Origin of the sequence: Qipengyuania qiaonensis (assembly GCF_019711515.1) — a bacterium.
Classification (GTDB): Bacteria; Pseudomonadota; Alphaproteobacteria; order Sphingomonadales; family Sphingomonadaceae; genus Qipengyuania; species Qipengyuania qiaonensis.
The window spans coordinates 111,429-336,575 of record NZ_JAIGNO010000002.1; the positions used below are offsets into that span (position 1 = coordinate 111,429).

At 64.1% G+C, this 225,147-nt stretch carries 226 protein-coding genes, 2 tRNA genes and 1 pseudogene (1 of these 229 cut by a window edge); 138 read left to right on the plus strand and 91 right to left on the minus strand.

Features of this window, described 5'->3' with window-relative positions; all coding sequences use genetic code 11:
* Positions 1-715, plus strand: partial view of a DUF4238 domain-containing protein gene (locus K3174_RS03455; protein ID WP_221555537.1) — the 3' portion only. 227 nt of this gene lie to the left of the window's left edge; the window shows 715 of its 942 coding nt (coding positions 228-942); the start codon falls outside the window, past its left edge; the stop codon is at positions 713-715.
* A gap of 317 nt (positions 716-1,032) precedes the next feature.
* A complete protein-coding gene (locus tag K3174_RS03460; protein ID WP_221555539.1) occupies positions 1,033-1,383 on the plus strand; it encodes an arsenate reductase in 351 nt (116 codons plus the stop codon).
* Here the strand turns inward: K3174_RS03460 and K3174_RS16965 are convergent.
* The gene (locus K3174_RS16965; RefSeq protein WP_282099667.1) at positions 1,377-1,508 is read right to left on the minus strand and encodes a hypothetical protein; all 132 of its coding nucleotides are present in this window, start codon (positions 1,506-1,508) and stop codon (positions 1,377-1,379) included. The genes K3174_RS03460 and K3174_RS16965 overlap by 7 nt on opposite strands.
* Before the next feature lie 21 nt (positions 1,509-1,529).
* Here K3174_RS16965 and K3174_RS03465 point away from each other — a divergent pair, with 21 nt between their 5' ends.
* Positions 1,530-2,591 (plus strand): glycerophosphodiester phosphodiesterase, encoded by a 1,062-nt coding sequence (locus tag K3174_RS03465; RefSeq protein ID WP_221555541.1) that lies wholly within the window; start codon positions 1,530-1,532, stop codon positions 2,589-2,591.
* A 248-nt stretch (positions 2,592-2,839) separates the two neighbouring features.
* On the opposite strand, the gene ubiG is transcribed toward K3174_RS03465, so the two are convergent.
* Positions 2,840-3,598 (minus strand): bifunctional 2-polyprenyl-6-hydroxyphenol methylase/3-demethylubiquinol 3-O-methyltransferase UbiG, encoded by a 759-nt coding sequence (gene ubiG / locus K3174_RS03470; protein WP_221555543.1) that lies wholly within the window; start codon positions 3,596-3,598, stop codon positions 2,840-2,842.
* Between the two features lie 53 nt (positions 3,599-3,651).
* Here ubiG and K3174_RS03475 point away from each other — a divergent pair, with 53 nt between their 5' ends.
* Positions 3,652-4,932: an aspartate kinase gene (locus K3174_RS03475; protein ID WP_425594418.1), complete on the plus strand. Its 1,281-nt coding sequence runs from the start codon at positions 3,652-3,654 to the stop codon at positions 4,930-4,932.
* Positions 4,933-4,938: 6 nt separating this feature from the next.
* Here K3174_RS03475 and K3174_RS03480 read toward each other — a convergent pair whose 3' ends face one another.
* A complete protein-coding gene (locus K3174_RS03480) occupies positions 4,939-5,931 on the minus strand; it encodes a sensor domain-containing diguanylate cyclase (protein ID WP_221555545.1) in 993 nt (330 codons plus the stop codon).
* A 152-nt stretch (positions 5,932-6,083) separates the two neighbouring features.
* On the opposite strand from K3174_RS03480, the gene purT reads away from it, so the two are divergent.
* Entirely contained in the window at positions 6,084-7,244 is a 1,161-nt protein-coding gene (gene purT / locus K3174_RS03485) for a formate-dependent phosphoribosylglycinamide formyltransferase (protein WP_221555546.1), read from the plus strand.
* On the opposite strand, the gene K3174_RS03490 is transcribed toward purT, so the two are convergent.
* Complete coding sequence (locus K3174_RS03490; protein WP_221555548.1) at positions 7,245-9,056, minus strand: SLC13 family permease; 1,812 nt, start codon at positions 9,054-9,056, stop codon at positions 7,245-7,247.
* A 98-nt stretch (positions 9,057-9,154) separates the two neighbouring features.
* On the opposite strand from K3174_RS03490, the gene K3174_RS03495 reads away from it, so the two are divergent.
* The 3 genes from K3174_RS03495 to purU all read left to right on the plus strand — a co-directional run bounded on the left by K3174_RS03495 (position 9,155) and on the right by purU (position 11,424).
* Positions 9,155-10,171, plus strand: a complete 1,017-nt coding sequence (locus K3174_RS03495; RefSeq protein WP_221555550.1) for an NAD(P)H-dependent flavin oxidoreductase — start codon at positions 9,155-9,157, stop codon at positions 10,169-10,171.
* A 1-nt stretch (position 10,172) separates the two neighbouring features.
* Positions 10,173-10,496, plus strand: coding sequence for a hypothetical protein (locus tag K3174_RS03500; RefSeq protein ID WP_221555552.1), 324 nt, complete (start codon positions 10,173-10,175; stop codon positions 10,494-10,496).
* Between the two features lie 73 nt (positions 10,497-10,569).
* A complete protein-coding gene (purU, locus tag K3174_RS03505) occupies positions 10,570-11,424 on the plus strand; it encodes a formyltetrahydrofolate deformylase (RefSeq protein WP_221555554.1) in 855 nt (284 codons plus the stop codon).
* Here purU and K3174_RS03510 read toward each other — a convergent pair.
* Positions 11,414-11,863, minus strand: coding sequence for a protein tyrosine phosphatase family protein (locus tag K3174_RS03510; protein WP_221555557.1), 450 nt, complete (start codon positions 11,861-11,863; stop codon positions 11,414-11,416). The genes purU and K3174_RS03510 overlap by 11 nt on opposite strands.
* 2 nt (positions 11,864-11,865) lie before the next feature.
* The gene (locus K3174_RS03515) at positions 11,866-14,037 is read right to left on the minus strand and encodes a PQQ-dependent dehydrogenase, methanol/ethanol family (protein WP_221555559.1); all 2,172 of its coding nucleotides are present in this window, start codon (positions 14,035-14,037) and stop codon (positions 11,866-11,868) included.
* Positions 14,038-14,160: 123 nt separating this feature from the next.
* Here K3174_RS03515 and K3174_RS03520 point away from each other — a divergent pair, with 123 nt between their 5' ends.
* From K3174_RS03520 to K3174_RS03530, 3 genes are all read left to right on the plus strand, one after another.
* Positions 14,161-15,027: a dienelactone hydrolase family protein gene (locus K3174_RS03520; RefSeq protein ID WP_221555562.1), complete on the plus strand. Its 867-nt coding sequence runs from the start codon at positions 14,161-14,163 to the stop codon at positions 15,025-15,027.
* 100 nt (positions 15,028-15,127) lie between these two features.
* Positions 15,128-16,132 carry an SPFH domain-containing protein gene (locus K3174_RS03525; RefSeq protein ID WP_221555564.1) on the plus strand — a complete coding sequence of 335 codons (1,005 nt, stop codon included), beginning with the start codon at positions 15,128-15,130 and terminating at the stop codon, positions 16,130-16,132.
* A gap of 10 nt (positions 16,133-16,142) precedes the next feature.
* Positions 16,143-16,610, plus strand: coding sequence for an NfeD family protein (locus K3174_RS03530; protein ID WP_221555566.1), 468 nt, complete (start codon positions 16,143-16,145; stop codon positions 16,608-16,610).
* A 1-nt stretch (position 16,611) separates the two neighbouring features.
* On the opposite strand, the gene K3174_RS03535 is transcribed toward K3174_RS03530, so the two are convergent.
* On the minus strand, positions 16,612-17,562 hold the full coding sequence (locus K3174_RS03535) for a complex I NDUFA9 subunit family protein (protein WP_221555568.1): 951 nt from the start codon (positions 17,560-17,562) through the stop codon (positions 16,612-16,614).
* A 174-nt stretch (positions 17,563-17,736) separates the two neighbouring features.
* On the opposite strand from K3174_RS03535, the gene K3174_RS03540 reads away from it, so the two are divergent.
* Positions 17,737-17,823 (plus strand) — tRNA-Leu (locus K3174_RS03540).
* 165 nt (positions 17,824-17,988) lie between these two features.
* Complete coding sequence (locus tag K3174_RS03545; RefSeq protein ID WP_221555570.1) at positions 17,989-19,212, plus strand: tyrosine-type recombinase/integrase; 1,224 nt, start codon at positions 17,989-17,991, stop codon at positions 19,210-19,212.
* Between the two features lie 136 nt (positions 19,213-19,348).
* On the opposite strand, the gene K3174_RS03550 is transcribed toward K3174_RS03545, so the two are convergent.
* The 3 genes from K3174_RS03550 to K3174_RS03560 all read right to left on the minus strand — a co-directional run bounded on the left by K3174_RS03550 (position 19,349) and on the right by K3174_RS03560 (position 20,734).
* Positions 19,349-19,543: a DUF6961 family protein gene (locus K3174_RS03550; RefSeq protein WP_221555572.1), complete on the minus strand. Its 195-nt coding sequence runs from the start codon at positions 19,541-19,543 to the stop codon at positions 19,349-19,351.
* Positions 19,534-20,085 carry a thermonuclease family protein gene (locus K3174_RS03555; RefSeq protein WP_221555575.1) on the minus strand — a complete coding sequence of 184 codons (552 nt, stop codon included), beginning with the start codon at positions 20,083-20,085 and terminating at the stop codon, positions 19,534-19,536. The genes K3174_RS03550 and K3174_RS03555 overlap by 10 nt, the downstream gene beginning before the upstream one ends.
* Before the next feature lie 64 nt (positions 20,086-20,149).
* A complete protein-coding gene (locus tag K3174_RS03560) occupies positions 20,150-20,734 on the minus strand; it encodes a lytic transglycosylase domain-containing protein (RefSeq protein WP_221555577.1) in 585 nt (194 codons plus the stop codon).
* A gap of 138 nt (positions 20,735-20,872) precedes the next feature.
* On the opposite strand from K3174_RS03560, the gene K3174_RS03565 reads away from it, so the two are divergent.
* The 4 genes from K3174_RS03565 to K3174_RS03580 all read left to right on the plus strand — a co-directional run bounded on the left by K3174_RS03565 (position 20,873) and on the right by K3174_RS03580 (position 29,037).
* Entirely contained in the window at positions 20,873-21,787 is a 915-nt protein-coding gene (locus K3174_RS03565) for a DUF7146 domain-containing protein (protein ID WP_221555579.1), read from the plus strand.
* A gap of 79 nt (positions 21,788-21,866) precedes the next feature.
* Positions 21,867-26,114, plus strand: coding sequence for a strawberry notch family protein (locus tag K3174_RS03570; RefSeq protein ID WP_221555581.1), 4,248 nt, complete (start codon positions 21,867-21,869; stop codon positions 26,112-26,114).
* Positions 26,115-26,282: 168 nt separating this feature from the next.
* Positions 26,283-26,792 (plus strand): DUF1993 family protein, encoded by a 510-nt coding sequence (locus K3174_RS03575; RefSeq protein WP_221555590.1) that lies wholly within the window; start codon positions 26,283-26,285, stop codon positions 26,790-26,792.
* Between the two features lie 271 nt (positions 26,793-27,063).
* Entirely contained in the window at positions 27,064-29,037 is a 1,974-nt protein-coding gene (locus K3174_RS03580; RefSeq protein WP_221555592.1) for a ParB/RepB/Spo0J family partition protein, read from the plus strand.
* A 97-nt stretch (positions 29,038-29,134) separates the two neighbouring features.
* Here the strand turns inward: K3174_RS03580 and soxR are convergent, their stop codons facing one another.
* Positions 29,135-29,593, minus strand: a complete 459-nt coding sequence (gene soxR, locus K3174_RS03585; protein WP_221555594.1) for a redox-sensitive transcriptional activator SoxR — start codon at positions 29,591-29,593, stop codon at positions 29,135-29,137.
* Positions 29,594-29,691: 98 nt separating this feature from the next.
* Here soxR and K3174_RS03590 point away from each other — a divergent pair, with 98 nt between their 5' ends.
* Both K3174_RS03590 and K3174_RS03595 read left to right on the plus strand, forming a co-directional pair.
* Positions 29,692-31,143 carry an MFS transporter gene (locus K3174_RS03590; RefSeq protein ID WP_221555596.1) on the plus strand — a complete coding sequence of 484 codons (1,452 nt, stop codon included), beginning with the start codon at positions 29,692-29,694 and terminating at the stop codon, positions 31,141-31,143.
* Entirely contained in the window at positions 31,143-31,622 is a 480-nt protein-coding gene (locus tag K3174_RS03595; RefSeq protein WP_221555597.1) for a DUF2165 family protein, read from the plus strand. Before K3174_RS03590 ends, K3174_RS03595 begins: the two co-directional genes overlap by 1 nt.
* A 308-nt stretch (positions 31,623-31,930) precedes the next feature.
* Here K3174_RS03595 and K3174_RS03600 read toward each other — a convergent pair whose 3' ends face one another.
* Genes K3174_RS03600 through K3174_RS03610 form a run of 3 tightly spaced genes read right to left on the minus strand, consistent with a single transcriptional unit; the run spans position 31,931 to position 34,361 of the window.
* Complete coding sequence (locus K3174_RS03600) at positions 31,931-33,334, minus strand: MATE family efflux transporter (RefSeq protein ID WP_221555599.1); 1,404 nt, start codon at positions 33,332-33,334, stop codon at positions 31,931-31,933.
* Positions 33,331-33,768 carry a PaaI family thioesterase gene (locus K3174_RS16970; RefSeq protein ID WP_345719576.1) on the minus strand — a complete coding sequence of 146 codons (438 nt, stop codon included), beginning with the start codon at positions 33,766-33,768 and terminating at the stop codon, positions 33,331-33,333. Before K3174_RS16970 ends, K3174_RS03600 begins: the two co-directional genes overlap by 4 nt.
* Positions 33,765-34,361, minus strand: coding sequence for a TetR/AcrR family transcriptional regulator (locus K3174_RS03610; RefSeq protein ID WP_247711867.1), 597 nt, complete (start codon positions 34,359-34,361; stop codon positions 33,765-33,767). Before K3174_RS03610 ends, K3174_RS16970 begins: the two co-directional genes overlap by 4 nt.
* Before the next feature lie 226 nt (positions 34,362-34,587).
* Between K3174_RS03610 and K3174_RS03615 the strand changes: the two genes are divergently transcribed.
* The 3 genes from K3174_RS03615 to K3174_RS03625 all read left to right on the plus strand — a co-directional run bounded on the left by K3174_RS03615 (position 34,588) and on the right by K3174_RS03625 (position 37,139).
* Positions 34,588-35,517 carry an ArdC family protein gene (locus tag K3174_RS03615; RefSeq protein WP_221555603.1) on the plus strand — a complete coding sequence of 310 codons (930 nt, stop codon included), beginning with the start codon at positions 34,588-34,590 and terminating at the stop codon, positions 35,515-35,517.
* Positions 35,518-35,528: 11 nt separating this feature from the next.
* Positions 35,529-35,969 (plus strand): hypothetical protein, encoded by a 441-nt coding sequence (locus tag K3174_RS03620; protein ID WP_221555605.1) that lies wholly within the window; start codon positions 35,529-35,531, stop codon positions 35,967-35,969.
* Between the two features lie 219 nt (positions 35,970-36,188).
* Positions 36,189-37,139, plus strand: coding sequence for a DUF2493 domain-containing protein (locus tag K3174_RS03625; RefSeq protein WP_221555607.1), 951 nt, complete (start codon positions 36,189-36,191; stop codon positions 37,137-37,139).
* 67 nt (positions 37,140-37,206) lie between these two features.
* Here the strand turns inward: K3174_RS03625 and K3174_RS03630 are convergent, their stop codons facing one another.
* From K3174_RS03630 to K3174_RS03650, 5 genes are all read right to left on the minus strand, one after another.
* Positions 37,207-37,923: an SDR family oxidoreductase gene (locus K3174_RS03630; RefSeq protein ID WP_221555609.1), complete on the minus strand. Its 717-nt coding sequence runs from the start codon at positions 37,921-37,923 to the stop codon at positions 37,207-37,209.
* Positions 37,924-37,932: 9 nt separating this feature from the next.
* Complete coding sequence (locus K3174_RS03635; RefSeq protein WP_221555618.1) at positions 37,933-38,868, minus strand: SMP-30/gluconolactonase/LRE family protein; 936 nt, start codon at positions 38,866-38,868, stop codon at positions 37,933-37,935.
* A gap of 119 nt (positions 38,869-38,987) precedes the next feature.
* Complete coding sequence (locus K3174_RS03640) at positions 38,988-40,454, minus strand: aldehyde dehydrogenase family protein (RefSeq protein WP_221555620.1); 1,467 nt, start codon at positions 40,452-40,454, stop codon at positions 38,988-38,990.
* A 186-nt stretch (positions 40,455-40,640) separates the two neighbouring features.
* Entirely contained in the window at positions 40,641-41,540 is a 900-nt protein-coding gene (locus tag K3174_RS03645; protein WP_221555622.1) for a helix-turn-helix transcriptional regulator, read from the minus strand.
* A gap of 206 nt (positions 41,541-41,746) precedes the next feature.
* A complete protein-coding gene (locus K3174_RS03650) occupies positions 41,747-42,655 on the minus strand; it encodes a LysR family transcriptional regulator (protein ID WP_221555624.1) in 909 nt (302 codons plus the stop codon).
* A gap of 85 nt (positions 42,656-42,740) precedes the next feature.
* Between K3174_RS03650 and K3174_RS03655 the strand changes: the two genes are divergently transcribed.
* Positions 42,741-43,418: an isochorismatase family protein gene (locus K3174_RS03655; RefSeq protein ID WP_221555627.1), complete on the plus strand. Its 678-nt coding sequence runs from the start codon at positions 42,741-42,743 to the stop codon at positions 43,416-43,418.
* On the opposite strand, the gene K3174_RS03660 is transcribed toward K3174_RS03655, so the two are convergent.
* Positions 43,409-44,776 (minus strand): DUF4932 domain-containing protein, encoded by a 1,368-nt coding sequence (locus K3174_RS03660; protein ID WP_221555629.1) that lies wholly within the window; start codon positions 44,774-44,776, stop codon positions 43,409-43,411. The two genes, K3174_RS03655 and K3174_RS03660, sit on opposite strands and share 10 nt — an antisense overlap.
* A gap of 258 nt (positions 44,777-45,034) precedes the next feature.
* The gene (locus K3174_RS03665) at positions 45,035-45,652 is read right to left on the minus strand and encodes a TetR/AcrR family transcriptional regulator (protein ID WP_221555631.1); all 618 of its coding nucleotides are present in this window, start codon (positions 45,650-45,652) and stop codon (positions 45,035-45,037) included.
* Positions 45,653-45,722: 70 nt separating this feature from the next.
* Here K3174_RS03665 and K3174_RS03670 point away from each other — a divergent pair, with 70 nt between their 5' ends.
* The 3 genes from K3174_RS03670 (at position 45,723) to K3174_RS03680 (ending at position 48,324) form a co-directional block, all read left to right on the plus strand.
* Complete coding sequence (locus tag K3174_RS03670; protein WP_221555633.1) at positions 45,723-46,598, plus strand: SDR family NAD(P)-dependent oxidoreductase; 876 nt, start codon at positions 45,723-45,725, stop codon at positions 46,596-46,598.
* 134 nt (positions 46,599-46,732) lie between these two features.
* Positions 46,733-47,878 carry an Acg family FMN-binding oxidoreductase gene (locus tag K3174_RS03675; protein WP_221555635.1) on the plus strand — a complete coding sequence of 382 codons (1,146 nt, stop codon included), beginning with the start codon at positions 46,733-46,735 and terminating at the stop codon, positions 47,876-47,878.
* Positions 47,875-48,324 carry a MarR family winged helix-turn-helix transcriptional regulator gene (locus tag K3174_RS03680; protein WP_221555637.1) on the plus strand — a complete coding sequence of 150 codons (450 nt, stop codon included), beginning with the start codon at positions 47,875-47,877 and terminating at the stop codon, positions 48,322-48,324. The genes K3174_RS03675 and K3174_RS03680 overlap by 4 nt, the downstream gene beginning before the upstream one ends.
* 30 nt (positions 48,325-48,354) lie before the next feature.
* On the opposite strand, the gene K3174_RS03685 is transcribed toward K3174_RS03680, so the two are convergent.
* Complete coding sequence (locus tag K3174_RS03685; RefSeq protein ID WP_221555638.1) at positions 48,355-48,951, minus strand: TetR/AcrR family transcriptional regulator; 597 nt, start codon at positions 48,949-48,951, stop codon at positions 48,355-48,357.
* A gap of 92 nt (positions 48,952-49,043) precedes the next feature.
* Between K3174_RS03685 and K3174_RS03690 the strand changes: the two genes are divergently transcribed.
* Together K3174_RS03690 and K3174_RS03695 are read left to right on the plus strand one after the other, a co-directional pair.
* Positions 49,044-49,475, plus strand: a complete 432-nt coding sequence (locus K3174_RS03690) for an ester cyclase (RefSeq protein WP_221555640.1) — start codon at positions 49,044-49,046, stop codon at positions 49,473-49,475.
* Between the two features lie 88 nt (positions 49,476-49,563).
* Entirely contained in the window at positions 49,564-50,082 is a 519-nt protein-coding gene (locus K3174_RS03695) for a DUF6653 family protein (RefSeq protein WP_221555642.1), read from the plus strand.
* Between the two features lie 73 nt (positions 50,083-50,155).
* On the opposite strand, the gene K3174_RS03700 is transcribed toward K3174_RS03695, so the two are convergent.
* From K3174_RS03700 to K3174_RS03710, 3 genes are all read right to left on the minus strand, one after another.
* Positions 50,156-50,977 carry a MipA/OmpV family protein gene (locus K3174_RS03700; protein WP_221555644.1) on the minus strand — a complete coding sequence of 274 codons (822 nt, stop codon included), beginning with the start codon at positions 50,975-50,977 and terminating at the stop codon, positions 50,156-50,158.
* An 87-nt stretch (positions 50,978-51,064) separates the two neighbouring features.
* On the minus strand, positions 51,065-51,760 hold the full coding sequence (locus K3174_RS03705; RefSeq protein WP_221555647.1) for a DUF4386 family protein: 696 nt from the start codon (positions 51,758-51,760) through the stop codon (positions 51,065-51,067).
* A 2-nt stretch (positions 51,761-51,762) separates the two neighbouring features.
* Positions 51,763-52,320, minus strand: coding sequence for a cupin domain-containing protein (locus K3174_RS03710; RefSeq protein WP_221555649.1), 558 nt, complete (start codon positions 52,318-52,320; stop codon positions 51,763-51,765).
* A 141-nt stretch (positions 52,321-52,461) separates the two neighbouring features.
* Between K3174_RS03710 and K3174_RS03715 the strand changes: the two genes are divergently transcribed.
* From K3174_RS03715 to K3174_RS03730, 4 genes are all read left to right on the plus strand, one after another.
* A complete protein-coding gene (locus K3174_RS03715; RefSeq protein WP_221555651.1) occupies positions 52,462-53,106 on the plus strand; it encodes a TetR/AcrR family transcriptional regulator in 645 nt (214 codons plus the stop codon).
* Between the two features lie 154 nt (positions 53,107-53,260).
* Positions 53,261-53,530 (plus strand): hypothetical protein, encoded by a 270-nt coding sequence (locus K3174_RS03720; RefSeq protein WP_221555653.1) that lies wholly within the window; start codon positions 53,261-53,263, stop codon positions 53,528-53,530.
* Between the two features lie 281 nt (positions 53,531-53,811).
* The gene (locus tag K3174_RS03725; protein ID WP_221555654.1) at positions 53,812-54,210 is read left to right on the plus strand and encodes a single-stranded DNA-binding protein; all 399 of its coding nucleotides are present in this window, start codon (positions 53,812-53,814) and stop codon (positions 54,208-54,210) included.
* 251 nt (positions 54,211-54,461) lie between these two features.
* Positions 54,462-55,427, plus strand: a complete 966-nt coding sequence (locus tag K3174_RS03730; RefSeq protein WP_247711868.1) for a DMT family transporter — start codon at positions 54,462-54,464, stop codon at positions 55,425-55,427.
* A 78-nt stretch (positions 55,428-55,505) separates the two neighbouring features.
* On the opposite strand, the gene K3174_RS03735 is transcribed toward K3174_RS03730, so the two are convergent.
* From K3174_RS03735 to K3174_RS03745, 3 genes are all read right to left on the minus strand, one after another.
* Positions 55,506-56,405, minus strand: a complete 900-nt coding sequence (locus tag K3174_RS03735) for an alpha/beta hydrolase (protein WP_221555664.1) — start codon at positions 56,403-56,405, stop codon at positions 55,506-55,508.
* 92 nt (positions 56,406-56,497) lie between these two features.
* On the minus strand, positions 56,498-57,376 hold the full coding sequence (locus tag K3174_RS17070; RefSeq protein WP_221555666.1) for a helix-turn-helix domain-containing protein: 879 nt from the start codon (positions 57,374-57,376) through the stop codon (positions 56,498-56,500).
* A gap of 82 nt (positions 57,377-57,458) precedes the next feature.
* Complete coding sequence (locus tag K3174_RS03745; RefSeq protein WP_221555674.1) at positions 57,459-58,046, minus strand: peroxiredoxin; 588 nt, start codon at positions 58,044-58,046, stop codon at positions 57,459-57,461.
* A 374-nt stretch (positions 58,047-58,420) separates the two neighbouring features.
* On the opposite strand from K3174_RS03745, the gene K3174_RS03750 reads away from it, so the two are divergent.
* From K3174_RS03750 to K3174_RS03895, 30 genes are all read left to right on the plus strand, one after another.
* Positions 58,421-58,642: a hypothetical protein gene (locus K3174_RS03750; RefSeq protein WP_221555677.1), complete on the plus strand. Its 222-nt coding sequence runs from the start codon at positions 58,421-58,423 to the stop codon at positions 58,640-58,642.
* Positions 58,643-59,074: 432 nt separating this feature from the next.
* On the plus strand, positions 59,075-59,347 hold the full coding sequence (locus K3174_RS03755; protein WP_221555679.1) for a helix-turn-helix transcriptional regulator: 273 nt from the start codon (positions 59,075-59,077) through the stop codon (positions 59,345-59,347).
* 8 nt (positions 59,348-59,355) lie between these two features.
* On the plus strand, positions 59,356-60,237 hold the full coding sequence (locus K3174_RS03760; RefSeq protein ID WP_221555681.1) for a replication initiator protein A: 882 nt from the start codon (positions 59,356-59,358) through the stop codon (positions 60,235-60,237).
* 167 nt (positions 60,238-60,404) lie between these two features.
* Positions 60,405-60,920 carry a DUF2840 domain-containing protein gene (locus tag K3174_RS03765; protein ID WP_221555683.1) on the plus strand — a complete coding sequence of 172 codons (516 nt, stop codon included), beginning with the start codon at positions 60,405-60,407 and terminating at the stop codon, positions 60,918-60,920.
* On the plus strand, positions 60,917-61,498 hold the full coding sequence (locus K3174_RS03770; RefSeq protein ID WP_221555685.1) for a S26 family signal peptidase: 582 nt from the start codon (positions 60,917-60,919) through the stop codon (positions 61,496-61,498). Before K3174_RS03765 ends, K3174_RS03770 begins: the two co-directional genes overlap by 4 nt.
* Positions 61,495-61,827 (plus strand): DUF736 domain-containing protein, encoded by a 333-nt coding sequence (locus K3174_RS03775; protein WP_221555694.1) that lies wholly within the window; start codon positions 61,495-61,497, stop codon positions 61,825-61,827. The genes K3174_RS03770 and K3174_RS03775 overlap by 4 nt, the downstream gene beginning before the upstream one ends.
* Positions 61,828-61,830: 3 nt before the next feature.
* Complete coding sequence (locus tag K3174_RS03780) at positions 61,831-62,511, plus strand: lytic transglycosylase domain-containing protein (RefSeq protein ID WP_221555696.1); 681 nt, start codon at positions 61,831-61,833, stop codon at positions 62,509-62,511.
* 235 nt (positions 62,512-62,746) lie between these two features.
* Complete coding sequence (locus tag K3174_RS03785; RefSeq protein WP_221555698.1) at positions 62,747-64,504, plus strand: relaxase/mobilization nuclease domain-containing protein; 1,758 nt, start codon at positions 62,747-62,749, stop codon at positions 64,502-64,504.
* A gap of 70 nt (positions 64,505-64,574) precedes the next feature.
* Positions 64,575-65,006: an antitoxin Xre-like helix-turn-helix domain-containing protein gene (locus K3174_RS03790; RefSeq protein WP_221555700.1), complete on the plus strand. Its 432-nt coding sequence runs from the start codon at positions 64,575-64,577 to the stop codon at positions 65,004-65,006.
* Positions 64,993-65,694, plus strand: a complete 702-nt coding sequence (locus tag K3174_RS03795) for an RES family NAD+ phosphorylase (protein WP_221555702.1) — start codon at positions 64,993-64,995, stop codon at positions 65,692-65,694. Before K3174_RS03790 ends, K3174_RS03795 begins: the two co-directional genes overlap by 14 nt.
* 107 nt (positions 65,695-65,801) lie before the next feature.
* On the plus strand, positions 65,802-67,793 hold the full coding sequence (locus K3174_RS03800; protein WP_221555704.1) for a conjugal transfer protein TraG: 1,992 nt from the start codon (positions 65,802-65,804) through the stop codon (positions 67,791-67,793).
* Positions 67,790-68,245, plus strand: a complete 456-nt coding sequence (locus K3174_RS03805; RefSeq protein ID WP_221555706.1) for a CopG family transcriptional regulator — start codon at positions 67,790-67,792, stop codon at positions 68,243-68,245. The genes K3174_RS03800 and K3174_RS03805 overlap by 4 nt, the downstream gene beginning before the upstream one ends.
* Before the next feature lie 60 nt (positions 68,246-68,305).
* Positions 68,306-69,226 carry a nucleotidyltransferase gene (locus tag K3174_RS03810; protein ID WP_221555708.1) on the plus strand — a complete coding sequence of 307 codons (921 nt, stop codon included), beginning with the start codon at positions 68,306-68,308 and terminating at the stop codon, positions 69,224-69,226.
* Positions 69,227-69,943: 717 nt separating this feature from the next.
* Positions 69,944-71,341: a hypothetical protein gene (locus K3174_RS03815; RefSeq protein ID WP_221555710.1), complete on the plus strand. Its 1,398-nt coding sequence runs from the start codon at positions 69,944-69,946 to the stop codon at positions 71,339-71,341.
* Between the two features lie 331 nt (positions 71,342-71,672).
* Positions 71,673-72,269 carry a type II toxin-antitoxin system toxin DNA ADP-ribosyl transferase DarT gene (gene darT, locus K3174_RS03820; protein ID WP_221555712.1) on the plus strand — a complete coding sequence of 199 codons (597 nt, stop codon included), beginning with the start codon at positions 71,673-71,675 and terminating at the stop codon, positions 72,267-72,269.
* Positions 72,269-73,360 carry a type II toxin-antitoxin system antitoxin DNA ADP-ribosyl glycohydrolase DarG gene (gene darG, locus K3174_RS03825; RefSeq protein WP_221555714.1) on the plus strand — a complete coding sequence of 364 codons (1,092 nt, stop codon included), beginning with the start codon at positions 72,269-72,271 and terminating at the stop codon, positions 73,358-73,360. Before darT ends, darG begins: the two co-directional genes overlap by 1 nt.
* Positions 73,335-74,159, plus strand: a complete 825-nt coding sequence (locus K3174_RS03830) for a phage Gp37/Gp68 family protein (RefSeq protein ID WP_345719577.1) — start codon at positions 73,335-73,337, stop codon at positions 74,157-74,159. Before darG ends, K3174_RS03830 begins: the two co-directional genes overlap by 26 nt.
* A gap of 184 nt (positions 74,160-74,343) precedes the next feature.
* Complete coding sequence (locus tag K3174_RS03835; RefSeq protein WP_221555716.1) at positions 74,344-75,558, plus strand: three-Cys-motif partner protein TcmP; 1,215 nt, start codon at positions 74,344-74,346, stop codon at positions 75,556-75,558.
* A 50-nt stretch (positions 75,559-75,608) separates the two neighbouring features.
* Complete coding sequence (locus K3174_RS03840; RefSeq protein WP_221555718.1) at positions 75,609-76,502, plus strand: hypothetical protein; 894 nt, start codon at positions 75,609-75,611, stop codon at positions 76,500-76,502.
* Positions 76,503-76,837: 335 nt separating this feature from the next.
* Positions 76,838-77,818, plus strand: a complete 981-nt coding sequence (gene trbB, locus K3174_RS03845; protein WP_221555727.1) for a P-type conjugative transfer ATPase TrbB — start codon at positions 76,838-76,840, stop codon at positions 77,816-77,818.
* A 5-nt stretch (positions 77,819-77,823) separates the two neighbouring features.
* Complete coding sequence (locus K3174_RS03850; protein WP_247711910.1) at positions 77,824-78,147, plus strand: TrbC/VirB2 family type IV secretion system protein; 324 nt, start codon at positions 77,824-77,826, stop codon at positions 78,145-78,147.
* Positions 78,147-78,422, plus strand: a complete 276-nt coding sequence (locus K3174_RS03855; RefSeq protein ID WP_221555730.1) for a VirB3 family type IV secretion system protein — start codon at positions 78,147-78,149, stop codon at positions 78,420-78,422. The genes K3174_RS03850 and K3174_RS03855 overlap by 1 nt, the downstream gene beginning before the upstream one ends.
* Positions 78,423-78,425: 3 nt before the next feature.
* The gene (trbE, locus tag K3174_RS03860; RefSeq protein WP_221555731.1) at positions 78,426-80,888 is read left to right on the plus strand and encodes a conjugal transfer protein TrbE; all 2,463 of its coding nucleotides are present in this window, start codon (positions 78,426-78,428) and stop codon (positions 80,886-80,888) included.
* Positions 80,885-81,646 carry a P-type conjugative transfer protein TrbJ gene (trbJ, locus tag K3174_RS03865; RefSeq protein ID WP_221555733.1) on the plus strand — a complete coding sequence of 254 codons (762 nt, stop codon included), beginning with the start codon at positions 80,885-80,887 and terminating at the stop codon, positions 81,644-81,646. Before trbE ends, trbJ begins: the two co-directional genes overlap by 4 nt.
* 4 nt (positions 81,647-81,650) lie before the next feature.
* Entirely contained in the window at positions 81,651-81,983 is a 333-nt protein-coding gene (trbK-alt, locus tag K3174_RS03870; protein ID WP_221555735.1) for a putative entry exclusion protein TrbK-alt, read from the plus strand.
* 1 nt (position 81,984) lies between these two features.
* A complete protein-coding gene (trbL, locus tag K3174_RS03875; protein ID WP_221555737.1) occupies positions 81,985-83,298 on the plus strand; it encodes a P-type conjugative transfer protein TrbL in 1,314 nt (437 codons plus the stop codon).
* A 6-nt stretch (positions 83,299-83,304) separates the two neighbouring features.
* Complete coding sequence (gene trbF / locus K3174_RS03880; protein WP_221555739.1) at positions 83,305-83,985, plus strand: conjugal transfer protein TrbF; 681 nt, start codon at positions 83,305-83,307, stop codon at positions 83,983-83,985.
* Positions 83,985-84,980: a P-type conjugative transfer protein TrbG gene (gene trbG, locus K3174_RS03885; RefSeq protein ID WP_221555741.1), complete on the plus strand. Its 996-nt coding sequence runs from the start codon at positions 83,985-83,987 to the stop codon at positions 84,978-84,980. The genes trbF and trbG overlap by 1 nt, the downstream gene beginning before the upstream one ends.
* Positions 84,977-86,179: a TraB/TrbI/VirB10 family type IV secretion system protein gene (locus K3174_RS03890; protein WP_221555743.1), complete on the plus strand. Its 1,203-nt coding sequence runs from the start codon at positions 84,977-84,979 to the stop codon at positions 86,177-86,179. The genes trbG and K3174_RS03890 overlap by 4 nt, the downstream gene beginning before the upstream one ends.
* Positions 86,176-86,400: a DUF2274 domain-containing protein gene (locus K3174_RS03895; RefSeq protein ID WP_221555745.1), complete on the plus strand. Its 225-nt coding sequence runs from the start codon at positions 86,176-86,178 to the stop codon at positions 86,398-86,400. Before K3174_RS03890 ends, K3174_RS03895 begins: the two co-directional genes overlap by 4 nt.
* A 3-nt stretch (positions 86,401-86,403) precedes the next feature.
* Here K3174_RS03895 and K3174_RS03900 read toward each other — a convergent pair whose 3' ends face one another.
* From K3174_RS03900 to K3174_RS03920, 5 genes are read right to left on the minus strand one after another with little or no spacing between them, the layout of a single operon-like run.
* Positions 86,404-86,949 (minus strand): TetR family transcriptional regulator, encoded by a 546-nt coding sequence (locus K3174_RS03900; protein ID WP_221555747.1) that lies wholly within the window; start codon positions 86,947-86,949, stop codon positions 86,404-86,406.
* Between the two features lie 35 nt (positions 86,950-86,984).
* Positions 86,985-87,158: a hypothetical protein gene (locus K3174_RS03905; protein ID WP_221555749.1), complete on the minus strand. Its 174-nt coding sequence runs from the start codon at positions 87,156-87,158 to the stop codon at positions 86,985-86,987.
* 11 nt (positions 87,159-87,169) lie between these two features.
* Positions 87,170-90,277 (minus strand): efflux RND transporter permease subunit, encoded by a 3,108-nt coding sequence (locus tag K3174_RS03910; protein WP_221555751.1) that lies wholly within the window; start codon positions 90,275-90,277, stop codon positions 87,170-87,172.
* A complete protein-coding gene (locus K3174_RS03915; RefSeq protein ID WP_221555754.1) occupies positions 90,278-91,384 on the minus strand; it encodes an efflux RND transporter periplasmic adaptor subunit in 1,107 nt (368 codons plus the stop codon). It abuts the gene before it with no gap.
* Positions 91,385-91,434: 50 nt separating this feature from the next.
* The gene (locus K3174_RS03920; protein WP_221555756.1) at positions 91,435-92,076 is read right to left on the minus strand and encodes a TetR/AcrR family transcriptional regulator; all 642 of its coding nucleotides are present in this window, start codon (positions 92,074-92,076) and stop codon (positions 91,435-91,437) included.
* A gap of 75 nt (positions 92,077-92,151) precedes the next feature.
* Between K3174_RS03920 and K3174_RS03925 the strand changes: the two genes are divergently transcribed.
* Both K3174_RS03925 and K3174_RS03930 read left to right on the plus strand, forming a co-directional pair.
* Positions 92,152-93,600 (plus strand): efflux transporter outer membrane subunit, encoded by a 1,449-nt coding sequence (locus K3174_RS03925; protein WP_221555758.1) that lies wholly within the window; start codon positions 92,152-92,154, stop codon positions 93,598-93,600.
* Positions 93,601-93,639: 39 nt separating this feature from the next.
* On the plus strand, positions 93,640-94,041 hold the full coding sequence (locus tag K3174_RS03930) for a nuclear transport factor 2 family protein (protein ID WP_221555760.1): 402 nt from the start codon (positions 93,640-93,642) through the stop codon (positions 94,039-94,041).
* A gap of 154 nt (positions 94,042-94,195) precedes the next feature.
* Here the strand turns inward: K3174_RS03930 and K3174_RS03935 are convergent, their stop codons facing one another.
* Both K3174_RS03935 and K3174_RS03940 read right to left on the minus strand, forming a co-directional pair.
* Positions 94,196-95,008: a class I SAM-dependent methyltransferase gene (locus tag K3174_RS03935; protein ID WP_247711913.1), complete on the minus strand. Its 813-nt coding sequence runs from the start codon at positions 95,006-95,008 to the stop codon at positions 94,196-94,198.
* Positions 95,009-95,033: 25 nt separating this feature from the next.
* Entirely contained in the window at positions 95,034-96,125 is a 1,092-nt protein-coding gene (locus K3174_RS03940; protein ID WP_221555763.1) for an NmrA family NAD(P)-binding protein, read from the minus strand.
* Between the two features lie 74 nt (positions 96,126-96,199).
* Between K3174_RS03940 and K3174_RS03945 the strand changes: the two genes are divergently transcribed.
* A complete protein-coding gene (locus K3174_RS03945; RefSeq protein WP_221555765.1) occupies positions 96,200-97,111 on the plus strand; it encodes a LysR family transcriptional regulator in 912 nt (303 codons plus the stop codon).
* Between the two features lie 75 nt (positions 97,112-97,186).
* On the opposite strand, the gene K3174_RS03950 is transcribed toward K3174_RS03945, so the two are convergent.
* Together K3174_RS03950 and K3174_RS03955 are read right to left on the minus strand one after the other, a co-directional pair.
* Positions 97,187-98,044 carry a PhzF family phenazine biosynthesis protein gene (locus K3174_RS03950; RefSeq protein ID WP_221555767.1) on the minus strand — a complete coding sequence of 286 codons (858 nt, stop codon included), beginning with the start codon at positions 98,042-98,044 and terminating at the stop codon, positions 97,187-97,189.
* Positions 98,044-98,925, minus strand: coding sequence for a DMT family transporter (locus K3174_RS03955; RefSeq protein WP_221555769.1), 882 nt, complete (start codon positions 98,923-98,925; stop codon positions 98,044-98,046). Before K3174_RS03955 ends, K3174_RS03950 begins: the two co-directional genes overlap by 1 nt.
* 89 nt (positions 98,926-99,014) lie before the next feature.
* On the opposite strand from K3174_RS03955, the gene K3174_RS03960 reads away from it, so the two are divergent.
* The 7 genes from K3174_RS03960 (at position 99,015) to K3174_RS03990 (ending at position 106,073) form a co-directional block, all read left to right on the plus strand.
* Complete coding sequence (locus tag K3174_RS03960) at positions 99,015-100,409, plus strand: aminotransferase-like domain-containing protein (protein ID WP_247711870.1); 1,395 nt, start codon at positions 99,015-99,017, stop codon at positions 100,407-100,409.
* 151 nt (positions 100,410-100,560) lie between these two features.
* On the plus strand, positions 100,561-101,031 hold the full coding sequence (locus K3174_RS03965) for a hypothetical protein (protein ID WP_221555771.1): 471 nt from the start codon (positions 100,561-100,563) through the stop codon (positions 101,029-101,031).
* A complete protein-coding gene (locus K3174_RS03970; protein ID WP_221555773.1) occupies positions 101,028-101,909 on the plus strand; it encodes a hypothetical protein in 882 nt (293 codons plus the stop codon). The genes K3174_RS03965 and K3174_RS03970 overlap by 4 nt, the downstream gene beginning before the upstream one ends.
* The gene (locus K3174_RS03975; RefSeq protein ID WP_221555775.1) at positions 101,906-103,219 is read left to right on the plus strand and encodes a hypothetical protein; all 1,314 of its coding nucleotides are present in this window, start codon (positions 101,906-101,908) and stop codon (positions 103,217-103,219) included. Before K3174_RS03970 ends, K3174_RS03975 begins: the two co-directional genes overlap by 4 nt.
* Positions 103,220-103,535: 316 nt before the next feature.
* Complete coding sequence (locus tag K3174_RS03980; RefSeq protein WP_221555777.1) at positions 103,536-103,673, plus strand: hypothetical protein; 138 nt, start codon at positions 103,536-103,538, stop codon at positions 103,671-103,673.
* A 55-nt stretch (positions 103,674-103,728) separates the two neighbouring features.
* Positions 103,729-104,346 carry a lasso peptide biosynthesis B2 protein gene (locus K3174_RS03985; RefSeq protein ID WP_221555779.1) on the plus strand — a complete coding sequence of 206 codons (618 nt, stop codon included), beginning with the start codon at positions 103,729-103,731 and terminating at the stop codon, positions 104,344-104,346.
* On the plus strand, positions 104,343-106,073 hold the full coding sequence (locus K3174_RS03990; RefSeq protein ID WP_221555781.1) for an asparagine synthase-related protein: 1,731 nt from the start codon (positions 104,343-104,345) through the stop codon (positions 106,071-106,073). The genes K3174_RS03985 and K3174_RS03990 overlap by 4 nt, the downstream gene beginning before the upstream one ends.
* A 3-nt stretch (positions 106,074-106,076) precedes the next feature.
* Here the strand turns inward: K3174_RS03990 and K3174_RS03995 are convergent, their stop codons facing one another.
* The 3 genes from K3174_RS03995 to K3174_RS04005 form a co-directional block, all read right to left on the minus strand.
* Positions 106,077-108,209: an Atxe2 family lasso peptide isopeptidase gene (locus tag K3174_RS03995; RefSeq protein ID WP_221555790.1), complete on the minus strand. Its 2,133-nt coding sequence runs from the start codon at positions 108,207-108,209 to the stop codon at positions 106,077-106,079.
* The gene (locus tag K3174_RS04000; RefSeq protein WP_221555798.1) at positions 108,206-110,560 is read right to left on the minus strand and encodes a TonB-dependent receptor plug domain-containing protein; all 2,355 of its coding nucleotides are present in this window, start codon (positions 110,558-110,560) and stop codon (positions 108,206-108,208) included. The genes K3174_RS03995 and K3174_RS04000 overlap by 4 nt, the downstream gene beginning before the upstream one ends.
* A gap of 136 nt (positions 110,561-110,696) precedes the next feature.
* Complete coding sequence (locus K3174_RS04005) at positions 110,697-111,362, minus strand: RNA polymerase sigma factor (protein ID WP_221555801.1); 666 nt, start codon at positions 111,360-111,362, stop codon at positions 110,697-110,699.
* 254 nt (positions 111,363-111,616) lie between these two features.
* On the opposite strand from K3174_RS04005, the gene K3174_RS04010 reads away from it, so the two are divergent.
* The 6 genes from K3174_RS04010 (at position 111,617) to K3174_RS04035 (ending at position 115,546) form a co-directional block, all read left to right on the plus strand.
* Complete coding sequence (locus K3174_RS04010; RefSeq protein WP_221555803.1) at positions 111,617-111,874, plus strand: transcriptional regulator domain-containing protein; 258 nt, start codon at positions 111,617-111,619, stop codon at positions 111,872-111,874.
* Positions 111,858-112,379 (plus strand): DUF2285 domain-containing protein, encoded by a 522-nt coding sequence (locus K3174_RS04015; RefSeq protein ID WP_221555804.1) that lies wholly within the window; start codon positions 111,858-111,860, stop codon positions 112,377-112,379. The genes K3174_RS04010 and K3174_RS04015 overlap by 17 nt, the downstream gene beginning before the upstream one ends.
* A 191-nt stretch (positions 112,380-112,570) precedes the next feature.
* Complete coding sequence (locus K3174_RS04020) at positions 112,571-113,389, plus strand: LuxR family transcriptional regulator (protein ID WP_345719578.1); 819 nt, start codon at positions 112,571-112,573, stop codon at positions 113,387-113,389.
* A gap of 86 nt (positions 113,390-113,475) precedes the next feature.
* Complete coding sequence (locus K3174_RS04025) at positions 113,476-114,099, plus strand: acyl-homoserine-lactone synthase (RefSeq protein WP_221555806.1); 624 nt, start codon at positions 113,476-113,478, stop codon at positions 114,097-114,099.
* The gene (locus K3174_RS04030) at positions 114,096-114,959 is read left to right on the plus strand and encodes a phytanoyl-CoA dioxygenase family protein (RefSeq protein ID WP_221555808.1); all 864 of its coding nucleotides are present in this window, start codon (positions 114,096-114,098) and stop codon (positions 114,957-114,959) included. Before K3174_RS04025 ends, K3174_RS04030 begins: the two co-directional genes overlap by 4 nt.
* The gene (locus tag K3174_RS04035; RefSeq protein WP_221555810.1) at positions 114,956-115,546 is read left to right on the plus strand and encodes a GntR family transcriptional regulator; all 591 of its coding nucleotides are present in this window, start codon (positions 114,956-114,958) and stop codon (positions 115,544-115,546) included. The genes K3174_RS04030 and K3174_RS04035 overlap by 4 nt, the downstream gene beginning before the upstream one ends.
* A 1-nt stretch (position 115,547) precedes the next feature.
* Here K3174_RS04035 and K3174_RS04040 read toward each other — a convergent pair whose 3' ends face one another.
* From K3174_RS04040 to K3174_RS04090, 11 genes and pseudogenes are all read right to left on the minus strand, one after another.
* On the minus strand, positions 115,548-116,384 hold the full coding sequence (locus K3174_RS04040) for a DJ-1/PfpI family protein (RefSeq protein WP_221555812.1): 837 nt from the start codon (positions 116,382-116,384) through the stop codon (positions 115,548-115,550).
* Positions 116,377-117,819 (minus strand): PepSY-associated TM helix domain-containing protein, encoded by a 1,443-nt coding sequence (locus tag K3174_RS04045; RefSeq protein ID WP_221555814.1) that lies wholly within the window; start codon positions 117,817-117,819, stop codon positions 116,377-116,379. The genes K3174_RS04040 and K3174_RS04045 overlap by 8 nt, the downstream gene beginning before the upstream one ends.
* A complete protein-coding gene (locus K3174_RS04050) occupies positions 117,816-120,092 on the minus strand; it encodes a TonB-dependent receptor (protein ID WP_221555816.1) in 2,277 nt (758 codons plus the stop codon). Before K3174_RS04050 ends, K3174_RS04045 begins: the two co-directional genes overlap by 4 nt.
* A gap of 70 nt (positions 120,093-120,162) precedes the next feature.
* A complete protein-coding gene (locus K3174_RS04055) occupies positions 120,163-120,561 on the minus strand; it encodes a hypothetical protein (RefSeq protein ID WP_221555818.1) in 399 nt (132 codons plus the stop codon).
* A 17-nt stretch (positions 120,562-120,578) separates the two neighbouring features.
* A complete protein-coding gene (locus K3174_RS04060; RefSeq protein ID WP_345719591.1) occupies positions 120,579-121,139 on the minus strand; it encodes a TolC family protein in 561 nt (186 codons plus the stop codon).
* 122 nt (positions 121,140-121,261) lie between these two features.
* Positions 121,262-122,020, minus strand: a pseudogene (locus tag K3174_RS04065) (TolC family protein); the annotation flags it as partial.
* On the minus strand, positions 122,020-123,612 hold the full coding sequence (locus tag K3174_RS04070; protein WP_345719579.1) for a DHA2 family efflux MFS transporter permease subunit: 1,593 nt from the start codon (positions 123,610-123,612) through the stop codon (positions 122,020-122,022). The pseudogene K3174_RS04065 and the gene K3174_RS04070, both read right to left, overlap by 1 nt.
* Entirely contained in the window at positions 123,609-124,718 is a 1,110-nt protein-coding gene (locus tag K3174_RS04075; RefSeq protein ID WP_221555829.1) for an HlyD family secretion protein, read from the minus strand. Before K3174_RS04075 ends, K3174_RS04070 begins: the two co-directional genes overlap by 4 nt.
* Entirely contained in the window at positions 124,715-125,056 is a 342-nt protein-coding gene (locus tag K3174_RS04080; RefSeq protein ID WP_247711871.1) for a DUF3817 domain-containing protein, read from the minus strand. Before K3174_RS04080 ends, K3174_RS04075 begins: the two co-directional genes overlap by 4 nt.
* A 1-nt stretch (position 125,057) precedes the next feature.
* Entirely contained in the window at positions 125,058-125,480 is a 423-nt protein-coding gene (locus K3174_RS04085) for a DUF6010 family protein (RefSeq protein ID WP_221555833.1), read from the minus strand.
* A gap of 14 nt (positions 125,481-125,494) precedes the next feature.
* On the minus strand, positions 125,495-125,914 hold the full coding sequence (locus K3174_RS04090) for a hypothetical protein (RefSeq protein ID WP_221555836.1): 420 nt from the start codon (positions 125,912-125,914) through the stop codon (positions 125,495-125,497).
* A gap of 138 nt (positions 125,915-126,052) precedes the next feature.
* Here K3174_RS04090 and K3174_RS04095 point away from each other — a divergent pair, with 138 nt between their 5' ends.
* Positions 126,053-126,718 (plus strand): TetR/AcrR family transcriptional regulator, encoded by a 666-nt coding sequence (locus tag K3174_RS04095; RefSeq protein WP_221555838.1) that lies wholly within the window; start codon positions 126,053-126,055, stop codon positions 126,716-126,718.
* Between the two features lie 3 nt (positions 126,719-126,721).
* On the opposite strand, the gene K3174_RS04100 is transcribed toward K3174_RS04095, so the two are convergent.
* Positions 126,722-127,177, minus strand: a complete 456-nt coding sequence (locus K3174_RS04100) for a MarR family winged helix-turn-helix transcriptional regulator (protein WP_221555856.1) — start codon at positions 127,175-127,177, stop codon at positions 126,722-126,724.
* An 83-nt stretch (positions 127,178-127,260) separates the two neighbouring features.
* Between K3174_RS04100 and K3174_RS04105 the strand changes: the two genes are divergently transcribed.
* The 21 genes from K3174_RS04105 (at position 127,261) to K3174_RS04205 (ending at position 145,064) form a co-directional block, all read left to right on the plus strand.
* Complete coding sequence (locus K3174_RS04105; RefSeq protein ID WP_221555858.1) at positions 127,261-127,833, plus strand: SRPBCC family protein; 573 nt, start codon at positions 127,261-127,263, stop codon at positions 127,831-127,833.
* The gene (locus K3174_RS04110) at positions 127,830-128,369 is read left to right on the plus strand and encodes a YdeI/OmpD-associated family protein (protein ID WP_221555860.1); all 540 of its coding nucleotides are present in this window, start codon (positions 127,830-127,832) and stop codon (positions 128,367-128,369) included. The genes K3174_RS04105 and K3174_RS04110 overlap by 4 nt, the downstream gene beginning before the upstream one ends.
* A 128-nt stretch (positions 128,370-128,497) precedes the next feature.
* Entirely contained in the window at positions 128,498-129,421 is a 924-nt protein-coding gene (locus tag K3174_RS04115; RefSeq protein ID WP_221555861.1) for a helix-turn-helix transcriptional regulator, read from the plus strand.
* Positions 129,418-130,287, plus strand: coding sequence for a helix-turn-helix domain-containing protein (locus tag K3174_RS04120; RefSeq protein ID WP_221555863.1), 870 nt, complete (start codon positions 129,418-129,420; stop codon positions 130,285-130,287). The genes K3174_RS04115 and K3174_RS04120 overlap by 4 nt, the downstream gene beginning before the upstream one ends.
* Complete coding sequence (locus K3174_RS04125) at positions 130,284-131,162, plus strand: helix-turn-helix domain-containing protein (RefSeq protein WP_221555872.1); 879 nt, start codon at positions 130,284-130,286, stop codon at positions 131,160-131,162. The genes K3174_RS04120 and K3174_RS04125 overlap by 4 nt, the downstream gene beginning before the upstream one ends.
* A gap of 95 nt (positions 131,163-131,257) precedes the next feature.
* On the plus strand, positions 131,258-132,037 hold the full coding sequence (locus K3174_RS04130) for a helix-turn-helix transcriptional regulator (RefSeq protein WP_221555874.1): 780 nt from the start codon (positions 131,258-131,260) through the stop codon (positions 132,035-132,037).
* Between the two features lie 84 nt (positions 132,038-132,121).
* The gene (locus K3174_RS04135) at positions 132,122-132,499 is read left to right on the plus strand and encodes a hypothetical protein (RefSeq protein ID WP_221555876.1); all 378 of its coding nucleotides are present in this window, start codon (positions 132,122-132,124) and stop codon (positions 132,497-132,499) included.
* 96 nt (positions 132,500-132,595) lie between these two features.
* Positions 132,596-133,339, plus strand: a complete 744-nt coding sequence (locus K3174_RS04140) for an SDR family NAD(P)-dependent oxidoreductase (RefSeq protein WP_221555879.1) — start codon at positions 132,596-132,598, stop codon at positions 133,337-133,339.
* Complete coding sequence (locus K3174_RS04145; RefSeq protein ID WP_221555880.1) at positions 133,339-133,839, plus strand: luciferase domain-containing protein; 501 nt, start codon at positions 133,339-133,341, stop codon at positions 133,837-133,839. The genes K3174_RS04140 and K3174_RS04145 overlap by 1 nt, the downstream gene beginning before the upstream one ends.
* A 14-nt stretch (positions 133,840-133,853) precedes the next feature.
* The gene (locus K3174_RS04150) at positions 133,854-134,489 is read left to right on the plus strand and encodes an isochorismatase family protein (protein WP_221555882.1); all 636 of its coding nucleotides are present in this window, start codon (positions 133,854-133,856) and stop codon (positions 134,487-134,489) included.
* A gap of 43 nt (positions 134,490-134,532) precedes the next feature.
* Complete coding sequence (gene wrbA / locus K3174_RS04155; protein WP_221555884.1) at positions 134,533-135,141, plus strand: NAD(P)H:quinone oxidoreductase; 609 nt, start codon at positions 134,533-134,535, stop codon at positions 135,139-135,141.
* Positions 135,142-135,172: 31 nt separating this feature from the next.
* The gene (locus K3174_RS04160; RefSeq protein ID WP_221555886.1) at positions 135,173-135,775 is read left to right on the plus strand and encodes an isochorismatase family protein; all 603 of its coding nucleotides are present in this window, start codon (positions 135,173-135,175) and stop codon (positions 135,773-135,775) included.
* A complete protein-coding gene (locus K3174_RS04165) occupies positions 135,772-136,797 on the plus strand; it encodes an MBL fold metallo-hydrolase (RefSeq protein ID WP_221555888.1) in 1,026 nt (341 codons plus the stop codon). Before K3174_RS04160 ends, K3174_RS04165 begins: the two co-directional genes overlap by 4 nt.
* A 5-nt stretch (positions 136,798-136,802) precedes the next feature.
* Positions 136,803-137,459 carry a hydrolase gene (locus K3174_RS04170; RefSeq protein WP_221555890.1) on the plus strand — a complete coding sequence of 219 codons (657 nt, stop codon included), beginning with the start codon at positions 136,803-136,805 and terminating at the stop codon, positions 137,457-137,459.
* 35 nt (positions 137,460-137,494) lie between these two features.
* Positions 137,495-138,688, plus strand: a complete 1,194-nt coding sequence (locus K3174_RS04175; protein WP_221555892.1) for a PQQ-dependent sugar dehydrogenase — start codon at positions 137,495-137,497, stop codon at positions 138,686-138,688.
* 163 nt (positions 138,689-138,851) lie between these two features.
* Entirely contained in the window at positions 138,852-139,130 is a 279-nt protein-coding gene (locus K3174_RS04180) for a DUF1427 family protein (RefSeq protein ID WP_221555894.1), read from the plus strand.
* Positions 139,131-139,198: 68 nt separating this feature from the next.
* Entirely contained in the window at positions 139,199-141,091 is a 1,893-nt protein-coding gene (locus tag K3174_RS04185; RefSeq protein ID WP_221556565.1) for an amidohydrolase, read from the plus strand.
* 1 nt (position 141,092) lies between these two features.
* A complete protein-coding gene (locus K3174_RS04190) occupies positions 141,093-141,749 on the plus strand; it encodes a DUF1275 family protein (RefSeq protein WP_221555896.1) in 657 nt (218 codons plus the stop codon).
* The gene (locus K3174_RS04195) at positions 141,746-143,128 is read left to right on the plus strand and encodes an alginate export family protein (RefSeq protein WP_221555897.1); all 1,383 of its coding nucleotides are present in this window, start codon (positions 141,746-141,748) and stop codon (positions 143,126-143,128) included. Before K3174_RS04190 ends, K3174_RS04195 begins: the two co-directional genes overlap by 4 nt.
* A 17-nt stretch (positions 143,129-143,145) precedes the next feature.
* Positions 143,146-144,117 carry a glutathione S-transferase family protein gene (locus tag K3174_RS04200; RefSeq protein WP_221555900.1) on the plus strand — a complete coding sequence of 324 codons (972 nt, stop codon included), beginning with the start codon at positions 143,146-143,148 and terminating at the stop codon, positions 144,115-144,117.
* The gene (locus tag K3174_RS04205) at positions 144,114-145,064 is read left to right on the plus strand and encodes a DMT family transporter (RefSeq protein ID WP_221555901.1); all 951 of its coding nucleotides are present in this window, start codon (positions 144,114-144,116) and stop codon (positions 145,062-145,064) included. Before K3174_RS04200 ends, K3174_RS04205 begins: the two co-directional genes overlap by 4 nt.
* Before the next feature lie 4 nt (positions 145,065-145,068).
* On the opposite strand, the gene K3174_RS04210 is transcribed toward K3174_RS04205, so the two are convergent.
* The 3 genes from K3174_RS04210 to K3174_RS04220 form a co-directional block, all read right to left on the minus strand.
* Positions 145,069-145,686 carry an HD domain-containing protein gene (locus tag K3174_RS04210; protein WP_221555902.1) on the minus strand — a complete coding sequence of 206 codons (618 nt, stop codon included), beginning with the start codon at positions 145,684-145,686 and terminating at the stop codon, positions 145,069-145,071.
* Between the two features lie 52 nt (positions 145,687-145,738).
* Entirely contained in the window at positions 145,739-146,305 is a 567-nt protein-coding gene (locus tag K3174_RS04215; RefSeq protein WP_221555903.1) for a helix-turn-helix domain-containing protein, read from the minus strand.
* A gap of 62 nt (positions 146,306-146,367) precedes the next feature.
* Positions 146,368-147,009 (minus strand): DJ-1/PfpI family protein, encoded by a 642-nt coding sequence (locus K3174_RS04220; RefSeq protein ID WP_282099669.1) that lies wholly within the window; start codon positions 147,007-147,009, stop codon positions 146,368-146,370.
* A gap of 149 nt (positions 147,010-147,158) precedes the next feature.
* Between K3174_RS04220 and K3174_RS04225 the strand changes: the two genes are divergently transcribed.
* Positions 147,159-147,695 carry a TetR/AcrR family transcriptional regulator gene (locus K3174_RS04225; protein WP_221555906.1) on the plus strand — a complete coding sequence of 179 codons (537 nt, stop codon included), beginning with the start codon at positions 147,159-147,161 and terminating at the stop codon, positions 147,693-147,695.
* A gap of 97 nt (positions 147,696-147,792) precedes the next feature.
* Here K3174_RS04225 and K3174_RS04230 read toward each other — a convergent pair whose 3' ends face one another.
* Positions 147,793-149,121, minus strand: coding sequence for a tyrosine-type recombinase/integrase (locus tag K3174_RS04230; RefSeq protein ID WP_221555908.1), 1,329 nt, complete (start codon positions 149,119-149,121; stop codon positions 147,793-147,795).
* A gap of 370 nt (positions 149,122-149,491) precedes the next feature.
* Here K3174_RS04230 and K3174_RS04235 point away from each other — a divergent pair, with 370 nt between their 5' ends.
* A complete protein-coding gene (locus tag K3174_RS04235) occupies positions 149,492-150,532 on the plus strand; it encodes a diacylglycerol/lipid kinase family protein (RefSeq protein WP_221555910.1) in 1,041 nt (346 codons plus the stop codon).
* Complete coding sequence (locus K3174_RS04240; protein ID WP_221555911.1) at positions 150,529-151,425, plus strand: hypothetical protein; 897 nt, start codon at positions 150,529-150,531, stop codon at positions 151,423-151,425. The genes K3174_RS04235 and K3174_RS04240 overlap by 4 nt, the downstream gene beginning before the upstream one ends.
* Here K3174_RS04240 and K3174_RS04245 read toward each other — a convergent pair.
* Complete coding sequence (locus K3174_RS04245; RefSeq protein WP_221555913.1) at positions 151,416-151,913, minus strand: DUF2141 domain-containing protein; 498 nt, start codon at positions 151,911-151,913, stop codon at positions 151,416-151,418. The two genes, K3174_RS04240 and K3174_RS04245, sit on opposite strands and share 10 nt — an antisense overlap.
* Positions 151,914-152,189: 276 nt before the next feature.
* Between K3174_RS04245 and rpe the strand changes: the two genes are divergently transcribed.
* Genes rpe through purH form a run of 3 tightly spaced genes read left to right on the plus strand, consistent with a single transcriptional unit; the run spans position 152,190 to position 156,305 of the window.
* Complete coding sequence (rpe, locus tag K3174_RS04250; protein WP_221555916.1) at positions 152,190-152,852, plus strand: ribulose-phosphate 3-epimerase; 663 nt, start codon at positions 152,190-152,192, stop codon at positions 152,850-152,852.
* Positions 152,849-154,711, plus strand: a complete 1,863-nt coding sequence (locus K3174_RS04255) for a heparinase II/III family protein (RefSeq protein WP_345719580.1) — start codon at positions 152,849-152,851, stop codon at positions 154,709-154,711. Before rpe ends, K3174_RS04255 begins: the two co-directional genes overlap by 4 nt.
* A gap of 7 nt (positions 154,712-154,718) precedes the next feature.
* Positions 154,719-156,305: a bifunctional phosphoribosylaminoimidazolecarboxamide formyltransferase/IMP cyclohydrolase gene (gene purH, locus K3174_RS04260; RefSeq protein WP_221555925.1), complete on the plus strand. Its 1,587-nt coding sequence runs from the start codon at positions 154,719-154,721 to the stop codon at positions 156,303-156,305.
* Positions 156,306-156,320: 15 nt separating this feature from the next.
* Here purH and K3174_RS04265 read toward each other — a convergent pair whose 3' ends face one another.
* Complete coding sequence (locus K3174_RS04265) at positions 156,321-157,136, minus strand: META domain-containing protein (RefSeq protein ID WP_221555927.1); 816 nt, start codon at positions 157,134-157,136, stop codon at positions 156,321-156,323.
* Positions 157,137-157,278: 142 nt separating this feature from the next.
* On the opposite strand from K3174_RS04265, the gene K3174_RS16975 reads away from it, so the two are divergent.
* The 6 genes from K3174_RS16975 (at position 157,279) to K3174_RS04290 (ending at position 162,203) form a co-directional block, all read left to right on the plus strand.
* Complete coding sequence (locus tag K3174_RS16975) at positions 157,279-157,410, plus strand: hypothetical protein (protein WP_282099671.1); 132 nt, start codon at positions 157,279-157,281, stop codon at positions 157,408-157,410.
* Positions 157,407-158,087: a peptide-methionine (S)-S-oxide reductase MsrA gene (gene msrA / locus K3174_RS04270; RefSeq protein ID WP_221555930.1), complete on the plus strand. Its 681-nt coding sequence runs from the start codon at positions 157,407-157,409 to the stop codon at positions 158,085-158,087. Before K3174_RS16975 ends, msrA begins: the two co-directional genes overlap by 4 nt.
* Before the next feature lie 37 nt (positions 158,088-158,124).
* The gene (locus tag K3174_RS04275) at positions 158,125-158,592 is read left to right on the plus strand and encodes a Fur family transcriptional regulator (protein WP_221555932.1); all 468 of its coding nucleotides are present in this window, start codon (positions 158,125-158,127) and stop codon (positions 158,590-158,592) included.
* 79 nt (positions 158,593-158,671) lie between these two features.
* The gene (dxs, locus tag K3174_RS04280; protein ID WP_221555934.1) at positions 158,672-160,594 is read left to right on the plus strand and encodes a 1-deoxy-D-xylulose-5-phosphate synthase; all 1,923 of its coding nucleotides are present in this window, start codon (positions 158,672-158,674) and stop codon (positions 160,592-160,594) included.
* Entirely contained in the window at positions 160,591-161,409 is an 819-nt protein-coding gene (locus K3174_RS04285; RefSeq protein WP_221555936.1) for an alpha/beta hydrolase, read from the plus strand. Before dxs ends, K3174_RS04285 begins: the two co-directional genes overlap by 4 nt.
* Positions 161,406-162,203: a crotonase/enoyl-CoA hydratase family protein gene (locus K3174_RS04290; RefSeq protein WP_221555938.1), complete on the plus strand. Its 798-nt coding sequence runs from the start codon at positions 161,406-161,408 to the stop codon at positions 162,201-162,203. The genes K3174_RS04285 and K3174_RS04290 overlap by 4 nt, the downstream gene beginning before the upstream one ends.
* Here K3174_RS04290 and K3174_RS04295 read toward each other — a convergent pair whose 3' ends face one another.
* From K3174_RS04295 to K3174_RS04315, 5 genes are all read right to left on the minus strand, one after another.
* A complete protein-coding gene (locus K3174_RS04295; RefSeq protein WP_221555940.1) occupies positions 162,204-162,878 on the minus strand; it encodes an NnrU family protein in 675 nt (224 codons plus the stop codon).
* A gap of 78 nt (positions 162,879-162,956) precedes the next feature.
* Positions 162,957-163,493: an FKBP-type peptidyl-prolyl cis-trans isomerase gene (locus K3174_RS04300; RefSeq protein ID WP_247711872.1), complete on the minus strand. Its 537-nt coding sequence runs from the start codon at positions 163,491-163,493 to the stop codon at positions 162,957-162,959.
* Positions 163,483-164,856, minus strand: a complete 1,374-nt coding sequence (locus tag K3174_RS04305) for an amidohydrolase family protein (RefSeq protein ID WP_221555942.1) — start codon at positions 164,854-164,856, stop codon at positions 163,483-163,485. The genes K3174_RS04300 and K3174_RS04305 overlap by 11 nt, the downstream gene beginning before the upstream one ends.
* Positions 164,853-166,235, minus strand: a complete 1,383-nt coding sequence (locus tag K3174_RS04310) for an amidohydrolase (RefSeq protein WP_221555944.1) — start codon at positions 166,233-166,235, stop codon at positions 164,853-164,855. Before K3174_RS04310 ends, K3174_RS04305 begins: the two co-directional genes overlap by 4 nt.
* 105 nt (positions 166,236-166,340) lie before the next feature.
* A complete protein-coding gene (locus K3174_RS04315; protein ID WP_221555946.1) occupies positions 166,341-167,924 on the minus strand; it encodes a peptide MFS transporter in 1,584 nt (527 codons plus the stop codon).
* A gap of 206 nt (positions 167,925-168,130) precedes the next feature.
* On the opposite strand from K3174_RS04315, the gene K3174_RS04320 reads away from it, so the two are divergent.
* From K3174_RS04320 to K3174_RS04330, 3 genes are all read left to right on the plus strand, one after another.
* A complete protein-coding gene (locus tag K3174_RS04320; RefSeq protein WP_221555955.1) occupies positions 168,131-168,472 on the plus strand; it encodes a GntR family transcriptional regulator in 342 nt (113 codons plus the stop codon).
* A gap of 150 nt (positions 168,473-168,622) precedes the next feature.
* Positions 168,623-168,904, plus strand: coding sequence for an integration host factor subunit beta (locus tag K3174_RS04325; RefSeq protein WP_221555957.1), 282 nt, complete (start codon positions 168,623-168,625; stop codon positions 168,902-168,904).
* Between the two features lie 66 nt (positions 168,905-168,970).
* Positions 168,971-169,055 (plus strand) — tRNA-Leu (locus K3174_RS04330).
* Between the two features lie 186 nt (positions 169,056-169,241).
* On the opposite strand, the gene K3174_RS04335 is transcribed toward K3174_RS04330, so the two are convergent.
* The 3 genes from K3174_RS04335 to K3174_RS04345 are packed head-to-tail and all read right to left on the minus strand — an operon-like array spanning position 169,242 to position 171,141.
* Entirely contained in the window at positions 169,242-169,850 is a 609-nt protein-coding gene (locus K3174_RS04335; RefSeq protein ID WP_221555958.1) for a class I SAM-dependent methyltransferase, read from the minus strand.
* Positions 169,847-170,239: a hypothetical protein gene (locus K3174_RS04340; protein WP_221555960.1), complete on the minus strand. Its 393-nt coding sequence runs from the start codon at positions 170,237-170,239 to the stop codon at positions 169,847-169,849. The genes K3174_RS04335 and K3174_RS04340 overlap by 4 nt, the downstream gene beginning before the upstream one ends.
* A complete protein-coding gene (locus tag K3174_RS04345; RefSeq protein ID WP_221555962.1) occupies positions 170,236-171,141 on the minus strand; it encodes a class I SAM-dependent methyltransferase in 906 nt (301 codons plus the stop codon). Before K3174_RS04345 ends, K3174_RS04340 begins: the two co-directional genes overlap by 4 nt.
* Between K3174_RS04345 and K3174_RS04350 the strand changes: the two genes are divergently transcribed.
* The 3 genes from K3174_RS04350 (at position 171,134) to K3174_RS04360 (ending at position 174,728) form a co-directional block, all read left to right on the plus strand.
* The gene (locus tag K3174_RS04350) at positions 171,134-172,228 is read left to right on the plus strand and encodes a glycosyltransferase family 2 protein (RefSeq protein ID WP_247711873.1); all 1,095 of its coding nucleotides are present in this window, start codon (positions 171,134-171,136) and stop codon (positions 172,226-172,228) included. The two genes, K3174_RS04345 and K3174_RS04350, sit on opposite strands and share 8 nt — an antisense overlap.
* 4 nt (positions 172,229-172,232) lie before the next feature.
* A complete protein-coding gene (locus K3174_RS04355) occupies positions 172,233-173,999 on the plus strand; it encodes a hypothetical protein (protein ID WP_221555964.1) in 1,767 nt (588 codons plus the stop codon).
* 96 nt (positions 174,000-174,095) lie between these two features.
* Positions 174,096-174,728: a PilZ domain-containing protein gene (locus tag K3174_RS04360; RefSeq protein WP_221555966.1), complete on the plus strand. Its 633-nt coding sequence runs from the start codon at positions 174,096-174,098 to the stop codon at positions 174,726-174,728.
* A 63-nt stretch (positions 174,729-174,791) separates the two neighbouring features.
* On the opposite strand, the gene msrB is transcribed toward K3174_RS04360, so the two are convergent.
* The 4 genes from msrB to K3174_RS04380 all read right to left on the minus strand — a co-directional run bounded on the left by msrB (position 174,792) and on the right by K3174_RS04380 (position 179,060).
* Positions 174,792-175,289: a peptide-methionine (R)-S-oxide reductase MsrB gene (msrB, locus tag K3174_RS04365; RefSeq protein ID WP_221555968.1), complete on the minus strand. Its 498-nt coding sequence runs from the start codon at positions 175,287-175,289 to the stop codon at positions 174,792-174,794.
* An 81-nt stretch (positions 175,290-175,370) separates the two neighbouring features.
* On the minus strand, positions 175,371-176,711 hold the full coding sequence (locus K3174_RS04370) for a cytochrome P450 (RefSeq protein WP_221555970.1): 1,341 nt from the start codon (positions 176,709-176,711) through the stop codon (positions 175,371-175,373).
* A 148-nt stretch (positions 176,712-176,859) separates the two neighbouring features.
* The gene (locus K3174_RS04375; protein ID WP_221555972.1) at positions 176,860-178,071 is read right to left on the minus strand and encodes an ABC transporter permease; all 1,212 of its coding nucleotides are present in this window, start codon (positions 178,069-178,071) and stop codon (positions 176,860-176,862) included.
* Positions 178,068-179,060, minus strand: a complete 993-nt coding sequence (locus tag K3174_RS04380; protein WP_221555981.1) for an ABC transporter ATP-binding protein — start codon at positions 179,058-179,060, stop codon at positions 178,068-178,070. Before K3174_RS04380 ends, K3174_RS04375 begins: the two co-directional genes overlap by 4 nt.
* A 66-nt stretch (positions 179,061-179,126) precedes the next feature.
* Between K3174_RS04380 and queG the strand changes: the two genes are divergently transcribed.
* Positions 179,127-180,176: a tRNA epoxyqueuosine(34) reductase QueG gene (queG, locus tag K3174_RS04385; RefSeq protein WP_221555990.1), complete on the plus strand. Its 1,050-nt coding sequence runs from the start codon at positions 179,127-179,129 to the stop codon at positions 180,174-180,176.
* Here queG and K3174_RS04390 read toward each other — a convergent pair.
* From K3174_RS04390 to K3174_RS04435, 10 genes are all read right to left on the minus strand, one after another.
* On the minus strand, positions 180,160-181,386 hold the full coding sequence (locus K3174_RS04390; RefSeq protein WP_221556001.1) for an NAD(P)/FAD-dependent oxidoreductase: 1,227 nt from the start codon (positions 181,384-181,386) through the stop codon (positions 180,160-180,162). The genes queG and K3174_RS04390 overlap by 17 nt on opposite strands.
* Before the next feature lie 45 nt (positions 181,387-181,431).
* Positions 181,432-186,126, minus strand: a complete 4,695-nt coding sequence (locus K3174_RS04395; RefSeq protein ID WP_221556003.1) for an NAD-glutamate dehydrogenase — start codon at positions 186,124-186,126, stop codon at positions 181,432-181,434.
* A 179-nt stretch (positions 186,127-186,305) separates the two neighbouring features.
* Positions 186,306-187,283: an LLM class flavin-dependent oxidoreductase gene (locus K3174_RS04400; protein ID WP_221556006.1), complete on the minus strand. Its 978-nt coding sequence runs from the start codon at positions 187,281-187,283 to the stop codon at positions 186,306-186,308.
* The gene (locus tag K3174_RS04405) at positions 187,280-188,119 is read right to left on the minus strand and encodes a tetratricopeptide repeat protein (RefSeq protein ID WP_221556008.1); all 840 of its coding nucleotides are present in this window, start codon (positions 188,117-188,119) and stop codon (positions 187,280-187,282) included. Before K3174_RS04405 ends, K3174_RS04400 begins: the two co-directional genes overlap by 4 nt.
* Positions 188,116-188,859, minus strand: a complete 744-nt coding sequence (locus K3174_RS04410) for an alpha/beta fold hydrolase (protein WP_221556010.1) — start codon at positions 188,857-188,859, stop codon at positions 188,116-188,118. The genes K3174_RS04405 and K3174_RS04410 overlap by 4 nt, the downstream gene beginning before the upstream one ends.
* 40 nt (positions 188,860-188,899) lie before the next feature.
* A complete protein-coding gene (locus K3174_RS04415) occupies positions 188,900-190,024 on the minus strand; it encodes a M48 family metallopeptidase (RefSeq protein WP_221556012.1) in 1,125 nt (374 codons plus the stop codon).
* On the minus strand, positions 189,981-191,072 hold the full coding sequence (locus tag K3174_RS04420) for a YjgN family protein (RefSeq protein WP_221556015.1): 1,092 nt from the start codon (positions 191,070-191,072) through the stop codon (positions 189,981-189,983). Before K3174_RS04420 ends, K3174_RS04415 begins: the two co-directional genes overlap by 44 nt.
* A 71-nt stretch (positions 191,073-191,143) precedes the next feature.
* The gene (locus K3174_RS04425; RefSeq protein ID WP_067693113.1) at positions 191,144-191,338 is read right to left on the minus strand and encodes a helix-turn-helix transcriptional regulator; all 195 of its coding nucleotides are present in this window, start codon (positions 191,336-191,338) and stop codon (positions 191,144-191,146) included.
* A complete protein-coding gene (locus K3174_RS04430) occupies positions 191,335-191,757 on the minus strand; it encodes a hypothetical protein (protein ID WP_221556017.1) in 423 nt (140 codons plus the stop codon). Before K3174_RS04430 ends, K3174_RS04425 begins: the two co-directional genes overlap by 4 nt.
* 3 nt (positions 191,758-191,760) lie before the next feature.
* On the minus strand, positions 191,761-191,934 hold the full coding sequence (locus tag K3174_RS04435; RefSeq protein ID WP_221556019.1) for a hypothetical protein: 174 nt from the start codon (positions 191,932-191,934) through the stop codon (positions 191,761-191,763).
* Between the two features lie 157 nt (positions 191,935-192,091).
* Here K3174_RS04435 and K3174_RS04440 point away from each other — a divergent pair, with 157 nt between their 5' ends.
* Together K3174_RS04440 and thrS are read left to right on the plus strand one after the other, a co-directional pair.
* Positions 192,092-193,753 (plus strand): alkaline phosphatase D family protein, encoded by a 1,662-nt coding sequence (locus K3174_RS04440; protein WP_221556021.1) that lies wholly within the window; start codon positions 192,092-192,094, stop codon positions 193,751-193,753.
* A gap of 230 nt (positions 193,754-193,983) precedes the next feature.
* Entirely contained in the window at positions 193,984-195,993 is a 2,010-nt protein-coding gene (thrS, locus tag K3174_RS04445; RefSeq protein ID WP_221556573.1) for a threonine--tRNA ligase, read from the plus strand.
* Between the two features lie 77 nt (positions 195,994-196,070).
* Here the strand turns inward: thrS and K3174_RS04450 are convergent, their stop codons facing one another.
* The 4 genes from K3174_RS04450 to K3174_RS04460 are packed head-to-tail and all read right to left on the minus strand — an operon-like array spanning position 196,071 to position 199,755.
* The gene (locus K3174_RS04450; RefSeq protein ID WP_221556023.1) at positions 196,071-196,817 is read right to left on the minus strand and encodes a DUF1223 domain-containing protein; all 747 of its coding nucleotides are present in this window, start codon (positions 196,815-196,817) and stop codon (positions 196,071-196,073) included.
* 56 nt (positions 196,818-196,873) lie between these two features.
* A complete protein-coding gene (locus tag K3174_RS16980; protein ID WP_282099672.1) occupies positions 196,874-197,002 on the minus strand; it encodes a hypothetical protein in 129 nt (42 codons plus the stop codon).
* Positions 197,003-197,036: 34 nt separating this feature from the next.
* Positions 197,037-198,017, minus strand: coding sequence for an agmatine deiminase family protein (locus K3174_RS04455; protein ID WP_221556575.1), 981 nt, complete (start codon positions 198,015-198,017; stop codon positions 197,037-197,039).
* 37 nt (positions 198,018-198,054) lie between these two features.
* Positions 198,055-199,755 carry a M28 family metallopeptidase gene (locus K3174_RS04460; RefSeq protein ID WP_221556026.1) on the minus strand — a complete coding sequence of 567 codons (1,701 nt, stop codon included), beginning with the start codon at positions 199,753-199,755 and terminating at the stop codon, positions 198,055-198,057.
* Between the two features lie 105 nt (positions 199,756-199,860).
* Here K3174_RS04460 and glnE point away from each other — a divergent pair, with 105 nt between their 5' ends.
* The 8 genes from glnE to K3174_RS04500 all read left to right on the plus strand — a co-directional run bounded on the left by glnE (position 199,861) and on the right by K3174_RS04500 (position 210,693).
* On the plus strand, positions 199,861-202,542 hold the full coding sequence (gene glnE / locus K3174_RS04465) for a bifunctional [glutamate--ammonia ligase]-adenylyl-L-tyrosine phosphorylase/[glutamate--ammonia-ligase] adenylyltransferase (RefSeq protein ID WP_221556028.1): 2,682 nt from the start codon (positions 199,861-199,863) through the stop codon (positions 202,540-202,542).
* On the plus strand, positions 202,539-203,012 hold the full coding sequence (locus tag K3174_RS04470; RefSeq protein WP_221556030.1) for a peroxiredoxin: 474 nt from the start codon (positions 202,539-202,541) through the stop codon (positions 203,010-203,012). Before glnE ends, K3174_RS04470 begins: the two co-directional genes overlap by 4 nt.
* Positions 203,009-203,809 carry a ferritin-like domain-containing protein gene (locus K3174_RS04475; RefSeq protein ID WP_221556032.1) on the plus strand — a complete coding sequence of 267 codons (801 nt, stop codon included), beginning with the start codon at positions 203,009-203,011 and terminating at the stop codon, positions 203,807-203,809. Before K3174_RS04470 ends, K3174_RS04475 begins: the two co-directional genes overlap by 4 nt.
* Before the next feature lie 140 nt (positions 203,810-203,949).
* Entirely contained in the window at positions 203,950-204,630 is a 681-nt protein-coding gene (locus tag K3174_RS04480; protein WP_221556034.1) for a M23 family metallopeptidase, read from the plus strand.
* Between the two features lie 150 nt (positions 204,631-204,780).
* Complete coding sequence (locus K3174_RS04485) at positions 204,781-206,328, plus strand: acyl-CoA synthetase (protein WP_221556036.1); 1,548 nt, start codon at positions 204,781-204,783, stop codon at positions 206,326-206,328.
* Positions 206,328-207,629 (plus strand): cytochrome P450, encoded by a 1,302-nt coding sequence (locus K3174_RS04490; protein WP_221556585.1) that lies wholly within the window; start codon positions 206,328-206,330, stop codon positions 207,627-207,629. Before K3174_RS04485 ends, K3174_RS04490 begins: the two co-directional genes overlap by 1 nt.
* Before the next feature lie 252 nt (positions 207,630-207,881).
* Entirely contained in the window at positions 207,882-209,489 is a 1,608-nt protein-coding gene (locus tag K3174_RS04495; RefSeq protein ID WP_221556037.1) for a DNA methyltransferase, read from the plus strand.
* Positions 209,490-209,604: 115 nt separating this feature from the next.
* Entirely contained in the window at positions 209,605-210,693 is a 1,089-nt protein-coding gene (locus K3174_RS04500) for a Fic family protein (RefSeq protein WP_221556040.1), read from the plus strand.
* Between the two features lies 1 nt (position 210,694).
* Here the strand turns inward: K3174_RS04500 and K3174_RS04505 are convergent, their stop codons facing one another.
* A complete protein-coding gene (locus K3174_RS04505; protein WP_221556042.1) occupies positions 210,695-211,582 on the minus strand; it encodes a UTP--glucose-1-phosphate uridylyltransferase in 888 nt (295 codons plus the stop codon).
* A 127-nt stretch (positions 211,583-211,709) separates the two neighbouring features.
* On the opposite strand from K3174_RS04505, the gene murA reads away from it, so the two are divergent.
* Both murA and K3174_RS04515 read left to right on the plus strand, forming a co-directional pair.
* Positions 211,710-212,993: a UDP-N-acetylglucosamine 1-carboxyvinyltransferase gene (murA, locus tag K3174_RS04510; RefSeq protein WP_221556052.1), complete on the plus strand. Its 1,284-nt coding sequence runs from the start codon at positions 211,710-211,712 to the stop codon at positions 212,991-212,993.
* Between the two features lie 62 nt (positions 212,994-213,055).
* The gene (locus tag K3174_RS04515) at positions 213,056-213,277 is read left to right on the plus strand and encodes a hypothetical protein (RefSeq protein WP_221556054.1); all 222 of its coding nucleotides are present in this window, start codon (positions 213,056-213,058) and stop codon (positions 213,275-213,277) included.
* Here the strand turns inward: K3174_RS04515 and K3174_RS04520 are convergent, their stop codons facing one another.
* Positions 213,278-213,556, minus strand: a complete 279-nt coding sequence (locus tag K3174_RS04520) for a ribbon-helix-helix domain-containing protein (RefSeq protein WP_345719582.1) — start codon at positions 213,554-213,556, stop codon at positions 213,278-213,280.
* 87 nt (positions 213,557-213,643) lie between these two features.
* Between K3174_RS04520 and K3174_RS04525 the strand changes: the two genes are divergently transcribed.
* Complete coding sequence (locus K3174_RS04525; protein ID WP_221556056.1) at positions 213,644-214,381, plus strand: helix-turn-helix domain-containing protein; 738 nt, start codon at positions 213,644-213,646, stop codon at positions 214,379-214,381.
* Between the two features lie 42 nt (positions 214,382-214,423).
* Here the strand turns inward: K3174_RS04525 and phbB are convergent, their stop codons facing one another.
* A complete protein-coding gene (phbB, locus tag K3174_RS04530) occupies positions 214,424-215,149 on the minus strand; it encodes an acetoacetyl-CoA reductase (protein ID WP_221556058.1) in 726 nt (241 codons plus the stop codon).
* A gap of 113 nt (positions 215,150-215,262) precedes the next feature.
* Positions 215,263-216,027: a hypothetical protein gene (locus K3174_RS04535; RefSeq protein ID WP_221556060.1), complete on the minus strand. Its 765-nt coding sequence runs from the start codon at positions 216,025-216,027 to the stop codon at positions 215,263-215,265.
* A 335-nt stretch (positions 216,028-216,362) separates the two neighbouring features.
* Between K3174_RS04535 and K3174_RS04540 the strand changes: the two genes are divergently transcribed.
* The 4 genes from K3174_RS04540 to holA all read left to right on the plus strand — a co-directional run bounded on the left by K3174_RS04540 (position 216,363) and on the right by holA (position 220,968).
* Entirely contained in the window at positions 216,363-216,812 is a 450-nt protein-coding gene (locus tag K3174_RS04540) for a DUF3576 domain-containing protein (protein WP_221556062.1), read from the plus strand.
* 63 nt (positions 216,813-216,875) lie between these two features.
* A complete protein-coding gene (gene leuS / locus K3174_RS04545; protein ID WP_221556064.1) occupies positions 216,876-219,437 on the plus strand; it encodes a leucine--tRNA ligase in 2,562 nt (853 codons plus the stop codon).
* On the plus strand, positions 219,437-219,925 hold the full coding sequence (lptE, locus tag K3174_RS04550) for an LPS assembly lipoprotein LptE (RefSeq protein WP_221556066.1): 489 nt from the start codon (positions 219,437-219,439) through the stop codon (positions 219,923-219,925). The genes leuS and lptE overlap by 1 nt, the downstream gene beginning before the upstream one ends.
* A complete protein-coding gene (holA, locus tag K3174_RS04555) occupies positions 219,922-220,968 on the plus strand; it encodes a DNA polymerase III subunit delta (RefSeq protein WP_221556068.1) in 1,047 nt (348 codons plus the stop codon). The genes lptE and holA overlap by 4 nt, the downstream gene beginning before the upstream one ends.
* A gap of 7 nt (positions 220,969-220,975) precedes the next feature.
* On the opposite strand, the gene K3174_RS04560 is transcribed toward holA, so the two are convergent.
* Genes K3174_RS04560 through K3174_RS04570 form a run of 3 tightly spaced genes read right to left on the minus strand, consistent with a single transcriptional unit; the run spans position 220,976 to position 222,834 of the window.
* Positions 220,976-221,524: an LptA/OstA family protein gene (locus K3174_RS04560; protein ID WP_221556070.1), complete on the minus strand. Its 549-nt coding sequence runs from the start codon at positions 221,522-221,524 to the stop codon at positions 220,976-220,978.
* Complete coding sequence (lptC, locus tag K3174_RS04565) at positions 221,524-222,192, minus strand: LPS export ABC transporter periplasmic protein LptC (RefSeq protein WP_221556072.1); 669 nt, start codon at positions 222,190-222,192, stop codon at positions 221,524-221,526. The genes K3174_RS04560 and lptC overlap by 1 nt, the downstream gene beginning before the upstream one ends.
* A 24-nt stretch (positions 222,193-222,216) precedes the next feature.
* Positions 222,217-222,834, minus strand: coding sequence for a ribonuclease D (locus K3174_RS04570; protein WP_221556074.1), 618 nt, complete (start codon positions 222,832-222,834; stop codon positions 222,217-222,219).
* Between the two features lie 78 nt (positions 222,835-222,912).
* Here K3174_RS04570 and ung point away from each other — a divergent pair, with 78 nt between their 5' ends.
* Together ung and K3174_RS04580 are read left to right on the plus strand one after the other, a co-directional pair.
* Positions 222,913-223,593 carry a uracil-DNA glycosylase gene (gene ung / locus K3174_RS04575; RefSeq protein ID WP_221556076.1) on the plus strand — a complete coding sequence of 227 codons (681 nt, stop codon included), beginning with the start codon at positions 222,913-222,915 and terminating at the stop codon, positions 223,591-223,593.
* 57 nt (positions 223,594-223,650) lie between these two features.
* A complete protein-coding gene (locus K3174_RS04580) occupies positions 223,651-225,144 on the plus strand; it encodes a serine hydrolase domain-containing protein (protein ID WP_221556078.1) in 1,494 nt (497 codons plus the stop codon).
* Positions 225,145-225,147 lie beyond the last annotated feature (3 nt).

Consider the following 225,147-nt stretch of genomic DNA (forward strand, 5'->3'; position numbering starts at 1 on the left):
CGCGAGCTTCCACCGGGTCTTGAAGTGGCTGAATGAGCTTGATCGGTGCGGCCCTCCTTTTGAGACTTCGGTCACCAAACGGTTTGTCGCGGCCCCAGTCTTACAATCGGATTTTGAAGAGTTGCTGGTTTGTGTCTTCTCTCTGATTGTTCGAAGCCCTCAGTTTCGCCAGATTGCCGGAGCCTATTCAATTCACCACGGTATGCCCGGACACGAGCGAAGTGTTAGGCGTGTCATGATGGGCAATATGCGGAATGGCCTTGAAAATTTGACCAGAGCATTCGGTGCGTCGGGGAAGGCCGTTGCTATTTTCTCTCCCGAACGTGAGCTAATTTTTGGTGACGGATTTTTCACCAATATCACGCCACCGGCACAGCGTTTGCTCCGACCACGAGCCATTGTCCCACTAACCCCGAGCCTAGCGATCCTGATTCAGAAGCCCGGATCATATATGGTCGATCCAAAGCTCTGCACCTTGGTGGTCAACCGGCAAGAAGCAGAGGAGCTTAACGGCATTCTCCAGATCTATGCGAAAGAGGCGGTCTTCTATCGGTCGGAGCGCCCATCGATCCTGCCCGAGTTCGAAAGGGACGAACATCTAAGGTTCGCCGATGACCGAAACTTTGCGGACCGGCTTTGCTATCAAGTTCCCGGCGTACAGGACGAAGCTACACCTGACTGGTTTCATAACCTTATGGATGCACGATTGCAGTGAGGGGCAACTGTCGTTGAACGTCGATCGCATTGAGCGCTGATAGCCACCATTTCATCTTGTCTTAGCAAGTGCCCCGTCGTGGGATAAGCGCGAGTTGAGCGGAACAGCCAAGTCTGACGAGCGTCGCCGACGCCCACCGAGTTCGTTCTGAAGGACTGCTCTTGGCCATCGCTAAAATAAGCCGCTACGACCGAGATCGGGTCGCTTGCTGAACGTTCGTTTTGTGGTCAGTAGACTTTGGTTTCGTCTACACCCGCAACACTTTGCAGAGCAATCTGTGAAGGGCCCGCACAACACTCACTTTCGAGGTCTGACAGATGGCGGACATTATCCTATACGGCATTCCCAATTGCGACACCGTCAAGAAGGCGCGCAAGTGGCTCGATGCGCAGGGCATCGGCTACACTTTCCACGACTACAAGAAGGAAGGTGCCGATCCGGCAAAGCTGGCTGCATGGATCGCGGCCGCGGGCGTCGACACCGTGCTCAACCGGCGCGGCACCACCTGGCGCAAGCTGTCCGATGCGGACAAGGCCGATGTCGATGCCGCCAGGGCAGTCCGCCTGCTCGAAGCCAATCCCAGCATGATCAAACGCCCCGTGGTCGAATATCCGGGCGGCCTGCTGGTCGGTTTCGACGAGGGCGAGTGGGCGGCGGCGCTTCAGTAGCCGCTGCCCGGCCCCCAGCCGTCATTCCCGCCCCCGGTCAGATTGCGCGCATTTTCGTTTGCGACACCGAGGATCGACCGCTTGACCGACGCCAGATCGCTGCCAGACCCGTAGATCAGGCCCAATACAAGAGGAGCTTCTTGAACATGATGCGCGTGATTCTCGCCAATAAGCTTAAAATTCGGCTTATGGCGGTCCTTGCTGCGGTTTCCGCGGCGCTCCCGGTACAAGCTGCCGATTTCCTCGTCATCGCGCACCGCGGAGCCAGCGGCGACCGGCCGGAACATACGCTGGCCGCCTATGAACGCGCGATCGACCAGGGCGCCGACTATATCGAACCCGATCTGGTGGCGACCAAGGACATGCATCTCGTCGCCCGGCACGAAACCGAAATCGGCGAAACCACCGATGTCGGCGAACGCGAGGAATTCGCCGACCGCAAGCGGTCAAAGACCATCGAGGGGCGGCTGGTCACCGGCTGGTTTGCGGAGGATTTCACGCTGGCCGAACTGCGTACCTTGCGGGTCAAGGAGCGCCTGCCCGGCCTGCGCCCCGCCAACACCCGTTTCGACGGGCTCTACCAGCTTGCGACATTCGAGGAGATCGTGGCGCTGGTGCAGGCCAAGGAGGCCGAGACCGGGCGGCGGATCGGCATCTATCCCGAACTGAAGCATCCGACCTGGCTGCTGCAGGAAGCGGGCATCGATACCGTAGACCTGCTGGCGACGGCGTTGCGCAAGGCGTATCTGGACGATGCCGACGATCCCGTCTTCGTGCAGATCTTCGAGGTCGGTCCGCTCAAGCGGATCAATGCGCTGGTCGAGGTGCCGCTGGTGCTGCTGATCTCTTCGGAGGGCGGCCCTTATGACGAACCCTCGATGAGCTGGGCCGATATCATGACGCCTTCGGGCCTGGCCGAAGTGGCAGCCTATGCGGATGGGATCGGGCCTTATCTCGGCCATGTTCTGGGCGAAGACGGGACGCCGACCGGTCTTGTCGCGGATGCGCATGCGGCCGGGCTGGCCGTTCATCCCTGGACCCTGCGCAAGGAGAACGCCTTTCTGCCGCCGCCGCTGAGGCGCGGCGAGAGCGAGAGCGCGGCAGGCGATCTGGCAACTTTGGCTCGCATGGTCGTGGCTTCGGGTGCCGATGGCGTATTCACCGACGATCCGGCGCTGGTCGTGCAGGCGCTGGGCGAAGGGGACTGACCGGCGGATTGCCCTTTCCTACAGCGCGGGTGCCGCGTTATCGTTGCAAAGCGCTCTTTCAACTATCGAGATGCAACCGTCCAATGCCGGTTTTGCGGGCGAGTTTCCGAGGGAAACGAAAGGCGATTTATGTGTGAACTTGCGGCTGAAATCGAAGGTGACAGGCGGGGTCCTGAAAATCCATTCAAACATCGGAAAAGTTTAAACAATCTGCCCACCAAAGATTTTTAAATGCACCCCGGTCGGCGTCAAACCGGACGCGCGGTGACGACGTAGTTGAGCGACAGGTCCGCCGACAGGTGCAGGCCCTTGTCGGGACGGAAAGCGATGCCCCTTGGCTCGCCCATCGTCAGTCCCGCTTCGGCCAGCAGCTCGCCCAGTTCCTCGGGCGTGATGAAGTCGTCCCAGTGATGCGTGCCCTTGGGGATCAGGCCGAAACCTTCCGCCGCGCCGATCATCAGCACGCGCGATTGCGGGGTGCGGTTGGGGGTGGACAGCACCATCAGCCCGTCCGGCGCCAGCCGCGCGGCCAATGCGGCGACGAAAGCGCGCTTGTCGGCGACATGTTCGATGACTTCCATCGCGGTGACGAGATCGAATCTGCCGATGTCGAGATCGCCGATTTCTCCGGCCATATAGCGGATGTGGAGCCCGGCGCCCTCGGCATGGAGAGCGGCGGCGGCGGTATTCTCCGGCGCGGCATCGACGCCGGTGACGTCGGCACCGAGCCGGGCCAGCGGCTCGCACAGCAGCCCCGCGCCGCAGCCGACATCGAGCGCGCTCTTGCCGGCTAGCGGGCGACGGGCCTCGATCTCGCCGCCCCAATGCAGGTCGATCGCCTCGCGCAGGAAGCCGAGCCGGACGGGATTGAGGCGGTGCAGCATGGCGGACGAGCCCTTCGGGTCCCACCAGTCTTTCGCCAGCTTGCCGAAATGGGCCGCCTCGTCGGGGCGGATCGTTTGGCCGCCCGAAGTATTGCTTGGCGTTACGGTTGTTGCATCGCTCATGCGCTCTGGCTAGCAGCCGTAACCCAGCTATTCCAGCACGGAGACCTTCTCGCTTGGCCCGTATCGTGATGAAATTCGGCGGCACCTCGATGGCAGGGACCGAACGCATTCGGCGCGTGGCCAATATCGTGCGCAAGCAACAGGCGCGCGGTCACGAGGTCGCGGTGGTCGTTTCGGCCATGGCGGGCGAGACCGACCGGCTGGTCAATTTCTGCCGCGAGGCCAACGCGCTCTACGATCCGGCCGAATACGACGTAGTGGTCGCCAGCGGCGAACAGGTGACCAGCGGGCTGCTCGCGCTGACCCTGCAAGCGCTCGGTTGCAAGGCGCGGAGCTGGCTCGGCTGGCAGCTGCCGGTTCACACGATCGAGGCGCATGCCAAGGCGCGGATCGACGGCATCGATGCGGAGGCACTGGTCGCCAGCATGGAGGCGGGCGAGATCGCGGTGATCCCGGGTTTCCAGGGTCTGTCGGAAGATGGCCGGGTAACGACGCTGGGCCGGGGCGGATCGGATACCTCCGCCGTCGCCGTGGCCGCAGCAATCGACGCCGACCGCTGCGACATCTACACCGATGTCGACGGCGTCTACACCACCGACCCGCGCATCGTCGCCAAGGCGCGCAAGCAGAAGGCGGTGACCTACGAGGAAATGCTCGAGCTCGCGAGCGTCGGGGCCAAGGTGCTTCAGACACGTTCAGTGGGCCTTGCCATGAAAGAGGGCGTGCGGGTGCAGGTCCTCTCCAGCTTCGTCGGCGAGGATGCGATCCCCGCGGACGAACACCCCGGCACGATGATCGTGTCGGAGGAAGAAATGAACGAACTGGTGGAGAAGGGCGATATGGAACGCCAGCACGTGACCGGCATCGCGCACGACAAGAACGAGGCCAAGGTGATCCTCACCCGCGTGCCCGACAAGCCCGGTGCGGTGGCACACATCTTCGATCCACTCGCCAAGGCGAGCATCAATGTCGACATGATCATTCAGAATGTCGGCCGCGACAAGGGTGAGACCGACGTGACTTTCACGGTCCCGCAGGCCGACCTTGCCCGGGCGCAGGCATTGCTTGAGGACAAGCGCGAGGAGATCGGCTTCAACCGGCTGATCACGGATAGCAAGATCGCCAAGATTTCCGTGGTCGGCGTCGGTATGAAGAGCCACGCTGGCGTCGCCGCGACCATGTTCCAGGCCTTGGCCGACCGCGGGATCAATATCCAGGCGATCACCACCAGCGAGATCAAGGTGAGCGTGATGATCGACGAGGACGAGACCGAACTCGCCGTGCGGGTGCTGCACACTGCCTATGGGCTGGATGCCGCGGATGAGGCGGCCTAGGGCTGTTCAGCCGCCGTCCTCGGCCTGACCGATCATGCAGGTGCGATTGCGCCCGCTATGTTTGGCGCGGTACAGTTCCCCATCGGCGGCGGCGATCCATTGATCGGGATAGCCGTAGTCGTCGATGAACGTCGCAACGCCGAAGCTCGCGGTGATTCGAAAATCGGGTAGGCCGGGCAGCCGGATGGCTTCGATCTCGGTCCGGAACCGCTCCGCGGCGGCGAAGGCTTCCGAAGCATCGGATTCGGGCAACAACAACGCGAACTCCTCGCCGCCCAACCGCGCGACGATATCGCCGCTGCGCAGAGACTTCTCGCAAGTCGAGACGACCGCCTTGAGCACCTCGTCGCCGACGCCATGCCCATAGGCGTCATTGACCGACTTGAAATGATCGACGTCGAATACCGCCAGCGCGACGGGCCGTCGATGGCGCACGTGGCGGGCGATTTCTTTGTTGAGTTCCTTGAGGAACGAGCGGCGGGCCATGGCACCCGTGAGGAAGTCGGTCTGGGCGATGCGGCGCATTTCCAGCCAGTCGATTACCAGTCCGGCGAACTCGCGTAGCAGCGCGATCTGTTCGGGGTCGAACTCGCGTGGCTGATGATCCATCGCGCACAGCGCGCCGAGCGCAAAGCCTTCCTCGGTTACCAGCGGGATGCCGAGATAGCTTTGAATCGGAGGGCTGTCGGTTACTGCGGGCAGCTCGCGGAAGCGCGGATCGGCGCGCAAATCGGGCACGACCAGCGGCTGGATCGAACGGATCGTATGGTCGCAAACCGCAACCTTGCGCTCGGTTTCGGAATGCTCGACCCCGCGTCGGGCCTTGAACCACTGGCGGTCCTTGTCGATAAAAGTAACCGTGGCCATCGGCACGCCGAGCAAAGTGCGGACCAGCTGAACTATGCGTTCGAACGGCTTCTCCGATGCCGTATCCATAATTTCGTATTCGGCAAGCGCAGCCAGACGGCTGGCTTCGTCGCGCAAAAGAATCTCGGTCATCGGGTTCCCTTTGGCTCAATCCCTATCATCCGGTGGTTAACGTTGCATTGGAGTGCCGCCCATCAAAATCATAGTTGCAGCTCTCTCTTCCGTCTGCAAACGAACCGAAACCGGGAATGCATCCCTGCAACATGCGATGGGAGAGCCAAGAGATGGCCTATACCGTGACGATACTCCTGCTTGGCTCAGGTGAGCTCGGGCGTGAGTTCGTCATCTCCGCCAAACGGCTTGGTGCTTATGTGATCGCCTGCGACGCCTATGATGCCGCTCCGGCGATGCAACTGGCCGATACGCGCGAAGTCTTCTCCATGTTGGACGGCGAAGCGTTGCGTGCAGTGGTCGAAAAGCACCGCCCCGACTATATCGTGCCGGAGATCGAAGCGATCAGGACCGAGGTTCTGGCCGAATTGGAAGCGGAAGACTTCCGTGTAGTCCCCGCGGCTCGCGCCACCCAGATGACGATGAACCGCGATGCGATCCGGGATTTGGCGGCAAACGAGTTGGGTCTCGTCACGTCGCGCTATCGTTATGCCAAAAACCTCGAGGAAGTGTGCGCTGCGGCGCAGCACACCGGGTTTCCGTGCGTGATCAAGCCCGTCATGTCGTCCAGTGGCAAAGGTCAGACGACTGTGCTCGAGACGAGTGGCCTGGAAGCGGCCTGGGACTATGCCTGCGCCAATATGCGCGGCGACCGGCAGCGCGTGATCGTCGAGCAATTCGTGGATTTCGACTATGAGATCACGCTGCTTACCGTGCGTCACAAGGGCGGTATCACCTTCTGTCCGCCGATTGGCCACCGGCAGGAGCGTGGCGACTATCAGGAAAGCTGGCAGCCCACGCCCATGTCCGATGCCGCCATCGCCAAGGCACAGGAAATGGCGCGGAAGGTCGTCGACGATCTGGGCGGTTACGGGTTGTTCGGCGTTGAATTCTTCGTGCGCGGCGATGAGGTGATCTTCTCCGAGCTCAGCCCGCGGCCGCACGATACGGGCATGGTTACGCTGGTGAGCCAGAACCTCACCGAGTTCGACCTGCACGCCCGTGCTGTGATGGGCCTGCCGGTTCCTGACGAATTGCGTGCGCGTCCTTCCGCCAGTGCCGTCATTCTTGCCGAGCGCGATTCCTGCAAGCTGTCCTATGAGGGGCTGGCCGAAGCCATGGCGGACGGCGCCGATATCCGGATCTTCGCCAAGCCCGATAGTCGCCCTTACCGCCGCATGGGAGTGGCATTGGCGACGGCCGGCAATACCGACGAGGCCCGCCGCAAGGCGCGCGATGCAGCGCACAAGGTGCGCATCCTCTACGGCGACTGATCAGCCGAAGAAGCGATCGATGGCGAAGCAGGTGGCGACGCCGACCACCAGATTCATCGGCAGACCGATCTTGATGAAGTCCATGAAGCGGTAATTCGCTGCGCCATAGACAAGCGTGTTGGTCTGGTAACCGATGGGCGTGGCAAAGCTGGCGCTGGCGCCCAGCATCACCGCGACCACCAGTTCGCGCGCATCTGCCCCGGTTGCACCGGCCAGGCCGATGGCGATAGGCGTCAGGATGACTGCCACGGCATTGTTGGTCACGCTCTCGGTCAGCAGACTGGTCAGAGCGTAAATGGCAATCAGCAGCAATAATGGCGACGCATCGGCAAACAATGGCTCCAGCGTCGCGACGATCAGCTCGACCGTTCCGGCATTGTCCAGCCCGACCCCGAAGGCCAGCATGCCGAAAATCAGCACCAGCGTATTGCCGTCGATCGCGGCCCATGCCTCTTCCGGCTCCAGGCAGCGGGTAGCAAGGACCAGACCGGCGCCGATCAGCGCCAGCGCCTGAATAGGCCACGAAAAGATAGCCGCCAAAATGACGACTGCGGCCAGTGTGCCGATGGCGATGGGAGCGCGCGTGCGGCGAAATGCCCGGGTCGGGGCTTCGGTGACGGTGCCGAGCATGACGTTGTTCTGAAGCGCCTGTGCCGCGTCGGCGCCTGCCGCTATCAGCAGGCGATCACCGGCCCGCACGCGCACTTCGGCCAGTTCCGGACCCGCAATATGACGAGGGCGCGACAGGCCGAGCACCCGCACCCTGAGTTTGGCGAGCATAGGAATCTCGGCCAGTCTCCGTCCGATAATCGGGTGTGAGCTGGAAACGACCGCCTCGATCAGAGCGAGGTCGCGCGGGCGATCGCTGCCGGCAGTCGCCACGCCGCCGCCCACGCCGACGAGACCCGTCTGGAAATCGAATGCTTCGGCCAGCGAGGCAAGTTCAGCCGGACTCGCGCCCACGACCAGCTGGTCGCCGGCCCCGAGAATATGTTCGGCGATGTCCTTGCGGACCACGTCTGCTCCGTTCTTGATCCCGATGATCTTTACGCCGGGTCGCCGTGCCAGACCGATCGCTTTGAGCGGTTGGCCAATCAACGGACTGCTCTCCGACAGAACCAAGTGCGACAGATAGAAATCGCTTTCGGTATCGTCGTCGAGGGCGCGTTGCGGCCTGTCCGGCAGCAGTCTCGGGCCAACTAGCACCAAGTACGTCACGCCAGCCAATGCCGCGACGAGCCCCACTCCGGTAATCTCGAACATTCCGAAGGGTTCGAGCCCCTGTTCGCGCGCGACGCCATCGACCAGCAGGTTGGTAGACGTGCCGATGAGGGTCAGCGTTCCGCCGAGAATCGACAGGTAGGACAGCGGAATAAGCAGCCGTGTCGCGGCCGCGCCAAGCGATCGGGCAAGGCGCTTTACCACGGGGATCATCACCAGCACGACCGGCGTGTTGTTCATGAAGGCGGAAGCGGCAATCGTTCCCAAGCCGATCTCCCCCAGTGCCAGCCGGGGTTTGCGCCGGGTGCGGCGGATGATCCAGCCCGACACCTCTTCAAGCGTGCCGGTCCGCAATAGGGCGCCGGACAGAACGAACATCGCTGCAATCGTAATCGGCGCGGGATTCGAAAAAACGCCCAGCAACTCGTCTGTGGATATGAAGCCCAGAAGCAGCATGACGAGCGCACCGAGCGTGGCGACGACGACCGGTGGAAGGCGCTCGACGATGAAGCTTGCGAACAGAATAGTGAGGAGCAACAACCCGATAACGGGATGATATACGGCAACCGAATCGGGCAGAAGCGACGGCATACCAGGTTCCGGCTACAGCAAATGCTCAAGAAGCATAGCGAAATCGAATGGCGGCAGAAGCTTGCGAGGATCGCGGGGCGCGCTTAAGCGATTTCATCATGACGACTTATCCCAAAACTTCGCGCCTGATGCGGCGCGGCTGTGAGTTCCTCGGCAGCGAGACCGCTATTCTGTGCGGTGCGATGAGTTGGGTGTCGGAGCGTAATCTCGTTTCTGCAATATCCGATGCGGGTGGCTTCGGAGTAATCGCCTGCGGGGCCATGACGCCCGAACTGCTCGACACCGAGATTGCCGAAACGAAGAAGCTGACCGACAAGCCGTTCGGCGTGAACCTCATCACCATGCATCCGCAGCTTTTTGACCTGATCGCCGTCTGCGAGAAGCATGCTGTCGGCCATGTCGTTCTGGCAGGTGGTATCCCACCCAAGGGCAGCGTTGAAACGATCAAGGGTGGCAAGAATCCTGCGAAGGTGGTTTGCTTCGCGCCCACACTGGCGCTCGCCAAGAAGCTGCTGCGTTCGGGCGCGGATGCGCTGGTGATCGAAGGGATGGAAGCGGGTGGCCACATCGGGCCAGTTTCGACCAGCGTCCTGGCGCAGGAGATCCTTCCCGAACTGTCTGAAGACAACGTAATCTTCGTCGCTGGCGGCATCGGACGCGGGCAGGCGATTGCCGGATATCTCGAAATGGGCGCTGCAGGCGTTCAACTCGGCACGCGCTTTGCGTGTGCGGCCGAAAGCATCGCCCATCCCGATTTCAAGAAGGCTTTCTTTCGGGCCAGCGCCCGCGATGCGATTACCAGTGTGCAGGTCGATCCGCGGTTGCCGGTAATTCCCGTGCGGGCGCTCAAGAATAAGGGCACGGAAGAGTTCACGAGGAAACAGATCGAGGTTGCCGGCGTTCTGGATCGCGAGGAAATCGCGATGGACGAGGCGCAATTGCAGATCGAGCATTACTGGGCCGGTGCGCTGCGCCGTGCGGTGATCGACGGAGATGTAGAGAATGGCAGCCTGATGGCGGGCCAGTCGGTCGGCATGCTGAAGGAAGAAGAGCCCGTTGCAACCATCATCGAAAAGCTGATGGCGCAAAGCGAGGAAGCGCTCGCGCGCCGCTGACATGACCATTCATCGCCTCGACCTCGATATCGCGATCTACCGTGATCGGGTGCAGGTGACCCATCGACCGACCGACACTTTCGTGGATCAGCGAGCCGAGTACGCGTTTTCTTCCGATATTTCGATAGTGGCGAACCCGCGCTATCTCGAGGACACGATCGTGCGTGCAATCCGGCAAGTGATCGCCACGGGTGGATTTTCCCTGCGCGATCCGATCGCGCGTGTGGTCAGTTGCGAATCGCCGCTCGACGACGAAGAGAGAGCAATCGTCGAAACCGCGCTCGTCGAAACGGGCATGCGCAAAGTCGTATTCGAGCTCGACTGATCAAGGCCGCGTTGTCGGAGCCGAAGCTTGTTTGCACTTGCGCCGGCGCGGGTTGGCGGCACATGGAAGCGGCATGTCTGCTCCACTCGTCCTGACCCTGTCCTGTGCCGACCGACCGGGCATCACAGCGCGTGTCACATCTTTTCTGTTCGAACGCGGCGGCAATATACTCGAAGCGCAGCAGTTCAACGACCGGTCGAGCGATGCCTTTTTCATGCGTGTCGAACTCGATCCGGGCGATACTCCGCGCGAGACGATCCGTGCTGAATTCGCCACGCTCGCGGGCGAGCTCGAGATGGATTGGAAGCTGGCATTGCGCGATCGTCCGCGGCGCGTCCTGATCATGGTCAGCAGGTTCGACCACTGCCTTGCCGACCTTCTTTACCGCTGGCGTATCGGCGAAATGCCGATGGAACCGATTGCGATCGTTTCCAACCACCCGCGCGAGGCGATCGGGCATACCCATCTGGGCGACATCCCGTTCCACCATCTCCCCATCACTGGTGAGACCAAACGCGAACAGGAAGCGCGGGTGCGCAGCATCGCCGACGAATGCGGGGCGGAACTGGTGGTGCTTGCTCGCTATATGCAGATCCTGTCGGACGAGCAGGCGGCGCATTTCGCCGGGCGCTGCATCAACATCCACCACAGCTTCCTGCCCGGCTTCAAGGGCGCAAAGCCTTATCATCAAGCATATGAGCGCGGGGTCAAGATGATCGGCGCCAGCGCGCACTACGTCACCACCGATCTCGACGAAGGACCGATCATTCACCAGGACGTCGAGAGCATCGGCCATGCCGACACGCCGGACGAACTGGTCCGCAAAGGTCGCGACATAGAAAGCCGCGTGCTTGCCGAAGCAGTCCGCCTCCACCTCGAGGAGCGCGTGCTCCTCAATGGCCAGCGGACGGTGGTATTCAAGGGTTAAGCAGCGCTTTCCAGGGTGCAGCACGCGGATCCTCGCTGGATAGCGGGTCCCAGATGGCAGTCATTCGTGCCCGCGCCTCGCGCTCGGCCATGCCGGCTTCGATATCCAGCAGGTAGAAAAACGCCGTCACTCGCCAGTTCATGATGCAATGTACGTGGACCGGACCATCGGCTTCCGCCAGCACACGGGCCAGTTCCGCAACATGCCCACGTGTCGGCGCATCGAACGGAACCGGGATATGCGTGTAGCCGATGCCATGTGCGGCCAGTGCAGCCGCTTCTCCGGGCAGCGCTTCGGGGTGATCGTCGAGCGCGAGGTTTACGACATGACGTATGCCAATGGCTGCAAGTCGCGGCGGATCGCCCTTTTCGAGCCTACCCGACGTGGTGATCCCGTCCGCACGTCTCTGCCAATTCCGGATATCGGACGGGTCGCCCATGCTCAGCGCCGGGCGATGCGCGTTTTGGCTCGCTCGGCTTCCATCGCCTTATCCTCGTTGGCCCGCTTGATCACATATTGGCGGATCGCCTCGACCTCATCCTGCGATAGCGATTTGGCGAAGCCGGCCATGCCATTTCCTTGCAGCGCTCCGCCGTGAACGACCTGCATCCAGGCATCCCGGTTGTCGAGCGTGCCGGAACGGCGCAGGTCGGGCAACTCCGTCGAACCAACTGCTGCCGGGGCATGGCAAACGGCGCAATAGCGGGCATACTTGGTGCGGCCCAGCTCGACCGTCGCGGCGCTCGCATGCGATGGTGGCGGGTCGAGCGGCACAAGCGCGAAATCGGGCTCGTCGGGCAATTGCGCTTCGCCGCCAAGTTTGAAAACAAGCAGGCGGCTGATATTGCGCACCGGGCGCATGTTGTCGATCAGTTCACCATCGACCGATAGCGCGAACGCGCCGCCCCATCCGGCAAGGACGGCGATGTACTGCTCGCCATCGACGGCGTAGGTGATCGGCGGGGCCACGACGCCGGTCTGCGCCGCGAAACTCCATAATCTGTTGCCAGTCGCGGAATTGTAAGCGCCAAACTCGCTGCCCGAATTGCCCTGGAACACAAGCCCGCCGCCGGTAGCCAGCAGGCCACCATTCCAAGGGCCAGGATGTTCGACGGTCCAGCGTGGTTCCTGCGCTATCGGGTCCCAGGCGACGAGCCTTCCATTGATCGTACCCTGTACCTCGCGGCGAATGCCGAGATCGGGCGGAAGGTCCCCCGCGCCAAGATCGAAGCCGACGTTGAAACCGCGGGCACGGTCCGGCTTCCAGCCGGCTTCCGGGGCGTACAGCATCGCAGCTTCGAAGGCGGGGATGTAGACGAGGTTTTCGCCCGGGTGGTAGGCCATCGGGTGCCAATTGTGTCCACCGAGGGGACCTGGCATCACCAACGCCGGCTTACCCGTTATGTCGATCCGCGTTTCAGGGTTCATCCGCGGTCGCCCATCGGCGCTCATTCCGGTCGACCAGTTGAGCGGAATATAGGGTTCGGCGGAGATGAACTTTCCCGTCGCCCGATCGAGCAAGTAGAAATAGCCGTTCTTGGGTGCCTGCATCAGCACCTGCCGTTGGCGTCCGTCGATCTCCATGTCGGCGAGAATTATATGCTGCGTGGCTGTGTAGTCCCAGGTTTCGCCCGGTGTGGTCTGGTAGTGCCAAACATACTCGCCCGTATCGGGCCGGATCGCGACGATACTCGACAAATAGAGGTTGTCGCCTTCTCCCGTCCCATCGGGGCCAGGGCTACGATAAGCCCGGTTCCAAGGGCTGCCATTGCCGACGCCGATATAAAGCAGATCGAGCTCCGGATCGTAGGCCATCGAATCCCACACCGTGCCGCCGCCTTCGATGCCGTCGTCTCCCGTCAGTGCGTTGCCGCTCCAGGTGCGGGCCGCAACCTTGAGGTACTCCGGGGTATCTTCTCCGTCGTTTCCAGGCACGGTGTAGAAGCGCCACAGTTCCTCGCCGTCATTTGCATCGTACGCAGCAATATAGCCGCGCACACCGAATTCTGCGCCGCCATTCCCGATCAGCACTTTGCCGTCGATCACCCGAGGAGCACCGGTGATGGTATAGCTCTTGTCCTGATCGACGGTGACCTTCTCCCACGCCACCGCACCGGTATCGCGATCGAGTGCCACGAGTCGCCCGTCGAGCGTCCCGAGGAACAGTCTGTCGCCCCATGCTGCCAGTCCGCGGTTCACGACGTCGCAGCACGCCTTAACGCCGGTTTCGCCGGGAACTTCGGGATCGTAGCTCCACAATGGCCGGCCGGTGGCCGCATCGAAGGCGAAGACCTTGCTCCATGCGCTGGTGACGTAGAGCTTGCCGTCCATCACCAACGGCGTCGCTTCCTGTCCGCGCGCCGTGTCCATGTCGGCAAACCAGGCGAGGCCCAGTTGGCCCACACTGTCGCGATCTATCTTGTCGAGCGGTGAGAAGCGCTGCTCGGCGTAAGTGCCTCCGTGGGTGATCCAGTTTGCAGGGTCGTCACCGGCGTTGACCAGGCGGATGTTGTCGATCCCGCCTTCGGTCTCTTCGGCGGCTCCCATGCTGCAGCCCGTTAGTGTGGCCGCAAACCCAAGCGCGGCCAGAGCCGCCCAACCGATCCCTCTCATCGCTCTCTCCCCGGCGACAATTTCGTCGCTCTATGAAACCTATCCTGCCGCGCAAGCGAAAGCTTGTCCATATAGCCGCACCCTGCAAGGGTATGGGCCAACGGTGCAAAGGAGAGATGATCAATGTGCGACGAACAGATGCTGGCCCGATGGGCGCGGCAAGGAATCACGCGGCGCAACTTCGGCGTCGGCGCGATCGCGGCGGGCGCAGCAGCGTGCGCACCCGTTGAAAGCGCAGCCGAAAGCAAGGCGGCGGCGGAGCGAAGTGGGCGCCAGGTCACTTTCGCCACGCCTGCAGGGACGATGGACGGGGAATTCTTCCATCCCGCAAGCGGCAAACATCCCGGCGTGATTTTCTGGCCCGATATCGCCGGAATCCGCCCGGCCAAGCGGCAGATGGCGCAAAGGCTGGCGGATGAAGGTTACGCGGTTCTGCTTGCCAACCCCTATTACCGCGACGTCGCCGGCCAACAGTTTGAAGATTTTGCTAGCTTTGCCGGTAGCGGAGGCTTCGAAACCGTCAAACCCTGGCGGAGCAAGTTTACCCCTGCGACGATCCAGATCGATGCCCGGGCCTGTGCTGAGTGGCTGTTGGAACAGGCCCAAGTGGATACGGATCGCGGGATAGGCGCGCAAGGTTACTGCATGACCGGCAGTTTCGCCGTCGTCGCACCCTCCGCAGATGATCGTATCCAGGCCGGGGCCAGCTTCCACGGCGGCGGCCTTGTGCGCGAAGGCGGGGCGAGTCCGCATTCGATGTTGCGCGCCGATGCTCGCTACCTGATTGCCATTTCGCAGGACGACGATGCCGAAGAGCCCGACGCGAAGACTTCGCTGGAAGAGGCAGCGGCGGCCACCGGAACCAAGGCCGAAATCGCAGTCTATCCTGCCGATCACGGCTGGTGCGTGCCTGACGCGCCTGCTTACAATCGCGAACAGGCAGAACGTGCCTGGACGCGATTGCTTGCCACATACTCAGAAGGGCTTTGATGCGCGACGGTGACTAAGCGTGATGGGAAGGGCGTGCCGCTTTCGCTTGCCGCCCCAATCATGTGCGTTACCATAGGCGTAAGCAAAGGAGGGTTCGAATATGGGCGGTACGCTCGTACTGGCATTGATTGTCCTGGTCGCCATCATGTTTCTTGTGATGGGGGTACGCATCGTGAAGCAGGGATACGTCTATACCATCGAACGGCTGGGCAAATATCACCTTGCTGCCGATCCGGGCCTGCACATCATCTACCCGTTCATCGACCGGGTAGGGCACAAGATCAACATGATGGAGCAGGTGCTCGACATCCCCGGGCAGGAGATCATCACCAAGGACAACGCCATGGTTGGCGTGGATGCGGTGGTGTTCTTCCAAGTGCTCGATGCGGGTAAGGCGGCTTACGAGGTGTCGGGCCTGCACAATGCTATCCTCGCGCTGACGACCACCAATCTACGCACCGTGATGGGTTCGATGGATCTCGACGAAACCTTGTCCAAGCGCGACGAGATCAATGCCCGCCTGCTCAGCGTGGTCGACCATGCGACCTCGCCCTGGGGGATCAAGATCACGCGCGTCGAGATTAAGGATATTCGCCCACCGGTCGACATCTCCGAAGCGATGGCGCGGCAGATGAAGGCCGAGCGCCTGAAGCGTGCTGAAATCCTCGAGGCTGAAGGCGACAAGACCAGCTCGATCTTGCGAGCGGAAGGGCGCAAACAGTCTGCTATTCTGGAAGCGGAAGGTAAGCGTGAGGCGCAGTTCCGCGATGCCGAGGCCCGTGAGCGCGCGGCCGAAGCCGAAGCCAGGGCCACCGAAATGGTGTCCAACGCCATCGCCTCGTCGGGTAACCATGCGATCAACTACTTCGTTGCGCAGGAATATACCAAGGCAGTGGCCAAGTTCGCCGATAGCCCCAACGCGAAGACCATTCTGTTCCCGGTCGAGGCGACCCAGTTGATCGGATCGCTCGGCGGCATCGGCGAATTGATGAAGGACGGTTTCGACAAGGTTGAAGGCACCGTCGATACAGGCGCACCCATAGCCAGCCAGCCGCAACGCACGCCGATCCGTCGTCCCAGCGTTCCGCCGTCGCGTAACGGCTAGAGCGCTCCGAATGGACGGGATCGAAACCTACTGGATCTGGCTGATCGTCGGGCTGGCGTTGGCGGCGCTGGAAATGGTCGTGCCAGGCGTTTACCTGATCTGGCTTGCGATGGCGGCGCTATCGGTCGCAGTGCTGGCATTCGTTTCCGCGCCGCCCCTGGCGTTGCAGATAATCGCCTGGGTCTCGCTTTCGCTCATCTTTGCCTTCTCCGCCAAGCGCTGGCTGCGTGAGCGGCCGATCGTATCGTCGGATCCGCTGCTTAACAATCGCGTCGGGCGGCTCGTCGGCGAGACAGCGCTGGTGACGCAGGCGATCGAAAGCGGCTCTGGCCGGGTCAAAGTCGGCGACAGCGAATGGATCGCACGGGGAACCGACACCGATGCGGGCATGCGCGTGCGCATCATCGGCAGCAGAGGGTCGGAATTGCTGGTCGAGCCTGTTGCGCTGATCGAGGGCGACACTGCCGAAGACGGCTAGCTCAGCCGCTCATTTGCTCGTTAAAGCGCCCATGCTTGCGATAGCGCACCATCCACTTGTTCAGAAACAGTTCCAGCGGCTTCGGCGCGATCCCGAATTTGTCGAAGCCGGGCAAATCGCCTGAGGTTACATTGCCAGCCTTCAGAAGTTGCCACTGGTCGCTGCTCATCGGTGTGCCAGGCAGCACCGCAAAAATCGCGGAAAGCGTGTCCGGCATCGGAAGGAAACTCCGTTTGCGGAGCTGTGCTGCGGCGATGGCCCGATTGATATCCATCATCGAAAGCTGTTCAGGCCCGCCCAGTTCGTACGTCTTGCCGCCGAACTTTTCCGGATTTTCGAGTGCGCGAACTGCCGCCTCGGCAACGTCGTCGACATAGACCGGTTGCAGTTTGGCGTCCGGCGCGAACACCGGCAGCACCGGCAGGGTCGAAATCAATCCGGCAAACATGTTGATGAATGTATCGTCCTTGCCGAACAGTATGCTCGGACGCAGGATCGTCGCGGTGGGGAAGGCAGCGAGCACTCGTTTTTCGCCGAGTACCTTTGCAGCCGCATATTCGATTTCCGGATCCTCGTTGGTGTTCAGGGCAATCGCGCTGATATGTACGAATGCACCAGCACCTTCGCGGGCAGCCGCTTCCGCCATCCAGCCCGGTGCTTCGCCCATTAGACGGCGCAGATCCCCGGTGAACGAACCGATGAGATTCACCACAGCGTCAGCACCGGTAATACAACGTTCGACCGACTGACGATCGGTTGCATCGCAGCGCGCGAACTGCATCTGGCCGAGATTGGCGAGCGGCTTGAGCGTGAACGCCTTTTCCGGATTTCGGCCGGCGATCCGGACGCGTGCGCCGCGTTCCAGCAGGGCCTGCGCCACATAATTTCCAATGAAGCCGCTACCGCCCATCAGCACTACCAGCTTGCCGTTCAACGCGCCGCTCTTCGCCATGATATTCGCCTGTATCCTCGCAGGTGGAGTTCTCGCCGTGCCCCTAGCCTCAACCTCCGTCTGCCCGCAAGCGTTCCGGCGGTTGCGAAAGGCGTTGACAGGTGATGCGCTGCTTCGCTAGTGGCCCGCGCCTACCCGCGGCCGTACTTCGATGATCGGCATTGCGACAAGTGTGCCCAGATGGCGGAATTGGTAGACGCACCGTCTTCAGGTGGCGGCGCTCGCAAGGGCGTGGAGGTTCGAGTCCTCTTCTGGGCACCATTTGTTCTTCTCACGTTCTCCCAAATAATCTATAAAACCCGCAGAAATCCTAGGGATTTGGCCCTTGGATCGTCCCGGATCGTCCCGCTTGTTCTCGGGGGTTCCAGACACTTTTGTGGGCCTTTTGAGGCCGTTTCGCAAAGGCCCAGATGAAAAGGCCCCCACATGCCGCTGACAGATACTCGCCTCCGCGCACTCAAGCCCAAGGATAAGCCGTACAAGGTAACCGATGAGCGCGGCCTATATGTTGAGGTCACGCCGACCGGCGGCAAACTTTGGCGATTCCGATACCGGATCGGCGGCGCGCAAAAGAAGCTCTGCATCGGCAGCTATCCCGACATCAGCCTCGAGCAAGCGCGAGACGCGGCCTACGAGGCACGACGAGCTGTTGCTTCTGGGGGCGACCCGGCCTTTGAGAAGCGGAAGCGGAAAATCCGCGCCGAGTTCCTTTCTGCACAGACGTTCGAGGCAGTCGCACGTGAGTATATTGAACAGATGATGGTCCAGAATGGCCGCGCCGATGGCACGATCGTCAAGGCCAATTATTTCCTCGACAAACTTGCGCCTGCCATCGGGAACCGACCCATCAACGAGATCGAGCCATTCGAAGTCTTGGCCCCTCTCAAACGTCTGGAAGCCACTGGTAAGCACGAGACTGCGAAAAAATGCCGCTCGTTCGCAGGCCGCGTGTTTCGCTACGGTGTTGCTACCACCCGCTGCAAATCCGATCCGACCAGTATGCTGAAGGGTGCTCTCGTAACGCCGAGAGCCACGCATTATGCAGCAATCCTCGAGCCCACCGAGCTAGGCGGGCTGCTGCGCGCCATCGACGACTTCACTGGCTACATGGTGACGAAGTTGGCTTTGCAGATCGCGCCGCATGTGTTCGTACGCCCCGGCGAACTCCGGCACGCCGAATGGCATGAGATCGACCTCGTCGATGGGGTCTGGAAGATCCCTGCCGGTAAAATGAAAGCGCGCCGAGCGCATGCCGTCCCGCTTTCCAAGCAGGTTAGAGGCTATCTCACTGATCTGGCCGAGATGCTCGGCCGCGAAGGATATGTTTTCCCATCTGCGCGCAGCTCCAAGCGTCCCATGAGTGAAAACACGCTCAATGCCGCATTCCGTCGCATGGGATACTCGAAAGAAGAAGTCACCGCGCACGGACTCCGTGCGACAGCATCGACATTCCTGAACGAGTCGGGCCTTTGGAATCCCGATGCGATCGAGCGTGCGCTGGCACATGGCGACAGCAATGTTGTGCGTGGCATCTACCATCGCGGCAAGCATTGGGACGAGCGCGTGCGCATGGCTCAATGGTGGAGCGACTACCTCGATGAGCTCCGGACTGGAGGAAAGGTCATCATGGGGAAGTTTGCGAAGGGTTGATCGGGAGATCGAATTTCTTCTCAGCCAATGCAGGATTGAAGGCTCAGGATCAGCCCTATCAGGGACACTGACGCCAGCACGGCGAACTCAATTCTGATGCCCCAGATCCGAAGCCAATTCCGCATCGTACAGAGCCTCAGTTCGTAGAGCTTTGGAAGCTAAGTTGATCGAAGCGCTCAGCAACAGTCTTCCACATTGCTATGCCTGCCTCGTCCCCTTCGTTGAATAGCCGCTGGATTTGCTGCGCGATATACGCGGTTCCCTCTTCGCCATGGTTCTTTTCGACCCAGAGCGCGACGGCCCACAATTCCTGATCGCGGTTCAGCACCATGGTTCACGTCTACCGGTCCAGGTTCGCGCCAGGCCTTCGCTGACCAGCTGATCGCCAAGCGAGCGGCCGCCGCGCGTTACAACCCGCAATTTGCGACCGTACTGATCCTCGTCTCTGCTACCGATGGTCCTCAGTTCAAAGGGCCCGCCATTCAGCAATTCGACAAGGCGGTGCGTCGCACGCATGCCGAGTTGGTATTCATAATCGCAACGAGGCTCGCTGATCTCGGGAGTATCGATGTCGGCAATGCGGATCTTCACGCCATCAAGCCAGAAAGTATCTCCATCCACGACGCAAGTTCGCCGGATGGATCCGCAGATGCCGAATTGTGGGGAGCTCGCTTGCTGGAATAAAGCCAGAGGCTGCTGATCGTCGTTAGCAAGGCTGGCATTATGGACTGGCCAGTTGAGTGCCAGCATCCCTCCAGCTAGTACGACCGCGAATGCTCCCAAACCCAACGCGATCTCCCTTCTCAACTTCCGGCGCTTCTGTGCCTTCAACGCCTTGCGAAAGTCGAACGGCTCACCGGGGGTCTCATTCACTAGCGTTGTCCGTCTTCATTCCGGCACATGATTTCAGACAATAGCCGGAAATCAGGCAGTTTCGTCAATTGTACGTACCAATTGCTTGCCAACGTCCCAACACGGACCGGACATATTGCGGCGTTTCACCGTTGCTGGGAATGCCGCGTGATCGGGAGACGGCACCTGGGCCAGCATTGTAAGCAGCCAAGGCCAGGTGGACCGCGTCGAACCGATCCAACATATCGCGAAGGTACCTTGCCCCACCGTCGATCGATGCAAGGGGGTCATGACGGTTCCGGACGCCCAGTTCTCGCGCAGTGGCCGGCATAAGCTGGGCCAGCCCGGCAGCACCGGCTGGACTCACAGCCATTGGATTGAAGCGGGATTCGGCCCAGATAAGAGCACGAAGCAGGTTGGTCGGAAGCCCGTACCGGCGCTCAGCCTCGGCTATCGCCGCCATATACAGGCTTTCCCGATAGGATACGTTTGCTGGCTCGGCCTGGTAGATTGCAGGAAGATATTCCCTTGCCGGATGCTGGTCTGTCTTCGGCGGAACGATCGCGTGCTCGAACAAGGTGAAATCCTGGGCGCGGACTTGCTGTGAGGATGTCGCGGCCATCCCCAGACAGGCGACCGCTAGCGCGGTCAGACGATTGAGGCAGGTCATCTCGACTTGTGCTCCATTGATTCGAATCGAAGGAGAACATAAAAAGAACATGTGCCTGTAGGAAAGCCGCGAATGCCTGCCTTTGGGAGAGGAGAGGAACGCTGATGAGGGGGCCACTTTGCATGCTGAGGAGCTCGCATGTCCCTGTCTGTCCAAACTCATCCCAACCGGTCGCTTGCCGAGACCGCCCGTCGCATTTGCGAATCGCGAGGGGGCAAATGGTCCGGCACAAAGGGCATGGCCTGTTGCCCCGCGCATGATGACCGCACGCCGTCACTCGGTGTGTCGCTCGGCCGACAGGCCATCCTCTTCCACTGTTTCGCGGGATGCGATCAGCAGAGCGTGCTGGCTGCTCTGGCGCGTGAAGGTTTCGAGACACCGGCGCTTTTTGCAGGTTCTGCGACCAACAACGAACCCGAATCGACCAGCACCCGCAAACCCTCGGCGGTAGCGCTGAGGATCTGGCGCGATGCGCAGCCACTGCGTGCCAGTTCGGCAAAGGCATATCTTGAAAGCCGCGGCATCCTCGCCGCATCTCCGGCGCTCCGCTTCCATCCACGAACGCCGCTTGGCCCGAAAGGACGGGCCCGCTTTCTGCCCGCCATGATCGCGGCAGTCAGCCTCGACGAGGGCCCGATCGCCATCCACCGCACGTTCCTGTCTACCGAGGCTTCAGGCAAGGCCGCTTTCGAAAAGCCGAAACGCGCGCTCGGCGCGCTCAGTGAAGCGGCTGTTCGTCTCTTCGCTCCAGTTTCCGGCAAGCTTGGCCTTGCCGAGGGGGTCGAGAGCGCGATGTCGGCCTATGCTCTCACCGGCATTCCCGTCTGGGCGACCCTGGGCAATGAGCGCTTCGGTCTCGTCAGTGTGCCTGAGAGCGTGACCGAGCTTCACCTCTTCGTCGATCACGATGCTGGCGGCGAGCTGGCTGCGTCGCGTGGCCTGGCCGCTTATGCCCGCGATTGGCGGACGATCCACGTTCGCAAACCATCCTCACGCGACACCGACTGGAACGATGAACTTACAGAATGGCTGCGCCGCAAAGCGGCGCGGTAGAGGAGAGAGAGAGAGCTTCTCGAATTCCTGATCCGGCAGAGGGCGTGTCCCGATGCCCCCATCAGGAGGACGAATTGCCATGTTTCAATCAGACCTGTTTCCCGCCGGCGAGCAGTTGCCGTCCATGCCCTTGGCCTATGCCATTGGCACCCGAGTTGCCGCGCTTCTTGCTTCCGGACGTCATCTTACCCGTACCGACATTTCCGGGCTGTTCGCCGAAGAGACCGGTGTTCTGGACTGGGGAGGTGCCTGGACGATCGACGACTACAACAGCGCGGTCGAGATCGGCGCACTACTCTGGCTTCGAGAGGCCTCACGGATCGATCTGGTGACGAATGTACACGAAGCCGAAGCGCGGTTCGACTGGCTCGAAGCAGCCTTGCCGCCGCGGCACGTTCGCAGCGAAGCACAGGTCGAGCTCCAGCAGTTCTCGACCCCGCCAATGCTGGCCTTGCTGATGGCGAAGGCCGCAGCGGTCTGCGCGCAAGACACGCTGCTCGAACCGTCCGCAGGCAATGGTGCCCTTGCTCTCTGGGGTTGCCTCCAGAACGCTTCGCTGCTCCTCAACGAGATCGATCCGGCAAGACGAGACGGTCTGGCCCACGTCTTCCCCACGGCCGCCATCACTGCGCATGACGGGGAACTGATCGTCGACTTGCTTCGCGGCCCTGTTCCGTCTGCCGTGCTGATGAACCCGCCATTCGCTCACAGCCTGGAACGCGGCAAGGACGGTGAGACCGCTATGCGTCACCTACGCGGTGCGATCCGGGCCGCTGCTAATCGGGCGAGGATCGTCGCCATTATGCCTGAAGGCTTCGACGCCTCCACCTTCGCCAAGGAACAGGACGAAGCATCGCTGCTCCTCGATGTTCGCCTGCAGCAGATGTTTCGCCGGACAGGGACGGGGATCGCTGTTCGCCTGGTTGTGTTCGACAAGACGCCGACTGCGTCCTCGCCTGCGATCACCGGAGATACTGCCGACCTCATCTCGCTCCACGAGCTTATCACTGCGCTTCCGCCACGCGTACAGACCTCCGCCAACATCCATCGCCTGCCGCTCGGCAAGCCAGTGCGCCTCGTTGGCAAGACTTCGGCCCAAAGCGCGCCGGTTCGGCCGGTGGCGCCGTTCGCCGCGACACCAGCAGCCACGGCGAATGCGATCGACCTTGCCTATTCGGTCCTCGCCGACCCCGCGCCTGTGCCCGAACAGGCAGGCATCTACCTGCCTTACCGGCCCAGCCGCATCGCCTTCGAAGATGCTCCGGTCCATCCCACCCCGCTCGTGGAATCGGTCGCCATGGGTTCGGTCGCGGCACCGCAGCCCGATGTTTGCCCGCGCCTTCCCGCATGTTGGCAGGCCGATGGCCTGCTGTCCGAAGCGCAATGCGAGACACTGGTCTACGCTGCCCAGGCATTTGCGCGCGATCTTCCGGGTCAGTTCAAGGTGAGCCAGGAAGGCACCTCGCTGGAACTCTCCGAGGACGGACACTCCTACCGCCAAGGCTTCTTCCTCGGCGACGGAACCGGAGCGGGCAAAGGACGGCAGATCGCCGCGGTCATCATGGATCGCTGGCTCGCAGGCGAGCGCCGACATGTCTGGATCACCAAGAACGAGGCGCTGCTCGAAGATGCACGCCGCGACTGGGAAGCGCTTGGCGGGCTGCCGCTCGATCTCCAGCCGCTCTCGCGCTGGAAACTCGGCCAGCCCGTAACGATGTCCGAAGGCATTCTCTTCGTCACCTATCCGACGCTGCGCTCGGGCCGCGCCGAGGATACGCGGCTCGACCAGATCCTTGCCTGGGCGGGCGAGGATTTCGACGGCGTGATCGCTTTCGACGAAGCCCATGCGATGGCTAATGCGCTCGGGCGCTCTTCAATCCGCGGCAAGGTCAAGGGCTCCGAACAAGGGATGGCGGGCCTCAGGCTGCAGAACCATCTCCCGCGCGCCCGCGTGCTCTACGCGTCTGCCACTGGCGCTTCGGATATCGCCAACCTCGGTTACACTTCCCGCCTCGGTCTTTGGGGACCCGAGACCGCTTTTCCGACCCACGAGGCCTTCATGACCGAGATCCGCGCTGGCGGCGTCGCGGCGATGGAGCTCGTCGCCCGTGATCTCAAGGCCCAGGGCCTCTATCTTGCCCGTGCGCTGTCCTTCGCCGGGGTCGAGTACGAGGTCCTCGAACACAGCCTGACCGAAGCACAGGTACGGATCTACGATGCCTATGCTGATGCCTGGGCGATCATCCACCGCAACCTCGAAGCTGCGCTCGAAGCAACCCGCGTGGTCGACGAGGACAGCGGCGACACGCTCAACCGCAATGCCAAGACTGCGGCGCTATCGATCTTCGAAGGCACCAAGCAGCGCTTCTTTGCCCAGCTCCTGCTTTCGATGAAATTGCCGAGCCTTATCCCCGCGATGGAAGTAGCGCTTGGCGAAGAGCATTCGGTTGTCGTGCAGCTGGTCTCGACCGCGGAGGCCATGCTCGACCGGCGCCTTGCCGACCTTACCGTGGAAGAACGCGAAGCGCTCGATATCGATCTGTCCCCGCGTGAATACGTCATCGACTACCTTACGAAGAGCTTCCCGGTACGATTGATGCAGGTCTTCGCCGACGAGGACGGCAATCTTCGCTCCGAGGCGATGAGCGACGGAGAGGGCAATCCCGTTTTCTGCCCGCGCGCCATTGCTGCGCGCGATGCGCTGATCGAACAGCTTTGCGCGCTGCCGCCCATCGCCACTGCGCTCGATGCGATTATCGAACATTTCGGAACCGACGCCGTGGCCGAAGTCACGGGCCGGACCCGCAGGCTTGTCCTGGGCCGCGATGGTGAGCAGCGCCTCGAACGGCGTAGCCCCAGCGCCAATGTCGCCGAAGCCCAAAGCTTCATGGAAGGGACCAAGCGCATCCTGGTCTTCTCGGATGCAGGCGGCACGGGGCGTTCCTATCATGCCGACCTCGGCTGCCGTAACCAGCAGCGCCGGGTTCATTTCCTGCTCGAGCCGGGCTGGCGCGCCGACAACGCCATCCAGGGTCTCGGCCGTACCAACCGCACCAACCAGGCCTCGGCCCCGCTGTTCCGGCCGGTAACCACCGACGTGAAGGGTGAGCGCCGGTTCATCTCGACCATTGCGCGAAGGCTCGATGCCTTGGGCGCGCTTACGCGCGGCCAGCGCCAGACCGGCGGACAGAACCTGTTCGACCCGGCCGACAATCTCGAAAGCGACTATGCGCGCGACGCGCTCAGCCGCTGGTTCCAGCTGCTCTATGACGGCAAGCTCGAAGCCACGAGCTTCGGTAACTTCGTTGACAGGACCGGGCTGCGCCTTGAAAACCCCGATGGCGGGCTGACCGATAATCTCCCGACAATCCAGCGCTGGCTCAACCGCATCCTCGCGCTGCCGATCGCGCTTCAGAACGCGATATTCGACGAATATCTCGGGTTGGTAGAGGCGCGGATCGAAGCCGCGCGTGAGGCTGGAACGCTTGATCAGGGTCTTGAGACCGTCACGGTCGATCGATTCACGGTCCTTGCCGACGAACTCCTCCGCGTTGACCCCGTGACCGGTGCCGAGACCCGCCTCGTCTCGCTCGAGGTGTCGAGGCACCTTCGGCCTCTGCGCTTGCAGCGCCTGGTGCGGATGCACGATATCGGCAGCCCGCATGCGATCCCGATGCGCAATGCACGCTCGGGCAAGGTCGCGCTGTCGGTTCCTGCCCGGCGCCTCATCGCTGACGATGGGGCCGTGATCGAACGTCGCCGCCTGCTGCGCCCGCTCAAGTCCGCCAACTGGACACTTGAGGCACTCGCTGAGAGCCATTGGGAGGAAATTGGCGTCACTGCGTTCACCAGCGCCTGGCGGATCGAGGAAGAGGAGGCCTCCAAGTCACCGGTGACCGAGCGCGTCCATCTCGCCACCGGGCTGCTGCTCCCTGTCTGGAAGCGCCTGCCCGGCGATCATGTCCGGGTCACCCGGCTCGTTGCCGAGGACGGCCAGTCGATCATCGGACGGGAAGTGCTCGATATCGATCTCGCTGCGATCGCCGAGACCTTTGGCCTCTCCGGAGTTACCGGACCTTCGGCTGCGCGGATCGGCGACCTGGTCCTCTCAAGCGGCAAACCGCTGGCCCTTGCCAGCCACGATCTACTCACCGTGAAGCGATCGCTGGTGGGAGGCGAACAGCGCCTTGAACTGACCGGATTCTCGCCGGATCGCCTCGACTGGTACAAGAACAAGGGCTGCTTCACCGAGATCATCCGTTACCGCACGCGGCTGTTTGTCCCGGTGTCGAGAGCCTCTGAGATACTTGTTAAGCTCGGCGTCTAGGCCAGCAGCGATCGCCACGCCTCGCACTGCGACCATGGGAGGCGTTTCGATTTGGAAGCCTCGCAAGCGCAGCACTATTCTGTTCTTGATTGACCGCTCACCGCATTGGGATTGACCATATTTCAATGCGATCTAGGCAACTACCAACACCCGGAGGGAGATATTCGAATGCAATACGCCGCCTTCGCATCGCAGACTTTCGACAACATGCTCGGCACGCTTGACCACCTGCTGGCGAAGGCAATTGAAGCGGACATGTCGGACACGGCTCTCCACGCCCGATTGGCGGACGACATGTTTCCGCTAGAACTTCAGTTCCGCGTCGCGATCAACCAGGCGCTGCTCGCCCTGCAGCAGGTTGGGATAAAGGATGTCCCGCTCGAGGAAGAAAGCTATGCCTCGCTTGCCGAGGTGCGAGACCGTGTCGCGGCAGTCCGTGCCCGCGTCGCCGAAAGCAATCTTGCGGACTGGTCACCAGCGACTGGCGAAGTCGATCTGACCCTGCCTAACGGCGTCCGTTTCGTTATGTCCGCAGAGGAAGACATTCGCGACTGGATACTCCCAAACTTTTACTTTCACATGACCCTCGCCTACGCGCTGTTGCGGCGTGAAGGCCTTGAAATCGGCAAGATGGATTTCCTGCCGCACATGGAAAGGCACATGGTGCGGGCAACTTGAGACCGTATGGAGTTCTAGCACGCTGAAACTTCCCTTCCGACAGCCCGATTGCTGACAGAGGAAAACCGTCCGGGGCTACTCAGGTAAAATCGAAGCCGGTGGTGCTCGTGCAACCGCGCCGGGCTCGCGATCAAGCTTTCCTTCTTCGAGGATGCTCCCGGCCAAGCTGGGAGCAATGCTCACCGACTATCTGATGAGAGTGGAGGGAGCCCTTTGGGCTTGTGGGCCTCGTGATCCTCACCTGCGCCTTCATTCCATCAGGAGAACACCCATGATCCAGTCGATCCCTTTGAAGAAGCTCGCTGCGAGCCCGCGCAACGTTCGCAAGTCTAGCGACGTGCTGGCCGACCTCCAGCTGCGGGCAGACATTGCTGCGCGCGGCCTGCTGCAGAACCTCGTCGTGCGCAGAGGAAAGCGCGGCAAGTTCGAGGTCGAGGCCGGCGGTCGTCGGCTCGCCGCGCTGCAGGCGCTGGCCGAAGAGGGCACCTTGCCCCAAAACCACGAGGTAACCTGCCTCGTCATCGAAGGCGAGGAAAGCGAAGTGCGCGAAGCCAGCCTGGCCGAAAACTTCCAGCGTCTCGCGATGAACCCGGCCGACGAGGCGCAGGCCTTCGCTTCCATCATCGAGGCAGGGGCTACCACCGAAGACGTGGCGCGCCGCTTCGGCCTCACCGTCCGGTTCGTCGAAGGGCGCCTGCGTCTGGCAAGTCTTGCACCCTGCGTTTTCGAAGCGCTCGCCGAAGGCACGATTACGCTCGACATGGCCAAGGCATATGGCGCGATTTCCGACGTGGAGCGCCAGGCGCATGTCTATGCCGAGCTGCAGGACGCCTGGTACCAGATCACGCCCGACACGATCCGCCGCATGGTGCTTGATGCCACGGTGCGTGGTTCCGATCCGCGTGCCGTGCTCGTCGGACGCGATGCCTATCTCGCCGCAGGCGGCCGGATCGAGCGCGAACTGTTCGACGATGATGCCAGTGAAAGCTGGATCGATGTCGCGTTGCTCGAAGACCTCGCGCACAAGGCCATGGAAGAGGCGGCGGAAAAGACCGCGCTCGAATATGGCCTTGCCTGGGTTCGGCCGACGCTTGGCAACTACGTCAGCCACGACCTCGTTGAAGGTCTCGGTCGCTTGCCGTGTGAGCCTGCGCCAATGACCGAGCAGGAAGTGCAGGAACTCGGCGAACTAGAGGCCGACTACGACCGCGTCGCCGCTGTGCTCGAAGACGAAGACAGCGACGAAGACGAGGTGGCCAAGGCGGAACAGGAACTCGTGGTGATCGACCGCGCCATGCGCGCGCTCAATGATCGGCCGCCGGTGCTTGCCGACGAACTGAAATCCGAGGCTGGTGCCTTCTTAGTCCTCTCGCGCAATGGCGAGCCAACATTGGTCCCGCAGTTCTACACCGAGACCGAGGTCATCACCGACGAAGGTCCTATCGAGGCAGTCGAGGACAGCGGAACGGCAAAGCCCAAAGGAAGCTCGCTATCCCAGCGCCTGCTTGATGAACTGGCCATGCAGCGCCGCGACATCCTGGCGATCCATCTCGCCAACGATCCGGCATTGGCGCTCGACTTCATGGTCTTCACGCTCGCAGATGCCGATGCGCACGACTGGCGCGCCAAGAAGGCGTCGACGCTGGTCGGCTCGGTCGCGTCCGGGCCGGTCACCGGGTTCGAAGCCAAGGATGCACCGGCGAGCGCTGCTCTGGCCGAATTTGCCGGGGCGCTCGATGAAAGCTGGCGTGCTGGGACAAGCGACGTGGAGCGGTTTGCAAGGTTCCGGGCGCTTTCCGACGAGGCGCGCTCGGCATGGCTTGGCCATGTCGTCTCGCGCACTCTGATTGCCAGCCTTGCCTGCGAAGGCGAGCGCTCGGTGCCGCTGCACGAGGCGCTCGGCTCGCTGCTCGAAATCGAGACTGCACATTGGTGGCGTCCTACCGCAGCGAATTACTTCGATCGTGTGGCCAAGACCCGCACGCTCGAAGCACTCGACGCCGCCGGTGGTCCCGAACTGGTCAGTCGTTATGCTGCATCGAAGAAGGCCGAACTGGCGAGCGCAGCCGAGCGCATCTTCTCGGGCAACTTTATTGGCGAGCCCGAGGTCCAGGAACGGGCGCAGGCTTGGGTTCCGCCGATCATGCGTTTCGCCGGTGCCGAGCAGGTCGCACCGGTTGCCGCTGAAGGTGACGACCGGGTCAGCGACGACGCGACTGACGAAATCGCCGAGCAAGCTGCCTGACCCCTCCTGACAGGTCCAGGTCACTCGGCGGGCGGTCCGTCCCAATCGGGACGGACCGCCTTCTTGACACTGTTCCGACGCAGTGCGGGCAGACCGGTTAAAGCAAGGCCGCTCCGGGCCGACCGCGCCCGAGATGATCGCCTTTGTTGCGAAGCGGACATTGCCTGACAGAAAGGCAGCCGCATCCGATGCAGTCGGCAAGGCCATCGCGAAGGTTCGTGAGAGCAGTGATCCTCTCGTCGAGACGGTCGCGCCACCCCGCCGATAGCTTTTCCCAGTCTGCCTGCGTCGGGGTACGACCGTTCGGGAGCGAGCGCAGCACGGCCCGCAGTTCGGCAATCGAGACGCCAGCTTGCTGAGCAACGCGGATGATGGCGATCCGTCGCAGAACGTCGCGGGCGAAGCGGCGCTGGTTTCCACTCGTCCGCCAACTTTCGATCAACCCCTCCCGCTCGTAAAAATGGATCGCCGACACACTACAGCCGCTGCGTGACGCAACCTCCCCGACCGTCAGAGGCCGCTTGATATCGATTTTTTCAGAGCAGGCCTCACTCATCGGTAATGTCCCACTTGACCTCAACAATTGTTGAGGTTGTATCGAGTGAGTCACTTGGCTGCAACCGCCTTACTCAAGAGACCAAGCGAGGAAATCCAGTGACATCCAATCAAGCAACGAACGATGCCGATCGGCCAGAAACAGAAGCGAGCTGGGCGGATTTGCTTAGCGGTGCCAACGGCGTGCTCTCGCTCGCGCTGGCGGGCGGAGTTATGTTGCATGCCATCAACGTCTACGTGACGATCACTATCCTGCCCTCCGTGGTCGCGGAGATCGGCGGCGCTGCGTTTTACGCGTGGAACACGACGCTTTTCATCCTCGCGTCCATCATCGGGTCCGTCCTTTCGTCCGGCCTGCTGCTCCGCTGGGGGGCCCGCACCAGTTACCGCTGCGCCATCAGCATTTTCCTGCTTGGAACAGCCCTTTGCGCGTTGTCGCCTTCGATGCCAGTTCTCCTCGTCGGGCGCTCGATCCAGGGCCTCGGTGGCGGCGTCCTGTTTGCGCTCTCCTACGCCATGATCCAGATAGTCTTTCGTCAGTCGCTGTGGTCGCGGGCAATGGCGCTAGTCTCGAGCATGTGGGGTGCCGCTACGCTTGCTGGACCGGCGCTCGGGGGGATTTTCGCCGAGCTCGAGCTGTGGCGGGGGGCTTTCTGGATTCTCGTTGCAGTGGGATTGCCGTACTGGGTTCTGACCGAGCGGATCCTTCCCGACCCCAACGGCGAACATGCTCGTCCAGCCCCGGTGGCGTGGGCCCAGATTGCACTTCTTTGCTCGAGTGTAATGGCAGTTTCTATTGCCAGTCTTTCTCGCGATGCCCTGTTCAACGCTGGTGGGCTTGTGATCGCCGGTCTCTGTACAGCCGCGCTAGTTGCACTGGAACGACGCCGCGACCTTTGTCTCCTGCCTCAGGGATCAACAATCCCAGGCTCCCCCTTGGCCAACCTCTACCTCGTCATGGCCCTGCTGGTCGTAGCGATCCAGACTGAGATCTTCGTTCCCTACTTTCTCCAGTCCCTCAGCGGTGCCTCTCCGCTTGTCGCGGGCTATCTTGCCGCGCTCATGGCGGCGGGCTGGGCGGTCGCCGCCCTGCTTTTTTCCGGACTTCATGACCGAAACGTTCGCCTCGCCGTGGTCTTTGGTCCGCTGCTCGTCTCCGCTTCGTTGGCCGCGCTGGCGTGGCTGCTACCAGGTTCCCATGCGAAAGGGGCCGCTCTGGTCCCGGTCGGCATCAGCTTGACCCTCGCCGGTTTCGGTATCGGTCTCACTTGGCCGCATCTCCTGGCACGGGTGCTGGTCGTTGCACCCAGCACAGAGGCCGAGAAAGCGTCGGCCGGGATCACCACCCTGCAACTTTTCGCCACCGCGCTCGGTGCGGCCTTTGCCGGATTGGTCGTGAATGCATTCGGGTTTGGAAGCGGGGCTGCACGATCTGCCGACCAACAGGCTGCCTTCTGGCTCTTCGCGCTCTTTGCTGCCGCACCGCTGATTGCAGCATGGCCCGCATGGCGCGTGTCGAGGCAGATGCGCGGTGACGGAGATCAATCGTGATGACCGACACTGTCTTTATCGTTTTGCTGTCGGCTGGCACAGGGCTCTGGTGCGCCATTGCTGCGATCAACAACATCATGGCTTGGCGCGAAAGCCTTGCAAAGACGTCGGATTTCATGGGCATGGTTCCGCTCGAGCAGGCACCCGCCGTCGATACTGTATTGCTGGTTCGCAAGGTCGAAACGCAAGCGGCGGCGCATGCAGCACTGGCTTTGATTCTTTTGCTGCAACTGGCTGCGGGAACAGCGCTCCTGCTCGGTTCGGCAGTGGTTGCATCCGGACTTTCCATTTCGGCTTTGCCGCCCGGTGGAGAGCTTATCAAGCTTGGCTATGCGGTCTTCTGTATGCTCTGGCTTGTCTTCCTCTTGGGGACGCTCTGGTTCGCCGGCTGGATCAAAGAGCCATTGTTACAACTCACGCAGATCGCCTTGCTGCTGTGGGGGCTCGCAGGTTATCTCGTCACAGCGCTTCTGGCCTAGCGCCGCTCCAAACCCTTTTGTGACGCAGTAATGCCGTCTTCGAACTTCTCGGCGTTGCTCGGGCGCACGCGACGGTGTTGAGTGCTCATCACGGCGACCTGAAGCGATGTGGGAGGTATCGCGTTTGGGTTCGCAGATGTCGGACGCCTAACCAATCATCGCGCGCTTATCGGCCAACCGGACGCAGCCAAACTCATTGACGAAAGAGTTTCCGATCGGCGAGAGCGTTGTTGCTGCAAGTCCGCACCCGCATCGATCTCGCGGCATTCCAAAGTGAACCTAGAGCCTCCTTTGGCCGGCTTACCCGTCTACCACCCCGTGCGCTTCACAAGCAGAGCCGTGGCTAGGCCCATCACCACCATCCCGGCGGAGGAGAGCACGAATGCCCACCACAGCGGTGCCCCGTAGTTTGCAAGCAGTACGCCTCCGACTACGACCACTAGCAAACGCATACCCTGAGCGGCGATGGGGCCGCCAACTTTTCCGGCTCCCTGGGCTGCGAAGTACAGGCACAAACCAAGCCCGAAGAAAGGAAAGCCGAGAGCAGCGATACGGAAATAGGTCTCGGCAACGCGTGTGACTTCAGGTTCCTGGGTGAACATCGCCACCCAGAGGTTCGGCGACAGCCAGAGCAATGCGCCAACCAAGCCCAGAACGCCCGCCGCAAGCGAGCCCGCCGTCCACGCGACAGCCCGCGCCCTGGCGATGTCATGCCGGCCGATCGCCGTTCCGACAAGCGGAACGCAGGCGATGCCCACCGAGAATGCGAGAGGTATCAGGAGAAATTCGAGCCGCACCGCTATGCCGTAACCCGCGAGCGCCGCCTCACCGTAGCGCGCGACGATTGCCGTGAGTGTCACCACCGACGCCACCGACAGCAATGGCGAGAGCATTGCTATTCCCCCGATCCGCATGATCGCCGTGATCTCGGTGAGCGACACCTGGCTGAGGTCAAATGTCATTCGCAGGCGCGAACGTTCCGATCGCAGATAGGCGGCGAGAAACGCAGCCGAAGCGGTGAAGGCGACCACCTGACCCAGGGCGACGCCGACGATCCCGAGCCTGGGGAGCGGACCGAGCCCGAACCCGAACGCCCCGCCCACGCCAATCTGAACGAGCCCCGCAGCGAGCAAAGTGTAGGCGGGAACCACCATGTTGCCCGATCCCCTTGCGGCGGAGGCCAGCATATTGGTCGCCCAGATTGGAATTACCGCAAGAGCCGCCATGCTCGCATAGGCGACCGCTTCCTGCAGAATACCGCCCTCACCCCCCATCAGACGGAAGAGCGGTGCACCGAGCGTGAAGATCATGGCCGCGAAGGCGAGACCAAAGACGAGACCGATCGCCAGAGCGCTAATCGCGACCGATTCCGCGCGCAGCCGGTCTTCTGCGCCAAAGGCGCGGCTGACGGCACCGGAAACGGTACCGCCCAGAGCACCCGCCGACAGCATCTGCATGAGCATGAAAATCGGGAATGCGAGGGCTATGCCGCCCAACGAGGCGAGCCCGAGGCGAGCGACATAGGCCGTCTCGGCGATCGACACGACCGCAACCGAGCAAAGCGATATCAAGTTCGGGATGCTGAGCTTAACGAGCGTCGGAAGGATCGCGCCCTCGACCATCATGAGGGCACGACGCTCGGCGGGGGTCTCTGCTTCGACCGCCACACCGACGGCGCCGCCGGGAACGTCAAGGCTGTCTAACTGCTTCAAGTCCGGATCCGAAGCAAAGTCGAGCTGGCCGAGGCGATCAGTCGGCCCTCCATATCCGTCAGTTTCGCCTCGCAATAGGCGACCCGCCGGCCCATGGTGAGGACAGTTCCCTCGGCGCGCACCGGTCCGGTTTCTTCGTCCATGGAGCGGTGGTAGGCGACTTTGAGCTCGAGAGTTGTGAAGCTCTCGTCCGCCTCAAGCCGGCTGGCGGTTGCAATACCGCATGCTGAATCTAGCAAGGTCGCGGCATAGCCGCCGTGGACGCTGCCTATGGGGTTGTAAGCGAAGCGACCGGGTATGCCTTCGAACACCGCGCGGCCGAGTTCGACTTCGACAAGTGCGAACTCGAGCCTCTCGCCGATCGGCGGACGACCGCCTGCCGCAAGGAGTGCCCTCACTCGTTCGAGGCCGGTCTGATCGTGCACGGCCGTCACGAGCCGTATCTCCCGACGAGATCCTCGTAGCAATTGTTCAGCAGGGCATCGGACTCAGCTGTCCGGCCGAGAGCGCGGGCGAGAGCGATCGCGCCAACCAATTGTGCGACCACGGCCGTCGCCCTTGCGTCCGGATTGCTGTATTCCAAGCGCTCCAGCGCGCGCATCATCCGGGCTGTCATTTCACCCAATCCCTGACTGAGCGCATCGGCGGCAGCACCGCCCATTCGGCCAACTTCGCCTGATAATGCGGGCAACGGACAGCCACGCTCTGGACGATCCCGGTGATCGGCCGAAAGATAGGATCGCCAGTAGTTGAAGAGCGCCGCGCGAACTCCATCATCAGCTCTGTTCAGCGCTGCGTCGAGCTCCGAGGTCCGCAGCCGGACATCCTCGAACATGGCGGCAATTGCTTCGCCGACCAGAGCATCCTTCGACCCGAAATGGGCATAAAACCCGCCATGCGTCAGTCCCGCCCCGGACATGATATCCCCGACCGACACATGGGCAGGCCCCCTCTTGCGAAGCTCGCGCGAAGCCACGTGCAGGATACGCCGTCTTGTTTCTGCCTTCTGCTCGCTTGGGTATCGCATCACCCGTCCACCTATAATATGATAAACATCATACTATTGGTTTGCGGCTGGCGGCAAGCGTGTTCTTTTTGGTTTTTGAATGAGAAGCCGGGTGCGGTGGTTGCGGCAATCGCTCGGGGAACATCCACGCGTTCGATTTGCGCGATCTCGTGAAAATCAGGAGGGAGAGGAGGCTCTTTGTTTCCTGAGCCGGGACATTTCCGTCCTGGTGATCAGGAGAACTCCCATGAAGAAGTCCCGTCGCGCTGCATCAACTTCGCCGGCTCAGAGCATCACCGCCGCCATCATCGAAAAGCTCGAGCAAGGCACCAAGCCTTGGGTCAAGCCGTGGCGCGGTGTGCCGGTTTCGCGACCCTTGCGGAGCTGTGGGACACCCTATCGCGGCATGAACACTTTCTGGTTGTGGATGGTGGCCGATGGCTGTGGCTACGCCTCGCCCTACTGGATGACGTACCGCCAGTGTCAGAAGCTTGGCGGACAGGTCCGCAAGGGTGAGAAGTCGACCATAGCGATCTTCTACAAGAGCTACACCAAGGAGGTCGAGAACGCCGAAGGCGAGGCCGACACCGAAAACCGGCGCGTGCTCAAGGCCTATGCCGTGTTCAACGCCGACCAGTGCGACGGCCTCCCCGAGTTCTATCATCCCAAGCCGCTGGTTGCCGCACTGGAGCCCGAAGGTCGCGAAGAGCGGCTTGATGCCTTCTTTGCCCAAATCGGCGCAGACCTGCGCCATCATGGCGCGCAGGCCTATTACGAGCCGCTGCGCGACCGGGTCACCATGCCGCCAGCCGAACTCTTCGATGCCTACGACCACTACTATGCGACGCTCGCACACGAGCTGTCGCACTGGACGGGTCATTCTTCGCGGCTCGACCGCGATCTCAAGAACCGCTTCGGCAGCGACGCCTATGCTGCCGAAGAACTGATCGCCGAACTTTCGTCGGCAATCCTTGGCGCTGAACTGGGTCTCCCAGTCACCCACCTCGACCATCATGCCAGCTATATCGCCTCCTGGCTCAAGATCCTCAAATCGGACGAGCGCGCAATCCTGACCGCTGCGGCCAAGGCCGAGGAAGCGGCCAGCCTGCTCCTCGAACTGGGCGGATACCAATCCAACGAAAGCGAGGCCGACATCGATCTCGCTGATGCAGCCTGAGTAGCAGTGAGATGGGACGTTCCGTCAGCTATCCGACCGGCTCCGTGGTGGCCTTTCGTCTGCTCGATGACGGCGAAGACGAAGATGTCGACTGGGCCTACGAGTGCCTAGTCGACGAGATCATCGATACCACGAAGGGGGTCTTTCCTTCCTTTGAGCGCTTCGACGGATGGCGCGGCCGCGAGGACCGCATTCTCCTGCGAAACGCCTTCGCCGATTGCGGCATATCGACCTGGTGCGGGCTCGCCGCGATCTGGCTCGTCGAGCGCGACGATGCCCGGTACTGGGGGGCCAATTTCTACAACCCACGAACGGCGAGAGCACGGCACTGGCTTGGCCAGGTCTCGGGTAGGTTCATCGAACTGTTTGGTGAGTTGCGCCAAGTCGGGCGGTTCTCGAACGGCGAAGCGATCTTCGAGCGCCCCCGATCTGCTGGTGCCACCGGGTCCTGATCCTGCCTCATTCCTGTCCGCCGGGAGAGGCCCTTGGGCCGGTCGGGGCGCGCCGCAACCTGCGGCCCGTCGGCCCGTGTTGCCCGCGCCAGCCTAGGGCCGCAGGTTTCCCGCTACGCGGTGCGTCACGCCCCTTTCCCCGGCCCTGATCGGGCTCCGGCGGACAGGACCGAGGCATTGGTGCCTCCTCTCCTTGTCCCCGCGATCAGGAGACACCCCATGTACGAAAGCTTCATCAACCAGTTGAGCGGCCTTGACCTTTCAGGCCTTAGCATCAGGCCGGCTCCCTTCAACGAAACCGACTTTCCCTGCGAGGACGCGATCGACCAGACGCTTGGCGCCGTATGGTCCGACCTTTTCGCAATGTTTTCCGACACGGCCCTGGAAGCCGATGCCGAGGATATTGCCTGGGGCATGGTCAATCTCTTTCACCGTGCCGCTAGCCGGAAGTCCGCTCAGCTTGACCGGGCCAGCGACGAGATCCGGGTTCTTCTAGCATCAGCCGATGGCTCCGAAGTGCATTCGAGCAATCTTGAAGAGCAGGTTGAGCGCGCGCAGGCTGCCGAAGCCAGCATGCTGGCCTTCGAGCAGATGCGCGAGGCTGCGGCAGCACTCTATCGCGACGAGACCGGTTCCTCGTGGAAGCCCGTTTCCGGCTCGCGGACCAGCCATTCGCGCCACCTCACCTCGGCCGTCATCGATGCCCGCGATTTCCTCCACGCGCTCGCCGAGAACCGGCGTCATGCCTTGATCCCCGAGGGCACTCCGGTCGTCTTCGCCGGTGGTCGTCAGAGCTTCGAGAGCGCCGAGGACGCGAGGCGTTACGCCGACAATATCTGGGCTACGCTGGACAAGGTTCGTGATGCGGTTCCCGATCTCTTCCTGGTCCATGGCGGCGATGGCAAGGGTGCCGATCGCCTGGCAGCGAGCTGGGCCGAGCGCCGCGAGGTCCAGCAATTGACCTATTCGCTCGATCGTCGGCTTGGTGCCCGCGCCGGCTTCAAGCGCAACGAGCAGATGCTTGCGCTCAATCCGCGTTACGTCGTCGCCTTTCAGGGTAATGGCGTGACCGAACGGCTCGTTATCGATGCCAAGGCGCGCCGGATCACCGTGGTTGATCGTCGGGGTCCGCTGGGAACCACGCCTCGCAAGGGTCGCGAGATCGAATGATCTCGCTTCAAGCAGCAGGCAACCTTCGTTGGCGCCTCGGGTAAATTGGCGCACTTCTCAAGTGCGTTCAGGTGATGACAGCGCCGCCATCGACCACGACGAGCGACCCTGTAGCTTGTTTCGACACCATGAAGCTGAACGCCATCGCGCCGACATCTTCGGGGCTTCCAACCCGGCCCGTGGGGAGCTGTGCGGCCTTCGCGGCATACATTGCTTCGCGGTCCGCCCCCGACATTCCGGCATATGCATCGGTACCGCTGATCAGTCCCGGGCTGATGACATTGACGCGCAGCGGCGCTAGCTCGACTGCGAGGCCGCGCGCAAGGCCCTCGAGCGCGGCATTGGCAGCGCCGACCGCAACCATACCCGTGGCCGGCTTGCTGCTGAGATTTCCTGAGAAAAACAGAATCGAGGTTCGGACATCCGCAAGGCGAGCGCAGTTGTAAGAGGCCCAGAACTTCCCGTCGAAGGTCGCGCGTGCGTCGCCGTCGTCCAGACCGCGAAACGGCCCCGGCCGTACAACCGCGGCAGTGACCACGAGATGGTCGACCGGTCCCAGTTCGGCGAAGCAGGCGGCAACGCTGGCGGCGTCGAGAACATCGATTGCTACACCGGTCACATTCGGGCCGGTCTCCTCGGCGATGCGAGCAGCCTTTGTGCCGTCACGTCCGCCGATCACGACATCCGCGCCCTGCTCGGCGCAAATACGAGCAAGGGCAAGGCCCATGCCGGCGGTTCCGCCGACGATGCAGACGCGCTGGTCCGCAAGAGTGAGCATTGCCATTCCTTTCTCCTACTGTTCGCCGCTTCCGGGATGCGATGATGGGGGGATGCGAAGCAGGCGCGCCGGGGCGTCGCCGCCCTCGAGGAGATTGCCGCTAGTGGTCACCAGCAGCGAACGGTCGGTCGCAAGCATCACACTGGTACAGGCGTCGCAACCCTCGCGCATGATGTCGGACACCGTTCCATCGGGGTCTACGCGGATCAGCCGTTCGCCGTGCGTCGCCGCTGCGATCGCGCCATCGGGCAGGTACGTGAAATCGTCGACCGGTCCTGTGCGGGCGAACTGCTCGACCTCGCCAGCGGGTTCCAGCCCGTCGAGGCGAACCCGATAGATGGCCCCGCGCGAGCTGTTCGATACGTAAAGTGCGCCATCGCGCATTTTGAGGCCATTGGCACCCGGGCGCTGATCGGTCGGCGCGGCTACGGCCAGCAGAGGGTGTTCGAGCCAGGGGAGGATTTCGCCGCTCGACGGGCGAAACAGCCAGATCATGCCCGCTAGTGAGTCCGCGATCAGGATATGATCCTCATCGAGCGCCGTCATTCCGTTGAGGAAAAGCGCCTGCGGAGCCATGACGCGCCGCTGGAGCACCCCGTCTGGATCGAGCACGAGCAGCTGGTTGGTCTTGGTGAAGTCAGGCCCGCCCGTGAAAGACGCTCCATGGGCGGATACGATGATCCGGCCCGGCTGCGCGAGCACGCCCACCGGATGCACGTCGAGCTGCGCGAATGTCTCGACCTCGCCGCTGCCCGGCCAGCGCAGCAGTCGCTGGTCGACATAGCTGGTGACTATGACGGACCCACCAGCGGCCATGTCCAGATTCTCAAGAAACTGTCCATGCGGGTAGCTGGCGATCGTCTCGATCTCTGGCGCACCCGTCTGCGCATTCGCAGCAGTCAGGGGAACTGTGCAAATCGCCATGGCAAGCGCCAAACGGAATGGCTTCATACTCGGCTCCTTTCAAAAACACGGGTGAACGCTTCAGCACCGCTGATGCCGAAAGGGGCAGCATCAAAGCGTCTCGCCCCGTACAAGATATGCCGCCTGATCGGACATAGCCGTCCCGCTCATGCCAGGTTCGCCCACACAGTCTTGTGCTGGGTGTAGCTTTCGAGCGCTTCGGCGCCCTGTTCGCGGCCGTAGCCGCTCATTTTGTAGCCGCCGAAGGGCGCGTTCGGATGATATTTGTGCCAGCAATTGAGCCATACCGTGCCGGCGCGGATGCGGTCGGCGAGCTTGAGGCCGCGCGCCAAGCTGCCGGTCTGCACGCCCGATGCGAGCCCGTAGGGCGTATTGTTGGCGATCCGCACCGCTTCGTCCTCGTCAGCGAAGGGGATCACCGGCACGACGGGTCCGAAGATCTCTTCGCGGCTGATCGCGAGGTCGTTGGTCGCATCGGCGAACACGGTCGGCTCGATGAACAGTCCCTTGCCACCCAGCTGCCGCGTGCCGCCGCCCGCCACCAGCCGCGCGGACGAGGCGCGGCCCTCTTCCACATAGCCCAGCACCTTGTCATATTCCGCGCGCGAGGCGATCGGGCCGATCTGCGTCGCCGGATCGAGCGGATCGCCGATCACCGCGTTGCGCGCCATCGCGCCCAGGCGCTCGACGAACTCGTCGTAAATCGGCGCTTCGACGAGGATGCGGCTGCCCGCCACGCACACCTCGCCCTTGTTCCAGAAGATGCCCCAGAACGCCGCCTGCAGCGCGGCGTCGATATCGGCGTCGGCGAAGACGATGTTCGGCGACTTTCCGCCCAGCTCCATCGTCAGCCGCTTCATCGTGTCGGCGCCCTTGCGCATGATGCCCTGGCCGACCCCGGTCGATCCGGTGAACGCGATCTTGTCGACGCGCGCGTCGCCGATCAGCGCATCGCCCAGCGTGCCGCCCGGCCCGGTGACCAGGTTGTAGACGCCCTCGGGCACACCCGCATCGAGCGCGACCTGCGCCAGCGCCAGCGCCGTCAGCGGCGTGTCGCTTGCTGGCTTGTGGATGATCGTATTGCCTGCCGCCAGCGCCGGGGCGATTTTCGAACAGGAGAGCGCGAGCGGAAAGTTGAAGGGCGTGATCGCGGCCACCACGCCCAAGGGCTCGCGCCGCGTCAGGATGCGCACGTCCGCCTCGTAACTCGCGCGGTATCCGCCTTCCATCGCATTCATCGCCAGCCCGCCGAAGAAGCGGAACAGGCCAGAGCAATGTGGCATGATGATCGCCAGGAAATCGGCGTAAGGCATGCCCATGTCCATCGCCTCGCGCAACGCGAAATCCTCGGCGCGCTCGTCCATCAGATCGGCCATGCGGAACAGGATCTTGGCGCGCTCCTCATGGTGCGTTCGCCCCCACGGCCCCTCATCGAACGCGGCGCGTGCGGCGGTGACCGCAGCGTCGACGTCCTCGCGTCCCGCTTTCGCAATCCTGGTGATCGCAAGTTCGGTCGTCGGATCGATTGTCACGGAGGTTTCGTTCGAGAAGGCACCGGTCCACCTTCCGGCGATCAGCAGCTCGCCGGACGGGATGTCTCGCCTTTGGATCATGCTGGTAGTAGGCGCCGTCGCGCACTCGGATGCAGTCTGTCCCATGTCTGCGATGCGGATGCCCACAATCTTTCTCCGATCCCATGCGCCCATGCGGGCAACGTGACATAGACATGGCGCAACACGCGACGGCGCGTTCCATCGAATGGGGCACGCTTCGCGCGAAATCGCTGCAATCGGGATGCGCTACAGCAGGCGGCGATAGTCGGAGGGCGTCAGGTCGGTGATCCGTTTGAAAGCTGCGCCGAAAGCCGACTGACCGGCGAAACCGACGCATTGCGCGATCTCCGTCAGCCCAAGGCTGCGATCAGCGAGGAGCTCCTTGGCGCGGTCCATTCGGCGCTCCGCGAGCCAGCGCTGGGGCGTGACCCCGACCGACGATTTGAATGCGCGCCCGAAATGCGAAGGCGATAATCCGACCTCGTTGGCCAAGTCGGTCAAACCCGGATCGCCGTCCAGCTTTGCATCCATGAACTCGAGTGCGCGCCTGACTTGCCATGGGGCCAGCCCGCCGCGATGGGTTCTCGGCTGACCGGTGCTGAGGCGAAGCAAAGTGGCGGCAAGCTGGAGCAAGGCGCCGTCGGCCCACAGACTGCCGGCGGGGCTGCCCGCCGCACCTTCGGTCCACAGGAGATCGAGCAGCCGGCGGACCTCGCGGCTTTCGTTGTGGGTGGCATGCAACCGCCCGAAATCACCGTCAGCCGGTAAAGCGGCACCGGGTCCGGCCAACTCGAGCAGCGCCGTATAGGGTACGGCGAGGACGCGGATCGTGTGCGGCCCGTCGACGAAGATGCGCGTTGCCGAATGGGGCGGCGTCATGACGAAGCCTTCCGGACTCGAGCCGCGTATGAAGAATCGCCCTGCACCCATGTCGAGGCTGGCGGGCGCGTGGAGGCCCACCGGAACGCCGATCGCCAGATCGGGCGTGGCCGCATCCGACCAGTCCCCCGCCTCCTGTTCTGCGTGCAGCATGACGGCTCCGGTTCGACCGGCCGACCTCACCTCGCGCAGTGCCGGAGCATAGACGTCCTCGTAGAAGGACTGCAGTCCTTCGTATTCGGGCGAGGAAGAAAATTGCGAATCCATGCCGATGCGCGCGTGACCTTTCACCGCGAAGTTACGCTACCGACGCAAGAACACCAAACACCTGACGAATTAACCTGCCCGATCGGCTCGCTCGAGATCAAGGATGGGCCGACCTGAGCCTTGTCTGTCAAGCGAAAGGATCGTGGCGTCTGCGCACTTTCTTCTGTCGGTGTATGTTCCTGAGATTTCCAAACAATGCGCTGAAGCTAAATCGACCAGCCTTGATTGGTCGGAGCATAGGCAGTGATTTCCTTTGCCAGGGCCACAACTGCCGGGATCTGGCTTCGACCGGGCGATACGGCAAAATAGATCCGCACGTCGCGCCCGGACCAATCCGGGGCCAGCCTACGCAGCGATCCCGCCTGAACCATGGGTTCAGCCATAAAGCGCGGCAGCAAACCGCACGCCTCTTCCAGATTGACGAGCATCTGGAGCGCAGCCTCCGGCTCGTCGACGAGCGCAATGGCCGGCTGATCCAGAACCCACTGTTCGGTCCCTTTCTCAAGCAGCCACGGCTGTTGAAGATCCCTGCCGTAGACGATCCGCGGAAGCCGTTCGATTTTCGCCTTTTCCATGGCTTCCGGCGGCCGTTCCGCAGCGGGCGCGTAAAGGCCTACGGGCAGGCGGGCGATCAGCCGGATCTTGAGCTCAGGATCGCGGGGCTTTCCCAGCGTGATGGCGACATCGACGTCCGGATCGATTGGTTCGCGCCTTGCATTCTCGACCCGCAGTTCGACGTTTAGAGCCTGGTATTTGCTCAGAAGCCTGGCGATCGATGGCGCCACGATCGATTGCGCGAAGACGGCCTGAGCCCTGACCGTGAGTGTGCCGGAGGGCATCCCATTGTATTTGGCCAGCGCAATCGCAGCGTTGCTTTCCGCGGCGAGTACGATCTCAGAGTATGGCAACAAGACCAGCGCGAGGGGCGTCGGGCGCATCGCGCCGCGCGCTCGTTCGAAGAGCGCTGTTCCTGCAGCGCCTTCGAGGCGGGCGATCTGGCGGCTGACAGTCTGCTTCGGTCTGCCCAGCTCGCGTGCCGCGGCGTTGACACCGCCGCTTCTGATCACCGCGCCGAGCAGCGCGAGATCTTCGGACGTAGGTCGCCAATGTCCCATTTGCGGGACTTTCAGTCCAAATCTGGTGGCTTGCAAGCACAATCGGGATACAGCAGCTCAGGTGCGTCAGTCGATGGAGCAGAATATGTCCGACCCCCGCATCCCCGCTCAGCTCTCTGCCGATAACGCATTCTTCCTGCCGATCGACTATATGCATGGCCTGATGTCCGCATGCCGCTCGATCGACCTTTTGCATCTGCGCAACAACGCCATCGCCCTCGCCAAGGTGGCCCGTCTGTTCGATCTGCCCTGCATCGGCACCGGAGACCGGTCTGGAAGAACCTACCTTGGCGCCGAGATGTCCGAACTCGAAGAGATCTTTCCTGGGATGCCGTTCTACAATCGCTCTGCCGTCGGAGCATGGGAAGCGCCTGGCTATGCCGATGCAGTCAGAGCCAGCGGACGCAGGCAACTGATCATGGCCGGGATCACGACCGAACAATGCGTCACCTTCACCGCGCGCTCAGCCCTGGCCGAGGGATACCAGGTCTTTGTCGTGCTCGACGCATCTGCGTCGCTCGATCAGAGGTCCGAGACCGCTGCGGTCGCCAGATTGACGGCGATGGGGGCGATCGTCACCACATGGTCACCACTCGCGGCAGAACTTCTGTGTGACTTTGCCCGGCCCCAGGCCGCCGGTCTCATCAAGATCTATTCCGAACATCAGGCAAACCTCAGGATGGTCGAAGATGCCTTCAACGTCGCAACGGCTGCCGCCCGCCAGGATGCCAACCCCGATGCGCGCGCATCAGCCTATTCCTGATTCGCGGGGGCGAGAGCCCGCGTTTCAATCGGTTCGACCGTTTGTACCTGCGCCCACGCGACAATCGCCTGGTAGAGATTTTCAACCGAAGCGCCGGGAGGCCGCGTCCTGTAAAGGCGCAACAGCTCCGCATCGAACACCGCGAAACGAAGGAAGCCGCGACCGTTCTGCATGTTGTCGACCATATCCCGGTGAGCGATCTCGAAATCCGCAGGATCCATGACGTCGTGGAAATAAAGGCTGACCAGCGCCCAGTTCATGTATTCGTTGAACAGGTTCTCGGCGCCGGGATAGTAGCCCGGTGCCCTGGTGTCGTCTGCCCACGGAGCGCGGTCCGCGAACGCGGCCGTCAATGCGTCACGATATTGTGCGGCGATGGGATCGACAAAGCCGTGATTCATCTCGGTGAAGAGGATTGCGGTTCTCTGGATTGCGGCCCCCTGCGGAGAAAGCCGAGGGTTTGAGCCATAGGGATAGTTGATATGCGGCTGCAGCTCGCGGTAGCCATCCGCTTCGATGGTCGTCAGCGACTGGTTGTAGGCGACGAGCGGTGAGAAGATGATCTTGACGCCGTCATAGGGTCGCACCGAGGGAAAGCGCTCGGCCAGCCAGGAGCTCATCCCGGAAACATCGGCATCCTCCTCGAAGAAACGGATTTGCTCACCATAGACGCTGGCATTGCGAGCATAGAAGCTGCGGAACTGGCTGATCTCGGAGAAATCCTGAAGATCATCCAGAAAGGGCAGCAATGGATTGTCGAGCGAGCCGGCAAATCCCGTGCGATCGTACACCGGACTGCGGACGATCATTCCCTGCTCGTCGAAGTTGAAGGCATAACCGTTCATCTTGAAGGGTGAATAGCTTGCGCGATCCTCGCGCAGCATGGCTTCGATTCGTCCGATCAGCGGGTGGTCGCGATAGGGCCCGAAATGCGCCTGCACAGCCCGGTAATAGGCGCCCTCGCGATAGACCATGTCTTCGTCCTCCTGACCAAACGGCGTGAGGGCGATCGCAATATTGACGAGTTCGTAAACTTCCGGAACCTCGACGATCGTGCGCCCTCGATAAGCAGCCTGATAGGCTTCATCGAACCTCGCGGGCGGGATCTCGACCTGCCCTCTGATCACCGTTGCGATAACTCCACCCGCATAAGCGATCCGTAGCGGGCGGGTCTGGCCGGGCGCGAAATTCGCGCAGGAGCGCTGATCCTCGTTGATCAGGCAGATGGTCGACAAATCGGGCCTGCGCACGGGAAGAGCGAGTTCGCGCGGGTAATTCTCGAGGTCGAGCGGCCATCGGCCCAGGACTTCTCCATCCACTTCGATAGCGACTTCCGGGCCATTCGCTTCAAGTTCCATGGGTGCAGAGTCCTGTGCCCACGCCGACGCCGAGAGAACTCCACTCAGGATGAAAGACAAGGAAGCACGCAGCACTGGCAACATGGGGAGCCTTTCTCGAGGGTGATCGCCGATTGCGCTCGGTTGGTGACGGGAGACGAAGAGCTTTGCTGGATAAACGACGACTTCAATCGCACTCGATATCCGCTGAGTGCGACCGCACCAACGAAGCTTTCGGTGGACGATCGTCTCGGTCCCGGCGACGCGGATTTTCAATGGTCAATCTCCGACTCTGTTCGAAGGTCCGCGCCGGGTCCAGTCGCGGATCATCGCCGCCGCTCCCTGCTCGGACAGCGTTATCGCCTGCGGGTCCGTCAATTGTCCGTCGATCGCCAGCGTGCCGAGACCATGCGCAATTCCCCAGAGCATGGTGGCCCCGTCGCGCGGAGCGATGTCCTCGACATCACATTCGGCAAAGAGCTGCGTCACCATCTGGAGCAGCATCGCGGCCGGCGCTTGCGCCGCCGCGATGAGATGAGGATCGTCCGCACGCTCGACCAGCGCCGGGTCGCTCATCAGGCGATAGAGGTTGGGGTTGTCGAGAATGAAGCGGCAGTAGTTCGCAGCTCCCGTCGCCAGCGCATCAGCCAGATTGTGGTGCGCGGCATGATTGGCGAGCTTGCTTTCCTGCAGCTGCTCGAAGCCGCGGGTAGCGACCGCAGCAAGCAGCGCGCCGCGGTCGGGGAAGTGATGATAGGGCGCCATCGCGCTGACACCAACCGCCTTTGCCAACCGTCGCAGCGACAGCGCCCCCGGCCCCTCCGCTCGCACGAGATCGAGCGCCGCATTGAGGAGCGCCTCGCGCAGTTCTCCGTGATGATAACTCTTCTCGGGCAACAATTGATCTCCTTGACGCGGAGTAGCGCGCAATCTATGCGCTGTAAACTTTACAGCGTAAGGATAGGTGATGATGATCGTTATGACCGGAGGCACGCAGGGGCTGGGCCGCGTGGCCGCAAGTCACATCCGGGCAGGTAAATCCGCCATCATGGGCGCGCGCGGATCAGGCGCTTCCCAAGATAATTGGCAGCACCGGCCGCTCGATCTCGCCAGCCTCGGCTCGGTGCGAGAATTCGTAAGCGGGCTGCCCAATGAGCCCATCACGCATCTCGTGCTGAACGCCGGGGGTCAGCGGCCGGACATCGCGCAGCGCACCGAGGACGGCTTCGAGTCGACCTTCGCGACCAATCACCTTGCGCACTATTTGCTGCTTCGGCTCGCGATGCCGCGGCTCGCCGAGGGTGCGCGGATCGTCATCACCACCAGCGGTACGCACGATCCGGCCGAGAAGACCGGCGTCCCGCCGCCACGTCACGCCGACGCCGAGCTGCTGGCGCACCCCGAGAACGAACCCGATGCCGATCGGTCCGCCACCGTTGCGGGCATGCGGGCCTATTCGGCGTCCAAACTCTGCAATCTCATGACGGCGCTCTATCTGGCGCGCAGCCAAGAGGCGCGGGCTGGCGGGTGGAGCGTCTTCGCCTACGATCCGGGCCTGACGCCCGGCACCGGTCTCGTGAGGGATCAGCACTGGGCTGTGCGCAAGCTGGTCTGGCCGCTGCTTCCGATCATGATCCGCTTTTCGAACGACATGAACACGCTCGAAGATGCCGGGCGGGGTCTGGCCGAACTCGCCACGAGCGCGCAGGCCCCCACGGGCCGCACCTACGCCGCGCTTCGCAAGGGGTGCCTAAACTGGCCCGATCCCTCCGCGCTCGCCCTCGACGAGGCGGCGCAGAACAAGCTTTGGGTGGACAGCGCGCGGCTGGTCGGGATCGGTTGACCGGAGGGCGGAATCCGAACCGATGCGCTGAAGTCCGAATGCCAGCAAATCGTCTCGGCGGAGTCTGCGTCGCGACAAAACCTTGACGTTCGATATCAAACTATATAGTTCGATATCGAACCAAGGAGGTGAGGATGGACAGACGGCGGTTTCTCAGGCTCGCGGGCGGCGGCGTGGTGCTGGCTGCGGCTGGCGGTGCGGTCGGGTTCGTGGCGACGCGGACGCCCCATGCGGCGCTGGCGCCCTGGGAGATGGCGGGCAGCCAATCGGACGATCCGCGGATCAAAGCGCTGTCTTATGCGATCCTCGCCCCCAATCCGCACAACCGGCAGCCCTGGATCGCGGATCTGCGGGTGCCGGGCGAAATCTCGCTCAGCGCCGACACCGCGCGACGGCTTCCGCACACCGACCCGTTCGACCGGCAGATCACGATCGGGCTTGGCTGTTTCATCGAACTGCTCGCCATGGCCGCGGCCGAAGATGGCTATCGCCTCGACGTCGATCTCATGCCCGATGGCGAGAATGGCAACCGACTGGGCTCCGAGCGTGTCGCGCGGGCCCGGTTCGTGAAGGACGATGCGGCGAGGCCCGATCCCCTGTTCGCGCATGTCCTCGCGCGCCGATCCAACAAGGAGCCGTTCGACACTGCGCGCGCGATTTCGGAAGCCGCACTCCAGACCATGCTCGAAAGCGCCCGCGAACTGTCCTGGGTCGGGGGCACGGTGGAAGAGGCGGAGATCACGGCCTGGCGTGCGCTTACCAGCGAAGCCCTTGAGATTGAGATCCGCACGCCGCGCACCTATCGCGAGAGCGTCGAGCTGTTCCGGATCGGCAGGCGCGAGATCGAGGCCAATCCCGACGGCATCGATTTCTCGGGGCCGCTGTTCGAAACGCTCGCGCTCGCCGGGCAATTCGACCGGGAAACGCTGCTCGATCCGACTTCGTCGGCGTTTCGGCAGGGGCTCGATACGGTGCTGGCCAACCCCGCATCGGCGATGGGCTTCGTGTGGCTTGTCACGCCTGCCAACAACCGCGCATCGCAGATCGGCGCGGGGCGCGACTGGGTCCGGCTCAACCTTGCCGCGACTGGCCTCGGGCTCGGCTTCCAGCCACTGAGCCAGGCGCTGCAGGAGTACCGTGAAATGGAAAGCTTGTACCGCGCGGTTCACGAACGGCTGGCCCCCGAAGGCGGGACAGTGCAGATGCTGACGCGCATTGGCTACGGGCCGCAGGTCGGCCCGAGCCCGCGCTGGCCGGTCGAAGCGAGGATTATTACGTGAAGCGGAACGCCTCCATCGACACCCCGCTTTTCCAGGTGCTGACCGAGATCGGCATCATCGCCCAGCTTTCGGGCGCGCTCTTCAACAAAGTGTTGCCTGAGGGGCTGCATGTCTCGCACTTCGCGATCCTCAATCACCTCGCGCGCATTGGCGACGGGCAGACCCCTTTGCAGATCGCGGGTGCGATGCAGGTCGCCAAAGGAACGATGACGCATTCGTTGGGCGTTCTCGAAAGGCGCGGCCTTGTCGTGCTCGAACCGCATCCCGATGACCGTAGGTCGAAGCGAGTGATGCTCACCGATGCGGGTCGCGCGTTCCGGATCGCGGCGGTCGACATTCTCGCGCAGGCCATGGGAGGGTTCAGCAGTGAGATCGACGAAGCCGACCTCGGGCTGCTCGTTCCGAAGCTGGCGGAGTTGCGCAAGGTACTGGATGCCAATCGGTGACAACGTGCGCGTCGATGCGGTGGCAGCCGATCAGCGGCTCGGCAGGACCAGCTCCAGTGCGGCGTCGATCTGCCGCTCGAACCGTTTCGGGTCGGGCGGGGTAATCCCCAGCACCAGCTCGAGATAGGCGTCGCCCAGCGCCAGATTGACGAGGATTGCGGCCGCTTCGCTCGCCTCGCTATCGGGAAGCTCGCCGCACAGAACGCTCGCCACGCGTGACCTGATCACTTTGGGTCCGGCCTCGAAGAACAGCCTGGCGAATTCCGGCTGGCGGCCGGCCTCGCCGATGATCGCGCGGTACAGCTGTACGCTACCCGGCGTTGACAGTCCGAGGACAAAGGCGTTCAGTTCGCGGCGTAAGGTCGCCCTCGGATCGCTGCTGGCATCGGGCGGTGCGCTCCAGTCGATCGCTTCGCACATGCCGACCACCAGCGCCTCGACGAGCGCGTCCTTCGAACCGAAATGGCGATAGACGGTCTGCTTGCCGACCCCGGCTTCGGCCGCGACCGCATCGACGCTGCCTGCCGCAAAGCCGTCGCGCAGGAACACGCGCTTCGCCCCGGCAAGGATTGCCGCGCGCTTGTCCGCGCTCAGGCTTCGTGTCCGGCGTGCCGCCTGGTTGCTCATGCGAGACCCCTAGCAAACCGAAAGGCCGTTGACGAGACTGTATAGTCTCGCTAACAGAACGAGACCGATCAGTCTCGTTTAGGAGTTGTACCATGCCTTTCGATCCAACACACCTTGGCCATTTGTTCGCCGAAATTCTCAACACTCGGGCGCTCGACCGCTTCGCCGAACTGGTCGCGCCCGACTATATCAACCACAATCCCTATGCTGGCCCCGGGCTCGAGGGCGTCAGGGATGTCTTCGGCGCGATCCTCGCCGGGATTCCTGACTTGGTAGTCACAGTGGAAGACGTGATCGCGTCGGCCGACGGGACGAAGCTCGTCGGACGCTATCGCTATGAGGGAACCCATAGCGGCAACTTCATGGGCTACCCGGCGACGGGCAACGCTGTCACCATACGTTCGATCGATATCTGGCGGATCGAGGACGGCAGGTTTGTCGAACACTGGGACGAACTCAACACGCTCGACCTCTTCACGCAGGTCGGTGCTGTCCACATGGCATCGCATGCAGAAGCCAATTGAGCGCTTGTTCCGAGACCCCTTCTTCGCGCATGCGCATGGGAAAGAGTAGTGGCGGTATCCGCTGCCACAGGCAGCCATCTGAGGATCCGTGACTCTCGAAAACAAGATCTCGCAGGTATTCGGTCTCGATGACGAGGGCTGGGCCCGGCACGCGAACCCGTGGAGCGGCTGGACGCGCTTCATTACCTGCCTGCCATTGCTCGCGCTCGCGATCTGGAGCCGGGTGTGGCTGGGGTGGTGGGCGCTCGTCCCGATCGGACTGGCGCTCTTGTGGATCTGGGCGAATCCTAAGGCGTTCGGTCCGGCAAAAAGCGACGATGCGTGGATCTCGAAGGGTGTTCTGGGCGAGCGGTTCTGGTCGTCACGATCAACGATGGAGATACCGGAACGGCACCGAATACTTCCGCACCTTCTCAATCTTGTCGCGCTCGCGGGGCTGCCATTTCTGGTCTGGGGGCTGGTCGCCTTGCAGATCTGGCCGACGGCGGTGGGGGTGGCGCTGATCATCGGCGGCAAGCTCTGGTATATCGACCGGATGGCCATCCTTTATGGCGATATTGTCGAAAGAAGCCCCGAACTTCGCTATCGGGGCGCGCCCAGGACGTGAACGCGGCCATCGGACTTGTCATCGCAGAGGGACCGGGGACGCCGTCTGCCGTCCGGCAGACGGCTCCTCGGCATCAGAACCGCATTCCAACACCGATTCCGGCTGAAAACTGGTCGGCATTGCCTGCAACCTCGACCACCGGGCTGTCGGCGAAATCGCCGAGCAGACGGCGGTAGCCCGCGTATCCAACGAGCGACCAGCGCTCGCCGAGCGCGTAAGCGGCGGTGAGCGAGACGCCGATATCCTTGATGCCGCCTTGGGCCTGGAACTCGGATAATCCGCTTGCCGTGGCACCGGGTGCAGAGACCGTGAAATAAGTGTCGGCATATTCGTCGTCGGCAAAACGGACCGAAGTGTCGGCAATCACCGTCAGGCGATCGCCGACCGGCAGGCGGTAGGACAGGACCGCATTGGCGAGCCAACCATCGTGGACATCGCTGACATCGCTCATTGCCTCGAGACGCAGCTTGACCTCGTCGCCGTCGGCGAGGACGGAGCGGGCCTTGATTGCCGCAAACGCACCGACCTCGTAGGCATCATCGATCTGCCCGAGCGCGCGGACGGAAGCGGATTCGATCTCGTCGTCACGCCCGAAGGTCAGGTTGGCAACCGGACCGATCTCGAAGGTGGTGCTGTTCAGGACATTCAGTCGCAGGCTGGTGCCGTCGAGGGCAAGGTAACGCTCGCCCCAGTAGATATCGCCGGCGACCAGCGGGATTACCTGGTTCTCGTCGGCGCCTTCGTATTCGGGCAGCCAAGCGACGCCGCCGATCACGGTTCCGCGGACTTCGTTCTCTTCGGGCTGGGGGGCATCCTGTGCCATGGCGATGTCGGCACCCAGCAGAAGGGCGGTCGCCGAGAAACCGGTGAGGAAGTATTTCACATAGGATTGCATTGTACGTCTCCAATAGGCGGCAGTCAGGGTTCTGAGCCCGTTGCCGCGGACGGGTCAGTGGTCGTTCCGGTGCGGAAGGATGAGAGTTCAGGTCACGGGTAAGGCCGGTTGTCTTGAGGCGGGCAGCATCGACCCGCCGGTCGAGACCAGCCACACGCTCAGTCCGATAAAGCCGATGATCGTGGCGAGCGAGAACAGGCTGCCGTCAGCCGAGAGCGCCAGCGCCACGCCTTCGCCAGTGCCCAGCGCGATCGTCGCGGCGCTCGCAAAGCCGATCGCGGCAAGTTTCGGACGCGCTTCCGCGCGCTGGATCGCGGCGAGGCAAAATACGAACAGCGCGGTGAGCAGCTGGCCGAGATGTTCGCCGATCGCGACTCCGCCATAGGCGTTGAGCAGATCGAAGGCATCATAAGCAGCCTCGCCCCGCGAAGCGGCGAGGTTCGGGATCACGAAGACCCACCGTGCGAAGCCGACGGCCTGTGTGACTCCGGCAAGTGTGCCGGCGAGCGCCGCGCCAAATGTCAGAACGGGCCAGCGCTGGATCCGCTCTGTGGTGATCGATAGGGCTGTCGCCAGCGGTACGAGCAACAGCGCCGCCAACATGAAGCCATACCAGGTCAGCACCAGGCCCGGACCGCCTGCCGCAAAGCGCTCGAGCGCAACGCTGGCCGGTTGGCGCAATATTTGCGGATAATCGTAGGTCGCCGCCAGGATCGCGTAAGGGATATTGAAGCCGATCCCCAGTGTAATGGCGGACAGGCCGGTGAGACGGGTTGAAGCCATCGTCAGGCCTCCTTCTCAAGCACCCGTGCTGACGCGGCGCTCGGGTTGGGGTCAAATATCTTTCGGGCCAGCAGGAGCGCACGCACTAGCACCCGTTGGAGCGTTCGCGGCAGCGGCGCGATGGTCATGTCCATCGGCGCAAGCGCTGCGGCGAGGTCGACCGGATTGCGCGGCGCGCCGCTCGCATCGGTCCTGCCGTTGTTCGCCAGATCGTACATCGTGCGCAGGAAGCGTTCGAGTTCTGCGCCCGGCGTGGCGGTCGTCACGAAGACCGTTTCGATGGAGAGTGGATTGCGGAAGCCATGCGGCGTGCCGGGTGGAATCGTAATCTCTTCTCCCGGTCCGAGCAGCCGCTTGCCTGCTTTCCCGAGATCGATCGCCAGCGCGCCGGAGTCGTCCGCGAATGTCTCGGCCATCGTCTCGTGAACGTGAAGCGGCGCTCCCGCTGCCTGAGCCGGCAGAGTGCAGCGGAACACCAGCTCGTCCCCGTCGCCCGAAAGCGGCGATGACCAGAAATGTATCCGGTCGCCGGTCACGGAATTGATGATCTTGCGGTCCACGAGTCGCTCCTGTCACTGTTTGGTGACACTGTATTTGTCACCGTTCAGTGACTTCCGCAAGGGCTTTTGTCACCGATCGGTGAAAAACCTTGCGCGAGAGCCTCTCCCGACCTATCCGGTGAGGCAGGAAAGGCATGAAAATTGAACACAGCCCCGTCATCGCCAAAGGCGACGCGCGACCGCGCCGCAACCGAACGCGCGATCCTCGACGCCGCCAAGCAGGTGCTGGTCGAGCAGGGCTTCACATGCTTCGGCGTCAACGCGATCGCGCGCGCCGCAGGCTGCGACAAGCAGCTCATCTATCGCTATTATGGCGGCCTCGACGGGCTGGTGGACGCGCTCGGCACCGAGCTATCGCACCTCTTCGGGGAGCAGCTGGAGTTCGAATCGTCCAGGCCGTTGGAAAACTATGGCGAGTTTGTCGAACAGATGCTGCTCGCGCTCTTGCGCACATTCCGTGCGTCCGATCTGCTTCTCCGCATCGCGGCCTGGGAGATTCTCGAGCCCTCGCCAATCACGCGCAGGCTCGCCGAGACGCGCGGCGCGGCGCTGATGCACTGGGTCCGGTCGATGCGCGGCGACCTCGAGCCGCCCGAAGAGATGGATTTCGGCGCGATCAACGCCATCCTGATCGCAGCGGTACAGCATCTGGTCCTGTCCGCCCACGCCACCGGAGGCTTTGGTGGCGTCCCGCTTGACAGCGACGCTGACTGGAAGAGGATCGAAGCTGGTCTGGTCGCGATGGTACGGGCGATCTATCCGCCGAGCTCGCTGGGAGGATCCTGACCATGACCCTTCGTCATTGCCGTGCAGGGGTGATGCGGGGCGCGAGCGCACGCCAGCCTACTCATGCAGTCACCCGGCGGATTGCCAGGCCGCTGAATCCTGCTGCGCGCCCAAGTCCATCCATGCAGCAACAGCACCAGTTGGAGACGACTCCATGCAGCTAGACGATCTGCTGCAGCGCTATTTTGCCACCACCGACCTGTCTTGTGTCGCTCCCGACACTTTTGCAGCCGGCATTGAGCACTGCCGGGTCGATCTCGGCCTTGAGGAGGACCGGGGCAAGCGCTTTGCACTGTGGTTGTTCCTGCACATGTTCGGGTCCGCCCCCGATCTCGATGTGGCGTTCAAGAGCGAGGAAGACCGGGAAGCAGCCCGCAACTTCATGGATCTCCTGGCGGCATCGGAAGGCGATGGGGTGAGCTGATTGCAGCGGGATCATGTGACCCTTCTGACCCGCACCCGATACCCATCCGGCTTTTGTCGCGAACAGTCCTGAATCAGGTCAGCTGAGGACAGCAACCCGTTCCTTTGCCGGCCGTGTTGGCAGCTGCGCTGCCTGCCCGCACCACCCGTCAAGAACAGGTTCCCCTTGGCCAACAGACGATGTCTGCTGGCCTGCGGTGCAGTCCTCCCATGCCCTGCTTCTTAGGCAAGTTCGCAAGCCGGAGATGGTCTCCGGTTTGAGGAACTGAAGGAACTTTCATCATGACCAATATCGCAATCCTCACCGGCCGCGTCGCCCGCGATCCCGACACCCGCGAGACCAAGGGCGGCACCAATGTCACCGGGATCACCGTCGTCACCGATCGACCGCTGCGCGACAAGGACGGCAAGACCTACAAGGACGAGAACGGCTACACCGCCAAGGAAAGCGAGTTCCACCGGGTGACCTGCTTCAACGGCCTCGCCAAAACCGTCGGGCAGTACTGCTCCAAAGGCCAGCTGGTATTGGTCCAGGGACGCATCCACTACACCCAGTGGGAGGACAAGGACGGGGTCACGCGCTACGGCACCGAGATCCTCGCCGACAAGGTCGACTTCCTCTCGCGCGGCAACGGCTCGGGTGACGAGAACGACAACACCGACGCGCCCGAAATCGACTGAACTCTCCGATCGATCCGCACCGAAGGGGGCCCTGTCCAGGTCGGACAGGGCCCCTCTTTTCTTTGGGCAGCAATCGGGCCGGCGCTTCATTGCGCCGGTCCAGCCTCTGCTCAAATTGGGATCATTGCGTCATCTGGAATGTGTGCGGCGCGCGCATTGATCTACCTGACTCGACTTTGATCGCAAGCTACGGGACGCGCATCGCTGCCCGATGTGGTTCACCCCCACCACAATTTGCAGGCGATATGACGATGATCAACAAGGCGATGGGTCTGCTCGAATGGGCAATGCTCGTCCTCCTCTCAATTCTGTGGGGCGGCTCCTTCTTCTTTATCGAGGTGGCGCTCAGCGACCTGCCGCCATTCACGCTCGTGTTCCTGCGGGTCAGCCTCGCAGCTGGCGTCCTCTATCTGGTCGTGCGCGCCACGGGCGCGCGCATGCCGCGGGATTGGCGGGTCTGGTCGGCCTTTGCGGCGATGGCGGTGCTCAACAATGTCGTTCCCTTCTCGCTACTCACCTGGGGTCAGACGCAGATCGCGAGCGGGCTGGCCGCGATCCTCAACGCCACGACACCACTCTGGACGGTTGTTGTGGCGCATGCGCTGACGTCCGACGAAAAGCTGACGGCGGGCAAGATCGCCGGTCTGGCGCTCGGCTTCTTGGGGGTGGTGCTGATGTTTGGCACCGCTGCGCTGGATGGGCTCGGATTGGCCGGGCTCGCGCAGATCGCATGCCTCGTCGCGACGCTGTCCTATGCTCTGGCCGGCATTTACGGGCGGCGGTTCCGCGCGATGTCCGTGGCGCCGCTGGCGACCGCCTGCGGTCAGCTGACCGCAGCCGCCATGATGCTGCTCCCGGTCGCCTTGCTGGTCGACGAACCGTGGCGGCTCGCGCCGCCCGGCACCGAGACCTGGGCGGCGATCGGCGGGCTGGTCCTGCTCTCGACCGCGGCCGCCTATGTCCTCTATTTCCGGCTGCTCGCGACCGCTGGCGCGACGAACCTGCTGCTCGTGACCTTCCTGATCCCGGTGACCGCCATCCTTCTCGGTGCTTTCGTTCTGGGTGAAGCTCTCGAGCGCGAACACTTGCTGGGAATGGCCTTTATTGCGGCCGGGTTGATTGCGATCGATGGCCGGGTGGCGAGGGCTGTCCGGCGCCTCTTCTCCGGAAAAAAGGACTCCACCGATCCGGAGTATTTCCAGGGGCGGGACATCTAGACTGCGCCCGTGCCGATGGCGCCTTTGGCGAACCGGTCTCGACCCTGAGCCGAAGCCGGGTCGAGACCGGTTGAGCGCTCAGAGCTGCGACACCCAGGCGTCGATCGCACTCGCAGTGCGGTCGAGCACTTCGGGCTGGTCGTAATAGCTCAGATGCGGCGTGTCGCCGTCCCACAGCAGCGTCTTCCTCGTGGAAGGCATCGCCTCGAAATGCCGGCGGGCAGCATCCGGCAGAAAGCTGTTGTCGCTGTGAATCAGGAGGTAGGGCTTGGTCAGCATGCGGGCCGCGCTGATCGATTCATAAGGGAGCAGGTCCGCGTCGCTCATCACGGCATAGCGGTTGTCCCACAGGCCCTTGTCCGCCCAGACGTGGTACCATTCCCAGACGAACTTGCCGGGCATGCCGACATTCATGTCTGTCTCGTCCACCGCCGGGACGTAGTCGATTTCGCCCGTGGCTTCATACTTGGCCTTCGCGGCCTGGCCCTGTGCGAGGCGTGCGGCATAGCCCTCCTCGGTCAGCCATTCGATGTCGCCTTCATGATCGCGGTACTGCCCCGCGAGCGTCACTCCGGCCTTGATCGTGTCGTCTTCCGCGACCGCGCGCAGCATCTCCGAGCTGCCCTGGCAGATTCCGAGACCGATCAGGCGGTCGGGGTTCACCCCGGGCTGCGCGCGAAGGAACGCCGCTGCGCTGATGATGTCGGCCACCTTGTGGAAGGGGTTTTCCCAGGCGCGCGGCTCGCCGCCGCTTTCGCCGCGATAGCGGGTGTCGAAGGCGAGCGCTGTATGGCCCATCGCTGCAAGGCGGCGGGCATATTGCGTTGGTGCCTGCTCCTTCTGGAAGGTCATCGGCCCGATGATGACGAAGGCGGCGCTGTCGGGCCGTGATACGGCAGGGGTGTAGAGGTCGCCGACAAGCGAAACGCCGGGCTCGGCGCTGTCGAAACGAACCTTGGTGATGCTGGAATTGGTCATGGCTTGCTCCTCGAACTGAAGTGGTAAGGAGCTTTTGCCCATGGCATCGAATTCGGGATTGAAGGGTGCTCGGAAGTTTTTGAACGATCCTGCTATTGCGCCAGACCATAGGCGCGCGGCGTCATGCCGGTGAGGCGTTTGAAAATACGGGTGAAATGGGCCTGGTCGGCAAAGCCGCAGGCGAGCGCGATGTCCGAGAGCGGACGGCTCTGCTCGCCGAGCATGCGTTTGGCCTGCTCGACCCGGTAGTCCATGACGAACTGGTAAGGGCTGTCGCCAATCACTTCCTTGAACAGACGCGAGAAATGCGCCGGGCTGAGCCCCGTGACACGCGCCATCTCCTCGATCGAGATCGCGCCGGCGAAGCGCTCGGCCACGAAGTCGAGCACGCGTTTGTAGTGGCTGGCGGTGAAACCCCGGCTGAAGTCGAGCGCTTCGCTGCGCAGTTCGCCATAACGCTGGACGAGCTTGACGAGGAAGATGCGCGCGAGCGATTCGTACATCACCTCGGACCCCGTCGCCCGGTTTCTGAGAGCCTCGAGCAGCATGACGCCCGACTGGCACAGGTCTGTGTCGAGCGCCTGCGGCGTATCGCGCAGCTGGCGCGCTCCGAGCACCAGTCCGAGCTCGCTCGTCGCGAAGCGCTCGAGCATCGCCGGCATGATCGTGATGACGATCACCCTGGACTTTTCGTGCCATTGCCATCCGCTGCGGATTCCGGCGGGCGTCAGCACGATCTCGCCCGGCTGGTAGGTGAAGTCGCGGTGCGCGTCGTCGCGCCAGTTCTCGACCCGCATCGGCGTCTCGCGCAGATTAAGCAGCAGATGGTGCTGGGTGAAAACTTCATGCGGCATGCGCGCCGGTTCGGCTTCGAAATATTCGAGGTTGAGGAGCTCGGCCGCGCGTGGACGCACGACGTCGAAGCTGCGCAGGAGCGCCTCGGATGGGTAGATGTCCTGGTAGGTTACCACGATGTGGGACGATCAGACGCGGCTTCGGGCATGCGTGACCCGACGCCGATGGCTGCACTCGGGCGCAGCTGCCGACCCTCCGTCAAACGCCACCCGATGCTCTGCGATAAGGCGCGGACGCGAGCCAGGCGATCACGTCCGCCGCGCTCCGGTCGGGCGGGAAGACCGGATAGAAGACTCTGGTGATCGTCCCTTCATCGATCACCATGGTCAGGCGCTTGAGCAGCGTGGCACCTGCGACATCCATGGTCGGAAGCCGGAGCGCGGAAGTGAGCGCAAGATCGGCGTCGGAAAGCAGCGGAAAGGGCAGGTGAAGCCGCTCCGCCGCTTCGCCCTGGTCGGCGGTATCCTGCGTCGAGATGCCGAAGAGATGATCCACCCCGAGCCTGCGCAAATCAGCGGCATGATCGCGAAACGCGCACGACTGCGGCGTGCAGCCTCTTGCGCCGGGGATCATGTCCCACCCGTCGGGAAGCGCGACGCCGGGCTTGCCCGTCATCGGATAGCAATAGGCGACGGTCCGCCCGCCGAGCGCCGCAAGCGCGATACTGGTCCCATCGGTGGCTGTCAGCGCCACATCCGGAATGCGCGCTCCGCCGAGATGGTTCGCCGCGCCGTCGTCCTGCGGTTCCGGCAACGAATGCCAGTCGACTTCCATCAGATTCGCCATGTTCACCGCTCCCGGACCACAGGGCATATCTAGTCGAATTCGCCTGTCACGACAGCATCTTCTGCGTTGCCATATCGACCGGACGACCTCTTGCGTTGCCGAAAACCGCAAAAAAGCAGCGCTGTCCGATCCGCACAGCAGACCGACCTCAACGCATTCAAGAGACGGATACCGAGGGTGATGAGCCGGTGTCCGCTGCGTCAAGGACGTGCAGGGCCCCACCATTTTGAACGCACCGGACCCGGTCCGGCCCGCACAAAATCGTTTCCCCCGCCGCCGCTGGCGCGGTCGCCCAGGGGCGATCCTCTGACCCTGCGACCAGCAGCCCATCCGCCTTCCTCCAGTCGCCTTGCGACGCAACTCAGGAGGAAATCATGGCTACACGTGCACGACTTCAAGCGAATACGGAAAGCTACTTCGCAGCGCTGGCGCTCGCCGAACAGCGCGCCCTGCACAGCTTCTTCGACCAGCATGTGATCCAGGATAAATGCCGCGGCTATATCGCTCTCGACGAGGGCGACTACAATGCGCTTCCAGCGCATCTCGCCGCGCGGGTGGTGCACACCGTTCATGGCGCGATGCTCGACGAATTCTGATTCGTCCCTTTGGGGCGGGAGCCGCATGCGGCTCCCGCCCTTCCTTCCTGTCCGCAGGTCATTTCGCCCGCGCTTGTGCGGTGCGGGGCTGTGGACGCGCTCGGTCCCGCGCCGCCGTCCGGCGGCGCTCCTGCGGGCGCGGCCTTTTTCGTTCCGGGCCCCGCGCGCACGCCCGACCGGCACCGGGTCGGACCGGCGCGAGGCTGGCGGGATCGACAGGTCCCGATCCCTGGCCTCGCACGCGCTCCTCGGCCGCCGCCTCTTCGGGGGTGCGCATTTTCTTGCAGGGCAGCGGCGACACGCGCTGCCGGTCCGGGGCGACAATTCCGGTCGGTCGAGATTGTCGCTCCCTCCGCGCGCCGCCGCTGCGCCAGAAGCCTCCGCAACAGGCGGTCGCTGGCCGCATCCATCCAACGCTTGCGGAGACACGCCATGGACGCGGTTCCCGACCCTATTCGCCCCCGGTTCCTGCGCACGCCCGACGCCGCGGTGCATCTCGGGCTCTCGCCGCGTACGCTCGAGAAGCATCGCTGCTACGGGACGGGTCCGATCTATCACAAGCTCGGCGGTCGGATCGTCTATCGGCCCGAGGATCTCGACGCCTGGGCCGAACAGGGCCTGCGCCGCTCGACCAGCGATCCGGGCAAGGGCACCGTTCATCCCGCCAAGCGGCTCGACGGCTACACCCCGCCGGTCCGGCGCTGAGTGATCTGATGCCGCCGATCAGATCATCTTCCCCCGATGAGACGCCGCTCCTGCGCTTCACCGGCGTCGGCGGCGACATCGCCGTACGCGATGCGCAGGACCTAATGGCCTGGCCCTTCTTCAGTCTCGCCAAGTCGAAGCGCGTGCGGCCGATCGACTTTCGGATGGGCGAGGTTTCGATCCTCGTCGAAGCGACGCCCGAGCACGGAATGGCGACGATCTGGGATGCCGACGTGCTGATCTGGATCGCGAGCCAGCTGGTCGACGCCCGCGATGCGGGGCGCGCCACCTCGCGGCTGATCCTTGCGACGCCGCACGAAATCCTGACCTTCACCCGGCGCGGAACCGGCAAGGCGAGCTACGAGAGGCTGCGGGCGGCGCTCGACCGGCTGCAGTCGACCAGCATCGCGACGACGATCCGGCAGCGCGGCGCGCGACGTCGCCACCGCTTTTCCTGGATCAACGAATGGCGCGAGATCATCACCGCCGACGGGCGGGCGGTCGGCATCGAGATGATCATTCCCGACTGGTTCTACGAGGGCGTGCTCGATCGCGCACTCGTGCTGACGATCGACCCGGGCTATTTCGAACTGACCGGCGGCCTCGAGCGCTGGCTCTACCGCATCGTGCGCAAGCACGGCGGACGGCAGTCCGCCGGCTGGAGCTTCGAGTTCGCGCATCTGCACCGTAAGTCTGGCGCGCTCTCGCCGCTCAAGCGCTTCGCCTTCGAACTGCGTGCGATCGTACGGCGCCAGGCGCTGCCGGGCTACCGGCTTACGCTCGAGCAGCATCACGGACGCCCGGTCCTGCAGTTCGCGCCCACCCAGCCCGACCTTGCCGAGCTCGCGCTGCGCCGCCTCGCCCGCCGCCCTGTGGAGAAACCGGTGTGATGCTCGGACGATCAGGAACCGCAAAGCTCGGACGATCGGGAACCGCAGGCTCGGACGATCGGGAACCCGGATCTGCGACAAGCGGCTGGAATCCCGAGGCTTTCTTGCGCCTTAACAGTGCTAACAGGGAATCCTTCGGATTCCTGCTAACCGAGCCGCGCCCGTGTATGGCGCGCGGCGGACCGCCTGCGCCGCCGCTGCAACAGGACCGATCCGGCGAGGGGCCGCTGACCCATGTCACGCTGCTCTGGCGCGAGGGCGAACACGAGGACTGGCTGCGCTTCGGCAAGCCGGTTGCCGGCCGGATCATCGACCGCAGGCGCCGCATCGAGAGCTATGCGCCCGGACAGGTGTTCGCGCTCGTGCGCTGGGCGTCGAACGCTTATGGCACCGTGCGCTCGACGCTGAACATCGTGCGCGCGGTCGGGCGCGGCGAGGGCTTCACGACGCTGCCGCAGGTCGACCCCGGGGGCGAGTTGCTGCTTGCAGCCAGGGGCTGGGCGAAGGTGCGCGCCGTATTGCAGGCGATCGATGCGATCGAGGCAGCGGGCTACGATCCATGTCTCATCGCGCCCGATCACTGGCGCCATATCGGTAACCGGCTCGCCTGCGGCATGCCGCCGCGCAGCTATAGCGAGCACCGTCACCGCGCCTGGCTGCTGCGCCGCAGGCTGCAGCCATGAGGCGGCGGACTGCTGTCATCACCGGCGTCATCGCCAGTGCGACGCTCGCAAGCGCAGCGTTCCCGCTCGCGCAGGTGCTGGTCTGGAACACGACGGCCAGCGTGCCCACGGGGCTCTACCGCATCGAGCGCGCCGACGATCTGCAGATCGGCGACCGGGTCGCGATTGCGCCGCCACCGGCACTGCGCACGCTTCTCGCCGAGCGCGGCTATCTGCCGGCCGGCGTTCCATTGCTGAAGGAGCTCGCCGCGACCGAGGGTCAGACCGTCTGCCGGACCGGTCTGGCGATCACGATCGACGGCGCGCAGCGCGCGCTGGCGCGCGAACACGACAGGCTGGGGCGCGCGCTGCCGAGCTGGGCGGGCTGCCGCACGCTGCAGGCAGATGAGATCTTTCTCCTCAATGCGAGCGCGCCCGACAGCTTCGACGGACGCTATTTCGGACCGCTCGAGCACGACGCGGTGATCGGCCGCGCACTTCCCGTCTGGACCGACGAGGCGGGCGATGGCGCGCGTATCTGGTTCGCCAAACCCGCACTTCGGCTTCCACCACCCCGCAACCAAGGAGAAGACCAATGACTGCCATCGGCACCTTCCACACCACTCCCGAGGGCTTCGAGGGGCGGCTACGCACGCTCACGCTCGATGTCCCCCTGACGATCGTCGCGGAGCACCCGGGCGACAACGACAAGGCGCCGACCTTTCGCGTGTTCGCGGGTGAAGGCGATGAGACCTACGAGGTCGGCGCGGGCTGGACCCATGTCGGCGAGAAGGCAGGAGAGTTCATTGCGCTCGTGCTCGACGATCCAGCGCTGCCATTTTCGCTGCGCGCCAACCTCTTCGCAGGCGACGACGGCGCGCATATTCTCACCTGGACGCGCCCCTCGCGGCGCAAGGCAAAGGACTGAGCGATGTGCCCCCGCTTGCGCCGCATCGCGCTGTTCGGGGTGCTTGCGCTTGCAGCGCTGGCCCCCGCGCATGCCCAGCCACCTGCAGAGCAACCGCGGCCTGCGCGCATCGCGATCGCGGCGCATGTAGAGGAGGCCTCGCGACGTTTCGGCGTGCCCGCGCACTGGATCTGGGCTGTCATTCGCGCCGAGAGCGCCGGCCAGGTCCGCGCGGTCTCGCGCGCCGGAGCGATGGGGCTGATGCAGCTGATGCCCGGCACCTGGGCGCGGCAGCGCGCGCTCTACGATCTGGGCAGCGACCCGTTCGATCCGCGCGACAACATCCTCGCGGGCACGTCGTACCTGCGCGAAATGTACGACCGCTACGGCGCGCCTGGCTTTCTCGCCGCCTACAATGCGGGACCGGGGCGCTACGAGCAATGGCGCGCGGGACGCCGCAGGCTCCCGCGCGAAACACAGCTCTATGTCGCGCGGCTTGCACCTGAGCTGCGGTTGGACCGCCTGTTCGCGGCAGCCGAAGCGTTCCCGCAGAGCCGGCCAATTGCAGACGCGCGTGCGCGCGGCGACGCCGCCGAAGCGCAGCCGGCACGCGACGGCGACGATGCTTCGGGCAATCCGTTCGCGCTCCCGGCGCAGCCGACGCACGATCTCTTCGTCGCCGTTTCGACCGCGGTCGATCCGTGAGCGACCTGCTCCTGGCACCTTCGGCCATCTGGGATCGACGGCCCAACTCAGCGGGAGTAGGGTCCGGAAGGGAGGAAAGGGGGGATGGCAAGATAAAAGCACCGCCGTCGGCCGGGGTGCAGGTGGTTGGTTTAGCTGGGGAATATGCGCCATCACTGCCGGTCAGGCGCCGTCGCTGGCACAGGAATTGCCCGCCATTTCAGGGCTTCGGGCGACGGCAAGACGTGTTTTGAGCATGGCGGACGACGATTTCGATGTTCGGCCGGGACGGAGCCGCGACCAGGGTGCGCGCAGCTATCGCAGGGCAAAGAGCCTCGTCGGGCGGGTACAGCAAATCGGCCGGCGCAGCGGGCGGGCGCGCCGGAGCCTGATCGGCGGCTCGGCGCGCGGAACCGGACGGTTCGGCCGCGGCCGGCATGCGGCCATCGCTCGCCGGTCGAGGCGGTTCCAGCGGCGGGTGATCGTCAAGGCGCGCGTGGTCCGCCATCGCGGCGCGCGCTTCCGCTCAGCACCGCTTTCGCGCCATATTGCCTATCTCTCCCGTGACGGAGTGACGCGCGATGGCGCTGACGGGCGGATGTTCGACGCGCGCAGCGACCATGCGGACGGCGAAGCCTTCGCGGCGCGCTGCGAGGACGACCGGCATCATTTCCGCTTCATGATCTCGCCCGAGGATGCGGCCGAGATGAGCGATCTGAAGGCGTTCACCCGCGAGCTCGCCAGCGACATGGCACGTGACCTCGGCACGCCGCTCGACTGGGTCGCGATCGATCACTGGAATACGGCGAGCCCGCATGTCCATATGCTGGTGCGCGGCGTTGCAGAGGACGGCGGCGATCTCGTGATCGATCGCGGCTACATCAGCAGCGGGCTGCGCGCCCGCGCCGAAGAGCGCGTGACGATCGAGCTCGGACCGCGCAGCGAACGGGAGATCGAGGCGGCGCTGCGCAGGGAGGTCGATGCCGAACGCTGGACCGGGCTCGACCGGCGACTGCAGCGTCTGGGAGGTGATGATGGCCTCATCGATCTCCGGCCCGAGGCGAGCCGAAGCAACGGCCGCGACACGGGCTTTCTGATCGGCCGGGCGCAGACGCTCGAGCGGATGGGTCTGGCCGAGCGCATGGGGCCTGCCAGCTGGAGACTATCCGGGCGGTTCAAGCCGACGCTGCGTGAGCTTGGCGAGCGCGGCGATATCGTCAAGACGATACACCGGGCGATGGCGGCGCATGATCTCGCCGCCGCGCCCGACCGGCTCGTCCTGGCGCCGGCAACCGGCATGGCGGCGGAGGCCAGGATGGTCGAGGGGCGGCTGATCGAGCGCGGGCTTCATGACGAGCTCACCGGCGAAGCCTATGCGATCGTCGATGCGACCGACGGGCGCACGCACTATCTGCGCTTTCCCGAGCTCGAGCGGACCAGCGACGCCGCACCGGGGGCGATCGTTTTGCACAGTCGCTGGACCGATCGGAAAGGACGCGACCAGGCGAGCCTGCTCGTGCGGTCGGACCTCCCGATCGAGCGACAAATCACCGCACACGGCGCGACCTGGCTCGATCGCCAGCTGCTCGCACCACTTCCGGACAAGACGAATACCGGTTTCGGAGCGGAGGTCGGCGCCGCGCTCGACCGCCGCATCGACTGGCTCGCCGAGCAGGGTCTGGCCACGCGGCAGGCCGGACGCGTTGTCTTCGCGCGCAATCTGCTCGCAGGGCTGCGCGAAGGCGAACTGCGCGAAGCAACGCAGGCGATCTCGGCACGGCTCGGCTCCGAGGCGCGAACGGCCGGGCCGGGCGATACGGTCGCCGGCGTCTATCGCGAGCGGCTTTCGCTTGCTTCGGGAAGGTTCGCGCTGATCGATGGTGGCATGGGCTTCCAGCTCGTCCCGTGGCGGCAGGATCTCGAACGGCATCTGGGTGCGGAAGTCGCCGGCCGGATCAATCAACGCGGCGGGATCGACTGGAGCTTCGGGCGCAGACGCGGCCCCGTGATATAATTGGGCTGCTACGCTTCGAATATTGACAAGCGCACCATATGACGTATATAAACGCATCAGGAGACGCGATATGGCAAGTGCTGCCGTACGACAGATAGGAGCGCCGCAAGGACTTCAGACTTTCGCAGGCGAAGACGACCGGCGTCGCCTCACGGGTGCTGCCGTGAAGGCGGTCCTGCGGCTGGTCGATGCCTGGGGCGTAAGTAACGCCGAGGGCGCGGCGCTGCTCGGTGTTTCGGAGAGCACCTGGGACCGGATGAAGGCGGGCCGCTGGGAGGGCGTCCTCAGCCAGGACCAGTTGACCCGCGCCTCGGCGCTGATCGGCCTGTTCAAGGGGCTCCACCTGCTCTTTGCCAACGATCTCGCTGATCGCTGGCCGCGGCTCGAGAACCGGGCGCCGGTGTTCGACCGGCGCTCGCCGGTCCAGGCGATGATCGAAGGCGGCATTCCGCGCATGCTCGAGGCCCGCCAGTATATCGACGCGCTTCGTGGCGGGCTCTGATCCGGCGAGCGACCTCCCGCTTGCACGCGAGGCTTTCGAACGCACCATCCGGCTCGTCTCGAGCGCGCGGCTGCGCGACGCAGTGCTGGCGCCACTCGCCGACGATCCGGAAGAGCAGGCGATGCTCGCCGAGATCGAGGGCGCGACCAGCAGCCGGCTGATCGCCGAGGAGCGCGGACTGGCGGCGCTCGCCGCCGACGAACTGGTACACGGCGTCCCGCATGCAAAGTTCATCAATGCGAGCTTCGCCTATGCGAAGCCTCGCGAGCCCAATCGCTTCAACCCGGCGACGCGCGGCGCGTGGTACGCCGCGCTCGAGGCGCAAACCTGCATCGCAGAAGTGGGCTTTCACCTGACACGCGCGCTCGCCGATGCGGGCGACTTCGATGCGGTGGTCGAATATGGCGAGATGATCGCGAGCCTGGCGGGGGTGTTCGTCGACCTGCGCGGTAGCCCCGGACATCCGTCGCTCGATCCCGATCCGGCGGCGGGCTATCCCGCCGGTAACGCGCTTGCCGCGCGTGCGCGGGGCGAAGGTCACAACGGAATCATTTACCCATCGGTCCGGCATCCGGGCGGCACCTGCATCGCGGCGCTCTGGCCCAATGTCGTGCAGTCGGTCGTTCAGGGCGCCATGTACCGGCTGACCTGGGCGGGCGAACCCGACTTCACGGTCGAAGCGCTCTAGCGCTCTAGCCGCGCCTTTCCTTTTCTGCGCGCAGGCGCGCTTCGGGCAGACCGCGCTTGCCATGGCGTTTTCGGCTTGGCCTCCTCATCGCCGAAAGGAGACGCTCCATGTCTGCGACACGGATCCTGTGGGGTCAGATCATCGTGGTCCTCGCGCTTACGCTGGCGGGTATCTGGGCCGCGACCCAGTGGACCGCCGCCGCGCTCGCCTACCAGCCCGAACTGGGCGCGGCGTGGTTTACGGCGTTCGGCCATCCGGTCTATCCGCCTTGGTCGATCTTCTGGTGGTGGTTCAGCTACGAGGCCTACGCGCCGCGCATCTTCGAGACCGGCGGGATGATCGCCGCCTCGGGCGGGCTCGTCTCGGTGGTGGTCGCGATCGCCATGTCGGTCTGGCGCGCCCGCGAGGTGCGCAACAGCGCGACCTACGGCTCGGCGCGCTGGGCCGGGCGGGCGGAGATCGCGCGCGCCGGACTGCTGGGCGGCAAGGGCGTTGTCATCGGGCGTCACGCCAATCTTTACCTGCGACATGACGGACCCGAGCATGTTTTGTGCTTCGCGCCGACCCGCAGCGGCAAGGGTGTCGGGCTGGTCGTGCCGACGCTTCTCACCTGGCCGCACTCGGCGATCGTCCACGATATCAAGGGTGAGAACTGGGGGCTGACCGCGGGCTTTCGCGCGCGCTTCGGACGGGTGCTGCGCTTCGACCCGACCAGCGAGGCCTCGGCCGCCTACAACCCGCTGCTCGAGGTCCGGCGCGGCGTGAACGAGGTGCGCGACGTCCAGAACATCGCCGACGTGCTGGTCGATCCCGAGGGCTCGCTTGAGCGGCGCAACCACTGGGAGAAGACCAGCCACTCGCTGCTGGTGGGCGCGATCCTCCACGTGCTCTACGCCGAGCGCGACAAAACGCTCGCCGGGGTAGCGGCCTTCCTCTCCGATCCGGCGCGCTCGATCGAGGCGACGCTCGCGGCCATGATGCGCACGTCGCATTTGGGCGCCGATGGCGTCCATCCGGTGGTCGCAAGTGCGGCGCGCGAACTCCTCAACAAGTCGGAGAACGAGCGCTCGGGCGTGCTCTCGACCGCGATGTCGTTTCTGGGGCTCTACCGTGATCCTGTGATCGCCGCGGTCACACGGCAATGCGACTGGCGGATCGATGATCTTGTCGACCCGCGCCGCCCCGTCACGCTCTACCTCGTGGTCCCGCCCTCCGACATCAGCCGGACCAAGCCGCTCATTCGGCTGATCCTCAACCAGCTCGGGCGGCGGCTGACCGAGGATCTGGCGGAAGGTTCGGAGCGCCAGCGGCTGCTGCTCATGCTCGACGAGTTTCCGGCGCTCGGGCGGCTCGACTTCTTCGAAAGCGCGCTCGCCTTCATGGCGGGCTACGGCATCAAGGCGTTCCTGATCGCGCAGTCGCTGAACCAGATCGAGAAGGCCTACGGGCAGAACAATGCGATTCTCGACAACTGCCACGTGCGGGTGTGCTTTGCGACTAATGACGAGCGCACCGCCAAGCGCATCTCGGACTCGCTCGGCACCGCGACCGAGCTGCGCGCGATGAAGAACTATGCCGGGCACCGGCTCTCGCCCTGGCTCGGGCATCTGATGGTCTCGCGCACCGAGACGGCGCGCGCACTGCTCACCCAGGGCGAGATCATGCAGCTGCCCGACACCGACGAAATCGTGATGCTGGCGGGCGCACACCCGATACGCGCGAAGAAGGCGCGCTACTATGCCGACCCTCGGCTCAAGGGTCGCGTGCTGCCGCCGCCCGCCACCGCGAAAGCCGAGGACAGCTTGTCGGCAGGCGACTGGGAAGGGCAGCCGCTGCGCGCACCTGCGCCCCAGGCCGGTTCTGGACTGGTGTCCGAAGAGGCCGAAGATGGTGCGGCGACCGAAGGCGGCGTCCGGCGCGAGCCCGAGCTTCCGGACCATGAAGAGATCGTCCGCGCGCCGCAGCCTGTGCCCAACGAATTCGCGTTCGACGACCGGCCGTCCGACGAGGACGCCGGGCGCAACCAGCGCATCGTCGCGCAGATGCGCGCCAATGCGCAGCGCGCCGCGCTCGATCCGGGCGACGGGATCGAGCTGTGAGCAAGGGCAGCCGCGTCAAGCACACCTTCCGCCTGCCGCCGCAGCTCTCGCGGCAACTCGCCGATTATGCCGGGCGCAAGCGCGTCTCGCAGGCGGCGGTGGTCGAGGCGGCGGTTTCGTCGTTCCTCTCGCCCGACGGCTCAGAGCGGCTCGAGGCGGCGTTCAGCCGTCGGCTCGACCGGATCTCGCGCCAGCTCGACCGGCTGGGCTATCATGTCTATGTCGGTAACGAGGCGTTCGCGCTTTACCTGCGGCGCTGGCTCTCGGCGACCGCGCTCCCGTCGGGCGAAGAGACTGCTGCCGCCCGCGCCGAGGCCGAGAAGCGCTTTTCCTATTTCGTCGAAGCGCTGGCGCGGCGCATGGAGACGGGGCGACTGCTCCACGAGGAACTCGTCCGCGACGACGCATTCGGTGATCAGCAAGAGAGCAGAGGGGCGTCTGGAAGTGGCTGATGGCGCCTGAACAGTACTGGACAGGTGCATCGATTCCAACTGCTTGCTAGAGGTTCAGCGATGCGCACCGATCTCGATCATCTGCCACCGCAAAAGCAGCGCGAGCTTGAACGCGTGGTGCAACTGGTGTTCGAGGAGTTCGACGACGCCTTTGCGCTTTCGAAGCACGAGTGGAAGAAGGCCGGACGCATCCTAAAGGTGATCCTCTACGGGAGCTATGCTCGCGGCACCTGGGTCGATGAACCGCACACCGCCAAAGGCTATCAGTCGGATTTCGATCTGCTGATCATCGTCAACGACAAGCGGCTGACCGACCGGGTCAAGTATTGGGCGAAGCTCGATGACCGGCTGATGCGCGAGTATGGGGTGACAGGCACGCTCAAGACGCCGGTCAATTTCATCGTGCACACGCTGCAGGAAGTGAACGACGGGCTGGCGCACGGGCGCTACTTCTTCATGGACGTGAAGCAGGAAGGCGTTGCGCTCTACGAGTTCGATGACACCGAACTGCACACGCCCAAGCCCAAGACGCCGACGCAGGCGCTGGCCATGGCGAAGGAATATTTCGATGAGTGGTTTCCTAGTGCCGCCGCGCTAATGGATGGGACCGAGTTCTACATCGGTCGCGATCGGCTAAAGGAAGCAGCGTTCTCATTGCACCAAGCGACCGAGCGCCTCTACCATTGTGTGTTGCTGGTTTGCACGTTCTACACGCCGCACGTACACAATCTCGCCTTCCTGCGTACCCAGGCTGAGCGTATCGATGCCCGACTGACCTACGTCTGGCCGCGAGAGACCAAACGCGACCGCGCCCGCTTCGAGAAACTCAAGGAAGCCTACGTCAAGGCGCGCTATTCGAAGCACTACCGCATCACTAAGGAGGAGCTCGATTGGCTCGGCGAGCAGGTCGAGGAGCTGGGCCGTGTGGTGCACGAGGTGTGTTCGGAGCGGGTGGCTGAACTGAAGTCGAAAATGGCGTGACCGTTTCGCGCCCCAATGACAGACACCGACAACTATCTTTCGAATTCTCAATAGCTGAAGTTCGAAGGATCTGCTCATGCCATCCCACCGTCAGACAGCTACCAAATTAGAAAAATCTCCGAAGGCTTCCTAAAATTCGACGAGATATGCCGCCGTGTCGGGCTCGGCAATACGATGGTCTATAGCCTCATCGAGGAAGAGCGGTTTTCCGGCGCCCTACGGAATTTCACTCTATGCCTCGCGCTGGAGCGAGATCGCGATCGTTGCCTGGATCGCCAATGTCAAGCACGGCTTCGAAGGTAAGCGGTGAAAGCTCTAGCGATTCAATTGCGTCGCTTCGCCGACGACAAATTGCCCTACCATTTGGCGTTCCTCATCCGCCAGTGTGACCGATGACTGTGACAGCCCCTTGCAGATGTCTATCCAACCACGATAATTTTCTGTTTGATTTCAATCACTGATTTGCTTTCAAAAAACGGGATGGAGGGGCACATGTTATCATGTTATTAAAAGCGCAGTGTGACATGGAGTATTCTAATGGCCGATCTGGTCCGTTCCCTGCTCGCAACGATGGGACCATCGCTATCGAGCGACGTTGCGGCCGAACTCGCTAGGCGTGCGAAAATCTCCCCCGCCGCAGCACGCAAGCGACTGTCGCGCGCCGGCGGCGATGTCCGTAGGCTCGCCGGCATCCCCTTTCCGCGCAATGCGCGTTTCATGTATCTTGAACAGCAGTTCGGATCGCCGCACTACTGGATCAATCTCGCCAGCGCCCTGATGGCGAACAATTCAGCGCTAGGATATGCAATTGCCGCTCTGCGTCAGTGCGGGGGGATGGTCCCCCTGCGCCAGTTCCCTATCATTTGCGGCGCACCTCTCCGGCAATTGAGGCACCTTTCGCCTGAGACAATCCTGCAACGCTTGAGCGAGGCAGGACTCGTCGAGACGGTCACCGTGCCGGCCTTGGGTGACTGCGTCGCCCTGATTCAGGAAAAGCAGTTCTACTCACTACATGCTGCGGAGACGCGCGCGCGCCTGATCACCGAAGATATCCTTCTGACTGCAGTGCGCGATTGGCTTCGGAAGCTCGGTATTGCCAGCTACAATCTTGTGTCCACACGCGCGGACGACCCGCTGCCCCAGGTCGGAACGCTCGCCTGGGATCTTAGCGCCCCGTCCTATCTCGGCCATATGATCCGTTTCTCGAAAGAGGGTGAGGTCAAGCCGGGCTTTGTCGCGTGCGACGTGAACCTCACCGATGAAATGACCCTGGCAGGTGTGACTCCCTTCATCCGAAAATGCACCACGCTGCGGGCCCTTCGCAATGTCGGACCTTGCATGCAAATCCTGGTCGCAGAGCGCTTCGACAACGAAGCTTTTGCCTTGTTGCGCAAACACGGCATCATCGCGGCTACGCCCTCCACATTGTTTGGCGCCGAGATTGCTGATGCGCTGCGCGAGTTGACAAGCGTTCTCGTCAACGCGGCCTATTCGCTCTTCGATTCCGAAAGCTTCGAGGAGCTTTTCGCCACCCTTGGCAAGATCGAAGGGGCAGCCTATCAACTCCGCGGCACGCTTTTCGAATATATGGTCGCGGACGCGGCCAAGCGGAACGGCCTCGGTGACATCTGGATGAACCGCAATTTTAAGGTTCAAGGTAAAGGCACGGCGGAGGTCGATGTGCTCGGGGTGCGCGCAAATCATTCGGTCACGGCGATCGAATGTAAGGGCTACAGCCCAAGGGCAACTATCCCTGACGAGCTCTTTGAACGCTGGCTGCAGCACAACGTCCCGATCGCCTACAAGACCATCCGCGATCATCCTGACTGGAAGAACCTGCCTGTCACTTTCGAATTCTGGACGACGGCCCCAATCAGCGATCATGCGCTCTCACTGTTCAACAAGGCGAAGAGCGAAATCAAAGCGACGCGCTACCGTATCGAGCTGCGTGGCCCAGAGGAGGTGTACCAGGCATGTCTGCATAGCGGCGAGCGAACTCTCATCGGAGCTTTCGAAAAACATTTCATGCTGCCGGATGGATCAATCGCACCCCGGTCCCGCACGTCGCGCGCTGTGGCATCTGTCGACGAGATCGAGGAATTGGTTGAGCTATAGATCGGCAAACAGGGTAGGCGGCGCATGCACACGGTCTGGCCTGTCTTGACAAGATAGCCAACCGGCTTGAATTTTCTCCGAGTTGACGTATTGTTCCCTATATGTTCCGAAATCTGGCAGGTGGCTATGCCTGACGATGAATGGGGATAGCCGATCATGAAAGTCTTGATCTTCATAAAACGCCGCAAAGCCGTTAGGCAGAGCCAATGCAGATCGTCCACGCCTTCAAGCTCATCCTATCGAGTGAAGTCACGCAAGTTCGTGCCAAGGCCCATCAACCGGGGCGTGCGCGATGAACCTTGGACCGGACAAGGCGCATATTTTTCGGATCGTGCATCGCGACAACCTGCCTTGGATCTTGCACAACGGGATCCATTGTCGAAGCAGCGAACTCGTCGATCCGAATTACGTCGACATCGGCAATCCGGATCTAATCGATCGCCGCAGTGGAAAGGCAGTTCCGGTCGAACCGGGTGGTACCCTCAGCGATTACGTGCCATTCTATTTCACCCCGCGGTCACCGATGTTGCTCAACATCAAGACTGGGTATGGCGGCATTCGCCAGCGCGCCAACGAGGAGATCCTGATTCTAGTCAGCAGTCTGTACAAGGTCAGAGATTATCCACTGCCGTTTCTTTTCACCGACCGCCATGCTTATGTGCAGACCGCGATCTTCCACAACGATCTTTCGCAATTGCCGATGATTGATTGGGAAATCCTCTGTAGAAGCGACTTTAAGAGGGACAACAACGACTTGGGCAAGTTCGAACGCTATCAGGCTGAAGCGCTGGTCCAGCAGCAAGTGCCGGTCGCCGCGCTGCTAGGTATCGCATGTTCGAGCGAGGCCGCTGCCGGTCAAGTGCACGCCCAGCTCGCGGCGGCCGATGTCGCTCTTGAGGTGGCGGTCACACCCGGGTGGTATTTCTGATGATTACCTACACGCAAGGCAATCTCCTTGAGGCCGACGCGGAAGCGTTAGTCAACACCGTCAACACCGTCGGTGTCATGGGCAAGGGCATTGCACTCATGTTCAAAGAGATGTTCCCCTCCAATTTCAACGCTTATGCGGCTGCCTGCAAGGCTCATGAGGTCGAGGTTGGCCATATGTTCGTGACTGAACGCCGCGAGCTTATCGGGCCGAAGTGGATCATCAACTTTCCGACCAAGAAGCACTGGCGTCATCCTTCCAAGTTGACCTGGATCGAAGAAGGGCTGCTCGACCTGAAGCGCGTAATCGTTGAACACGATATCCACTCGATTGCGCTGCCGCCTTTGGGCAGTGGCAATGGCGGGCTTGAATGGCCCATCGTCCGCGATCGGATCGAGCACGCATTACGCGATCTCGAAGGCGTGCGTGTGATCGTGTACGAACCGACCGCGATTTATCAGAATGTCGCTAAACGCACCGGTGTTGAGAAACTTACGCCGGCGCGCGCGCTCGTCGCCGAACTCGTGCGGCGCTATGCCATACTCGGTTTCGAATGCACGTTGCTCGAGATCCAGAAGCTGGCTTACTTCGCCGAGCGCAGCATTAAGCTTTGTCAGCTCGACAATCCGCTCGACCTTCGGTTCGAAGCCAACCGCTTCGGCCCCTTCGCCGCGCGGCTGACCCACCTTCTGAATGCGCTCGACGGCAGCTATCTTCGCAGCGACAAGCGTATCGCCGACGCTGGGCCGATGGATGTTATCGACTTCGTCGATGCCAAACGCGACCGCGTCGCCGCTTATTTGGGTTCGGAAGCAAAAGCTTATCTCCCTGCGCTCGAATCGACGAGCGAGCTTATCGACGGGTTCGAAACGCCGCTCGGCATGGAACTCCTTTCGACTGTCGATTGGCTGATCACGCATGGTGCAGAAGCGAGCATCGAGGGCATCAAGAACGGATTGTGGACCTGGCGCGGCGGCGGAGACGCAGGGCAGCGTAAGCTAAAGCTGTTCGACGACCGTATGATCGACATTGCGCTAGCGCGCTTGGCCCCATGGCAACAGCCGGGTGTCGACCAAACAGGCCACGCCTAAGCGCGAGTTGGAGCCCGCCATGGCGCAGACTCAGATTGAATGGACAGACGCGACCTGGAATCCGGTCGCTGGGTGCACGATCATGTCGACCGGCTGCAGCCATTGCTATGCAATGGAAATGGCACGCCGTCTCGAAGCGATGGGACTCTCCAAATATGCGGGCCTCACGCGCAAGAGCGGGAAACGAACGGTTTGGAACGGCGTCGTGCGTGAGGACCGAAGCGCACTTGCTATTCCGCGCCGCTGGCGCAAACCCCGCAAGATTTTCGTCAACTCGATGAGTGATCTTTTTCATCAACAGGTGAGCGAAGCCTTCATTGGTGAGGTTTGGCAAGTGATGCGCGATACACCGCACCACCACTATCAGATCCTCACGAAGCGCCCTGACCGTATGGCCAGGTTTCTCAAGTCGCGTGGCGCGGACATTTTGCCGAACGTCTGGCTTGGAACAAGCGTTGAAGACGCCAAAGTTGTACCTCGCATCGACGCTCTACGCGAAGTTGCCGCCGCAGTCCGTTTCATTTCCTTTGAGCCATTGATCGGACCCGTCGGTCCGGTCGATCTTGATGGTATTGACTGGGCTATCGTTGGGGGCGAAAGCGGTCGGTCGGCCCGTCCGATCAAGGAGGTCTGGATTGACGAGATATACCGGCAGTGCGAGGCGTCTGGAACAGCATTCTTCTTTAAGCAATGGGGCACCTGGGGGGAAGACAACAAGCGCCGCTCCAAGAAAGCGAATGGGCGCAAATATCGTGGGCAAATTTGGGATGGCATGCCGGAAATTCAGCCAAGCGCATGAAATCTTCGCGCCTTAAGTTACACAGGCACATCTGCTAAAACGGCTAACCTCGCCCTATTATCCAACTTCTTCTAGTAGGGGTAGGGCGAGCACTTCTGGCGGGATTCTCTAGCGAGCACGTATGGCAAGGAAACACTATGGCTGGGAGCTTGGCGAAAAACCCCCACTGCTGGGGGCGCATAGCTTGGCCAAGCATCACGTGTTCGAACGATACACCGAGCGATACATCGAAATACTTTCGCCAACGCTCGCTAAACGCGAACTGAACCTCACCATCGTAGATGGCTTTTGCGGTGGAGGCCTTTACAGCTTCGCAGATCGAACGGTTCCGGGATCACCTATTCTGCTTGTGCGTGCAGTGCGGGCCGCCGAGGCGAGGTTGGCCATGGCTCGCAAACATGGTTTTAAGGTGCACGCCGACTACTTTTTCATAGATCGCAAACAGGCGCACATCGAGTTTCTGCGCGATCAGCTGGCCCAATCTGAGTTCGCCGATGAGGTTGGGCGTTCTATCCACCTTGCGGCCGACACCTTCGAAAGTCGCGCTGACGCAATCATCACGGCAATTCGCGCGAAGGGCTCGAGCCACCGCGCGCTTTTTTTCCTTGACCAGTACGGTTGGAGTGCAGTTTCTTTCCAGACGATTCGCCGCATTTTCTCCGAGCTCAAGAACCCGGAAGTGATCATCACCTTCTCGGTCGACAGCCTGATCGACTATCTCACCGCAGAAACAGCGCGCATGAAAAGCGGTCAGGCAATCGAACTGGATGCATCCTTAGGAGAGGCCCTTGCAACCATGAAAACCGAGGCGGGCCAGCGCGCCGTCATTCAAGGTTTTCTGTACAGGCACATTCTCAAAAATACCGGCGGTGAATATTATACCCCGTTTTTCATCCGTTCTCCCGACAGCCACCGCTCCTACTGGCTGGTCCATCTATCGAAGCATAGCCGGGCGCGAGACGAGATGGCCCAACTTCACTGGGCGCTACAAAACACATTTGTCCATCCCGGTAAATCGGGCTTCAACGCCTTGGGATTTGATCCTTCCATCGATCACAATCAGACTAGGTTCGAGTTCGATTTCGGATCAAATGCGAGATCAGACTCCCTCAATGCCGCGATCGAGCAGCTTCCAAGTCTGTTTTACGACGATGCCGTCAAGCTAGGCGAACCAGTCACAATCGAGAGCCTGTTTACAGCGCGCTGCAATGAGACCCCACTCACGATGGGCTTGGTAGCGGAGGCGGTTACGCGATTGCGGGACGATTTGCGTGAGGTCGAGATATTAACGCCCGACGGCAAGCCTCGACCGCGGGCAGTGAACCTGTCTCCCAAGGACATCGTTCGCGTTCCTGTCCAGACTTCATTTCTTCGATCGATTGGGGCGAAGAAAAACTGAGCCAACAAGTGCCTGACCGCCCGGTAACGAGACGGACGCTTTCCCAGGTGATGTTAGATCTTCTGGAGAAGAGATTCGACGTCGGGTTCCCTGATGGCGCACGTGGCCAGCAACTACTGATGGTCTCGGATTTCAGCGGAACGCATGCCGGGTCCGCGTTCACCAGCTATGCCTTTTTGTCGCTTGATATCGATCAGAACCCGATATGGCTAGCCGTTCAACGCGAGTTTCGCCAATCGGTGCTTCGCCGCCGACGCATGGCATACAAGAGCCTCAATGATCGAGCGCGACGGCAAGCCTTACCTCATTTTCTGCAATTGGCCGACCAACTCACCGGGGCGCTGGCCATCGTCGCCATACCTCGCGGGTTCGGTCCTCTGCTCGAGGATATCGGGTCAGACGCTAAAGAGGCGCTTCAGCTTTGGAAGCCCAGTGTCCACGAGCATCTGCTGCGCGTCACGCATCTTGGTGGCATGTTTGCAGCCGCCATGTCCCGCGAGGGGCAAGACGTTATGATCATCACCGATGAGGACGAGGTCGCCTCGAACGTGTCGCAGTTGACGCAGCTGACAGAACTCTTTTCGCGCGTCCTTGGAAACAGCTTGACCCACAACCTCGGACATATTCGCGTTGGCACCACCCAGAGCGATGACGGGACGCTTGCTCTTGAGGACCTTGCTGCCATCGCCGATCTGGCTGCTGGCGCTCTTTGCGAAATATTGAGTGCCATGGAAAAGCGCGGTTACGGACCTCGAAAAGGTATCATCTCGCTTCTGCCGCAAGTCGCATCGCCCAAGGCTCGCCTGATCGGCCACTGGCTAGCCAGCAACCAAGCAAGTCTACAACGGGCGATCATAATGCTTGAGAAGCCAGAAGGCGTCGGCGCATACAAAGCAGGCATGCTCGAACTGCATTCAATAACCGGAAATGTTTGGATGCCCTAGGTATCTATATTTGCGCCTCTATTTTGGACTCGACCGCCCTCAATACCACCCGAGGCCGAGTTGGCGCCCGCATTCGGGTTCTAACTTCAACTCAGATCCGGAATGTCCGGCATGGGCTTCATCCAGCTAATTTCAGACCGTCCCCTTGCGGCCCGTAGCTGACATATCGGCGTTCTCTGCTGACGCTCGCAGAAGTGGCTGATCTTCGCCAGCGCGTCCTTTTCTTCGATAGCGTCCGCTCGCAACATTCAGTTGTTGTCGTATAGCCAAAAGCTGTCTCCTTAATTCGCCCCAACAGCGCAGCCGATGTTCGGCAAGCTTTTTGGAGGCACAGCATGACCGTCGTCCCAATTTGCCAAGAACCGCTCTCGCGTGGCGCGCGCATGCTGCGCACCGCCTTGGGATCAGAGATTGCAGAGTGGCTGGCGGACCCTGCCGTGATCGAGGTGATGCTCAATCCCGACGGGCGGCTTTGGATCGACCGGCTGGGCGAGGGTCTTGCTGCGACCGATCGGCTGATGGCCGCTGCGGATGGCGAGCGGATTGTACGTTTAGTCGCGCATCATGTCGGGGCCGAGGTGCATCCGGGCTCGCCGCGTGTCTCGGCCGAGTTGCCCGAAGGTGGCGAGCGCTTCGAAGGGCTGCTGCCACCCGTCGTGGCTGCGCCGAGCTTTGCGATCAGGAAGCCGGCGGTCGCGGTCTTCTCGCTTGCGGACTATGTCGCCTCCGGGATCATGTCAGCGGGTGAGGCCGACGCGCTTGCCGCCGCGGTGCGTTCGCGCCGCAACATCCTCGTTGCTGGCGGCACGTCCAGCGGCAAGACCACGCTCACCAATGCGCTGCTCGCCGAGGTCGCTTCCACCGATGATCGGGTCGTCCTGATCGAGGATACGCGCGAGCTGCAGTGCGCCGCGCCCAATCTCGTCTCGCTGCGCACCAAGGACGGGGTGGCGAGCCTCTCCGACCTCGTGCGTTCGGCGCTGCGCCTGCGCCCCGACCGGATCCCGATCGGCGAGGTCCGAGGCGCGGAGGCGCTCGATCTACTCAAGGCCTGGGGCACCGGGCACCCGGGCGGGATCGGCACGATCCATGCGGGCTCGGCGCTCGGTACGCTGCGCCGGCTCGAGCAGCTCATCCAGGAGAGCGTCGTCACCGTTCCGCGAGCGCTGATCGCCGAGACGATCGACGTCATCGCCGTGCTGGTGCGCGACGGGACCGGACGGCGGCTGGCCGAGCTCGCCGAGGTGCGCGGCCTGAATGCAGCCGGCGAATACATCCTCGCTCCCTGTTCCCCTTCTCAAGGAGATCTCTTGTGACCCGTTTGCTGTCCCGGGCGCGCTCGCGCCTTTCCGCTCTTGCCCTGTCCGGCATTGTCGCGCTCTCGCTTGCGGCACCCGCCCGGGCCGCCGGTTCGTCGATGCCGTGGGAGGCGCCGCTTCAGGCAATCCTCGAATCGATCCAGGGCCCGGTCGCCAAGATCGTCGCGGTGATCATCATCATCGCCACCGGGCTCGCGCTCGCCTTCGGCGACACCTCGGGCGGCTTCAGGCGGCTGATCCAGATCGTCTTCGGGCTGTCGATCGCCTTTGCCGCCTCGTCCTTCTTCCTCTCCTTCTTCTCCTTCGGCGGCGGGGCGCTGGTCTGATGGAGTCTGGCGCCCCCGATCTTCCGCCCGGCTTTGTGGTCCCGGTGCACCGCGCGCTGACCGAGCACATCCTGCTTGGCGGCGCACCGCGCGGGCTCGCCATCGCCAACGCGACGCTCGCCGGCGCGATCGGGCTCGGGCTGCAGCTGTGGATCGCCGGGCTCGCCTGCTTTGCGCTCGGCCATGCCGCTGCGGTCTGGGCGGCGCGGCGCGATCCGCAGTTCGTTGATGTCGCGAGGCGACATCTGCGCTTTCCTGCGCACTGCGAGGTGTAAGCGATGTTCTCGCTTCGCGAATACCGCCGCAAGGCCGACCGTCTTGCCGACTTCCTGCCCTGGGCGGCGCTGGTTGCGCCAGGCGTGGTCCACAACAAGGACGGCAGTTTCCAGCGCAGCGCGCGCTTTCGCGGGCCCGATCTCGACAGCGCCACGCCCGCCGAGCTCGTCGCGGTCACCGCGCGGCTGAACAGCGCGCTGCGACGGCTGGGCTCGGGCTGGGCGATCTTCGTCGAGGCGGTCCGCTGCCCTGCGCAGGATTATCCCGACTGCGACTTTCCCGATCCGGCCTCGGCGCTGGTCGAGCGCGAACGCGCGGCGCAGTTCGCGGAGGAAGGCGCACATTTCGAGAGCCGCTACTATTTTACGCTGCTGTGGATGCCGCCCGCCGAGGATGCCGCGCGCGCCGAGAGCTGGCTCTACGAGGGCCGCTCGCAGAAGGGCGTGAACCCGCGCGAGCTTCTGGCGGGCTTCGTCGACCGGACCGACCGGCTGCTCAAGCTCTTCGAAGGCTTCTTTCCCGAGATCGGCTGGCTCGATGACGGCGGGACGCTGAGCTATATCCACAGCTGCGTCTCGACCCGCTCGCAACGCGTGCGCGTTCCCGAGACGCCGATGCATCTCGATGCGCTGCTCGCCGATGAGCCGCTTGCGGGCGGGCTCGAGCCGCGCCTGGGCTCGGCCCACCTGCGCACGCTGAGCATCACCGGCCTTCCGAGCGCGACGGTCCCGGGGCTTCTCGACGAGCTCAACACCCTGGGCTTCGCCTATCGCTGGGCGACCCGCGCGATCATGCTCGACAAGAGCGATGCGACGCGGTTGCTGGCGAAGATCCGGCGCCAGTGGTTCGCCAAGCGCAAATCGGTCGCCGCGATCCTCAAGGAGGTTATGACCAATGAGGCGTCGGTGCTGCTCGACAGCGATGCCTCGAACAAGGCCGAGGACGCCGATCTGGCGCTGCAGGAGCTCGGCGCCGATCATGTCGGGATGGCGCTCGTCACCGCCACCGTCACGGTGTGGGACGCGGATGCAGCGCTCGCCGCGGAGAAGCTGCGCCATGTCGAGAAGGTCGTCCAGGGCCGCGACTTCACCTGTGTGAGCGAAGGCATGAACGCGCTCGAGGCCTGGCTCGGATCGCTCCCCGGCCATGTCTACGCCAATGTGCGGCAGCCGCCGGTCTCGACGCTCAACCTTGCGCATATGCTGCCGATCTCGGCTGTGTGGGCCGGACCCGAGCGCGATCCGTACTGGGATGCGCCGCCGCTGTTCTATGCCCGGACCGAAGGCACCACGCCGTTCCGCTTCGCGCTCCATGTCGGCGATGTCGGGCATACGCTCGTGGTCGGCCCAACCGGTGCGGGGAAATCGGTGCTGCTCGCCTTCATGGCGATGCAGTTCCGGCGCTATCCGGGCGCGCGGATCGTTGCCTTCGACTTCGGCGGATCGATCCGCGCCGCCGCGCTCGCCTGCGGCGGCGACTGGCAGGACCTCGGGGCAAGCCTCGCCGCCGATGGCGAGGACAGCGTCCTGCTGCAGCCGCTCGCGGGGATCGACGATCCCGCGACGCGCAACTGGGCGGCGGGCTGGCTGCAGGCGATCCTCGTGTCCGAAGGCGTCGTGCCCGACCCGGCGACCAAGGAGCATCTGTGGACCGCGCTCGGCTCGCTGGCGAGCGCGCCCGTATCCGAGCGCACGCTGACCGGCCTCGCCGTGCTGCTGCAGTCGCAGCCGCTCAAGCAGGCGCTTGCCCCCTATTGTCTGGGCGGGCCGTTCGGGCGCCTGCTCGATGCGGAATACGAGCGGCTCGGAGCGTCCGACTTCCAGGCGTTCGAGACAGAAGGGCTGACCGGATCGGCCGCTGCCCCGGCGGTGCTTTCCTACCTCTTCCACCGTATCGAAACGCAACTCGACGGCGCACCGACCCTCATCATAATCGATGAAGGCTGGCTGGTGCTCGACAGTCCCGGTTTTGCCGCGCAGCTGCGCGAATGGCTCAAGACGCTGCGCAAGAAGAATGCGAGCGTCGTCTTCGCCACGCAGAGCCTCGCCGACATCGAGGGTTCGGCGATCGCACCTGCAATCATCGAGAGCTGCCCGACAAGGGTCTTCCTCCCCAACGAGCGCGCGCGTGAGCCGCAGATCCTGTCGATCTATCGCCGCTTCGGGCTCAACGATCGCCAGATCGAGATCGTCAGCCGGGCGACGCCGAAGCGCGAATATTACTGCCAGTCGGCGCGCGGCAACCGCCTGTTCGATCTCGGATTGGGCGAGGTGGCGCTCGCCTTCACCGCCGCCTCCTCGAAGGCGGACCAGCGCGCGATCGCGCGGATCCTCGAAGAAACGGGGCGCGACGGCTTTGCCGCTGCCTGGCTCGCGCATCGCGGGCTCGACTGGGCCGCCGAGCTGCTTCCCGGCGCACGTGCCGACAAGAATTCCCCCGCCCCCCAAGAAGGAGACCAAGCATGACCCGTTCCCGATCCTTTCGCGGCCTCGCCGCAGCGAGCGCGCTTGCGCTTGCCGGTCTCGGCACGTTTGCTTCGACCCCCGCACATGCGCAATTCGGCGGGGTGGTCTACGACCCCTCGAACTATGCGCAGAACGTGCTGACCGCGGCGCGCACGCTCGAGCAGATCAACAATCAAATCCGCATGCTGCAGAACCAGGCGACCTCGCTCGTCAACGAGGCGCGCAATCTGCAGAGCCTGCCGCTGACGATCGTCCAGCCGCTCACCGACCAGATCCGCCAGACGCAGCAGCTGCTCGATCAGGCGCAACGCATCGCCTACGACGTGCGCGCGATCGAGACTGCCTTCGACCAGCAATATCGCGGTGCGGCACTCGGCACGTCGCAGCAGGCGATGATCGCCGATGCCGAGGCGCGCTGGCAGAACAGCGTCGCCGCCTTCGAGGATGCGCTCAAGGTCCAGGCCGGCGCGGTCGCCAATATCGAAGGTTCGCGCGCCGCGATCGGCGATCTGCTGAGCGCCAGCCAGTCGGCCGAGGGTGCGCTGCAGGCCGCGCAGGCGGGCAACCAGCTGCTTGCGCTCCAGGCGCGCCAGCTCGCCGATCTCACCGCGACGCTTGCCGCGGCCAATCGCGCGCAGGCGCTCGACGCGGCCGAACGCGCCGCCGCCAGGGCGCAGGCGCGCGAGCAGTTGCGCCGATTCCTTGCCGTTCGTCCGCGCTATGTGCCGGGCCAGACCCGCCGCACTGGCGAGGACTGACCGCATGGATGGCAAGCTCCTTGCGCGGATCGGCGCGGCGGTGTTCGTCGGCCTTGCGGTGACGATGACGCTCGTCCAGCTGCTGGAGGAGCCCGCGCCGCGCAGCGATCCGCCCCGCGCGGTTCAGCCGCTCGATGGCGATCCGCTGGCGCTCCAATTGCGCGCCTGCGCGCAGATGGGCGAGCGGGCGCTGTCCTCGCCCGACTGCCGCGCGGCATGGGCCGAGAAGCGGCGGCGCTTCTTCGGGGTCGAGCACGGTGAAGCCTATTCCGGGCTTGACGCCGAGACGGGGGAGGCTGCGGCGGAAGCGTCTCCCGCTGTGGAACCGGAGACCTGAGATGGGCGGCACCGGCGTCGTCGATCGCTTCCTCGCGATCTTCTCGCAATATATCGACAGCGGCTTCGGCCTGCTCTCGGGCGAGGTCGCGTTCATCGCGACGACGCTGATCGTGATCGACGTGACGCTCGCGGCGCTGTTCTGGAGCTGGGGCGCGAACGACGACATCATCGCGCGGCTCGTCAAGAAGACGCTCTTCGTCGGTATCTTCGCCTGGATCATCGGCAACTGGAGCGCGCTTGCGAATATCGTGTTCGAGAGCTTCGCCGGGCTTGGCCTCAAGGCGAGCGGGTCGGGGCTGGGCGCGGCCGACCTGCTCCAGCCCGGGCGCGTCGCGCAGGTCGGCATCGACGCCGCCTGGCCGCTGCTCGAGGCGATGCAGGACCTGCTCGGCTATGTCGGCTTCTTCGAGAATTTCCTGCAGATCGTAATCCTGCTTCTCGCCTGGGCAGTGGTGGTGATCGCCTTCTTCATTCTCTCGATCCAGCTCTTCGTCACGCTGATCGAATTCAAGCTCACGACGCTCGCAGGGTTCGTCCTCATTCCGTTCGGCCTGTTCGGCAAGACCGCCTTCCTCGCCGAGCGCGTGCTCGGCAATGTCGTGTCCTCCGGTGTGAAGGTGCTGGTCCTCGCGGTCATCATCGGCATCGGCTCGACGCTGTTCGCCGAGTTCACCAGCGCCATCCCGGGCGAACCGACGATCGAGGACGCGCTTGCGATTGTGCTCGCCAGCCTGACGCTGCTCGGACTCGGCATCTTCGGCCCCGGCATCGCCAACGGCATCGTCGCCGGGGGGCCGCAGCTCGGCGCTGGCGCTGCCGCCGGCACCGCGCTCCTCGCCGGCGGCGCCGCGGTCGGCGGTGTTGCCGGCGCGAGGCTCGCCGGGGGCGCAGCAGCGGCTGCCGCGTCGTCCGTTGCTGGCGGCGCGGCGCGCGCGGCAGGCGGCGCTACGATGGCCTACGCCACCGGCTCTGCCGGGAAAAGCGGCGGTGCTGCCGTCGCTGGCGGCATGGCCGGTGTTGGTCGTGCAGCCGGCGGCGTAGCGATGTCCCCCCTGCGCAAGGCATCCGGGGCCGCCCGGGCGAACTTTCGCGAAGGCGCGCGCGGCGCGGTCGGCAATATGGGCGGGCGGATCATTCCGGCGCCTGGCGCGCCCGCCGCCGCAGCCGCTGACCGGCCGGGCATGCCCGGCTGGGCCCGCTCCATGAAGCAGCGCCAGAGCCTCGGCCACTCCGCCTCGCTCGCCGCGCACACCGTGCGCAGCGGCGACGGGCACGGCGCCGGCGCGTCGATCGACACACGAGAAAAGGACTAGACATCGATGTTCAGACGCCCCTCGATCCGCTACGGCAAAACCCCGCAACCCGAGACCCCCTATCAGCGCGCCGCACAGGTCTGGGACGAGCGCATCGGCTCGGCGCGGGTCCAGGCGCGGAGCTGGCGCTACGCCTGTTTCGGTGCGCTGGGTCTCTCGGCGGTGCTGACCGGCGCGCTCGTTTGGCAGAATGCGCGCGGGACGATCGTCCCCTGGGTGGTCGAAGTCGACAAGCTCGGCGAGGCGCGCAGCGTCGCGCCGGCAGAGGCGGGCTTCACGCCGGGCGATCCGCAGATCGCATTTCATCTCGCCCGCTTCATCGAGCATGTCCGCGCGCTGCCGGCCGATCCAGTCGTGGTGCGTGCGAACTGGCTCAAGGCCTACGACTTCGTGAGCGACCGCGGTGCGCTCGCGCTCAACGACTATGCGCGGACCAACGATCCGTTCGCGGCGATCGGCAGCGAGCAGGTCGCGGTCGATGTGACGAGCGTCATCCGCGCCTCGCCGCAGAGCTTCCGCGTCGCCTGGACCGAGCGCCGCTATCGCGACGGCGCGCTTGCCGAGACCTCGCGCTGGACCGCCATTCTCGGCGTGGCGGTGCAGCCGCCCCGCACGCCCGATGCGCTCACCCGCAATCCGCTCGGCATCTTCGTCACATCGATCAACTGGTCAAAGGAGCTTGGCTGATGACACGCCCGACACTTTCTTCCCGCTGCGGAGCTCTCACGCTCTTCGCGACCACAGCGCTGCTCGCCGCGCCGCCCGTCTTCGCCACGCCGGTTCCGCAGGCGCGTGCAGCATCCGCCGCGTTCGGCGTGTTCGCGTCCGATCTTCCGATGCTCGCGCTGCAGGCACGGCTGCAGCCTGCTCCCCCATCGCGGCAGGCCTCCCCCACTGCCGCGCGCCGCTCCCCTGCGCCTGGCCCCGAGGCGCACGTGGGAGCGGCGAACGATGCGGCACGGGTCGAGCCCGAGGATGCCGGATTCGAGAATGCGATCCAGCGCTACGCCTATAGCGAAGGCGCGCTCTACCAGGTCTACACCGCGCCGGGACAGGTTACCGATATCGCGCTCCAGGAGGGTGAGCAGCTGGTCGGGCCTGGACCGGTCGCTGCGGGCGACACGGTGCGCTGGATGATCGGCGATACGCTGAGCGGGACGGGCGCGACTAGGCGGGTGCACATCCTGGTCAAACCAACCCGGCCCGGCATCGGCACCAATCTCGTGATCAACACGGACCGGCGGACCTACCATCTCGAATTGCGCGCGACGCCGGACACCTGGATGGCGTCGGTCAGCTGGACCTATCCGCAAGACGAGCTGATCGCGCTGCGGACCGCCGAAGCGACCGCCGCGCGCGCGGCACCGGTGGCCGAGGGCCTGGCGCTGGAGCAGCTCAATTTCGATTACCGGCTCTCTGGCGACCGGCCGCGCTGGCGCCCGGTCCGGGTGTTCGACGACGGGCAGCGCACGCTGATCGAGTTCGCGCCCGAGATCGCGCAGGGCGAGCTGCCGCCCTTCTTCGTGCTGGGCGAGGACGGCGCGGCCGAGCTCGTCAACTACCGCCTCTCGGGCCGCTATCTCATCGTCGACCGGCTGTTCGAGCGCGGCGAACTGCGGCTTGGAGCGGGACGCCGCCAGCAGCGCGTCGGGATCACCAACCGCGCCTGGAGGGGGTCGTGACCGCGCCGTCCGGTCCCACCGCTTCGGGCGGCGAGGCGCCTCCTGATGAACCGGCCGATGCCGAGAGCATCGTGCGGCTGCGCGGCGAGGCGCCGCGGGTGGTGCGCCTTTCGCGAAGGGCAATCGGCATCGCAAGCGCCGCCGGGCTGGCACTCGTCGGCGGCGCGCTGATCTTCGCGCTGAGACCGCCCGCTGCCGATACCGGCGAAGAGCTCGCCAATACCGGCAGCATCGCGGTCGCCGAAGGCCTGGCCTCGGCGCCTGCGGACTATTCCGAAGTGCCCCGCCTCGGCCCGCCACTTCCGGGTGACCTCGGCCAGCCGATCCTCGATGCGCAGGACCGGGGCGCGGTGGCAGCATTGCCGCCGGTCGGCAGTTCGCCTCCTCCGGCGGAGGCACAGCCGCCCGACCCCGCCGAACTGGCGCGCGAGCGACTCGAACAGGAGCGCGAGGCAGCGCGCGCGAGCCGGCTCTTTGTGGGTGGAGGCGGGATCGCTTCGCCTCCTGCGGCGGAGCCTGACCCGCCCTCGGCGCCGTTGCTGCAGGCGGTGGTGAGCGAGCCGGCCACCGGACCGACGGGTTTTCTGGATCGGCCGGTTGACCGGCGCACGGCGTCGGGCGAACGGCTCGCCGGAGCGGCTTCGGACATGATGCTGCTCTCCGGTTCGGTTATTCCCGCGGCGCTCATCACCGGAATCCGCTCGGACCAACCCGGCCTTGTCACCGCGCAGGTGACGCAGAACGTCTATGACAGCCGCACCGGTCGAAGGCTGCTGATCCCGCAGGGGGCGCGGCTGATCGGCGATTACGCGTCCGATGTCGGCTTCGGGCAGCGCCGCGTGCTGCTCGCCTGGAACAGGCTGATCCTGCCCGATGGGCGTTCGATTGTGCTCGAACGCCAGCCCGCATCCGACCCGTCGGGCTATGCCGGTCTCGAGGACGGGGTCGACTATCACTGGGGCGGCGTCCTGCGCGCGGCGCTGGTCTCCACGCTGCTCGGGATCGGCGGCGAACTGGGTTCAGGCTCGGACGACGATCTTGTACGCGCGCTGCGGCGCGGCGGGCAGGACAGCATCAACCGCGCCGGTGAACAAGTGGTCTCGCGTGAACTCGATGTGCGTCCGACGCTCACGATCAGGCCGGGTACGCCCGTACGGGTGCTGGTCACCCGCGACCTCGTGCTGGAATCCGCACGATGACCCGGCTCAGCCTTTCCGACATTACCGACGAGAAGCCGGTCAAGCTCACGATCGAGATCCCGGCGCGCCTCCACCGCGATCTTGCGAGCTATGCGGCGATCCTCAATGGCGGGTCAGGTGAGGGCGCGCCCGAGCCTGCGGAGCTGGTCGGGCCCATGCTCGAGCGGTTCATGGCGAGCGACCGGGAGTTCCGGAAGGCACGGCAAGGCGCACCCGAATAGTTCTCAGGAACGACACCCCGCTTCCTCTTCATCGTCAGTCTGCTCGTTCAGCAGTACCCGATAGAGCTCTTCGGCCGATCGGAAGTGGCGATAGAGGGTTCCTTTGGCGATGCGGGCGCGGGCAGCGACCGCTTCGATTGACAGCGCGCGGGGCCCGCGATCCGCAAGTTCGAGCCGCGCGGCCGCGAGGATCGCTTTGCGGCTACGGGCGGATCTTCCGCGCGCCGGGCGGTTTGCGCTGAGATCTTGTGTGTACGGATCGTCCGGACCCGATCGATCCGAAATCGCACGCCCGGCCCAGTCAGAAAGAGCGGCGAGGATTTGTTCGAGGGATCGGGCATCGCCGTCCAGCCGGTATTGTCGCCGCTCATAATGGACGATCCCGAGCGCTTCGAGCTCGCGCAGCCGCAGCGTCAGCGTCTTGGCGCTGATCGCACCGAGATCGCTGCGCAACACTGAGAATTGGCAAGGCCCGCGCGCCAGGCAGGCCAGCAGGCGCAGCGTCCAGCGACCTTCAAGAGCGGCGAGCCGACGCATTTGCCCGGACATGGTGCCGGCGTTTGTCCCGAGGCGCTCGTCGGCGCTCAGCGCACCGTCCCGTCGAGGGTTTCGGCCTCGCCTTGCGAGGTCATCGCGTTGAGGCGCTGTTCGAGATGATCGATCCGGCGGTTGAGATGATCGATCGGGTCATACTCCATTGCTTCGGCAAAGCGTTCGAGATTCTGATAGGCGGAACGCAATCGTTGGAAGAAGCTCATGGCAGGTCCTTTCAGCTGGCGGGGGATTGACGCCGGAACAGGCCGATCGGGCGTTTGAGAAGCGGCTCGCTGGCGAGGCCGAAGAACAGGGCGTAGAGCGCCGGCAGGACGATGAGGGTCAGCACCGTGCCGACAACGGTGCCGCCGATCAGCACCATCGCGAGCGGTCCCCAGAAGGTCGAGAGGGTCAGCGGCAGGAACGCAAGCACCGCGGCGAGTGCGGTCAGCAGCACGGGCCGCGAGCGTCGGACGGTGGCCTCGATCACCGCCGCGCGTTCGTCGAGCCCGCGCGCCTTCTCGATGCCGATCTGGTCCACGAGAATGAGCGTGTTGCGCATCAGGATGCCGGCCAGACCGATCAGCCCGAGTATGGCGTTGAACCCGAACGGGGCGCCGGTAACGACCAGCGCGATGACGGCGCCGATAAGCCCAAGCGGCGCGGTGATGAAGGTCAGCGCCATCAGCTTGAACGAGCGGACCTGGACCATGATGATGACCAGCATGACGAGGATCATGATCGGGAAGATTGGTGCGAGCGCCGCGTTCGCCTTTGCGCTCTGCTCGATTCCGCCGCCCGTGGCGATCGCGTAGCCTGCCGGAAGCGAGGTCTTGAGCTCTTCGAGCTGCGGCAGGATCGCCGCCGAGACGTCGGGCGGTTGCAGTCCGGGCTGGATATCGGCGCGCACCGCGAAGGTCGGCTGCCGGTCACGCGTCCTGATCAGCGGCTCCTCGTAGGCAGTGGTGATCGTCGCGAGCTGGCCGACCGTCACCGCCTCGCCCGTCGCGGTGCGGATGGTCAGCAAGGCGAGCTGCGAGGGATCGCTTCGGGCCTCGGTGTCGGCGCGGATGACGACGCCGCTGATCCGGTTGCCGCGCCGCACCTGCGTCACCGGAATGCCCGAAACGAGCCCTGCGACCTGGCGGCTGACATCGGCGGGGGTGAGACCGATGAGCCGCAGCCGCGCCTGGTCATATTCGAGGCGCAGGACGGGAGCACGGTCGCCCCAGTCGAGATGGACGTCGCGCGTCTGCGGGTCCGCTGCAACGATTGCGCGGACCTGTTCGGCATAGTCGCGGGTGGTGGCAATATCGGGCCCGCTCACGCGGAACACCACCGGATAGGGAACGGGCGGACCGAAGATCAGCTGCGAGACCCGCACCCGAGCGGCGGGGAACGCACCGTCGGCGATCCGGCGCTCGAGATGCGCGCGCAGGGCATCGCGCGCCTCGACATCGGCGGTCTGCACGACGATCTTGGCAAAGCTCGGGTCGGAAGGCTCGGGATTGAGCGCGAGGAAGAAACGCGGCGCGCCCGCGCCGGTAAAGCTGTCGAGCTGGTCGACCCCGGGCTGCTCGCGGATCTCGCCCTCGATCGCGCGCACGGTCTCGCTCGTGACATCGAAGCTGGTCCCCTTGGGGAGCGATACATCGACGAGCACTTCGGTGCGGTCCGAACTCGGGAAGAACTGCTTGGGGATGACGACGGCCAGGAGCACCGCTGCGACGACCATAGCGCCGATCGTCACCGCCGCCACGAAGGGCGCGCGCGCGACGCTGCGGCCCACCCACTGACGCAGGCGCTCGTAGCGCGGGGTCGCGTAGAGCGCGTCGTGGCCGCCTTCGACGGGCTCGATCTCGGGAAGCAGCTTCACGCCGAGATAGGGCGTGAAATAGACCGCGACGAGCCAGCTCGCGAGCAGCGCGAAGGCGACGATCCAGAAGATGTTGCCGGCATATTCGCCCGCACTCGACTGGGCGAAACCGACCGGCAGGAAACCCGCGATGGTGACCAGCGTTCCCGAAAGCATCGGTGCCGCGGTCGCGTGCCAGGCAAAGGTCGCCGCGCGGATACGGTCCATGCCTTCTGACATCTTCACCACCATCATCTCGATCGCGATGATGGCATCGTCGACGAGCAGTCCGAGCGAGAGGATGAGCGCGCCCAGTGTGATGCGGTCGAAGTCGCGCCCGGTCATCAGCATGATCACGAAGACGAAGGCGAGCGTCAGCGGCACCGCGCAGGCGACGACGATCCCGACGCGCCACCCGAGCGTCACGAGGCCGATCGCCATAATCACGGCGAGCGCCACGGCGAACTTAATCATGAACTCGCCATAGGCGGCATCGATGTTGCGGGCCTGGTCGGCGATCTGGGTCACCTCGAGGCCGAGCGGCAGCCCGGCCTCGATCGCGGCGGTCTCGCGGTCGAGCGTCTCGCCGAGCGTGAGGCCGTTGAAGCGCGGTTGCATGACGACGCCAAGGAGGACTGCGGGCCGCCCGTCATGGCGCACGGCATAGTCGGGCGGGTCGGCATTGCCGTAGCGCACCTCGGCGATGTCGCCGATGGTCAGCGTCCGTCCGTTCGCGGCGACGGGCACGGCGCGGATGGCGGCGATCTCGTCGGGGGCGCCGCTTGCGCGCACGATGATGGCAGGCCCGTCGGTCTGGAAAGCACCTGCAGGCACCACCTCGTTCTGTCGCGCGAGGCTCGCGATCACGCTCTCGACCGGAACACCCAGCGTTGCGAGGCGCGCGGGCGCGATATCGACGAAGATGCGCTGCGGCTGCTCGCCGATCAGGACGACCTTCTGCACGCCTTCGAGGCCGAGCAGACGGCTGCGGATGCTCTCGGCCTCCTGGACCAGCTCGCGATTGGAGAGACCGCGCCCGGCCACAGCGAAGAGCGCGAAATAGACGTCAGAGAACTCGTCGTTGAAGAACGGCCCGATGGTGCCCTGCGGCAGATTGGCCGCCTCGTCGGACAGCTTCTTGCGGGTCTGGTACCACTGCTCGGGAACGGCAGATGGCGGGGTGATGTCGCGCAGTTCGAGCTGCAGGGTCACGAAGCCAGGACGCGCGGTCGCCTCGACGTGGTCGAACCAGCGCAGCTCCTGCATGCGCTTTTCCAGCGGGTCGGCGACCAGCTCCTGCATCTCCTGTGCGCTTGCGCCCGGCCATGCGACGGTCACCGCCATCGCCTTGACCGTGAAGCTCGGGTCCTCGGCGCGCCCGAGCTTGAAGAAGGCGAAGCTTCCCGCCGCGACGATCGCGATGATCAGGAACAGCGTCAGCGCCCGCTCGCGCACCCCGAGCGCGGAAAGGTTGAAGCGATCCTCCATCTAGCGCGCTGCCGCGGGGCGCCGCGCAGCGACCCGCACGGTCTGGCCCGGCTGGAGGAGATGCGCGCCGAGCGCGACGATCCGGCTGCCGCGCGGCAATCCTGCGACTGCGGCGTGCTCGCCATCCATCGCGCGGACCGTGACCGGCTTCCAGGCCACCGCTGCATTGCGCCCGATGATCCAGACGCCGGGACCGCCGCCGCGTTCGGTCACGGCCGCAATCGGGACGCTCACGGCAGCGTCGCTGTCCGGGCGCGACAGGGTCAGCGTGACCGTCGCGCCGAGCGGCGGCGAAGCGCCCACAATCCGGTAGCGCGCCCGGTAGGTCCGCGTCGCGGGATCGGCGGCAGCCGCGAGTTCGCGCAGTTCCAGCTGGAACGTCCCGCCACCATAGAGGCGGCCCGTGGCGCTGCGCGGCAGTGCGCCGCGCTGCTGCTCGGGGACGTCGACCACCACCTCGCGCGGCCCGCTTCGGGCGAGGCGCAGGACCGGCGTTCCGGGGGCAACGACCTGCCCCGGCTCGGCGAGGATCGCCGTCACCACCCCATTGCCATCGGCGCGCAGCTCGGCATAGCCGCGCCGGTTGCCGGACAGCCGGGCGTTGGCGCCCGCCGCTGCCGCATCCGCCCGTGCCGAGGCGAGGCGGGCGGCCGCCGCGCGCTCGGCCTCGACCGCAGCGTCGTAATCGCTGCGCGAAATGGCCCCGGCTTCGACGAGTCCGTCGAGCCGCCGGACATCGGCGGCGGTGCGCTCGGCGCTCGCCTCGGCCGCGTCGACCGCGCGCGCGGCTGCAACCGCCTGCGCGCGCGCCGCATCCGAGGCCGCGGCAAGATCACCCGGATCGATCCTTGCCAGCAGCTGGCCTGCCCGCACGCTTGCGCCGTTGTCGACCCGGCGCTCGAGCATCCGCCCGCCTTCGCGGAAGGAGAGCGTGGATTCGATGCGCGCGGCGACCGTTCCGGTGAGCGTGTCGGACCCGATCGCGGAAGAACCGCCATCCGAGCCGACGGTAAAGACGCGCACCATTGGCGCGGGAGACTGTGCCTCATTGGCATCGGCGCAGGCATATAGCGCAAGCAGCAGAGGAAGCAGGACAAGTGCGCGCATGGCGGTCTCCACCAGAGAGACTGCAGACCTACGCTCAAGTTACGATATCGTCAATCCGTAACCAGCTTTGCCGTGTTACCCCGGAGTGCACGGACGCAGAAGCGGCCGATGATCCGGGCCCGGGCCTCGAGGTCCTGGTCGATCGACTGTTCGAGAACGCGCGGATGAGCGAACGGATAGAGCGCCCAGAACAGCGCTTCGACGGCTTCGTCACGGTCGAGCTCAGGATCGAATGCGCGCTTTTCGACGCCTTCATCGACGATATGTGCGACCACGGCGCGGATCTGTTGCTGGTGACGAGCGATCGAGGACCAGTTCTGTTCGAGCGACTGCGCCACGAGATCGTGCAGCTTGCGCTCGGCGAAGAACATCCCGACGCTCTCCTTGAGCATCGTACGGAAGAGCTGCATCACCTTGCGGTCCGGATCGGCCTGCGAGCGCGCCACCTGCCACAGCGCCTCGTCGATTCCGCCGAGGATGTTGCTGCAGACGGCCTCCCCGATCGCGGCCTTCGACTGAAAGAACTTGTAGAGATAGGTCGGGGCCACATCGAGATCGGCGGCGATCTCCGCAACGCTGGTCCGGGCAAATCCCCGGGCGCTGAACATCGCATGCGCGGCCTCCACCACACGCTCGTGCATCGCATGGTCGGCAGGTCCGCGCTGCCCGGGCAGGAGCTGGGTATGAGCCATCGCCCGATAGTAGGCAAAACACCGCTTGTCAGCAAGTGACGAATTCGTCATATCGTAATCTGAAAGGGGTTTGCCATGCCGTCACGTCCCGCCATGATGCTCGGCCTGCTGCTGGCCGCTATTCCGAACGGGCTTGCCGCGCAGGAGCGCGAGCTTTCGCAGCCGCCCGAGGTGCCAATGGCCGGCGCGTTCGACAATCTCGTCAGCGGCGATGCCCCGGCGAGCGGCGCGGCATGGTGGCGCGATTTCAATGACCCGGTGCTCGATGCGCTCATCGAGACCGCGATGCGCGGCAACTTTACGATCGCCGAGGCAGCCGCGCGGCTCGATCGCGCGCGGGCCGGTATCCGCGCAGCCGATGGCACGAGGCTCCCGGCCATCGGCGTCGATGCCGAGGCCGGCTATGCGCGCCTCAGCAGGGAAGATCCGCAACTGGGTCCGGCAGCGCAGCTTCCCGGGTTCGAGCGCAACCAGGATCGCTATGCGGCAACCATCGGCGCGACCTGGGAGCTCGATCTGTTCGGGCGGCTCGGTGCGCGCAGCCGCGAGGCACGCGCCGACGCGCTCGCCAGCGCCGCCGGTCTGGAGGCCGCCCGGCTCGCTGTCACCACCGAGATCGCCGAGCGCTACATCACGCTGCGCTTGCTGCAGCAGCGCCGGGGCGTCGCCGAGGCAAGGGCTGCCGCGCTCGGCGAGCTGGCGCGGCTCTCCGCGCTCAGGGTCGAGCGCGGCGTGTCGGCTCCGGTCGAGAGGGACCGCCTTCTGGCCGAACTCGAGACCGCCCGAGCTGTGGTCCCGGCGCTGCAAACAGCGATCGAGGAACAGTATGCGCGGATCGACGTGCTGCTCGCCCGGGAAATCGGGACGTCGCGGCGCGATCTTGCTGCGCCGACCGGACTCCCGGCGGCGCGTGTGATCGATCTCTCCGCGACGCCGGCCGAACTCCTTGGTCGCCGACCCGACATTCTCGCCGCCTACGCCACGCTGGTCGCGCGCGATGCCGGTGTCGCGGCGGCGCAGCGCGACCGCTTGCCGAGGTTCAATCTCGGCGGGCTGATCGGGACGATCGCCGGGGCCATCAACCCGCTGTTCGGCGCGGCCGCCTTTACCGCCCAGGGCTCCGGCGGGGTCAGCTACACCGCGTCCGACGGGGGCCGCTCGCGCGCCGCGGTCGACGCCGCGCGCGCGGAAGTGGACGAAGCGACTGCTGCGTATCAGCGCACCGTTCTGTCTGCGATCGCCGATGTCGAGGCCGCGGGCGCAGCCCGCGACGGCGCGGCAGCCCGAGCGGCGGGCTTGCGCGAAGCGGAGCGCCGGCTCGAGGCGACACTCGACGCGGTCCGTCTGGGCGAAGCGCGGGGCGCGGTCGCTCTGGTCGATGTCCTCGACGTGGACCGCCGGCTGCAGGACGCACGCGATGCCCGGCTAGTTGCCGAAGCCGATGAGGCGCTGGCCTCGATTGCGCTGGTCCGGGCGCTCGGCGGTGCTGGTGCGAGCCAGACAGAACTCGCTGGCGCCGATTAGTTGCCTGGAGTGATCAATGGGAATGTCAGGAGACGATCGATGATTACCTCGAACCTGCGGATCAATCAGCTTTCGCCCGAAGCCTACGAAACCTATCGGGCCTATCTCGCCGCGCTCGATGCGCGCGACGTCGAAGCCTATGGCGAATTTCTTGCCGAGGAGGTTTCGATGCAATTCGGCAATGAGGATCCGGTCCAAGGAAAAGCGGCGGTCCTCGCTATGCTTGCGGGCTACTGGCAGTCATTCGCCTCGATCGAGCATGATCTGAAGAACATTTATGGCACCGACGAGAGCTATGTTCTGGAAGCCGACAACCACTATGGGCGGCACGATGGGAGGCGGGTCACCGTTCGCGCGGTGGCCTTTACCGACAGGAACGAGGAAGGCCTAGTCATAAATGTCCGGGTGTTTGGTGATACAAGCCCCGTATTCGCCGCCTAGGAGCTGGCGGCCGGACCGCGAGAAAGACGGAGCCTACGCCGGGCGAGTGCCTTCGTCACCCCTCTCGCGGGCTTTCTATGGCTTCCATTGATATTGCGAACGAAGTTTGTGGTCGCGGTGTTTGCTATCCCGCCTTTGCCTCTCGTTCAGCGGTTCAGCTCTTGCGCGCAACGATCGTTCGGATCCCCGCGCGTCCTTCGCGCAAGTTGCGGGCAAGGTTGCCGGTCACAAGCGGAAAATCTGCCCCGATCACCAGTGCGAGACTGGGTCCTGGCGGTGGCCCGCCTGCGGCGGTCACCTGTGCGAACCACTCCATGACCGTCCCCGTATCGTCGCGGTCGAGGTCGATTTCGAACCCTGCTGCGGCAATCGCGGCGACCGTTTCGGCAGGGTTCAGCAGATGGCTCGTCTCCGGCTCGCGAGACCAGGGCACCGGGAAATGGAGATCGCCCTCACCGCGCACGACGTCGTAGCTTGCGAAACGGCCGCCCGGCTTGAGCACCCGGTGGATCGCGGCATAAAGGCCTGCGCGATCGGCGATGTTCATCGCCACATGCTGCAGGAAGACGGCATCGAACGATGCGTCCGCCACCTGTGGGTTGGTCGCGTCGCCGACGGCGAGCGATACGACGTCCTCGAGTCCGCATCGCCCGGTCAGATAGTCGCCGGCTTCGATAAAAGGTGCGCTGAGGTCGATGCCGACGACGCTCACTCCAAACCGGTCGGCGAGCACACGCGCCGGTCCGCCAAGCCCACAGCCGAGATCGAGCACAAGCTCGCCGGTGACGAGCCGCGTTGCCTCTGCCAGTGCGAGCGTCGCCGGCAGACCGCGGGTGTGAAACTGGTCGAAGCCTGCAAGCTGGTCGGGCGTCACCTTCGCATCCCCGGACCCCGTCGCGGCAAGCGCCCCCTTGATCCGATCGATCAGGCCCTCGGCGTTGTAATGCGCCCTTACCTTTTCTTCCATGTCAGCCACGCTTCAATTCTCCTTTTCATCCGACCGCTTTGAGCGGCGCGGTCTCGGACGTTGCCGGACCATCGACCCGATGCTCGCTGCGCCAGATTGGCGAGTTGACGGGGCTTGCAGGCGCTGCCGGGGCTGGCATCCGCAGGCCCTTCAGATAGCTTGCGACCGGCGGCGGTGGCACCATCGGCACCAGCATGAACTTCGCGAACTGCCGGAGCGTCGGACCGAGCCCGCGGCTGATGCCGGCCGCATGGCGGCGCGCAACGCTTTCGAAGGTCTCGGGCGCACGCCCGGTCACTTCGCGCACATCGTCGGTCGGTGCACGCAGGGCGAACGCGCCCTCGATCGCATCGTCACGATAATGCCGGACCATTGCCAGCATCGGGAGCGGCAGGCCGTCGAGCCTGGCCGCGCGGAGGAACAGCGGGAACGGAAGGTGGGCAAGTCTTACGCGGCGGTCGAGCACGCGGCTGAGGATCGCGGCCATCTGCGGACCGTCAAGGAGCTCGGGCCCGGTCGGACGATAACGCTTTGCATCGTGGCGCGCCGGATCCTGCAGCGCAGCCACCACGACCGCCGAAATGTCCTCGACCGACGGCGGTGCGTTGCGGCTGTCGCCGAACGGCCAGGGCCACATCCCAAGGCGCGCGGCATAGGGTAGGGTCGCGAGATAGGGCAGGTCGGCGAAGAATCCCGGCTCGATGAGCGTATGCGCCGCGCCCGGCACCATCGTCATCAGACGGTCGGCGAGCCAGTGCTGGCGGGTCATGAGCGCCGGATGCATCGGGCTTGCGAGCCACTGCGTCATCTGGACGATCTGTTCGAGGCCCTCGTCTCGCGCTGCGGTGGCGAACACGGCCGCCTGGTGCAGCAGGGCGGGATCGTAGCCGGGAAGAAAATAAGCGCGGCGCACGCCTTTCAGCGCTGCCGCCATCGCCTCCGGATCGCCCATGTCGGCAATGGCGATCTGCGCGCCGAGCGCCTCAAGCGCCGCGCTCCGGGCGTCCCGGCGCCGGACGAGCGCGCGGACCGGATAGCCTGCGGCGAGCAGCTGTCGGGTCGTGGCGGAACCTGTCTGACCGGCAGCGCCGGTCACCAGAATAAGAGGTTTTTGCATTGTGCAACTCCTTTGTCCCGCTCTGAATAAGCGCATTGCCGGGATGCGACTATTCGTGATAATCACGTCACCTTATGAAGCAGCGCTTCACAGTCCGCCATGGAGCGCTCGACGGGGTAGAGGCTTTTCTCGCCGTCGCGCGGCACCGGAGCTTCCGCCAGGGCGCCGACGCGCTTGGCGTGACACCGTCCGCCATCAGCCAGGCAGTGCGCACGCTCGAGGAACGGATCGGCGTCGCCCTCTTCATCCGCACGACCCGCAGCGTCGGGCTGACTGAAGCAGGGCAGCGCTTCTTCGACGGAGCGGCGCCCGCCTTTGCGGATCTGGTCGCGGCGTCCGAGGCCGCGCAGGGCCTCGGACTGAAGCCCTCTGGCCTGCTGCGCATCGCCGCGCCGCGCGGCGTGATGCCGTTGATCGTCGAGCCGGTGATCCTGTCATTTTGCCGCGCCTATCCGGATGTCGAGCTGGAGATTGCGGCGAGCGAGGAACTGGTCGATCTCGCCGAAGGCGGCTTCGACGCCGGGATCCGCATGGGGCAGTTTATCGATGCCGACATGACAGCGATCCGGCTTTCGCCGCCATTTCCGTTCATTATCGTCGCAACTCCGGACTATCTCGGCGCTGCCGGTACGCCGCATTCGCCGGCGGATCTGCAATCGCATGCCTGCCTGCGCATTCGGCAGTCTTCCGGAGCGGTTGCGGGCTGGCGGCTTGTCGATGACGGCAAGCCGATCGAAGTCGCGGTCAACGGACCGCTTATCGCCAACGATTTTCCAACGCTGCTTGTCGCGGCGCGCGGCGGGCTGGGGCTGGCGCAGCTCCCTGCGCCGATGGCCGAGGCGGACCTGGCGACCGGCAAGCTGCAAGTGGTGCTCAGCGAGTATGCGATGCAGACACCTGGGGTCTTTCTCTATCACCCGGGACGCAGGCAGGTGCTCCCCAAGCTACGCGCCTTTATCGATCATATCACCGCTGCAGCAATCTGAGCGCGTCGCCAGGGCTGCGGCGCCCGGCAGAACTGCGACCCGCCGTTTTCGCGCTAAGGACGGCCCGGCACCGCGCTAGCCGGGTATCCGCGTGCGCCCCTCGAACAGGGTGTGCGTCCTCCCTTCGACCCACACCCGGCCATGTCGGTCCTCGTCGATGGAGATAAGCCCGTCCCGGCCTACTTTCCGGCCCTGCGCGGCGCGATATGGCGGCGTGCAGGCGCCCTTGCCGATGAGCCATTGCGCGACCGACGCGTTGAGGCTGCCGCACACGGGATCCTCGACAATCCCGCCGAACGGGTCGCTGAAAAAGGCGCGAATCTCGTAGGAAACGCCTTCGGAGCCGCCTGGGGGATACATGCCGACGGCACCCAGGCTGACTTCGCGTTCGTGCCAACGGACCGGTTCGAGCGCGAGCACCGCCGATGCATCGCGCAGCCTTACAGCAACCCAGCCCGGCCCGTTGTCGACCGAGCGTGCATCGGTGATGGCACTGCGGTCGATCCGCAGGATGCTGGCGATCTCAACGAGATCGCGCTCCTCGACTTCGCCGCCCCTGATGACGGGCGGCGCCGCAAAGGCAAGCGCGCCCCCGGAATTGCGGATCGTGACGAGCCCTGCACCGCACTGCTGCACGATCAGCCCGGGGTCGCGCGGACTGCCTCCGGCTTCGAGCCAGGCGTGGCAGCTGCCGAGCGTCGGGTGGCCGGCGAAAGGGAGTTCGCGCGCCGGGCAGAAGATCCGTACGCGATAGTCGGCGGCGGGATCGTCGGGCGGCAGCAGGAAGGTGGTCTCGGAGAAATTGAGCCAGCGCGTTATGGCGAGCATATCCTCGACCGGGATTTCTTTCTCGAGCGCCAGGACGGCGACCGGGTTGCCTGAAAACGGGCGACGCCCGAAAACGTCGACGATCTGGAATGGATAGCTGGGCATTACGAACTCCCCGGTTGGAAGCGGCGGGCGGCAGCAACGCAGCCGATCACGCCGAACATGACAAGAAAGAGGATCGGGCTAACCGTCTCACGCAGCAGAACGGCCGCGATAATGAGAGCAAGGAGTGGCTGGAGCAGCTGCAACTGAGCGACCGCGGCAATCCCGCCGAGCGCAAGGCCGCGATACCAGAAGATGAAGCCGATCAGCATCGAGAACAGCGAGACATAGCCGAGCCCGACGAGCGCCCCGGTGCTGAGCAGCGACCAGTCGGGCTGGGCCGCCACCAGCATGGCAGGCACCATGAACGGCTGCGCCATCAAGAGCGCCCAGCAGATCACCTGCAAGCCGCCCAACGACCGCGTCAACCGCGCCCCTTCGGCATAGCCGAGACCGCAGAGGATCACCGCCGCGATCATCAGCGCATTGCCAAGCGGATCGGCGAGCGAGCCGGGCGCCCATGCGAAACCGGCGACGAGCGCCGCACCGAGCGCGGCGCTCGCCCAGAACGGCCATCCGGCGCGCTCGCCGCTCCGAACCGCCGCGAACAGCGCGGTCGAAAGCGGGAGCAAAGCGGTAAAGAGGATCGAAGGCGAGGCGGGCATGCGGGAGAGAGCAAGCGCAGAAAGCATCGGAAACCCGACCACCACACCGAAGCTCACGATCGCGAGCGGCAGCAACTCCTCGCGTGCCGGGCGCTTCGACCGGGTCGCCAGCAGGACCAATACGGCGAGGAGGCCAGCGATGCTGGCGCGCGCGAAGGACAGGAACAGCGGATCAATCTCGAGGACCGCGATACGGGTCGCAGGAAGCGATCCGCTGAAGATCACAACCCCGGTCAGGCCACTGAACCATCCTGACAGTACTCTGCTTGGCTTCTTCATGGTCCGGCTTTTGCCGACGAAGGCTTGCGGCGGACAGATACAATGCAATACAATATGAAGAAACTGTACTGCTCTGGAGATCAGTAAACTTGGCTCGTCCCGCTTCCAATCCGGCCACTCTGGTCGAGCAGATCATGCAGGAGGTCGATCGCCTGATCGCGTCGCGCAGCCTCGCAGAAGGTGCCCGCCTCCCTTCGATCCGGCAGGCGGCCGCGCGCTTCGGTGTTTCGAAGTCGACGGTTGTGCTCGCCTATGACCGGCTCGCCAGCGAGGGCGTGATCACGCCCCGGCGCGGAGCCGGGTTCTTCGTCTCCTCCACGAACACGCCGCTGCGGGTGTCAGAGGTCGAGCCGCGGGTCGATCGCGCGGTGGATCCGCTGTGGGTCTCGCGCCAGGCGCTCGAGACCCCAGGGGACGCCTTTCGGCCCGGATGCGGGTGGCTTCCGGCAGAATGGCTGCCGGATGGCGAGATCCGCAGAGCGCTGCGGCGCCTTGCACGCACCGGCGATGAACGGCTGGTGGAATATGGTCAGCCGACCGGTCCGCGCGACCTGCGCCTGCAGCTTGCTCGGCGCCTCTCGGCCAGTGGTGTGGGCTGCGAAGCGGACCAGGTCCTAGTGACTGCAAGCGCGACGCAGGCGATGGACCTGGTCCTGCGCCTGCTGCTTTCGCCCGGCGACCGGGTCCTGGTCGATGATCCATGCTTCTTCAATTTTCTCGCGCTGCTGCGGGCGCACCGGGTCGAGGTAATCGGTCTTCCCATGACCAGCGAGGGTCCCGACATCGCTGCGCTTGAAGCTGCGCTTCGGCAGCATCAGCCCAAGGTTTACATCACCACCGCCGGTCCGCAGAATCCGACCGGAGCGACGTTGTCGCTGGCGCGGGCGCACCGGATCCTCAAGCTTGCCGAGCAACACGAACTGACGATCGTGGAGGACGACGTCTTCGCCGATTTCGAGGACCGGCCCTCACCCCGCCTCGCGGCGCTCGACGGGCTCGAGCGGGTCATCCAGATCGGCAGTCTGTCGAAGACGCTTTCGGCAGCGGTCCGCTGCGGGTATGTCGCGGTGCGCCGCGACTGGGTCGATCCGCTCATCGACCTGACTATCGCGACCAGCTACGGCAGCGGCCGCCTCTCGGCCGATCTGGTCCTCCACGTCCTGCAGGACCCTGCCTATCGCCGCCATCTCGGCACTTTGCGACAACGGCTCGCCGAAGCGCGGATGCGGCTTGGAAGCGAGCTTTGCGAAGCTCGCGTGCGGCTGTTCCATCAGCCGGTTTCGGGGATGTTTCTGTGGGGGGAGCTGCCCGACGACCGGGATGCGACGGCGATCGCGCGGCAGGCGCTCGAGCAGAAAGTTGTGCTCGCACCGGGCAACGTGTTCAGCACGTCCCAGGGCGCGCGCGGCTATATGCGCTTCAATGTCGCGCAATGCCGCTCGCGGGAGGATCTGGCACGGCTGAGGATGCTCCTCGGCCACTAGCGCCTCTGACTTTCTGAATGAGCCTTAGCTACGATCCGCCTTCGCAAGCCATTTCCTCAATAATTCTTTGCCCGTCAGTATTTACCGGCTTTGCCATCGCACGCATAAGTTGAGATGAAGACAAACGGTCTACAAGTCCAAGGAGGGGGTATTGGCGGTTCCACCGATCGAAGTGATTCACACCGATGTCGATTTTGCCAATCGCTACCGGCTCGAGCTCAACAAGACGCTGCTCGCGCTCGCGGCGGGGCTGCTCGCCTTCACCATCTCCTTTCCACCCGCGCTTACCGCGATTACGCATGACTGGCTTCTGGGGCTGAGCTGGGCCGCGCTCGCCGGTTCGCTGCTCGGCGGGCTGTTCAATCTTTATGGCTGGGAAAAGTTCTACATCTCGTACCGCGATTTCGCCGCGGACGAGGCGGGCGGCGACGCCTACCGCAAGACAGTGACTTTCTGGCGCCGGCTCGCGCATGGCTTGCAATTCGCGGGCTTCATCGGCGGCGTGATCGCGCTGGCGAGCTTCGTGATCGTCAATCGCGCCAATGTGAAGCTGGCCGATCCGCCGACCGCCGCAGCGCCAGCCAACAAAGCGGCGGTGGTACCCGGGGCCAAGCCTTCATGAAACCGCCCACCGACTGGGCCGCGCTCAGGGCGGCGCGCGAGGCGCGCATCGCCGCCGATCCTGAAACGCCGGGGGGTATGGCCGCGGCGAACAGCGACATGGTCGCAAGGGTTGTCGCCGGGATGGGCCCGGACAGTCGCGCGGTCTCGCCCGAAGGCGGGGCGCGCGCGGTTGCCAATATGGCGAGCGACCATGCGCCGGCGTTCTGCAATCCCACCGGCCCCAAGGCCTATCTCAACGCTTACGATCTTCCGGCGCCTGCAACGGTGAGCGCGACCAGACAGCGGGTGGATGCAGCGCTGCCGTTGCCTGCGGGATATACCCAGCAGGACATCTATTTCCTCGCGCTTGAGGTCAACGGCACCGGGGTGCGATTCTATGGCGATCTGTGCCTTGTGCTCAAGCCACAGGCCACCGCTGCCGACGTCCGGATCCTCAACGGCAATTCCTACGATCTGGTCCGTTTGCCTCTCTCGACCAGGACCGGCACGGATACGGCGCTACGATCCGAGGCGGCGCGCTTCTGGGGCGTATGGCGCGAGGATCTGACCTCCATGGCAACGCTCAAGGTCTTCGCGGCACGGCGCAGCGAGCGGCGATTCACGACCGGACAGGTGTCCGACGCGATCCTCGACGACGAGGATTACCTCGAGGTCCTGAGGCTTGGAAGTTTTGATGCTTCCGACCTGCAGGAGGTGCGCATCACTGCCGCTTCGGCCGCCGCAGAAGCGGACGCGGCCGAGCGCATGCGGCACGGCCCGACCCCGTCGGCGGCTTCGCTGCTCTGGCGACGGCGACGGCGCGATGCGGTCGCCGCCTTCGAAGCGGCGGGCGTCCCGGTCAGGGTGGTGTCGCACAGCGGGCGACTCAAATCATGAGCGAGGCCTGGCATTTCGATGCCTATGACGCGCGCGCCGGGCGCGGCTTCGTGACCTATCGCCGGGCAGATCTTGCACAGGCGACCGCGCTCGAGGGCGGAACCTGGTTCGTCGGACCGCCCGATTTCGCGCCGGAATACGTCGCCAGCCGGGCCATCGCCTACAGCGCGGCACGCAGCTACTTCGGACTTGGGCTGCTTGACGGGGAGGGGCGCGAAGTCGCCTTCCCCAGTCTTGCAGCGGCTGTCGACTTCGTGCGGCGCGGCTACTATCGCGGTTCGGGCGGCGACGGACCACCCGCCGGACCAGGAGGAGCACCGCCCGGCGCGCCAGGTGCGCCCGAAGCAATGCCGCCATTCGAGCCTGAAGGTGGCGGCTGGGCGAAGCCGCCCGAGCGGGGGTTAGACGGAGTCGAAGATCCCGTACGCCGCCTTCTTATGGAGATCGAAGAGTTCGACCGGAGCGTGGCCAGCACCGCACGCGGCGAGGCGCGCGAGGTAGCCTGGTCCGCAAATGACGCGAATGACGCAAATGCCGGGCTCCTTCTCTCGGAACGCCTTGCACTCGCAGGTCTGCGGCTCGCGGTGGAGCAGGTCCGTTCGGTTGCGGCCGCAGGAAGTCCCGCACAACGCCTACGTCAGGCCAATCGCCTCGCGCGACTGGGCCGGGTGATCGTCCGCGCGGGCCTTGCGGGCCCGTTCACGGCGCTCGCGCGGCGCGAGCCTGGTCTCGACAGCTGGCTCGAGCGATCACTCTGGTCGCAATTTTCGGCATTGAATGACGAGCTTAAAGACAAAACCGACCTGCTGTTGGCTTACCTGCTCGCCGGAGGAAGCTTTGCTGGGCTGCTCGACACCTATGGTTTCGGGATGTTCCAGACGGAACCGTTGCGCTCCGATCTGTTCTTTATCGAGCCGGTGGAGAGCGATCCGATCGAACTGCTGGCGATGCTGGCACTGCCGGAACCGGCAGCTTCTGCTCTCAAACTGAAACCAGCGCTTGTCGACGTCCCGTCGCTGTTTCACCTGCTGTATGCTGCGATCGGCACACCGCAGGCCCTTCTTGCAGGCCGAGACGTCGAAGGCACACTCGACCTGCTCCTCTTCGCCGCCCTGTGCGTGACGCAGCCCGCGATCGAGCGGAGCCAGCCTCCGCTCAATTTTCGCGACAACGCCGGGATGCGCCGGGCGCTGGCGGCCTATGAGGCTTTCAACTGGCTGGTCAGGAACATGCCGCAATTCGCTTTCTCGGAAGAAGTCGAGGAGCGACTGGTGTCGGGCGCGTCAGAATTTGGAGCCGAGCCAGCCTAGGTTTCCAGCGCGCCCGCGAGCGCCACACCACGATATTTCTGGACTAAATAGTCCAGATTTGTAAGATCGAAGGCGCGCGTGCGCCACATCACATTACCTCCTGCGCGAGGATAGTGAGCTTGACCGGGTGCTGGCACGGATGTCCAAGCGGTTGCTAAAGGTGTCGGTGCGTTTCCCAGCAGACGCTTCCAACGCCCGGTCATACCTCCACAATTGGCCAATTATATCAGGATTATAAAATGGCCGGCGAATCGAAAAGGGCTCATCCTTTGCTGGCGATTCTATGAGTCGCACAAGCAAGCAAAGGAGAAATATCATGAAGACCCCTCAATCCGTAAAGCAGCCCGCAATCGAACTCGGCAAGGTCTCGGTCCAGACCAAAGGTCAAGGCGTTCTGGGTATCGACAACAGCACTGCCCGTCGTGATTTCATGCCGGGCATTCTCACCAACTGATCGTTGTCCGGGGTGTTGGCCGGCGCCAGCACCCCGATGCCCGTGGCCCGTCGACATGCTCACGATCGACAAACCGAGCATCGCATGGTGCCGGACCGCAGATATTCTGCTCTTCCTCGATATCGAGAAGGATCGCTATTTCCGGCTCCCGGCCGAGCAAAATCGCGCGGAACTGGCCGCGCTTGATGCACGCAGCGGACCGTCGTGGCAACAACCGCCACAGTTCTCGCGCCCTGGCGACTATCTTTTGCCAGGGGACGTCTCATCTCATATTGGCAATGGCAACTTTACCCTAAGCTGCGTGGCTCGAGCCATCTGGCTGCAGAAGCGTCTTGAAAGACGCATCGCTGCGCGGACACTCAACGTCGTACTCGGCGAAGTGAAGCAACGGTTCGATCAAATTGGGGTGAGTTCGGCAACGTTGGACCCGGAGGCGCAACGTTGCATCCGATCGTTCGAACAAGCCCGCCTAATACGCACCACTGCTGACCGTTGCCTTCCTCAATCGCTCGCTCTTGCGACTTCGCTCGTCAGGCTCGGGGTCCGTCCGAATGTGGTGATCGGAGTGCAGGCCTTTCCCTTCGCAGCACATTGCTGGGTTCAACACCGGGAAATTGTTCTGAACGACAGCCTCGAGGAGGTCCTGCGGTTCACTCCGATCCTTGTCCTATGATGCCGCTTCGATTCCTAATCGCGTTGTCAAGCAAGCCAGCACCAGAGCCGGAGGCCTGCAGCATTTTTCGATCGCCTACTAAAGTGCCCGACGCCGCCCCGGCGATCTGGTGCGAAGCGAAGACACCAGTGACGCCGATGGGGGACGACGGCCTGCTACTTGGCTATGCGTTCTCCGGCAGCTCTCCTCTTGAGGCGCACGTACTCGCAGAAATGCTTTCGCATCATTCTACGGCTGAGGCCATGGCCCGATGCCTAGCAGACCAGATCTGGGGCGGATATGTCGCCATTCTGCGGTGTCAGCGGGACCGGCAGTGGCGCATCTTCTGTGATCCATCGGGCCTCGTGCCTGTGATGATCAAAGAGAGGGACGGCACCTTTCTGTTCGCAAGTGATGCAGACCTGCTTTTCCGAGTGGGTGTGGGTCAAGCTACGGTGTGCTTTGAAACGCTTGTCTCGCACTTGCGACGACCAGAACTCAGCGAGCGCACCACCTGTCTTGCAGGAATTGAAGAGCTGGAGCCGGGGACTTTGTTCGCGCCCTCGGATTCAGACAGCACGGTTACACCAATCTGGCGCGCCTCTGACTATATCTCCTACGATCCAAAGCCCGACATCGGACAGGCAGCGGCACGGCTCCGAAAGGTGGCGGTCGAAACAATGGAGGGATGGGCCAAGGTGCTCGGCAAGGTCGCGGTCGCGACAAGCGGAGGCGTGGATTCCTCGCTGATCTGTGCGGCACTTGCGCAGGCGTTCCAGCCCTTTGATTGCATCACCGTCTCGACACAGGATCGCGCGGGCGACGAGAGCAGTTTTGCCGCAGCGGTTGCGGGGGCATTTGCCGTTCGCTGCACCGTCCGCGTCTATGATCCAGCACGCTATGATCCGCGCCGGACGGCTTCAGAGGGACTCGCGCGTCCTGCGCGCCGCTCGTTTGTCACCGTGTTTGATGATCTGTTGCGCGAGGCCATGGATGAGCTTGGCGCATCAGTCGTTCTCGATGGTAATGGCGGAGACAATATCTTTTGCTTCCTCCATAGCGCAGCGCCTGTGTTCGACCGGTTGCAGCACGATGGGCCAGGCTTTGGGGTGTGGCGCACCTTGCTTGACATGTGCCGTATTACCGGTTGCTCAGCCCCAACCTTGGCGATGGCGACGGTTCGTCGTTTTTGGCGTCGGGGAGCAGCAGACCCGTGGCCAGCAGACGAACGCTTCCTACAACAAGGGAAAGTCGATTTAGGGTCAGCACCGCTGCGTAGCTGGATCGATGCAGTGTTGGATCAGCGCTCGGGCGGCTACGCTCACCTGTCCCTTATCGCGCACGCCCAGAACCAGATACATCCCCTCACTTGTCGGCAGCATCGTTTCTCACCGCTCCACAGTCAGCCAATGCTCGAGTGCTGTCTTGGACTACCCAGCTGGATCTGGGCCGCCGGCGGAATAAACAGGGCACCTGCCCGACTTGCTTTTTCCCAAGAGCTTCCGCCACCCGTGACCCGAAGGGTGTCGAAGGCGGGGCCTGACAGTTTTGTTCGCCTCGCCTTTGCGAGAAACCGCGCCACGATCACGCAGCGTCTTCTCGAAGGCCTGCTGGCCCAGCATAGGGTTATCGATCGCTATGCCGTGGAACAGGCGATGGCGGTAGACGAGGTGACCGACGGTTCGACGATCGAGAGACTTCTCGATTTGCTCGAAGCCGAAAACTGGGCGCGATCATGGTCCGGCTGAAGATCAGGCAGAACACCGCAGCGTGTCTGGACTGGGCGCCCCGGCCATCGTTTGCCAGCGCTGATACTGGTCTTCGCGCGAGGGCGCGCAGTTCATGCGCCCGGCAAGCCAGAACTCGAACCACTCGACCACCCTCTCGTACATGGCGAGACGGTGGGCTGGCTGCCATTTGATGTGTGTTTCGTCAGGGAAGACGACCATTTCGATCGGCTTGCGCTCATTATTGTAGACTTCGACTACGTCGAGCGCGCCTTCGTATTCGCTGTCGGCTGCCTGGATCAGGATCGGAGTTTCAATTCCGTCCCGGTTCGCGATCAGAGACATCGGGGTCCAGGAATGGCGGTCCTCAAGAGCGAGCGGGTCGTATCCTACCTCGCGCAGATATTGCGTGAACCGCGGGCCTGCGGACAGCGCGTAAGAGTACATATCCTCGCAGCACGAGCCGAGTGCGGCGGCCTTGAACAGCGTCGAATTGACAATCGCGAACTGGGCCGTAGCGCCGCCGTCGCTGAAACCGGTAATGCCGATCCGGTCGGGGTCCACAGCGCCGGTGGCTATCGCCCTGTTGATGGCGATTTCGAGCGAGGACTGGACCTGCCGCCGGTCCGCCCACTGGTCGCCGGCCAAAGTCGCGAGTTCGACGTCGGTTGTAGCGCGATAGGCAGCTGGCAGGAAGTCAGGGCGATCGAAGCTCAGCACGGCAAAGCCGCGGGCAGCTAGCGCGAATATGGGCACTTCATCGCCGGTACCGCCGCGCAGAAACCCGCGGCTGCGGTACTGGACGATGACCATCGGATGGCGGTCACCGGGCCGATGGTCGGGCGGCAAGACCAGGTCGGCAAAGCTTTCGACGCCGGCCGTATTGCGAAACTGCAATCGCTCGATCGAACCGAAGCGCATATCTGCAAATGCGGGATTAGGATCGAAGACAAGACGATCAGCCCCGGTTGTCATCTCGATGGCGACGATGCGTCGGGGCTCGGTCGCGCTCTCGCGCGCGCAAAGCAATTCGCCGCGATGCTCACGGCACCCTCGCAGCGCATCGCGCGTCGCAATAACACTTTTCGGTGCCGCCGCTCCGATATCCCAGCGTAGGAGCGTGGTCTCGCTGCGCGCCCATCCGCTCGCCTGCTGCACGAACAATGCGTTGGCGGTTTCCGAGTACCACAGGCCCTGGATGTGACCGCACATATCGGCTTGGCAGGTCAAGTGTTGTCCGTCCGGATTGCGGACAACCAATCGTGTCGGGCTGAGCAATCGTTCGGGATCTTCGGGCTCGAGCCACGCGGCTGAACCGCGCGGTCCCTCGCGATAGAGCAGAACATCTCCAGATGGCGCTCCCTGGAAACTGGGCCTCAGCAAACCGATTTCGGCCTCGGTCGCTGGGCGGCTTTGTCCATCGATAGCTGATACCCAGCTGTAGACCGGTGGTCCCGCATCTGTCGGGATCGGACGTGATGCGAAGTGCGGGGAAAAGCGCGCGTCGAACAGAAAGCCGCGCAATCCCTCCACCGCGATCTCCTCGGCCTCGCGCCGCAAGCCCGGCCACGTTGCAGCTACCAACCCCTTCCCGTCGGGCACCCAGACAAGTTCGGTTACATCGTCGGGCAGGCCGGTAAGCCGACGCGCGTCTGCCTCCCCCGAGGGATCGGCGAGCCAAATCTGGGTCGATTGCTCCTCGCGCTTCAGATAGGCGATCCGCGTGCCATCGGGTGACCAGCGCGGTTCGGTCGCGCGTTCCCAGCCCGCCGTCACCGAGGCAAAATCACGCAGGGGGAAATCATCGTGCATGAATTCACCGCCCCGGTCGATCTCGCGCGGTGCCTCATTCGAATCAAGGGTGAGGACGAGCAGCTGCCGACAATAGGCATTGGCCTGCGGATTGGCCCTCGCCACAAGGAAAGCAACCCTGTCCCCAGCGGGCGAAATGCCAAACGCGCTCGGGGCAGTCCCGGCATTCGCCCGGCCGATATCGGCAAGCGACGCCAGATCGGCGAGATCGACATCTCGCTGCCGCTGATCACCGCGGATGGGTGTGACCGTCTCGAAGTCGCATGGGTCCTCGATCGTGGGGGCAGCAGGGGCGGCCGGGACCATTCCCGGGAACAGGGCGGCTGCAAGCAGTACGCTGATCACCAATGCCTCCGCACGCCGAAGGCGATAAACCGACCAACGGGCGAGAAGTTGGTTGAATCGTACGGCACGTTGCTTGGGGCGGATTGCGTGATGATCGGCGGCTCGTCATTGAAGACGTTTTGCACAGTGAGTGCCAATTCAAGGCCAGGATCGCGGGTCTCGCTGCGGATGAGGGCGTAACGCAGGCCCAGATCTACGGTCGCGCTCGGCGAAACCGTTCCGCCGCCAACGGAGCGTTCATCGGTGAAACCACCGGTGTAGTTGACCGCAGCGTTGGCTGTGAGGGGACCCGACTGATACCGAAGCGATCCCCGCGCGCGGTAGCGTGGCGGATTGTAGACGGTGCCGGATAGCTGAACGTCAGGTAGTGTCGGTGTGACCCGTTGGGCGCTGTCGAGCCATGTCCCGGATAGATCGATGCCGAGCGACTGATCAGAACCGAGCGATCGATCCCAGCCTACCCCGAGATCGACGCCTCGAACGCTCCACGCCGCGATGTTGGTCTCCCGGTTGTCGAGGATGGCGAAGACTGAGCTGGGGTCGAAATCATCGCCGGTCAGGTTCTGCAGACCAAACTGCGACTGCGCGATGAGCTCGCTCAGACTTGTCTCGCTCGGTGACAGGGTTACCTGGCTTGCGAAACCAGGGTTGGTAAAGGCGGAGGCAAGTCCGCCAGAGATCGGGCTTACGACGCGGTCCTCGTAGGCTATATCGTAAAGTGTTGCCGACAATCTGAGTCCGGGCGCCGCGTTGGGTTCGATCTCGAAGCCGATCGTCCAGCTCTCAGCGCGCTCGGGCTTTAGATCAGGGTTGCCACCGCTGACGAACAGAATGGTTTCGCCAGCGGTGCCGACGCCGAACCACGGCGCCGGAACGAGGTAGGTCTCAGAAAACAGATTACGCTGATAAAGGGTGGGAGCCTTGAACGATCGCGCCCAACTCGCCCTGAAAGTCAGTCCATCGAGAGGAGCGTAGATGAGCCCGACACGTGGAGCCGCCTGTTCGTCGAGACCAGGATAATCCTCGTAGCGTACTGCCGCGGAAACGCTCAGCCGCGCTACACCGGGCCGCGCATTGCGACCCGTGACAAAGGGAAGAAAGAGTTCGCCATAGGCAAAGCGCGCACGCTGCTCGGCGTCGAAATCGAAGTCGTAGAAGGCGTCGTTGAGGCCTCCGTCTAGACGATTGTTGCGGATGCCGGCCCCCACCGCGAGCCGCGCACTGCCACCCGGCAATGCGAACAGCGGACCTTCGGCGCCCCCTTCGATCGAGAAGATCTCGTTGAAGTAGCGCACGCGATTTACAGGCACCGAGCCGATCTGCGGAGTGAAAACAGCCCTCAGGTCAGTACGGTCGCGGCCGAACACTGACAGCACAGTAACCTGCCAGCCTGCGCCGAGATCGATTTTTGCCGAAGGCGCCAGGGCAAAAGCCTCCACCTCTGGCGTGCGCAGTCCGGTGGAGTCAGCGGTGCCCTGCAGGAAGCGTGATGTCCGCCTTGAATAGAGCGCGTCGATGCTCGCCTCGATGCCCGGGGATATTTGCTGATGCGCGGCCAGGGTGAGGGCATGCCGCTCCATGGAGGGAAAAAGCGTGTAGCCGGGGATGAGGTCATCGGTGTAATCGCGCTGGCGCGCTTCGATCGCGGAGTTGTTTACAAAGTCATAGGCAAATACGACGCCGCCGCTGCTCCATGCCCTGCCGGCTACCACATCCGCCTGTTGCCTGAAGTTACCTCCGTCGGTGCTGGTCCCGATTTGTGCCGAAGTGGTCACGCCGTCAAAGTCACGCCGCAGGATCACGTTGATGACCCCTCCGACCGCGTCGGACCCGTAGAGCGCCGAAGCACCATCAGGGACGACCTCGATCCTGTCGACCGCAGCGAGCGGGATCGCCGATATGTCAATCGCCTGATAGGCGGAATCATAGGGCAGGCGATGACCGTTGAGCAGGGTCAGAGTGGCATCCGGCCCGAGGCCGCGAAGATTGGCGGCGGATGTCGAATTGATGTTCTGGTTTATGCCCGAGCCCAGTCCAACGCCGGGGTTCTGGCCACCGGCGAAGTTTTGAGGCAGCGCACGGATTGCTTCGCCAAGATCGATCTGGCCCGCCTCGACAATTGTTTCACGATCAATACTCGTGACTTCACCAACCAACGGCGCACCTCTGATGCGCGTACCGGTGACAACAATCGGGACCGCCACCTCGTCTCCCTCGCCTCCCGATTCGTGCTGAATGTCCGGCCGTTCGACCATCTCTTCGTCTGCTTGTTGCGCAGCTGCTTGACTGGAAAGGCCAACCAAACCGACCCCTGACAAGATCAAAGCAACAGTCCGTCCTTCTATACGCATCAAATTCTCCCTCACGGCTATCGACGGGTCTTTTCGACCTCGCCTCGCAGGGCTTGACGCATGTCTTGGCAGGCACCTTAGTTTCATTCGCAATTATTCGTGCCGCCGATCCAGTTCGAATGCTGCTTCCCGAAGATCAATCTGACGCGAGCGCGCTGCGCAGATGCGCCAAGGCTTTCATCATGTGATACTCGACACCGCCGCAGGAAAGCCCGAGTTCATCCTGGATTTCACGATAGGTGAGCCTGACGCTCCGGTTCAGGCGGAAGACCTTTCTTGTCTTCTCCGGTAGCTCGTTAAGCGCAGTCTCGAACTCAATTTCGGCTGCCTCGGCGAGTAGGCGGGCTTCCTGCTCTCCATCGCAGCAGGTATGCCCATCAACCTCAATCGGAACTGTCCATATACGGCACCGGGTGCGCCGCGCCCTGTCTGCAATGACGGTCTGGGCGATGCGGCACAGGAACCCCCCGGGGTTTCGGAGCTCGCCCAGATGACGGCTTGTTGCAGCCCGCAGAAAGACTTCCTGCAGCAGGTCTTCGGCGTCCTCATGGCCAACGCGGCGGCGCAGGAACGCCAAAAGCCAGGCGCGCTCGCTGCGAAACAGCACATCGAGGGCTGCGCGCGATCGATCGCTGCTTCGGGCGGCTTTGACGGGAGCTTGTGCAGATGGCGCTGTGTGAGAACAGGGTCGGCGGGTCGCCGAGAAGACATTCATGAAGAGGCCGAAAGGCGCAGCCGGTCTGCCGGAAACAAGTCCCGCGCCGGCTCCAGAGGCTTTGCCGTCGTTCAGGTGCAGGCGCACCCTGGTCCGATATGGCCACCGGACCCCCTCCGGGACCGGTGTGAATGATTTCTGGCGGACAATTCCGCGCAGACACACGCCAGTAATAGTTCTGCGCTACGGCTTTCTGGAACGAACAGGCCATAATTGCAAGGCCCGGGATTCCGTAGCGTCGGGCATGCGCAATCCCCAGTTCTGGGGACCCGCCGCCCCTGGTCGGGGAATGGCCGGTTTCCCATGGGCTTTCTAGCACCCCTTCTCTCAGGGGGTGTCCGATGAAGGGATCAGCACAAACGGCAGCGGCGTTCGCCCGGCACGACCTCGCCGACTTCGCGCAGGAATTCCTCAGACGCAATCCGCTCTATCGCCGACAGTGGGCGACGCTTCGCTTGTCCGAACCGGCTGCCTTGCAGCATTGGGGGCTGGACTTTCGTTTTCGAACCCGACGCCGAGCCGCGGGCAGTTCCCGCGCTCTGGCGGCCTGCGACCGCGCCGTGCGTTGCGATCTTCGTTGGCGTGCGCCGTCTCGCTGACCTGCCCAAAGACCTAATTGGCGAAATGCAGATCGTCGCCAGGCGCGAGGATCGGCGCGGTGTGCATGCCGTTCTGGAGAAAGGAGGCCAACGGCATCGGCTGCGCCTGCAGGCGGACACCGCCGCAGGCGCCGGGGACGGCTTCAGGATCATGACCGGGGCGGGGCTGGCAGCGAGGCTTGATGCGATTGCGGCCCTTGCCGGACTCAAGGGCGGCCCGCCTCTTAACGAACCGACCCCCAATCAGCGCTTTCGCCTCGCAAGGCTGCTCGCGATCCTCGATCGCCTGGGCGCAGTGAGCCAGCGACAGATCGCCGAGGAGATTGTCTTTCCCGCCATGAAACCGATGCGGGCGGCGGTGTGGAAGGGCTCTTCGGAGCGTCGACAGGTGCAGCGGCTCGTCGCCGAAGCGAGGCGTCTCAGGCGCTCGGGCTATCTCGAGTTGCTCCAGGGGCGGACCAAGCTCTCCGGCGCGCTGCGAAAGAAGGCTGCGCTAGGCCCATGAAGGCCAAGTAGCGGAAAATCCGAACTTTCCTTGTGCGCAATATTTGGTATATTTTATTCTGCTTCGCAAGAATTGGGCGAATGGCAGCAAGATCCCGGGTCCTTCGGGACTGCATTGGTAACCGGCCGGACCTGTGGATTGGGACCGCGTGATCCGGCCTCTCACCAGGCGATCGGCGCGCGGCGGCTCGGGTGACGCGCGACCGGTCGAACGGCATGGTGATGACGTTACAGCTGGTTGGTGACTTCTCGACCGAACTCGACAGCACGCGGGATCCGGTCGATCTCGAACGCGCGCTCGGACGGATATGCGGCGCTCTCGGCTTCGATCATTTCGCCCTCTCGCTCGAAGCCTGTGCGCTTGAGGCGGCATCGCCCGAGCTCCTGCTCCACAATTATCCTGCTGAATGGGCGAGGATCTACACCGGGTTCGAGCTCGCCGGGCGCGATCCGGTGCGGCGCGCCTGCGACCACAGCTTCATCGGCTTCGCATGGGGCGAGATCGGCAGCCTTATTCCGCTCACGCGCGGGGACCGCCAGATGCTCAACATCGGCCGGGAATGCGGGCTTGACGACGGCTTCACCGTCCCGCGCAACCTTCCCGGGCTTGCGCGCGGGACATGCAGCTTCGTGGTCCGGCCCGGACGGCGGCTGCCGGCCCCGTCGCTGCCCGTGGCGGAACTCGTGGCTGCCCTTGCCCTCACCTGTGCGCTGGGGCTGTCCGGCCTTGTCCGAAGACCCGCGACAGCGCGGCTGACCGACCGGCAGCGCGAATGCCTGCTGTGGACCGCGCGCGGCAAGACCGCTGCCGAGACCGCGATCATTCTCGGGATCAGTACCGAGACGGTCATCCAGCATCTCAAGCTCGCGCGCGAGCGCTATGCTGTGCACTGCAAGCAGTCGCTCGTCCTCTCCGCCCTGTTCGACGGCGTGATCGGTTTCGCCGATGTCTTCCGGCTCCCGGGTTCTCGGCCATCCCGCCGCCTGCGACACCAGGCCCGGGACGGCTAGTCCGCGCGGCGCTTACCCAGTTCTTGGTATGGGAAAAATACTCCGGGACTGCTGATCTGAACCTCGAGAAAGTCGAGGTCAAAGACATGCACATACTTGAAGAGACCCTGCCCGAGACGATCGCTCATCCGGCACTAAGGGCGATGTTCGCGGCGCGAAAACGCGTCTTCGTCGATCTGCTCAAATGGGACATTCCGGTCCTCGCAGGCCAGTACGAGATCGACCAGTTCGACACGCCCGATGCGACCTATCTGGTGCTGCTCGATGACCAGGGCGCGCATCTTGCGTCGACCCGCCTGCTGCGATCGGACGGGCCCCACATCCTCGCCGACCTCTTTCCGAGCCTGTGCGCCGACGCTGTGCCAAGGGGCCGCTCCATTCGCGAGATTACCCGCTTCTGCATCGACCCTGAGCTCACCCGAAGCGAACGGCGGCTCGCGCGCGACCAGCTGGTGAGCGCGCTGGTCAGCCACGCGCTTGGCGATGGGGTCGCCAGCTACACCGCCGTGGCGAGCGTCCCGTGGTTCGAGCAGATCGCCCGGTTCGGCTGGCAATGCGAGGCGCTCGGACCGAGCCGACGGCTCTGCGGCGAGGCGCTGGTTGGTCTGAGGATCATGATTGACGAGACGACGCCCGGCGCCCTTGCCAGGACCGGCATGCTGCGCCCGGCCGACTACCTTGTGCAAAGCGCGATGGAGACGCGGTCATGACACCCGCTGACACCAACATCTGGGCCGCGCGGCTCTTTGAAGACGGCTATTGCATCATTCCCGATCTCGCCGACGCTACCTGCCGCCAGTTGGCCGGGGATGTCGCTTCCGTTCTTGCCGAAGCGCCGTTCTGCACCGGCGATTTCTACGGCTATCGCACCAAGCGGATCGGCGGGCTGCCGCGGCGCTCCGTCCACGCCCGCGATCTGATCCTGCATCCACTGGTCCTGGCGCTGGCACACCGGGTGCTCGGTCCGGCCTGCGAGCGGATCCAGCTCAACGTCGCGCAGCTCATTGAAATCCATCCGGGCGAGATCGAGCAGTTTCCGCATCGCGACGACGATATGTGGCCGGTGGCGAAGAACGGGACGGAATATCTGCTCAATGTGATCTGGCCGCTCGACTCCTTTACGGCCGAAAACGGGGCTACGCGGATCTATCCCGGAACACATCGCGAGGGCATTTCGGACCTCGCCGATCTGCCAGAGCCGCAGGTCGCTGCGTGCGCGCCGGGCAGCGCAATCTGCTTCCTAGGCTCGACCATTCACGGTGCTGGGGCGAACCGGTCGCACGCCGTTCGCCGGGGCGTGGTCGTGGGCTACAGCCTCGGCTGGCTCAAGCCGCACGAGAATCCATGGCTCGCCTATCCCCCCGCCGTTGCGCGCGACTTCCCCGAGGAGCTCGCCGCGCTGGCCGGCTATGTGCAGCATCGCCCCAATCTCGGCAATCACGAGGGCAAGTGCCCCTCGCTGCTCCTGCGCGATCAGCAGGGGGCCGCGCCCGGTCCTGCCGACGCGCTGCGCCCCGACCAGGCGGAAATGGTCGCAGCGTTTGCCGGAGCGCGGCGCGGCGGGCAATGAGCCCGGCGCACGTTCTCGAGCCGACCTATGAGCGGCTGAAGCGCGAGCTCATGAGCGGCCGGTGGCCGCAGGAGACGCGGCTCGAGGCGCAGAAGATCGCCGAGGATTACGGCGTGAGCGCGACCCCTGTGCGCGACTGCCTCAACCGTCTGACGGGCGAGGGGCTGGTGGTGATGCGGCCGGGAGAAGGATACAGGGTTCCGCGCCTCACCGAAAAGGCCGCGCGCGACATGCTGGCACTGCACCATATGCTCGTCATGCACGCGCTCGCTGCGCAACCGTCCGACCCCTTCGAGCCTGGTGACCCCGATGACGAAGCCGACTATGCCGGATCGGTGAATGCGCTCTTTGGCGAACTCGCCAGGCGGTCGGACAATGGCGCGCTTGTTTATGTCGTTTGGGCACTCGGGGAACGCCTGCATTCGCTGCGCACCATCGAGCCCGCTGTAATCGAGGATGCCGAGAGCGAGCTGGCGCGGCTCCGTGAGGCCTGCATTGAACAGGATGCCGATCTGGCGAAGGCGGTCGCCGCGTTTCACGACCGCCGGCTCGATCAGATCGCGGCGCTTGTCGCCGCCTTGCCCTAGATCAGCGCGCCGTGCGGCGCCGCTGTGCGATCGCGCGGACATGCGCCTCGAAACCAGGGAACATTGCCTGCATTCGCGCGACGATCTGCGGCGGTGCGGTGTCCAGCGTGCCGCTGTCATACGGCGGCACCGGAGCATACTCGGCGAGCAGCTGGACCGCGCGGGCATAGTCGTCGCCGCGCAGCCGTCCGAGGAGGGCAAGGCCGAGATCGATGCCAGCGGTCACGCCGCCGCCGGTGATCCGGTTGCGGTCCGTGACGACGCGCTCGCTGACCGCTGTTGCGCCGAAGGCCGGAAGCGCGCCCATGCCGAGCCAGTGGGTTGTGGCCCGGTATCCGGCGAGCAGTCCCGCCTGCCCGAGCAGAAGCGCGCCGGTGCAGACCGAGGTCACATAGGTCGCGCGATTGCCGGTCGCGGCAAGAAACGCGATCGTCTCTTCGTCCTCCATCGCTTTCAGCGTACCCGATATACCGCCAGGGACGAACAGGATGGTGGGTGCGCTCGGCACCTCATCGAGCGTGATATCGGGCAGAATCGAGAGGCGTGTGTCGGTCACGACGGGGTCCAGCGTCTTTGCCGCGATCAGCACCTTCGCGCCGGCAAGGCTGGCGAACATGTATTGCGGTCCGGCAAGATCGAGCGCGGTCATGCCAGGATAGGCCAGCATGACGACGAGCTCGTCGCCGGTCCAGTCGGCGGGCCAGGCCGACATGTCGTGAACCGGCGGAAGGTCCGGCGGCGGCGGGGCTGCGGTCTGGGCCCGCACGCGGGCACTTGCGAGGCTCGGCGCAATGGCGCCAAGCGCGGCGAAGGCCGCAAAGGTGCGTCGGTCAATCATGATTAGGACCTTTCGTTGTCGGCCGGAGTGATGCTGACGAGACCTGCATCACGCCCTGCTGGCGGAGCCCCAGCCAGTCTGCGATGCGCGGCAGCCGGCGGACAGCCACCCTCTCGAAAAAAACGATCAGCGCGAGGGTCAACCCGAACATCGGTACAAGCAGCGCCAGGCCCAGCACCGCGGCAACAAGCGCCGGTGCCCGGGGTGCCGGGCCGATGGAGGGCGGCGCGCCGAGCACGCCGACCGGCCTGCGCCGCCACCACAGAATAATGCTCGACACGGCAAGCGTCACCAGTCCCAGCAGAGTGAGCGCGCCGGCCAGCTGGTTGGCGAGGCCGAACAGCGCACCTTCGTGGAGCGCGATCCCGTAGCCGACGGTCCGGTCGATCCAGTGGCGATCGGAAAAGTCCCGCCGTCCGATGACCCGGCCGTCCGATCCGTCGATCTCGACTTCGGCGCGTTCGGGACGGTCGGCGGTCATCGACCGGGCCTGCCACATGCGCGAACCGGCGGTCGGCGGCGCGATCTCGACGGGCTGGGGCAGGTGCAGTCCTAAAGCGGTTGCGGCGACGCGGTCGATCTCCCGGCCAATCTGTACATCCGGCATGGCATCGCCGCCAGTCATGCCCGCATGGTGCGCATGATCGTTCATTGCCGCACGCAGGCTGCGGTCGAGCGTCAGGCGTTGCTGCGCATCGCTCTCGGCACCGCGCGACCATTCCTGCGTCTCGGCGTTCTGGCCGGTGACGGCACGCACCGCATCGAGATAGTCGCCCCAGTTCTTCGCCCAGGGCAGGCCGGAAAAGATCAGCAACAGCGCCGCCAGCGACACCCACAGTCCGGTGACCGCATGGAGGTCGCGCCAGAACAGCCGCCCTCCGGCGGCGAGGCGCGGGTAGAGCACACCGGCCCGCTTCCTTCGGCCGCGCGGCCACCACAGGTAGAGCCCGGTGAGCAGCAGCATGATGGTCCAGCTCGCGGCAGTCTCGACAAGAAGCGATCCCCAGCGCCCCATCATGAGCTCGCCGTGCAGCCGGAAGACAACCCGCATCAGGCGGTCTTCCTCGCCGACGATTTTCAGCACGTCACCGGTCTCGGGGTGCAGGTAGATGCGGGTTTCGACCGCGCCTTTGCCGACGATGATGCGCTGGGCATCGTCCGGCTCCGCGCGCAGCACGAAGCGGTGGAGCACCGCTCCGGGCACAGCCGCCTGCGCGCGTTGTGCCAGCTCGGAGGGAGCGAGCGGCGCGCCGGTAACGGCGAGATTGTCATAAGGCCGGTCGAGCCACGCCTCGATCTGCGGCTTGAACAGGTAGATCGCGCCGGTGGCCGAGAGCCAGAGGATGAAGGGGATGGCGAACAGGCCGGCGTAGAAATGCCAGCGCCACACAGTGCGCAGCCACACCTCCCGCGATGCGTTGTGCCGCCGCGTCATGGCCGACCTCCGGTCCAGCGCAGCCCGGCAACGAAGGTTCGACCGGGATAGGGGTGGAAGACGAAAGCCCGTTCGCCCAGAAGGTTGTCGACGCCAAGGTCGAGCGCGAACGGCCCGAAATCGACGCTCGCCTTGAGATCGACGAAAGCGAAAGAGGACACGCAGAAGAAGGTGTCGCAGCGCGAGGAGGCGCTGTTCTCGAGATTGCGCTCGGGCGTGCTCTGGTGGCGGACACTGGCCGCCAGTTCGAACGCATCACTCACAGCGTAACGCAGCGACGCATTGGCGCGCCATTCGGGGACGCGCGGGAAGCGGTTCCCCTCGAGTGCGGGATTGAGTGGATTGCCTTCGATCCTCGCATCGATCCACGAGATATTCCCATCGAACGACAGACCTTCGATCACTACGTCCTCCGCCGCGACGATGAAGTCGACGCCCCAGGTCTCGACCGCGCCGATATTGGTTATGAGCGACTGGCTGACCGGCACTTCGCCGGGGCCGGCAACGAGGATGGTCTGGCCAAAGAGCGTATCCCGGACATTCTGGCGGTAGCCGCTCAGAGTCAGGTCGATCGTGCCGAGGCGCTGGCGCGCTGTCACCTGCATGTCGAACCCGCGCTCGGGCGCGAGATCGGGATCGAAGCCGCCCAGATCGATCTCGCCGACATTAGGACCATAGGCAATCAGCGAGGCCTGGTAGAGCTCGCCAATGGTCGGGAATCGGGTCGCCCAGGCGAGCGAGGCACTTAGCTCGCTTGTGTCGGACACGCGCCAGGCGAGCGCGACCTTGGGGGACCATGCTGCGTCGGTGCGCCCGCGATAGTCGACCCGTGCGCCGGCGTTCTGGAGAAAGCCGTCCGCCGCGCGCCAGCGCTCGTAGCGAAGCCCCAGCGTCGCCTCGAGAGCGGGTGTCAGGCTGATCGCATCTTCGACGAACAGGCCAATGAGTTCGGACTTGCCGCCCGAGGCGTTGCGCACCGGGCCGGGCGCGGCGGTCCGCCAGTCGGAGACCGGTGCTGTGCGGCTCCTTCCGGCATAGCCCGCATAGGATGCGCCAAGCGCAAGGCGGTGCGGCCCGATGGCGCGTTCGACCGTGAGCTCGATGGTCGTCCATCGCGCATTCTCGTCGGTGACGATCCCGCCTTGCGGGATGAGCCCGGTGGCGAGATCAGCGGGGTCGGACTGGCGGCTGCGGTCGTCGAGCGTCTCGAAGCGGCTCACGGCAAGGTCGAGTGACCAGTCACCGAGATGACCCTTCAAGCCGAGCCCGGCGAGGAGTTCTGCGCTGCGGCTGCGGCCCAGCGTCACCCCGGCGATCCCGACGAAAGTGGGCTGCCCATCGCCGTCAGTGAGAAAGCTCTTGGGCTCGCTTGTCCCGTCGCGGTCGAGCAGGAGCGCGGCGAGCGCGCGCAGCTCCCAGTCGCCGCCCAGTTCCTGGTTCGCGCGCAGGCGGAACTGGTCTTCTCTCGCATCGACGACGCTGTCCTGCGCCGCGATCCGCAAGGGGAAACCGAGCGCATCGTCGATGGTCGCCTGAGCGGCATAGGGGGTTCCAGGGGCAACGGTGCGCCATTGCTGCGGCTGGCCTTCGTTCTCGAAATGGCGCCAGGCGAACGAAATGCCGCCGCTGCCGAGCGCGAGATCGGCGCGCGCGTCGAGCGCGTAGCCGAACAGGTCTTCGTCGGTCTCGTAGTAGCGATAGCTCTGGAAAAAGCTCTGGGCGCCGAGCGAGACGGCGGTCCGGGATACCGGCTCGGTCTCGAGCCGCAGCACGCCGCCCAGCGCATGGCCCGAATAACGCGCGGAACTCGGACCGTAGACGATCTCTGCGCGGGCGATGTCGCCCGGTGCGAGCACGCCCCATTTGGGCGCGGTATCGAAGCTCGCGCCCAGAAAGTTGGCAATTACGAACCCGTCCACGCTCACCAGCGCACGCGGCGTCTGCGTTGTATGCATGTTGCGCAGCGACAGCGTGGCGTTCGCATCGCCGATATAGCGCTTGCGCACGACGAGACCGGGCGCGTAGCGGATCACGTCCTCGGTGTTGATCGCGTTGACAGCGGCGATCTGGTCGGCGTCGACCGCGAGACCTAGCCCGGGCGTATCGAGCGACTGCAGGCTGCGGCTTTCGAGCGCGCCGGTAACGACGATCGTTGGGCCGGCCGGTTCGGGTTCGGAGTTCCCGGGGTCTGTGGACTGGGCGGCAAGGGGGGAAGCGAGACAGGGCAGGACGGCCGCCAGCAGCGGACCGCAGGGTCTGGTCGGGAGTAGCATAGAACATTCCTGAAGGAGGGAACGCGAAGAACCGGCGCTGCAAGTGCTGCAGCGCCGGGGCGTGATACGATCAGGAAAGTCGGGGTGGTCCCGTGGAAGGCGGCGGCGGTGCGGCGAGGCCGCGACCGATCGCCATGGTCGTCGTCAGGATCGACGGAAGCGCTTTGCGTGCGACTTGAGGAACGTCGAGCTTCGGCGCGAGCGACGCCAGCGCGGGTGCTGCGAGGACTCCGAAGGGGCAGTGCGTGTTCGGCTCATCCTTGTCGCCATCGCCCCGGTGATCTTCGCCAAGCGCAGCCTCGAAACGCGCCTGGGCCTCGGCCTGAACGCGCGCATGCTCGGCAGGCGACAGGCCCGGGGCGCAGATGGCGATGGTGATGGCGCCATCCGCACCGCGCGCGGGCATGTAGCCTTGCGGTATGAGCGCGCTCAGCAGCAGCGCCAGCGCTGCGACAAAAGCGGCGGTCATGGGTTGCCGGCGTCGACTCACGGCGAGCCCGATAGAGTGGCTTCGGCCGGGCGCCAGCCGAGACCAAGCGCTGTGCTGAGGACGGCGTGGCTCTGCGCCAGTCGCGCCTCCGAACCGACCAGATCGCGGCGCGCCGCAATTGCCACCCGCTCTGCATCGAGCACGTCGATCAGGGTCGCTGCGCCAAGCTCATATCGGGTGCGTGCGAGCCGCGCCGCTTCGGCCGTGAGAGCGACAATCTCGCTTCGCGCGGCCACTTCGCGGCGGGCCTGGCGATGGCGCGCGAGCGCCGTCTCGACATCGGCGAGCGCGGCGAGCACCGTCTGCTCGTACTCGGCCAGGCGCTCGTCTCGCAGCCCTTCGCGCTCGGCGATCCGCGCGCGCACGCGGCCAAGATCGGGCAGGCTCCAGCTCAGCAGTGGACCGATCGAATAGGTGAAGCTGTCCGAACCAAACGCGTCGGGTGCGTTCGCCTGGAAGCCGAGATTGCCGAGCAGGCTGATCCTGGGGAACAGATCGGCGGTCGCGACACCGATTTCGGCGGTCGCTGAAGCAAGGCGGCGTTCGGCTGCGCGGATATGGGACGCTGGCGGATCACTGCGGCCGGTTCCGCAGGGAACGTCGTGCGAGCGGCGGTGGGGATGACGCCATGGCCGAGGAGATCGGTATCGAGGGCACCGCGCTCCTTGCCGGTCAGCACCGCGAGCCGGGCGAGCGCTGCCTCGGCGTCGGCTTCGAGCGCGGGGAGCGTGGCGGCGACGCGCGCGCGTTCGGCTGCACTGCGCCGCGTGTCGAGGTCGCTGGCAACGCCGAGGCGACGCTGTTCGGCGACCAGCTCGACAAGGCGGTCGGCGGCGGCGAGATCGCCTTCGGCCAGCACCTGCTCCTGTTGCGCTTCCCTTAGCGCAACATAGGCCTGCGCGGTCTCGTTGAGCACGCTGAGGCGAACATCGTCGAGCGCGGCGCCCGCTGCCTCGGTACCCGCAATCGCGGATTGCAGCGAGCGGCGCCGGCCACCGGCAAGATCGAGCTCCCAGCTCGCCCTCAGGCCGACATCGAACAGGTCGATATCCTGCGGCTCGAAGCCGGGCACCTCGACACCGAAGGCGGCGATCGCAGGGCGGGTGCGGGCATAGCGGGCTTCCGCGCTCGCGGAAGGGCCCCGCTCGGCGCGCCGCGCGCTGACCAGCGCTTCCGACTGCGCGAGCCGCGCCTCGGCGGCCTCGATCGTGCGGTTGGCCGCCAGCGCCTGCGCCATCACCCGGTCGAGCACCGGGTCGTCGAACTCGCGCCACCATTCGGAGATAACGGGCGCCGACGCCTCCGGATCGGCATTCACGAACGGCGCGCCGGAGCGCGCGAGCGGCGCAGGATCGGGCGGCCCGGCATAGTCCGGTCCGACGGTCGCGCAGCCCGCAAGCAGGAGCGCGGACAAGGGCAGAAGGCGCTGCGTCAGCATCAGTGGACCGCCATTCCCGCCCCCTCGGGCGGCTTTCTCAGGAGCAGGACGGCGGGGACCGCGCAGATCATGGCGATGCCGAAGAGCCAGAACGCGTCGGCATAGGTCATCACCAGCGCTTCGCGCTCGATGAAAAGTGCGAGCTGCCGGAAGCTGGCGATGGTGGCGCGTGTGCTGTCGGTGGATTCGACAAGAAACGGTGCCGCGCCCTGCGACAGGCGCTCGGCCGCCAGCGGGCTGTTGGCGGTCACCGCCTGACCGATCTCGGCGCTGTGGAACGACTGGCGCAGATCGATCAGGATGGCGGTTCCCGCAAGTCCGATCGAGCCGCCGAGATTGCGGGCGATGTTGAACAGGCCCGAAGCATCGGCGGTATCCTCCGCAGCAATCCCGGCGAGCGCGGCCTGGCTCAGCGGCAGGAAGATGAGCATCTGCCCGAACCCGCGCAGCACCTGCGACCAGAAGAACTGGTCGCCGCCCGAGGCCGCGGTCATGTCGACATCCATGAAGCAGCTGATCGCGAAGAGGATGAGACCGGCGGCGACCAGCAGGCGGACGTCGACATACTTCATGAGGAGGGGAAAAAGCGGCATCGCCACCATCGCGGCCGCCCCGGAATACATCGTCACCCACCCGGTCTGGGCAGCGTTGTAGCCTGCGATCGTCCCGAGGAAGATCGGGATGATGTAGAGCACGGTATAGAAGGCGCCGCCCATGATCAGGCTGACGACGAAAGCGCCGGCGAAGCTCCGCTCGGCAAGCAGCCGGAGACGAAGGACCGGATCGGCATGACGCAGCTGCGACCATGCCGTGAGCACCGCGCCGACCGCGACGACAAGCGAGAGCATCACGATATGGTCACTCTCGAACCAGCCTTCGCGCTGTCCTTCTTCGAGCACCACCGTGCCGGCGCCGAGAAACAGCGACAGCCCGATAATCCCGATCCAGTCGGCGCGCGGGAGCTCGGCGAGCCGCGGGTGTTCGGCGGGGAAAGCCGACAGCAGCATGATGACGAGCATGATCCCCACGGGCACATTGAGGAAGAAGAGCCAGTGCCAGCTGATATTGTCGGTCAGCCAGCCGCCCAGCAGTGGACCGAACACGGGCGCCAGCAGCGTCGTCATCGCGAACATCGCAAAGCCCTGCACCTGCTGGTGCGGCGGCAGCCGTAGCGCGATGATCGTCATCGCCGAAGGGATGAGGGCGCCGCCGAAGAAGCCCTGCCCGACACGCCCGAAGATCATCGTCGTCAGGCTGTCGGCGATCCCGCAGATCACGGAGAAAACGACGAACAACGCCGTGCAGCCCACCAGAAGCAAACGCAGACCGAACACGCGGACCAGCCAGGCGGTGAGCGGGATCATCACGATCTCGGCGACGAGGTAGCTGTTGGCGATCCATGTCCCTTCGGTACCCGAGGCGCCGATCTCGCCCTGGATCTGCGGCAGCGAGGCGTTGACGATCGAGATGTCGAGCGCCGCCATGAAGGCGCCGATCACGCCGGCGAAAACGGCGATCCAGTCGCCGAGCCGCGCGTTCGCGCTCGGCTTGGCGACCTGCATGTCCCCGGTTGTGGCTGCGGCTGTGCTCACCGGCGCGCCTCGCGTGTGTCGACCGTTACTTCGGCGGACAGTCCGGGAGCGAGCCGGGCGCGCTGCTCTGCCGAAAGCCGCAGCATGATGCGCACAGGCACGCGCTGGACGATCTTGGTGAAGTTCCCGGTGGCGTTTTCAGGAGGGAGCAAGGCAAAGGTTGCGCCGGTTCCCGGAGCAAGGCTGTCGACCACCCCGGTCAGCTCTCCGCCGGCAAAGGCGTCGATCTCTATGCGCACCGGCTGGCCGGGGCGGATCCGGCCAAGCTGAGTCTCCTTGAAGTTGGCGGTAATGTAGAGTTCGCCGGTCGGAACGACGGTCATCAGCCGGGTTCCGGGTTGGACGTATTGCCCGGCCTCGGCGATGTTGTCGCCGATGCGTCCCGCACGCGGTGCGCGCAGTTCGGTGGCTTCAAGGTCGAGCCGTGCCGATGCGACCCGCGCTTCGGCGGCGGCAATGGCTGCTTCGGCCTGCGCGAGCTGCGCCGTCAGCGTCGAACGGGTCTCGGCGGACGTGCGCACGGCCGCCTCCTCCGCGCGGACGCGCGCGCGGGCCTGATCGCGCTCGGCATTCGCCGCATCACTGCGCTCGCGGGTCCCGGCACCATTCTGCGCCAATGCGCTGGCGCGCTGCGCTTCCCGATCGGCGAGGCTGGCAGCGCTGCGCTGGACGGCGAGACGCGCGCGCGCTTCATCGGTCGCGGCGCCGCGGGCCCGCAGCTCGGCCTCGATGCGCAGGAGGTCGGCCCGGCGTGCGGCGAGATCGGCTTCGGCTTCGGCGAGCGCAGCCTCGAACGGTCCCGCCTCGATCCGGGCCACGATCTGGCCTGCGCGCACGCTCTCGTTATCGTCGACGAGCACCTGGTCGAGATAGCCCGAGACGCGCGGAGCCAGCGTTACCGAGTCTGCGGCCAGATATGCATTGTTGGTCGATTCCATGAAGCGGCCGGACGTCCAGTATGACCAGCCCCAGGCGAGCGCACCGGCGAGGAGCCCGAGCAGCACGACGCCAAGGACGACACGCGTTCTGGGAGAAGAGAGCGGAGATGCCTTCGGCTCCGGAGGAGCATCGGCATCGGGCGAGGTAGGGTCCGGATTTTCGGTCATGCTCTTTTCTGACTTTCGAGCGCCAGCGCCTTGGCGGCGAGAAAGCGGTCGTTGAAGAAGGGGCCAAAGGGGATGATGGTGAGCAAGGCGGTGCGCAGCACTTCACGCGGTCGCCACCCTCCCGCAGCGGTCGCCTCGGCGAGCGCGAGCAGATAGGTGATGAACGCGGCGCCGTGGACCGGCCCCGTCAGTTTTACGCCGTCGGGATATCCGGCGAAGTATTTGAGCGGGACAGCGATACCCACGAGGAGTATGAGAGTGGTGCCTTCGATGCGTGACACGAGCCGGAGGCGGCCAAGCGGCGTCCGCAGCCTGAAGGGAGGATGTTCATCCGGCATGTCAGGCCGCCATGCTGCGGGCGCGCCGCCTGCGAACCGTTCCGATCAGGTCGGGCGCGCCTGCGAAGAACCAGATTGCGATGACGGGGTCGAAGACAGCGCAGCCGAAGGAGGAGAGGGGGATCGACGCAAGGAGCGGGTCGCCATAGGCATGATGCGCGATATCGTTTGCAGTATGGACCAGCCAGGCGAGACCGATTGCCGGATACCAGCGCAGGCCCAGTAGCGCGAGCGCTAGGCCGGCGAGCATCGGAAGATACTCCCAGCCGCCGAGCGCGCCTTCCCAGTAGAGACCCGACCCGAAGCCAACGAGCATCGCCATCGAGCGCTGCCGCCATGGTTCGGGCAGCAGCCCGGCGAGCAGGATGAAAGCGACTCCGACGACGACGTTGGTAAGTGCGAACAGGATGAGGGTGGAATCCATAAGGCGAGGCTCCTTCAGAAGCGCAGCAAAGGTCGCCACCAGGGAATGGCGACGAGCGTGAGGAGGAGCGCAGCGGCGAACAGCACACCGCCGCGCCGCTCAAGACTGCGGCGCACGGAAATTCCGGCGACATGGATCACAACGAGCGCGATCACCATTGCGGCAAAGTGGAAGATGGCGAAGAAGCCGGCCTCGCCGGTGAGATCGCCCGCCGTCATCGCACCGCTGCCGAGCGGGCTGAGCCAGAGATAGAGCAGCAGGCCGAGCGTCAGCTGCATATCGGCGGCGGGCACGGCAAAGCGCGCGGCAAGGCGGGCACGGCGGCCGGTGAAGGCGGCCAGCATAGCCCACACCAGCAGCGCGAGCACGACCCAGCGCCAAGCCGAGTGGGCAATCAGCGCGGGTAAGTATAATGTCGCGGCGAGTTCGGTCACACAGTGTCCCGCTTCAAATCCTAGAGCGTTCGTTCTAGGAACGGCCCTATCGCGCGCCGCAGCCTCGCCGTCAAGATATTTAGATCGATCACTCTAAGATGGCTTGGAGCCGGAGACGATGGCCGCTAGAAGAAGCTGATGCGCAAGGCCGATCCCGACAACACCGAACTGCGAAAGCGGCAGATACTCGACGCGGCGCTGGCATGCTTCCGCGCCAAGGGATTCGCGGGCGCCTCGATCGGCGACATCTGCAAGGCGGCGGGCATGAGCCCGGGTCATCTTTACCACTACTTCGGGTCGAAGGACGAAATCGTCACCGCGATCGCGTCGCAGGACCGTGCACAGGCGACAGCGACGCTGCAGGCCTTGGGCGAGAACGGACCCTTGGCCGAAGCGATCCTCAACGCGCTTGATCCCGAATTCGAGCTTGGCGATTACGGAATCGACGGCAGTCTCGCCTTCGATGTCTTTGCTGAAGCCTCGCGCAATCCGGCGGTCGCGCAATCCGTTTCGTCGCTCTACCGGAACGTCAATGCGGGACTGGCGGCGCTGATCCGTCGCGAGCAGGCGAGCGGACGCATTCCTGCCGAAATCGATCCCGAGGGCACGGCGCTCGCCATCACCGCGCTCGTCGAAGGGATCGGCGTGATGGGCATTTCGCACGACGAGAACGAGCTTGCCGCCGCCGCTCCCGCAGTCCGACGCGCAATCCAGGCGATCCTTGGCCTGGAGCCGACAGCGGACGGCGATGCCCGCAAACCGCTGCGAACACGCAGGGCGACCGTCCGAACGAATACGGGTTAGTCGTCACTTTGCGGCATGGAGCGATTGCGCCGCGACATGGTCTGCACAGCACTGCGCAACTGCCGAGAGGCTTTCGATCATCTGCTCTTGCTCTTCCGGCGATCGCGCATCAACCAAGGCTTCGAGCCTTTGCGCAAAGCCGGCGTAGAAGCGTCCGATCGTCTCGAAGACGCGCGGCGTCGCCGATACCAGCACTGAGCGGCGGTCGTTTGCGTCGCGCATGCGCTCGACCAGCTTCTGACGCTCGAGTCTGTCGATCATGGTTGTAACCGATCCGCTGGTCAGCCCGAGCGCCGCAGCGATTCGCCCGGCGGGCACCGGGCCGCGCTCGAGCAGGTTGAGGCAGGCGAGATCGTTGCGGCTGATTCCGAGCAGTCCGCAGGCGTGGTGATCTAGCTCATTCAGAGCCGTATAAAGCGTCCGGCAGGCCGTTGTCGCCTGCTGCGCGGCCTGCGTCATTCGCCAGGCTCCGATTTATCTTGACTCTCAAACATCTTGACTGTCAAGATAGTGCGGCATGATCAATCAAGCAAGGTGAAGCCGTGGATATTCTCGTGACTGTCGCCATCGGTGCGATACTTATCATCGCGCTCGCCGTCGTTCTCGTGCCGCCGGAGGTCGACTACGAAGAGCGCATTCTTGTCGCCGCACCCGCGCCCGAAATCTACGACCACATCCGTTACCAGTCGCGCCTGATGCAATGGTCGGCCTGGCCGAGCGAAACCGGATCGGATTGCGGCGTCGAGGGGAGCGACGGCGCGCTTGGAGCAAAGACGATTTACCTCGATCGCAAAGGCAATCGCTTCGGCGAGCAGGAGGTGACCCGGCTGGAGCAGGACCGACTGGTCGAATTGACGCTCACCAGCAAGGGGCCACCGCAAAGGCCGGTCGTGACGTTCCGCCTTGAACCGGTGGATCAGCAATCGACCCGGGTCATCCTGCACTTCACCAATCTCATCGCCCGCCCGTTCAATCTGCTTCTGCGTGTCGCCGGCATCGTGCGCTGGACCCGCGCCATGCACGTCAAGGACCTCGAAGGACTCAAGCGTTTCGCCGAACCGCCGCACACCGGCTATGCGGGCACACCGGCGCAAGGCCTGCCGCGCGCCGCATGAGCTTCTTCGAGCATGAGTTCGAGGCGCCGATCGACCGCCACGGCGTGGGGCGCACACGCAAGATCTGGTACAACGTCGTCTGGCTTCCGGCAGACCTTGCGGCGAGCCTGCCGTTCGATCGCTATCCGCAGCTGCGGATCGAGGGCGAACTCGCCGAAATCCCGGTCGAGAACGCCTTCATTCCCGCCGGTGACGGACGCTACTATCTGATCGTATCACCCGAAGTTCTGAAGATCGGCGGGCTTGACGTTGGCGACCCCGTATCGTTCCGCTTCAGGGTTGCCGACCAGGAGCGGGTGGACCTTCCTGCAGACCTCCAGCGCGCCCTGGCGCGTGATCCGGAAGGCCAAGAGCGGTGGCAGGCGCTCACACCAGGCCGCAGACGCGCGCTCGCGCACCACGTCGGGAGCGCCAAGGGAGACGACACGCGCGCCCGGCGGATCGCGGCGGTGCTGTCGGCGATCACCAGCTGCATGCGTGATGGCGCCGAGGAGAAGGATGTCAGGCGTCTCGACCGAGTACTCGGCAAGCGCTGACCAGGCTCTCTTTTGGCGCGCGATCTGATACCATCCAACAAACCGAAATTGCTGTTTTCGAGCCGCCGCTCGTTTTTCTGCACCGAGCGGTCCAGAATTCGTCTATGCACCACTTACGAGATCGGGAGATGTCATCGCAACAGGTGTCGGGCATGCCAGAGCAGTACAACAGTATGAAGGCGTTCTACGAACATGCTTTTGCCGATGCGATCACGGCGCGTTCGCAGCTATTGCCGTTCGATTTCGTCGAGGCGAGCCAGGGGGCCGGTGACTGGTCCGATGCCACGAACCCGGACCTCGTTCTTGCCGCCATCGTGGGAGGGCAGGCGCTCGGTCAGGTCGATGTCGGAGCCGGAAAGTTCCGCTCGCTGGGCTATCCCGGCGAACTGCTGCTGACGCCTCCCGACACGACCACGTCGATCCAGATCGAGTGCCATCACCGGATCGTGATGATGGCGGTGAATTACCAGGGCTTGCGCGCCGCCTGCCCCGAGGTTCCGCTGCCGCCTGACGGGGATTTCGGGCGCTTCCACACCCGTCTGCACCGGATGGCCGGTCTGCATGCGTTGCTGATGGAGTTCTGGCAGCGGTCGTGCGACCCGCGCCCGTGGAGCGCGCTGGAAATCGATGCCGCCCTGCACAGCTATGCGTGGTCTCTGCTCCTTCTGCACCGCGGCGCATTGCCCGAGCACAGCAAGGGCGGGCTCGCTCCATGGCAGTTGCGGCGGGTGCGCGAGGCGCTCGAGGCCGCGCCTCAGCTTTCACTTGTCGAACTGGCGAACGAAGTCGGGCTCAGTCCCTGGCACTTCTGCCGCGCCTTTCGCGACGCGACGGGCTTGACCCCGGTGCGTTACCAGACGGCGCTCGCAATGGAGCGCGCCCGCCTCGCGCTGGCGACGTCCGATCTGTCTGTCACGAGCATCGCGCTCGACGCCGGCTTCGCCTCGAGCCAGGCCTTTGCCCGCGCGTTCCGGCGTCTGAACGCCATGGCCCCGCTCGAATATCGCGCCCTGCGCCGCAAGGTCGACAACCCGAGAGCGAGCGAGATATGAGAAGCACTTATCTCGACTACTATGCCGGCAGCCGACTGGCGGACTACGTCACGACGTCCGCGACGCTCGCCGATGGTATCGGGCTGCTCGAAGCGCGGCAACCGGCAGGCGATATGTCGGACGAACCGAACGAAGACTACGTCCTGACGATGAACATCACGCCCGGCGTCGCCGTCACGCTCGACTTCGGGTTCGGGCGTTGGCATGGCATGGCAGGGCGTCACAATCTGATCGTACTTCCGCCGGCGACGCACAACCAGGTGGTGGTCGACGGCAGGCATTCGATCCGCTGCGTCTCGCTGCATCGCGACCGCGTCGCACGAGGCTTCGAGACGCTTGCTCGCTCGGGTGCGCAAGATCTTGGCCGGATGCACCGCGACCATTTCGATGACGCACTGGTGTGCAGCCTCGTCAGCACGCTGTTCGCAGCGCAAGCCGCCGACGCCTGCAGCACCGGCCTGCTCGCCGACGATATCGGGACGCATCTCGTCGCGCGCCTGCTCGAACTTCAGGGCAGGCTGGACAAACCGAAGATCGGCGGTCTCGCGCCATGGCAGATACGCCGCGTGACGGAGGCCATCGCCAGTTCCGACGCCGAACTCTTCTCGCTCGATCAACTGGCAGACCTTGTCGGGCTTTCCAGCTTCCATTTTTGCCGCGCTTTTCGCACCGCGCTCGGAATCTCGCCGTTCCGCTATCAGCAGATGATCCGTATCGAGCGGGCCCGCAGCGAGCTTGAAAGCAGTTCCAGACCGGTAACCGAGATTGCTCTTGCGAGCGGCTACGGATCGAGCCAGGCCTTTGCGCGCGCCTTCCGCCGCGAAACGGGCGTGAGCCCGCTTGATTATCGCAAGGCGCGCGCATGATGACAGCCTTTCCGTCCTTCGGCGACTGGGCCGCGAGCGAAGGCTTCAATGTCATAAGCAGGCAAATATCACGGGTCTCTCAAAGCGGGGTCCACTTCATCGAAGTCGACCTGGAGGAGGCATCTCCGGATCCTGCGACGGGCGACATGACAATCCAGTTCTGTAAGTCAGGGTCGTTCGATCTCGAAAGCGAGGTCGCCGGAAAACGCTTCAATGGCCGGATGATCCCCGGCATGGCGTGTGTCGCGCCTCCGGGTGAACCACTCCACCTTGCTGGCGAGGGTCTGTCGTCCTTTCAGGTACTGGCTCTTCCACAAAATTTTCTGGCGGACCTGTTCGCGGAGGCACCGGCTCGCCTCGAGAGGCTCGAGCCCTTCTATGGGCGACCGAGGGCTTTCGACCCCATTGCCGATTTCATGCGCGGGTTCCGCTCCGATCTGGCCGCAGGCATTCTAGAAGACCGGCTGCTGCTCGACACGATGATATTTGCGCTGCTGCTACGCCTGACTGGTGGGAACGCTGCCGACGATCCGCACCGCTCCGGAGGGCTGGCCTCTTGGCAGTTGCGCCGCGTAAACGAAGCCTTGTGCACACCGCAGGTCGCAAACCTGTCACTTCCAGAAATGGCGGCAATCGCCGGTCTTTCGCCCTATCATTTCTGCCGCGCCTTCAAGCGGTCGACCGGGACCACGCCGCAGCGGTATCGGCAGCTGCTGGTGATCGACCGGGCGCGGGACCGGCTCGCCAGATCGGCCGATTGCGTGACTGATATCGCCCTCGACCTGGGCTACGGATCGAGCCAGGCTTTCGCGCGCGCTTTCCGCCGCGAAACCGGGTACAGCCCGGCTGCCTATCGCGAAGAGGCGCGCGCATGACCGGCTCCGCAATTTCCTATCTCGATACGTACCTCGCTGGACCGCTCGGTGGCTATATTGTGTCGAACCACATCGTCGGGACAGGCGCTATCGCCATGGAGGCAAGCCAGCCGGCGGGCGACATGTCCAACCCGCCTGTCGACGAACTCGTGCTGATCCAGAACCTGACGCCCGGCATCCATCAGAACTCGGATTTCGCAGCGGGTCGTTTCGAAGAGCGATCGGCGCGCGGGGCCCTTTTTCTCGTTCCAGCCAATACAGCGACGAACATTGAAGTGTTTAATCGCCATCGCATCCGGGTTCTCGCGATCGACCGGACGACGATCGGTCACGCGTTCCGTGAACGGTCGAAAGCGGTGGAGGATTTCGGCCCGCTTCATCGCGGCAGCTTCCGCGACGACGGACTTTCCGCGCTGTTCGACGCCGTCTGGCATGTCGCCCAAAGCGAGATGCCCGAAGCGCCGATGCAGGCGCAGTCCGCGCTGCTGCTCGCGCTCGACCGGCGCGCCTCGCTTGCCGGCAAGCAGCGGCCTTCGCCCAAAGGCGGGCTGGCACCCTGGCAGCTGCGACGGATCGAGGAAGCGCTGCGGGAGGCCGAAGCCGGAACGTTCTCGCTCGCGCAACTGGCGGACATCGTCGGCCTGTCGCCGTTCCACTTCTGCCGGGCTTTCAAGGAGGCCACCGGCCTGCCGCCGCACGCCTACCAGCGCACGCTGCAGCTCGAACACGCGCGGCACGCGCTCGAGGAGGACTCGCGCAGCGTCACCGAGATCGCGATGGCGCTGGGCTACGGATCGAGCCAGGCCTTCGCGCGCGCATTCCGGCGGGAAACCGGGATGAGCCCGTCGCAATACCGGCTCTCCCGCATGCGCTAGGAATTCTCCAGCAATTTCGGTCACGCGGGCCTGGTACTTTGCTGCCATCCTGATCGTCTGGATGGCCGGAAAGGCGAAACCACAATGCCGCATACGATGCGCTCGCAGCGATTTCCGGCCGATCGGCTCAAGCTGCTCCTGACGCGGCGCCCATTCGATCGCGCGATGTGGCTTGAGGCGCTCGGCGAACAGCCGCATCTGCGCATCGCCAACGCGCCGCCCGTAACCGGCCGCGTCCAGGTGCTCGACGAGATCGCCACCTTCCTGGGTCGCATCGAGGGCTTCGGCAACCAGTTCTGCGATGTCTGGCAAAGGCGCGAGACGATCTACGCCGAGACCGACGTGACCTTCCGCAGCCACACTGGCAACCTCGATGCGATCCCCTGCGTCATCATCGCCCGCACCACGCACGGCGTGCTGCAGGACCTGCGATTCCACCTCGACCCCGCCCCGCTGCCCTGATCGCAGCAATTTCGGTGCAGCGCAGCAACCACGGGCGCGCCAGTCCCTTGGTGCCCGCTTAAGCCTCCATCGTGAAGCCCTGCGGCGGAGGAAGCGATGCGCAGATTCGATAACAAGGTTGCAGTGATCACTGGTGGGGCAGCAGGCATGGGCCGGGCCCATGCCGAGCACCTCGCGGCCCACGGCGCGCGCGTCGCAATCGGCGATCTGGGTGATGCGAGCGAGGTTTGCGCGGCAATCGAGGCGGCGAGCGGTGAGGCAATGGCGCACCGTCTCGATGTCGCCGACGAGGCGAGCGTGGCGGGCTTCGCGCAGGCGGTGCTTGCCCGCTTCGGCCGCTGCGACATCATCGTCAACAACGCCGGGATCTACCCCTTTCAGCCGTTCGACGAGATCACGCCGGCCGACTGGCGGCGGGTAATGGCGGTGGATCTCGACGGACCGTTCCTCGTCTCGCGCGCCTTCCTGCCCGGAATGCGGGGACAGGGTTACGGCCGCATCGTCAACATCGCCTCGGCCGAAGCCTGGATGGTGGCGAGCAACAACGCCCATTACATCGCCGCCAAGATGGGCGTGGTCGGGCTGACGCGGGCGCTGGCGACCGAGGCTGCGCAGGACGGGGTCACCGTCAACGCGATCGCGCCTGGGATCGTGCGCGGTACCACGATCGACGCCGAGATGCCCGGCTATCTCGATGACATTCCGCGGCTCTACCAGGCGATCAAGCGCGCGGCCGAACCCGCCGATATCGTCAACGCCATGGCGTTCCTTGCATCCGATGATGCGCGCTTCATCACCGGTCAGACGCTGGTGGTCGATGGCGGCGGAGTGCGGCTGTGATGGCCTCCGCTCCGGTCTGGCCCGCTTCGCCGCTCCTTCTGGAGAAGCGCGCCGGCCCGCGCCCGCGCACCACCCAGACCAATCCGCACAGCCAGATCGACCAGCTGCCGCGCCCGCTGTTGAGCCACGATCTGATCGAACGGCTCGCCGCGCTGCCCGGCATTTCGCTCGGGCCGAGTGGGCGCGCGCCCTATGGCACGATCGGGCTTTACCTCTCCGAAGATGACGCGCGTGGTCCCGAGCGGGCCTTCCTGCTGCCGCGCGAGTTTGCGCATCTTCATCCCGAGCCCGACGGCAGTCTGCATCTGCCGCTGCCCGAGCCGGTCCGGTCGCGGGCGATCGCGGCGGGCTGGGCCGAGCCGCATCCGCTCGCAGGCCAACCCAGCGTCTCACCCGACATCGTCATGGTCTACGCCCCGCGCGATGCGGAAGAGATCGAGATCGTCGCCACCCTTGTCGCTTCGGCGTGGGCCTATGCCCGCGGCGCGGCGGCGCACTGAAAGGACCTGTTCGCATGCGCAACTACACCCAGAGCCGGTTCTCCAAGGACGACGCGGCGCTGCTGCTGATCGATCACCAGTCGGGCATCATGCAGCTCGTCCACGACTATTCTCCGGCCGAGTTCCGCTCGAACGTTCTTGCCCTGGGCAAGATCGGCAAGGTCTTCGACCTCCCGGTCATTCTCTCGTCGAGCTACGAGACCGGACCCAACGGCCCGATCATTCCGGAGCTCCTCGCCATGTATCCGCAAGCGCCGGTCATCCGGCGTCCAGGTCAGATCAGCGCCTGGGACAATGAGGAGTTCGTCGCCGCAGTCGAGGCGACCGGGCGCAGGAAGCTCATCATGGCCGGCGTCACGACCGATGTCTGTCTCGCCTTCCCGGCGATGCAGGCGGCTGCTGCAGGGTACGAGGTCTACGGCGTGATCGACGCCTCGGGCGCACACGATTTTGCGACCCAGTCGATGGCGGTGCAGCGTCTGGTCATGCACGGCGTCACTCCGGTCACCTGGCTGATGGTCGCCGCCGAGCTGCAGCGCGACTGGCGCAACAAGACCGCCGAGGGGACCGGCAAGCTCTTCCACGAGCACCTGCTCAACTACGGCATGCTGATCGACAACCACATGGCGCTGACCGGCGGCCAGCAGTGAGCCCGATCGTCACCCTCTCATCTCCCGACCGAAAGGATCGCTCATGACCCGCGTACTCGTTCTCTACTACAGCAGCTACGGCCATATCGGGACGATGGCGCGCGCCGTCGCCGAAGGCGCGCGCGAAGTCGATGGGGTGAGAGTCGACATCAAACGCGTTCCAGAACTGGTCCCCGAGGAACTGGCGAAGCAGTCGGGCTACAAGCTCGACCAAGAGGCGCCAATCGCCACGGTCGAAGAACTCGCCAACTATGACGCGGTGATCTTCGGCACGCCAACGCGCTACGGCAATATGGCGGCGCAGATGAAGAACTTCCTCGACCAGACCGGTGCGCTCTGGTTCCAGGACAGGCTCGTCGGCAAGGTCGGGTCGGTGTTCACCTCGACCGCCACCCAGCATGGCGGTCAGGAATCGACGCTTCTCAGCTTCCACACGGTGCTGTTTCACCTCGGCTTCGTGGTGGTCGGGCTACCCTATTCGTTCAAGCCGCAGATGACCCTCGACGCGATCGCCGGGGGCTCGCCCTATGGCGCCACCACCATCGCCGGCGGCGACGGTTCGCGCCAGCCGAGCGACGTCGAGCTCGACGGCGCGCGCTTCCAGGGCCGCCATGTCGCCGAGATCGCGCGGCGGCTTGCGCCCAATCCATGATCCCGACCCATCTCAGACAAGGCAAGACAACATGACCCCGTTCAACCCCAAAAACAGTGCTCTGCTGCTGATCGACCACCAGGTCGGCACCATGCAGCTGATCAAGAATATCGACCGCGAGTTTGCTGCGGCACAGGCGGTCGCGCTCGCCAAGATGGCGCAGATCCTCGATATTCCGACCATCATCACCTCGAGCCAGGAAGACCGCACCCAGGGGCCGATCCTGCCGGAGATCGCGGCAATCCTGCCAGAGGCGCACGCGGCGCGCATCAAGCGTCCAGGCGTGGTCAATGCCTGGGCCTACCCCGAGTTCAAGGAGGCGGTCGCCGCGACCGGGCGCAGGCAGCTCATCATGGCGGGCGTCACCACCGACGTCTGTCTCGTCTTCCCGGCGATTGACGCGGCCGATGAAGGCTATGCGGTGCAGGCGGTGATGGACGCCTCGGGCAGTCCGAGCGACCTGTCGGAAGAATTCTCCCGCCAGCGCATGCGCGGTGCCGGGGTCGTCCTCACCGCCACCAACACGCTCATTGCTGAGCTCGCGCAGGACTGGTCGACGACCGAAGGTCAGGCGCTGATCGGCCTGCTGTTCAGCGATGTGTTCCCGGCGATGGGTGCAGGGATCGCGGCATGAAGCAGTTTGTCGCCATGCTTGCCCTTGCCCTGGCAACGCCCGCCCTGGCCCAGCAGGAGCCGAGCCGGTGGGACGCGCAGATCGAGCGCGACTGGGCGGACCTTCCGCCGGCTGCGCAGGACGTCCCGATCCCGCAGGGCCAGGGCTACCTGGTGCGCGAGATCGCGCCACGCGTGTTCGTCGTAACCGAAGGGCTCTATCAGGCGCTGTTCGTGGTTACCGATACCGGTGTGGTGGTGGTCGATGCACCGCCGACGATCGGCCGCAACCTGTCGCGCGCGATTGCCGAGACAACGAACAAGCCGGTCACCCATGTGATCTACAGCCACAGCCACAGCGACCACATCGGCGCGGCCGACCAGTTCGGCCCCGGCACAGTCCGGATCGCGAGCGCAGAGGTCAACGCCAAGCTCGTCCGCCTCTCCGATCCGCGCCGGCCAGCGCCGACCGAAGTGCTCGATGCACCCGATTTCACCCTCATCATCGGCGATGTGCCGTTCCGCCTCGACGTACGCGGACCGCATCACGAACCGGGCAATCTCTACGTCTACCTGCCCGACCAGAAGGTGCTGATGGTGGTCGACATCGTCTATCCGGGGTGGGTCCCGTTCACCAATCTCGGCATGGCCGAGGACGTGCAGGGCTTCATCGACGCGCACGACGCGATCCTGGGCTACGACTTCGATATCTTCATTGGCGGGCACCTCAGCCGCCCCGGAACGCGCGCCGATGTCGAGACGGCCAGGGCATATGTCACCAATCTCATCGCCGCCGCGCGCGACGCACAGCAGCGCATCGACTTCGGCGCGGTGGCGACCGAAACCGGCTACGCCAACCGCTGGCTGCTGGTGAAGACCTACATGGACCGGGTCGCGGACGCCTGTACCACGACGATGCTGGAACGCTGGGCCGGACGGCTCGGCGGCGCGGCGGTCTCTACGCCTGGCCACTGCTGGATCATGCAGGAACACCTCAACATCAACGGCCTGCCAGCGAGCGCCGCAGGCCAGACACAGGAGTAATCGACATGCCCACTGCCACAGCCACGCCGGGAAAGCTGCTGCTGTCACCCGACGATCACGTGCTGATCATGATCGACCATCAGTCGCAGATGGCATTCGCCACCAAGTCGATCGACGCGGTGATGTTGCGGAACAACGCCGCGCTCACCGCCAAGGCAGCGCGCATCTTCGGCGCCGACACCATCCTTACGACGGTGGCGGAGAAGACCTTCTCCGGGCCGCTGTTCGACGAGATCAAGGGGGAGTTCCCCGGTGCCGAAGTCATCGACCGCACGACGATGAACACCTGGGAGGATCCGCGCATTGCCGAGCGGATCAACGCACTCGGCAAGGGGCGGATCGTGCTTGCCGGGCTGTGGACCAGCGTCTGCATCGTTGGCCCGGCGCTTTCCGCGCTCGACCAAGGGTTCGAGGTCTACGTTATTGCCGATGCCTGCGGAGACGTCTCGGACGAAGCTCACGAGCGCGCGATGGCGCGAATGGTGCAGGCAGGTGCGCGCCCGCTCACCGCGCTCCAGTACCTGCTCGAACTCCAGCGCGACTGGGCGCGCGGCGAGACTTACGACCCCGTGGTGCACGCCGCAATCGAGAATGGCGGCGCCTACGGGCTGGGCCTCATCTACGCCAAGGCGGTGTTCGGTGCCGACGCGCGCGAAGGATAAACAGGTCGATGGAGCGTAATTCAGGAGGAATCGGGATGAGAAAGGCACGACTGTTCGCACTGCTAATGGCAGGCATTGCCAGCACTGCCTGGGCGGCGAGCGATGAGCAACCGCCTGCCTCCGGCGTGACCATCGCCTCGCGCGCGACCCCGATCGCGGCGACCGAACTCACCGCGCTCGAGCACCCCTGGGGCATCGAGCGGCTGCCCGATGACGGCTTTCTGATCACTGAAAAGCCGGGCCGTCTGCGGATCTGGCGAGAGGGTGCGCTCTCTGCCCCAATCACGGGCGTTCCAGCGGTCGACTTCGCCGGACAAGGCGGACTGCTTGATGTTGCGCTCGACCCGGATTTTGCAGCCAATGGCATCATCTATCTCGCCTATAGCGAGGCCGCCGAACAGCAGCCCGGCGGGCGCGACGTCGCCGATCCGCGCCTCGGTGTGTTCCAGGACCTCGACGACGGGGTGGTCAAGGGCCTCGCGGTCGCGCGGGCCCGCCTCGACGGCGCTCGCCTTGCGGAGGTACGGGTCATCTGGCGCGCCGAGAAGACGGTCGGGCGCGGCCATTTCGGCGGTCGGCTCGCCTTCGCCCCCGACGGAGCGCTGCTGATCGCCTCCGGCGACCGCCAGCGCTTCGAACCGGCGCAGGACCTCGCCAGCGATCTTGGCAAGATCCTGCGGATCGATCCTGCGACAGGTGCGCCGATGCCGGGCAATCCCTTTTCGCGCGAGCGGGCCAGCGCCGATGTGTGGTCCTATGGCCATCGTAATCCGCTCGGGATTACGCGGCGACCCGGAACCGAGGAAATCTGGGTGGCTGAGATGGGCCCGCAGAACGGCGACGAGCTCAATCTCATCCGGGGCGGCGGCAATTTCGGCTGGCCACTCGAAAGCGCGGGCGACAATTACAACCAGACGCCGTTGCCTCGCAAGGCGGTGGCTGACACCATCGCCCCTCAGCAGAGCTTCCCGCTTGCCATCTCGCCAGCGACGATCCTGTTCTACGATGGCGAACTGTTCGCGCCGTGGCGCGGCAACGTGCTGGTCGGTGCGCTTAATCGCCCCGGCATACTGCGCGGGGTCCCGGCAGCAGATGGGGTGCACGATCTTGAACATATCGAGACAGGCTTCCGGGTCCGCGATATCGCGATCGACAGCGATGGCTCGCTCCTCGCCCTGAAGGACGGGGCTGACGGGGCGCTCATACGGCTGGTGCCGGCCGGTCGATGATCGTGCGTTCCGCCTCCCTCGGTCTGGAAACAGGTGTTTGCATCCGCCCCGATGCAGCCTGCGCTGCGCCCCTGTCCCTCCCCCCGACGCGCAGCGCCCGGGCCGGTCGCCCCACTCTCCGCGACCGGCCCGGCACCGTTCCTTCTTCTCGAGGAGTGCAGCGTTGAAAATGTACCTGCTCTCGCTTGGTGCCGGGTTGCTCGTCGGCATCGTCTACAGCCTGCTCGGTGTCCGATCTCCCGCTCCTCCCATAGTCGCACTTGTCGGCCTTCTTGGCATTCTACTCGGCGAACAGCTCGCTCCGCTTGGCAAGCGCCTCCTGAGCGGTGAGACGCTCACCGTCGCTGCATTGCAGGACGAATGCGCTGAGCATGTGCTGGGCTCGCTTCCGACGCGGAACGACGCTGAGCGCAGGCGCGACCAGAAAGGCTGCGCGTCGTGATCGACCGCCGCTCCGTCAATGCCGGGTTGTCGGTGCTCGGCTTCTCCTCACTCATCGGAGTACCTGCAATGGCATCGTCCGGCCCTGCCGCACATGCGGACCTCATCCTTCTGAACGGCAAAATCACGACACTCGACCGCGCCAATCCAGCGCCCGAAGCCATCGCAATCAGGGATGGCCGCTTTCTCGCCGTCGGCGACGAAAGCGATGTGCGCACCTACGCTGGACCCGATACCAAGTTCGTCGATCTTAGCGGACGCCGGGTCATACCCGGACTGATCGACAATCACATCCACGTCATCCGCGGCGGGCTCAACTACAACCTCGAGCTGCGCTGGGACGGTGTGCCGAGCCTGGCCGATGCGATGCGCATGCTGCGCGAGCAAGTCGCCCGCACGCCCGCGCCGCAATGGGTCCGGGTGGTCGGCGGCTTTTCCGAGCAGCAGTTCGCTGAAAGGAGGCTGCCCACGATCGAGGAAATCAACGCCGTTGCGCCAGACACCCCCGTCTTCATCCTGCACCTTTACGACCGCGCTCTTCTCAACGGTGCCGCGCTGCGGGCGGTAGGCTATACCAAGGACACGCCCGATCCGCCCGGCGGCGAGATCCAGCGTGATACGTCGGGCAATCCGACCGGACTGCTGCTTGCCGCGCCCAACGCCAACATCCTCTACGCGACGCTCGCGAAGGGGCCCAGGCTGCCGTTCGACTACCAGCTTAACTCGACCCGCCATTTCATGCGCGACCTCAACCGTCTGGGGGTGACCAGCGTCATCGATGCCGGCGGCGGATTCCAGAACTATCCCGACGACTATGCGGTCATCGAGCGCCTGCACGAAGATGGCGAGCTGACGCTGCGCATCGCCTACAATCTCTTCACCCAGAAGCCCGGCGAGGAGAAGGACGATTTCCTGCGCTGGACCAGCCAGAACCGCTATCATCAGGGCGACGACTACTTCCGCCTCAACGGCGCGGGCGAGATGCTGGTTTTCTCCGCCGCCGATTTCGAGGATTTCCGCATGCCGCGCCCCGACATGCCGGCGAATATGGAGGGCGACCTCGAGGGCGTCGTGCGTATCCTTGCCGAGAACCGCTGGCCCTGGCGGCTCCATGCCACCTATGACGAGACGATCACCCGCGCGCTCGACGTGTTCGAGACGGTCGCGCGCGACATCCCGTTCGAGGGCATCCACTGGATGTTCGACCACGCCGAGACGATCAGCGCGCGCTCGATCGATCGGGTTGCCGCGCTCGGCGGCGGGATCGCGTTCCAGCACCGCATGGCCTATCAGGGTGAGTATTTCGTCGAGCGCTACGGGGCGCGAGCCGCAGAGGCGACTCCCCCGTTCAAGCGCGTGCTCGAGGCGGGCGTGAAGACGTCGGTTGGAACCGACGCGACCCGGGTCGCCTCCTACGATCCGTGGGTATCGATCAGCTGGCTTGTCACCGGGCGGACGCTCGGCGGCCTCAAGCTCTATCCGCAGCGCAATCTGCTCGACCGCGAAACGGCGCTCAGGATGTGGACCGACTATTCGACCTGGTTCTCGAACGAGGAAGGCCGCAAGGGCCAGATCAAGGCGGGACAGCTGGCCGATCTGGCGGTGCTGAGCGCGGACTATTTCAGCGTGCCTGCGGGGGCGATCCGGCAATTGCAGTCGGTGTTGACCTTGCTGGGCGGCAAGCCGGTCTACGCTGCCGGGGAGTTTGCGGGGCTCGCTCCGCCTCCGCCGCCCGCCATGCCCGACTGGTCGCCGGTCAACCACCATGGCGGCTATTTCAAAGAGAACACGGGCGGTGAGGCGCCCGGCAGCGACACCGCCATGCTAGCGAGCAGCGGCGGCTGTGCGATGTCATGTGCAGTGCATGGGCACGATCATGCTCGCGCCTGGGCCGGCAGCGTTCCGGCGTATGATCTGAAGAGCTTCTGGGGCGCGCTCGGTTGCGCCTGCTGGGCGGTGTAGCATGTCCCGGCCCGCCTCTCCTTCTCCCTCGCCGCTGCTGGCCTTCGTCTCCGGCTATGTCGACACCGCCGTCTTCGTGCTGATGGGCGGCCTGTTCGTCGCGCATGTAACCGGCAACTTCGTGCTGATCGGGGCGACGCTGACCGGGTCCCCGGTAAGCGGGCATGGCGGCTCGACCAGGCTGCAGCTGATCGCGTTCCCTGTTTTCTTTGTAGCGGCGATGCTCGCAGCGGCAATTGCCCCCGGGATTGCCCAGGCAGCCCGGACGCGGATGCTGCTGTGGCTGGTAACAACCATCGTCATTGCGAGCGGGGTGGCCGGAGTGCTGGCGGACAAGGCGGACGCTGCCCTTGCGCTTGCGCTCGTCGCCGCGATGGGGCTGCTCAATGCGGCGCAGCGGCTCGATCCGGGGATGGGTCCGCCGTTCACCGTTATGACCGGGAATGTAACTGGTCTTGCGATCGCTGCGGCGCGGGGCCTTCGCCTCACACCGCGGAACGGCGAGCAGGCGACGGCCGTCGCCATCCACCCGATGGGCGTGCTCGTCGCGATGTTCGCGCTTGGCTGCGCGCTCGGCGCGCTGGTGCAGGCCTTCGCCGGCTTCGGCGCGATGCTCCTGCCAGGAGCACTGCTTGCGATCTGGCTGCTCGTACGATGAAGTCGCGGCTCCTTTCGCTCGCCGCCTGCCTGCTGGCCGCATCGCCCGCCCTGGCACAGGAAGCGCCGCCGGCGCCCGACTATCGCCTGCTGCGCTATGACGAGGACTGGCGCTCCTATTGCGCCGCGCGCGATGCGGATGGCGGGGCCAGTCCGGACACCTTCGATCTCAAATGCGTCGATTTAGGCGAGAACAATCTGCTCACTTTCGGTGGCGACCTGCGCGAACGGATCGAGATCGTCGATGATCCGCGCTTCGGACTGACGCAAAAAAGCGACCGCGCCTTCCTCCACCGCGCGATGGTTCACGCCGACCTCAGGGCTGGCGAAGGCTTCCGTGCCTTCGTCCAGCTGGGCTTTCACGAGAGCTCGGGGCGGCGCGGGCCGGTTCCGCCGACCGATGTCGACCGGCTCGACCTGCAGCAGGGCTTCGTCGATCTGAACTTCCGGGTCGCGGGCGGCACCTTCACGCTGCGCCCGGGCCGGCAGGAGATCAATCTCGGCTCCGCGCGCATTGTCACCATCCGCGGCGGGCCCAATGTGCGGCAATCCTTTGACGGGGTGCGTGGCTTCTGGAGCGATGGCGATCTGCGTGTTGATGGCTTCTATCTGCGGCCCGTGGATACCCGGCGGGGAACGTTCGATGACCCGACCAGCGACGACGTCGCGCTGTGGGGCGCCTATGCGACAGGGCCGGTCGCGGGGCCGGTCGGGATGGACGTCTACTATCTCGGTTATCGCAACGATACGGCGCGCTATGCGCTCGCCAGCGGGCGCGAGGAACGCCACAGCCTCGGCCTGCGCGTCTTCGGGCGGTCGGACGGGTGGGACTGGAATACCGAGGCGCTCTACCAGTTCGGCACGATCGGCGCGCAGGATATCCGCGCCTGGACGATCGCCAGCGATACCGGCTACACCTTCGATCTGCCGCTGCGGCCGCGGCTCGGGCTCAAGGCCAATATCGCGAGCGGCGACGGCGATCCGGCCGATGGCAAACTCGGCACCTTCAACGCGCTGTTCCCGCGCTTCCCGTATTTCTCCGAGGCGGTGCTGTTCGCGCCCGCCAACTTCTACGACGTGCATCCGGCCCTGACCGTCCGGCCAACGGCGGCATTGACGCTGTCGGCGGAATGGAACCGGCTGTGGCGGCACCGGCGCGAGGATGCGGTCTATCTTGCACCGCTGGTTCCGGTGGCCGGCACCGCGGGCCAGCCCGGTCGCCGCATCGGCGAGCAATGGGTCGCAACCCTCGACTGGCGCATCAGTTCGCAGCTCGGCTTCGAAGCGCAATATGTCCACTTCACGCCTGGTCCGGCGCTGCGCGCGGTGGGCGGAGAGAGCGGCGACTTTCTCATGACCGCGCTCAGCTGGCGCTTCTAGGGAACGGGAGAGCAGGCATGGGACAACTCGTCGACGGGCGCTGGCAACCGGACCGTCTCGTCAGCACCGACAGCTCTGGCCGCTTCCATCGCGCGCCCTCGCCGCTGCGCAACTGGATCACCGCCGACGGGCGAGCCGGTCCGACCGGAGAGGGCGGGTTTGCGGCGCAGGCCGGGCGCTACCACCTTTACGTCTCCTACGCCTGCCCGTTCGCGCACCGCGCGCTCATTGTTCGCAGCCTGATGGGGCTCGAGGAGACGATCGGGGTGTCCTTCACGCACTGGCTGATGGGAGAGGACGGCTGGAGCTTTGCCCCTGCCAGCGACAGCATTCCCGGCGACCGGCTGTTCGGGGCCCGACACCTTTATGAGATCTACCAGCGCTCCGACCCGCAGTTCACCGGGCGGGTGACCGTCCCGGTGCTCTACGACCGCGAGCGCGACCGCATCGTCAGCAACGATTCAGGCGATATCATGCGCATGCTCGCCGGCGTGTTTGCGAAGCCGGACGAAACGCCCGAGTTCATTCCTGCCGGGCGCGAAGCAAGGGCAGACGAACTCGGCGCCTGGCTGCAGGAGCGCGTCAATGGCGGCGTCTACCGCGCCGGCTTCGCCACGACGCAGGAGGCCTACGAAGAGGCTGTCACGGCACTGTTCGAAGCGCTCGATGCGCTCGAACAGCGCCTTTCGCAGCATGATTTCCTGTTCGGGAACGAACCGAGCGAGCCGGACTGGCGGCTGTTGCCCACGCTGCTGCGGCTCGACCTCGTCTACCACGGCCACTTCAAATGCAATCTCAGGCGCCTGGCTGACTATCCGGCGCTCTCGGCCTATGCCCGCACGCTTTATCGCTGGCCCGGAATCGCGGCGACCTGCAATTTCGAGCACGCCAAGCGGCATTATTTTGCAAGCCATCGGCACCTCAACCCGGCCGGGATCGTCCCGCTCGGTCCCGATGAGCACAGCCTGCCATGGGCGGATCCGCGATGAACGATCCGGTGCAGGCGCGCACACGCGAAGACGGGCTGCTGGTCCCACTGCTTCTGCTGCTGGCGACGGGCGCGCTGCTCGGGCTCTCAACCATTCTCGCCAAGCTCGCGCCCGATGCGGGGCTCGCGCCGTCCGCCTTTCTTTGCTGGGCGGTCGCGGGGGCGGCGGTGCTCCTTGCAGGCGAGCGCATCGCCTCGGGCCATGCGCTTCCGGCGACGCGCCAGACGCTCGAATATTATGCCATTGCCGCGCTGGTGAGCCTTGCTGCCCCCAACTTCATCTTCTTCGCCGCGGTTCCGCGCATCGGAGCGAGCTTCGTCGCGCTGGCGATCGCCTTTCCTCCCCTGCTTACCTATGCGGCGGCGGTCGCGCTCAGGATGGAGCGCTTCGATGGCCGGCGCGCGGCAGGGGTCGCGCTGGCGCTGGCTGGCGCCGGGCTGATCGCCTGGCTCAAGCTGGTGGTTCCCGATGCCGGGACGGGCTGGATCCTTGCAACGCTCGCCGGGCCAGTCCTGCTGGCGATCGGCAACATCTATCGCAGTCTGCGCTGGCCGGCCGGTGCGCGCCCGGAGGAACTCGCTCCGGGCATGCTGCTCGCGGCAGCGGCGATGCTTCTCCTCGCCGGACTGCTCATTCCCGGCCTTACGCTCGGCGTGCCGCAGAATGCCAGCGCGCTCGGCCTCGTTGCAGCGCAGGCGTTCGCCTTCGCAATCCAGTATCGCCTGTTCTTCATCCTCCAGAAGCGCGGCGGACCCGTGCTGCTGAGTCTGCTCGGCTCGGTCGGCGCGATCGTCGCGGTGCCGGTCGCGGTGCTTGCGCTCGGTGAAGACGTTCCCCAGGGGTTTGCGACTGGAGCGCTTCTGATCGCGCTGGGCATCGGGCTGGTGGCCGGACGCTCGAAGCGCGGCGCAGCGATCCACTTCAAGTCCGATCAGGCGACGCGATGATGCGTCATGCGCAAGGCTGACCCTTGTCCGGCGTCTGCAGCTCCGCAATCCGGGCGCGCGTTTCGGTATCGAGCATTGCCCGCAGTTCGCGGGTCAGGGGGTGGCGGTCGGTGTAGCGGCGCCCGTATCCGAGATTGAACTGATAGTCGAAGCCTGGCGGATTGCGCCCAAGCAGATGCTGGTACATCGTCTCGAGCTTGTCGAATGCCTTGGCAAGCACAGCCTCGCCCGTTTCGCCGGCAGCATATTCATCCCACAGCTTCATCATCCGCTCCTGGAGGTCTCCGGGCAGGACATTGCACAGTTCGCTCATGTCGCGCCGCTCGCGCGCGGCGCGGTCCGGATCCGCCTGCTGCTCGGTTGCCGGGACGTCGCCCGAAAGTGCTTCGCCCAGATCATGAATGAGGCAAAGCTTGAGCAGATGCGCGAGGTCAATCTCGCCAAGCGCATCCTCGAACAGCATCACCATCAGCGCCAGACGCCAGCTATGCTCGGCGGTGCTTTCCTGCCTGCCCTGGCTGGTAATCCCGCTGCGCAGCGTGTCCTTCAGCCGCTCCGTCGCCTGCACGAAGGCGATTACCGATTGCAGTCTTGCGCGGGGGAGTTCGGTTTGATCAACCATAGCGTAGCGGTAAAACCTTCGCGCAGGCCCCGAAACCCACAGAATATCTTATTCAGTGCGGCGCCATCTGCTCGACCAGCCTGGCGTGACCGCCCGTGGCAAGGGTGATGCGCGTCCAGCGCACCTTGCCTTGCGGGATGGAAAGCTCCGGGCAGCTGAATGCGTCGGTCTGAAACTCGATTTGCGAGGTGCTTTCTTCAAACCATCCGAGTGATGGCAAGTCCGCTTCAGCGTTGATGATCGAAGGCGAGGCGAAGGGCCACAAGGAACGGCCTTCGAGCTCGGCGAGCGATGAACGCCACTGAGCGAGGCGCGCGGGCGAGGCAGCGAGAAGGCGGTGCGAGAGGTCGCAGATCAGATGGACAGGGTTTTGCGAGCCTGCCACGAGACGGCACAGGGCCCTGTCGGCGACCGATGCCGGTCTTGCGCTCAACAGATCGATCACGAGCGATTGTGCACGCGGATCGAGTTCGGTGGCACCTGCTTCGAACCGCGACAGGGCGGGCTGCGAGATCCCGAGCCGTTCAGCAAGATCGATCTGCTTGATCCAGTTGAGCCGGCGCCAGCGGCACAGCGCCTTGCCGAGGCTGCGAGAGTTTCGGTGCGGCAGAGGTGGCATGGGCAGACCCTCATCCCGTTGACGACTATCGTCAAGACCGGCGAAGTCGCACTCGGCCGCTCCTATTGCTGAAACACAGCCTCGGTCATCGTTCTTGCCGTGCGAAGCGTTTTTTCGTCGGCAAGTTCGGGACGCCCGGTACCGAACGGCGGCTGCGGCGCATATTCCAGCACCAGCTCGAACAGGCGTCCGGTGTCATCGCCAAACCAGTGCGCCGCGGTCGCCAGGCCGAAGTCGATCCCGGCCGTGATCCCGCCGCCGCTGATGCGGTTGCGATCGATACACACGCGCTCTTCGGAGACATCGATTCCATAACCTGCGAGCATCTCGCGAGCACCCCAGTAGGTCGCGGCGCGATAGCCATCGTAGAGACCGGCCGCCGCCATGATCAGCGACCCGGTGCAAACGGAGGTGATCCAGGACGCCCGTTCGCCGCGCGAGCGAAGGAAGTCCTGGATGCGGGGATCGGCGGCGGCGTCGAGTGCGGGCTTGCCGCCGCCGCCAACGAACAGCACATCGGGGGCTTCCCATGCATCGCCAAAGCTGTGGGTTGCCGTCACCGGCAACCCACAGTCAGTTGCGACCCGAAGGTCTTGAGGAGCGACGTACTGGATCTGCACGTCGGGGAGGAAGCTCCACACCTGGGTCGGCCCGACAAGGTCGAGCAGAGTCATGCCTTCATAGCAAAGTGCGACAATTTTCATCCGAAGGACTCGAACCCTCCCTTTGTGGACTATATAGTACAGAAATGGTGCGCACAGTCCAGATGGTATATGGCCAGGTGATGAATCCTTCGCACTCCGAAGCGCGCGGGCGCCCGCGCTCGTTTGACACAGAGGCGGTCCGCGCCCGGATGGCCGACACGTTCTGGGTCGGTGGCTATGAGGGGACGTCGCTCGACCGGGTCAGCGAGGCGACGGGATTGTCGAAATCAAGCCTCTACGCCGCCTTCGGCAACAAGGAGGCGATGTACGTCGACGCGATGCGACATTTTGCCGAAGAAATGCGCAAGCTGGTCGAACCAGCGCTGCGCCAGGCCGGCACATTGCGCGAACGGCTCCTGCATGCCCACGAACTGTCGATCGCGCACTACCTCTCCGAAGGCCCCGGGCGCGGCTGCCTTATCCTGTGCACCGGCCCCGCGGCGGCGGCGGGCAATCCTGTCATTGCGGCCGAATTGCGCGCCATCTTCGGCAGCGTCGAGGCGTTGATGATCGAGGTGTTTTCAGCCGATCGCGCACAGCTGCGCAAAGGCGTTGCACCACAGGACGCCGCGCTGCTTGCGATTGCGCTGCAACATGCGCTGGCTGACCGCGCTCGCGCAGGCGCTCCGGCCCCCGAACTGCTCGATTTCTCGCGGCGCTCTGTCGCTGCTATGCCCTGGGCCTGACTTAGGGTCTGTTCGTCTACGATGTTCAAGCGATGCTGCGGTACATTGCGCATGGGGGCATGTTCTCGTCCCGCCGACACCATCATGCCGGAGAATGTTATGACATTCGGCGGGGATCCTGGTCCGATAGGAATTCACCCATCGCCTTGCGCCGACTGGCGCGATCGAGGGCGCGTGCAGCCTGCTGGAAGCGGGCTCCGTCGAGCATGGCTCCGACGTAGCTCGAGATCATGTCCGCGGCCGTGATCAGTGTCGCGTCGAGAACGTGTATATATCGACTAGTGATCGATCCCTTGGCGTGGCCGAGCAGCGCCGCGATAGTCACTTCAGTATATCCCAGATCATTACCGATACTGGCGAAGCTGTGACGCAGGACATGGGCGGTGACGCCTTCCAGCGGCGTGCCGTCCAGCATGGTCTTCCACTGCCGCGGAAAGCCCCCGAAGGCGGTATCGTCTTTGTATCCGGGGAACACATAGCTCCCTATCGCCAATTCTCGCTGCGCCTCGAGCAGTTCGACCACGGGCAAGCCGATCGGGCGGATTGATCGACCTTCCTTACTCTCCGACAGGCGCAGGCAGCTTCCCTCGAAATCGACGTCGCACCATTTGAGGTTGATGATCTCGCTGCGGCGGCAGCCGGTGAGCGCGATGATCCGTATGATCTCGGTCGTTGGCCAGAATTGCCCGTTCTCCTTCGCTTCTTCAAGCAGCCTCCCAAAGATACCGTATTCGACCTCGCTCAGGCGCCGCTCGCGTACCTTGTACTTGGGCTTCTTGATTCCGTGCGCCGGGTTCCGTTCGATCACACCCAAATCGATGGCATAAGTTAGTATCCCGCCAATGAGCCCAAGCGTCCGGGTTGCTGTACCCGGGCCGCCTTTCACGATGGACTTGCCTCGCAGCTTCTTGGTCTTGACGATGATCCGGGAGCGTCCGGCCATGATGTCGCGCATGATCTTGACCATGTCGGCGCGGGTGAGATCCTTCACGCGGCGTGAACCGATCAGAGGGATAACGTGCCGCCTGATCCTGCCGATGTCTGTATCGATGGTGGACTGCTTCTTCGGTCTACCGCCCTTGCCAAGGATCAGACCGTCCTCAAGATCCCTGATGTAGCGCTCGCACAGTTGCCTGACGGTCATTGCCTGATGATCTTCGATTCTTTCCTCGGCGGGATCGTTGCCGGTCGCTACGCGCCCGAGTTGCGCCTTCGCCTCTCGCCGTGCGGTCTCTGCGGTCCATACGCCGTGTGAACCGATCGTCAGGCGCCGCGATCGTCCGCGCTGCCGATACTGAACAAGATAGCTTCGTCTGCCTGATGGGAATACACGCAAGCCGAAACACGGTAGCTCTTCGTCCCAAAGTATGTAATCTGTCGTTCTCGTGGTCGCTGCTTCGACAACGCGCTTGGTAAGTTTAACCATGGCGAACTCCGTCTCGGAGCCCCTGATTTCTCGTAAGCGTGACGGCATCACGCGGTGGAAAGTCGGGGCGTAAACGCGGATACGCCAGCGAAAATCGAATCGTAACTAAATTGCTTTGAAACAGTAGCTTAGAGTAGAATTTCGTAGTCTGGCGTACTCCTTTTGTACCCCCTCCGAAGGCAGAGGCCACAGGTTCGAATCCTGTCGGGTGCGCCAACTTTCTAGCCGGACCCGTTCAGCATTGCGCCAGCCAGCGCGATACACCGATGTTTAATCGGCCGCGAGCCGCAAGAATGCTATGCGGCACCATTACAATTTGAAGAAAATATCCTACGTAGCGTTCCCAGGCGGCGATTGAGGCAACAGGTTAATGGATCGAGTAATCTACAATTTCGAAAGCCTGCCCGTCCGGCAAGCCGCGATACGGGTCCCCAAGCGCCGTTCGGTATACCGCGCCCGCCATGCCGCTTCCGGCCCGCGGATCGGGATCATCTACAATCCGCGCAGCCATCGCAACAAGGGACAGGACCTCGCCTGCACCGGGGCCGACAGCATTGCCGTCGCCCAGCCGCGCAGCCGGGACGAAATCGCGCATGCACTGGCCGGCTTTGCCCGCGACGGGATCGATTTTCTCATCATCAATGGCGGCGACGGCACGGTGCGCGACGTATTGACCATGGGGCAATCGGTCTTCGCCGATCGCTGGCCTGCCATCGCCGTTCTGCCCAAGGGCAAGACCAATGCGCTGAATGTCGATCTGGGTGCGCCTGCCGACTGGACGCTGGAAGGGGCGATAGCGGCCTATGCGTCGGGCCGTCGCGTCGTGCGTCGGCCGCTTGCGGTGAGCCGCGATGGGCACGATGAACCGGCCATGCTCGGGTTCATTTTCGGGGCGGGCGCGTTCACCCTTGGTATCGATGCGGGGCAGGATGCGCACTCGCTTGGCTTCTTCAACAGTCTCGCCGTGGGTGCCGCAAGTGTCTGGGGCGTTCTCCAGGCCTTGTTCGGAACCGATCGGAACAAGTGGCGTCGCGGCACGGAGATGCGTCTCCACCACCTGCCGTCGGGCGACGCGGTTGAGCATTCCGGCCATGGCGATACTGCGCGGCGCAGCGTCATGCTGACGTCCACGCTCGAAACCATGCCGATGGGGATCCAGCTGTTCGGCGAGCCCCGCCACGGCCTCAAGCTGGCCTTGCTGGACCGTCCGCGCAGGCGGCTTCTTGCCTTGCTGCCCGTAATTCTGATGGGATGGCGGCCGCAATGGCTGGCCGAGGCCGGTCTCCACCAGCTCGATGCCGAGGGTCTTGCGGTCGACGTGGCCGAGCCGGTGATTCTCGACGGCGAGGCCTTCCCGCCCGGCCGCTACAGGATCGAGCAGGGACCGGAACTCACTTTCATCAGCGCGTGAGCGACGCCCTCGCGCAGCGGATCGGCGCGGCGCTCGACCGTCCGGTGCGCGACGAAGTCGTGGCCTATGCGAAGCTGCTGGGCGAAGAGGCCGGCGCGCTCGCCGTGCTGTTCTACGGTTCGAACCTGCGCACCGGATCGCTCGACGGCGTGCTCGACTTTTACGTCCTGCTGCCGGGACCCCAGCAAGAGCGAATCTGGCCGCGCGTCAGCTATCGTGAGTGGGACCATGCGGGCACGCGGCTGCGCGCCAAGATCGCCACCATGTCGCTTGCGCAATTCGCCCGCGCTGCCAGCGGCAAGTCGCGCGATACGACGATCTGGGCGCGGTTCGTCCAGCCATCGGCGCTCGTCTGGGAGGCAGGCGAAAGATCCCGCGCGCAAGTGTCGGAAGCCCTTGGCGCGGCGGCGATCACGGCGAGTCGCCTCGCGGCTGCGGCCGGTCCGAACAGTGGCACGCCCGAAGACTATTGGAGCGCGCTGTTCCGCGCGACCTACAAGGCCGAATTTCGGGTCGAGAAGCCAGGACGCGAGAACGCGATCCTCGACGTCAACGCGGACCATTTCGATGGGCTTCTGCCCCTTGCCTGGCAGGCTGCCGGTATCAGCTTCGAACGCCGGGACGATCTACTCCGGCCCACACTGAGCGAAGTCGATCGGGCGCGTATTCTGAGCTGGTGGAAGAGGCGCGCACGGCTGGGCAAACCGCTCAACCTGCTGCGCCTCGCCAAGGCAACGACAACCTTCGACGGCGCGGCCGACTATGCCGCGTGGAAACTCCAACGCCACACCGGAATTGCGTTGGAGGTCACGCCGTTCCGGGCGAAGCATCCCCTGCTCGCAGCGCCGGGAGCCTTGATCGAACTGTGGCGCAGGCGGCGCGTTCAGCGGTAGCGCATGCGGATCGAGATTGCCTCGACGCCCGGGCCGACGTTGAAGGCAACCTTCTTGTAGCTCGGCTTGCCGAGATTGAAGATGTTGATGCTGGGGTTGTTCGACATTGCGCCGCCATCGGCGAAAATGTCCGTATCGCCATTGCCGTTGACGTCGTGGCGCGCGGCTATGCCGTAGGTGCCGGGTTTCGGTACCGGCATGCAGAAGGTCATCGAGCCCGCCCTGGCCGGGGCCTCCATCCGATAGATCCACTTGCCCTTTTCAAGCCAGTCATCCTTGGTACCGCGATAGCTCTGCACGCGCATCGTGCCGCTGCTTTCCTTGATGCCGGTAATCGTCACGCGCACGGCGGGGCCGTTGCCTGCCGCGCATTTGGAGGCATCGTTGGTGATTTTCTGGCGATACTGCGCTTCTGCCGGTGCTGGCGCCGCGAGTGCCGTCAGGGCAAGCGCAGCGATGCCGGTGACGGCAACGAAAGTGCGATTCATATTGAGTGATCCGTCTTCAACTGCATGCGATCCGGCGCCGTGGCAACCGGGCGTATGGGATCTTTCATCCCCGTTATGCCGACCGTTTTAACAGATTGCGGTGAATTGCGGCTGAATTTTCGACGCAACCATCATTCAGGCTGACCGATTTCCAAGGAGCGAGCGTTCGACGTGCGCGGTCAATGTGGAAAAGGCCCTTCGCCTCGCTTGTTAACTCTCCTTTCGCGCGCGTAGGGCTGACCGAGGCTCACACGCGACCAAGGCAAAAGCGCCCGCATGACGACCCCGCTGATTTCTCCTTCGATTCTATCCGCCGATTTCGCTGCGCTGGGCGAGGAAGTGCGCGCCATTGATGCGGCCGGTGCGGACTGGATCCACGTCGATGTGATGGACGGGCATTACGTGCCGAATATCACCATCGGTCCGGCCGTGGTGAAGGCGCTGCGTCCGCATACGGCAAAGCCCTTCGACGTTCATCTGATGATCGCCCCGATCGACGCCTATCTGGAGGAATTTGCCGAAGCCGGGGCCGATATCATCACCGTGCATCCCGAAGCGGGGCCGCACATCCATCGCACGCTGCAGGCGATTTCCGCTCTTGGCAAGAAAGCGGGCGTGGTCCTCAATCCCGGCACGCCGGTGGAGACGCTCGACTATATTCTCGAAGACGCCGATCTCGTGCTGGTGATGAGCGTGAACCCGGGTTTCGGCGGGCAGAGCTTTATCCATTCGCAGCTCAGGAAGGTCGAAGCGATCCGCAAGCGCATCGATGCGCTGGGCAAGCCGATCCATCTCGAGGTCGATGGCGGCGTCAATGCCGAAACCGCGAGGTTGTGCGTCGATGCGGGGGCTGACGTACTGGTCGCCGGGTCGGCGACGTTCAGGGGCGGGCCCGCGCGGTACGCAGCGAACATCGCCGCGCTGAAGGGACAATCGTGACGAAGGGCGCGCACACCCTCCTGCGTGACGGTGCATCCCGCCCGGAAGCATCCGACGCGCCCGCGCTGCCCCTTTCAGGCACGGACGAACCGCTCGTCGAGAAGGCTGTGCGCAATATGTCCGAAACCGTCCCGCTCGAACCGGCGCGAACACTGGTCCTCGCCGATTTCCAGCCTCCCCGGACCGGACCGGTCGATGGCATGGTGCGGTTGGCCTACCGGCTCGGTGTGCCCGGATCGATGCTTGCGGCACCGCTGCGCAAGCCGGCCGCGCCGCGCCTGCTGGCGACCGTAGTCAGTCCCCTGGCGGGCGAGCGCGCTGCCGGTGTGGCGCTTCGGGCCGGGCAGTTTCTGATTCACGGGCTCAAGGTCCCGATCGGGAAAGTCGATTTCGCCAGCAACGCCCCGCTGACCCCGCCCGTCCAGCGCGCGGTGCAGGGGTTCACCTGGCTGCGCGATCTTGGAGCCTGCGCCCCGCGAGAGGATTGCGCCGGGATCGGGCAGGAACTGGTCGCGCGGTGGCTCCGCGCCAATCCCGGTCCCGCCAGAGGGCCGGCCTGGACGGTCGAACATGCCGGGCTGCGCCTGCTCGCCTGGCTGGTGAACGCGCCGCTGGTCCTGTCGGGCGATGCGAGGGCGCGTGCCCGGACTCTGGAGGCGATGGAGGCGGCGGCGCGTTATCTCGATCGACAGGTCGCCCGCGCCGAGGACCGGCTGGGGCAGGTGGCCGGCTGGTGCGCCATCGTTGCCGCCGGTCTGCTGCTGCCCGATGGCCGTCCGCGCCGCCTCTTCGGCGAAGCGGGCCTGTTGCGCGCGCTGGGCGAACTGGTCAGCGAGGATGGCGGAGTGCTGTCGCGCAGCCCGCTCGCGCAGATGGAAGCGATTGCGCTGCTGATCGACCTGCGCGCCTGTTACGAGGCAGTCGATCGCGATCCGCCGCCCGCGCTCGAAACCATGCTCGGCCTGCTGGTGCCGCCCCTGCTTGCCGTGCGCATGAGCGATCGTGCACTGGGCAGTTGGCAGGGCGCCGGCGCGACCTCGGCGGAGCGCGTCGACGCCTTGGTCGAGGCGAGCGGCATCCGGACGCGTCCGGGCAAAGAAAGCAGGCACTGGGGCTATCAGCGGGCCGATGCGGGCAAGGCCGTGCTGGTGCTCGATGGCGCGCCGCCACCGCGTGCAAGGCATGCGCGTCATGGCTGCGCTTCCACGCTGGCCTTCGAATTCTCGCATGGCGAGCAGCGGATCGTCGTGAATTGCGGCGGGGCGGAACTGGCGGGTGGTCAAGTCCCCGTGCGGATCGAGCAGGGCCTGCGCGGCACGGCGGCGCATTCCACGCTGGTGCTCGACGATGCCAATTCGACCGCCGTCCTGATCAAGGGGCAGATCGGCAAGGGGGTCGAGGAAGTCGACATTGCGCGTACCTTGGTGCGGCAGAAGGGCTGCGATGCCGTGCGGCTCGAAGCCTCGCATAACGGCTATGCCGCACGCTATGGCCTGATCCACCGGCGAACCCTGCTGCTCGGCGCGGACGGCACCGGCCTGTCGGGTGAGGATGTGCTCGAACCCTCCGGTCGGCAGGGCAAGCGCGGCAAGATCGGTTTTGCGATCCGGTTTCATCTCGGGCACGGTATCGAAGCGGGCCTGGCAGATGACTTGCGCGGCGCGGGATTGGCTTTGCCCGATGGAAGCTACTGGCAATTCCGGCTCGGAGGCGATAGCGGCGAGGCGCAAATCGCGATCGACGACAGCCTCTGGGTCGACGGGCAGGGCCGCCCGCGGGCAACCCAACAGCTGGTCGTCGAAGGACTGACATCGCGCAGCGGGGGACGCTTTCCCTGGCTGCTCAAACGCATGGGATAACCGATACGTGACGGATGTAACGATCAAGCGGGCACTGCTTTCAGTGTCCGACAAGACCGGCTTGGTGGAACTAGGCAAGGCGCTCGCGGCGGGAGGCGTCGAACTGGTTTCGACCGGGGGCACGGCGAAGGCGCTGCGCGACGCCGGGCTCGATGTCCGCGATGTGTCCGACCTGACCGGCTTTCCCGAAATGATGGACGGGCGCGTGAAAACGCTCCACCCGATGGTCCATGGGGGTCTGCTCGCCGTGCGCGACAATCCCGACCATGCCGCCGCGATGGACGAACACGCTATCGGTGCGATCGATCTCGTCGTCGTCAATCTATATCCCTTCGAAGCGACCGTGATGCGCGGCGCCGGTCGCGCCGAAATCATCGAGAACATCGATATCGGCGGGCCTTCGATGGTGCGCAGCGCCGCCAAGAACCACCAGTTCGTCACTATCGTGACCGACCCTGCGGATTATGAAACCCTGCTGGGCGAGCTGGCGACAAGCGGCGCGACATCGCTCGACTTCCGCCGCAAAGGCGCGGCCAAGGCTTTCGCTGCCACCGCGGCTTACGACAGCATGATCAGCCAGTGGTTCGCCTTCGCCGACCAGCAGCAGCTCTTCCCCGATTTTCTGGCGGTCAACGGCAAGGCCCCGGTCGAACTGCGTTACGGCGAAAACCCGCACCAGAAGGCGGCACTTTACAAGCCGGCCGGCCCGCACGGCCGCGGTATCGCCCAGGCCGAGCAATTGCAGGGCAAGGAACTCAGCTACAACAATTACAACGATGCCGATGCCGCGCTGGAGCTGTGCGCCGAATTCGCTGGTGGCGATCCGGCGGTCGTGATCGTCAAACACGCCAATCCCTGCGGTGTTGCGCAGGCGTCGACGCTGCTCGGGGCATGGAATGAGGCGCTTCATTGCGACAGCGTATCGGCCTTTGGCGGGATCGTTGCGGTCAATACCGAACTCGACGGGCCGACTGCCGAGGCGATCTGCGAAATCTTCACCGAGGTCGTCATCGCGCCATCGGTTAGCGCAGAGGCCAGGGCGGCCTTCGCGAAGAAGAAGAACCTGCGGCTCCTCGTTACCGGCGACTTGCCCGATCCGCGTCGCGCCGGGCTGCTGGTCAAGCCGATCACCGGCGGCCTGCTGGTGCAGACGCGCGACAATGGCGCGATCACCGGGGCCGATCTCAAGATCGTGACCCAGCGCGAACCGACGGACCGGGAACTCAAGGACTGCCTGTTCGCCTGGACCGTGGCACGCCACGTCAAATCGAACGCCATTGTCTATGCCAAAGACGGTGCGACGGCCGGCATCGGCGCGGGCCAGATGAATCGCCGCGATTCCAGCCGCATCGCTGCGATGAAGGCAGTCGAAGCGGCCGAGACATATGGCTGGGATCAACCCCGCACGGTCGGCAGCGCCGTCGCCTCGGATGCATTCTTTCCCTTTGCCGACGGGCTTCTTGCCGCGGCGGGAGCGGGCGCGACCGCAATCATTCAGCCCGGCGGGTCGATCCGCGACGACGAGGTAATCGCCGCGGCGAACGAGAAAGGCCTCGCCATGGTGTTCACGGGGATGCGTCACTTCCGCCATTGAGAACGCGGTTCAGGGTTATTCCATGCGGGCGAGATCGATCTCGCGAGCTCCTTCTAGAATTGCCCGGTCGTCGCCGATCAGCCGATAGCCGGTTACCGAAGCAAGGGCGCCGAACAGATTGCCTTCGGCCTGCATCAAGGTTTGCTCGCATCGCATCTGCGTTGCGGTAATGGTGCCGATCGAAAGCTTGCCCGGCGCGGGTGACGACCAGGTCGCGCCGCCGCCATTGCAGCCCGCGCTGGCACCGAACCAGTTATAGCCGACCGAAATGCTGGCGGGTTGCGGCCCGGTCCATGCCTGACCGTCGATCAATACCACCCGCCATTCGCCTTCCAGTGCCGGCACCGGGCCGACCGGCCGCCGAAGATATGCGGTGCTGCCATTGCTCGCCGTCAGTTCGAGCCTGTTATTGGCGGGTTTGGACCAACCTCTTGCCGAATCGATAAAATCGGCGAGTGCCCGTTCGAGTGCCGGCGCTTCTGGCGACGAATATTTACCGATCCGCACCGCTTCGCGCCGCCAGGTGCGCAGCGAACCGTCCGCTCCGGCCTCGTAAAAGGCGGGGTGCCCGCCCCCGCAGCCGGCCTCGTGGCTAAAGAACTGGCCGCTCTGGAAATTCACGATGCCCAGCTTCGCCGGGAAGGCGAGATCGTCGATCCGGACGACTTCCCATTGGCCGTTCAATGCGTTCTCGGGATCGATCTTATCCATCGTCGACCCCGGTGCGCCATCAGGGACGGTAGCGCGCTGGGTTGGCGGCGGGGTGGGAGCCTCCGCCTGATTGCAGGCAAACAGGAGCAGACCCGGCAAGAGAATTGGGAATACGCGCATCTCGGTCTCCGGTGGAGAACGCCCGGCAAGCGGGTTCGGCTCCTGCCTTCGTTACCTGAACGCAAGGCAACTTGCATATTAAGCACGTTGCAAGAGGCGCGGTTGTAACCATTTGGGCAAGGATAACGAAAGACTTTCCATCATGACCCTCTTTACCCCCGACCTTTATCGCAATTTTGGCATCGGTTTCGGTGTCGGCGCCGTCGCCGTAGTTCTGTTCAATAGCGGCGACATCCTGTCCGCCGTGCCGCAAATGATCGCCGCGATCCTGTGACACGGCTGAGCGCGACACTTGCCGGTGCCGTGCTCTTGCTGGCGGTGTCCGGCTGCCAGCAACCCGCGATCGCTGCCGAATCGGTTGTGAACGCCCCTCAGGCAAAGCGCATCGCCAGGGAAAGCGGGTTGAAGACCGCGATCTTCGCAGGCGGCTGTTTCTGGGGCGTCGAGGCCGTATTCAGCCACGTGAAGGGCGTGAAGAGCGCCGTTTCGGGCTATCACGGCGGGACGGAACGCCAGGCGGACTACAAGCTGGTTTCCAGCGGTGTTACGGATCACGCCGAAGTGGTGAAGATCACCTACGATCCCAAGGTCATCCGCTACGACCAGTTGCTGCGCATCTTGTTTTCCGTGGTAGCCGATCCGACTCAGCTGAATCGCCAGGGTCCGGATACCGGCGCGCAATATCGCATGGCCATCGTGCCGATGTCCGCGGAACAGAATACGGTCGCCAAGGCGTATATTGCGCAATTGAAGGCGGCGAAGCTGTGGTCCAAGCCCATCGTCACGCGGATCGAACGGGCGCAGGCGTTCTATCCTGCCGAAACCTACCATCAGGACTTCATGCTCAAGAACCCCCGGCACGGCTACATCGTCCGGTGGGACGCCCCCAAGGTGAAGGCTCTGAAGGCAATGTATCCGGGCGTCTATTCGGCCAGCTTCCAGCGCGACTAGCTTGCGCCAGGACGCCCTGCGTCCTACCTCTTGCGGCATGGCCGGACATGCACATGCTCACAAGGAACACGAAGGCGACGACCTGATCAGGGCCGCCCGTAACACGCTTACGGACAGCGGCGAGCAATGGACGGGCATGCGCCAGTCGGTGTTCGAGGAGCTTGCCCGACACGAAAAGCCGGCCAGTGCCTACGATATCGCGGACAATCTGTCGCAATCGCGCGGCAAGCGTGTCGCTCCGAACAGCGTCTATCGCATTCTCGACCTGTTCGTGCGTACCAATCTCGCCAACCGTATCGAGAGCGCGAACGCCTATCTCGTCAACACGCATCCGGGCTGCCGTCACGATTGCATTTTTCTGATCTGCGACGATTGCGGCAAGGCCACGCATATCGACGACGACCGTGTGACCGGCGCCTTGCGTGCCGCGGGCAAGGATGCCGGCTTTACCGATGTGCGTCCGGTCGTCGAACTGCGCGGTTTGTGCGACGATTGCGCCAGTTGAATTCCAGCGCCGAACTGTTCCCCGCCATCGTCCAGGCGTTTATCGACAGTTTCGTTCTGCCGGTGTAGAGCGGTACGCTATGACAAGTCGCCCCAAGACGCCGTTGCTCGATACGGTCAATACTCCCGACGACCTTCGCAAGCTGAAGAAAGACCAGCTTCGCCAACTTTCCGACGAATTGCGCGCCGAAATGATCGACGCTGTCGGCACTACGGGCGGACATCTGGGATCGGGTCTCGGCGTGGTCGAACTGACCACCGCGATCCACTATGTCTTCGATACGCCGACCGACAAGCTGGTGTGGGACGTCGGCCACCAGTGCTATCCGCACAAGATCCTGACCGGGCGGCGCGATCGTATCCGGACCTTGCGACAGGGTGGAGGGCTGAGCGGTTTCACCAAGCGCGCAGAGAGCGAATACGACCCCTTCGGCGCGGCACATAGCTCGACCTCGATTTCGGCAGCGCTGGGCTTCGCCCTGGCCAAGAAGATGCAGCAGCTCCCCGGACGCGGCATCGCGGTCATCGGCGATGGCGCGATGAGCGCGGGCATGGCCTATGAAGCGATGAACAATGCCGAACAGGCGGGGAACCGGCTGGTCGTCATCCTCAACGACAACGACATGTCGATTGCGCCGCCGGTCGGCGGTCTCAGCGCCTATCTGGCCCGCATGGTATCGAGCAGCGAATATCTCGGCCTGCGCTCGATGGCGTCGAAGATCGCCAGGAAAATGGGCCGCCGCGTCTGGGGCGGGCTGGAGAAGGCCGAGGAATACGCCCGCGGCATGGCCACCGGCGGGACGTTGTTCGAGGAATTGGGCTTCTATTATGTCGGTCCGATCGACGGACATAATCTCGACCACCTCATTCCGGTTCTCGAGAATGTGCGCGATGGCGAACAGGGCCCGGTGCTGATCCATGTCGTCACCAAGAAGGGCAAAGGCTACGCACCGGCCGAAAACAGCGCCGACAAATATCACGGCGTCGCCAAGTTCGACGTCGTCACAGGCGAACAGAAGAAGTCGAGCGGGGGCCCGCCCGCCTATCAGAACGTCTTCGGCGAAACCCTCGCGAAGATTGCCGACAGCGATCCGCGGATCTGCGCCATCACTGCCGCGATGCCCAGCGGCACGGGGGTCGACAAATTTGCCAAGGCGCACCCCGACAAGGCGTTCGACGTCGGCATCGCCGAACAGCATGGCGTGACCTTTGCCGCCGGTCTTGCGGCAGAAGGCATGCGACCCTTCGCCGCAATCTATTCCACCTTCCTCCAGCGTGCCTACGACCAGGTGGTGCACGATGTGGCGATTCAGAACCTGCCGGTGCGCTTCGCGATCGACCGCGCGGGGCTGGTCGGCGCGGACGGCTGCACGCATGCCGGCTCGTTCGACATCACCTACCTCGCCACACTGCCCAACTTCGTGGTGATGGCCGCCGCCGACGAGGCGGAGCTGGCCCATATGACCTATACCGCCGCCGAATATGACGACGGCCCCATCGCCTTCCGTTATCCGCGCGGCTCGGGCACCGGTGTGGCGATCCCGGACCGGCTCGAGAAGCTGGAAATCGGCAAAGGGCGGATCGTGCGCGAAGGCTCGAAAGTGGCGATCCTGTCGCTCGGCGCGCGGCTGGAAGAGGCCAAGAAGGCGGCGGACCAGCTGGAGGCCAAGGGGCTGTCGGCGACGGTCGCCGATCTGCGCTTCGCCAAACCGCTCGATACCGCCCTGATCGAGCGTCTGATGCGCAGCCACGAAGTGGTTGTGACGGTCGAGGAAGGTGCCGTCGGCGGCCTCGGTGCGCATGTCCTGACCTTCGCTTCGGACCAAGGGCTGACCGATGCCGGGCTCAAGGTGCGCACTATGCGCTTGCCCGACATGTTTCAGGATCAGGACGATCCGGCGAAACAGTATGACGAAGCCGGTCTCAATGCGCCGCATATCGTCGATACGGTCTTGTCGGCGCTGCGCCACAACAGTGCGGGCGTGGAAGAGGCGCGGGCTTGAGCCGACCGATCCGCGTCGGCATGTGGATTCTCGTCTTCTTCGCAACAGCTTATCTGGCTGTCCTTGCGATCCTCTGGAGCCAGCAAGAGCGTTTCATTTATCCCGCCCCTCGCGCAATCGGCCCTACTACCGGCGGCTTCGAAGAGATCGCCTACCGGACCGACGACGGCCTGTTGCTGAATGCCGGCTATCGACCGAGCCGGGCTGGGTCGCCGACGATACTCTATTTCCATGGGAATGGTGCCGACTGGGTGTCGAGCGTCGTGGCGACAGACCGTCTCGTTCCCGAAGGTTATGGCGTGCTGGCAGCGGAGTATCGCGGCTATCGCGGAAATCCGGGCAATCCAAGCGAGGAGGGCCTCTACCGCGATGGTCGTGCGGCGATCGACTATCTGAAGCAAAACGGCCTTGCCGAGCAGGATATCGTGATAATCGGCAATTCCATCGGTTCGGGTGTGGCCGTTCAGATGGCACGCGAGATCGAGCCGATGGCCCTTGTTCTTGTTTCTCCATTCTCGAGCCTTGCTGGCCTTGTCGCGGAGAAATTTCGCTGGCTTCCGACCAGCCTGCTCCTGCGTGATCGTTACGACAACGCCGCCAAGCTTGCCGATATTCGCAGCGATATCCTTATCCTGCACGGTGATGCGGACAGCCTGATCCCATACGATCACGCGCAACGCCTTGCGGCGGCCAACCCACGTGCAAAAGTAAAGATTTTCCGCGGTGCGGGACATGATCTGGCGTGGCACGACGTCGCCGAGGAGGCGGTCCTTAACTTCCTCGGAGAGCGGACCTATTCGGAGGGAACTCAATGAGCCTGCTGACCATCGACACCGCCGACCACGTCACTACACTCACCCTCAACCGGCCCGAGACGATGAACCCGCTCGGCGCAAAGGGCGACGGAGACGAGTTTGCCGCCGCCTGCGATGCCATCAATACCGATATGAATGTGCGCTGCGTGATCCTCACAGGTGCTGGGCGGGCGTTCAGCGCCGGCGGCGATATCAAGGCGATGAAGGAGCGGACCGGGACCTTCGGTGGGACTGCGCCCGAGATTTCCGACGGCTATCGCAACAACATCCACAAGGTGCTGCGCGCGCTTTACGGCCTGCGCGTCCCGCTGATCGCGGCGATCAACGGACCGGCGATCGGGCTGGGCTGCGACCTCGCCTGCCTTGCCGACATGCGGATCGCCAGCGATCGGGCGAAATTCGGCGTCACCTTCCTCAAGCTGGGCATCATTCCCGGCGATGGGGGCACCTGGATCCTCCCGCGCATCATCGGCGAGGCGCGCGCGGCCGAGCTGTTCTACACCGGCGACGTGATCGACGCACCGACCGCGATCGATTGGGGGCTCGTCAGCCGGGTGGTCGCGGGCGATGCGCTGATGGACGAAGCGCGGGCGCTTGCCGAAAAGGTCGCGGCCATGCCGCCGCATGCCCTGCGCCATGCCAAGAATCTGATGCGGCAGGGGCGCTCGGTCACCTACGATGCGGCGCTCGAGATGGCGGCCAACACCCAAGCGCTGATGCATCTGACCGATGATCATAGGGAAGGGATCGACGCCCTGCTCGAAAAACGCGCGCCGACCTTCGGCGGGCGGTAGTCAGAGCCACCGCAACACGCCTGCAGGTATGCCTGCCGCACTCATGTGCCAGTAGCTGATGCCGAGCCAGGCGGCGATGGCGATGGCCCACAGGATAACGCCTGCGCCCGGCAGTCTGCCCCAGCGCGGCCAGTAGCTCGTCTTCGCTTCCCATTCGGTCCAGGCCGGCCCCATCAGCGCTTCTTTCTTGCGGTCCTGCATCCGCGCCCCGACCAGGGCGAGCGAGAGTATCGCTCCGGCGACGAACATCGTCCGCCAGCTCCAGAACAGGACGATATGGGAGATCGCCCACAGCGCGAAGCCCCACATCATCGGGTGCCGGGTCACCGCGAAGACGCCGGCCGGTTCGCGCGCCGCGAGTTTCTCGGCACCCGGCGCCGGCAGGGCAGGGTTGCCTATCAGCGATCCGACGAACAGCACCAGCGCGGGCAAGGTGAGGACGGTGGCGGCGATCCAGCCGATATCGCCGCTCCCGCCCAGATCCGCTGTCGGGGCGGCGGCGAAGGCGAAATACATCCATGCCATGCAGGCGGCGGCGACCAGACTGTATGCGAACATGAAGCCGGTCTCTCCCAGCATCCCGACAAGCGGCCGGCGCAAGGGATGCGACAACGCGAAATGGGTGCCGACGAAGGCCAGCGAAGCGGCAAGCAGCGAAATCAGGGCCTGATCCATGACGCACTCCTATGTTTACAATGTCAACATACGTATCACATTGCCGCCGCTTTGCAAGCGCGAGCGCCTGCCGCCTGCCTATTCGGCGGTTTCGATGCCTAGAAGCTTGACCTTGAACAGCAGCGTCGCACCGCCGGGAATGGGCCCCTTGCCGGTGGCACCATAGGCCAGGTCGGCGGGGGCGGCGATCTCGATCGTGTCGCCTACACCCATCTCTGGTATCGCCATCTGCCATGCCTTGACCAGCCGGCCGAGCGGAAAGGTGGCGGGTTCGCCCCGGTCGAACGAGCTGTCGAAGGTCTCCCCATCGATGAAGGTGCCGGCGTAATGCACGGTTACCGTATCCTCGACGCTGGGCTTTTCATCGCTGCCGGCGAATTCGACATAGCGCCAGCGCAGCCCGCCTGACATGACGCGCCATCCGCCCGCGGCATCGAGCTTGGTGAGATAGGCCTGCTGGGCGCTCATCCAGGCGATGTCCTGCGAACGGTCGGGCGGCGTATCCTGCGCCGACAGCGTGTGGAACCCCACCGCCGCTGCCGCCGCGCCAAGAGCGAGCAAAGTCGTGCGCATGTCTTTCATGTCCTTATCCGTGCCCGATACCCTACCAGTCATAGGCCTTGGGCAGGTCGCTGAGGTCGAGATCGCGATAACGCTCCCGCAAGCGGCTCTGGTGGCTGTCGAGCGGCTGCTCGATCCCGTCGATGAAGACCTTCACCGGCACCGAGCCGACCTCGAGCGGGTCGCCGTCCCAGATCACCAGATCACCCGTCGCGCCCGGCGCCAATACGCCCGCCTTACCGCCCATCCCGCTGATCGCGGCAGGCACCGAACTGATCGCGGCAAAGGCCTGTCCCCAGCTGAGCCCGTCGGCCCCCGGGATGCGGGTCAGCGCAACGAGATTGCCGGCATACTGGTTGAGATTGCGTGGATTCTCCATCGCCGCGGCGTTGATCGCCACGCGTACCCCGGCCTTGACCATGCGCCCGATATTGCTCTGCGTCGAACCCAATTCCTCGAAATTCTGTGGCAGGTCGTCGAGCCCGTCGGCGATCACCGGAACATTGGCTGCGGCGATCTCGCTCGCCACCAGCCAGCCCTCGCTCGCGCCGACCAGCACAAGGTCGAGATTCGGGAATTCTCGTGTCAGCGCCAGCGTGCTGCGGATGTCCGAAGCGCGTTCCACATAAACGTAGAGCGGCTGTTCTCCGCGCAGGACGGGCACCAGCGCCGCCGCATCGAAACGGGTCAGCAGCACGTCGTCGGCGCGGTCGGTATCGCGACCGGTCATGCGCGGGTCGATCGGCATATCGTCGCCGGTGCGGATCTCGCCGCGTGTACTGCGCCCGGGGATTCGCGCGTCGTCGCCATAGCTGCCCGCTTCGCGCAGGGCGTTGCGCAGCAGCGTATGCGTGGCTGCGCGGCTGCCCCCCGCCAGGCGTCCGCCATATTCGCCCAATGCCACCACCTGGAACGCGCGGGGGCGGGTGACGGCGTTCGGATCGGCGCCGAGATCGATCATCGCGCCTTGCCCGCCGAAGATCGAACTAGCCGGCAAGGTCACGGTCGCGGCGCGAGTGATGCCCGCCGAACGATGCACCAGAATATGTTGCGAAGACGGGTTCACCACCGGGGCCACGTCGAGCGCAGCGCTGAATGGCGAATCGCCGGCGCGCGTATCGTTCGATTCGCTGACCGCGCCGACATCCCACAGGCCAAGCGAGGTAACGGTCGCAAAGATGCCGGGCGTGACCCAGGTGTCACTGCCGTCCAGCACCTGCATTCCGGCGGGAACGGCAATGCCGGTTCCGGCAGCGACAATCTTGCCGCCGCGCACGATCACGGTCGCGCCCTCGACCGGTTCGGAGCCGTCGCCCGTAGCGACGGTCGCATTGGTGATGGCCACATCCTGCGCCGTGGCGGGCGCGGCCGAGGCGAGCGCGAGAAGGCTCGCGGCAATCGTCAGGGCGCGCCTCATTTCACGTCTCCTTCGCCGGGCTGGCCGAGCTCGAAATCGCTCACCGGACGCCGTTTGCGGTCCGTCGCATCGAACATCAATGCACCATCGACCCAGACCTTTTCAGGCCGGGAATAGACGGACAGCGGATCGCCGTTCCACAGCACGACATCGGCCATTTTCCCCGGCTCGAGGCTGCCGGTCATCTCGCCAATGCCCATCGCCTTCGCGGCGTTGTAGGTGAACCAGCCGACCACTTCCGCGTCGGGAATGTCGACTCCCACGCGTCGGCCCGCGGCCTGCGCCTTGGCAGCTTCCTGATTGAGGCGCTGGATGCCGTTGACATCGTCGGAATGGATGACTACGCAGGCGCCCTCGCGCTGAAGGAAGGCCGCGTTTTCGAGGATACCGTCATAGGCTTCCATCTTGAAGCCGTACCAGTCTGCCCAGATCGCGCTGCACACGTCGTTCTCGCGCAGCAGGTCGCCGATCTTGTAGGCTTCTACGGCGTGATGGAAGGCGGTGACCTTGTAGCCCATCTCCTTGGCCATATCCATGACCAGCGCCATCTCGTCCGCGCGGTAGCAGTGGTTGTGGACCAGGATTTCGCCATCGAGCACGCCCTTCAGCGTCTCCTTGCCGAGATCGCGTTTCTTGCCGTCATAGGCCTGCGCATCGAGCCACATCTGCCGGTTGACCGCGAAATTGCCCATGCGGGTCGACGGCATGCGGCCCTTGCCGCCGTAGACGCGCTTGGGGTTTTCCCCGCAGGCCATCTTCATGCCGTAGGGCGCGCCGGGAAATTTCATCCCCTGCACCGTGCGGGCGGACACGTTCTTGAGCGTGACCGAGCGCCCACCGGTCAGGTTGGCCGAACCCGGCAGGATCTGCAGGCTGGTCACCCCGCCATTGGCCAGCGCGCGGGTGAAGCCGGGATCCTGCGGCCAGACCGAATGTTCGGCCCAGACTTCGGGCGTCATCGGGCTGGTCGCCTCGTTACCGTCGGAATGCGCTTCGACGCTCGGCGTGGGGTAATCGCCGAGATGCGAATGGATGTCGATCACGCCGGGCGTCACGAACTTGCCGCCGCCGTCGACGACATCGTAGCCTTCGGTCGAAAGCGATGCGTCGCCGATCGCGGCTACCTTGCCGTCGCGGAAAAGCACGGTGCCATTGTCGATTCGCTTGCCGCGTCCGTCATAGACGGTGGCGCCGACCAGTGCAGTTGGCCGGCCGGGATAGGGGCGATAGGTGGACGGGAAGGGGGCATTGCCGTCCGCGCCGACGGGAGCGTCCCAGTCTTTCGACGAAACCGAAGCCGTGTCGCCATCGTCACCGGTGGTCGTGCACCCGGCCATCGCGAATGCGGCGGCACAGGCAAGCAAGGCGTATTTTGTCATGAATCCCCCAAAGCAGTCGGGCCGGAGCATTGCTGCCCCGGCCCGCCCGGTCAATCGTGTTTATCGGTGCCCGTCGGCGATTTGCCGATTGGCACGGAGCCAGGCTCAGCCGGCGGGACGAGTTTCGGGATGGATCCCGGCCCCCTGCGGCTCGCCCGGTCCTTCGCTCTGGCCAAGCAGGTCGTCGCCGACGGTATCGTCCTTGAGCGTGTCGAGATGCATCAGCTTCTTGATCAGCGGGCTGATGACCATGACGCCGACACCGATCGCCACGGCGTACCAGCCAACGGTCGAATAGACGCCGAGCACCACCTCCTTGCCCGATTCCTCACCGACGCCTTCGGCGCCCGTCGCGGCTGCAATCAGGCCGGCGGCAAAGTTACCGGTGGCCGAGGCGAAGAACCACGTACCCATGATCAGCGACGCCATATGCGAGGGGGCGAGCCGGTTCATCGCCGACAGGCCGACGGGCGAAAGGCACAGTTCGCCGGTCGTATGCAGGAGATAGATGAGGAAGATGAAAAGGACGGGAACCGCCGCGTTCATGCCAACCGACTGCGCGCCCCAGACCAGGACGAGGAAGCCAAGGCCGACCTGCACCACGCCTAGGCCGAACTTGAGCGGAGCGCTCGGTTCCATGCCTTTGCGCCCCAGCGTCTGCCAGACCACCGCAAAGATCGGAGCCAGCAGGATGATGTAGATCGCGTTGATCGACTGGAAGACCGATGCGGGCACGCCGCCGCGATCGACATGGCGATCGGTAAACAGGTTGAGCGAAGAACCCGCCTGTTCGAACAATGCCCAGAAGACGATCGAAGTTAGGATCAGGAACATCGCGGCAAAGATACGGTCGCGCTCTTCGCTGGGCAGCTTCACTACCGCAGTGAAGAGAACATAAAGCACCAGTGCGCCGCCAAAAACACCAAGAACGTAGCCGACCATATCCTGATACTGAATTGCCAGCCAGCAAACCCCGACCATGGCGATGCCGACGCCGTACATCGAGAATTCGGTGTTCTTGGCAAGTGGCTTGGGAGGTTCCCCGCGGCCGAGCAGAAGCGGTTTGCCCCACATGAACACGATAAGTCCGGCAAGCATGCCGATACCGGCAAGGCCGAAACCGTAGGCCCAGCCATAGGTTTCGCCGATATAGCCGCACAGCAGCGAACCGATCGCTGCGCCCAGATTGATGCCCATATAAAAGATCGTGTAGGCGGCGTCTCGGCGCGTATCGGTGCGCGGATAGAGCTGGCCGACGATGACCGAGATGTTCGCCTTGAGGAAGCCCGACCCGACGATGATGAGCGCCAGCGCCAGCCAGAACACATAAACGATCGGATTGTTTTCCGTGCCCGCGGCCGGTTGACCCTCGAACGCCATGAAGAAGTGCCCGAGCGTCAACAGGACGGCCCCGAACAGGACCGCCTTCCTTTGCCCCAGATACTTGTCCGCAAGATAGCCGCCGACCACGGGCGTGATGTAGACCAGCGCGGTGTAGGCGCCGTAGATGATCCCTGCATCGCTATCCGAAAACAACCAGTGCTTGGTCAGGTAGAAGATGAGCAGGGCGCGCATCCCGTAATAGGAAAAACGCTCCCACATCTCGGCGAAGAACAGAACGAAAAGTCCCTTGGGATGGCCCAGAAACGTTCCTGCAGAATCCCCGTCAACCGGTTGTGTCGTGGCCATGCGTGGCAAACCTCTTTAATGTAGTCTTGCGGAGACCGCGGAGGCCTCCTCCCCGAAGAAGCGCGCACCCTAGCGGCTTGCACGCCTATGTGAAGCATTAGTTACACAGGTGACCGCCTTGCGTCGGGATGAACGGCCCGCGCTCGGGAACCTTGCGCGCCACGCTGTATTATGGCACTGAAGCAGTCTGCCGCGGGGAATGCACGATGAGCAACCAGTCCAAGCCGGTCTATCTCAAGCTGAGAGACATGATCGCCGCCGCCATCATCGATGGCCGTTATGCCGAAGGCGACATGTTGCCTTCGGTCCGCGCGCTCGCTGCCGAACAGGGTGCCAACCCGCTGACCGTGGCGAAGGCCTACCAGCAGTTCCAGAACGATGGCCTGGTCGAGGTGCAGCGCGGGGTGGGAATGTATGTCGTCCCCGGCGCCGCAGAGCGTCTGCGCCGTAGCGAGCGCGAGGTTTTCCTGCGCGAGGAATGGCCCGAGATCAGGGCGCGCATGGATCGGCTCGGCGTATCGGCGCAGGAACTGCTGGCCGAAGTCTGAGGGCGATGGCGAGAATCTCTCATCGCCAACTTGCAGGCCGGCCCTGCTTCTGCCACATTCACAGGGTTGGAATCGCGCGCAAAAGTGCGGTCCGGCTTGGGGCGCACGGAAAACCGAACTGATGCGGCCGGATGGGCCGGGAGGCACGACATGATCCGATCCGAACTGCTCGCCGCTCTTGCGCAGGACAATCCCGAATTGCGGGCCGAAGAGGTCGAGCAGGTCGTGGATATCTTTTTCGAAGAGATTTCGCACCGCCTGACCGAAGGCGGGCGGGTGGAACTGCGCGGCTTCGGTGCCTTCTCGACGCGTGAACGCGAAGCGCGCAAGGGCCGCAACCCGCGTACCGGCGAAACGGTCGATGTGCCGGCCAAGCGCGTTCCGTATTTCAAGCCGGGCAAGGATATGCGCCGGCGCCTCAACGAGAATTGAACCCGCCTTCCAGCACGAACCGCGATTGCCCACCCGTCGGGTAGCGACTAGGGCGATCCGGCATAGGCGGGTGTGGCGGAATGGTAGACGCCGGGGACTTAAAATCCCCTGAGCTTTGCTCGTGCGGGTTCGAGTCCCGCCACCCGCACCAGCACTTCGCAGAATGCGCCGGAGCATGGGAGATTGAGGTCATCCTTCCACGCGTCCAAATCCATTTTGCCGTGCCGGCCTATGTGATGACCGGTGTGGCCGACGCCACGATCCAGAGCGGCAAACCCAGTTCTTATACGTTGGCCGCTGGAGCTCAAAGGAGGTCACGATTTTCGGCCGAGTATCGTCACGCCTTTGAAGCGGAGACAATCACATTGGCAAATGGTATGCGCAGAAGATCGTGTCTGACCGCGATGTCGATATCCAGATGTCCGAAAAGGTCGGAAACCGCTCCAGCCGTTCGGACATACTTTCCGCGATCCGCTGAAACGATAAAGCGGGAAATGGCGCCTTGCTTTTCCGTTAAAGTGGGGTCGATTGTGACCAGCCTTCCGCCTTGTTTGAGCCGCCGCATTGCGCCGTTAATGAGCGATATTGCGAGATCGTCCGGCAAATGGTGCAGCACCCCGAAGGCATAGGCCAGATCGAATCCCTCGCCGATGTCGGCGTCCAGATCGGATGCATCGGCCAAGCGAAAATCCGCGCGGTGGCCGAAGCGGCGCTGCGCCGCGCTTATGTATGGCTGGCTCACATCGACTCCGACGATTTCGGTGTCGGTAGGCAGGAATGGAACGACCGCGCCGGTTCCGCACCCGATGTCGAGCAACCGCATGCCCGATTGCGGCCGCACGCATTCGTCGACAAAGATCGTTTTTGCGCGGTTGGCGCCGACCGCTGCCTGATAGGTGTCGAACAGGATCGGCACAGCGAGAGCGTTACGAAGGCCGGCAATCATCGTGTGGCACCCACTGCAATCCAGCCGATCCCCAGAAATATGAGTGCCGACCCGCCATAGACGCCCGGCGTGGCTTTCTCGCCAAGCAGGACTTGGCCGGCCAGCATTACAAGTACGAAGGTGAGTGCCGTGAAAGGATATACTAGGCTGAGTTGCGCACGCGACATGGCAAAGATCCACAAGACTGCGCCGAGTAGATAAAGGGTCAGGCCGGAAATGAGGCGTGGATTGAGAAAGTCCATCAAAGACTGCCCGCCCGCTGCACCCAAACGCAGGAGAACGGTGCCCGAAGCGGCACAGAGCGATCCCAGCACCAGGGCAAGCAGAACCGTGTAGCCAACTGCTCCCGCAGAGGCCGCAGTACTCGAGCCTAGGGGCAAACCAGTCATATGCCGGCTTCCCGGTAAGCACTGGCCTTACGATGAGCGAGGATCGTGGCTACGCGCGTGACAAAAGGGGTAGGCATGGCCCGGACCAATGCGCGACGTAGGCGCCAGGCAAAAGACCCTGCATGAGGAACGGCGCGTCGGTCGGAAACTCGCGCCTCCAGCACTTCCGGTGCCAGTCGATCCTGCCCGGATGCGTTCGCGTATATAATCGTGTTGTAACGATACCAGGGTTGCACGAGCTTTTCGTCGCGGATCAGCGGGCGCAGCCAGTCGAATGCCGCGTAACCTCGGGTTTGAAATTTTTTCCGCCAGAACTCGAGCGGACGCTCATTGACGTGATGCTCGCCGCCCTGGCCGGGGACTGCTGCTGAAAACAGGACGATATCACCGTGTCGCACTAGGGTGTCGATGAACGTGTCGGCGCTCTTGTGTGGGATGTGCTCCGCTACTTCGAGTGACTGCACCAGGGCGAACTTGCGGCCAAGGTCCAGCGGGGTCTGCAGATCGTGTTTTACGAACTGTTCGTCGGGTACGAGGAAGGAGGTGTTGTCGGTGTAGGGCCCATCTACCGCGACCACATCCGATGCACCGGCGCGCATCCATTCCGCCGCCCATGCACCGACTCCCGCGCCCACATCCAGTACGCTATCGATCGGGGTCACGCTGCGCATCAACGGAGCGATGTGGCGCGCTGAATTGGTCGAGCCGCTGTTTATGTAGTCATAGAATTCGGAAGAATAGACATGCATCATGAGTATCCGCCTCTCTTGGACTGAAGCCCATGTCTGAACCAATAAGGTAAACAAAGCATTGCGGCTGCTATGGCACGAGGAAATTGTTAACCATCTTCCACTACTCCTCCCAATCGAACCGGCCAATTGGGAGCTGCCGACCATGAACATGATGCCGTGGACCGAAAGTGCCGGCTTCACTGAATCGCGCGTTGACGGATCGCACCGATCGACAGCGGGTGCGCCGGTTACTCGGGCCCTCTCGATCGTCGTGCCGTGTTACAACGAGGAGGAATGTCTCCGCCAGTTGCACGCCCGCGTCACGGCAGCTGCCCGCAAAGCAGTTGACGAAAACTATGAGCTGGTTCTGGTCGACGATGGATCGAAAGACGCCACGTGGCCCATGATTGCCGAACTCGCGCGTACCGATCCTCGGGTCGTCGCCGTTCGCCTATCGCGCAATCACGGGCATCAAATCGCGCTTTCCGCCGGCCTCGATATCTGCCGCGGCGACCTCGTCTTCGTGGTCGACGCCGATCTTCAGGATCCGCCCGAATTGCTTGGTCCCATGATAGAGACCTTGCGTGCCAACCAGGCCGATGTGGTCTATGGCAAGCGCTCTGTACGCAAGGGCGAGACGAAAATGAAGCGGGCCACCGCCAAACTGTTCTACCGCCTGCTGGCGAGCATTTCGGATGGCGTGGATATTCCGTTGGACAGCGGTGATTTTCGTCTGCTTACGCGCCGCGCTCTGGACGTTCTCCGATCGATGCCTGAAAGCTCCCGCTTCATCCGCGGAATGGTAGCTTGGGTGGGTTTCAAACAGGTTCCTTTCGAGTACGAACGCGAGGAGAGATGGGCTGGAAACACCAAGTATCCGATTGCGAAGATGCTTCGTCTTGCGGCCGATGCCCTGACCGGTTTTTCCATCGCGCCGCTGCGCTTGGCAAGCTACGCGGGCATCGCCCTCTCGCTCGTCGCGATCCTGCTTGTGGTTTACGCGTTGGTCGGCTGGCTGGCGGGTGAGGCCGTGGAGGGCTGGACCTCCTTGATGATCGTCGTCCTGGTCATGGGATCGGTGCAGATGTTCGTTCTGGGCGTTATCGGCGAATATGTCGGGCGGCTTTACAACCAGGCCAAGCAGCGCCCGCTCTACATCGTCAGCGAGATAGCCGGGAGCGTCGCCGGAACCGAAGAATTCGATCCTATCCGGCGGCGGAATCTCGGCATCGTGGCACACACCCTCCCGACCCGCTGAGTCGATGAGCAGTCTACGCAATGGAGGCGGTCCTTCCGCTCTCGATATCGTGTTCGTGCTGACCGCGGGCGGACTTATCCTAAGCATTGTCGTCGGCATTCTGGTGCCGGTCTACACGGACGAGACCGGCTGGCGGTTTCTTCAGCGGGCAGGGATCGATGGCGTAGATGGCCTCTTCAGCGATATTTGCGGACCCACGAGCATTGCCGTTCCACCGATCCATATCTGGCCGGTAAGGTTGTTCAGTGCGGCCGCGAACGGCGCCTTTCCCGAGCCGATTTTCGTTCGCTTGGCCGGGGTAGCGTGCGCGCTGGCCTGGCTGGCTCTCGTCTGGTTGCTCCTCCGCCGCGTCGAAGGCGATTCTGTACGACGCAAACTGCTCGGCATCTTGGCCTTCGCCATACTGGGGATCGGTACACTGCCGTTCGCCATGGTACTGAGCCGCCCCGAGCAACCGATCATCCTCACCACGCTGCTTATAGTGCTCGTCGCTCTGTGGGATCCCACCAATCGCGCCGAACCGCGGCTCATCTGGATCAAAGTCGCGACGATCCTGATGCTCAGCATCGTCGCGCAAAGCTATCATATGAAGGGCGTGCTCTACGGAGCGGTCGCGCTGGTTGCGATGTGGGCCTGCGGGCAGGGGCGAACCACGCTCGTCCCCCGTTTCATGGGAATGCTCGCGCTAGTTACGACGATGGCAGCATCGGCGCACTACTGGAGCTCGCGCATGAGCTGCCCCGGTGATGCGAAACTTGCCGGAATGTTCGCACAGGAAAACGTGGCGTCCGCATTGGCCGCAGGAGCCGGTGTCTCCGATTTTGCCCGAGTTCTGGCTAATGGCATCGATCCGTTCGGTTATGTCATGCTGATCCTCCCACGCGCCGACCCGATGTCCAACTGGCTGCCGCCTGACCAATTCACCATTATGCAGTCGCTGATCGTCTACTGGCTGCTGTGGGCGGCTTGGAGTTTTGCGCTCGCCGCCATGGCGTACTTCACGATTCTGTTCGTTTGGAAATCCCGGTTTGCAGCCTTGCAAGAGCCGCGCCTCCTTCTGGCAACCGCATTGATCGGCGCATGCGCAGTTTGGGCCATCAGCCAGTTGAACCGCAACGACTACGAGGCGGGGCATATTCTGCCGTCTCTCGTCGTCGCGCTGCTTCTCATTCTGACCTTGCCGGGCGGCTCGAGGCGGCGGGACACGAGGGTCCTGCGGGTTTCTGCGGCGGCGCTGTTTGCCGCTGCACTGGCCAGCCAGGTCATTGTCTTCTCCAACACGCTCCCCACGCTCTGGACGTCGGCTCAAACGCCAGGTTACGCCCCTCAGCAACCCTTCTCGGTGTCGATCGCCGATTACACGCCCATTCGCGAAGCGGTGACCATGGCCATGGATTCTGCGGGCATACAGGCGGGAGTCACCTACAAAAGACTGCTGGTCGACGAACTGACCTATCCAGCGCTGAGCCACCATCATCGGCCAATCCATCAGTTGGGCGTGCTGCGCGTATGGAACGGCAGCGTCACGGACCCGATCGCATATCTGGTGAGCCGCAATTCGGACGGTGTAGTCACCGCGTGCCGTACGCTCGACGGTCGCCTTCTCGCCGCAGCAAGTCGCGCCGAAGGTATCTGCGCAATCTCGGCGACCACTTTGCGCGAATTGAACGTGCGGGCGTCAACCATGGACAATCCTTCGCAGCTCGAACGACTGCCTGTGTCTCAGACGAACCTACGCACCCGCTCGCCTCTCCCTTTATCTCCGCATTAACCCCTATCTGCCTATTAGCGGGGTTCGAAGTGATACTGGTCCAAGGTAGCGCAGGCAGCCGGGCCGGGCTGTTTGCACCCCGAGGATGAAGGGACGATGGATTACACCACCGGACTGCATATGGATAACAACGCTTCGGCAAGTGCGACCGACCAACGCGGTGCGCCCCGCTTCACCTCGCTCATCCGCGCGGCCAAGCTCGTCTGCGGCCAGGGCGAGTTCGTTTGCGTCATCCGCGATGTGTCGGCTACCGGCGTGTCGCTGCGGACCTTCCATGCGCTGCCGACCGACAAGGCCATCGCGCTCGAACTGCAGAACGGCGAGACCTACGAACTGGAAATGGTCCGCAGCGAAGGCTTCGATGCCAGTTACCGTTTTGCCGCGCCGATCTCGGTCGACCGGCTGATCTACGAAGACTGGAGCTTCCCCAAACGGGCGCTGCGTCTCAACGTGATGTTGCCGCTGACCGTGTCCACCCTGTCCGGCCGGAGCGAGGCATTTACGCTGAACATCTCGCAGCAGGGTTCGCGGATCGAATGCGACCAGGTCTTCGCCATCGATCAGCGCGTGACGATCGGTTGCGAACATCTGCCCGACATCCGGTGCAAGGTTCGCTGGCGCAGGGATGCCAATTACGGGCTGGTGTTCGAGGACACCTTTTCCCTGCGCGAATTCGCGATGTTCGCGGTCAAGATCCAGTGCCCGGTGCTGTTGCAGGACAATAGCTGAAACCTGCGGGCCGGGACGTCGGTCGGGATGTCGACCTAACCGTCCCGGTTCCGGTGCGCGCGCTCAGGCGGGTCGAAAGTCCATCGCAGCGCCGTTGATGCAATGGCGTTTCCCGGTCGGCCGGGGCCCATCGTCGAAAATGTGCCCCAGATGCCCGCCGCAATCGGCGCAATGCACTTCCGTGCGGGGATAGCCGATCTTGAAATCGGTGCTGGTCCCGACTGCCCCCCTGTCGATGGCCTGCCAGAAACTCGGCCATCCGGTTTTCGAATCGTATTTGGTCTTCGAACTGTACAGCGCGTTGCCGCAGGCGGCGCAGACGAACGTGCCGCTGCGCTTCTCGTCGTTCAGCGGCGATGAATAGGGCCGCTCTGTTCCCGCTTCGCGCAGGATATGGAATTCGCTCTTGGTCAGCCGCTTGCGCCATTCGGCGTCGCTACGTCCCTTGGGAAAATCCTTCGCTTCCGCCCGGCCCGAACCGCAGGCGGACAGCACGACGAAGCTGGCGGAAGCACCGATCCAGCCGAGCATGCGGCGGCGGTCGAAGGGGTTGTCGGTCATATGCATTCGGCCCATCGAGCAGGGGCTTAGTCCCCTGCTCCTGAACCTACGCTTGAGATGGGCGCAAGGTTACGCCGCGGCTCAGAATTCGGTGATCTCGACTTCGAGCTTGCGGAAACCATGGACGAAATTCGCCCGCACCCGTTCGATATCGCCCGCCAGGTGCACGCGGATGCGGCGCTTGTGCATTTCCTCCAGCAATACGCGCAATTGCAGTTCGGCAAGGCGCGCGCCGACGCAGCGGTGGATGCCGTAACCGAAGGCGATATGCCGTCGTGCATTCTCGCGCGCGAGATCGAGCTTGTCGGGGTTCTCGAAGATCTCCTCGTCGCGATTGGCGGAAAGATACCACAGCACGACCTTGTCGCCCGCCTTGATCTGCTGGCCGAAAACCTCGGTATCCTCCACGCAGGTACGGCGCATATGCGCCAGCGGGGTCTGCATGCGCAGCATTTCCTGCACGGCGTTGGGAATGATGTCCGGGTTCTGCTCGAACAGCTTGCGCTGGTCGGGATTCTTGTCGAGCTGGTAGACGAAGCCGCTCATCGAATTGCGGGTCGTGTCGTTGCCGCCCACGATCAGCAGGATGAGATTGCCCATGAACTCCTGCGGGCTCATCTGGTTCATGGCTTCGGAGTGGATCATCATCGAGATGAGATCGTCGCCCGGCTCCTTGTCATGCGTGCGCTCGATCCACAGCGACTGGAAATAGGCTGCCATTTCGCGCAGGAAGCCCCAGCGCATATCGTCGAGCTCGCGCACGGTGGCGAGTTCGGTATCGCCCGACCAGTCGGACCAGAAAGTCAGCAGGCGGCGGTCTTCCCACGGGAAGCCGAACAGGATCGCCAGCATGCCGGTGGTCAGTTCGATCGAGACCGTGTCGACCCAGTCGAACACTTCGCCGCGCGGCAGCGTATCGAGCAGTTCGCCGGTCCGCTGGCGGATTTCGCCTTCCATTTCGGCCATGCCGCTGGGGGTGAACTTGGGCGCGACGGTGCGGCGCTGGCCGGTATGCTGCGGCCGGTCCATCGCGATGAACATCGGCAATTCGCGCTTTTCCTCGATTCCGGCCTCGGCCAGCTCTTCCTCGCTCAGCCGGTTGAGGATGGTGATCCCGCCATGCTCCCAGCTGCTGGAGAAAATGTCCGGCAGCGCTTCGATATGCTGGATCGCCTTGTGGCCGACCACTGCCCAATAGGGGCCGAACGGGCTTTCGGGAATATAGTGCAATGGCCCCGCTTCGCGCATTTCGCGAAAGATGGGATGCCAGGTGTTCTCGGCATAGATATCGCTGCGGCTGACGTCCCATTTATGCGGATGGCTGGGCCGCTCTTCGGGATGTTCCTCGAAATGCTGCTTCAGCGCTTGATAGGCCGTGGGCGAAGTGCGGCATTGGGGACGTTCGATTGCAGCGGTTGCCATGTGTCTCTCCTCACAGGGACGCGACTCCTTCGGGCCGCTTTCCCATATCCGGCCATCCTGCCCTAACTGACAGGTGTGTCAATAGTGCGTTGCAAATCGCCACCGACCTGGCGGGCGCTTCGCCGCGGCATGATACCGGCGCGATGCGTCAGGCGGGCTTCGTCCCGCCGACACGATTTTTCACCGCACGCCCGCCCTTGCCGGATTTCATCACGCGCCTGCGGAAGATCATCGCGCCCACACGGACGAACAGGATCACGCACAAGGCTTGCCAGCCGATCGCCAGCGCATGTGGCCACAAGGCTTCGGATTGCGCCGCGCGGGCCAGCATCGCGAAGGGCGAGGATAGCGGGAATACGGCGGCGAACACCTCCATGGGCGAACCGGGGCTGGTGATCGCCGAGGCGGCGAGGAAGAACACCAGCAATTGTGCCATCGTGACCGGCATGGACATGGTCTGAACTTCCCGCACGGTGGCCGCCATGCCGCCGATGGTCAGGAAGAGCGAGCCGAGCAGGAGGTAGCCCATGGCGAAATAGACGATCCCCAGGGCCATGAAGAGCGGCCAGCCCAGTGCGGGCTCGGGCAATTGCGGCAGCGCGCTTCCGGCGACGAGCGCGATCGCCCCGCCCGCTGCGGCCCAGACCGCGATCCCGACGAAGCTGACGCCGAGCATGGCAACGAGTTTGCCGAGGAACACCGCGTCCATCGGGATAGCCGCGGCGAGCACCTCGATCACCTTGTTGGCCTTTTCCTCGACGAGGTTCGACAGCACCATTCCGGCAAGCAGCATCATCAGCAGGAACAGAAGCAACTGGCCTGCCTGCGCGGTACGGATGCGGTCGGTGCGCTGGGCCGCGACACTCGTCGCCACGGGATCGGCCCCGACGGACGGGTAGGCAGCGACCTTCGATGCGCTCGCTTCCGCAGCGATCATCGCCACGGGTCCGCGCCAGAAGTCGATCGCATCCTGAGTGCCGGTGACGACGGGCGCTGCAAGCGTTCCGCTCACGACGGCGCTAAAGTTCTTGCCGGGCTGGCGCAGGATGTCTCCGGGCGACATGTCGCCGGAAGTCGCCTGAAGTTCCGGGAGCGCCGAGCCGATCTGCGGGGCCAGCCGCTGGCGTGCGCCGATCATGGCCTCCGTATCGTCTGCCGCCATGGCCACTGCCACCAGGCGGGTCGTCGCTTCGCGCTGGACCTGGCCGCCGATGCCTCCGGCCATGGCGCCGATGATGATCGGGAACAGCGGGCCGAGCAGGAAGAAGAAGAACGCACGGCTGAACAGGATCGCGTGGAAATCTCGTCGGGCGACGACGCGCGCGGCCTCGAACAGCGAAAGGCGGGTGGTATCGCTCATCGCGCAGCTCCTTCGGCAGTGTCCTCGTCGAGTGCACGCGCCGCGGCCTCGCCGGCGATCTCCACGAAGGCGTCGTGCAGGCCGGCGCGCTCGATCGAGAGCGACAGGATGCCCGCTTCGCCATCGATCAACCGCTTCAGCAACTCCTCGATGCCGCTGTCGGGGACGGGAAAGTACCAGAAGTGGCTGCCCTCGCCCCCTTGGGACAGGCGGGCGTCGTGGCGTGCATCCGCCGGCAGCGCCCTGCGCCATTCGCCCTCGCCGGTCCGCGTTTCCAGCCGCACCTGGGCCGGAATCCGGTCGCGCGCGACGTCGACCGATCCGGCATAGGGCACCTTGCCCCCGGCAATGATCGCGACCTCGTCGCACAGGCGTTCGGCGTGGTGGATGACGTGGGTTGAGAAGATCACCGTGGTGCCGCTCTGCGCCAGCTCGCGGATCATCACCTCCAGCTTGCCCTGATTGATCGCATCCAGACCGCTGAACGGTTCGTCGAACACCACAAGTTTCGGCCGATGGACCAGCGTGCCAAGCAGCTGCACCGTTTGCGCCATCCCCTTGGATAGCTGACGGATCTGGCGGTCGACCGCATGGCCGAGCCCGTGGCGTTCGAGCAGTTCGCGTCCCCGTGCCTTGCCCTCGGCAGTCGGCAGGCCGCGCAACGCGCCCATGAAGGCAATCGCCTCGTCGCATTTCATCGCCGGGTAGAGGCCGCGTTCCTCGGGCAGATAGGCGATCAGCTTGGCCACTTCGTGCGGGCGATCATTGCCGAACACGCGGCGCACGCCCTGGTCGGGATCGATGATGCCCAGCAGCATGCGCAGCGTCGTCGTCTTGCCCGCGCCATTGGGGCCGAGAATGCCGTAGATCGCGCCTTCGGGGACGGCAATGTCCACCCCGTCGACCGCCAGCGTATCGTCGAAGCGCTTGATCAGTCCGTGTGCCTCGATAGCGAGCGGGCGATAGTCGCCGGCCGGGGGTCGCGTCATGGTGCCTGTCTCTGTAAGCATGGGCGCATGACTAGCGGCTGGCAGTGAACGGGAGCACACGCAAGCATGGTTAATGCGGAATTGCAGGCGAAATTGCGCGCGGAGGCGGCGCGGTTGGGTTTCGTCGCCTGCGGCTTCGCCTCGGCGGCGCCCGATCCGCAGCGCGCCGCGCGGCTGGAGGAATTCCTGGGGCAGGGCCGTCACGGTTCGATGGAATGGATGGAGGCGCGCAAAGGTCAGCGTGCCTCGCCGCAGGGTCTGTGGCCGGATGCGCGAAGCGTCATCGCGCTCGGCATGGGCTATGCGCCCGATGGCGATCCGTTGGCGCTGGCCGATATGCCCGAAAAGGCGCGGATATCGGTCTATGCGCAGGGGCGCGACTATCACGATGTCGTGAAAAAGGCGCTCAAGGCGCTGGCGCGCTGGCTGATCGAGCGCGAGCCGGAGAGCGAGCTCAAGGTCTTCGTCGATACCGCGCCGGTAATGGAAAAGCCGCTCGGCCAGGCGGCGGGGATCGGCTGGCAGGGCAAGCACACCAATCTCGTCAGTCGCGACCATGGCAGCTGGCTGTTTCTCGGGGCGATCTATTCGACGCTGGACTTCGTGCCCGATGCGCCGGGAACCGATCGGTGCGGGTCGTGCCGGGCCTGTCAGGACGCCTGCCCGACCGATGCCTTCCCCAGCCCCTACGTGTTGGATGCGCGCCGCTGCATTTCCTACCTGACCATCGAGCATAAGGGCGAGATTGACGAAGACATGCGTCCCCTGCTCGGCAACCGCATCTACGGCTGCGACGATTGCCTTGCCGTGTGTCCGTGGAACAAGTTCGCCGACGCGGCGCATGCGCATACAAAGCTGTTGCCGCGCGAGGAACTGATCGCGCCCGATCTCGCGACCTTCCTCGCTTTCGACGATGCGGGGTTCCGGCAATTCTTCTCGGGATCGCCGATCAAGCGTGTGGGACGCGACCGTTTCGTTCGAAACTGCCTTTACGCGACCGGCAATAGCGGCTCCAAGGCGTTGGCGCCCGTTGTACGTCACCTGTGCTCCGATAACGACCCCGTCGTTGCCGAAGCTGCCCAATGGGCGTTTGCGCGGCTCAGCGCATCTCCTTGAGCGGGACGGACGCGTCGGCGAGCAGATCGGGATCGATCTCCGCACGGTCCATAACCAGCTTGCGCCCCTGAACATAGTCCTTGGTGTTGTTGACGCAGTCGAGCGCGATGACTTTGCCTTCGCGCAGGTAGATGACACTGAACTTCTTCTCCGCCGGATCGCCGCGCAAGACCGTTTGGTCGTGGGCGATCGAGATGCCGACGGTCTGCAGGCGCAGATCGTACTGGTTCGACCAGAACCATGGCACGGCGTCGTAGTCCTGCTTGTCTCCCATGATCGCCTTCGCCGCGACGCTGGCCATGTCATTGGCGTTCTGCACCGATTCGAGGCGGATGACCTTGTTGTCGGCATAGGGGTTGGCATGGGCTGCGCAGTCCCCGATCGCGTAGATATCGTCCAGCGTAGTGCGACCGAAGGTGTCGACATCGACTCCGCTGGATCCCGCTGCCCCGGCGGCGATCAGCGGGCCGACAGACGGCACGATGCCGATGCCTGCAACGATCACATCGCAGGCGATGGTTTCGCCACTGTCGGTAACGACGGCCCTGACGCGTCCGTCCTCGCCCTGGATGGTGTCCACGCCGGTCGACAGACGTAAATCGACGCCCTGCTCGCGATGATAGGCGGCATAGAATTCGGACAGCTCCGGACCGGCGACGCGCGCCAGCACGCGGTCGAGCATTTCAACCACGGTGACTTCGCAGTCCAGCTTGCGTAGCACCGCCGCCGCTTCGAGCCCGATATAGCCCGCGCCCACGATGACGGCGCGCTTGCCGCCGGTGCCGAGCTCTTCCTTGAGCGTATCGACGTCGCGGCGCGTTCGGATGTAGTGGATCCCGGCAAGGTCGCTGCCGGGACAGGAAAGCCGTCGCGCATCGCCGCCGGCGGCCCAGATCAGCTTGCGATAGGCGATCCGCGTTTCGTCGGACAAAACCAGTTCGCGCGCGACGGGGTCGACTTCGTTGACATTTCTTCCCAGCCGCAGCTCGACGTGCTTGTCGGACCAGAATTTCTCGGGGCGGATCTGGATTCGCTCGAAAGGCTTTTCACCGGCGAGGTACTCTTTCGACAGCGGGGGGCGCTCGTAAGGCGGGTTGCGGTCGCGGCTGACCATGAGGATCGAATCCTCATGGCCGTTCTGGCGCAGGGCAATGGCCGCCTGCGCGGCGCCGTGTCCCGATCCCACTATGACGACGTCGTAATGTTCCATCGTCGCGCTGGCTGGCGTGAAAATGTCAGCCGGTCAAGCGCAGTCCTATCGGGCGAGCAGGTTGCGCGCCATGCTGGCAACCTGCGCCAGCGTTGCCGGAGCCACTTCACCCTGCGACTGCGCGCGGCCGACCATCGTGCGGAACTGGCGGATCGCCGCAGAGTGTTCCTGCGCCCAGACAGCCACGGTTCCAAGCGGATCTTTTTTCGCGCCCTTGCGCCGCGACAGCCTGCGCAGGAACTCCAGGCGCATTTGCTGAAAATCGCGCGACAGGCCCGCCACCAGCAGGCGTTCCCACACGTCCGACGGGTTCATCATCGCCGATGTGCTCTGCGCCCAGTCGAGCCCGATGCGCGCGCCCAGATCGGTGAAAGCGGCCGTCAATGCGCGCACGTCGATTTCGGCCGTACGAGCGAGAGATGCGAGGCCGACCGCACCGTCCATGTCGTAGAGGTGGGTTACGCGTGCCGCGAGCCTTTCCGGCGCTCCCATCTCGACGAATTCTGTTCGGAGTTTGCCCGACTGCCTGAGCGAGGCTTCGGTAAGCAGTTCTTCCGAGCCCGTCATGAGTTTGTTCACACGATCTTGCAGACTGGCAATGAGTTCGCTTGGTGGCGTGGTGCCGGCGCCGACGCGGATCAGGTCCGCCATCTGGCTGCGTAACGCGCCGGCCGTATGGCGGAAAAGGTAGATCCGCACGTCTTCCGGCATGTCCGCCGTCTCCAGTTCGGACCACAGGCCGCCGACGTCGAACAGCCTGCCCGCCACGATGAAGGAGGCGGTGACATCCGCCAGGCCCACGCCTTCCTCTTCGGAGAGTTCGAAGGGATGAACAAAGCCCATGCGGTTTACGATGCGGTTGGCCAATGCCGTCGCAATGATTTCTCGGCGCAGTTGGTGACCGTCGATTTCGCGCTTGAACTTCTTGCGCATCGCCGACGGGAAATAGTCGGTCAGCAGATCGGCCGCGCTCGTATCGTCGGGGAGGCCGCTTTGTTCGATGGCATCCTGCAGGACCAGTTTCGTCGAGGACAGCAACACGGCCAGTTCGGGGCGCGTCAGGCCAAGTCCGTCGGTAGTCCTGCGGCCGAGCGCCTCGCCGGAGGCCAGCCCCTCGGTCTGTCGATCCAGCGCCCCGCGATCCTCCAGCGTTTCGATCAGGCGCAGTTGCGGCGGCACGGCGCCGGCACCGCCCTGTTCGGCGATGGACAGGGCCAGCGCCTGCAAACGGTTGTCCTCGAGAACGATTTCGGCGACCTCGTCGGTCATCGATTCGAGCAGCGCCACGCGCTTGGGTTCGGACAGCCTGCCCGAGCGCTTGGCGGCGGCCAGCGCGATCTTGATGTTGACCTCGTTGTCCGAGCAATCGACGCCGGCCGAATTGTCGATGAAGTCGGTGTTGCAGCGCCCGCCGTGGAGCGAGAATTCGATGCGTGCAGCCTGGGTTATGCCGAGATTGGCGCCCTCGCCGATGACCTTTGCCTGAACCTCCAGCGCATCGACGCGCAAGGCATCGTTTGCCGGATCGCCGACCTGCACATTGTTCTCGTGACTTGCCTTGACGTAGGTGCCGATGCCGCCAAACCAGACAAGATCGACCGGTGCCCGCAGGATTGCCGAGATCAGAGCTTCGGGCTCTATCTGGGATTGGTCGATGCCAAGTCTGGCCTGCGCAACTTTGGACAGCTTGATGCTTTTGGCGTCGCGCGGGAAGACACCGCCGCCTTTCGAAATGAGCTTGTCGTCGTAATCCTGCCAGCTCGACCGGGGCAGATCGAACAGGCGCTTTCGCTCGGCCCAGCTTTTGGCCGGATCCGGGTTCGGATCCAGGAAAATGTGCCGATGGTCGAACGCGGCGACCAGCTTGATCGCTTTCGACAACAACATGCCGTTGCCGAACACGTCGCCGGACATATCGCCGCAGCCGACCACCTCGATGCTTTCGCTCTGCACATCGATGCCCATTTCGAGCAAGTGGCGCTGGACGCTGACCCAGGCGCCCCGAGCGGTAATGCCCATCGCCTTGTGGTCGTACCCCTTGGAGCCGCCGCTGGCGAAGGCATCGTCGAGCCAGAAATCTTTCGCCTCCGCGATGGCGTTGGCAATGTCGGAGAAGGTGGCGGTGCCCTTGTCGGCGGCAACCACGAAATAGGGGTCTTCGCCATCCGTGATGACAACGCTCTCGGGATGCACGACCTTCTCGTCGACGATGTTGTCGGTAACCGACAGCAGCGTGCGAATGAATGCCTCGTAGCTGCCGCGTCCTTCGGCGGCCCAGCCCTCGCGGTCGATGGCGGGATTGGGCAATTGCTTGGGATAGAAACCGCCCTTCGCGCCAGTTGGCACGATCACCGCATTCTTGACCCTTTGCGCCTTCATCAGACCGAGGATTTCGGTACGGAAATCGTCGCGTCTGTCCGACCAGCGCAGACCGCCGCGCGCAACCGGGCCGCTGCGCAGATGGATGCCTTCCACGCGCCGCGAATAGACGAAGATTTCGCGATACGGCACCGGCTTGGGCAGATTTGGAACCTTGGCCGAATCGATCTTGAAGGCCAGCGCTTCGCTTGCGGCGGGGGCAAAGGCGTTGGTGCGCAGGATCGCATCTATCAGCGCATTGTATAGTCTGAGAAGGCGGTCGTCGTTAATCGCCTTGACCTTTGCGAGACCGCGCCTGATCGCGGCGCGCGCGTCTTCGATTGCGGTATCGCGCCCGTCCCCGAATTCCGGATCGTGGCGCGCCGTGAACAGGGCGACCAGCGCACGCGTCACGTCCGGCGCGGCAGCCAGGGCATCGACGACGGTGTAGATCGTGAAGCCCATCCCGACCTGACGCAGGTAGCGATAATAGGCGCGCAACCAATTGGCTTCGCGAGCGGACAGGCCCGCCTCGGGCACCAACCGGTTGAACGGGTCGTTCTCCGCTTCGCCGTTGAGCACGGCAGCGATCGCTTCTTCGATCGCTTCGGACCTATCGGTCAGCGTTTTGGGATCGGTTCCCGGCTTCAGATCGAGCAGGAAGTCGTGGATCGTTCCCAGCCGCCCGTCGTCGAGTACGGTCGGCAATTCGGATCGCACATAGAACCCGAAATTCTCGAGCGCGGGCACACCCTCGGAGAGGGGCAGACTACCTTCGGACTGATAGAGTTTGAGTCGCAGGCAACCGGCGATCTCGACCTCGCGCTCGGAAAAGCACAAACGGGCGCCGCGCACCACGTCCTCGCTTTCGACGCTGGCGCCGAGCTTGTGCAGCCGAGCGATATCGAGCGCCGCTTCGTGTGGGCCAAAGCGACCGCGAAAGCCGGTCGGGAAATGTTCGGCGAAACGCAGGGCAAGGCCGGCTGCCCGGTTCGCTTCTTCGATCGTGGCCAGTTCGGCCTCTACCGCTTCGGTCCAGCCGCGCAGCAGCGTTTGCATTTGTTCTTCGAGCTTGGCTTCGTCGGGTGCCTGGTCGCCGTCGCGGATGTCGAAGACGAAGCGGATCGTGGCGAGATTGCCGCCCTCCACTTCGAGGCTCCAGTCGAGCAGGCGTCCGGCTGCCGCTCCTTCGAGCAGCGCCTGAATTTCGATCCGGACCTGCGTCGCAACCATGTCGCGCGGCAACCAGACGAAAGCGAACAGGTGCCGCGCCAGCGGAGCTTCGACCAGAGAAAGGCGTGGACGCGGCCGGTCGACCAGGCTCATCATCGTGGTCGCCACACGTTCGACGTCCTTTTCGGAGAAGCCGATGAGCAGGTCGTGCGGAAGCGTGGTCAGCGCATGCACCAATGCTTTGCCCGCATGGCCCGTATCGTCGAAGCCGTGGCGCTCTCGCAAACTGTCGAGCTGGCCGCGCAAGCGCGGAACGCTGCGTGGCGGCGCGGCCAAGGCGGCACTCGTCCACACACCGGCATGGACGGAAAGCCCAACCGTTCTTCCGCCTTCTTCGACAGGCACGATAAACAGATCGAGCGGAACGCGACGATGGACGTTGCTGAGATGGTTGGCCTTGATGATCAGCGGACGACGCTTGTCCTGACCGTTGTCGAACCATTCGAAGGCGCGGTCATAGGAGGCTGCGGCGAGCAGTTCGCTCGCGCTTTTGCGGCAAATGCCCAAGGTATCGGTCTGACTGCCGTCGCGTAGGCGAGTGACATGTCCAAGCTGCGTCAGCATGCCCGAATTGAGCCAGTCGAGCAGGGCTGCGCCTTCCTCGTCGGCTTGGCGAATACGTTCGGCATCCTTTGCCATGTGCGCCTGGATCTTAGACCAGTCGCTGACTGCCGCGCGCACGTCGGCCAGAGTTTCCTTCAGGCTTTCCCGCAACAGACGGCGTGTCTTCGCGTCGACGCGGGCGGCCTCGATATAGATCATCGATTCCCAATAGGCGTCCTCGGGGTCGCCATCGGGAATGCCGGTCAGTGCGCCGTTGTCGTCCCGCTCGACGGGGATGACCGGATGGACGAGCCGGTCGATCGACAAACCCAGCGAGGCGATCGCGGCGGCAACCGAATCGACGAGGAAGGGCATGTCGTCATTGATGATGGCGATGCGGGTAAGGCGGCGTTCGTCGCTTACGCTTTCGATGGCCATGGAGGAGCGGCCTATGGTGCGTTCCGCGGCGAGGGCGCCGACAAACTCTGCGGCATCGGCGAGACGCGCCTTGTCGAACGGCGTATCGCCGCTCAGCAGCGATAGCCGCATCCGTTCGGTTATGGCGTTCCGGAGTTTCCTGGGAAGTGCAGCAGTCATCGAACCCATGCGGGGCCTCTCTCCTTGCGGCGCATGATCGTTTCCGCGCCGCGAAATATCCGAGTCGTGTGCGCCACGACCTGCGCGCCGCGCCTAGGCCTGTTGACAGCGCGCCGCAAGGTTCTGCCGCAGAGATTTTGCAATCGTATTCTGCCCGCGCATCAAAACGCCCTGCCGCTACGGCGAGCCTAGTTTGCCAGCGCGTCCATGGCGAGTTCGAGCGAGCGGCAGCGCGCCTCGGCGTCGAACATGCTGCCGCCGAAAACGATCTCGTCTGCCATTGTCCGCGCCGCGAAAGCGCGGACCGCTTCGGCCGCCTGTCGCGGTGTACCGATCGCGCTCGCCTGGCCGATATGCGCCAACATCGCCTGCGCCTGCGACGGCAGCTGTTCGCGATATCCGCGCACGGGCGGCGGCAACTTCCCGGGCGTGCCGGTGCGCAGGGCAACGAAGGCCTGCAATTGGGAGGTCGCGAGATATTCCGCTTCCTCCGCGGTGTCGGCAACGAACAGGTTCATCGCCGCCATCACATGGGGTTTGTCCCATGTGTCCGACGGCTGAAAGTCACGGCGGTACAGCTCCAGCGCCGCATCGAGATGATCGGGCGCGAAGTGGCTCGCAAAGGCATAGGGAAGGCCAAGCCTCGCCGCGAGCTGTGCGCCGAACAGGCTCGACCCAAGCATCCAGAATTGGGGCTTCGCGCCGATGCCCGGCGTGGGGTGGATGGCGGTCTCCCCCGCCATGAGCGCCATCAGTTCGACCACGTCCTGCGGAAACATTTCCGCCGCACGATGAAGGTCCTTGCGCAGCGCCCGTTGGAGTTCGGGGCCTGCTCCCGGCGCGCGTCCGAGGCCGAGATCTATCCGGTTGGGAAACAGCGCATCGAGCGTTCCGAACTGTTCGGCGATCTGAAAAGGCGTATGATTGGGCAGCATTATGCCGCCCGATCCGATACGAATGGTCGAAGTCGCATTGCCGATATGGGCGAGTACGACCGTGGTCGCGCCGCCGGCAATGCCTGCCATGGCATGATGCTCGGCAACCCAGAAGCGCTTGCAACCCGCCTTCTCGGCAGTCCGGGCCAGCGCAGTCGCGGCGGCGAATGCCTCCTCCAGAGTTCCGCCTTCGCGGACAGGGACAAGGTCGAGGACCGAGAAATCGGTCACGATTGAAGCTGCTCGAGATAGCCGCGCGCCCGATTGGCCTCGTCGCTGTCCGGGGCCACCAGCAGCACCGATTCGAAACTGCGCCGCGCCTCTTCTTCACGACCGGAAAGTGCGGCGATCACCCCCGCCTCCAGCCCTACGGCCGGGTCCTGCGGTGCCAGGAGCGCAGCTTGCGCGACCTGTTCGCGCGCCTCGCCAAGTCGTTCCAGGCGGCGTGACAGCGTGGCCGAAAGCAGCCAGGCGCGTGCATTTGCCGGATCGCTTCCACGCGCGTCTGCCAGCGCCTTCGCCGCTTCTTCGTTGCGTCCCAGGGCGACCAGCGCGCGGGCGCGATCGACCGAAACGCTCGCGGAAAGCGCGGTATCGCCGGCGGTCGTGGCGTAGCTTACCGCGCGTCCGAAGGCGATCTCTGCTATGGCCGGCTTGCCCTGCGCCATGGCGGCATTGCCGGACATGGCCGAGAGCCTCGCCTGATAGGCGGGCGCGCCTTCCGGGACTTCGCCGGCGGCGAGATCGAAGGCGCGTTGCGCTCCTTCGAAATCGTCCAGCCTGACGAGCGCAAGGCCGAGGCAATGGGCCGATTGCGCCAGTTCGAGCTGGCTATCTGCAGTTTCACGCCAGTTCTGCGCCATGTCGCTCGCCGCTTCGGCGTCGCTGGCCGCCAGCGTCACGCATTCGGCCAGCTTGCCGCCCGAAGTGCCTGCCGTGCCGGGCGCTGCTTCACCGCTCGATTGCTTCGCGCGCTCGCGAAGTTCCTCCGGGAGTTCGGGAAACGGGGTCGTGGATGGAGCGGGGCCGACCTGCATCACGAACAGGGCGAGGGCGGAGGCAATCATGCGGAACCTTTCGAAAGCGCGCCCACCGTGCGCAACAGCAGGGCAATATCCTGTTCGCGCGACAGCCGGTGGTCGCCGTCCTTTATCAACGTGACCTGTATGTCGTCCGAACGAAGCGCATCGGCAAGGCGCATGCTGACATCCCACGGCACATCGGTATCGCGCTGGCCGTGAATCAGGCGTACCGGCGCATCGATCGGGATTTCGCCGTTCAGCAGCAATTGTGCCTGCCCGTCGGCGAAGAAGCCGGGAAACATGGGCGTCGGTTCGGGGCCATACGGGTTGTCGTCGTAAATCGTGTTTCCCGCTGCGAGACGCTCCTTGTCCGTCTCCGAACGGCCCCAGTCCGTGAAATCGGGGGCGGCGGCGATACCGACGATACCGGTCAGCCTGCTACCCAATGCCGTCCCCACGAGCAGCATCAGCCAGCCGCCCATCGACGATCCGATGACGACGGCCTGTCCATCCAGCTTGGCATCGATCAGCGCCAGCACTTCCTCGCGCCACTTCGACAGCGTTCCGTCGGCAAAATCGCCAGCGCTTTCACCGCATCCCGAATAGTCGAGCAGCAGGCAGGCCTGCCCACGCGCTTTCGCCCATTCGAACAGCGCGGTCGCCTTGCCGCCTGCCATATCGGACATATAGCCGGGCAGGAAAACCAGCGCCGGGCCGGTGCTGGGCGAAAAGCGAAACGCGATGCGTCGCCCGCCGGGCATGGTGTGAAACTCGGTGTCGCTCATGCGCTCGCGCTGTTCACGTGGCGGCGGTCGATTGCAAGGGTCAGAAGAAATCGAACTCCTCGACATCGGGGTCTTCCCGGCACATCGATTTGAGCGCTTCGAACTCCTGCGCGGTCAGGACCGGTGGATAGTTCGCGCCTTTCCTTACCGCATCGCGATAGGCCTTGGCCCGCTCGCCCGAGGACGGGTGGCTCGCGAGCCAGCCGACCAGCGCGGGCGAATTCTCGGTGTCGCCATGTTCCTTGGCCATCCGTTCGAAGAACCCTGCCGCGCCCAGCGGCGAGATTTCGCTTTGGGCCATGCGCGCCCGCGCATATTCGTCCGCTTCGCGTTCGGCGTCGCGTGAATAGCCCATCGATGCGAGCCCGAAAACGCTGTTGCTGACGCCCGAATCCGCCCCGGCCAGCAGGATCGACAGGCCGAACTGCCGCAGCAGCGCGGTCATGACATGCCGTTCGCGAACATGGCCGACTTCGTGACCGAGTACGCCCGCCAGCTCCTCCGGACTCTCGGCCTGCTGCACCAGCCCGTCGAACAGCAAGACCTGTCCCCCCGGCAGGGCGACCGCGTTGACCATGTCCATATTGGCCACGCCCGCGCGCACTTTTTCCTCGGCCGGATCGACTTTCGCGAGCAGCTTGGCGAGCGCCGCATCGCCTGCAGGCGTATGGCAGATGCGCCCACCGAAATCGCCGACCATGGCCTCGCCGATATTGCGCTCCCAGCTCGTTGGAATGCGCGGGCCGAGCCAGTCCGGCGCGGTCATGAACAATGCGACGGCGGCGGCGCTGACGACCGCGAAAATCCCCGCGGCCTTGCCGAGCCCCATTCTGTCGACCCACGCGCCGTAATCGCTTTTGGCCGGAAGCTGCGCGGCCAGGCCCGGCGGAATATCGTCTGGCAGGATCAGGCGAAAGTCAGGCACGCTTTTGCGCCGATAGACGGTCTTGCCGGGCCGGGTTTCGCCGAAACGCAGATCGGCCGCTTCGAATTCCATTTGCGATGCCGGTGCCACCAGCGAAAAACGTCCGCTACCGTCCCAGCTCAGATTACCGGAATGACGCACGGCGTTCGTGCCGTCGTACCATTCGGCTGCAACTCGAAACGCCTCGTCCATCGCGTCAGATCGCGCCCATGTCGAAGGCGTCGAGCAGGCCTTCGCCATGCTTGGCGGTCGCCGTTTGCGACTGGGTGAGTTCGTCGAGTAGGATTTCCCCACCCGCTTCCAGATGCGTCATGAAGAACTTCCAGTGGCGATAGGACAGGAAGATGAAGCCGATCCCGAAGGTGAAGACCACCAGCAGCGCATCGACGATCAGCAACTTGACCCAGTCCATGGTCGATGCCTCGAAGCTGAAATGCAGGTCGTGCCAGCGGGTCGAGCCGACCGCTTCACGATAGAATTTCGCGTAGAATGCAACCGCGATAAGCCCAAGCCCGAGATAGAAGAACAGCACGATACCGATCAGACCGACAAGCCCGCCAATGGCCATGCCGTCCTCCCCGCCGAACCCATAGCCGGCGAGCATCCCCATCCCGCCCATGATCAGCATGCCGACGAACATCACGACGGGCGCCAGATAGAACAGCAGGAAGCGGGCGAAGACGTTTCCGGAATGGGCATCGGCTTCGAACTGGTAGGGGCCGAAGCTCATCTTGTTCCACCGCTCGTTCCACAGGCTGGTCATCGACCAGGGGACCAGCAGGCCGAGCGGGATCCAGCCGACGACGGTCTTCCACATATAGGACAGGCCGAAAACGAAGCCGCCATCATTGCTCCCTCCCCGGATACCGCGCCACCGGCTGCGTGACAGCCGGTATCGCAGGGCCCGGAAGCGGGCGACGCCGCCGAGATAGAAGATCGACAGGATCGCGAGAAATCCGAGACCCGCGCCAACGGCTTCGTAGCCGCGGACGATCAGCGATTGGGCGATAAACGTCAAACCGAAATAAGGAACGCCGAACAGAACCAGGACGATGATGAAACCCAGGAACAGTTCCATTCCCGTGCCCGCCCATTCGAGATGCTCGTCGACGAATTTGGTGCGCGACCAGAGGTAGCGCCGCTCGCGCGCAGTTGCCCAGAACCGGTATATGCCCAGCGTGACGATCGTCAGCAGCAGGTTCGGGAAGGCGATCTTCGCGAACTCGCGCCAGTTTCCTTCGAAGACGAAAGCGCTGTCCGTCTCGTCCACATCGTGCGACCCATGCATTCCTGTAAAACCCCTTCCGATCCAGCGCGCTTGGTCGGGGATCGCACGCGCAGTGTCAATCGGAGAGCCCCTTATTCTTCGCGCAGGAAAATCTCTTCGATGGCAAGGCCGAAGACATCGGCGATCCGGAAGGCCAGCGGAAGCGAGGGGTCGTAGCGTCCGGTTTCGATGGCGTTGACGCTCTGGCGCGAAACCTCGAGCCGCGTAGCCAGATCCTGCTGGCTCCAGTCACGCTCGGCCCGCAGGACCTTGAGGCGGTTCTTCACGTCCAGGTTCCCGCCGTGCCCATGGTCAGCTTGTTGTAGATCGCGCCTATGCCCAGACCTATGAACCAGAAGAACGCCGCGCCGAAGCCGCCATTGCCCGCCGGAACGAGTTCGAAATTCTGGAGGAACTCCCAAACTGTCATGATGGTCAGGCAGAAGCCGGTGGCGAACAGGCACTGCCGCACTATGAGCAGGCGGATGAATTCGTCCTTCTCCTCGACAATGAAGCGCATGACCGCCCAGAACACCCCGATGATGGGGATGGCCGGGGCTATGGCCAGCGGCCAGGCCAGTGAAGCGCTGACCTTGTCGAGACGGAACAGCGATACAGCCGTGAAGAGTGTGACGATATAGAGCGCCATCAGCACCGCGAGGCGGCGCGTATAGCGCTTGGCTGCGGGGGTCCAACGGATTGCCATGGTTCAGGCCCCCTGCGTCCGGCAGCAATTGCGACCAATCCAGGCACCGGGAAGAAGCGCGAACAGTGCGACGGGAGCGAACTGCGCGATCTGTTCGGGAATAACATCGAACACGGCGAGGATGGCGACTGCGATCATTGCGGTAACCGGCACAAGGACCTTCCGGGTCTGGGTCATGACAAATCTCCTTTTCTATATGTAAAGTATCATTGTCATAGGAGTCGGATTTTGTCAAGCACCCTTTCCTTTTTGACGTGGGTGCTTTCCTATTTTCGTTCTTGCTTGTCACCGCATGGTCACAGGATGCAGGCAGAGGGCAAGTAAGGAGAACGTCATGATCGCAACCGAACCGCCCGCCGCCGCCCGTACGCCTGCACTCGATCGCCGTACCCTGCTTAAGGGAGGCTTGCTCGGACTGGGCGCCGCAGGCGCGCCGTTGGCAGCGCAGGACCCGGCAGCCGGCTTCACGCATGGCGTCGCGAGTGGCGAGCCCGGGTCGGGGCGGGTGCTGGTGTGGACGCGCTATGTCGGCAACGGGGATACCTCGCTCGAATTCGAACTGAGCGAATCGCCCGACTTCGCGCGTGCGGCTTCGGGCGGTCAGGTCACCGCCAGCGCGGATAACGACTGGTGCTGCAAGGCTTGGGCCGAAGGGCTCCAACCCGGGCATTGGTATTATTTCCGTTTCACCGCACCCGATGGCTCGCAATCCGATGTCGGGCGGACCAAGACGCTGCCGGACGGCCCGACCGAGAAGTTTCGCATGGCGGTCTTCTCATGCTCGAATCTCGGCTTCGGCTGGTTCAACGCCTATGCCCATGCTGCGGTCGACGGCAATTTCGACTGCGCGCTGCATCTGGGCGACTATTTCTACGAATACGGGCCGGGTACCTATCCGTCGAGCGACGAGGCCCAGCCTGGCCGTACACTGTTTCCGGCGAGCGAGGTCGTTAGCCTCGCCGACTATCGGCTGCGCTATGCCACCTATCGCCGCGATCCGGATCTGCGCCGCCTGCACCAACTCTATCCGATGATCGCGGGTTGGGACGACCACGAAAGTGCCAACGACTCGTGGAAGGACGGTGCGCAGAACCATCAGCCGGAGACCGAAGGCGAGTGGTCCGTGCGCAAGGCGACGGCGGTCAAGGCCTATCGCGAATGGATGCCGGTATCGGACGAGCCCTGGGCCGCTTACGAGGTCGGCAATCTGGCAACGCTGTTCAGGCTCGAGACCCGGCTGACGGCGCGCGCCGAACAGTTTTCCTATGGCAGCATCCTTGCGGGCAAGACCTCTCCAGACGATGCGATGGCCGCGCTGATCGCCTTTCGCGAAGGCGCGTATCGCGATCCCGGGCGCGAGATGCTCGGCATGCAGCAGCAGGCATGGCTGGCCGATGGGCTCAAACGGTCGGCCGGTGCGGGCAAGCCGTGGCAGGTACTGGTCCAGCAGGTGCTGATGGGAAATCTCGCCACGGCACCCGTTCTTGCCGAAGGACTGCCGGCAGACCTGCCGGACTATGTGCGCCAACGGATCCTGGCGGGCACGATGGCCGGCCGCGCCGAACTGCCGCTCAACATGGACGCGTGGGACGGCTATCCGGCGGCGCGCGATCGCCTGTTCGAATCGGCGCTCGAGGCCGATGCGAATATCGTCAGCCTGGCGGGCGATACGCACAATGCCTGGGCTTTCGATCTGGATCGGGCGGGCGCCAAGGTGGGCGTGGAATTCGGGGTGCAGGGCGTCACTTCGCCAGGCCTCGAAAGCTATGCGTCCTATCTCCCGACATCCGATCTCGAACGCGCCACCATTGCCCATAACCGGCAGCTCAAATGGATGGACGGTTCCCGCCGCGGTTACATGGCGGTCGAACTCACGCCGGGGAGCGCTTCGTGCGAATTCCGGTTCCTTTCGAGTGTGCGCGAGAAGGGGGCAGGCGTCACTGCGACCAAGCGCGTCACGACCTTGGCGGGAAGCCGGATGCTCGACGTGGGTTGAGAATTGGGCGCGCCGGGGTTATCTCGACCGACATGACGCATCTGCGGATCACGACCACGACTACCACTACCCCGGGCGTCCGGGGGCGGTCGGTCGCGGCTTGAGCGATCCACCGCCGCCCGGTTTCGGGCGGTGGGCGTTTCCTCCCGAAATCGCAAGTTTCTCGCAAACGCCGCTTCAAGGCCGCGCGCGCCTGTGCCATGGGCGCGACAATTGATACGGATGAGACGATGACGGAACTGCTCAAGATCAGCCTGCCCGACGGTTCGGTGCGCGAAATGGAAGCCGGGTCCACGCCCGCCGACGTGGCGGCGGCAATCGGCCCCGGTCTCGCCAAGGCGGCGATCGCCGCACGCGTCGATGGCGAGCTGCGCGATATCAACCGCCCCTTCGATGGCGATGCCGAGCTGGCCCTGGTCACCTCGCGCGACGAACAGGACGCGCTCGAACTGGCTCGTCACGATTTCGCGCATGTCCTGGCCGAAGCGGTGCAGGCGCTGTGGCCCGGTACGCAGATCACTTTCGGCCCGGCGACCGATGACGGCTTCTATTACGACGTGAAGGCGCCCGAAAGCCGCGACCCGTTCAGCATGGACGATCTTCCCGCGATCGAGGAAAAAATGCGCGAGATCATCCGCGCGGACAAGCCGCTCCGACGCGAAGTCTGGAGCCGCCAGCAGCTGATCGACAAGTGGGAAGCCGAGGGCGAGGTCTTCAAGGCGGAATGGGCGCGCGAATTGCCCGAAAACGAGGAACTGACCGTCTACTGGTCGGGTGGCGACTGGCTCGACATGTGCCGCGGGCCGCATCTCGCCAGCACGGGCAAGCTCGACCCGCAGGCCTTCAAGCTGACGCGCGTGGCGGGTGCCTATTGGCGCGGCGATCAGAACAATCCGCAGCTGACGCGCATCTACGGCACGGGCTGGCTCAACAAGAAGCAGCTCGACGCGCATCTGATGCGGCTGGAAGAGGCGGCGAAGCGCGACCATCGCAAGCTGGGCCGCGAGATGGACCTGTTCCACCTGCAGGAAGAGGCGCATGGCAGCGTTTTCTGGCACCCGAATGGCTATCGCATCTGGCGCGAACTCGAAGCCTATATGCGCCGCAAGATGGACGGCGCGGGCTATCGCGAGATCAAGACGCCGCAGCTGATGGATGTGCGCCAGTGGGAACAGTCCGGGCACTGGGGCAAATATGCCGAGAACATGTTCGCCGTGCCCGACATGGTACCCGAAGTGGACGATAGCGGTGCTGGCGCGGAGCCGAAGGTGGCGGCGGACGCCGACTGGATGGCCATCAAGCCGATGAATTGCCCGGCGCATGTGCTCGTCTTCAAGCAGGGCATCACCTCCTATCGCGACCTGCCGATCCGGCTGGGCGAAATGGGCTGCTGCCACCGCAACGAACCGCATGGCGCGCTCCACGGGCTGATGCGCGTGCGCCAGTTCACGCAGGACGACGCGCATATCTTCTGCACCGAGAAGCAGGTGGTCGAGGAAGTACGCGCATTCTGCAAGCTCGCCGAGGGCGTCTACAAGGATTTCGGGTTCGACTTCGCGATCAAGCTGGCGCTGCGCCCCGAAAAGCGGCTCGGCTCCGACGCCGATTGGGACAAGGCCGAACAGGAACTGCGTGACGCCGTCGAAGAAGCCGGCATGATGAGCGATGAGTTCGGCTGGGAAGAACTGCCGGGCGAAGGCGCCTTTTACGCGCCGAAGCTCGAATGGCACCTCACCGATGCCATCGGCCGCACCTGGCAGGTCGGCACGATCCAGGGCGACCGCGTGCTGCCCGATCGTCTCGATGCGAATTATATTGGCGAGGATGGCGAAAAACACCGTCCGGTCATGCTGCACCGCGCGATCTTCGGCAGTTACGAGCGCTTCATCGGCATCCTGATAGAGCATTTCGCCGGCCGCCTGCCGACGTGGCTGGCCCCGGTGCAGGCGGTGGTGGCAACGATCACCTCCGATGCGGACGGCTATGCCACGGATGTGTTTGATCAACTAGCGGCGGCCGGTATCCGCGTCGAAAGCGACCTGCGCAACGAGAAGATCAACTACAAGGTCCGCGAGCACTCACTCGCCAAGGTCCCGCACCTGCTGGTTGTCGGCAATCGCGAAGCGGAGGAAGGTACCGTTGCCGTCCGCACGCTCGGCCAGCAGCACCAGAAGGTGATGCCGCTCGCTGAGGCTATAGCGATGCTGAAGGACGAGGCGACCCCGCCCGACCTGCGCTAAAGCGAGGCTCTGCGCATGGACCCGCTGGCCCGTTACGAGGCCTGGCAACCGGGCGCTGCGCTCGCTGCCCGCCTGCTCTAGCCGAGCAGGCGTGCGGCGAGCACTTCGCCGGCATCCTTTTCGCGCAAGACGAGAGCGAAGCGATCGGCCTGCGGAACCGCCATGTCGCTTGCGGCGATACGGACGCCCGCCTTGCCTCCGGCCCAATCGATCACACGCTGTTCGTCTACCAATACATTGGTATAGCCGATCGCGCGTCTGCCGTTCTCGCCGGATAGGATACGGACGGTGACATGCGAGCGCAGGGCGACAAGGACCAGCTCTGCCCCGTTGGGCGCAGCGCCTGCTAGCCCGACGACCAGCGACCCATCATCCTGCCTGCGGATTGCAATGGCTGCTTTTGCGGCGCGTTCGTAACCGATCATCTGGCGCACCTGCGTCTCGTTCGATCCGACCGTGCCGCGCCTGCCGTCGACCACAATCTGCGGGGTATAGACACCGTTGTTCCCGGCAAGTCCGCGAAGCGCGTAGGCACGCTGCAACTGCGTGTTGTCTTCGCGCGCCAGCGTGTCCTTCCAGCCGAGCCGGTCCCAATAGGTCACAGGGCGGGAGATCACGACCACGCCCTTTTCGCGCGCCAGCCGCTTGGCCAGCGCGTCGGCAGGCGGGCAACTGCTGCAGCCCTGGCTGGTGAAAAGTTCGACGAGCACCGGAGCATCGGGATCCGGCGCCGGTACAGTGCGCGCGGAAGACGCTTCGCCTTTCAGCGCGACGGCTGCAATTGCCACGGCGGGAATGGCTAGCAGCAGGGCGAGGTTCTTCATGCGCGCAATCTCCTTGCACGGCATTCGAACGGACTGGGGAACGGGTTACATGCCGATCAGAACGGCAGGACGGGCCCTGCCAACATCAGCGCAAGACCACAGCCGCTCACGATCATTGCGCGCGCAATTGCCGCCACCGGGAGTGGAGCGATATGCAGGCGGGTGAGAGCGATAGCTTTGGCCATGCGGCCATTCTCGGCTGCAATCCCTAACGAAAGGTTAAGATCGCCATCCGGTCGATGGCATTTGCTGGCTGGCGCAGTGAAAGCCGCCGCCTCCTGCCAGCACGGCGTCGGCCGGCAAACCGACGGTCGCCCGGTCGGGGAAGAGTTCGGATATGGCGGCAACCCCCTCTTCGTCATGGGGGCTGCCGAAGGTGGGCACCACCACGAGATGGCTGGTGATTGCGAAATTGGCATAGCTCGCCGGTTCGATTCGGTCGCCGCCGGTTATTAGGCCGGGTGACGGAATTTCTGTTACCGCAACGCCGGCGTCCTCGGCGCGTCGTCTGGCATCGGCATAGATCGCCGCGTTCGGATCGCCTTTGCCCGTAGCGCGTGGCAGGCATAGCGTGTTGGCCGCAACGAACCGGCCGAGATTGTCGACATGGCCATCGGTATGGTCGTTGATGAGCCCCTCGCCCAGCCACAGAACGCGGGCGAAGCCGAGGTGGCGCCTTAGCCGTTCTTCGATTTGCGCGCGCGAAAGGCGCGGGTTGCGATTGGGGTTGAGCAGGCATTGCTCCGTTGTCACGACCAGGCCGGCTCCATCGCCATCGATAGCCCCGCCCTCTAGGATCCAGTCGGCGATTTGGAGGGGCAGGCCGGCGTCATGGGCTAGTTCGGCACCGATCGTCTGATCGCCATCCATCAGATATTTGCCGCCCCAGCCATTGAAACCGAAGCGCCGCGCCGCGCGGTTGCCCTCGCTGTCGCACAGCACCAACGGCCCCGTGTCGCGCAACCAGACGTCGCCATAGCTGCGGCGCTCCAGCTTGACGCCGCCAGTCACGAGCTGGCGCGCTCGTGCCTCGTTGACGTCGTCTCGCACCAGCAGGCGAACTTCCTGCCCGCTTTCGGCAACCGCATTCGCGAAAGCGGCGATCTGCTCCTGCGCGCGCGGGAGTACTTCGGGCCATTCCTCCGCGTCATGCGGGAAACCGATCCACAGCCAGTCCTGCGGCGCCCATTCGGGCGGCATACCAAAGCTCACGGATCGGTTTCCCTTGTGAGGCAGGTCAGACGCTGCAGCCCGCACCTTCGGTGGCGCAGTCCTCGTCGCGCGTAGCCTTGAATTCATCGCCCTCGTTCCAGTTGGGCCAACTGGTGCTGTCGGCGAGCATCCGCCCGATGCGATAGAACAGCGCCAGATCGCTCATGACGCCCGACCAGTCCCAGTTCGGATCGTATTCGTCCTTGGGCCCATGGTAGCGGTTTTCGCGATAGTCGGCGGCAATTGCGGCGCCTGCCTCCGTGCCTCCCTCGATCAGGTCTTCGCCGCCATCGAGATAGAGCATCGGCACGCCGCGCTTGGCGAAGGCGAAATGGTCCGAACGATAGTAATAGCCCGCCTCAGGGTTGGGGTTCGGGGTGGTCACGCGGTCATCGTTCATCAGCGCCTTGTCGAGGAAAAGGTCGAGCTGCGACTTGCCGGGGCCGACGACGGTTACATCCTTCGCCGCGCCTGCCATGAGGAAGGCGTCCATGTTGATCCCGCCAACGGTCTTGTTGAGCGGGAAAACCGGGTTTGCGGCATAATAGTCCGCACCGAGAAGGCCCGATTCTTCTGCGGTTACTGCGAGGAAGACGAGGCTGCGCTTGGCAGGTCCGGCCTTTGCATGCGCTTCGGCCAGCGCGACCAGTGCCGCGGTGCCGGTCGCGTTGTCGACAGCGCCATTGCAGATGTCGTCGCCATCTGGCGCGGGCGTGCAGCGGCCGAGATGGTCCCAATGCGCAGTGTGCATCACATATTCGTCGGCTCGCTCGCTGCCCGGCAGCATGCCGATCACGTTCTTGGAAGCGAAGGTACGGATGTCGTTGCGGAAATTCGTGGATGCGGTGAGGCCGAGCGGTACGGCCTTGAAGTCTTTTTCACGCGCGGCAGCCATCAACTTGTCCAGATCCTGCCCCGCTGCAGCCATGATTTCGCCCGCCTTTTCCTTCTGCACCCAGCCGTTCAGCTTGGTCATCGGGGGCGGGTTGTCCCCGCGCGCGGCATATGCTTGCGGGCCCGACCAGCTGCTTTCGACGACATTCCAACCGTAACTCGCCGGGTCGGTATCGTGGATGATGATCGCGCCTGCCGCACCTTGGCGGCCGGCCTCCTCATATTTGTAGGTCCAGCGGCCGTAATAGGTCATGGCCTTGCCGTTGAACGGGCCCTCCAGCGACTCGGTGCCGAAATCGGGGTCGTTGACGAGGATGACCGCGGTCTTGCCCGTCATGTCCAGACCTTCGTAATCGTTCCAGCCTTTCTCCGGCGCATTGATGCCGTAGCCGACGAAAACCAGTTCGCTGTCTTCCAGGTTGGTCTCGACATCTTCGCGATAGCTGACGCCCACCCAGTCCGTCGCATAAGTGAGCCGCATGTCTCCGCTCTCCCCGCCGGAGATCGTCAACGGGGCAAAGTCCTTGCCGGTAATCTCGACCAGCGGGACGTCCTGCACCCAGCTACCGTTATTGCCGGGTTCCAGACCTGCTTTCTCGAATTCCTCGATCAGGTAGGCGACAGTCTTTTCCTCGCCCGGCGTGCCCGGCGCACGGCCTTCGAACTCGTCCGAGGCCAAGCGCTCGGTAACGCGCTTCATCGTCTCTTTGGACAATGTTCCGTCGGCCACGTCGGGCAGATCGAGCGCAGCATCGGCACTCTCGGCATCCTGCCCCATCGAGCAGGCGGACAGCAGCAATGCCGCACCGGCGGCGATCGTAAAGCGTTTCATAAGGGAGGTCCCTCTTTTCTCGTCTGGCATCGGCGGGCTTCTTGTCAGCATGGCGGCGCGAGGGCAAGCTTGCGCGCCGGAACGCCACGCGGCAGGGAGCGGGCGATGGCTGTCGACTGGACCTCTGCCCTGCAGCGCGCGCGGGCGCACGCACCTTTTCTGGCACGCGCCCTGGAGCGACGACCGGGATTGGCTGAGATGTTGGATGCCGGGGACGGCGAAGCGGCGCTACTTAGGGCCAAGCGCGCGGAAGGCGATGACGTCGCTACGGCACTGCGGCGCCAACGCCTTGGCCTCGCATTGGTGCTGGCGATCGGCGATCTGGCCCAGGCGTTCGACCTTGAAAAGGTTATGCGCGAACTGTCGACCTTTGCCGATCGGTCCTTGCATGCGGCGATCGAGGCGGCGATCGCCAGGCGTGCGCCGGATGTCCACCCAGCGGGAATGATCGGGCTGGCGCTGGGCAAGCATGGCGCGGGCGAACTGAACTATTCGTCGGATATCGACCCGATCCTGCTCTACGATCCCGTGGCACTACCGCGTCGCGATCGCGACGAACCGGGCGAGGCAGCGCAACGCTATGCGCGCGAGGTTGTAAGGTTGCTGTCGGAAGTTACGAGCGAAGGCTACGTCTTTCGGGTCGACTTGCGCCTGCGCCCGGCCTCGGAAGTCAGTCCGCTGGCCATCCCGCTCGACGCGGCGATTACGCATTACGAAAGTTCTGCTCTGGCGTGGGAGCGTGCGGCCTTTATTCGCGCCCGCGCCTGTGCAGGCGACATTGCGGCGGGCGAGGCGTTTCTCGACCATATCCGTCCCTTCGTCTGGCGTCGAAGTCTCGATTTCGGCGCGATCGACGAGGTGCGGCGTCTGACGCACCGGATCCGCGACGAACAACGCGGCCCGCCCGTTCCCGAACCCGGCTACAACCTGAAACTGGGTCGCGGAGGCATTCGCGAGATCGAGTTTTTCGGGCAGACGCACCAGCTGATTCACGGAGGGCGCGACCCTTCGCTGAGAGTTCGCGGGACACGCGCGGCGCTCGATGCGCTGGCTGCGACCGGGCGGATCTCGAAAGAGGACGCCAGGGCACTCGGCGACAGTTACGACGGTCTGCGCACGATCGAGCACCGGCTGCAGATGGTCGGCGACAACCAGACTCATTCCTTGCCTGCCGGTGACGCGCTCGAGAATGTCGCGCGATTGCACGGCCTTTCCGACGGTGCGGCACTGGTCGATCACGTCCGGAACCTCGCCCGGCCGGTCGCAGAGCGGTTCGACGCGCTGCTCGACGAGGATCGGATATCCGTTCCGAAGAACGCACCGCATGTCGTGCCGGACGAGGGGGTGGCCCCCGCTGTGCCGGCCGAGCTGGCCGAACGGATCGTGGGCTGGACCGATGGTCAGTATCAGGCGCTGCGCAGCACGGCGGCGCTGGGTGCGTTCGAGGCGATACGCTCCGATCTCATCGCGTCCATTGCCGCCTCACCGGATCCGGGTGCGGCCGTGGTGCGCTGGGAAAGTCTCGTTTCGCGCTTGCCGAGCGCCATTAACCTGTTCCGCTTGCTCGAGGCGCGACCCGGCCTGTTTGCGCTGCTGGCCGATTGCCTGACGCTTGCACCGCCTCTGGCCGACGACCTTGCCCGACGGCCCGATCTGCTCGACGCGTTGATCGATCGCCGCGCGCTGGACCTTCCCGGAAGCGTGGAGGAAATCGCCGTAAAGATGGGTCGGCGCGAGCGCGGCGACGATTACGAGATGCGGCTCGATCGATTGCGTGTCGTAACGGGCGAAACGCGCTTCGCTTTGGGCGTGCAACTGATCGAGGCGGCGCATGATCCGCTGGACATCGCTGTCGCCCTCTCGCGCACTGCCGAAGCGGCATTGCAGGTCGCGATAGACGCGGCGACCGAGGAGTTCGGGGCGAAGCATGGACGTATCCCGGGCAGCGAACTTGTCGTGCTTGGTCTCGGCCGGCTGGGCGGCGGGGCGCTCACTCATGCGTCCGATCTCGACATCATCTATCTCTTCACCGGTACCCATGAGGGCGAATCCGATGGCGACCGCCCGCTTGGGGCAACGCTCTATTTCAATCGTCTCGCCCAGCGCGTCACAGCCGCGCTCAGCGTGCCGACGGCTCAAGGCGCTCTCTACGATGTCGATACGCGTCTGCGCCCGCAGGGAAATCAGGGGCCGATCGCGGTCAGCGTGGAGAGTTTTGCGCGGTATCAGCGCGAGGATGCCTGGACTTGGGAGCATATGGCGCTCACCCGCACACGGGTGCTGGTCGGCAGCAGGGCGGCTCGCGAAGAGGTGGATGAGATCGTGACGTCGATCCTGCGCCGGGAGCGTGATCGGGAGGCATTGCGGACCGACGTGCTGACAATGCGCAGCGATATGGCGGCGCACAAGCGGCCCAAGGGAACACTAGATGCCAAGCTGCTGCGTGGCGGCCTGATCGACATCGAATTCCTGGTTCACTTCCTCCAGCTTTGCCATCGCGAGGCGCAGACGCCCGATCTTGGTGAGGCCATTGCATCGCTGGTCCAGGCTGGTCGCTTGCCTGCTGCCATCGCGGATGCGCACGGCTTGATGACGCGCCTGCTGGTCGGTACGCGATTGCTCGCGCCCGACCTGGTGCGACCTCAACCCGCTGCTGCGGCATTGCTGGCGCGGCTGAGCGAGTGCGAGAATTACGGGCAATTGGTAAAGCGACTTGGATCGGCGCGAGATGACGTCGCGATGGCGTGGCAGGAAAAATTCGGCGAAACTCTGGAGATGGACGAATGACCAAGACATATGGCGAAGGCGATGCCTTTCCCGACTTCTCGATGGAAACGCCCGATGGCGGCACGATTTCAAAGGCAGACCTGAAGGGCGGCAAGGCCGTGCTGTTCTTCTATCCCAAGGACAACACCCCCGGTTGCACGACCGAGGCAAAAGATTTTTCCGAGCTCAAGGGAGAGTTCGACAAGGCCGGAGCGCGCCTGCTTGGCGTCAGCAAGGATTCGGCGAAGAAGCATCAAAACTTCATTGCCAAGCACGACCTCACTGTCGAGCTCGCGACCGATGCCGCGGAAAACGGGGTGTCGGACGAACTGGGCGTCTGGACCGAGAAGCAGATGTACGGGAAGACTTTCATGGGAATGGTGCGGTCGACTTACCTCCTTGGCGATGACGGCAAAATCCTGCGCGTCTGGCCGAAGGTGAAGGTCAAGGGCCACGCCCAAGAAGTGCTCGACGCTGCCCGCTCGACATGACAGCGCCGCGCCGTAACGTCGCGAGCGTTATCCGCAGGGCGCTGCTGACCGGAGAAGCGAAGGGCAAGGCGTTCGCTGCACGGCAGGTGGCACGCGACTGGCGTCTCGGGCGGCTCGAATTCGTCTTCGATGTCGAGATGCCCGAGCGACCGGCCTGGCCGGCCAATCTCGAACTGCTACCGCCGGGCCGCATGAACAAGCGCGGCAAGATGGGCTCGGAACGCAATCGTATCGCGTTGTGGCATGCGCTCGCGCATATCGAATTCGTCGCCATCGATCTCGCGCTCGACATGGCGGGACGTTTCGGCGAATCGATGGGCGAGGACTTCGTTTCCGACTTTCTGGCGGTTGCTGCGGACGAGGCGATGCATTTCGCCTTGATTGCCCGAAAACTCGATTCGCTCGGCTCTTCCTATGGATCGTTGCCTGTGCACGACGGGTTGTGGAGCGCCGCGCAAGACACGGCTCATGACGTCGCAGCAAGGCTTGCCGTTGTTCCGATGGTTCTCGAGGCGCGAGGGTTGGACGTCACACCGGCAACGCTGGAGCGCGTGCGGGCTCAAGGCGATGAAAACGGGGCGAAAATTCTCGAAAGAATCCTTGACGACGAGATTCGGCATGTCGCGGCAGGCTCCAAGCACTTTCATGCCCTTTGCGCCGTACGTGGCGAGAACCCACAGAAATCTTGGAAAAATCTGGTGCAGAGACACTTTTCGGGGCGCCTGAAGGGCCCTTTCAACGACTCAGCGCGTTTCGCAGGCGGCCTACCGCGCCACTATTATGCGAGTATTGCCTGATTAACTTTTTCACCGATAACCCAAACTCACGAGACGCCGGGGGGTTCCGGCAGTGACAAATCAAGGGCGGAAACAGCACGGGACGCTGTATTCGCTAGGGATCGAACAGGCGCGCAACAGCGCCGGATGGACGGGTTAGCATGATCACCAAGCGCAATACGCTTGCTCTCGCAATTGTGGCCGGTTTCGGCATCGCCGCAGCTCCGGCTCAGGCGCAGGAAACCAATGCAGCCGCCGCAGTCGGCGCGATCGATATGAGCAAGGTCGCTGCCCCGGCCCAGTCGGGAGACGACGCGCAGTTCAAGCAGCTTTTCGCGCAATGGGACAATCTGGACCGTTCGACGCCTCCTGCCGCAGTCGTCTCCGTGCCGTCGCGCATGCCGCTGAACGATACCAAGCTGACCAGCGACTTCGGCATGCGGACCCATCCCGTCCTGGGCGGCCGTCGCAACCACAAGGGCGTCGATCTCGCCGCGCCGATTGGCACGCCTATTTACGCCACTGCCGATGGTTATGTCAGCAAGGCGGAATGGTTCTCGAGTTACGGCAAATATGTTTCGATCGAACATGGTGCCAGCCTGCAGACGCGGTTCGCTCACATGTCGGATATTGCCGTGAAGGCGGGCAGCCGCGTCAAGAAGGGCGACCTTATCGGCTATGTCGGCTCGACCGGTCGCTCCACTGGCCCGCATCTTCACTATGAAGTCCGCATTGACGGCAAGGCCGTAAATCCGGTTCCCTATATGGTCGAATCGGAAGCGCAGCGGGCGTTCGCACTCGCGACAGGCAAGGGCGGGCAGGGTGACGGCGACGACAACTGATCGTCAAGCCTTCCAGGCAAGAGAAAAGGCGGCAGGGGCGATCCTGCCGCCTTTTCTCTTGCCCAAGCGTTAGGGTTGAGTAGGTTTCTTCTCGAAACTGGATGAATCCGCTCCTCGAGAAGCGGGCCCCGGAGAGGAGAGAGCCTACCCATGCACCCTATCGCCCATGCGCAGACGCGCCCGGACCATCCCGCTATTGTCATGGCCGCCAGCGGCGAGACCGTGAGCTTCGGCGAGATGGACGATTATGCCAACCGCTTCGCGCAGTTGCTGCGCGCGCGGGGGCTGAAGCGTGGCGATCCTTTCGCGGTGCTGATGGAGAACAACGCGCATTACCTGCAGGTCGTCTGGGGCTCGCAGCGTGCGGGCACGATGATGGTCCCGATATCGACCCGGCTGACTGCACCCGAAATCTGCTACATCCTCAAGGATGCGGGCGCGAAGTTCCTGCTCACGACTACAAAGTTTGCTCAGGTTATAGACGGCATCCGGAACGAGTGTAGTGAATTGCCGCTGCTGATCGTCGGCGGCTTTTGCGACGAGGACTACGAAGCGGCCCTCGCCTCTCAGTCCGCAGAGCCGATCGCCGACCAGGCGCCGGGGCAGTATATGCTCTATTCCTCGGGCACGACGGGCAGGCCAAAAGGCGTCAAACCTGCCCCGCCGCCCGACGAAGATGTTCAGGCAACCAACCCGCTGATGGGCCTCGCGATCATGGGCGCGGGCATGCCCGCCGACGGCAGCATGGTCTACCTTTCTCCCGCACCGCTCTATCACGCGGCCCCGCTCGGCTGGGGCACGACGGCGCAACGGCTCGGCGGTACCGTGGTGGTGATGGAGAAGTTCGAGCCCGAACATGCGCTGGAGACGATCGAGACGTACAAGGTGACCGACAGCCAGTGGGTGCCGACCCATTTCGTCCGCATGCTCAAGCTCGATCCCGAACTGCGGACGAAGTACGATCTGTCGAGCCACCAGCGCGCGCTACATGCCGCGGCACCCTGCCCCGTTCCGATCAAGCGGGAGATGATCGAATGGTGGGGGCCGATCATCAACGAGTATTACGCGGGTTCGGAAGGCATCGGCATGACGTTGATCAAGGCCGGGGACTGGCTCGATCATCCCGGTAGCGTCGGCAAGGCGATCCATGGCAAGCTGCATGTCTGCGGCCCGGATGGCGAGGAGATCCCGGCCGGCCAGGATGGCCTGTTGTTCTTCGAGAACGACCTTATCCCAACCTATCACAACGACCCCGAGAAGACGCGCGAGGCCATGCATCCCAAGGGGTGGATGACGCTCGGCGATATCGGGCATGTGGACGAGGACGGTTATCTCTACCTTACCGACCGCAAGAGCCACATGATCATCAGCGGCGGGGTCAACATCTACCCGCAGGAGATCGAGAACCTGCTGGTCACGCACGACAAGGTGATGGACGCAGCGGTGATCGGCGCGCCCTGCCCCGATTTCGGCGAGAAGGTGGTCGCGGTGGTCCAGCCGATGGACATGGCCGATGCCGGGGCGGCGCTCGAGGCGGAGCTGCGCGATTTCCTTGCCCCCAACCTGTCGAAGATCAAGATGCCCAAGCTGTTCGATTTCCGCGCGCAGCTGCCGCGCGAGGCGAACGGCAAGCTCTACAAGCGCGAACTGCGCGACGAGTATCTGGCGCAGGCCGAACACGCGACGGAGCGGGCATGATGGCGACGCAGGAGAAGCCCCGGCTCGATCCGGAAACGGCACGCCAGGTCATCTCGCCCGAAAGCTATGCCGAATGGGACGGCATTCTCGACACGTTCGACCGCTTGCGCGCGGAAGCGCCGGTGGCCTGGGTCGATGCGGACGACGATGCCGTCCACCCGCCCTTCTGGCTGGTCACGCGCTATGACGACGTGATGCGCATGTCGAAGGACAACACCACCTTCCTCAACAACCCGCATTCCGTCGTCTTCAGCCTGACCGAGGGGATCGAGTTCGCCAAGGCGTTCAGCGGCGGCAGCGAGCACATGGTTGCCAGCCTCGTTACCTTCGATGCGCCGATCCACATGAAGTACCGCAAGCTGACGCAGGAATGGTTCATGCCCAAGAACCTGCGCGGCGTGGAAGACGATATCCGCGCCATCGCCAACGCCGCGGTCGACCGGCTGCTGGCCGGCGGCGAGGAGGCCGACTTCGTCAAGACCGTGTCCGCCCCCTATCCGCTGCATGTCGTGATGCAGATCCTGGGCGTGCCGGAGGCAGACGAGCCGCGCATGCTGATGCTCACCCAGCAGTTGTTCGGCGGCAGCGACGAAGACCTCAACCAGTCGGGCATGAAGGACCTCCCGCCAGAGGCGATCACCCAGCTGGTGGCGGGCGCGGTCAAGGACTTCGAGGCCTATTTCGCCAAGCTGACGGCGGAGCGCCGCGCCAACCCGACCGAGGACGTCGCCAGTACCATCGCCAATGCCGTGATCGACGGCGAACCGCTGAACGATCGCGACATGATGGGCTATTACATCATCCTCGCCGCCGCCGGGCACGATACGACCAGCGCCAGCACGGCGGGCGCGATGCTGGCCCTGGCGCAGGACCCGGAGCAATGGGCCCGGGTGCGCGCGGACCGCAGCCTGCTGCCCGGCATCGTCGAGGAAGCCATCCGCTGGACCACGCCGGTGCAGCACTTCATGCGCACCGCGGCCGAGGATACGGAGATCGGCGGCCAGCCCATCGCCAGGGGCGACTGGCTGATGATGAACTACGTCGCGGCCAATCACGATCCTTCGGTGTTCGACGATCCGCGCAAGTTCGACGCCGCGCGCAGCCCCAACCGCCACCTCGCCTTCGGCGCGGGCGCGCATCAGTGCCTCGGCCTGCATCTCGCGCGGCTGGAGATGCGCATCCTGTTCGAGACGCTGCTCGACCGGATCGCCACGGTCGAACTGGCCGGCGCACCGGCGCGCAGCAAGTCGACCTTCGTCGGCGGGCTCAAGACGCTGCCGCTGCGCTTCACGACGGCCTGATTAACGCGCCATCCGTTCAGCTTCGAGCGGCGAAGTCTGACACATGGACCGGGTGTTACACTGTCCAGGCGCAAAAAAGCCCGGCTTGCGCGAGCCGTGTGTGGGCATACGCCTGCGGTGGCGGAAGCGGGATTTCGGGATCGACGGTATGAAAGAGCCGCTGCCGGATTAGCAGGCGCGCGGCATGTAGGAAAATCCGCTACTTGCGGCGCGACTCCGCTGCGCTAGAACGGGGCGCGAGGGAGCCGTTTCTTGAGCAATACACTTTACTTCGGCGACAATCTGCATGTCCTGCGCGAGCATGTCGCGGATGAGAGCGTCGATCTGGTCTATCTCGACCCGCCGTTCAATTCGAACGCCAATTACAATATCCTGTTCAAGTCTCCCGAAGGCGCGCAGTCCGAAAGCCAGATCGAAGCGTTCGAGGATACCTGGCATTGGAACGATAGCGCCGAGGATGCCTTCGACGAGGTGATGCGCAGCGGCAATACCGATGCCTTCACGCTGCTGCGCGCAATGCGCGAGTTTCTCGGCGACAACGACATGATGGCCTATCTCGCGATGATGGCAGTGCGGCTGATCGAACTGCACCGGGTGCTGAAGCCGACCGGCTCGCTCTACCTCCACTGCGACCCGACCGCGAGTCACTACCTCAAGCTGCTGCTGGACGGAGTGTTTGGGCCGCGCAACTTTGTAAATGAAATCATTTGGAAACGCTCGCATGCCCACAGCGACAGCAGCCAAGGGTCTAAGCACTATGGTCGAATTTCGGATACGATCCTGTTTTACGCGAAGGGTGGAAGTGAGCGTGTTTGGCACACACTCTATGGCCCATACGACCAGTCCTATATTGATCGAGATTATCGCCGAGTAGATGAGAATGGACGTCGCTATCGCCTAGATAACATCCAAGGCCCGGGAGGGGCGGCAAAAGGTAACCCCTATTACGAGGTAATGGGGGTCTCCCGGCACTGGCGATACTCAAAAGAGAGAATGGACGGGCTGATCGCGGAAGGCAGGATCGTTCAAACCCGGGAAGGCGCAGTTCCAGCCTATAAGCGCTATTTGGATGAAATGCCGGGCGTGCCAGTCCAAAATATTTGGACTGATATCCCGGTTATCAACAATCGTTCAAACGAGATGCTTCCCTACCCCACCCAAAAGCCCCTCGCGCTCCTCGAGCGGATCATCTCGGCTTCGTCCAACGAAGGCGATGTAGTCCTCGATCCGTTCTGCGGTTGCGGCACGGCGGTCCATGCGGCGCAGAAGCTGGGGCGGCAGTGGATCGGGATCGACGTCACCCACCTCGCGATCGGGCTGATCGAAAAGCGGATGAAGGATGCTTTTCCCGGCATCGAATTCGAGGTGAAGGGCCGCCCGCAATCGCTCAAATCCGCCGAAGACCTCGCCAAGCGAGACAAGCATCAGTTCGAGCTGTGGGCGCTGTCCGTCGTCGATGCCGATCCGTGGAAGGGCGGGCGCAAGGGGCCGGACGGCGGGATCGATGGGATCATCTGGTTCAAGCCCGACGGCAAGAAGACCGAAAAGGCCATCGTCGAGGTCAAGGGTGGCGGCACAGGCCCCAAGGACGTGGGCCGTCTGGCCCAAGTGATGGACCGCGAGGGCGCAAAGATCGGCGTGTTGATTACAAATCAACTGCCCACCCGCGCCATGGAACGCGATGCGGCAGCGGTCGGCTTTTGGGAAAACGAATATACCGGGCGCAAGCACGCGCGGTTGCAGATCATCACGCTGGCCGAACTGTTTCAGAACAAACGGCCCGATATTCCATGGGTCGATACGAGCTTGGCAAAGAAGGCCAGGCGCGAGGAAACGACCAAGCAGGGGAAACTGCTTTGAGCAAAAAGTTCGCCTGGGTTTTATCTATTCGACATGACGTGTAAAAAAATGCCCGAAATCTTTTCATATCGATGGAGATGTGTAAAATTTGGCGTCCTTTCTCGAAGAGGCATGGATGCCGCTGGTTTGCACATACAAGCTCCCTGACCTGCCTCCGCATGGTTTGGTAGAAAACGTCACGATGATGCGGGCGGCGTCGCAGGCGCATCGCTGGCTCGGCGAACTGAAGGGGAAAGCCGCCAGCATCCCGAATCAGGGCATTTTGATCGATACGCTTTCACTACAGGAAGCGCGTGCCAGCTCGGAAATCGAGAATATCGTCACCACGCAGGACCAGCTGTTTCAGGCCAGTCTTTTCCCGCAGGCGGCGGGCAATGCCGATGCGAAGGAAGTCGCCAGATATCGCGAGGCACTGCACGCCGGGTTCGAGCAATTGCGCGAGCGCGACGGCCTTCTCACCAATAACACGATCATCGACATGTTTCGTATTTTGAAGCGCACCGACGATGGATTTCGCTCTCATCCAGGAACCGCATTGCTCAACGAGCGAACGGGACAACATGTATATGTGCCTCCGCAAGACCCGGCGGAGGTGCGCAGTCTGATGCGTGCGCTGGAAGCCTTCATCAACGACGATGGACTGAGTGAGCTCGATCCACTGATCAAAATGGCGATTATCCATCACCAGTTCGAAAGCATTCATCCATTCGTGGACGGCAACGGTCGTGTGGGTAGAATGATGAACGTGCTCTATCTGTGCCGGGCGGGGCTGCTCGAAATTCCTATCCTCTACCTTTCGCGTCACATCAATCGAACCAAGGGCGAGTATTATCGCGAACTGCAAAAGGTTCGCGATGACGGGCAGTGGGAAGACTGGATCGTATATATGTTGAATGCGGTGTCGCTCACCGCCCAAGCCACGCTGTCCCTCGTTGAAGATATTCGCATTAGCATGGCGGAAACAAAGGTCTGGCTAAGGACAAACCACGAGCGAATGTACACACAGGATTTGCTCAACAGCCTGTTTCGCCATCCATACACGCGCATCGATTTACTGGTTCGGGACCTTGGAATCACCCGGCCCACTGCCAGTAAATATCTGGAATTACTGACAGACGAAGGCCGTCTGAGCAAGCATCGTCTTGGAAGGGACGTGTATTTCGTAAACGATCAACTCGTCGGGTTACTGGCGGCGGCCGAGTAATTCATGCCAGCAACCGTTCCGCCATCGCACGCACTTCGGCGCCCATATCCTCGCGCTCCAGCGCCAGGGCTAGGGTCGCCTCCACGAAGCCGGTCTTGCTGCCGCAATCGAAGCGGCGGCCGGCGAAGGTTACGGCGTGGAAGGGCTGGTTGCCGATCATCTTCGCCATGGCATCGGTCAGCTGGATCTCGCCGCCGGCACCCTTTTCCTGATCTTCGAGCACGCGCATGACTTCCGGCTGGAGGATGTAGCGGCCGGAGATGATCTTGTTGCTGGGCGCTTCGGCCACGGGCGGCTTCTCGACTAGGCCGGTGACTTCGGTCAGCGTGTCGCTCTTCGTTTCGCCGGGGGCGATCACGCCATAGCTCGACACCTCGTCCTGCGGGACTTCGAGCACGGAGATGAGATTGCCGCCGACTTCGTTATAGGCTTCCACCATCTGCTTGATGCAGCCGGTGCCGCCGCCCTTGGCCGCGACCATCAGCTCGTCGGGCAGGAGGATGGCGAAGGGCTCGTCCCCCACGATGGCGCGGGCGCACCAGATCGCGTGGCCGAGGCCCATGGGCACCTGCTGGCGCACGGTGATGATGTCGCCCGGCGTGGCGCGTGTCGGTTCGAGCACGCCCAGATCCTTGCCGCGCTCGCTCATCGTCGTTTCCAGTTCGAAGGCGACGTCGAAATGTTCGACGATGGCGGTCTTGCCGCGGCCGGTGACGAAGATGATCTGTTCGATCCCCGCCTCGCGCGCCTCGTCCACCGCATACTGGATCAGCGGGCGGTCGACGATCGGCAGCAATTCCTTGGGAATCGCCTTGGTTGCGGGGAGGAAGCGGGTGCCGAGCCCGGCGACGGGAAATACGGCTTTCTTGATCGGTTTGTGCTTGGTCATGGCGCGTGGGTAGGTCCCGTGAGGCTGGCGGTCAATCGGCACGAGGGGTGCCTTGCGCTGCATTGCAGCATTTTCGCGACAGTGGCGTGACGCTTGCCAGCCGCGCTGCCATGACTAAGGAAGCGCCATGGACAAGCTGATCATTCGAGGCGGCAACCGCCTTTCCGGAACGATACCGATTTCGGGCGCGAAGAATGCCGCCCTCACGCTCATTCCCTGCGCCCTGCTGACCGAGGAGCCGCTGACGCTGCGCAACCTGCCGCGGCTGGCCGATATCGACGGGTTCCAGCACCTCATGGGCCAGTTCGGCGTCGCGCATACGATCCAGGGGCACCGGCCCGAGGATTTCGGGCGCGTGGTCACGCTGGAAGCGACGCGGCTGACCAGCTCGGTCGCGCCGTACGAACTGGTGCGCAAGATGCGCGCCTCGATCCTCGTGCTCGGCCCGATGCTGGCGCGCATGGGGGAGGCGACCGTCTCGCTGCCCGGCGGCTGTGCGATCGGCAACCGCCCGATCGATCTCCACCTCAAGGCGCTCGAGGCGTTCGGCGCGCATATCGAACTGGCCGCGGGCTATGTGAAGGCGACCGCGCCCGATGGCGGCCTGCCGGGCGGGGAGTTCGATTTCCCGATCGTCTCGGTCGGCGCCACGGAGAATGCGCTGATGGCGGCGGTGCTGTGCAACGGTACCAGCACGCTGATCAACGCCGCGCGCGAGCCGGAGATCGTCGATCTGTGCAAGCTGCTGATCGCGATGGGCGCAGAGATCGAGGGCGTGGGCAGTTCGGAGCTGACGATCCACGGAGTGAAGAAGTTGCATGGCGCGACCTATCGCGTGATGCCCGACCGGATCGAGGCGGGCTCCTATGCCTGCGCCGCCGCGATTACCGGCGGCGAGGTGCGGCTCGAAGGTGCGGAGGCGGGCGACATGGGCTCCACCATCCATGCGCTGCGGGCCATCGGCGTCGAGATCGAGAGCGACAAGAAAGGCGTCGACGTCCGGGCGAACGGTTCGCTCAAGGCGCACAATCTTACCACGGCGCCATTTCCTGGCCTGGCCACCGACATGCAGGCGCAGCTGATGAGCCTGCTGACCCGTGCCGAGGGCACCAGCGTGCTCAAGGAAACGATCTTCGAGAACCGCTTCATGCATGTGCCCGAACTGGCCCGCATGGGCGCGGATATCGAGACCACCGGCCGCACGGCGGTGGTGCGCGGCCCGGTCGAGCTGACCGGCGCCGAAGTCATGGCCACCGATCTGCGGGCGTCGATGAGCCTCGTCATCGCGGGTCTCGCCGCCGCAGGGGAGACGACCGTGCGCCGCCTCTACCACCTCGATCGCGGCTACGAAAGGCTCGAAGAGAAGCTTCAGCTGGTCGGCGCGGATATCGAACGGGTGGGCGACGATTGAGCCGGGGCTGACGGACCTTTCGGCCCTCCCGAGCGTTGGGTCGCCAAGGAAGGAGTTGTCCCATGCTACTCAAGCTTTTGGCGCTCGGCGGGCTCGGATATGCCGGCTATCGCTATTACGAAAAGACCAGATCGCAACCCGCATTCGCCGGTAATCAAGGCAAAGCGACGGTGCGCGACGCAGGACCCGAATCGATGCGCGACAATTCGGGGCGGGCCTGGACGCCGGCCGACGAGGCCAGCGACCAGAGCTTTCCCGCCAGCGATCCGCCGTCGACTTACTGATCAGGCGGGCTGACTGTCCATCGGGGCGGCTGGAGCGATCCAGCCGCTCTTTTCATGCGTGACCAGCCAGATGCGGATTGCGCCGGCGAGGCCCGGCGGAGTTTCTGCGCGAATGCGCTCGGCATCGATTTCTGCGACCAGCGCGTTGATCGACTGGCCGCGCACGGCAGCGGCGGTGCACAGCATGTCCCAGAACATCGGTTCGAGGCTGATCGAGGTGCGATGTCCGTCGATGCGGACCGAATATTTCCTGGGCGGATGGTAGGGGGGCATTTCCATAGGCCGCGCGCCCTACATGTCCGGCGCCGGTGCCGATACGATTTTTTTGGGGTGTGCGATGAACCGAGCCGCGCCTAGGTTCCGGCCATGGCTGACGGCTATGACGAGCTGACCGACAAGGAAAAGCAAACGCTGCGCCTGATGGTGCGCGGGCACGATGCGAAATCGGCGGCCAGCGAACTGTCGCTGTCGGTGCACACGATCAACGAGCGGCTGCGCGCCGCGCGCCGCAAGCTCGAGGTCACAAGCAGCCGCGAAGCTGCACGGCTGGTGCTGGAGCGCGAGGCCGTCGTCCCCCAAAATCCTGTAGCCAGAGATTTGGGGGATGCGAGGTCCCGGCCGCCGCGCGAGGATAGCGGGGCAACGGCAGGTACGTCCGCCCGCCGTCCGATCATTGCAGGAATTTTCATCATGCTCACCTTTGCAGCTACCGCCTTGTTTCTCGTCCCCTCGATCATCGGGGCCGACGGTTCCGGCGGGACCGTCCAGACACAGCCCAGCGATGCCGAAGTCGAGAGCGCCGCGCGCGCCTGGCTGGAGATGGTCGATGCCCGGGACTGGGAAGCGAGCTATGCGGCGACAGCGGCCTCGTTCCGCGAGGCCAACACGTTGAAGCTGTGGAGCGATACCGCGCAAAGCGTTCAGTCGGGGCTCGGCGCAAAACTGTCTCGCGAATTTGTCGGTCAGGACGATGTGCCTTCGCCGCAGGGCATCGTCATCGTCAAGTTCCGCACGGATTTCGCCAATCGCGCCGACGCGCTCGAAACGATCTCGCTGGTGCGCGAGGGTGGCACCTGGAAAGTCGCGGGCATTTACGTATCGTGATCGGGCGGGGCGGCTGCATCGGGCAGTCCGCCCCACCTGCGATCAATACATGTGCTGGCCGCCATTGATGCTCATGGTCGAGCCGGTGACGAATTCGGCATGTTCGGAGCACAGGAAGCTGACGCCGCGGGCGATTTCGCTGGCTTTGCCGAGGCGGCCCACGGGAATCTTGGCGACGATCTTTTCCAGCACCGGTTCGGGCACGGCGGCGACCATGTCCGTATCGATATAACCCGGTGCGATGGCGTTCACGGTGATGCCGAAACGCGCGCCTTCCTGCGCCAGCGCCTTGGTGAAACCGTGAATGCCGCTCTTGGCGGCGGCATAATTGACCTGGCCGTACTGGCCCGCCTGCCCGTTGATCGAGCCGATATTGACGATTCGGCCCCAGCCGCGCTCCTTCATCCCGGCAAAGGTGGCCTTGGCGAGGTTGAAGCAACCGCCGAGATTGGTGCGCATCACCGCATCCCAGTCATCGTAACTCATTTTCAGCAGGGTGCCGTCGCGCGTGATGCCGGCATTGTTGACGACGGCGTCGATCGGGCCGTGGCTTTCGGCCACCGTGTCGCAGGCCTCGTGCACTGCATCGTAATCGCCCACATCGAACCGGATCGTGGGTATGCCCGTCTCCTCGGTGAACTTGCGCGCCGCATCGTCATTGCCGGCGTAGTTCGCAACGACGGTGAACCCGCGTTCGTCGCGCAAGCGTTCGCAGATGGCGCGGCCGATTCCGCGCGTGCCTCCGGTAACGATGGCCACACGTGTCATGTTTGATTCTCCCAAGCTTTCCGTAACGTCGCACGGACTTAGGCGAGCGAGGTGCGGCGCGCCAAGCCCTTTTGCCCAGGCAGGGGACGATACGAGCGTTTTTTGGGAAGTGGCTAGAAGCTGACGCGCGTGCCGACGTAGACGGCCTGGTCGTCTTCGAGCCCGTCGGTCAGCGGCGCAAGGCGGTTGTTGTCCTTGGACAAGCGAACACCCGCAGTCACGTTGACGCTGCCGACCACCCGATAGGATGTGCTGAGATCGACGCTTTGATCACCCGCGCCTTCCAGCGTGCGCGGCGAACGACCGGCATTTTCTTCCTTCTCGAGCGCAATGCGCGAGTTGAAGCGGCCGGGCTTTTCCGCCTTCTCGTCCTTGTCCGGAGCGAAAGCGGACAGATCGGGCATGCCCATATCCCGCACGCCGACCGATACGGCCTTGGGCTGCGTGGGCTGGGCGAAGCTCTGGTAGCCGCGCGCGACGCCGAGATTGTAGCTGGTCGGGTTGACGGCGAGAACGCGTTCGCGATTTTCCCCCGTGCCGACCGAACCGATCGCGCTGCGAACAGAGATCGCGCGGGCGGTCGCATCGTCCACCCGGACGGCGACGGTAACGGTGCGGTCCTTGTTCAGCGCCGGCTTGCTGGCCGGGGTGAAACGCAGACCGTCTTCCCCCATAATGGCGGCGACGCGCGCAGCGAGTTGCGGATCGACCTTGGCCGGGGTGAAGGGCAGGTAGGAAATATCTTCGGGAAGTTCGGCAGCCGCGCCCGTCTGGACGACTGCAAGGCCGGCCACAGGAATCGTCAATGCAAGACCGGCAGCCGCCAGCGCCGCGGATACGAACCGCGCTTTGCCCTGACTTTTCACCGACCGTGCCATCGCGATCCGGTATCCTTTCCAGCTCTGAGCCCGAAAGTCAGAAATCCGCTGAACGGTTCCTGACTCCTGCATGTCGGCGCAGGCGACTCCCCCTTTGATTCCAAAACACCATAGCAGCGGCTCGCTCTATGGCCAGCTTTTCCACAGGTCGGCGGGGCGTTTGGCAGGCAGTGTTGCCAAGTTTCCACAAGCGCCCTTGCCCGGGCGCTTGTGCGACAGCAAATTAAGGCCGCATTCACGCGCCGGGGACTGTGTATCCGTCCGCCCCCTTTGCCTTGCTCCGGGGCGCGCAGGCTTTATAGAGCCATGAAACTTGCAGAACACCAAGGACAGACATGAGCGCTTTCGCAACCTACCGCCGCCCCGCAACCTTCGTCGTTGCGATCGCAGCTTCGCTCGGCCTCGCGGCATGCGGCGGCGGGCGCGAACGGCCGCAGGCGGATCTTGCAGCCGCGCAGATCACCACGATCGGCGTGAACTCCTATCTGTGGCGCGCCGCTCTCGAGGCCGTCAGCTTCGCGCCGCTGCTGCAAGCCGATAGCAATGGCGGGGTGATCGTGACCGATTGGTACGCCAATCCCAGCAATCCGGGCGAACGGGTCAAGATGACCGTGACCATTCTCGATTCGAACCTGCGCGCCGATGCCCTGCGCGTCGCCGCCAGCCGCCAGGTGAATCAGGGCGGTACCTGGGTCGATGCGCCGGTGCAGGCGGCGACCGTGCAGAAGCTGGAAGACATCATCCTGACCAAGGCCCGCGAACTGCGTCGCGAAGCGATGGGTTAAGCTGACGGGCGCTGCCGAAAAGCGTCTTTCAATACCCGGTAAAATCCGTAAACGCGGCTGCCTATGAGCAGCGATACCCGTTTCGATCCGGCCAGTGCCGATGCCCGCTGGCAACATGCGTGGGACCAGGCGCAGACTTTCCGCGCCGACAGCAATTCGATCAAGCCCAAGAGCTACGTGCTCGAGATGTTCCCCTATCCCAGCGGGCGCATCCATATCGGCCATGTGCGCAATTACACGATGGGCGACGTGTTGGCGCGCTACAAGAAGGCGACCGGGCACGAAGTGTTGCATCCGATGGGCTGGGACGCCTTCGGCATGCCCGCAGAAAACGCCGCGATGGAAAAGGGCGTCCACCCCGGCGGCTGGACCCGCGCGAATATCGAGCACATGAAGGCGCAGCTCAAGCGGCTGGGCTTCGCACTCGACTGGAGCCGCGAACTGGCGACCTGCGAGCCCGATTATTACGGGCACGAACAGGCGCTGTTCCTCGACCTGTACGAAGCGGGCCTCGTCTATCGCAAGGAGAGCGAGGTCAATTGGGACCCGGTCGACATGACCGTGCTCGCCAACGAGCAGGTGATCGACGGCAAGGGCTGGCGCAGCGGCGCCGAGGTCGAGAAGCGCAAGCTCAACCAGTGGTTCCTGAAGATCACCGATTTCGCCGAGGAATTGCTCGACGGTCTGGGCAGCCTCGAAAACTGGCCCGACAAGGTGCGGCTGATGCAGGAGAACTGGATCGGGAAGTCGCGCGGGTTAGAGTTTTCATTCGACCTTTCCGGTGGCGAGAAACTGCCGGTCTATACCACCCGGCCCGACACGATCTTCGGGGCGAGCTTCGTCGCGGTTGCGGCCGACCATCCGGTTGCGCAGGGCCTCGACAGCGATGCCGCACGCGACTTCATCGCGCTGTGCAAGCGCGGCGGCACCACCGCCGCCGAACTGGAAACGGCGGAAAAGCTGGGCTTCGATACCGGGATCACTGCCACGCACCCCTTCACCGGCGCGGACCTGCCCGTCTACATCGCAAATTTCGTGCTGATGGATTACGGCACCGGGGCGATCATGGCCGTGCCCGGACACGACCAGCGCGACTTCGAATTCGCGACGAAATACGGCCTGCCGATCCCGCGCGTGGTCGCTGCCAGCGCCGAAGATGCCGGCAAGCCCTTCGATGGCGAGGCCGAGGCGGGCGAGGGCGTGCTCGTCAACTCCGACTTCCTCGACGGGATGGCGGTCGAAGATGCCAAGCGCGAAATCATCGCCCGGATCGAACAGCAGGGCCGCGGACAGGGCAAGACCGTGTGGCGCCTGCGCGACTGGGGCGTATCGCGCCAGCGGTACTGGGGCACGCCGATCCCCTTCATCCACTGCGACACATGCGGCGTGGTGCCCGCGCCCAAGGACAGTCTGCCGATCACCCTGCCCGAGGATGTCGATTTCCAGACGCCGGGCAATCCGCTGCTGCGCCATCCGACATGGAAGCATGTCGACTGCCCCAAATGCGGCGGCAAGGGGATCCGCGAAACCGACACGCTCGACACTTTCGTCGATTCGTCTTGGTATTTCCTGCGCTTCGCCAGCCAGCCCGCGGACAAGCCCTTCGACAAGGACGAGATCGCCAAGTGGCTGCCGGTCGAACAGTATATCGGGGGGATCGAGCACGCGATCCTGCACCTGCTCTATGCCCGGTTCTGGACCCGCGCGCTGGCCCACATGGGACAGATCGACGTGAAGGAACCCTTCGCTTCGCTGTTCACACAGGGCATGGTCACGCACGAAACGTATTATTCGACAAAGACAGTTCAGGTCCGTGCTGAAGGCGAAACAGAATATCGACCGATGAAAACATTGGATCGCTTCTATTCCCCCGAAGAGATCATTCGAACTAGCGATGGCGCTACATTGAAAGATAACGGTGCGCCGGTCGAAGTTGGCCGCGTCATCAAGATGTCGAAGTCGAAGAAGAACGTCGTCGACCCCGACACCATCATCGACACCTATGGCGCCGATGCCGTGCGCTGGTTCATGCTGTCCGACAGCCCGCCGGAACGCGACTTGCCCTGGTCCGAAGCCGGGATCGAAGGCTGCAGCCGCTTCGTCCACCGCCTCTGGCGCCTGTTCGGCGCGTTCGATGGGGGTGCTCGGGGGGCCGATCAAGCGCTTGATCGACAGGTCCACAGGACCGTGGCGGCCGTGGCGGAGGATATCGAATCGCTCGGTTTCAACAAGGCCGTGGCCCGCATTTACGAACTCACCGGTGCGGTGGAGAAGGCGCAAGGCTCGGCCAGCCGCTCGGCCGCAGTCCGCACGCTGGCCCAGCTCGTCGCTCCCATGATGCCGCATCTCGCCGAAGAGGCCTGGGCCGCGATGGGACAGCAGGGCCTCGTGGCCGATGCGGATTGGCCGACAGTCGATCCAACTCTGCTGGTCGAGGACGAGGTCACCATCGCGGTCCAGCACAAGGGCAAGCTGCGCGATACGCTGACCGCGCCGAAGGGTGCGGCCAGGGAAGATCTCGAGCGGCTGGCGCTGGCTTCGGAGAAGGTGCAGCGTTCGCTTGACGGGGCAGAAGTGCGCAAGGTCATTGTCGTTCCCGACAGATTGGTGAATATCGTCACCTGATGCGTATCCTTCTCGCCAGCCTCGCCCTTGCCACGCTCTCGGCCTGCGGCCTGTCGCCCATGTATGCGGGCGGCGGCAGCGGGGCGGTGGCGCAATCGCTGGCCGCGATCGAAGTGTCGCCGATCGAAGGGCGGGCCGGCTGGCTGGTGCGCAGTGCGCTGGAAGAGCGCTTCGCCGCCGCGGGCAGCGCCACCCCGCAATACCGGATCGAAGTGACGCTCGACGATCAGCTCGAAGGGCTTGCCGTGTTGCGCGACGACACGATCAGCCGCGAACGCCGGACGCTGCGTGCGCGCTACCAGCTGATCGATCTGGCGAGCGGCGAGATCGTGCTCGATGCGACCGATGGCTCGGATGCCGGTATCGATGTGGTGTCCAGCGAATACGCGGTTATCGCGGCCGAGCAGACCGCGCTCGAAAACCTCTCGCGGGATATCGCCCAGCGGATCGTGACGCGAGTCGCGCTGGCGCTGCGCAAACAGCAGTGAAGCTCACCAACCGCGATTTCGCGGCCAAGGGGCGCGGGGCGGCGCAAGGCTGCTCGATCTTTTTCTTCTGCGGACAGGACGAGGCCGGGGCGAGCGCCGCGGCGAACGATCTCGTCACCTGGCTGGCCGAGCCGGGCGAGCGGGTGGAAATGTCCGGGGCGGACGTCCGGGCCGATCCCGCCCGGCTGGGCGACGAGGCGCGCACGACTTCGCTCTTCGGCGACAGGCGCCATATCTGGGTGCGCGCCAATGGCGACGAAGCGCATGAAGCGCTCAAGGTGCTGGTCGAAACGGGCGAGGCGGGCGCGGGCGAAGCCTGCCCGGTTATCGTCGTCGCGACCTCGGCGACCGACAAGTCGCGCACCGCCAGATTACTCGAAAAGCGCAAGGACGCGCTGGTGGCGATGTTCTATCCGCCCGACCTGCAATCGGTCACCCGCAGCGTGCGCGCACTGGCCGATGGAGCGGGCGTGCGGCTGGGCGGCGATCTCGCCGAACGGATCGCGCGCGCGGCCAATCTCGACGTGCGACTGGCCAAGAGCGAGGTCGAGAAGATCGCGCTTTACCTCGATGCCAGCGCGCAAAGCCCGCAGACCGCGACGGCCGAGGACCTCGACGCGATCGGCGCTTCGAGCGAGGACGACGGTTTCGCCCCGCTCGTCAACGCGGTGATGGGCGGACAGGGCCCGAAGGTCGGGATCGAGCTTGCCCGGATGAAACAGCTCGGCCTCAACCCGGTCGGCGTCCTGCTTGCCTTCGAACGGCGGGCCGCACAGCTTGCCAGAATTGCAGCGGTGCTCGGCGCGCGTTCGTTCGGCGATCTCGATCGGGGCGAAGAGGCGCGGCTCGGCATTTTCTTCAAGGAGAAGCGCGATATCGGCCAGCAATTGTCGCTCTGGCGGCATGGCGACAAGCTCGACCGGCTGACCCAGCGCCTCGTCGGCCTGCATCGCGAATTGCTGACCAATAGCCAGGCTGCCGAACTGTTGCTTGCGCAGGGCCTGGCCGACATCGCCAGGGTTGCCGGAGCGAGGGCTCGCTAGCTGCGCCTCAGTTCTCGGGAACCGAGAACGTGCCCGTTACGCGACCGCCCGACTGGCCCTGACCGGTCACCGAGGAAGACCCGCTGGCACGCCCATCGACGCTCGATACGCCGGTCGCAAGGTCGATCACCAGTCGCCCGCCATTGAGCGTATCGCCGCCGCGATTGAGGCGGACATTGCCCGCCATCGTGATGATCCGGCGATTGAAATCGTAAACCGCCGTATCGCCTTGCGCACGCTCGTTGCCACGGGTCACGTCGACGCCACCGGTCGCCATGATGCGCTGGATTTTGAGATTGCCTGCATCGGTATAGTTCACGATCGTCCGCGCGGCGCTGAGGTTGAGCCCGGCCTGGGTGATCTTCACATTGCCCGACAGAACCACGCGATTCTGGCGATCCTGCAATTCGATGCGGTCTGCGGCGTAGCTGACCGGCGCATTGGAATCGTGCCCCGAAATCGCCTGCGCAGACAGCTGAATTCCGGCAAAGGCAGCCGCGGTAACGGCGAAAGAGCCGATGCCCCAGCGGGCAATAGTGGGGAGCAGGTGCTTCATCAGGGCATCCTCAGCTTTCCGGGTTCCATGCGCAGCCGCGCATTGCCCGACAGGGTGATGGTGCGCGCGGAAAGGTCGGCGGTCAAGCGGTCCGCGCTGAAGGTGCCGGCGGGTATCGCGCCATCGACCCCGCCCGAACCGACGAGCTGCTTGTTGGCGAGATCCACCGATACGCCCCGCGCAAGCATGCGATAGCCATCGGCCGCGGTAAGCCGCATCGGCCCCAGAACGGATACGATCTCGTCGTCGATATCGTATTGTCCTCCCTCCGCCACCAGCCGGGCCGGGCCTTCTTCCAGCAACAGCCGCGCTACGATGTTGTTCATGCGCACGATGCCTTCTGCGCTGGAGCGCTGGACGGCTTCGCCGGCTGTCAGCGAAAACGGCCTGCCCGTGTTGTCGGCTCCGCGATAGAGGGCGTTATCGACGCGCAGGCGTTCGTCGATCACGGCCACCTTGTTGCGGTCGAGCAGGAAGCTGATTTCGCCACGCGGGCTGAGCGGAGTGATGACCATCAAAGCCGCCAGAACCCCCACGCCCATCGGCAGCGCGCGGGCGAGGAAGGCGACGAGGCGGTCGTGCGAGCCGCCGGGCTCGGCCCAGTGCTGGCGCTCGCTGCGCCGTTGTTCCGCTTCCTGCGTTTCTATCCTGCGTTGCCCGGATGCCATGAATGCCGCCTGCCTGTGCGATCCTTACATGTGGCTGAAGATGTCGTGATCGGCCCATCCCGCCACGTCGAGGCGTGCACGGGTGGGGAGGAAGCCGAAGCATGCCTCGGCCAGCCCGGTGCGGCCTTCCCGCGCCAGTCTGCGGTCGAGCTCGTCCTTGATGCGATGAAGATAGCGCACGTCGCTGGCGGCGTAATCGCGCTGCGCGTCGCTCAGTTCGGGGCCGCCCCAGTCGCTCGATTGCTGGGCCTTGGAGATGTTCTCGCCCAGCAGTTCCTCGACCAGCATCTTGAGGCCGTGGCGGTCGGTATAGGTGCGGGTGAGCTTGCTGGCGATCTTGGTGCAATAGCACGGCGTCGCCATCACGCCGAGATAATGCTCGATCGCGGCCAGATCGAAGCGCGCGAAATGGAACAGCTTGAGCCGGTCCGGATCGGCCAGGACAGCCTTGAGGTTCGGTGCGTCATAGGTACTTTCGGGGCCGAAGCGCACCAGATGTTCGTCGCCCTGGCCGTCGCTGATCTGCACGACGCACAGCCGGTCGCGGATGGTCACGAGGCCCATGGTTTCGGTGTCGACGGCCACGGGGCCATCGGCGAGGACGCCTGCGGGGAGGTCTTCTTCGTGGAAATGCACTGCCATGCGCGCGGCCTTAGGCCGATTGGGGATTCGTGGGAAGGGGTGCTGGATTAGGACGCGCGGAGGACTACAATCAGCTACATGGCCGAAAGCATCCCGGAAAGCTGGAAACCCGTCCTCGACCCGGTGCTGGCAACCGTGGAGGCGCGCAAACTCGGCGGCTTCCTCGTGGCCGAAGAGCAGGGGGGCAAGACGATCTACCCGCCGCGCGGCTGCCGGCTGCGGGCGCTTGAACTGACACCGCTCGATACGGTCAAGGTCGTGATACTCGGGCAGGATCCCTATCATGGCCCGGGACAGGCGATGGGCCTGTGCTTTGCGGTGCCGGAAGGCGTGAAAGTCCCGCCGAGCCTGGTGAACATCTACAAGGAACTCGACGCGGATATCGACCTCACCCGGCCCGATCACGGAAACCTGAGCAAATGGGCGCGGCAGGGCGTGCTGCTGCTCAACAATACGCTGACGGTAGAGGCGGGCAAGGCGGGCAGCCATGCCGGGCGCGGCTGGGATGCGATCACCGATGCCTGCGTCGCGGCGGTGGCGGCGCGCGAGGAGCCCTCGGTCTTCATCCTGTGGGGCAGCCATGCGCAGGCCAAGGCGAAGCGGATTGCCGGGCTGCGCGGCGGACGGCACTGCACGATCGAAAGCCCGCATCCCAGCCCGCTCTCGGCCCATCGCGGATTTTTTGGCTCGAAGCCGTTCAGCAGGACCAATGCTTTCCTCGCCGAGAACGGGCGCGGAACGATCGACTGGACGCTGTAAGCTCTTGCCACCCTCCGACAGCTGTAGGATGACCTGCGAAAGCAGGAGGGGGTAACGATGAAGCAGGCGATATTCAGGACCGGTGCCGCGCTGGCAGTGCTGGGCATGGCGATTCCCGTCGGGGCACAGACCGATCCGCAGCCACCCGCCGCAACAGCCGATGCCTCTTCAACCGACGCGGTCAAGGCGGCTGCGCTTGCCGAAGCCATGCGTGCGGTCGAGCTGTGGATCGAGGGGCAACGGAAATATCGCCGGATCCCGGCCGTTTCGGCAGCCGTAGCGCAGGGCGACAATACGGTCTGGGCCAAGGGCTTCGGGACCACCGACCGGGCGAAGAAGACACCCGCCACGCCCGATACGATCTATTCCATCTGTTCGATCTCGAAGCTGTTCACGGCCGTGGCCGTGATGCAGCAATGGGAACAGGGCAAGGTCACGCTCGACACGCCGATCACCGAATATCTGGCGTGGGCGAAGCTGGCAGACGATCCGCGCGAAAGCGTGCCGATCACGTTGCGTGGTGCCCTGACACATTCGGCGGGCCTGCCGCGCGAATCCGATTTTCCCTATTGGACAGGACCCGATTTTGCCTTCCCTTCGCAAAGCCAGATTCGCGCGAAGATCGGGAGCCAGCATCCGCTCTATCCGGCGTCCACCACCTGGCAGTATTCGAATCTCGGCCTGACACTGGCGGGCGAGACGGTCGAAGCGGTGAGCGGCCAGCCCTATGCCGACTATGTCAGTGCCCATATTCTCGAACCGCTGGGGCTCGAGGACACGCGGCCCGGTATCCCGACCGAACTCTATGGCAAGCAGATGGCGGTCGGTTGGGGTGCGTTGGAGGCGGATGGCATGCGCCCCCAGGTCAGGCTGTTCGATCCGGCCGGAATCACGCCTGCGGCCGGCTTCAGCGCCAGTGTGGCGGATCTTGCCAAATTCGCGAGCTGGACCTTCCGCCTCGCCAGGTCCGGGCAACAAGAGGTGCTGCGCGCCTCGACACTGCGCGACATGCAGCGCGTGCATTACATGTCGCCCGATTGGGAAACGAGCTGGGGTCTCGGTTTCGCGGTGCGCAATGTGGGCGGCACGACGGTGGTCGGTCACGGCGGCGCTTGCCCGGGCTATCGCAGTGCGCTGATGATGGCGCCGAAAGAGGAGATGGGCGTCGCCGTGGCGATGAACGCGATGGACGATCCCGGTGTCATGGCCGAAGGCATAGCGGCGCTGGTCAAGGCGCGCGGCGAGGCCAAGCCCTTCGATGCGGTCGAAGGGGTCGATCTTGCGGACTTTGCCGGGGTCTATAGCGGACAGCCCTGGGATTCGGACTATCTGCTGATTCCCTGGGCGGGCGGGCTGACCTGGCTCGAACCCGATGCGAATGCGCCGGCCGAACGCATGTGGCGCCTCAAGCCGCTCGGCGGCGACCGCTTTCGCGTGGTGACCGACAAGGGCGAAGAGCGCGACGAAGTCGTGTTCGAGCGCGACCGCGCGGGCAAGGTCCACGCGATCCGGCAGCACTCCAACACCAGCCGCCGGGTGAAGTCGCTCTAGCTC

Coding starts and splice junctions, on each gene's coding strand:
- K3174_RS04215 (WP_221555903.1), bottom strand. CDS start 146,305: ATGCCACCTCTGCCGCACCGAAACTCTCGCAGCCTCGGCAAGGCGCTG.
- leuS (WP_221556064.1), top strand. CDS start 216,876: ATGAGCAGCGATACCCGTTTCGATCCGGCCAGTGCCGATGCCCGCTGG.
- K3174_RS04390 (WP_221556001.1), bottom strand. CDS start 181,386: ATGGAACATTACGACGTCGTCATAGTGGGATCGGGACACGGCGCCGCG.
- K3174_RS04450 (WP_221556023.1), bottom strand. CDS start 196,817: ATGAAGAACCTCGCCCTGCTGCTAGCCATTCCCGCCGTGGCAATTGCA.
- K3174_RS04085 (WP_221555833.1), bottom strand. CDS start 125,480: ATGGATTCCACCCTCATCCTGTTCGCACTTACCAACGTCGTCGTCGGA.
- K3174_RS04050 (WP_221555816.1), bottom strand. CDS start 120,092: ATGCTACTCCCGACCAGACCCTGCGGTCCGCTGCTGGCGGCCGTCCTG.
- K3174_RS03735 (WP_221555664.1), bottom strand. CDS start 56,405: ATGACCAATTCCAGCATCACCAAGGTTCGTTTCGACAGCGCCGAGCCC.
- K3174_RS03785 (WP_221555698.1), top strand. CDS start 62,747: ATGGCGGACGACGATTTCGATGTTCGGCCGGGACGGAGCCGCGACCAG.
- K3174_RS03520 (WP_221555562.1), top strand. CDS start 14,161: ATGTGCGACGAACAGATGCTGGCCCGATGGGCGCGGCAAGGAATCACG.
- K3174_RS04505 (WP_221556042.1), bottom strand. CDS start 211,582: ATGACCAAGCACAAACCGATCAAGAAAGCCGTATTTCCCGTCGCCGGG.
- K3174_RS03465 (WP_221555541.1), top strand. CDS start 1,530: ATGATGCGCGTGATTCTCGCCAATAAGCTTAAAATTCGGCTTATGGCG.
- trbB (WP_221555727.1), top strand. CDS start 76,838: ATGACCGTCGTCCCAATTTGCCAAGAACCGCTCTCGCGTGGCGCGCGC.
- K3174_RS04030 (WP_221555808.1), top strand. CDS start 114,096: ATGACACCCGCTGACACCAACATCTGGGCCGCGCGGCTCTTTGAAGAC.
- K3174_RS03525 (WP_221555564.1), top strand. CDS start 15,128: ATGGGCGGTACGCTCGTACTGGCATTGATTGTCCTGGTCGCCATCATG.
- K3174_RS03745 (WP_221555674.1), bottom strand. CDS start 58,046: ATGGCGAATCTGATGGAAGTCGACTGGCATTCGTTGCCGGAACCGCAG.
- K3174_RS04305 (WP_221555942.1), bottom strand. CDS start 164,856: ATGAGGCGCGCCCTGACGATTGCCGCGAGCCTTCTCGCGCTCGCCTCG.
- glnE (WP_221556028.1), top strand. CDS start 199,861: ATGGCTGTCGACTGGACCTCTGCCCTGCAGCGCGCGCGGGCGCACGCA.
- lptE (WP_221556066.1), top strand. CDS start 219,437: ATGCGTATCCTTCTCGCCAGCCTCGCCCTTGCCACGCTCTCGGCCTGC.
- K3174_RS03500 (WP_221555552.1), top strand. CDS start 10,173: ATGACCATTCATCGCCTCGACCTCGATATCGCGATCTACCGTGATCGG.
- purU (WP_221555554.1), top strand. CDS start 10,570: ATGTCTGCTCCACTCGTCCTGACCCTGTCCTGTGCCGACCGACCGGGC.
- lptC (WP_221556072.1), bottom strand. CDS start 222,192: ATGGCATCCGGGCAACGCAGGATAGAAACGCAGGAAGCGGAACAACGG.
- K3174_RS04135 (WP_221555876.1), top strand. CDS start 132,122: ATGCCGCATACGATGCGCTCGCAGCGATTTCCGGCCGATCGGCTCAAG.
- K3174_RS04290 (WP_221555938.1), top strand. CDS start 161,406: ATGAGCCTGCTGACCATCGACACCGCCGACCACGTCACTACACTCACC.
- K3174_RS03645 (WP_221555622.1), bottom strand. CDS start 41,540: ATGGATTCGCAATTTTCTTCCTCGCCCGAATACGAAGGACTGCAGTCC.
- K3174_RS04115 (WP_221555861.1), top strand. CDS start 128,498: ATGTCATCGCAACAGGTGTCGGGCATGCCAGAGCAGTACAACAGTATG.
- K3174_RS04035 (WP_221555810.1), top strand. CDS start 114,956: ATGAGCCCGGCGCACGTTCTCGAGCCGACCTATGAGCGGCTGAAGCGC.
- K3174_RS04395 (WP_221556003.1), bottom strand. CDS start 186,126: ATGGGTTCGATGACTGCTGCACTTCCCAGGAAACTCCGGAACGCCATA.
- K3174_RS04370 (WP_221555970.1), bottom strand. CDS start 176,711: ATGGCAACCGCTGCAATCGAACGTCCCCAATGCCGCACTTCGCCCACG.
- K3174_RS04230 (WP_221555908.1), bottom strand. CDS start 149,121: ATGGTTAAACTTACCAAGCGCGTTGTCGAAGCAGCGACCACGAGAACG.
- queG (WP_221555990.1), top strand. CDS start 179,127: ATGGTTAATGCGGAATTGCAGGCGAAATTGCGCGCGGAGGCGGCGCGG.
- K3174_RS04160 (WP_221555886.1), top strand. CDS start 135,173: ATGACCCCGTTCAACCCCAAAAACAGTGCTCTGCTGCTGATCGACCAC.
- K3174_RS03730 (WP_247711868.1), top strand. CDS start 54,462: ATGATCAACAAGGCGATGGGTCTGCTCGAATGGGCAATGCTCGTCCTC.
- K3174_RS16975 (WP_282099671.1), top strand. CDS start 157,279: ATGACCCTCTTTACCCCCGACCTTTATCGCAATTTTGGCATCGGTTTC.
- K3174_RS04500 (WP_221556040.1), top strand. CDS start 209,605: ATGCCGCTGGTTTGCACATACAAGCTCCCTGACCTGCCTCCGCATGGT.
- K3174_RS04440 (WP_221556021.1), top strand. CDS start 192,092: ATGATCGCAACCGAACCGCCCGCCGCCGCCCGTACGCCTGCACTCGAT.
- K3174_RS03815 (WP_221555710.1), top strand. CDS start 69,944: ATGTATCTTGAACAGCAGTTCGGATCGCCGCACTACTGGATCAATCTC.
- K3174_RS03970 (WP_221555773.1), top strand. CDS start 101,028: ATGAAACCGCCCACCGACTGGGCCGCGCTCAGGGCGGCGCGCGAGGCG.
- K3174_RS04075 (WP_221555829.1), bottom strand. CDS start 124,718: ATGACCGAAAATCCGGACCCTACCTCGCCCGATGCCGATGCTCCTCCG.
- K3174_RS04300 (WP_247711872.1), bottom strand. CDS start 163,493: ATGACTGGTAGGGTATCGGGCACGGATAAGGACATGAAAGACATGCGC.
- K3174_RS04430 (WP_221556017.1), bottom strand. CDS start 191,757: ATGGCAATCCGTTGGACCCCCGCAGCCAAGCGCTATACGCGCCGCCTC.
- K3174_RS03580 (WP_221555592.1), top strand. CDS start 27,064: ATGATCCAGTCGATCCCTTTGAAGAAGCTCGCTGCGAGCCCGCGCAAC.
- K3174_RS04470 (WP_221556030.1), top strand. CDS start 202,539: ATGACCAAGACATATGGCGAAGGCGATGCCTTTCCCGACTTCTCGATG.
- K3174_RS03685 (WP_221555638.1), bottom strand. CDS start 48,951: ATGAGCAACCAGGCGGCACGCCGGACACGAAGCCTGAGCGCGGACAAG.
- K3174_RS04175 (WP_221555892.1), top strand. CDS start 137,495: ATGAGAAAGGCACGACTGTTCGCACTGCTAATGGCAGGCATTGCCAGC.
- K3174_RS03630 (WP_221555609.1), bottom strand. CDS start 37,923: ATGGCAATGCTCACTCTTGCGGACCAGCGCGTCTGCATCGTCGGCGGA.
- K3174_RS04515 (WP_221556054.1), top strand. CDS start 213,056: ATGCTACTCAAGCTTTTGGCGCTCGGCGGGCTCGGATATGCCGGCTAT.
- K3174_RS03675 (WP_221555635.1), top strand. CDS start 46,733: ATGGACAGACGGCGGTTTCTCAGGCTCGCGGGCGGCGGCGTGGTGCTG.
- soxR (WP_221555594.1), bottom strand. CDS start 29,593: ATGAGTGAGGCCTGCTCTGAAAAAATCGATATCAAGCGGCCTCTGACG.
- K3174_RS03980 (WP_221555777.1), top strand. CDS start 103,536: ATGAAGACCCCTCAATCCGTAAAGCAGCCCGCAATCGAACTCGGCAAG.
- K3174_RS04540 (WP_221556062.1), top strand. CDS start 216,363: ATGAGCGCTTTCGCAACCTACCGCCGCCCCGCAACCTTCGTCGTTGCG.
- K3174_RS03690 (WP_221555640.1), top strand. CDS start 49,044: ATGCCTTTCGATCCAACACACCTTGGCCATTTGTTCGCCGAAATTCTC.
- K3174_RS03985 (WP_221555779.1), top strand. CDS start 103,729: ATGCTCACGATCGACAAACCGAGCATCGCATGGTGCCGGACCGCAGAT.
- K3174_RS03840 (WP_221555718.1), top strand. CDS start 75,609: ATGTTAGATCTTCTGGAGAAGAGATTCGACGTCGGGTTCCCTGATGGC.
- K3174_RS04295 (WP_221555940.1), bottom strand. CDS start 162,878: ATGGATCAGGCCCTGATTTCGCTGCTTGCCGCTTCGCTGGCCTTCGTC.
- wrbA (WP_221555884.1), top strand. CDS start 134,533: ATGACCCGCGTACTCGTTCTCTACTACAGCAGCTACGGCCATATCGGG.
- K3174_RS03935 (WP_247711913.1), bottom strand. CDS start 95,008: ATGGAAGAAAAGGTAAGGGCGCATTACAACGCCGAGGGCCTGATCGAT.
- K3174_RS16980 (WP_282099672.1), bottom strand. CDS start 197,002: ATGGCCAAAGCTATCGCTCTCACCCGCCTGCATATCGCTCCACTCCCG.
- K3174_RS03535 (WP_221555568.1), bottom strand. CDS start 17,562: ATGGCGAAGAGCGGCGCGTTGAACGGCAAGCTGGTAGTGCTGATGGGC.
- K3174_RS03920 (WP_221555756.1), bottom strand. CDS start 92,076: ATGGCTCATACCCAGCTCCTGCCCGGGCAGCGCGGACCTGCCGACCAT.
- K3174_RS03545 (WP_221555570.1), top strand. CDS start 17,989: ATGCCGCTGACAGATACTCGCCTCCGCGCACTCAAGCCCAAGGATAAG.
- K3174_RS03900 (WP_221555747.1), bottom strand. CDS start 86,949: ATGTCCGGGCAAATGCGTCGGCTCGCCGCTCTTGAAGGTCGCTGGACG.
- phbB (WP_221556058.1), bottom strand. CDS start 215,149: ATGACACGTGTGGCCATCGTTACCGGAGGCACGCGCGGAATCGGCCGC.
- K3174_RS04110 (WP_221555860.1), top strand. CDS start 127,830: ATGAGCTTCTTCGAGCATGAGTTCGAGGCGCCGATCGACCGCCACGGC.
- K3174_RS03755 (WP_221555679.1), top strand. CDS start 59,075: ATGGACGCGGTTCCCGACCCTATTCGCCCCCGGTTCCTGCGCACGCCC.
- K3174_RS03925 (WP_221555758.1), top strand. CDS start 92,152: ATGCCGTCACGTCCCGCCATGATGCTCGGCCTGCTGCTGGCCGCTATT.
- K3174_RS04535 (WP_221556060.1), bottom strand. CDS start 216,027: ATGGCACGGTCGGTGAAAAGTCAGGGCAAAGCGCGGTTCGTATCCGCG.
- trbF (WP_221555739.1), top strand. CDS start 83,305: ATGTTCAGACGCCCCTCGATCCGCTACGGCAAAACCCCGCAACCCGAG.
- ubiG (WP_221555543.1), bottom strand. CDS start 3,598: ATGAGCGATGCAACAACCGTAACGCCAAGCAATACTTCGGGCGGCCAA.
- K3174_RS04040 (WP_221555812.1), bottom strand. CDS start 116,384: ATGATTGACCGACGCACCTTTGCGGCCTTCGCCGCGCTTGGCGCCATT.
- K3174_RS03705 (WP_221555647.1), bottom strand. CDS start 51,760: ATGGCTTCAACCCGTCTCACCGGCCTGTCCGCCATTACACTGGGGATC.
- K3174_RS04345 (WP_221555962.1), bottom strand. CDS start 171,141: ATGTTCATGGTCGGCAGCTCCCAATTGGCCGGTTCGATTGGGAGGAGT.
- K3174_RS03940 (WP_221555763.1), bottom strand. CDS start 96,125: ATGCAAAAACCTCTTATTCTGGTGACCGGCGCTGCCGGTCAGACAGGT.
- K3174_RS04235 (WP_221555910.1), top strand. CDS start 149,492: ATGGATCGAGTAATCTACAATTTCGAAAGCCTGCCCGTCCGGCAAGCC.
- K3174_RS03620 (WP_221555605.1), top strand. CDS start 35,529: ATGGGACGTTCCGTCAGCTATCCGACCGGCTCCGTGGTGGCCTTTCGT.
- darG (WP_221555714.1), top strand. CDS start 72,269: ATGATTACCTACACGCAAGGCAATCTCCTTGAGGCCGACGCGGAAGCG.
- K3174_RS03725 (WP_221555654.1), top strand. CDS start 53,812: ATGACCAATATCGCAATCCTCACCGGCCGCGTCGCCCGCGATCCCGAC.
- dxs (WP_221555934.1), top strand. CDS start 158,672: ATGACAAGTCGCCCCAAGACGCCGTTGCTCGATACGGTCAATACTCCC.
- K3174_RS04320 (WP_221555955.1), top strand. CDS start 168,131: ATGAGCAACCAGTCCAAGCCGGTCTATCTCAAGCTGAGAGACATGATC.
- K3174_RS04335 (WP_221555958.1), bottom strand. CDS start 169,850: ATGATTGCCGGCCTTCGTAACGCTCTCGCTGTGCCGATCCTGTTCGAC.
- K3174_RS03660 (WP_221555629.1), bottom strand. CDS start 44,776: ATGGAACTTGAAGCGAATGGCCCGGAAGTCGCTATCGAAGTGGATGGA.
- K3174_RS04560 (WP_221556070.1), bottom strand. CDS start 221,524: ATGAAGCACCTGCTCCCCACTATTGCCCGCTGGGGCATCGGCTCTTTC.
- K3174_RS04095 (WP_221555838.1), top strand. CDS start 126,053: ATGCGCAAGGCCGATCCCGACAACACCGAACTGCGAAAGCGGCAGATA.
- K3174_RS04525 (WP_221556056.1), top strand. CDS start 213,644: ATGGCTGACGGCTATGACGAGCTGACCGACAAGGAAAAGCAAACGCTG.
- K3174_RS04350 (WP_247711873.1), top strand. CDS start 171,134: ATGAACATGATGCCGTGGACCGAAAGTGCCGGCTTCACTGAATCGCGC.
- K3174_RS03750 (WP_221555677.1), top strand. CDS start 58,421: ATGGCTACACGTGCACGACTTCAAGCGAATACGGAAAGCTACTTCGCA.
- K3174_RS03950 (WP_221555767.1), bottom strand. CDS start 98,044: ATGCCCAGCTATCCATTCCAGATCGTCGACGTTTTCGGGCGTCGCCCG.
- K3174_RS03480 (WP_221555545.1), bottom strand. CDS start 5,931: ATGACCGAGATTCTTTTGCGCGACGAAGCCAGCCGTCTGGCTGCGCTT.
- trbL (WP_221555737.1), top strand. CDS start 81,985: ATGGGCGGCACCGGCGTCGTCGATCGCTTCCTCGCGATCTTCTCGCAA.
- K3174_RS04220 (WP_282099669.1), bottom strand. CDS start 147,009: ATGAAAATTGTCGCACTTTGCTATGAAGGCATGACTCTGCTCGACCTT.
- K3174_RS04410 (WP_221556010.1), bottom strand. CDS start 188,859: ATGAGCGACACCGAGTTTCACACCATGCCCGGCGGGCGACGCATCGCG.
- K3174_RS04580 (WP_221556078.1), top strand. CDS start 223,651: ATGAAGCAGGCGATATTCAGGACCGGTGCCGCGCTGGCAGTGCTGGGC.
- K3174_RS04000 (WP_221555798.1), bottom strand. CDS start 110,560: ATGCGTATAGAAGGACGGACTGTTGCTTTGATCTTGTCAGGGGTCGGT.
- K3174_RS04010 (WP_221555803.1), top strand. CDS start 111,617: ATGAAGGGATCAGCACAAACGGCAGCGGCGTTCGCCCGGCACGACCTC.
- murA (WP_221556052.1), top strand. CDS start 211,710: ATGGACAAGCTGATCATTCGAGGCGGCAACCGCCTTTCCGGAACGATA.
- K3174_RS03945 (WP_221555765.1), top strand. CDS start 96,200: ATGAAGCAGCGCTTCACAGTCCGCCATGGAGCGCTCGACGGGGTAGAG.
- K3174_RS04185 (WP_221556565.1), top strand. CDS start 139,199: ATGGCATCGTCCGGCCCTGCCGCACATGCGGACCTCATCCTTCTGAAC.
- K3174_RS03615 (WP_221555603.1), top strand. CDS start 34,588: ATGAAGAAGTCCCGTCGCGCTGCATCAACTTCGCCGGCTCAGAGCATC.
- K3174_RS03775 (WP_221555694.1), top strand. CDS start 61,495: ATGACTGCCATCGGCACCTTCCACACCACTCCCGAGGGCTTCGAGGGG.
- K3174_RS04520 (WP_345719582.1), bottom strand. CDS start 213,556: ATGGAAATGCCCCCCTACCATCCGCCCAGGAAATATTCGGTCCGCATC.
- K3174_RS03670 (WP_221555633.1), top strand. CDS start 45,723: ATGATGATCGTTATGACCGGAGGCACGCAGGGGCTGGGCCGCGTGGCC.
- K3174_RS03495 (WP_221555550.1), top strand. CDS start 9,155: ATGACGACTTATCCCAAAACTTCGCGCCTGATGCGGCGCGGCTGTGAG.
- K3174_RS03990 (WP_221555781.1), top strand. CDS start 104,343: ATGATGCCGCTTCGATTCCTAATCGCGTTGTCAAGCAAGCCAGCACCA.
- K3174_RS04025 (WP_221555806.1), top strand. CDS start 113,476: ATGCACATACTTGAAGAGACCCTGCCCGAGACGATCGCTCATCCGGCA.
- K3174_RS03490 (WP_221555548.1), bottom strand. CDS start 9,056: ATGCCGTCGCTTCTGCCCGATTCGGTTGCCGTATATCATCCCGTTATC.
- K3174_RS04455 (WP_221556575.1), bottom strand. CDS start 198,017: ATGCCGCCCGAATGGGCGCCGCAGGACTGGCTGTGGATCGGTTTCCCG.
- K3174_RS04140 (WP_221555879.1), top strand. CDS start 132,596: ATGCGCAGATTCGATAACAAGGTTGCAGTGATCACTGGTGGGGCAGCA.
- K3174_RS04080 (WP_247711871.1), bottom strand. CDS start 125,056: ATGCCGGATGAACATCCTCCCTTCAGGCTGCGGACGCCGCTTGGCCGC.
- K3174_RS04205 (WP_221555901.1), top strand. CDS start 144,114: ATGAACGATCCGGTGCAGGCGCGCACACGCGAAGACGGGCTGCTGGTC.
- rpe (WP_221555916.1), top strand. CDS start 152,190: ATGACGACCCCGCTGATTTCTCCTTCGATTCTATCCGCCGATTTCGCT.
- K3174_RS03770 (WP_221555685.1), top strand. CDS start 60,917: ATGAGGCGGCGGACTGCTGTCATCACCGGCGTCATCGCCAGTGCGACG.
- K3174_RS04435 (WP_221556019.1), bottom strand. CDS start 191,934: ATGACCCAGACCCGGAAGGTCCTTGTGCCGGTTACCGCAATGATCGCA.
- K3174_RS03655 (WP_221555627.1), top strand. CDS start 42,741: ATGTCCGACCCCCGCATCCCCGCTCAGCTCTCTGCCGATAACGCATTC.
- K3174_RS03530 (WP_221555566.1), top strand. CDS start 16,143: ATGGACGGGATCGAAACCTACTGGATCTGGCTGATCGTCGGGCTGGCG.
- K3174_RS03515 (WP_221555559.1), bottom strand. CDS start 14,037: ATGAGAGGGATCGGTTGGGCGGCTCTGGCCGCGCTTGGGTTTGCGGCC.
- K3174_RS04315 (WP_221555946.1), bottom strand. CDS start 167,924: ATGGCCACGACACAACCGGTTGACGGGGATTCTGCAGGAACGTTTCTG.
- K3174_RS04120 (WP_221555863.1), top strand. CDS start 129,418: ATGAGAAGCACTTATCTCGACTACTATGCCGGCAGCCGACTGGCGGAC.
- K3174_RS04480 (WP_221556034.1), top strand. CDS start 203,950: ATGATCACCAAGCGCAATACGCTTGCTCTCGCAATTGTGGCCGGTTTC.
- K3174_RS04170 (WP_221555890.1), top strand. CDS start 136,803: ATGCCCACTGCCACAGCCACGCCGGGAAAGCTGCTGCTGTCACCCGAC.
- K3174_RS04380 (WP_221555981.1), bottom strand. CDS start 179,060: ATGACGCGACCCCCGGCCGGCGACTATCGCCCGCTCGCTATCGAGGCA.
- K3174_RS04405 (WP_221556008.1), bottom strand. CDS start 188,119: ATGATTGCCTCCGCCCTCGCCCTGTTCGTGATGCAGGTCGGCCCCGCT.
- K3174_RS03595 (WP_221555597.1), top strand. CDS start 31,143: ATGACCGACACTGTCTTTATCGTTTTGCTGTCGGCTGGCACAGGGCTC.
- thrS (WP_221556573.1), top strand. CDS start 193,984: ATGACGGAACTGCTCAAGATCAGCCTGCCCGACGGTTCGGTGCGCGAA.
- K3174_RS03625 (WP_221555607.1), top strand. CDS start 36,189: ATGTACGAAAGCTTCATCAACCAGTTGAGCGGCCTTGACCTTTCAGGC.
- K3174_RS04225 (WP_221555906.1), top strand. CDS start 147,159: ATGGCCGACACGTTCTGGGTCGGTGGCTATGAGGGGACGTCGCTCGAC.
- K3174_RS04475 (WP_221556032.1), top strand. CDS start 203,009: ATGACAGCGCCGCGCCGTAACGTCGCGAGCGTTATCCGCAGGGCGCTG.
- K3174_RS04355 (WP_221555964.1), top strand. CDS start 172,233: ATGAGCAGTCTACGCAATGGAGGCGGTCCTTCCGCTCTCGATATCGTG.
- trbK-alt (WP_221555735.1), top strand. CDS start 81,651: ATGGATGGCAAGCTCCTTGCGCGGATCGGCGCGGCGGTGTTCGTCGGC.
- K3174_RS04490 (WP_221556585.1), top strand. CDS start 206,328: ATGGCGACGCAGGAGAAGCCCCGGCTCGATCCGGAAACGGCACGCCAG.
- K3174_RS04360 (WP_221555966.1), top strand. CDS start 174,096: ATGGATTACACCACCGGACTGCATATGGATAACAACGCTTCGGCAAGT.
- K3174_RS03575 (WP_221555590.1), top strand. CDS start 26,283: ATGCAATACGCCGCCTTCGCATCGCAGACTTTCGACAACATGCTCGGC.
- K3174_RS03930 (WP_221555760.1), top strand. CDS start 93,640: ATGATTACCTCGAACCTGCGGATCAATCAGCTTTCGCCCGAAGCCTAC.
- K3174_RS04420 (WP_221556015.1), bottom strand. CDS start 191,072: ATGCATGGGTCGCACGATGTGGACGAGACGGACAGCGCTTTCGTCTTC.
- K3174_RS04265 (WP_221555927.1), bottom strand. CDS start 157,136: ATGCGCGTATTCCCAATTCTCTTGCCGGGTCTGCTCCTGTTTGCCTGC.
- K3174_RS03565 (WP_221555579.1), top strand. CDS start 20,873: ATGTCCCTGTCTGTCCAAACTCATCCCAACCGGTCGCTTGCCGAGACC.
- K3174_RS04100 (WP_221555856.1), bottom strand. CDS start 127,177: ATGACGCAGGCCGCGCAGCAGGCGACAACGGCCTGCCGGACGCTTTAT.
- trbG (WP_221555741.1), top strand. CDS start 83,985: ATGACACGCCCGACACTTTCTTCCCGCTGCGGAGCTCTCACGCTCTTC.
- K3174_RS04055 (WP_221555818.1), bottom strand. CDS start 120,561: ATGACCGCCGCTTTTGTCGCAGCGCTGGCGCTGCTGCTGAGCGCGCTC.
- K3174_RS03780 (WP_221555696.1), top strand. CDS start 61,831: ATGTGCCCCCGCTTGCGCCGCATCGCGCTGTTCGGGGTGCTTGCGCTT.
- K3174_RS04125 (WP_221555872.1), top strand. CDS start 130,284: ATGATGACAGCCTTTCCGTCCTTCGGCGACTGGGCCGCGAGCGAAGGC.
- K3174_RS03895 (WP_221555745.1), top strand. CDS start 86,176: ATGACCCGGCTCAGCCTTTCCGACATTACCGACGAGAAGCCGGTCAAG.
- ung (WP_221556076.1), top strand. CDS start 222,913: ATGGCCGAAAGCATCCCGGAAAGCTGGAAACCCGTCCTCGACCCGGTG.
- K3174_RS03855 (WP_221555730.1), top strand. CDS start 78,147: ATGGAGTCTGGCGCCCCCGATCTTCCGCCCGGCTTTGTGGTCCCGGTG.
- K3174_RS04130 (WP_221555874.1), top strand. CDS start 131,258: ATGGAGGCAAGCCAGCCGGCGGGCGACATGTCCAACCCGCCTGTCGAC.
- K3174_RS03765 (WP_221555683.1), top strand. CDS start 60,405: ATGGCGCGCGGCGGACCGCCTGCGCCGCCGCTGCAACAGGACCGATCC.
- K3174_RS04485 (WP_221556036.1), top strand. CDS start 204,781: ATGCACCCTATCGCCCATGCGCAGACGCGCCCGGACCATCCCGCTATT.
- K3174_RS03460 (WP_221555539.1), top strand. CDS start 1,033: ATGGCGGACATTATCCTATACGGCATTCCCAATTGCGACACCGTCAAG.
- K3174_RS03975 (WP_221555775.1), top strand. CDS start 101,906: ATGAGCGAGGCCTGGCATTTCGATGCCTATGACGCGCGCGCCGGGCGC.
- K3174_RS03610 (WP_247711867.1), bottom strand. CDS start 34,361: ATGCGATACCCAAGCGAGCAGAAGGCAGAAACAAGACGGCGTATCCTG.
- K3174_RS03550 (WP_221555572.1), bottom strand. CDS start 19,543: ATGGTGCTGAACCGCGATCAGGAATTGTGGGCCGTCGCGCTCTGGGTC.
- K3174_RS04165 (WP_221555888.1), top strand. CDS start 135,772: ATGAAGCAGTTTGTCGCCATGCTTGCCCTTGCCCTGGCAACGCCCGCC.
- K3174_RS04570 (WP_221556074.1), bottom strand. CDS start 222,834: ATGGCAGTGCATTTCCACGAAGAAGACCTCCCCGCAGGCGTCCTCGCC.
- K3174_RS03560 (WP_221555577.1), bottom strand. CDS start 20,734: ATGACCTGCCTCAATCGTCTGACCGCGCTAGCGGTCGCCTGTCTGGGG.
- K3174_RS03700 (WP_221555644.1), bottom strand. CDS start 50,977: ATGCAATCCTATGTGAAATACTTCCTCACCGGTTTCTCGGCGACCGCC.
- K3174_RS03800 (WP_221555704.1), top strand. CDS start 65,802: ATGTCTGCGACACGGATCCTGTGGGGTCAGATCATCGTGGTCCTCGCG.
- K3174_RS03905 (WP_221555749.1), bottom strand. CDS start 87,158: ATGAGCTTCTTCCAACGATTGCGTTCCGCCTATCAGAATCTCGAACGC.
- K3174_RS03910 (WP_221555751.1), bottom strand. CDS start 90,277: ATGGAGGATCGCTTCAACCTTTCCGCGCTCGGGGTGCGCGAGCGGGCG.
- K3174_RS03915 (WP_221555754.1), bottom strand. CDS start 91,384: ATGCGCGCACTTGTCCTGCTTCCTCTGCTGCTTGCGCTATATGCCTGC.
- K3174_RS03790 (WP_221555700.1), top strand. CDS start 64,575: ATGGCAAGTGCTGCCGTACGACAGATAGGAGCGCCGCAAGGACTTCAG.
- K3174_RS04415 (WP_221556012.1), bottom strand. CDS start 190,024: ATGGCGAAGGCCTGCTCGACGCCTTCGACATGGGCGCGATCTGACGCG.
- K3174_RS03720 (WP_221555653.1), top strand. CDS start 53,261: ATGCAGCTAGACGATCTGCTGCAGCGCTATTTTGCCACCACCGACCTG.
- K3174_RS03570 (WP_221555581.1), top strand. CDS start 21,867: ATGTTTCAATCAGACCTGTTTCCCGCCGGCGAGCAGTTGCCGTCCATG.
- K3174_RS04045 (WP_221555814.1), bottom strand. CDS start 117,819: ATGACGCGGCGGCACAACGCATCGCGGGAGGTGTGGCTGCGCACTGTG.
- K3174_RS03510 (WP_221555557.1), bottom strand. CDS start 11,863: ATGGGCGACCCGTCCGATATCCGGAATTGGCAGAGACGTGCGGACGGG.
- K3174_RS04200 (WP_221555900.1), top strand. CDS start 143,146: ATGGGACAACTCGTCGACGGGCGCTGGCAACCGGACCGTCTCGTCAGC.
- K3174_RS03760 (WP_221555681.1), top strand. CDS start 59,356: ATGCCGCCGATCAGATCATCTTCCCCCGATGAGACGCCGCTCCTGCGC.
- K3174_RS03810 (WP_221555708.1), top strand. CDS start 68,306: ATGCGCACCGATCTCGATCATCTGCCACCGCAAAAGCAGCGCGAGCTT.
- K3174_RS04145 (WP_221555880.1), top strand. CDS start 133,339: ATGGCCTCCGCTCCGGTCTGGCCCGCTTCGCCGCTCCTTCTGGAGAAG.
- K3174_RS04460 (WP_221556026.1), bottom strand. CDS start 199,755: ATGAAACGCTTTACGATCGCCGCCGGTGCGGCATTGCTGCTGTCCGCC.
- K3174_RS03635 (WP_221555618.1), bottom strand. CDS start 38,868: ATGAAGCCATTCCGTTTGGCGCTTGCCATGGCGATTTGCACAGTTCCC.
- trbJ (WP_221555733.1), top strand. CDS start 80,885: ATGACCCGTTCCCGATCCTTTCGCGGCCTCGCCGCAGCGAGCGCGCTT.
- K3174_RS04195 (WP_221555897.1), top strand. CDS start 141,746: ATGAAGTCGCGGCTCCTTTCGCTCGCCGCCTGCCTGCTGGCCGCATCG.
- K3174_RS04340 (WP_221555960.1), bottom strand. CDS start 170,239: ATGACTGGTTTGCCCCTAGGCTCGAGTACTGCGGCCTCTGCGGGAGCA.
- K3174_RS03955 (WP_221555769.1), bottom strand. CDS start 98,925: ATGAAGAAGCCAAGCAGAGTACTGTCAGGATGGTTCAGTGGCCTGACC.
- K3174_RS04275 (WP_221555932.1), top strand. CDS start 158,125: ATGGCCGGACATGCACATGCTCACAAGGAACACGAAGGCGACGACCTG.
- K3174_RS04245 (WP_221555913.1), bottom strand. CDS start 151,913: ATGAATCGCACTTTCGTTGCCGTCACCGGCATCGCTGCGCTTGCCCTG.
- purT (WP_221555546.1), top strand. CDS start 6,084: ATGGCCTATACCGTGACGATACTCCTGCTTGGCTCAGGTGAGCTCGGG.
- K3174_RS04210 (WP_221555902.1), bottom strand. CDS start 145,686: ATGGTTGATCAAACCGAACTCCCCCGCGCAAGACTGCAATCGGTAATC.
- K3174_RS03640 (WP_221555620.1), bottom strand. CDS start 40,454: ATGATCCAAAGGCGAGACATCCCGTCCGGCGAGCTGCTGATCGCCGGA.
- K3174_RS04150 (WP_221555882.1), top strand. CDS start 133,854: ATGCGCAACTACACCCAGAGCCGGTTCTCCAAGGACGACGCGGCGCTG.
- trbE (WP_221555731.1), top strand. CDS start 78,426: ATGTTCTCGCTTCGCGAATACCGCCGCAAGGCCGACCGTCTTGCCGAC.
- K3174_RS04375 (WP_221555972.1), bottom strand. CDS start 178,071: ATGAGCGATACCACCCGCCTTTCGCTGTTCGAGGCCGCGCGCGTCGTC.
- K3174_RS04325 (WP_221555957.1), top strand. CDS start 168,623: ATGATCCGATCCGAACTGCTCGCCGCTCTTGCGCAGGACAATCCCGAA.
- K3174_RS03650 (WP_221555624.1), bottom strand. CDS start 42,655: ATGGGACATTGGCGACCTACGTCCGAAGATCTCGCGCTGCTCGGCGCG.
- msrB (WP_221555968.1), bottom strand. CDS start 175,289: ATGACCGACAACCCCTTCGACCGCCGCCGCATGCTCGGCTGGATCGGT.
- K3174_RS04310 (WP_221555944.1), bottom strand. CDS start 166,235: ATGACAAAATACGCCTTGCTTGCCTGTGCCGCCGCATTCGCGATGGCC.
- K3174_RS04190 (WP_221555896.1), top strand. CDS start 141,093: ATGTCCCGGCCCGCCTCTCCTTCTCCCTCGCCGCTGCTGGCCTTCGTC.